Here is a 202,541-nt window from a genome sequence, read left to right as displayed (position 1 = left end):
GGGGGGGGGGCCGCCCCCCCCCCCCCCCCCCGGTGGGTGGGGGCGCGGCCCCCCCGGCGGGGCCCCGGCCCCCCGCCCCCCGGGGGGGGGGCCCCCCCCCCCCCCCCCCCCCCCCCCCCGCCGCCGTCGTGCGCTTCGGGGCGGTCCTACTCCCCGACGCCTGCTGCGCGTTCCGCGGCTTCGACCACGTTGGTCATCAGCAGCGCCACCGTCATGGGGCCCACGCCGCCCGGGTTGGGCGAGATCCAGCCGGCGACCTCGGCGGCCGCGGGATCGATGTCACCGTAGACGCGGCTCTTGCCCGTCTCCGGATCGGTCTCACGGGTCACTCCCACATCCAGCAGTGCTGCGCCCGGCTTGACGTCGGCGGCCTTGACGATGTGCTTCACACCCGCCGCGCCCACGATCACGTCCGCCTGCCGGAGCAGCTCCGACAGGTTTTTGGTCCCGGTATGGGTCAGGGTCACGGTGGCGTTGACGTCCCGCCGCGTGAGCAGCAGCCCGATGGAACGGCCGATGGTCACGCCCCGTCCGACCACCACGACGTGCTTGCCGGCAAGGCTGTAGCCGTTGCGCTCGAGGAGTTCGATGACTCCCCGGGGAGTGCAGGGCAGCGGCGTGGTGATCTTGTTGTTGACGTTCAGCACCAGCCGGCCGAGGTTGGTGGGGTGCAGGCCGTCGGCGTCCTTGGCGGGGTCGATCCGTTCCAGGATGGCGTCCGTGTCCAGATGCTTGGGAAGCGGCAGCTGGACGATGTAGCCGTGGCAGGCGGGGTCCGCATTGAGTTCGTCAATGAGGGCCTCCACCTGTTCCTGGGTGGCGTCGGCCGGCAGCTCGCGCTGGATGGAGTTCATCCCGATCTGCACTGACTGCTTGTGCTTCATGGAGACGTACAGCTGCGAGGCGGGGTCGGCGCCCACCAGCACAGTGGCGATGCCGGGAGTGACGCCCTTGGCCTTGAGTGCGGCCACGCGTTCGGTCAGCTCGGCCTTGATGGCTGCGGCGGTGGCCTTGCCGTCGAGGATCTGTGCGGTTGTGGTTTCAGTCATCGGTTACCACTGCTCGTGCTGCGGGTAGAGCGGGAAGTCTGCTGCCAGCTTGTCCACGCGGGCCTGCAGTGCTTCGACGTCGGCGCTGTTGCCTGCCTTGAGGGCGGTGGCGATGATCTCGGCAACCTCGGTGAACTCGGTGGCGCCGAAGCCGCGGGTGGCCAGGGCAGGCGTGCCGATGCGCAGGCCGGAGGTGACCATCGGCGGGCGGGGGTCGAACGGAACGGCGTTGCGGTTCACGGTGATGCCCACGGAGTGCAGGAGGTCCTCGGCCTGCTGGCCGTCCAGCTGTGAGTTGCGGAGGTCGACGAGGACCAGGTGGACGTCCGTGCCGCCGGTGAGGACGGAGACGCCGGCCTCGGCAACGTCCGCCTGGTTCAGGCGGTCGGCGATGATCTTTGCACCCTCGAGGACGCGTTCCTGGCGTTCCTTGAATTCCTGGGTTCCGGCGATCTTGAAGGCTACGGCCTTGGCGGCGATGACGTGCATCAGCGGGCCGCCCTGCTGGCCGGGGAAGACGTTGGAGTTCAGCTTCTTGCCGTACTGTTCCTTGGCCAGGATGACGCCGGAACGGGGGCCTGCCAGGGTCTTGTGCACGGTGGAGGTGACGACGTCGGAGTGCGGCACCGGGCTCGGGTGCAGTCCGGCGGCAACCAGGCCGGCGAAGTGCGCCATGTCGGTCCACAGCAGCGCGCCCACTTCATCGGCGATGGAGCGGAAGGCCGCGAAGTCCAGGTGGCGGGGGTAGGCGGACCAGCCGGCGATGATCACCTGGGGCTTTTCCTTGATGGCCTGCTCGCGGAGCTTGTCCATGTCCACCCGGAAGGTGTCTTCCTCCACCTGGTAGGCCGCAACTTCGTAGAGCTTGCCGGAGAAGTTAAGCTTCATGCCGTGGGTCAGGTGGCCGCCATGGGCCAGGGACAGGCCAAGGATCTTGTCGCCGGGGGTGATCATGGCGGAGAGCGCCGCGGCGTTGGCCTGGGCACCGGAGTGCGGCTGGACGTTGGCGAACTCGGCGCCGAACAGTGCCTTGACCCGGTCGATGGCCAGCTGCTCTGCGACGTCGACGTATTCGCAGCCGCCGTAGTAGCGGCGGCCCGGGTAGCCCTCGGCGTACTTGTTGGTGAGGACCGAGCCCTGGGCCTCCATCACGGCGCGCGGGGCGAAGTTCTCGGAGGCAATCATTTCCAGGGTGCCGCGCTGGCGGCCAAGCTCCTGCTCGAGGACTTTGGCGATTTCGGGGTCGAGCTCGGCCAGCGGCTGGTTGCTGACGGCTGTGGTTGAGGTGGCTGTAGTAGTCACGAAGAACTCCTGGCTAGGGATACGGGCACTGCTTAGGTCAGGCTACCGGCTGGCGCGCTTTCCTACCGTGTTGATGACAGGGTATGGAAGCACGGCATGGCACTGCTGCGCTGACGCGGGGTGCAGCCCCAATTCCGGCAAGACATGACCCTCGGCCCAGGCGTACGATCCGTGGTCTTCGTGATTGCCGCTCCCTGGTGGTTAGCCACCCAACGCCAGTTGCGACCGTTCCAGCCTACCAAAAGCGGGGCCTGCGGCGCGGGTAGGCTATTACGCGTGAATGAACAGCTGCTGAACCAAGCGTACGTCGTAACCCTGTCCTGCCCGGACCGTCCCGGAATTGTCCACGCCGTGGCCGGAGCACTGCTGGTGGCAGGCTGCAACATCACCGATTCGCAGCAGTACGGCAGCCCCACGACCGGGAACTTCTTCATGCGCGTGGAGGTGACCACCGCCGCTGCCAAGTCCGAGCTACGCGCAGCGCTGGAGCCCGTGGCGGAGGCCTTCTCGATGCAGTGGAGCCTGGATACCGTCGGCGATAAGGTCCGCACCCTGGTGATGTGCAGCACCTCGGCCCACTGCCTCAATGACCTGCTCTTCCAGCAGCGCTCCGGAACCCTTCCCATCGAGATCCCCGCCATCGTGTCCAACCACCGCGACCTGGCCGGGCTGGCAGAGTTCTACGGCATTCCGTTCCACTACATCCCGGTGACCAAAGACACCAAGGAGCAGGCGGAGGACAAGCTGCGCGCGCTTATTGCCGAGCACGGCATCGAGCTGACCGTCCTGGCCCGGTACATGCAGATCCTCTCGGACGAACTGTGCACCGATCTCACGGGCAAGGCCATCAACATCCACCATTCGTTCCTGCCGTCCTTCAAGGGCGCCAAACCGTACCACCAGGCCCATGCCCGCGGCGTGAAGCTGATCGGCGCCACCGCCCACTACGTCACCGCTGCCCTGGACGAGGGGCCGATCATCGAGCAGGAAGTCATCCGGGTGGACCACGCCCGCACCGCCGAGCAGTTCGTCCAGATGGGCCGCGACGTGGAGGGCCGCACACTGGTCCAGGCCGTGCAGTGGCATGCCGAGCACCGCGTGCTGCTGGACGGCAACCGGACGGTGGTCTTCAACTAAGCCCCTCCCCCTGCGGCGGCAGCCGCAACAGACCAGTCGCAATCCACACGGATGCCGGCGCCGCCAGGGGTGGCTTAGGGTGAAGCCATGGCTCCTCTTTACCCTTTCGCCGGCAACTCCCCGGCCGTCCATGAATCCGCATTCGTGGCCCCGTCTGCCTCGATCATCGGCAATGCCAGCCTGGGCCCGGATTCCAGCGCCTTCTACGGCGTCTCCGTCCGGGCCGACACCGCGGCCATTACCGTAGGCGCCGGCAGCAACCTGCAGGACAACGTGGTGCTGCACGCCGACCCCGGTTTCCCCTGCACGGTGGGCGAGCGCGTCAGTGTGGGGCACGCCGCCGTCGTGCACGGCTGCACGGTGGAGGACGACTGCCTGATCGGCATGGGCGCCACCGTGCTCAACGGCGCAGTGATCGGCGCCGGCTCGCTGGTGGCGGCCGGCGCCGTCGTGCTCGAAGGAACGGTGGTTCCGCCGCGCTCACTGGTGGCGGGGGTTCCCGCCAAGGTGCGCCGCGAACTCACCGAAGAGGAGTTCGACGGCGTCCGCGCCAATGCGGAGCGCTACGTGGAGCTCGCGGCGCAACACCGCGAGCTCCACGCCTGACTTAGTCCAGGCTGATCGGGCCGAACTCGTCCAGCAGGTCACCCGGGCCGGGGTTGCCCGGCGCGGATGACCCGCCCAGGTGCTGCACCACGCCCCACACGGCGTTCAGCCCTGTGGTCACAGCGCCCTCGGCCCAGCCTGCGGTGAAAGAAACGTCGTCGCCGGCCAGGAAGATGCCGCGCTGGGACTCGGGCAGTTTGTCCTGCTTGAAGTGCGTGAACAGCCGCTGCTGGTAGCGGTAGTGCCCGGGCAGGTTGGCTTTGAAGGCGCCCATGAAGTTCGGATCCGCCTCCCACGACACGGTAATCGGCTGGCCCACGATGTGGCCGGCGATATCCACGCCAGGGTAGATCTGTTCGAGCGAGTGCAGCATCAGTTCCACTCGTTCGTCCGCATCCAGGGCCAGCCACTTCAGGGCGTCATCGTTCCAGGTGTAGGACAGCAGGATGACGGCGGGCTGGTCCGGGCCGTTGTCCAGCAGGTACGTGGCGCGGTTCAACCTGTCCGTCAGGGTCATGGACAGGACCTCGTTGCCGGTTTCGGGGTCGATGTCTTTCCAAAACGGCCGGTCCACCATCACGAAAGTCTTGGAGGACTGCATGTAGTGGGATTTCTCCATGGCGGTCCACAGTTCGGCGGGGAAGAGTGCCTCCTCTGTGTGGATCCGGGTGGACAGCAGCCATGACTGGCAGGTGGTCACCACGGCCGGGTAGCTGGCCTCGCGGCCCCAGCGTTCACGCACCCGCAGGTTTCCGTCCGGGTCCCGGCTGATCTTTCCGACCGCGCCCCGGGGCGAGCCGGAGTGCAGCGAGGCCAGGGAGGTGCCGGCGGGCCAGTGGACCATGTCCGACGGCGCGTGCTGCCACAGTGCCTCGGGCAGCCGCTGCGCTCCCCCGCGGATGAGCCGGTGCTGGTCGTCCGCGTCGGTGTACACCACGCGGAGGATTTCGAGGATGGAGTTGGGGAAGTCTGTGTCCCAGCCGCCGGTGCCGAACCCCACCTGGCCGAAGGCTTCCCGGTGCGCGAACCCTGCCTTCTTAAAGGACTTGCTGGCCGCGATGAAACCGTAAAAGGTCTGCTCGTCCATCAGCGGGAGCAGTTCGTTCCATAGTTCCTTGATGCGGGCCATGTCCCGCGCCTTGATGGCCTCCTGCATCTCCACGAATTTTGCACCGTCGTTAACCGCGGCCTTCCAGGCGTCCGCCACCTCGCGGAAGAACGGCGGAAGGTCGCCCGGCTTTTCGGCATAGTGTTTCCTGCCGGCCAGCTCGATCACGGTGCTGGAGGTGGCCTCGGCAAGCGGGTTGGGGAAGTCCTGGGTCTCCAGGCCCAGCAGGTCCACGTAATGGTAGAACGCCTTGCCCGAGACCGGGAACCGCATTCCGCCCAGGTCCGCCACCACACCGGGCGCTGCGGGGAAGGCTGCCGTGCGGAGGCGGCCACCGATCTGGTCGGCCTCGTAGACGACAGGGCGGAGCCCGAGTTTCATCAGTTCGTAGGCGGTGACCAGGCCGGAGAGCCCGGCGCCGATCACGGCCACTTCCGTGCCGTACAGTTCCGGTGGGACCGAGCCCAGGCCCTCCGGGTGGGCCAGGTAGTGGTCGTAGCTGAACGGGAAGTCGGGGTTCAGCATGGTGATGGGGGCTGCCTCCCCGCCGGTGCCGCGTCCGGCTGCGTCCGCGGGCGGCGTGGAGGTGCTGGAGGGGTCGAACGCGGGCAGTTCGGTGGCGATGGTCATGGTTGTTCTGCTTTCACAGGTTCCTGGCGTGGTGCCATGGTGGTCAGTTCACGGTAGTCGGGCTCGCTCAGCGCCGCTACCTTGGAGTTCCGGCGTCCGTAGCCGAAGTAGATGGCGATACCCACGAGCATCCAGGCCCCGAAGACAGCCCAGGTATCAGCACCGAGGTTGGCCATCAGGTAGGAGCACATGAGGGTGCCCAGCACAGGGGTAATGGGGTACAGCGGCACGCGGAAGCTGCGCTTCAGGTCGGGGCGGTTGCGGCGCAGGTAGATGACGGCGATGTTGACCAGGGCGAACGCGAACAGAGTCCCAATGCTGGTGGCGTCGGCCAGGGCGCCGAGCGGCACCAGGCCCGCGGTGAGGGCGACGGCGGTGCCCACAATCAGGGTTCCGGCGGCCGGGGTGCCGGTGCGGGGAGAAACGTGTCCGAAGACCTTGGGCACCAGGCCGTCCCGGGACATCGACAGGAGGATGCGGGTCTGGCCATAGAGGACGGTGAGCACGATGCTGGCAATGGCCAGGACGGCGCCGGCGGAAAAGACCAGGGCAATCCAGGGCTGGCCGGTGAGCTCCTCAAGGATCTGGACCAGGGCGGCCTCGGTGCCGTCGAACCAGCCCCACGGGCGGGCGCCGATGGCAGCCACAGCGACCAGGACGTAGATACTGGTGACGATCACCATCGACAGCAGGATGGCACGCGGGAGGTCGCGTTTGGGATTCCGGGCCTCTTCGCCTGCGGTGGAGGCGGCATCGAACCCGATGTAGGAGAAGAACACCCGCGATGCCGCGGCGGATACGCCTGCGGCGCCCATGGGCATCAACGGCTCGAAGTTCCCGGCATTGAAGGCGGTGAAGGCAACGGCACAGAAGAACAGCAGGATGCCGACCTTGATGATCACGATGGACGTGTTGATCCAGGCGCTTTCGCGGGCGCCGCGGACCAGCAGGACCATGGCCAGCACCACGATGGCCACCGCCGGGATGTTCACCACCCCTCCGTCACCGGGCGGCTGGGACATGGCATCGGGCGGCACCTGTCCGAAGGCGGCCAGCGCCTCGTTGACGTACTGGCCGGCCCCCACGGCTACCGCGGCGACGGAAACCGCGTATTCAAGGACCAGGCACCAGCCGCAAATCCATGCCGTCCCTTCGCCCATGGTGGCGTAGGAGTAGGAGTAGCTCGAACCCGCTACCGGGACGAGCGCGGCCATTTCCGCGTACGACACCGCCGAGAGCAGTGCGGCCAGGCCGGCAATGACGAAGGAGATCCAGATGGCAGGGCCGGCGAGTGGAACCGACTCCCCAAGGATCACCAAAATGCCTGTTCCAAGGGTGGCGCCCACGCTGATCATGGTCAGGTGGAGGACGCCGAAGCTGCGCACCAGTCCGCCGCCCTCGCCGCTGCCGGCTTCGCTGGCCATCTGGCTGATTGGTTTACGCCGCAGCAGCTGCGCTCCGAGGCCGGGCAGTTGGCCCCGGGACGGATTGGCTGCCGGGTCAGTGGTTGTTGACTCAGTGGTTGTTTCGGTGGTCACAGGCACAGTCACCGTTGACGTCCCTTCAGAGTAGTTGGCGGTTTCCCCTCACCAAGGTTGGCATGTGAGCCAACTCTCAGGCTGGTGCAAAATGACTTATAGTCAACCAGCATGAGACTTTATGCACATAATTGGCTGACGGTTGCAGCGGGGCCCCGGGGACACCGCCATGTCCTCTGAAGCCGCCGGGAGGCTGAGCTTTGTCACCCTCCAGCAGTTCCTGGACCAACTTCCTCCGGTCCTGAAGATGCTTCACGACGGTGGCAGCGGCGGCCGGCTGCTGCGCTGGGTGGAGCCCAGTGAACTGGAGGACCCCACCCCCTACCTTCCGGAGGGTGAGTTCCTGCTCACCGCCGGCCTCCCGTTCCTTGGAGACGGCGGTTCTCCCACCCGCGTGGACGCCTACGTACGGCGCCTGGTGGAGGCCAAGGTTGCTGCGCTTGGCTTTGGCATCAGGCCCTACTTCGACGCCGTCCCCGGTGTGGTGCAGGACGCCTGCCGCCGGCACAACCTCACCCTGTTCGAGGTGCCGGAGTCGCTTCCGTTCGCCGCTATCGGCCTCGAATTCTCCCAACTGCTGGAGACCGACAACGCCAGGGTTTTCCGCCAGCTGGCCGAGACCAACCGGCAGCTTATGCGGGCCGTCCTTTCCCCCCGGCCAGAGCATGAACTGCTGGCGGCGCTGGTCCAGCGCGTGCCGGTCTGGGCGGTGATGGTGGGCGCGGACGGCCGGATCCGGGCCCGCGGTGCCAGCGCCGGCGGCAGCACCGCCGTCGAACTTTCCCTCCTGGAACCCATGCTGGAACGGCTGCTGACCGGACGCGGCCCGCGCGTGGAAATGGACGGCTTCGACCAGCCGGGCTCTGCGCTTGTTGTTGGCCACCCGCTGCGCAGCACCAAGGACGCAAACCTTGGCGCCCTGATCCTGGGCTCCGACGTTCCCTTGAGCCCGGCACAGAACAACGTGGTCCAGACCGCCGTCGGCCTGCTTGAACTGCTGCTGCGGCAACGCACCAGCGGGTCATTGGCGCCCAGCCAGCTTGCCACCGCAATCCTGCTGCACCCCGAAAGCCTTCGTACCGGCGGAACCAGGCAGCTCAACGGGCTCAAGGACCTGCTGGCACAAAGCCTGTCCTCCACGCGGTCCGCGCCCATGCGGGTGGTACAGGGCATCAACGTGGAAGCTCCCGGCTGGCCCGCCGGCGACAGCCCAGTGAGGGAGCTGCTCCAATGGCGGCGCATGTTTGATTCAAAGCTGGTGGAGATCACGGACTACGGATTCGCCGCCGTGACCCGGCTGAAGGTGGACGACGCGTTGCTTGCCGACGTGGAGAAGCTCGGGTGGCGCCTGGTGGTCAGTGAACCCACCGAGCTCACCGCCCTTCCGGCCGCCTACCAGCGCGCCACGTCACTGCGCAGCCAGGTCCAGAGAAGTGGCCGCAGCATCCGCGCGGACGAGGTGTCCTGGTCCGTGACCGGGCTGCTGGGCCGGGAGGCCGGGAGCCTCCTGGCCGGTCGGCTGCTGGGACCGGTCCTGGCGCTGGAACCGGACCGGCGGGACCCGCTGCTGGCTGTCCTCCGCGGGTGGCTCGGCGAGAACGGCAGCTGGGATGGCTCCGCCAAAACGCTGGGTCTGCACCGGAACAGCGTGCGGCGCCAGATCGGTGTGCTCGGCGAGCTGCTGGGCATGGACCTGAACCGGGCACAGGTGCGGGCGGAGCTGTGGATTGCACTGCAGTACGTGGAGGAAGTGACTGCGGCCGATTAGGGGCCGTTTCTAGGGGCGTCCCCTTCCCGCCGGGCCGATATCGCGCGGAAGCCCGGCCTCCCAGGCGGCATACAGTTCCGGGCGGCGCTCCCGCAGGTACGGCACTTCCTCCCGGGCTGCACGCACGGCCTCGGCGCCCACCTGCGCGAACAGCAGTTCCGGGCCTTCCCCCCCGCCCGCGAGGAGCGTGCCGTCCGGTCCCGCGACCACGCTGCCGCCACCGAACGTGTACATGTCCTCATTCCCGCAGTGGTTGGCATAGGCCACGTTCAGCTGGCTCTCCAGGGCCCGGGCACGGACCAGCACTTGCGGCACCGCGTCGAAGCCGGCGGACAGGGCAGTTGGCACCAAAAGCAGCTCGGCCCCCCGCGCAGCCGCAGCGCGGGCGGCTTCGGGGAACTCGATGTCGTAGCAGATCAGCAGGGAGGTGCGGATGCCCTTGATGGTGACGACGGCGGGAGGTTCCGCGGCCGCCTCGAAGGCCTCCCGTTCTTCGCGGCCGAAGAGGTGGACCTTGGCGTAGCCCAGGAGTTCGGCGCCTGTGGCATCCACGAGTGTGGCCGAGATGTGCCAGGGAGCGCCCTCCGTGGACGCCTCCGTTTTGGCGTGTGCCAGGGCAGGCAGGCTGTAGACGAGGGCTATCCCGTTTCGGCGGGCAATCCCGGCCAGGCGGGCACGGATGGCGGGGAGGGCTGCGGGATCCAGTTCCTCCCGCAGCCTCAGCGGGGCGTATCCCACGGGAAACAGCTCCGGCGTCAGGAGGAGGTCGGCGCCTGCCTGGGCGGCCCGTTGGGCGGCCTCCTCCAGGGTCCGAAGATTGGCCTCCACATCCATAACCACGGCGTTGGCCTGCAGGACGGACAGCAGCATCGTTACCACCTTCTGTATGCCGCTCCAGGGAAATGCAGGGGCGGTATCTTCTCGCCTCCAGCCTAGCCAGCACCACGCGCAGACCAGCGGGGCGTTTGGACCCGGGTCCCGGCGCTCCGGGACGGAATGCACGGGGCCGTCGAACGGACCGGGCTGTCTCATGTTCTACGGGCGGAGGAACAGTAATGCGTTAACTTCTTGACTACAAGAGCCGCGATAGGGCAATGTTCTTAGCATGTCCGCAACCCCGCGCTCAACGAGGAGCAAGCCCAAGAATCCCGGGTCGCAGTCAGCCCTGCGGCAGCTGAACCAGCAGCGGATTATCGAGACGCTGATGGGCGGTCCGTCAACACAGGCGGAACTCGCCCGGCAAACCGGACTGTCCACGGCAACGGTCTCGAACATCGTGAAAATCATGCTCGATTCCGGGCTGGCGTCCACCGAACCCATTACCAGTTCCGGCCGCCGCGCCTTGAATGTCCGGCTGAACAGCAATGGCGCGGTGGCGGTCGGGATCGACTTCGGCCGGCGCCACCTGCGGGTAGTCCTGGCATCGCTCAGCTACCACGTCATTGCCGAGGAATCGGTCATGCTCCCCCTGGGCCACCAGGCTGATAACGGCATCCAGGCGGCCGTGGGCCTGCTGGAGAAACTGCTGCGCGAAAGCGGCGTGGATCGCTCCTCCGTGGTGGGCGCCGGCGTCGGAATTCCAGGTCCCATCGACCGGCGGACCGGGACGGTGGCCCAGGGGGCCATCCTTCCCGAATGGGTAGGCATCAACATCCTCCAGCATCTTGAGGAAACCTTGAGAATCCCCGTCTTTGTTGACAACGACGCCAATTTGGGCGCCTGGTCGGAGGTGACATGGGGGCAGCACTCGGGGGTCAGCAACCTGATGTTCATGAAGATCGGATCGGGCATCGGTGCCGGCTTGATCCTCAATGGCGCCCCCTATTACGGCAACGTTGGAATCACCGGCGAAATCGGCCATGCCACCATCCACGAACAGGGACTGGTGTGCCGCTGCGGCAATCGCGGCTGCCTGGAGACCATCGCGTCCACCACCACCATGATCGAACTCCTGAGCCGCGGCGAGGACCCTCCGCTGACGCCCGCGGACATTGTCCGCAAGGCCCTCAACCGCGACTCCGCCACATTGCGCGTAGTGGACGATGCGGGGCTGGCGGTAGGCCGCGCACTGGGCAACGTAGCCAACCTGATCAACCCCGAGGTCATAGTCGTGGGCGGGCCCCTGGCCGGCCTTGGCGACATCTTGCTCGACCCCATCCGGAGGGGCCTGATCCGCCATGCCGTGCCCGTGATTGGGGAAACCACCATCCTGACCATGTCCTCGCTGGGAGACCGGGCGGAGGCCCTCGGCGCCGCGGCTTTGGTCTTCCAGCACGCCGGCATCCGAAAGCCCTAGACCATTTCGTTATCCAGCAATTGCGTTAAAGACTTGACGACAATAGCTGTGATCCAGTTTACTTTTGGTTCAGACGGCCCTGCGCTTTGCCGGCCGGACAAAGAAGTCATCGCATTGGAGGGTTAGGGCTCATGACGTCCCAGACCACGCATACGGAGCCGATCATTCTCGAGATGCGGTCCATCACCAAAGAGTTCCCCGGGGTTAAAGCCCTATCGAACGTGAGCCTGCGGGTTAAGGCCGGCGAAATCCACGCCATCTGCGGCGAAAACGGCGCCGGCAAGTCCACCCTCATGAAGGTCCTGTCCGGCGTCTACCCGTACGGAAGCTACGACGGCGACATCGTCTACCAGGGGCAGATCCAGCACTTCCGGGACATCAGGGCCAGCGAACACGCCGGCATCGTGATCATCCACCAGGAACTCGCGCTGATCCCCGAACTGTCCATCATGGAAAACATCTTCCTGGGCAACGAACCCACCAAGCGCGGCGTGATCGACTGGGCTGAAGCCCGCCTGCGGTCCCTGGACCTGCTGGCGCGCGTGGGCCTGCGTGATGACCCCGACACCCCCATCAAGGAAATCGGCGTCGGGAAGCAGCAGCTGGTGGAAATCGCCAAGGCGCTGAACAAGTCCGTGAAGATCCTTATTTTGGACGAGCCCACGGCAGCGCTGAACGAGTCGGACTCCCAGCACCTGCTGGACCTGATGCTGGGCCTGAAGGCCAAAGGCATCACCTCGATCATCATTTCCCACAAGCTCAACGAGATCGAGCAGATCGCCGACTCGATCACCATCATCCGTGACGGCCAGTCGATCGAGACCCTCGACGTCAAGGCAGACGGTGTTGACGAGGACCGGATCATCAAGGGCATGGTGGGACGCACCCTTGAGTCCCGGTTCCCGGAACACACGCCCAAGATTGGGGAAGTGTTTTTCGAGGTCAAAGACTGGACCGTGGGCCACCCGGCCATCCAGGACCGTCTGGTCTGTAAGGGTTCGAGCTTCTTCGTCCGCCGTGGCGAGATCGTTGGATTCGCGGGCCTGATGGGCGCGGGCCGCACCGAGCTGGCCAGGTCCGTCTTCGGCCGGTCCTACGGCCGGTTCATCAGCGGTCACATCTACAAGGACGGCCACGAAGTGGTCCTCAAGAACGTCCGCCAGGCCATTGATGCCGGGCTGGGCTACGTCACGGAGGACCGCAAGTCGCTGGGCCTGAACCTCCTTGACGACATCAAGACCACCACGGTGTCCGCGAACCTGCGGAAGATTACCCGCCACCTCGTGGTGGACGAGAACCAGGAATTCACCGTTGCGGAACAGTACCGCAAGTCCCTCCGGACCAAGACGCCCTCCGTTGAGGAAGGGGTGGCCAAGCTTTCCGGCGGGAACCAGCAGAAAGTGGTGCTGGCCAAGTGGATGTTCACCGACCCCGACCTGCTGATCCTGGATGAACCCACCCGTGGTATCGACGTGGGTGCCAAGTATGAGATCTACGGCATCATCCAGCAGCTCGCGAACCAGGGCAAGGGAGTCATCGTCATCTCCTCGGAGCTCCCCGAACTCCTGGGCCTCTCCGACCGTATCTACACCATCTTCGAAGGCGCCATCACCGGTGTCCTGAACAAAGACGAGGCCAGCCAGGAAAGCCTGATGAAGCTGATGACCTCCGCACGTAAAGCCGCCGCCTGACCCTCTGGACCACTCCAGACCTTCCGGACACAAGGACTGAAACAATGAACGCGCTCAAGAAGCTCTTTGGTGGCAATACCCGCCAATTCGGCATGATCTTTGCCCTGGTGGCGTTGATTATCTTCTTCCAGATAGCCACTGAAGGCCGGACGCTGACCCCCGGCAACGTGATCAACCTCTTCAACGGCAACTCCTACATCCTCATCCTGGCCATTGGCATGGTGCTGGTGATCATCGCAGGCCATATCGACCTTTCCGTCGGTTCAGTGGCGGCCTTCGTCGGCGTCACCGTTGCGATAGCCATCCGTGACTGGGGCATCCCCTGGTACCTCGGCGTCCTCCTGGGCCTCCTCCTCGGCGCGCTCATTGGCGCCTGGCAGGGGTGGTGGACCGCCTATGTGGGCATTCCAGCCTTCATCGTGACCCTGGCCGGAATGCTCCTGTTCCGCGGCTTCAACCAGTTCGTGGGCAAGTCCAACACCATTCCCGTGCCACAGGATTTCCAGTACCTGGGCTCCGGTTACCTGCCTGAGATCGGTCCCAATACGTCCTACAACAACCTCACGGTGCTGATCGGCCTTGCAGCCGTGGCCTACGTCATCTTCAGTGAAGTCCGCCGGCGCCGGACAGCCAAGGCCCTGGGCGCCGAGGTTCCCGAAACCTGGGTGGTCGTCCTGAAGCTGGTCCTGATCTGCGCCGCCATCCTGTACGCCACAGACCTCTTCGCCACCGGCCGTCCCGGAACGTCCTTCCCCATCCCCGGCCTGATCCTCGCGGTCCTGGTCCTGATCTACGGATTCATTTCATCCAAGACCGTTGTGGGGCGCCATATCTACGCTGTGGGTGGCAACCGCCATGCGGCCGAACTCTCCGGTGTCCAGTCCAAGAAGGTCAACTTCCTGGTGATGATGAACATGTCCATCCTGGCTGGCCTCGCCGGCATGATCTTCGTGGGCCGCTCCACCGCTTCCGGCCCGTTCGACGGCGTCGGCTGGGAACTCGACGCCATTGCTGCAGTCTTCATTGGCGGCGCAGCCGTGACCGGCGGCGTGGGCACCGTGATCGGATCCATCATCGGTGGCCTGGTCATGGCGGTCCTGAACAACGGACTCCAGCTCCTCGGCGTCGGCGCCGACCTGACCCAGATCATCAAGGGCCTGGTGCTCCTGATCGCTGTCGCCTTCGATGTCTACAACAAGTCGCAGGGCAAGACGTCCATCATTGGCATGCTGACCAGGAACTTCAACCGCTCCTCCGGCGGTGGCCCGAGCAACCCGCTCCAACCCGACGAGACCACCTCCACCAAGGAAGCGATCGCCAGGGAAGCCTGAGCCCCGCATCCTGATCGAGTTATCCAACACAAAGAAAAGAGAACCCTAACAATGCGAATGTTTGGTAAAACAGGAAAGGCTGCGGCAGTTGCTGCGATTGCGGCCCTGGCCCTGACGGGTTGCGGCCGCGCTGACAATTCCGGCAGCGGATCAAGCAGCGGCGCCAGCGGCTTTCCCCAGAACTCCGACATCGGCGTCGCGCTTCCCCAGAAGACCAGCGAGAACTGGGTCCTCGCGGAGAAGCTGTTCAACGATGGGCTCAACGGAGCCGGTTTCAAGGCCGACGTCCAGTTCGCCAACGGCGGCGTTTCGGAGCAGCAGAACCAGATCAGCGCCATGATCACCAAGGGTGCGAAGGTCATCATCGTGGGTGCCATCGACGGCGCCCAGTTGGGCACGCAGTTGAAGCAGGCCAAGGACTCCGGGGCCACGGTCATCGCCTACGACCGGCTGTTGCTCAACACTCCGGATGTGGACTACTACGTGGCGTACGACAACTACAAAGTTGGTGTGCTGCAGGGCCAGGCGCTCCTGGACGGCCTGAAGTCCAAGAAGCCGAACGGCCCCTACAACATCGAGCTCTTCGCCGGCTCCCCCGATGATGCCAACGCCAAGGTGTTCTTCGACGGCGCCATGAGTGTCCTGCAGCCGAAGATCGACGACAAGACCCTCAACGTGGTTTCCGGCCAGAAGTCGTTCGAACAGGCCGTCACCCAGGGCTGGAAGGCCGAGAACGCCCAGAAGCGTATGGATACCCTGCTGGCCGGCAGCTACACCAGTGCCTCACTGGACGGCGTGCTGTCCCCGAACGACACCTTGGCCCGTGCCATCCTGACCTCGGTCAAGGCGGCCGGCAAGCCCTTGCCGATCGTTACCGGACAGGACTCCGAGGTTGAATCGGTCAAGTCCATCCTTGCCGGTGAGCAGTACTCCACCATCAACAAGGACACCCGCAAGCTCGTGGAGCACGCAATCACCATGGTCAAGGATCTCCAGGCCGGCAAGACGCCTGAGATCAACGACGACAAGTCATACAACAACAAGGTGAAGACCGTTCCGGCCTACCTCCTGCCCCCGGTCATCGTGACCAAGGACAACGTGAAGACGGCCTACGTCGACGATCCCATCCTCGGCCCGATCACCAAGTAACACCTTGTAATACCCGCCGGATACAACCGACAACAGGAAAGCCCGGCCCCTTCACGGAGGGGCCGGGCTTTCCGTATCTGGGCACAGCAGCCCGTTGTCCAGCCGCGCAGCACCCGGGGATTCGAGGGCCGCGCTGCGGCCCTGTGACAGGATTGCAGCTATGACTGCCCCCATCGCCACACCGTGGCTTTCCAGCCAGCCCAGCCAGGACCCCCGGTCCGCCACCGGAGCGCCGCTGCGCTGGGGAATCATTGCCACGGGCGGCATTGCCCGCGCTGTCTCGCAGGACCTGGCGCTGCTTGAAGACGCCGAGCTCTACGCGGTCAGTTCGCGGGCGCAGGACACGGCGGACGCGTTCGCGGTCGCCTACGATTTTGCCAAGGCCTACGGTGACGACGGCAACGTCCCCGGGTACCAGCGGCTGCTCGCCGACGATGCCGTGGACGTCGTCTACGTGGCCACGCCGCACGCCCAGCACCACGAGATGGTCCTCGCCGCCCTCAACGCCGGCAAGCACGTGCTCTGCGAGAAGGCTTTCACCATCAACGCGCGGGAAGCGTCAGAGCTCATCGACCTGGCCCGGAGCCGAAAGCTCTTCCTGATGGAGGCGGTGTGGAGTAGGTTCCTGCCCTCAATGCAGCGCGCTTTCGAGATCGCCGCTTCCGGCGAACTGGGAGACATCCACTGGGTCACCGCAGACCTGGGGTTCCCGGCGCCCTACTCCCCCACCGCCCGGCTCTGGGCCCGGAGCGACGGCGGGGGCGCCCTGCTGGATCTCTCCGTCTACCCGCTCCTGTGGGCGCTCGGCACCCTCGGCTTTCCACAAACAGTCAGCGCAACAGGCGTTGTCAACGACGATGGCGTGGACGCACAAAACGCCATGACCCTGGGCTACGACCACGCTGCCCAGGTCCAGCTCACCTCCTCTCTGCTGGCACACGGACCGCGGACCGCAACAGTGGCTGGGAGCCGCGGCTTCCTGCAGAGCATAGGTTCCATCAACAACCCCCGCGAACTCCTGATCGCCAAAGGGTGGGAGGACCGCCGGACGGAAACCTTCGACGTCGTCGGCAAGGGGTATGCCTACGAACTGCGCGAGGTGATGCGGTGCGTCCAGCAGGGGCTGACCGAAAGCCCAGTCATGCCGCTGGAGGACACTTTGAACACCATGCGCCTTTTTGACGGTGTCCGGGCCCAGCTCGGGGTGACCTACCCCAACGACAGGCGTTAGGCGCGGCGGAAAACCACGACGGCGGTTTTGCCACTTTTGGGGTGGGTCACCGCATTTCGAGGTGCCGTTGCCGTTGACGCTTTTCATACCTGTCGGCACGCTTTGTAAAATCCCTTGAGCAACATCTGGACTTCCGGTAATAAGCAGTCTTACGATTTAGGCAGCATCGATTGCGCCGGTCACTGGGGGGTGGTACGCATGGCTCGTAAGAGTTCGCCATGGCGTGCCCTGCGCCCGGCGCTCCTGGCGGGGGCTGCGGCGATTACCTGGCTGACCCTGTCATCCGCCGCTGCCTCTGCCGATACCGGCCAGGACTCCCCGCCCCTTCCCGGCGGTGTCACCAATTCGGTTTCGTCCTTGACCCAGGATCTTTCAGGTGCGGTGTCACCGGCTCCTGCCGGCTTCCCGGCCGGAACCGCTGCAGGCCCGGGGGTGCTGCAACCTGTTGCAGCGCCCGTCTCGGGCCTGGCAGACAACCTCATCGCGTCAGTTCCCGCGCTCAACCTAGTGGTTCCTGCGGGATCTGTTTCCTCGGTATCCGCTCCCCTTGCAGGCGCCGTCGACGACGTCTCGGCAGGTGTTGCGCAGGGTGTTGTTGCCCCTGCCGTCGAAGCCGTTCCCGTACTCGACCCGGTGCTGCAGCCGGTTTCTGATCTTCTGACCGGTTCCGCTCCGCTGCCCGTTGCGGTTCCTGATGCGCCAATTGAGGTTGTGCCCACGCAACTTCCCGTTGCAGCAAACCTGGATTCGGCAGATGCCGGCCCGTCAGCCCCGGAAGCCGCCGCGGACATTGCCATGGCGGCCGCGGAGCCGGACGAGGCTGCGGCAGTCTTGACTGCCGCGGCGCCTGCCGGCAGCAACGCAGGCCACGAGCGGAGCGATCCGGTCGCCTCGGGGGACGTCCTGCACTTTAACATAGCCGCGGCCTCTGCTCCCGTGGAGCCGCCATTGACCGGGGGTCCGGTTCCCCTCCCCGGACAGGCCCCCGCGGCCCCCGGATCCGGCACGGGCAGCAGCGGGTCGTCCGGCAGTCCGTCCGGTGCCGCAGCATGGCTGAGCCCTTTCGACCTTGGTCTTGATCGCCCCGGCGTCATACCCGTCGGCGACTCTTCCCAGCACCTCCCTGCACCGGTGTCATTCGACCCCGGTTCTTCTCCTGACTAGTTGAGGCCACCTGCCCCTTCCGGCAGCACGTGGCTATACGGGCAGCTGACCTGCGCCCGGACAACATCAATTTCTCAGGAGAACCATCATGAACTGCACCCTTCGCAGGGGGCTGCTTAGCACCCTCTTTGCCGGCGGCCTTCTGGCCTTCGGCTGTGCCGCGGCAAACGCCGCAGACACCACCAGCGGGACGGACCTTTCCGCTTCCGCCCTCATCTCGGCAGCGGCACCCGCCGAGTCGACGTCGTTGGGCCTGCTGGGCGGCCCAACGACGGCCGGTTCAACTGGTGTCGCTGCCGCAGCCGACGTCAACCTCGGCCTCGGCAGCACCACCACCAACACCACCACCACCGGGACCGGTACCACGGACGGAACGACGGCGGACCTCGCCGCAGCCGTAAACCTCGGGACCGGCGGGGTCACCACCAACCCCACCACCACCGGCACCACCGACCCGGCCGCCGCAGCCGACGTCAACCTCGGCCTCGGCGGCGCAACCACCGGGACCGGAACCACGGACGGAACGACGGCGGACCTCGCCGCAGCCGTAAACCTCGGGACCGGCGGGGTCACCACCGACCCCGCAACCACCGACCCGGCCGCCACAGCCGACGTCAACCTCGGCCTCGGCCTCGGCAGCACCACCACCACCGGGACCGGAACCACGGACGCAACCACGGCAGACCTCGCCGCCACCGTAAACCTCGGGACCGGCGGGGTCACCACCGGGACCGCAACCACCGACCCGGCCGCCACAGCCGACGTCAACCTCGGCCTCGGGGGCACCACCACCGGGACCGGAACCACGGACGCAACGACGGCAGCCCTCGCCGCAACCGTAGACCTTGGCGCCGGGTTGGGCAGCGGAACTGCGGGGAACGGAGCTCTTGATCCCGCGGTCGATCTAGGCATCAACGTGGGCATCGGAGCCGGCGCCGACACCAGCACCGGCACACCGGGCACCAACACGCCAGGCACCACGGACCCCGGTACCGCGACCCCGGGTGACGGCATGATCGGAGACGCCGGCACCCTTGACCCGGGCGCCGTCGATTTGGGCACCACGGACCCGGGGCCTGGCGACACTGCCGGCACCGGGAGCGGGACGACCGCCGGCAATGATCAGACGGGCATGATTGGCGATGCCGGGACGGCAGGGATGGGTGATTTCCCGGCAGCACCGGCCGGTTCGAGGGCTGTCAGCGGAGCCATCACCCCCGTAACAGCATCGGGCAACACCACGGCCAGCGGTCATTCGTCTCTTGCCACCACGGGGGCTGCCCACACCGGCCTCGCCAAGACGGGGTGGGACGGCACCCTGGTCCCTGTGGCCCTGTTGCTCCTGGCTGCCGGACTGCTGGTGCTCCGCAAGCGCAAGGTGTCCTAGAAGCCCCATTCCGGAACGGGAGAACAGCCCGCAAATGTGCGCCTGAAGCGGGCCGCCCTGCGGGCTGGAGAAAGGAGGACGGCAGCCCCGAAACGAAACAACCATACAAAACATGTCGTCAGCACACATGTCCTTGTAGCCAATGGTCCGGCGGCGAAAGTGTTTGGAATCGCCGCCGGACCGTCGGCGTGTCGCACGCGAAAGCCTAGGTCAATCGCTGGTTCCGGTGTCCCGCCCGTATAATTTGAGGTACGACAGTGCCGCAGAGCACCGGGAGGAACGGTCATGGTGGCGGAATCGCCTAGCTCCATCAAGAATGAAGTTGTCGGCGGTCGCTACCGTTTGGGTGACGTCATCGGACGCGGCGGAATGTCCTCCGTGTACTGCGCCCGCGATGAGAATCTGGGCCGCGATGTGGCCCTGAAGCTGTTCGCTCCCCAGGCTCCGGATGCCGAGGAACTGAAACGGCAGGAAGCCGAGATCCGGCTCCTCGCCACCCTGAACCACCCCGGACTGGTAACGCTTTTCGACGCCGGCATTGATGACCGGATACCGGACGAGCCGCGCCCGTTCCTGACCATGGAGCTGGTGGAGGGCCAGGACCTCCGCGGCCGCATACGGCACAGCCGGGTGCCCCTTGAAGAACTTGCCGTCATTGGTGCCGGGATCGCCGATGCTCTGGCCTATGTGCACGGCCTCGGCATCATCCACCGCGACATCAAACCGGGCAACATCCTCCTGGTCCAGATCCGTCCGGGCGAGCCGCTGCGACCCAAGCTCACGGATTTCGGCATCGCCAGGATCGTCGATTCCACCCGGCTGACGGCAACGGGAACCATGGTGGGGACCGCTGCCTACCTCAGCCCGGAACAGGCCCTCGGCAAGCCGCTGTCTTCGGCCACAGACATCTACTCCTTGGGCCTGGTGCTGCTGGAATGCATCAAGGGCACCGTGGAGTATCCCGGCAGCGCGGTGGAATCCGCCGTGGCCCGGCTCCACCGCGCCCCGGAGATTCCCGACGACGTTCCCTCCGAATGGGCGGATCTCATCCGTTCCATGACAGCCATTGAGCCGCTGGAGCGGCCCAATGCTGTGGACATTGAGACTGCCCTGCGCCAGGCTTTGGTTTCCCCAGCATCAACGCCGGGAGAACTGGCTCCTGAATCCACCCGGGTCCTGCCGGCGATGCCTTTCCACCCTCCCACCATCACTGCCGAAGAATCAGTGGATGAAGTGCGTGAGGCTGCCGAAGCCACGGGGGCGATGGTTCCCGGATCCCCTGCCGGGGTATCCGACCGGAAGGCGGCCGCAGCTGCTGCCCCGCCCCCTGCTTCGACGGCCACAGCCGCTTCGCCCGCGGCCACGGCCGCTAAGAAGCCCCGACTTCCATGGAGCCGGCGGGTCTGGCTGGCTGTTGTCATCGGTGTCCTGGTAATTGCCGCAGGCGCCGCAGCGGTGATGATGAGCGTCTCCGCGCGGCCCGCAGACGTGGTGCCCTACCCCACGGTGACAGGCGTTTTGGGCGACCACCTGCAGGAGCTTCAGAAGAGCGTGGAGCCGTGACCCTTTCAGCGGGTCGCGGCGGCCGCGTCCTCACTGGGTGCCTCGCGTTTGTGGCGGCGGCCAGCGTCCTCAGCGGATGCGCCCCGAGCAACAGCGGGCTGCAGCGCGAAGCCGCCACGCAACTCCAGGCGCGGGTGCTGGAAGTGACCGCGGCGGCCTCCCAGAACGACCCCGCCACCGCACTGAAGGCCCTGGAAGGGCTCGAGACGGACCTGTCGGCGGCGCAGTCAAAGGGCCAGGTCTCCGAGGAACGGCGCCGCAGCATCACCACTGTGGCCACCGCTGTCCGTGCTGACCTGAACGATATCCTCGCCGCCCAGCAGGCTGCCCCAAAGGCCGCCCAAGACGCCTCCAACGCCGCAGGCCAACCGACGCAAGGCACAGCCCCCACGCCGCAAGCTCCTGTGTCCCAGGCAGCTCCTGCCCCGGCACCGGGCAACGCCGGGGACACTGGGAAGAACAACAGCGACAAGGGCAAAGGCAAGAACTGACCCCGGGCGGACAGAACCAAATACTAAAGAAGCGGTGCTCCGGTCTTGGACCGGAGCACCGCTTCTTTTATGTCAAAGCTGCCGCAGCAGCCCGTCGCTAGCTCAGGCTGGCGATGACCTTGTTAAGCGTGGCGGAAGGACGCATCACGGACGAAGCCTTGGCGTCGTCCGGGCGGTAGTAGCCTCCGATGTCCACCGGAGAGCCCTGCACCTCGGCCAGCTCGCCCACAATCGTTTCCTCCTTAGCGGAAAGCTCGCCGGCGACCGAGCTGAACGCGGCGGCCAGGTCGGCGTCGTCGGTCTGCTTGGCCAGTTCCTCGGCCCAGTAGCGGGCCAGGTAGTAGTGGCTGCCACGGTTGTCCAGCTCGCCGGCGCGGCGGCTAGGGGACTTGTTCTCCAGCAGGAACGTGCCGGTGGCCCGGTCCAGGGTGTCGGCCAGCACCTGGGCGCGGGCGTTGCCGGTGGTGGTAGCCAGGTGCTCGAAGCTGACGGCCAGGGCCAGGAATTCACCCAGGCTGTCCCAGCGCAGGTGGTTTTCCTTCAGCAGCTGCTGGACGTGCTTGGGGGCGGAGCCGCCGGCGCCCGTCTCGAAGAGCCCGCCGCCGTTCATCAGCGGAACAACCGAGAGCATCTTGGCGCTGGTGCCCAGTTCCAGGATGGGGAACAGGTCCGTGAGGTAGTCGCGAAGCACGTTGCCGGTGACGGAGATGGTGTCCTCACCCTTGCGGATGCGCTCCAGGGTGAAAGCAATGGCCTTGACCGGGGACAGGATCTGGATGTCCAGGCCCTCCGTGTCGTGTTCCTTGAGGTACTCGTTGACCTTGGCGATGAGGTTGGCGTCGTGGGCGCGCTCCTCGTCGAGCCAGAAGACGGCGGGGGTCTGCGAGGCGCGGGCGCGGGTGACAGCCAGCTTGACCCAGTCGCGGATGGGGGCGTCCTTGGTCTGGCAGGCGCGCCAGATATCACCGGGGACGACGTCGTGTTCGATCAGGACGTTGCCTTTGCCGTCAACGACCTGGACCTTGCCGGCTTCCTGGATTTCGAACGTCTTGTCGTGGCTGCCGTATTCCTCGGCCGCCTGCGCCATGAGGCCCACGTTGGGGACGGTGCCCATGGTGGTGGGGTCGTAGGCGCCGTTGGCCCGGCAGTCATCGATGACAACCTGGTAGATGCCGGCGTAGGAGCTGTCCGGCAGGACGGCCAGAGTGTCGGCTTCCTTGCCGTCCGGGCCCCACATGTGGCCGGAGCTGCGGATCATCGCGGGCATGGAAGCGTCCACGATGACGTCGCTGGGAACGTTCAGGGTGGTGATGCCCTTGTCGGAATCCACCATGGCCAAAGCGGGGCCGTCTTCCAGGCCCTTCTTGATCAGGTTCTGGACACCTTCACGGACGTCCGAGGGCAGGTCCTCGAGGCTGCTGAGGATGGCTGCCAGGCCGTTGTTGGGGCTGATGCCGGCTGCGGCGAGCTGCTTGCCGTAGGTCTCGAACAGTTCGGAGAAATAGGCCTTGACCACGTGGCCAAAGATGATGGGGTCCGAGACCTTCATCATGGTGGCCTTCAGGTGTGCGGAGAACAGCACTCCTTCTTCCTTGGCGCGGGCCACCTGGGCCTTGAGGAATTCGTCCAGTGCGGCGGCGCGCATCACGGTGCCGTCGATGACCTCGCCGGCCAGGACAGGGAAAGCCTTCTTCAGGACCTTCACCGAGCCATCCTCGCGGACCAGCTGGATGGAGATGGTTCCTTCGGACTCGATGACCACGGACTTCTCGTTGGAGCGGAAGTCGTTCTGGCCCATAGTGGCCACGTTGGTCTTGGAGTCGGGGGTCCAGGCGCCCATGGAGTGTGGGTTCTGGCGGGCGTAGTTCTTGACGGACAGGGGTGCGCGGCGGTCCGAGTTGCCTTCACGCAGGACCGGGTTCACGGCGGAGCCCTTGATCTTGTCGTAGCGCGAGCGGATGGCGGTTTCCTCATCGGAAGACGGGTTGTCCGGGTAATCCGGCAGCGCGTAGCCCTGGCCCTGCAGCTCTGCAATGGCCGCCTTCAGCTGCGGGATGGAGGCGCTGATGTTGGGCAGCTTGATGATGTTGGCTTCCGGCGTCTTCGCCAGCTCACCGAGTTCAGCAAGGGCGTCACCGATCTGCTGCTCGGGGGTCAGGTAGTCACCGAAGACGGCGATGATGCGGCCGGCGAGCGAAATGTCGCGGGTCTCCACCTCCACACCTGCTGTCGAAGCGAAGGCCTCGATGATCGGCAGGAACGAATAGGTAGCCAGCATCGGCGCTTCGTCGGTGTGGGTGTAGATAATCTTGGACATGCGCGGGCGTCTCCCTGTGGGTCGGCTTGGTTGTGAAAAATTCGGTCTATTTCACCATGTACAACTTACCCGAGGACGACGGTTCGAACCTTAACGGGCCTCCCGCGTTACCGCGCTTGAGAGCCGGATTACAGCGATAGAGAAGTCCGACGGCGCCCCGGGGCACCCGGGTGCCCGGACCCGCCGTCGTCACCGACCCGCGCAAGGACACGCCGGAAGGGACTTAAGGCCGTTTCTGGTATCTCATTACTGTGTACAAACTTGCCGGGTAACGATAAATTCGCTGAGTCACTCCCGATCCCGGGCCCAACCCCGTTCAGACAGGACAACAATGACACGCACAAGGTCTCTGGCCTCCGGCCTCCTCACTCTCTCGGCCGCCGCCGCACTTGCGCTCGTTTCGGCTGGTGGGGCCTCGGCCGCGGCGGCCCCGTCCGACGGGAAGGCCACCCCGTCCATCGCCAGCGTCGCAGTGGACGCCAGCGGCGCAGCAGACTATTGGACTCCTGAGCGCATGCAGGCTGCAGTGCCTGGCGACACGCTGGCCGGCAAGGCGCTGGAACGCGGCAACCGCTCAAACCCTCTTCTCGTGGAAAAGGGCAAGGCCACAACCACCAAGGGGACCAAGGGCAAGCCCAGGATCGCACAGAGTGAAAGCCCCGTTTCACACATCGGCAAGGTCTTCTTCACCATGGGTACCACCAACTATGTGTGCTCCGGCAACGCTGTCACCTCGGGTAACCACAGCACCGTAGCCACCGCCGGGCACTGCGTGAATGAGAGCGGCGCGTATGCCACCAATTTCGTCTTCGTGCCGGCGTACGACAACGGCGCGGCGCCGTACGGCAAGTGGACCGCCAAGGCTTTGTATGCCCCCACCGAGTGGGTATCCAACGGCGACATGACCTACGACACCGGCTTCGCCGTGGTCAACCCGGACAGCAAGGGCGAGCTGCTCACTGACGTCGTTGGCGGTTCCGGCACTGCCTTCAACCAAGCCTATGGGCTGACTTACAAGGCCTACGGCTACCCGCAGGCCTCACCGTTCGACGGCACGTCCCTGTGGAGCTGCACCGGCAAAGCCACGAAGGACACCAACAATCCCCAGTTCGGCACGCAGGGCATCCCCTGCGACATGACCGGCGGTTCCTCGGGCGGTCCCTGGTTCATCCAGACGGACTCCACCACCGGCTCCGATGGCCTGCAGAATTCCATCAACAGCTACGGCTACAACGGCTCAGCCGTGATGTACGGCCCGTACTGGGGCGCGACCATCCAGAAGGCCTTCAACCTTGCAGCAGCCTCCTAAACCGCAGCCCGACGAGGGTTCCGTGAGCCACACAGACCTGAACCAGTCCCCCGAAGAAGTCCTCGAGTACTGGACGGAAGAGCGGATGGCGGAAGCCAAGCCCCGGGAAATTCGTCTCCCCCAGCCGGAACCCCCTGAGGACCAGGACTAAGCAAGCACAACGACGACGGCGCCCGTCCCCTGCACAGGGGACGGGCGCCGTCGGCTGTTTGGACTTTCAGTGGAAGAAGTGCCGGGCACCCGTGAAGTACATGGTGATGCCGGCCGCGTTGGCGGCGGCGATGACTTCCTCATCGCGCACGGAGCCGCCGGGCTGGACGACGGCGCGGACGCCGGCGTTGATCAGGATCTGAAGGCCGTCGGCGAACGGGAAGAACGCGTCCGAAGCTGCCACGGCACCGCGGGCACGCTCGGGTGCGCCGCTCGTGTCGGCGTTGGAGGCACCGCCGGCACCTTCGACGTCGGACTCTACCGTCACGCCAAGGGTGTTGGCCCGCTCCACAGCCAGCCGGCAGGAATCCAGGCGGTTGACCTGGCCCATGCCGATACCGACCGCGGCACCGTTCTCTGCAAGGAGGATGGCGTTGGACTTCGCGGCCCGGCACGCGGTCCAGGCGAAGGCGAGGTCCGCGAGGGTCTTCTCATCCGCGGCCTCGCCCGCGGCGAGGGTCCAGTTGGCGGGGTTGTCGCCGTCGGCGTCCACCTTGTCGGTGACCTGGACCAGCATGCCGCCGGAGACCTGGCGGAACTCTGTGGGGTAGCGCCCGTAGCCCTCGGGCAGGGCCAGGAGGCGGATGTTCTTCTTCTTGGAGAGGATTTCCACGGCCTCGGGCTCGAAGCCGGGGGCGATGACAACCTCGGTGAAGATGTCCTTGACGGTGTTGGCCATGCCGGCGGTTACCGTGCGGTTGGCAGCGATGACGCCGCCGAACGCGGAAACGGGATCGCACGCGTGGGCCTTTGCGTGGGCATCAGCGATGGGGTCGGCGGCATCGGCGGAACCCACGGCAACGCCGCAGGGGTTGGCGTGCTTGATGATGGCGACGGCGGGTTCGCTGAAGTCGTAGGCGGCGCGAAGGGCAGCGTCGGCGTCAACGAAGTTGTTGTAGCTCATGGCCTTGCCGTGCAGCTGGTCTGCCTGGGCAATGCCCACCGGCGCAGTCTTGTCCACATACAGCGCAGCCTGCTGGTGCGGGTTCTCGCCGTAGCGCAGGACCTCGGAGCGTTCCAGGGACAGGCCGGCGTAGGCGGGCCAGTCGATGACGCCGTCGCCGTCCTCGTCCAGGAACTGGTTTGCGGTCCAGGTGGCCACGGCGTTGTCGTAGGCAGCGGTGTGCGCGAAGGCCTTGGCGGCGAGGCGGCGCCGGGTCTTCAGGTCGAAGCCGCCTGCTGCGGCAGCCTCCACGACCTGGCCGTAGAAGGACGGGTCCACCACAATGGCGACGGCGGCGTGGTTCTTGGCTGCCGACCGCACCATGGCGGGGCCTCCAATATCGATCTGTTCCACCACATCGTCCTGCGCGGCACCGGACTTGACGGTCTCCACGAACGGGTAGAGATTTACCACCACCAGGTCGAAGGCCTCAATGTCCATGCTGGCCAGGGTCTCCATGTGCGCCGGAACGCGCCGGTCGGCCAGGATGCCTCCGTGGACGCGCGGGTGGAGGGTCTTGACGCGGCCGTCCAGCATCTCGGGCGAACCGGTGACTTCCTCCACCTCCTGCACGGGGATGCCTGCGGCGGCAATCTTCTTGGCAGTGGAACCGGTGGACACGAGCTTCACGCCCGCTGCATGCAGGCCCTTGGCGAGATCCTCCAGGCCGGTCTTGTCGTAAACCGAGATCAGGGCCCGGCGGATGGGTACACGGTCAATGGATACGCGCTCATGCTGCGTGAAGCTCACAAATGTCTCCGTCTTATCTCGCGGACCACGGCCGCGGTTGGTGGGGATACGGCCAGTTTATCGCGAAGGGCGCGGTTGCCCCGTGCGTCCTCCGGAGTGTGAACGCGGCGGGGCCCGGCTAGAGTTTCAACAGGAGGCGGCGATGAACACTTACACCACTGTGCCCAGCGGCGAACAGGTGGTCCAGGAACTTCCCTGGCGATGGAAAGTCCAGGGCAGGATTTTTCTGGTGGGGGGCCTTGGCTTCATGTTCGACGCCTGGGATGTGACACTCAACGGCATCCTGATTCCCCTCCTGTCCAAGCACTGGTCCCTCTCCGCCGGCGAGGCCGCCTGGGTGGGAACATCCAACCTCATCGGCATGGCCCTGGGTGCCTTTATTTGGGGAACCATCGCGGACACAGTGGGTCGCCGGAAGGCCTTCACCGCAACCCTGCTGCTGTTCTCGGTGTTCACCGTGCTGGGCGCGTTCTCCCCTGACTTCATCTGGTTCTGCGTCTTCCGGTTCCTGGCCGGCTTCGGACTGGGCGGCTGCATCCCCGTGGATTACGCACTGGTGGGCGAGTTCACGCCGCGGAAACAGCGCGGCAGGGTGCTGACGGCGATGGATGGCTGGTGGCCGGTGGGCGCCGCCCTCGCCGGGTTCGTCTCGGCCGGACTGGTGGCCCTCTCGGGCGACTGGCGGCTGACCCTGCTGGTGATGGTGCTGCCCGCGCTCCTGGTCTTCTGGGTCCGGCGCAGCGTGCCGGAGTCTCCGCTGTTCCTCATCCGCAAGGGCCGGCGGGAGGAAGCGGCCCGGATCATTGACGGGCTGGCGGAAGCCACAGGGGCGGAGGCACGGGCCTACAGCCTCCCCGACGCCAGGGACGTGCCGCGGCTCTCGGCCGGCAGCGCCTGGACCCAGCTGCGCTCGGTCTGGCAGTTCAACTGGAGAATCACCGCCACGGCCTGGGCCCTCTTCTTCAGCATCCTGTTGGTGTACTACCTGTCCCTGACGTGGATGCCGCGGATCCTGATCGGCGCGGGATTCGCCGAGTACAAAGCCTTCGTCACCACGGCGTCCATGGCCGCCGTCGGATTCCTGGGAGTAGTGGTGGCGGCACTCCTGGTGGAGCGGGTTGGCCGCAAGTGGATCCTGGCAATCACGGGGCCGCTGTCTGCGCTGATCCTGGTGATCGTGGCGTTCGTAGTGGACATCCCCACGGCCGCGGTGTTCTGGCTGCTGGTGTTCGGGTTCGTGGTGCAGGTGGCCATCCCGGTCCTGTACGCCTACGTGTCCGAGCTGTACCCCACGGAATTGCGCGGGACCGGGTTCGGCTGGGCCTCAACGTTCTCCCGCCTGGGCGCAGGCTTTGGGCCGCTGGTCTTCGCTAATTACTTCTGGCCCGAGCTCGGCCTGGCCACTTCATTCACCCTGGCCGGTGCGCTGGTCCTGGCGTCCGTGCTGTGGATGGCGTTCTTCTCCCCCGAGACACGCCGGCGCCGGCTGCAGTAGCCTTCGTCCACTGCGACTCGCTGATCCATTTTGGACGCGCACGTTCCCTTTCGCGCACCTTATTTAGGGCGCGCAAAGTAATACGCCCCCTGGAAGTGAGGATGCGCGTGGCAAAGGGGCGCTAGGCGGCGGAGTACGCGGGGTCTGCGGCCAACGCGGCCAGCGTGGACACCAGGAGCCGTCGCTCCACCACCTTGATGCGTTCGTGCAGGGTTTCCTCGGTGTCGGTGTCCCCGATGGCCACGGCTTCCTGGGCAATGATGGGTCCTGTGTCAACGCCGGCGTCGGCCCAGTGCACGGTGCAGCCGGTGACCTTCACCCCGTACGCCATCGCGTCCCGCACACCGTGGGCTCCGGGGAAGGCCGGGAGCAGGGCGGGGTGGGTGTTGAGGTACTTGCCGTTGAACGCCCCGATGAAGTCCGGGCTGACGATCCGCATGAACCCGGAGGACACCACCACGTCGGGCCGGTAGGCGGCCACGGCCTCGGTGAGCGCGGCGTTCCAGTCGGCGCGGTCCGGATAGGCCCTGAAGTCCACCACAAAGGTGGGGATGCCGGCGGCGGCCGACCGTTCCACGCCGTAGGTTCCCTGGCGGTCGGCGCCCACGGCCGCGATCTCAACATCCAGCTCCCCTGCCTTGACGGCGTCGATGACTGCCTGGAGATTGGACCCGGTTCCGGAAACGAGGACGACGATACGCATTGGTCCAGCTTAGGTGCAGGCTCGCGTACGCTGGAAACCATGAACAGCGAACCGGGCCGGAGCGGGCAGCAGCAGCTGAAGCCCCCGCTCAGCGACGCGGCGAAGGCCTCCCTGGCCAAGACCCACGCACTGTTCCGGACGTTCGTGGTCTCGGTCCTTGGTTCGTTCTTCGTGTACCAGCTGGACGTCGGTTATCTGTGGCTGACAGCGCTGCTTACCGCAGCGAGCCTGGTCCTGGGAGCGGTCCTCCTGGTGCGGGCCACCCGGTTGAAGGAATCCAAGCTGATTCTCGTGGGCACCATTTCCGGCCTGGTGGTGGCCGCGGTCATGGTGCTGCTGATCGTCACCACAATGGTCCTGTTCGACCAGGTGCGCGACTACCAGGCCTGCCTGGGACGGGCGCTGACGGACCGGGCCTCCCATGCCTGCATGGTGCAGTTCCAGAACGTCCTGCCCACGAAGGTCCGCTAGCCGCGGAGTGGTCCCTAATGGACCAGTTCCCCGTGCCGTTCCGAGCCTGCTGTTTTCTCCCGTTCCAGCCATGGTCCCGCTGCGTAACCGATCATGACGCCGACACCCACCTCTGCGGCCACCCAGAGTCCAGTCCACAGGGGGTCGGGGCCGATGTCGGTCAGGCGCCCGAGGCCGGCTGATCCCCTGGCGATCCATGCCAGGCAGGCCGTCAGCAGGCCCGCCGCCACCCCCACGAGCGCAGCGAGCACCAGGGTGGAGAGGGTTGCCGTGAACCAACGGGCATGCACCTTGATGGCGAGCCACTCGTCGAAGTGGTTCTCACCCTCCCGGAGGAACCACCAGCCTGCCATGACCCCTGCAAGCACCGGAACGATCAGGGCGACGAACGCGTAGCCCAGGGGTCCCGAGGGGATGGCCGCCAGGACAGGAATGGACGGGAGCGGCCCGACGGCGGTGGCCAGCGGACCGACCTGGGAACCGGCCCCCATCGCAAAACCAGCCCCGGACGTCCACGCCAGGGCAAAGACCACCAGGTTGGGCAGGAAGCCCAGCTGCGCGATGGTGAGGGCGGCGCCTCCCACGGGTCCGGCTCCGAGCGCCTCGTAGACGGAGACCACGAGGTTCCAGTGGATGAACAGGTCCACGGCCAGCAAAGCTGCGGCGAGGGTCAGCGCCGAAACCGCCGCCACGAATCCTGCTTTCACGGCCGATGCCAAATACGAGCCGGCCCAGCGCGAATGCTGGCTGGTGCGGGAGATCCAGTCCACGGCGTCGACGCCGATGAGCCGGCTCCAGGAGCCTGCTTCCCGCCGGGCGCCAACCACCATGCCCAGCCCGTATGGAATCAGGGGAACCAGCATGGCGTACCAGAGATTGATGGCGACGTCGGCAGTGCGGCAAACGAAGCCGGTAGCGACGCCGAAGGCCGCGTAAACCGCCCACGAACCGAGCAACGCCTGCCATAACTGGTCCGTGTAGGAGGCACGGGCGAGCCGGCGGCCGGCACGCCATGCGAGAAGGAACGGGATCAGGGTGAGGCCCAGGGGAATCAGGCTCAGGACGCCCGAGCCGCCATGGCTCGCAGTGGCGGGCCCTGCCCCCGAAAGCCCAAGCGGCACGCCATGGACCAGGAGCCAGGACTGGCCGGCCAGCCGGGCGAGCACCTCGAACTGCCCGTTCTGGAAACCGGCGGTGGCCCACACGGCAACGATGGGCGCCACCACCACCAGCGCGGAGATGACGGCCGCCTGCGCCGTTTCAAGGGCCCCCTGCAGCCACAAGGGCATGGGAAGGCCACGGTCTCCGGTCTGATCAGCGCGCAGTTTCATCGTGTTCCATGGTGTCACGGAGGGTGCGCCGCGCCCGCGAACGACAGGCTCCGCGGCCGTACTGATCGCAATCGAACGCCCGGCCCGTCGGCGCTTTTTCCTGGGGCCGGCCGTAAAATTGGTAGAAGCCAACACCCGCCGCCCCGCCGAGGGGGTACCGCGATTTCTGCTGGCCGCCGGCCGCCCGGCGCCAGCGAAGGCCCGGATTGCCGTAAGCCGGGAAAACAGGAGCCGCGAATGAGAGATGAACCGTAAGTTCTGAAGATATTCGTCCTACTGGCTGGTGCAGCCGCCGCTTCCAGCGCGGCTGCACCAGCGTCTTTAAACGCGACGGCGCCGGGAGCCTCCAAGTAGGCTCCCGGCGCCGTTCACCGTGTCGGGGGTGCTGATCCAGTCAGCCTGCCCGCCGGCGGGGGTGAATCCCTGCCGGATCAGCGGCGGGTGTCGCCGTCCGTTTCGATGTTTTCCTTGCGGACGTCCTCGTTGACCGTGACGTCGTCCCTGACAACGTTCTTGTCCAGGCGGACCCGCTCCACCGGAACGGCCTCCTTCTCCACCACGGGGCGCTCCTCGTGCAGGACCACCTCATGCTCTTCCTCGCTGATGGCGGGCCCGTCGAGGGCCGAGCCGCGGTTGGCGTCCGTGATCGGTTCGCGCTCGATCCGGACTTCTTCACGTTCCACGGGAATGGTCTTGGTGACATTCTCCGTGGTGACATACTTCCGCAGGCGCGCCCGGCCGGTGGCTTCGCGCTCCTTGCCAACGTGCAGCTGCTCCTCGGAGCGCGTCATGGCATCGTCCGTCGTGGGGCCGGACGTATCGTGCCCCACTGCCCCGCGGGCCTCGGTGTCGCGGTCGTAGGTATCGCGTCCTGCACCAATACCGGCAGTAGGCGTCCCCGCGTTCAGGTCGGCGTCGCCCTGAAGGTCCACGTCGCCGGCAGTGCCGGACTGGGCTTCACTGTAGGTGCGTGCGCCACGGTCGTAGTACGTGTACAGCCGGTCCTCTTCCTCAGGGCTGAGGTGGCCGTCCGCATCCACGCGGGGGGCGTCCTTGACATGTTCCTTGGAGAACGGAACCACCAGGTCCTCGCCCTGGTTGTGGGCGCCCTCGACGGGGACGAAGGATTCAGAGGTGCCGAAAAGGCCCGTCTTGACGGTGACCCATGTGGGCTCACCCGTGTCATCGTCTGCGTACAGCTGTCCAATCGAACCGATCTTGGTGCCGTCGGAACCGACAACGTTGCCGCCCTTGGTGAGCAGGTTTTCAAGGTTTTCCCTGTTAAGCATGACGTCTCCTTGGATTGTCTTTGCACTGGGGGCCAGCAGTGGATATTCCGGACCGGGGCAATCTCCCGACATCCGGCCTCCGCCCCGGCTGCTTGAGGCTCTGCGCTGACTGCCCCACTACCGTAAGCATGCTTAGCATCAAATGCCAAGCCTACTTAGTAATTTTCTTTGGGGAGAGTGAGCAGTTGTTCATCCGGCCTTTTCCTCCGGGTAACGCTTCCTCCCCCGCCATTTCAGGGAAAGCGCCCACGGTTGAGGGGTGAGGATCGCAATCGTTGCAGAATCTTTTTTGCCGTTGATGAACGGCGTCACCCATTCCATCCTGCGGGTCCTGGACCACCTTCAGGAGCGCGGCGACGAGGTGCTTGTCATCGCCCCTTCGGCCCATGACGGCGAGGCGGCCGCCCAGGTGAAGGGAGCGGAGGTTCACAGGCTTCCGGCCGTTCCGCTGGCCGGCTACACGAACGTGCGGGTGGCACTGGGAGGTGTGTACCGGGTCAAGCGAATCCTTGCCGAGTACGCACCTGACGTGGTGCATCTTGCCTCGCCGTTCGTCCTGGGCTGGCGGGCCGCCCAGGCTGCGGACCAGCTGGGCATTCCCACAGTAGCGGTCTACCAAACCGAGGTTCCCAGCTACGCTGCACGGTACGGGGTCCCCTTCCTGGAAAACTGGGCGTGGACGCGGGTGGAGAACATCCATCTGCTGGCCACGCGCACGCTGGTGCCCTCAACGTTCGCGCTGAACCAGTTGCGCGGCAGGGGCATACCCAGGGTGCGGATGTGGCGCCGGGGCGTGGACACGGCGCGGTTCTCGCCGGAAAAGCGCGACGCCGGCTGGCGGGCCACGGTGGCCCCCAATGGTGAACGGATCATCGGCTACGTGGGCAGGCTCGCCGTAGAAAAGCAGGTGGAGGACCTTGCCGCCCTCACCGGCATCCCCAACACAAAGCTGGTGGTTGTCGGCGATGGGCCCCAGCACGCGATCCTCAGGGACGCACTCCCGGGCGCCCTGTTCACCGGGTTCCTCGGCGGCGACGACCTGGCCCGGGCCATGGCGTCCTTCGATTTGTTCGTCCATCCCGGCGAGTTCGAAACCTTCTGCCAGACCATCCAGGAGGCCATGGCATCAGGGGTGCCGGTGGTGGCCACGGGGCGCGGCGGCCCCCTCGACCTGGTGGAAAATTCGCGGACCGGATGGCTCTACGAGCCCGGGGACTTGTCCGCGATGCGTTCCCGCGTCCAGGACCTGGTGGGTGACGACGCCAAGCGCCGGGCATTCGCGGCGGCAGCGCACGCCTCAGTGCAGGGCAGGACATGGCCGGCGCTCTGCGCTGACCTGGTCCAGCACTACCAGGACGCCGTCGCGGCCGTTCCCGCGGTGGCCTGCCCAACCAGCCGCAAGGGGGCACAGCTGTGAAAATTTCCGTGATCGGCTGCGGCTACCTGGGCGCTGTCCACGCTGCAACGCTGGCCTCCATGGGCCACACAGTGGTTGGAGTCGACGTGGACCCGGGCAAGGTGCAGCACCTGGCAGGGGGCGTAGCGCCCTTCCACGAGCCCGGCCTTGACGAACTCCTCCGGGACGGCAGGGCCAGCGGCAGGCTGCGGTTCTCCACCAACCCTGCGGACGCCAGGGACGCGCAGGTACATTTCCTGTGCGTGGGGACCCCGCAGGGAAAGACTTCCGACGCCGCAGACCTCACCTACCTGGTCTCCGCCACCCAAGCGCTGCTTCCGCACCTGGCCGCGGGCGCCGTCGTCGTCGGTAAATCAACGGTGCCAGTAGGCACCGTGGAAATGCTCCGCGGCGAACTGGCCACCCGGCCGGACGTGCTGCTCGGCTGGAACCCTGAATTCCTGCGGCAGGGCACCGCGGTGAAGGACTCGCTGGTGCCGGACCGGCTGGTGTATGGCGTGGAAGGCGGCCGGCCCGCAGCCTTCCACCCGGCCACCGGCGCAGCGCTGGGGGTGACGGCTGCGCTGGATGCGGTTTATGGACCGCTGCTCGCCGCCGGCATCCCGCGGCTGGTGTGCAGCTTCGCCACGGCAGAGCTCATCAAGTCCGCCGCCAACGCGTACCTCGCCACCAAGGTCAGCTTCATCAATGCAGTCGCCGGCCTGTGCGACGCGGCCGGCGCCGACGTCACAGAACTCAGTGAGGCCATGGGGCTGGACCCAAGGATCGGCAGCCGCTACCTCCACGCAGGGCTTGGTTTCGGCGGCGGCTGCCTGCCCAAAGACATCCGCAGCTTCCGGGCGCAGGCTGCCACGCTGGGCATATCCGCCGTGGAGGACTGGATGGGCCTGGTGGATGCGGTGAACGTTGGCCAGCGCATGCGCACGGTCGGCCTGGCTGCGCAACTGTGCGGCGGGTCCGTGGCCGGGCGTGCGGTCACCGTCCTGGGCGCGGCCTTCAAACCCGACACCGACGACATCCGGGACTCCCCTGCCCTGGATGTCGCGGACCGGCTGGCCGCCGCCGGGGCCCATGTCACCGTCACCGACCCCAAGGCCGTGAACAATGCGTGGCTGCGCCATCCCGGCCTCCGCTTCGAGTCTTCCACGCAGAAGGCGCTCCAGGACGCTGAGTTGGTGCTGCTGTTAACCGAATGGGACGAGTACCGCCACCTGTGCCCGGCCACGGCAGGGCAGCTGGTGCGGCGGCGGGTGGTCCTGGACGCGAGGAATGTGCTGGATGCCGCTGCCTGGCAGGAAGAGGGCTGGGTGGTGCGCGGCCTGGGAACCGCGGCCACTTCGGGCGGCCTGACGGCAGCGGCGGCCCGCTGACGCCCGGCCCCGTGCAGCGGGGACGGGTTCCGGACCTACCCCAGGAGTCCCAGTTCGGCGAAGGCCGCCGCAACGCCGTTGCCGGCTGGCGGGGCGGTGACCCGGTCCGCCACGGCAAGCACAGCGGGATGGCCGCCTTCCACCGCGATGCCGACGCCAGCGTACTCAAGCATTTCGATGTCGTTGGCGCTGTCACCGATGGCCACGATGTCCGCGCGGTCCAGGCCCAGGCGTTCTTCCACCACTCGGATGCCCACCGCCTTGTGGATGCCCGCCATGAAAATCTCCCCCGCGCGCTCGCCCAGGGCGGACAGTGAACTGGGGATCAGTCCAACTTCCGGGCCAAAGTCGTCCATCACCCGGCCCAGCGGCACAGGAGAATCGAAGCAGGAGATCTTTGCGTACGAGGTTGACCGCAGGTCGTCGCTGTACCGCATCGGTCCCAGGATGTCCTCGAGCGGATCCACGTCCGTGCTGAGAATCCCGTCATGCTGCGGGCGCCCGGCGAAGATGGGACCAAGCACTTCCCTGAGCCGCCGGTCCACCCCGGTGCGTCCGTACAGGGCCTCCGGGGCTTCCAGGATGTAGGCGGCGTTGTGGGCATCCAGGGCCGCCACAATGCGCGCTGCCAGTTCCGGCTCGAAACGTGCATCTTTGAGGATCTCGCCGTGGACCTCCACCCGGGCGCCGGCGCCCGTGACAGTGCCGTCAAAGCCGGCCTCCAGGATGTGGCCGGGAACCATGGCCAGCGGCCGGCCCGTGCAGACAAAGACGAGGTGGCCAAGCCGCCGGGCGGTACGCACGGCATCCACGTGGGCTTCGGGGGCGAGTCCGTGGTCGGCGTAGGTCCCGTCAATGTCAAGGAAGATGGCACGGGACCTGGCGGTGCGGCTGGGCATTCCTGTGCTCCTTGGGTTTGCTGCAGAGGTTGCCATCATACGGGCGAAGTGCATATTGGTGACGGAAAGTGACAGCCATCCTGTGATATTCAAAGTCTTGCAGAATAGTAAGCCTGCTGATTGAATGATGGAACCGGAAATGGGGACCCGGCACAACTGACTGACAAGGAGTGGCAACATGGGCATTATCGGATTTCTCATTTTGGGCCTGATTGCTGGAGCCATTGCAAAGGCCATCCTGCCGGGGCGCCAAGGCGGCGGCTGGGTAGTGACCATGGTCCTGGGCGTTGTCGGGGCCATCCTGGGCGGCTGGATCGGATCGCTGATCTTCGGCGGCGGCCTGGCAGAGTTCTTCGACCTCAGGACCTGGCTGTTGGCAATCCTTGGCTCCATCATCGTCCTGCTGATCTACGGCGCCGTCACGAACCGCAGCGGCCGCAGGGTATAGCCGCTCCACGAATAAAATCATCAGTAAGAAGCGCCGGGCTCCAGATGGGAGGACGGCGCTTTTTACGTTAAGCATCCACAAGGCCTGTTTGCCGTTCCGCATTCATGCCCAATTGATGCCATCGCCGTTTATGATGGCGAAGGGGTGGTGCAATGACCGGTTTTCTGGAGCATGGCAACAATGTGGCATTACAGAGTTTTGGGGTGGTCCTGGACGCCAGCCCGGACGCGCTGCTCGCGTTGACCGCTGACGGCACCGTCCTGGCAGCGAACGCTGCAGCAGCCAGGCTCTTCGGTTTGCAGCGGGATGCCTTTACCGGCCTGGACCACCGGCTCCTGATCGCCGAGGGATTCCGCGAAGAGGTGGGCCAACTGCTGCAGGAGGTCCTCAGGCAGCCGGAAGCTTCTCCGCCACCGCGTGAGGTTCAGGGGCTGCGGAGGGACGGAACCGAGTTCCCGCTGGAAGTGGCCGCCGCCCTCCTCCCCCGGACAGGCGTGGCCTGGGCGCCGGATTCCCATACGGCCCAAGCGGACCCGCCCGGTGCCCGCTTGGTGCTGTCTGCCCGCGGAACAGCCCACCGCAAGGCCGCCGACGCCAACCTCCGTGAGGCCATGTCACTGCTGACGGCCACCCTGGAATCAACTGCGGACGGCATCCTGGTGATAGGCACCGACGGCCGCGTGGCCGGCTTCAATGAACAATTCCTCTCCATGTGGCGGCTTCCACCTGACGTCATGGAGGCGGACAGTGAGGAGCCTGCGCTGCGGCTGGTCATGGAGCAGGTGGCCGACCCTGAATCCTTCACGGCCCGGCTGGGCGAAGTCCAGGGTGATCCAGCAGCCGAAAGCCACGACGTGGTGGAGCTCAACGACGGCCGTACCTTCGAGCGTTACTCCCGGCCTCAGCGGGTGGGCACCAGGATCGTTGGCAGGGTGTGGAGCTTCCGCGATGTCACGCCCAGGAGGAGAGCGCAGGAACAGGCGCACCGGGCCATGATGGACCTTGCGGTGCAGGCTGAAAAACTGCGCGCCATGGCCTTCCAGGACCCCCTGACCGGACTCGCCAACAGGGCTGTCTTCAATGACGCCCTGTCGGAGGCTCTGCAGGAACCGCGGCTGAAGACGGTGGATGTCCTGCTCCTGGACCTGGATGACTTCAAGGAAGTCAATGACATCCTGGGCCACCAGGCCGGCGATGACATGCTGATTGAAGTGGCACGCCGGCTCCGCGGCTGCGTCCCCACTGCAGACGTGGTGGCACGGCTGGGCGGCGACGAGTTCGTGGTGCTGCTGACCGCCTGCCCGGACGCCGACGCGATCGCGGCCTGTATTGTCCGCTGCCTGCATGTGCCCGTGACCATCAACGGCACGGTCCAGCGTCCCAGCCTGAGCCTTGGCGTGGCCTCGCTCGGCCAGGACAGCATGGGCCCCTCCGAACTGCTGCGGCACGCGGACATCGCGATGTACGCCGCCAAAGCTGCCGGCAAGAACCGCTTCCTGCGGTTCCATCCGGACATGATGCAGGCGCTGGTGCAGCGTACGCACATGGAAAGCGGGCTGCAGCTCGCCGTCTCCCGCAACGAAATTGCCGTCGACTTCCAGCCGATCGTTTCGCACCGCATGGGGCAGGTGGTCCAGTTTGAAGCGCTGGCCAGGTGGGACCGCGGTGGCGAACGGGTGCCGCCGTCGATCTTCATCCCCCTTGCCGAACGCACCGGGCTGATCGGCGAGATCGGCACCGAAGTGATGGCCGTCGGGATGGTGCAGCTGGCGGGGTGGCTCAACGAGGATCCCTCACGGTCCCTGGCAGTGAACGTCTCCGGCGTCCAGCTCCAGGAACCGGAATTCGCCGGTACCGTCCTGCGGCTGGCCGAAGCCAGCGGCGTGGCGCCCTACCAGCTGGTCCTTGAGGTGACCGAGAGCGTGTTCTTCGACGACGACTGCAGCCTGATCCAGCAGCTGAGCACCTTGCGGGACGCGGGGGCCCGGGTAGCGCTGGACGATTTCGGCACCGGCTACTCCTCGCTGGGCCGGCTGCAGGACCTCCCGGTGGACACGGTCAAAATCGACAGGACATTCGTGTCGATGGTCCGGACCGGCAACGAGCGCCTGCCCATCCTCAGCTCCATGATCAACATGGCCCACAGCCTGGGCCTCACCGTCACGGCCGAGGGAATCGAGACGGCGGCACAGGCGGACTATCTCGCGGCCCTGGAGTGCGACTCCCTGCAGGGCTACCTGTTTTCTCTGCCGGAGCCTGGCGAACGGCTTGGCCACGCCCTCCACCACGCCGAAGAGGCGCTCAACGCCTTGAAGGGGCGGTAGCAGGAAGACCGGGAGAGGGGTCCGGTACTAGGCTGCCTTGCGGCCAGGCCGCGGCGTCTTTGCAGGCGCGGACGATGGGGATGCGGGCTGGGAAGCACCCGCAGAAGGTCCGCCCTGCCCAGATGTGTGAGGGACGGAATCCGACGGCGCCGCATCACGCGGCGGCGTGGCAGCAGGTTCGGCACTGGTGCCCTGGACAGTGCTGGCTTCCTGGACAGTGACGCTTTCCTGGATGGGGGCGGCTGCCTCGACGGCGGAGCTTGCGGGGCTGTGTGCGGCAGCACGGTTGCGGCGCCAGCGGCGCAGCAGGTCCGCGGCGGCCAGCAACCCGGCGATGGGGGTCAGCACGGCGGCGGCGTAGACGAACAGCAGCCAGGTGAGGGTGGTCAGCGGCGGCTGGTTGTTGTTGAGCAGGGACAGTCCGCCCAGCATGCCTACCGCCCAGAACAGCAGCACGCCAGTCAGTACGGCGCCGGCAGGGAAATACTGGTTGGTCACGACTTTTTTCAGGGTTTCCATGCACTTCCTCCTGCCTGGCCGGGGGACGGCAATAAAGCCGTTCAAAGACCAGTATGGGGCCCTGCCGGGACGAAACCGGGCAAGGCAACACGGCGAGTGATGAAGCTAACGCGACCACCCGCCGTCGTACGCCTTACTGGCCGGAAAGGAAACCCAAAAGCCTTCCCGGATGGCACCGGGCCCAATACCGTAAGGCCTGTCCGCTCAAACTTTTGGAGGCTCCATGCGCAACGTCACTGCCGGCCTGTTCCACTCCGTGGACGGAGTGGTGTCCGAACCGTTCAAGTTCCAGTTCGACAGCTTCGACGACGAACTCGGCGCGGGGCTTGCGCGGATGATGAACACGGTGGACACCGTGGTGCTGGGCCGTGTCAGCTATCAGGAATGGGCAAGCTACTGGCCGAACGCCTCCGCAGACCAGGACTTTGCAGCCTTCATCAACCCGGTGGAAAAGTTCGTCGCCTCGCGCACCCTGAGCGGGCCGCTGGAGTGGCGGAATTCACAGTTGATGGATGCGCCGTTGGAGGAGTTCGTAGGGCGCCTGAAGGAGCGCGAGGGTGGGGAAATTGCGGTGTGTGGAAGCATCTCGGTGGTGCGGCAGCTGCTGTTCGCCGGCCTGCTGGACTCGCTGCAGCTGATGACCCATCCGGTCATCGCGGGGACCGGCCGCCGCTTGTTTGAAGACGGCGACCCATTGACCCGTCTGGTGCTGCAGGACCAGAAGACCACCAGCAAGGGCAACGTCCTGAGCACTTACGGGGTACGGGCGTAGGCTCAGGCAGCCAGCTGTGCGCCGAACAGTTCGCCGGCAAGCGTGGCCAGGTGGTCGGGGATGTCCGCCTCCGCACCGTGTTCGCCGCGGCCCAGGAACACCGCGGTGCCACGGATCCCGTCAAGGTCCAGGCCGCATTCATGCATCATCTGCCCGGCGCGGAAGTTTACCGGGAGGAGCATCGTGACGCTTTCCGCGTTCAGGTAGACATGCCAGTCGCCGCGGATCACCGACTCCAGAGGGCCGCCCACGAGAGCTTCCAGAGCGTGGGGATCCGGGTCCACCTGCCCAATGCGGATGGGCTCCGAATTGGCGGCCGGTACTACAAGTGCTGTGTAAGTTCTGCTGTCCATCGTTCTCTTCTCCATAGCTTTTAACACCTATGGAGAGCCCGGTGTTCCCGGCTGCTATGCATGTGCGGCCAAGTGCGCGATGTCCCGCGGCGTGGTCCGGCAGCAGCCGCCCACGATGCGGGCACCCAGTGCCAGCCATTCCCCGGCACTGCCGGCAAGGCTTGAAGGGGCTGCGGTCCGGACCTCGTTCCACGTCTTGGTGGTTGGGTCGTAGCTCTCCCCCGAATTGGGATACGCCACCAGCGGTTTGTCCGTGTGCCTGCGCAGGACAGCGAGCGCCGGTCCCACCAGATTAAGCGGCACGCAGTTCACCCCCACCGCCGCGACGTGGGCCTGTCCGTCCACCAGCTGCGCCACGTTGGCCAGCGGTGTCCCGTCGCTGATGTGGCCGCCGTCGCGCAGTGAAAAGGAGAACCAGGTGTCGACGCCGGATGCCCGGCCGAGCTCCATCAGCGCCTTCGCTTCGGCGAAGGAAGGCAGCGTCTCGAAGGCGAGGAAGTCCGCCCCGGCATCAACCAGCGCTGCTATGCGGGGGGCATGGAAGTCCTCGAACTCCCCCGGGGTGAGGGCGTAGTCCCCCCTGTACTCGGAACCGTCTGCGAGATAGGCGCCATACGGGCCAACGGAGCCGCCAACCAGCAGGGGCCCGGCGTCCGGATGGTCCGCCAGGTACTCCTGCCTTGCCTCATCCGCCAGCCTGGCGGACAGCGCGACCAGCCCCAGGGCTTCCTCCCGGCCCAAACCCCGCGCGGCGAAACCCTGGGGCGTGGCCTGGTAGCTGGCCGTGGTGGCGATGTCCGCGCCGGCAGCAAAGTAATCCCGGTGTACCTGCCGGATCAGTGCGGGTTTTTCGAGGAGGACCTTGGCGGACCACAGGGAGTCGTTCAGGTCGCAGCCGCGGGCTTCCAGCTCCGTGGCAAGGGCCCCGTCGGAGACCAGCGCCGCCCGGCGAGCGATGAGACCGGACAGGGATTCACGGTGGGTCATGGTGGCTCCCGGGGATCGACAGTAAGTTCTTGATGTTCATTATATGCAATTTTGCATGCTTGTAATGAATATCACTGTATGCCACTATGACAGTCAACTACCCGTCACCATAGGAGGACCGCACGTGAGTGTGCAGCTGAATACCGTCCGCAAACTTCGCGTGCACTGGCCCATCAGCGCGGAAACTTTCACCCGCATCGCCACCGGGGAAGCCTCGGCGCTGCAACTGGATCCGGGCGTCGCCGAACTGCTGAACACCGTTGAGCAGTTCCAGGACCTTGGCGACTTTGGGAACTATAAACACGTCTTCGAGTCGGGGCTCGGGCTGGAAGGGTTTACCTGCGGCGACGGCGCCGCACCAACTCTCGGCAGGGTTGGGGAAAAGACCGTTTCACCCACCTTTGTCTTCACCACCTACTTCGACGCAGCCACGGAGAACGCCGTGGTGGAACAATTCCTGCAGGAGTTGGTGGACATCCACCCATGGGAACTGCCCGTCATCGAAGTCACGGGGCCACTGACCGTTACCGGTGGCCTGAACAGCAAGGCGCACTCCGGGGCGGCGGCATCATGATCGACACCGCCACAGGCCTTTGGCCCATGCTGAAGTCCGCCCTGAGTGGGAAGACCTTCATCGACCTCACCCATGCCTTCCATCCCGGCCAGCCGCATTTTCCTGCCTTTCCGGATGAACAGCGGGAGACCCTTTTCGACCTGGAAAAAGGTGACGGCTTCACTGCCCACCGGTATTCCATCGTCGGCCAATGGGGAACCCACGTGGATCCCCCGTCCCACTTCATCCGCGGCGGCCGCACCCTGGATCAAATCCCGGTGCAGGACATGATCCTGCCCCTGGCGGTCCTCGACATTACCCACCGCGTTGACACCGACCCGGACTCCACCCCGGCCTTGGCGGATATCCGGGCATGGGAGGACCGTAACGGGAGAATTCCGGAGGGCTCCTTCGTGGCGCTGAGGACAGGGTGGAGCCGGCGCTGGCCGGACAGTGCCGCCATGGCCAACCGGGATGGGGACGGAGTCAGCCATACTCCCGGCTGGTCCCGGGAAGTGCTCTCCTTCCTTATCGAGGAGCGGGCAATTTCAGCCATCGGCCACGAGCAAACGGACACGGACCCGGGTGCAGCTACGTCCAAGGGAGACTTCGGCCTTGAGACCTACATCCTTGCGCAGGACCGCTGGCAGATTGAACTTCTGGCCGACCTCACCGGCGTTCCGGAAGCAGGCGCGGTAATCGTTGCAAGCTGGGCCAAACCACGTGAAGGAAGCGGGTTTCCCGCACGCGCGTTTGCCATCTGCTGACCGAAGGGACAGTCATCTAGACTCGGACCATGTCGAGGACTTCAAGCATGGGACGGGGACTTTCAGCAGTCCTGGCTGCCGGGGAGCGCCATGCACGGGGCCTCCCCGGCGGCACTGTGGCAGAGATCGCCACCGACCTTGGAAGGGACCGCAGCCAGGTTTCCCGCAGCCTGCGGACAGCAGAGCAGGAAGGGTTCCTGCGGCGCACCCCGCAGCGGACGTTCGCCCTTGACTGGAGCCTCCTGACCGACGCGCACCTGCTGACGCGGCGCCGCCTGCACACCGACGGAATGCTGGCCCTGGAGCAGCTCTCGGACGAAACAGACGAAGGATGCTTCCTTGGCATCCTCAGTGGGGACAGCACGGTGACGGTGGGCGAAAGCATCCCGGCAAGCAGCAAAATGGTGGGTTCCTGGCTCGGTCGGCCCTACCCCGCGTACTGCAGCGACGCCGGGCAGGCCCTGTTCTGGGAGGCGTCGGACATGGAGATACGCAAAGTATTCGCCAAAGTCCCTTTTCAGCGGCACGGCCCGAACACGCCCACCGACGTAGAGGATTTCCTGTCGCGGCTGGACGCCGCCCGGACGCGCGGCTACTCAATCGTCGACGAGGAAGCGGAACCGGGCCTCTATTCGCTGGCTGTTCCCGTCCGGGACTTCAGAGGCGAAGTAGTGGCTGCGCTGCAGGTTGTCGGCCTGAAGAGCCGGCTTGAACCGCTGACTGATCACCATGCCCGCGCCTTGGTGGCGCGCGGGAAGTGGCTTGAAGCCATGCTGGGCTGCCCCGCCGCGAACAACTAGCAGAAGGCGCCGCCTTTCAGCACGTCATGCTCCCCCGCCGGCACGCGCAGAGCCCAGCCTGGTGGCAGCCTGATGAAGAGCGTCTGCGAGTTCGCCGGCACGGGAAGCCACCTCCGCGCTGCTGCCCAGGACGCTGAGCGAAGCCAGGATGCCGTCCTGCGCCTCACGGATGGGCACCGCCACTTCGACGATGCTGTGTTCGAACTCCTCCACGGCAGCAACGAAACCCTGCTTTTTGTCCCGGACCATCAACTCCCATACGTCCTGGGTGGAATGGGCAGCCCGGGGCCCGCCCACCCCGACGAAATTCACGTCGGAAAGCAGCACCTCGACGGCGTGCTGCTTATGGTCCCACAGCAGGGCCCGCCCGGCTCCCGTGCACCAGACAGGCGTCACCATGCCTGGCTGCACAAAGCTGCCGGCCCGGGAATCGTTGCTGGATGCCAGCAGGAGAATTACCCGGAATCCATCCCGGACCGAGACCCGGGCCCGCAGCCCCGTGGCAGCCACCAGCGCCTCCAATTCCGCTCCGGCGTCGCGCAGCCACCCGGTATTCAGCGTTGCCGCAAGAGCGAAGAAGCCGCTTCCCACCCGGAACGGGCCACGTTCCCGGCGCTCCAGGAGGCGCAGGTCGCAAAGCTCCTGCGTCAGGCGCGATACCCGGCTTTGATCCATGTCCAACTCGGCGGCCAGCTGGGAGACGCCCAGGAGCTGCTTGCCGGCCTTTTCCCGGTCAACCACCACGCGCACAATCCGCAGTCCCTGCGCCAGCGACGACGCCTCAGGGGAGGTATCCACCCTTGATGCTCCTTCCGACCGGCAACCAGCCTATCTTCACACGGACAACTCTCCGGGCAAGCAGGGACAACCCGGTCGATACACGGCTGTGGCCCGGCGCCGGCGGCCCCGCCGCCTGCACCAGGCCACAGATGTGCGTGTGGTTCTACGCTGCCGGCACGTGAGTGCGCGCCCTGCGTCCATACCTGAAGTGGAAGTAGACGTAGCAGGCTGCAACGAAGGGAATCCCGAAGTAGAGGGCCGCTACCTGGGTGGGGTCAAGTGCGATGCCCACAAGGGAGACCAGGCAAAGCGTAAAGGCCAGGATGGGCACCAGGGGGAAGAACGGGGCGCGGTAGGAAAGCCCGGCCACGTCCCCTCCATTCCTGACGAATGACCGCCGGTGGAAGAAATGCGAGGCGGCAATGGACATCCATACCCCCACGACGGCGAAGCCCGCCACCGATACCAGGGCGAGGTACACCGTCTCCGGAGCGACCACGCTGCTGATGAGTGAGGCCAGCCCTCCAAGCATGCTTACCGAGAGGGCGATCATGGGGATACCCCGCCGTGTCAGCTTCTTCAGGGCCTGGGGCGCATGGCCTTCATCGGCGAGTGAGTAGAGCATTCTGGCGCACGAGAACAATCCGCTGTTGCCGGCCGAAAGCAGCGCCGTGATGATGACGAAGTTCATGATGTCAGCGGCGAAAGGAAGACCGGTGGCCGTAAAGACCGTCACGAACGGGCTCTCGTCGAGTCCCACCTCCTGATAGGGGATGGTCGCGGCAATAACGGCAATGGCACCGACAAAGAACACGAGAAGGCGGATGACGGTGCTCCGCATTGCCTTGGGGATGCTGGTGGCGGGATCTTTGGTCTCCCCTGCAGCCACACCGATGAGTTCGGAGCCGGAAAAGGCGTAGAAGACAGCGAGCGCCGTCACCAGAACGCCGGTGAATCCGTTCGGAAACAGTCCGCCGTCCGTGTTGAAGTTTTCAAAGAGGAACGGGTGGTTGCCGGTTTCACTCAGCGGGTGGAAGCCCAGGAGGGCTGCACCGCCCAGGACGATGAGCGCGATGATGGCACCGACCTTGACGATGGCAAACCAGAACTCCGACTCGCCAAAGAACCTGGATGACACCGCGTTCAGGCCGAACAGCGTGGCCGCGAATACGAGGCACCAGACCCAGACGTCCACCCCGGGGAACCAGCGCTGCATGAGCAGGCCAGAGGCAGTGAATTCCGAGCCGATGGCAACCGCCCAGCACAACCAGTACAGCCACGCGGTGGTAAAACCCGTGGCTGGGCCGATGGAACGGGCGGCGTAGATGTGGAACGCACCCGACACTGGATAAGCAATGGCCAGCTCCCCCAGGCAGGCCATCACCAGGTAGACCACAAAGGCGCCCACCAGGTAGGCGATGACTGCCCCAAGGGGGCCGGCCTGGGAGATGGTGTAGCCGGAGCTGAGGAACAGGCCTGAACCGATCACGCCGCCCATGGCGATCATGACGAGGTGCCGCGGCCCCATGGAGCGGCGAAGCCCTGATTCCGCCGAAAGGGATGCACCCCTCTCTGGCCTGAGCGGGACGGGGGTAGAAGTTTCCAAGAGATGCCTCCAGTGGGGGGATGGTCGGAAGGACGGCCGCAGTTCGGCTGCCGTGTCCAGGAAGAGCTAGAGCGCGTCGACAGTGACGAAAGTAACACAAACGCCGCTTTTTAGTCATCAAAATCATACGAGGATGCCAATGTTGCACGTTTACTACGGTTACCTCTTATGTCGATGTGCCGGTGGAATGGTCGTTTCGCCTGCCGGGCAGTGCGTTTGGACATGGGGTCACGGACAGCCGGCGGGGCCACGATTGGAGCATCCCATCACCAAAACGAAGGAACACCATGACCACTTACGACATTGCGCTGATCGGTTTCGGTGGCGTCAACAGGACACTCGCCGAACTGATCGCAACCAGGGGCGGCGAACTCCGCCGTGATCTTGGCTTCGGTCTCCGGGTTGTTGCCATCACGGACCTTCGGCTTGGTTCACTGGTGCGCGGCGAAGGCATCGACCTCGAAAAGGCCCTGCGGCTCGTGCCGGGTGCGGCGACGTTCCGGGACCACGGGGGTTCCGCAGAGGCGGACAACGAACGCATCATCCGGACGTGCCCGGCGGACATCATCTGCGAGGCGACGTTCACCAACCCCACAGACGGCGAACCGGCAGCCTCACATGTCCGCTGGGCCCTTGACTCAGGCAAGAGCGTTTGCACGACCAACAAGGGTCCCGTTGCGCTGCACGGCGCAGAACTCAAGGCCATGGCCCGGCAGAACGGACTGCATTTCGAATTCGAAGGTGCCGTGATGAGCGGGACCCCAGTCCTCCGCTTCGCAAAGCGGCTGTTTCCAGGCCTTTCCCTGCACGGGTTTGAAGGCATCCTCAACGGCACCAGCAACTACGTTCTGGGCAGGATGGAAGACGGCCTCAGCTTCGACGAAGCGGTCCGGGAAGCCCAGCAACGGGGTTACGCCGAGGCGGATCCCACTGCCGACATCGATGGCTACGACGTCCAGCTCAAAGTCCTGATCCTGGCAAATGAACTGCTGGGCGCGAACTTGACGCTTGCGGACGTGAAGCGTGAAGGCATTTCAGCGCTGACCCCCGGCGACCTCAGGCAGGCAGGGAGCGAAGGCCGGCGGTGGAAGCTGGTCGGCTCCGCCCGGCGGAATCCGGACGGCACGGTAACTGCGCAAGTCGCCCCGGCCGCGCTGCCCCTGGACCACGGGCTGGCGGGGGTTTCCGGGGCCAACAACGCGGTGTCATTCAGTACCGATCTCCTTGGGGCGGTAACGGTTGCCGGCCCCGGGGCAGGGCGGATGGAGACGGCATATGCCCTGCTGTCGGACATTATTGCCATGCACGAGGCACGGAGCCGGGAGACGGCCAATGCGTGAATCGACTCTGCTACCCCTTGACCAGGTACTGCCCGCCTTCCGCGAGGTGCTGAGTCCCTACGATGGCCGGGTGGTTGGCGCGGTTCCCCTGTCATCGCCCGGGGCGGTGGACCGGATCGTGGCCAGGGCCCGGTCCGGAGCGGCGCAGGCGCGGGCCCTCTCGCGGCATGCCAGGGGAAAAGTCCTCGATGACGCCGCCGCGATGATCGACGGGCAGCGCGAGGACTTTGCGAAGACCATTACGGCGGAAAGCGGGAAAACCATCCGGCAGGCGCGCAAAGAAGTCCTTCGGGCGGTGAACACGTTGAGGTTGTCCGGGGCCGAGGCACGGAGGAACGCCGGCGAGACAATCCCGTTTGACTCCTATCAGGGCTCTGAAGACCGCACCGGCTGGTTCACGCGCGAACCCTTGGGGATAATCGCGGCCATTACGCCGTACAACGATCCCCTGAACCTTGTGGCCCACAAGGTGGGCCCCGCCATCGCCGGAGGAAACGCTGTCATCCTCAAGCCATCGGCGCTGACACCGTTGTCCGCGCAGATGCTGGCAGACGTCCTCGCCAAGGCCGGCCTGCCCGGCGGAGTCCTTACGGTGGTCCATGGGGACAGGGAGGTTGCGGAGGCGATCGTCAGGAACCCCGCGATCCGCATGGTGTCCTTCACGGGCGGGTTCTCCACGGGCGAAGCCATCGCCCGGACGGCCGGGCTCAAGAAGCTTTCCATGGATCTTGGCGGCAATGCGCCGGTCATCGTCATGGATGACGCGGACCTCGGTGCCGCCGTTGAGGCGTGCGTCTCCGGAGCGTTTTGGGCCGCCGGCCAGAACTGCGTTGGAGTGCAGCGCATCCTCGTGGCCGACTCCGTCTATGGCGAGTTCCGCCGTCGTTTCCTGCGGGAGACGGCACAGTTGCGGGCCGGCGACCCTGCTGGGGAAACCACCGACGTCGGTCCCATGATCACTGCGGGCGCCGTGGACCACCTCGCAGCCAAAATCGATGCGGCCGTTGCTTCCGGGGCGGAGGTCATCGCCGGCAACATCCGGGAAGACAACGTGCTTCACCCCACGGTCCTGGAAAACGTGCCCGAGGGCAGCAGCCTGTGGACGGAGGAAGTGTTCGGGCCGGTGGTAATGCTCCAGCCGTTCGCAACCTTCGACGAGGCTGTGGCATTGGCGAACGCCGTCGACTTCAGCCTGCACGCCGGAATCTTCACCAGTTCCATTAATACGGCGCTGAAGGCGGCCGGCAGCATCGACGCCGGCGGGATCATGATCAACGATTCCTCGGATTACCGGTTTGACGGAATGCCGTTTGGCGGATCCAAATACGGCAGCATGGGCCGCGAAGGAGTCAGGTTCGCCTACGAGGAGATGACCCAGCCCAAAGTTGTCTGCATCAAACACCAGGAGGGAAGGGGCCAGCCTCTTTCCCCCTGATCCCCAGCGACCGGGAGGATGCGGAGCGTGAAGGCGCGGTCCTACGTCGGCATCAGCGGTGCAGCCCGGCGCACGTAGTTGGACAGCGTCATCGCCGTAACGGTGTCCGCGACGCCGGGGGTGGCTGCTATTTGTTCCCAGATTTCCTGGATGCGTTCCAGGGAGCGGGCTTCCACCCGGACCAGCAGGTCGAAGTCACCGCTGACCACGTCACACAGGACCACTTCAGGGATTGCCTGCAGTACGGCAATAACGTCCGCTCCGCGCACCCTGTCCTTCCGGTAAACCATCAGGAATGCCGAGACGAGACCCTGCCCGGGCGCGCCCGCCACCACCGTATAGCCCTGGATGTACCCCTGCCGTTCCATCCGGTCGATCCGCTGCCGCACGGCATTCCGGGACAGCAGCACCTTCGCTGCAAGCTCCGCGTGGCTGATCCGCGCGTTGCGCGTCAGTTCGGCCAGGATGCCCTGGTCGATCCGGTCAAGACTCGCCCGATCCATGTCCACCCTTCACCGCATGACTTCCCAACAGCAGACAAGAGTCGGCCCGGCTCCAGAACGAAAGCACAAAGAGATGATACTTCGGCACCAGCCCGTCCAAAGCAGCGGGGCGGCAGCCAGCTGCGTGCTGTTCGACATGGACGGCACCCTCCTGGATTCGGCAGCGGGCGTGACAGCCAGCGCCGCGCAGGCCCTTGCAGCCGTGGGGGCACCCGTCCCGCAGGAGGAACTGCTCCGGCTGGTGGGGCCGCCCATGCTTGAATCCTTCAGGGAGCGCCTGGACAGGGACGAGGTCCGTTCCCGGCTGGCGCTGAAGCATTACCGCAGGCTCTACGCGGAGCAGGGGGCGCAGCAATCAGCGCCGTACGCGGGGATTCGGGAATTGCTGGAGCAGCTGCGTTTTGCCGGTGTGCCGATGGCGGTGGCCACATCGAAAGCGGAGGACCAGGCGCTCCTGATGGCCCGCCGCTTTGGCCTGGACCATTATTTCGTCAGGATCTGCGGTGCGTCGGACCAGGACCGGAGATGGACCAAGGCGGATGTGATTGCCGAGTTGCTGGACAGGCTGGCCGCGGCGGCCGTGGACGTGTCCCGTCCGCTCATGGTGGGAGACCGGAGCTTCGACGTCCAAGGAGCCGCCGCCCACGGAATTCCCGCCGTCTTCGCGGGGTGGGGCTACGGTGTCGCGGAGGAAGAAGCCGGGGACGCCTTCGTGGCATCCTCGCCAGCCGCAGTCCTTCCGGCCGTCCTGGGCTAGCGGCCCCCCGGCAAGGTTCCTTCAAGGCGCGACGACGGCGCTCCCCACGGTGCCGTCGTCGTACCTTTGCACCCCGGCCGGGAAGGCGACCGGGTAAACTTATGCAGTCATGCACTGTTCCTACTTTGATGCCGGCACCTGCCGCTCCTGCACGCAGATGGGCCGGCCCTACGGCGAACAGCTGGTTGGCAAACAGGCGCACTGCCAGGCTCTCCTCGCCGAACACCAGGAACTCGAGTGGTTGCCGCCCGTGGCCAGCCAGGAGTCCGGCTTCCGCAACAAGGCCAAGATGGTGGTCGGCGGGACGGCGCACAACCCCACGATCGGAATCCTCGACGCCGACGGGCACGGCGTGGACCTGCGCAAGTGCGGCGTCTGCTCCCCCGGCCTGCGGGCCGTCTTCCCCGTGCTGGCCAACTACATCCGCCGCCTGCGCCTGACCCCCTACGACGTCCCGCGCCGCACCGGTGAACTCAAGCACGTCATCATCACGGAATCCCCGGACGGCGCGATCATGCTCCGCCTGGTCCTCCGGTCCGAGCAGACACTGCCGCGGATACGGAAACACCTGCCGGACCTCCTGGCCGACCTGCCGCAGGTCGAAGTGGTCTCCGTCAACCTGCTCCCCGAGCACAAGGCGGTCCTCGAAGGCGAGCGCGAGATCCTGCTGACGGAGCAGTCCACCCTGGAGATGCGGGTCAATGACATCAACCTGCACCTCCGCCCGCAGAGCTTCTTCCAGACCAACACCGACATGGCCGCGGCCCTGTACCGGCAGGGACGCGAGTGGGTCAACGAGCTGGCGCCGGCCTCCGTGTGGGACCTGTACTGCGGCGTGGGCGGATTTGCCCTCCACAGCGCCGCCCCGTCCCGCACGGTCACCGGCATCGAAACCAGCAGCGAGGCGATCGTCTCGGCCCGGCTCAGCAGCGCCGAAGCAGGACTGGAGGGGATGGAGTTCCACGCCGGCGACGCCACCGACTTTGCCCTCGCGGCGGACCAATCGCCGGACTTGGTGATCGTGAACCCGCCCCGGCGCGGCATCGGCCGGGAGCTGTGCGGCTGGCTGGAATCCTCCGATGTGCAGCACGTGGTGTACTCCAGCTGCAACGCCCAGTCGCTGGCCCGCGATCTGGCCGCACTCCCCTCTTTCACCCCGAAGCGGGCCCGGGTCCTGGACATGTTCCCGCAGACCACGCATTACGAGGTGATGGTACTGCTGGAACGTGCCGCCTGAGGCTTACCCCACCCGCACGCGTTCGACGGCTGCCGCGGCGGCTTCCCGCCCTTCGGCCCGGAGGCCGGCGGCCACCCCTGCTGCGTCGGCATCGGAGCGGTTCTGGCTCAGTTTCTCCTTGGCCTCGACGCGGGTGATCACCAGCTCAACTCCCACAATGGCGCGCAACTGGCCCGCGATGAACTTGTCCGGGGCATCCTCCACGGCCCACGGATGCTCGCGGCCGCCCTCGTGCAGCCCGGTCAGGTGGCGGACGTGCCGTGCCAGCCAGCCGGCGTCGTCATGGATCGTGAGTTTCCCATACACGTGCAGGGTGCTGTAGTTCCACGTCGGCACCACTCGGCCGTGCGCGGCCTTGGACGCGTACCACGACGGCGAGATGTAGTCGTCGGGGCCCTGGATGACGGCGAGCGCCTCCCCGGTTGCCGGGCTGGACCACTGCGGGTTGTTCCGTGCCATGTGCGCCTGCAGCGCACCGTACTCCCCCACGTCCCGGCTGAAGGCGAAGGGCAGCAGCGTTGCCAGCAGGCCGGCGTCGGTCATGGTCACCAGGTTGGCCGCGCCTGGGCGGGCCAGGAGGTCCTGGATGGCGTCGGGACCGGCGGCGAAGTGGGCGGGGATGTACATGGGAATCCTTTCGGTGCTTCAGGGGGCGGGTGTGAGCCGGACCCGGACGGCCGCGGCTGCGAAGACGATGACGGCAAGGGCACCGATGACGGTGGTCCACGTGAGTGCTTCGCCCAGCAGCAGCGCTGCCCAGGCAATGCTCATTACCGGCTGCAGGAGCTGGATCTGGCTCACGTGCGCCATGGGGCCCAGGGCCAGGCCGCGGTACCAGGCAAAAAAGCCAAGGAACATGCTGACCACGGCGAGGTAGCCGAAGGCGGCCCACTGGACGGGAGAGGCCGACGGCGGCTGGTCCAGGAGGGAGAGCACTGCCAGGACCAGCATGGCCGGCGAGGCAAGGACCAGGGCCCAGGCGATGGTCTGCCAGGAGCCAAGTTCACGGGCCAGCAGGCCGCCTTCCGCGTATCCGACGGCGGCGCAGGCCACGGCGCCGAGCAGCAGGAGGTCCGCCCATTGCAGGTGCCCCGCCCCGCCGGACTGCAGGAAGGCAAACCCGACTGCCGCCAGCGAGCCCAGGAATGTCACGGCCCAGAAGAGAGCTGGCGGCCGTTCACCGGTGCGCAGGACGGCCACGGTGGCAGTGGCTGCCGGCAGGAGGGCGATGACCACGGCTCCGTGGCCCGCCGGCACAGCGGTCAACGCGTAGGACGTGAGCAGCGGAAAGCCGGCGACGACGCCGCCGGCCGCAAGCGCCAGCCGCGCCCAGGTGCGGGGCTGGGGCAGCCGTTGGCGGGTGAGAGCGAGCGACGCGGCGGCCAGGACGGCGGCCACCACGGCCCGGCCCGAGCCGATGAACAGCGGAGGCATCCCCGCCACGGCCACGCGGGTGAAGGGGACGGTGAAGGAGAAAGCTGCCACGCCCAGGAGGCCCCACCAGATGCCGGTACCCGCACGGGGCAGTATCACTGGGCCGTTCGCCAGGGTAGCGCTACTATGTTCTTTCATGAATAACGATAGCAGCTCCCGGATCACCGCGGCCCTGCGGCAGTGGATCGCCGGAGCTGCGCCGGGCGCGAAGCTGCCGTCGACCCGCTCCCTGGTGGCCGAGCACCAGGCGAGCCCCGTGACGGTCCAGAAAGCACTGCAGGCGCTGGCCGCTCAGGGTTTGATCGACAGCAGGCCAGGAGTCGGGACGTTCGTCAGTGCCGTCCGCACGGCCCGCCCGTCGGACTATGGCTGGCAAACAGCGGCGCTGCGCTCGCCGTCCTCTCCGCTCCCGTCGTCGTCGGGCACCATGCGCAACGTTCCCGGCGACGCCATCTGGTTCCATTCCGGCTACCCGGACCGGGAGCTGTTGCCCGAACGGCTGGTCCGGTCGGCCCTCGCCCGCGCCGCCCGCGGGGATGCCGCCCTGTCCCGGCCTCCCGCGGCCGGAATGCCGGAACTGCAGCAATGGTTTGCCCGGGAACTGGGATTGGCCACCCCCCTGGGAGTGACGCCGCCGACGCCGAACGACGTGATCATCCTGCCTGGCAGCCAAAGCGGGCTCAGCTCCATTTTCCGCGCACTGGTGGGGGCCGGGCAGCCGATGCTCATCGAATCGCCGTCGTACTGGGGCGCCATCCTGGCCGCCGCCCAGACCGGGGTGCTGCTGGTCCCCGTGCCCACAGGGCCGGACGGGCCGGACCCTGCCGACGTTGACCGTGCCTTCGCCGAGACCGGAGCACGGGCGTTCTACATCCAGCCCAACTATTCAAACCCTACGGGTGCGCAGTGGGCGCGTGACAGGGGCGACGAAATCCTGGACGCGGCCCGCCGGCACGGTGCTTTTTTGGTGGAGGACGACTGGGCCCACGATTTCGGCATCACCTCGGACCCCATACCCCTGGCAACCCGGGACGACTCGGGCCACGTGGTGTACATCCGGTCGCTGACCAAGAGCGTCTCCACCGCCGTCCGCATCGCCGCCGCGGTGGTGCGCGGACCGGCACGCGAACGCATCCTGGCCCACCGCGCCGCCGAATCGATGTACGTCAGCGGGCTCCTGCAGGCCGCCGCCCTGGACGTAGTGACGCAGCCCGGCTGGCAGACCCACCTGCGCAGCCTCCGCCAGCAGCTCCAGTCGCGCCGGGACCTGCTGGTCACCAGCGTCCGGGAACACGTGCCGCAGGCACACCTCGGCAACCTGCCCAAAGGCGGGCTGAACCTGTGGCTGCGCCTGCCGGACACCACGGACCTGCCGCGGCTGGTGCGTGATTGCGAAGACGCGGGAGTGATCATCGCCGCCGGAACGGAGTGGTTCCCGGCCGAAGCCGCCGGCGCCTTCATCCGCCTCAACTACTCCGGCCCCAACCCGGCGGCCTACCCGGAGGGTGCACGCATCATCGGTGAAGCCCTGGCGCGGAACAGCGGATAGGGAGACCGGCGCGGCCGCCGCGCCCCAACCGGACAATCCCGCGACAGCGGCAGTTCACCGGGGGGCCATGCCCGGTTAAGTACCCATTAGTAACTTGGGAACTCCTGTTGAGACCCCAACCTTAAGAGGCCCCCTCCATGAGCTCCAAGCCATCCCGACGCGCCCTCATTGTGGCGGCGTCCCTGATAGTCGCTGCCTGCGCCGCCGCCGGTACCGCCGCAGCACAGGCCACCGTCCCGGAGCAGGCCCCCGGCCCCGCCGCCGCAACCCACCATGAAACGAACACCGACCTGGCCGACGCGTTCGACTCCGTCACCCGAACCACGGCCTGGCAGCAGACGTCCAAGCTGAAGCTGAACTTCCCCACCTACCACACCGAGGGAATCGCCTACAGCCAGGACCACATCTTCCTCTCGGCCGTCCAGATCCTCGAACCGACCGTCAAATACCCCACGCCCCAGGACGGCTACGACCGCACCCCGGGCAAGGGCATCGGCCACCTGTTCGTCATGGACAAGGGCGGGAACCTGCAAAAGGACATCATCCTTGGCGAAGGCGACATGTACCATCCGGGCGGCATCGACTTCGACGGCACCAACGTCTGGGTACCGGTGGCCCAGTACCGGCCAGACAGCAGCGCCATCATCTACAAGGTGGATGCGCAGACCCTGGACGTCCACAAGCAGTTCGAGGTCAAGGACCACTTCGGCGGAATCGTCCTGGACAAGCAGACCGGCCACCTGGTGGGGAACACCTGGGGCTCGCGGCGGTTCGCCGAGTGGGACCTCCAGGGCAAACAACTGTCCACGTGGGAGAACCCGAACTACTTCATCGACTACCAGGACTGCCAGTACGTTCCCAACGCCAGGATGCTCTGCGGCGGGGTTACCAACCTTCCGCAGACCCCGCCTGCCGGCGGCACGGCGGCCACCTACGAACTGGGCGGCATGGCGATGATCGACCTGAAGTCGCACCAGGTGACCCGTGAGGTCCCCTTCCAGAAATGGTCAACGGCCGGCCACGCGGCCACCCGCAACCCGTTCAAAATGACCGCCGACGGCGGCCACCTCACCATGACGGTGGCCCCGGACAACGGCGACGAAGGCAACGGCACCGAAATCCTCACGTACCAGGCCGACGTCACCCCGGCCCACTAGCACTTCCCCCACCCTGCCGCGGACAGCGGCCGGGAACCCCCAGGAATGATTGGATACCCCATGCCTTACCCGGCACCAAGATTCACCAGGAAAAGCGTCACTGCCGCCACCGGCGCGGCTGCCCTGGCGGCTTCAGCACTGACGGCCGGGCTGGTCGGCTTCAGCGCCGCACCCGCCACCGCCGGCACCCATGACCAGACGGCGACGCCGATCAAGCATGTCGTAGTGCTCTTCCAGGAAAACGTGTCGTTCGACCACTACTTCGCCACCTACCCCAAGGCAGCCAACACTGCCGGTGAGACCCAGCAGGGCTCCGGCGCCGCCGCGGCCGCGTTCACCGCGGCGGAGGACACCCCCAAGGACATCAACACCCTGGCTAATGCCGGGCTGCTGGCACCGAACAACCCCAATTCCGTCCAGCCTGCACGGCTCTCCCCGATGCAGGCAGTCACCTGCGACCAGGACCACGGCTACAAGGCCGAACAGAACGCCTACAACGGCGGGGCGATGGACAAGTTCGTCCAGTTCACCAGCCGTGACGCCTGTGGCGCCAACCAGTACGGACGCCCGGGCCTGACCATGGATTACTACGACGGAAACACGGTCACCGGCATCTGGAACTACGCCCAGAACTACGCCATGAGCGACAACCACTTCAGCACCGTCTTCGGCCCGTCCACCCCCGGCGCGCTGAACCTGATCTCGGGCCAGACCCACGGCGTCAAGGAGTACAACGCCGCAGGGCAGCCCGTGGCCACGCCGGCCACGGGATCGAGCGCCGTCCGCCAGCCTGACGCCAACGGCGTGGGCACGGTCATCAACGACCCCGACCCGGTCTACGACGACTGCTCCAACAGCAGCCACGCCAAGGCCAACAACCTCGCCGGGATGACCGGCAAGAACATCGGCGACCTGCTCAATGCGCAGGGGACGTCATGGGGCTGGTTCCAGGGCGGCTTCGCACCCACAACCCCCGCCACCAGCAGCACGCCGGCATCATGCCTGGCCGGCCACACCAACGCCGCCGGCGCTTCCGTGGTGGACTACTCCCCGCACCACCAGCCCTTCCAGTACTACGCCTCCACCGCCAACCCGCACCACCTCCCGCCGGCATCGGATGCGGAAATCGGCCACAACGGCCAGGCCAACCACCAGTACGACCTCACCGATTTCAGCAAGGTTGTGGACAGCGACAACATGCCCGCCGTTTCCTTCCTGAAGGCCTCGGAATTCCAGGACGGCCACGCTGCGTACTCGGATCCCGTGGACGAACAGAACTTCGTCACCAAGACCATCAACCAGATCCAGCAGTCCAAGAACTGGGACAACACCGCCGTCGTGCTCGCGTATGACGACTCCGACGGCTGGTACGACCACGTCGCCGCCCAGCCGAAGAACGCCTCCACGGGCACGGACGACGCCGCATGGTGCCTGAACGCCGCAGCAAAGGGCGTCCCGGTAGCAGGGGGCTACGCTGACCGTTGCGGCCCCGGCCCCCGCCAGCCGCTGGTAGTCATCTCCCCGTTCGCGAAGAAGAACTTCGTGGACCACACCGAAACCGACCAGGCCTCCATCCTGCGGTTCATCGAGGACAACTGGCACACCGGCACCATCGGCGACTCCTCAGCCGACGCCACTGCAGGGTCCATGAATGCCATGTTCAACTTCCACCACGAACGCAACGACAAGGTCCTGCTCAACGAACAGACCGGCGCCGTCGCATCCATCAGCCACAACGGGAACATCCAGGGCAACGAATCGGAGCCCGCCAGCCGGTAACCCGTCCAGCGCCTCAACACCAGGGCCGGGCCGCGACTTCGCGGCCCGGCCCCTGTTGTTTGCAGACCACGACGGCGTGCGCCGTGAGTAACGCGGCGGTCAGGCAGAAGCCTTGACCAGTTCCTCGCTCTTCTCCCACAGTCCGCGCGCCAGCCCGGCGTCATACGCCTGGGCGCTGGCCTTGGCCAACGCGCGCTTGGCGTAGTAGGCACCGGAGATCCAGTCCGTCCCGGCGGTGCCGTTGATGAGCCAGAGCATGGTGTCCGCCCCCTGGTCCGGGCTGAGCATGAAACGGTTCAGCAGCGTGGTGTACACGTGCCGGAACGGGCTTGAAGACTCCGCCGCGAAGTTGGTGCGGACCACGCCCGGGTGGAATGCCGCCGTCGTGATCCCCTTGTCGTGGAACCGGCGGTGCAGCTCGGAGGTGAACAGGATGTTGGCCAGCTTGCCCGTCCCGTAGGCCCGGTTGGTGCTGTAGCCGTGCTCGGCCGTGAGGTCGAAGAGGTCCAGCTTGCCGAAGTTGTTGGCGGCGCTGGACGTGTTGATCACCTTGGCGCTGCTGGCAGTGAGGGTGTCCATCAGCAACGTGGTGAGCAGGAACGGGGCCAGGTGGTTGACCTGGAAGGTCGATTCGTTCCCGTCCACCGTGAGGGTCCGTTTGCCCATGATGCCGCCGGCGTTGTTGGCCAGCACGTCGATGCGCGGGTACTTGGCCTTCAGTGTGTCGGCGAGTTCGCGGACCTGTGCCAGGTCGGCAAAGTCTGCGAGGTAGTGGTCCGCGCCGATCTGCCCGGCGAGGGCGCTGGTCTTCTGGGCGGACCGGCCAACGACCACCACCTGCTCCCCCGCCCTGGCCAGGGTTCGTGCGGCTGCCGCTCCGATGCCGTCGCTGGCGCCGGTGATCACAATGGTGCGAGGAGTCAAGGGGTGTCCTTTGCTGGGTGCCGTTCCGCGCACAGTAGCACGCGCAGGAAACAACGACGGCGCGGCGCCGCCTGTTCCCTGCAGACGCCCAGGTTGGCCGGGGCCAGGGTTTCTCCGCGACCGTGGGCACCGCGATAGCCTCCCCTAGACTCGTAAAGTCCTACTTATTCACTTTTTTGGTGTCATACGTCATACTTATTGGAGCCCGCCACCAGCACCGTTGGCGGTTGCACTCCAACCGAGGAAGCCTCATGCAATCCCTTCTCCTTCCCGCCGCCGCAGAGCCTTGGAACGGGCACGACACCCAACTGGTCGTCGTCGCCGCCATCGGCATCGCGCTGATCGTTTTCCTGATCGTCAAACTCAAGCTCCACCCGTTCCTGTCGCTGGTCCTCGGATCCGCATTCGTGGGCCTCGCGTCCGGGGTTGAACTTGGGAAGGTCATCAGCAACTTCGAAGATGGTGTCGGTGGCACCCTGAAAGAAGTAGGCCTGCTGATCGCGCTCGGCGCCATGCTGGGCAAGCTCCTGGCTGATTCCGGCGGCGCCAACCGGGTGGTGGACACCCTGCTGGGCAAGGTCTCCCCGAAAGTCCTGCCGTGGGCCATGGCGCTGGTCGCCGCCATCATCGGTTTGCCGATGTTCTTTGAGATCGGCCTCGTCCTGCTGCTGCCGGTCATCGTCCTGGTGTCCCAGCGCTCGGGCCGGAAGCTGATGCGGGTAGCCATTCCGGCCCTCGCAGGCCTCTCAGTCCTGCATGGCCTGGTCCCGCCGCACCCCGGTCCGCTGGTGGCCATCGCCAGCCTGAACGCCCCGCTGGGCATCACACTTGCCCTTGGACTCCTGATCGCCATTCCCACCGTCATCATCTGCGGCCCGCTGTTCGCCATCTACGCTGCCCGCTGGGTCCCCGTGGACGCCCCGAAGGTAGCCGGCGGCATCGATACCGAACACACCCAGGCCGATCCTGACGTCAAGCGCCAGCCGACATTCCTCGTGACCCTGCTGACCATCGTCTTCCCCGTGGTGCTGATGCTCCTCAAGACCGTGGTGGACATCGTTGACCCCAACTCCAAGAACCCCAGCGCGGCCCGCGTCTTCTTCGACTTCATCGGTGAACCCCTGGTGGCCATGACCCTCGCAGTCCTGCTTGCCCTCGTGACCTTCGGCTACGCCGTCGGCTTCACGGGCGCCAAGATAGGCACCAAGATCGGCGCATCCGTTGGCCCCATCGCGGCCGTGATCCTGATTGTGGGCGCTGGCGGTGGATTCAAGCAGACCCTCATCGGAGCCGGAGTCGGTGATGCCGTTGCCAAGTGGGCCACCGGAGCCAACATCTCCGTCCTGGTCCTGGGCTTCCTCATCGCGGTCGCCATCAGGCTCGCAACCGGTTCAGCCACCGTGGCTACGGTGACGGCGGCAGGCATCGTTGCGCCGCTGGCGTCCAGCCTCTCCCCCGGCCACGCCGGCCTGCTGGTCCTCGCCGTCGGCGCCGGTTCCCTGTTCCTCTCCCACGTGAACGATGCCGGTTTCTGGCTGGTCAAGGAACTCTTTGGCCTGACCGTAGGCCAGACATTCAAAACCTGGTCAGTCATGGAGACCCTCATCTCCGTGGTCGGTTTCGCGCTGGTCATGGTCCTCTCAGTGGTGGTCCCCTGATGGAGGTCGCACCCACCCCGGAGTCTGTCCAGCAGCCGGTCCTGGTCATCATGGGTGTGTCCGGCTCGGGCAAGTCCACGGTGGCGGGCATCCTTGCCGGCCAGCTCGGCTGGGACCTGGAGGAAGGCGACGACCTGCACCCGGCGGAAAATGTGGAGAAGATGGCTGCCGGGATCCCTCTGACCGACGACGACCGCTGGCCGTGGCTGGACACCATCGCCTCGTGGATCATCGAACACACGATGGCCGGCATCCCGGGCATCATTACCTGCTCCGCGCTGAAGAAGATCTACCGGGACCGGCTCCGCGAAAAGAACGTCGTGTTCGTGCACCTGTCAGGCTCCAAGGAACAGATAGGCCGCCGGCTGACGGCACGCATGGACCACTACATGCCTGCTTCCCTGCTGGACTCGCAGATCGCCACGTTGGAGCCGCCGGGCCCGGATGAGAACACCATCGTGGTGGATGTGGGGCGGACCCCCGCCGAGGAAGCCGCCGAGGTGGTCAGCCGCCTTGGCCTCGCTCCGGCTTCCGGTTCAAGCGCGCTGGGCCACCCCCACCCGGGCCGGTCGTCCGCGCCGGCGCAGTCTGGGGATCTGGCCGCTTCCTAGGCCTGTCCGCCCCAGGAGGTGGAACCGCCACCGCGCCCGGCTGGAGCGAACGCTCCGGCCGGGCGCGTTGATTTGGTTAATCTACGACTTTCACCTGGCCCGTCATGCCCATGTAGTCATGGAGTGCGCAGATGTAGTCGAATGTTCCCGTCGCCTGGAACGTCACGGTGAAAGAGCCGCCGGGAGGAATGATTCCCGAACTGAGGTCGCCGCCCGTGAAATTCGACGGCGAGCCGGACGGTGCGAAGACATTCGCCGGTTCAGTACCAAAAGTGACGGTGTGCGGAGCGCCCATGCCGGAGTTGGTGAACACCACCGACTCGCCGCGGTGCACCGTCACGCTGGGACGGACGAAGCGCATGACCATTGCCACCCCGTCGTCACCGCCGGCCATCACTTTGTGGTTGGTGGCCTGCTTAGCCAGTGAGGCGTCCAGTTTGTGACCGTCCCGGAGGATGGACCGCTCCTGCGCCCTGGATGACTTGTCGTAGTCGGCCTGGCTGTACGGGTAGTGGGTGCCCTGCTCGCGGACATGCACCATCCCCTTCATCATCATGCCGTGGACCAGGCAGTAGTAGGTAAAGTCACCTTCCCGCGGGAACGTCAGGGTGTAGCTGCTGGCAACAGGGAAACCGGGAACGTCAACGTTGGCCAGGAGGCCTGAGTTGTAATACGAATGCCTGTCGTAGCTGCTTCCCCCTCGCTTCAGCAATTCATCGGCGTTTCCCGGGTTGAACGGCTGTGTGGACTCCAGCGACTGGCCGGCTGCAAGGAATGTCACGGTATGGATTTCAGCGGCATTCGCCTGCCACTCAATGGTGTCGTGCTCGTTGATGAAAATCTCTGATGGAAGGAAAGCCATACCCTGGATTTCCTGGTCGCGGGATTCTGACCCCACCTGCACCTCCCAGGTGCGGGGTCCCCAGCCGCTTGCTGCCGCAGGACCCGCTGACGCCAATGACGCCAGGACTGCAACAGCACATGCCACAATAAATGCGAGTTTGTCGGATCTCGATTTGATGCCCCGATGATGCTTCATAGCAATGCCTTCTTGAACGGCCATCGGCGAGGTGCCGATATATGGCTGCAGCCGATTCAACCCACTGCTCTTGGACCGGACCGGCCACGATTCTTCGGAGTGAAGGTGCCGGCTGCCGGTGCCGGGAAGGGCTGGCAGCCGGTGCCGGCAGGAACTGCCGGACCTGCACCCCCCAACTGGTGCCGCGCTGATCCAAATGATTACTCACGCCCCAGCAGGCGTCGGGTTGGCACGCTGGAAGCGTACGCACCTAACAGATTGCTCCTTCGACGGTGTTTTGTCGAGGTACCGGAATTTGCCTGGTCGCAGGCCGCGCAGACGGCGTCCCGTCATGACCGTCCTTGCCAGCCATAACCGTTGCACCGCAACCCCGCTTACTGCGGTCAAGGCCCGCTTTTGCGGCATAAAAAAGCAGGCCCTGCCGAAAAATCGGCAGGGCCTGCTTTCGAGAAACCTAACGGTCCCGGAACTCTATGGAATTAGAGAGCCTGGATGTTGGTGGCCTGGGGACCCTTGGGGCCCTGCTCGGTGTCGAAGGAAACCTTCTGGTTCTCTTCGAGGGAGCGGAAGCCGTTGGAGTTGATCGCGGAGTAGTGCGCGAAAACGTCCTGTGAGGAGTCGTCCGGGGAGATGAAGCCGAAGCCCTTTTCAGCGTTAAACCATTTGACGGTACCAGTAGCCATTATTTTGTCCTTCGTGAAGGTGGAGGGAATGTCCCGACTTTCGGGCCCTCCGGCGTGGGGTGTTCAAAAACCGCTACTTCAGAAGAACACGGACTTTCGACCGCGCGTACTGCCTGAACTACCAACTGCATAAACACAACAACAGGTTCCACACTACAGGAGATTCGGCGCACACCTAATCGCTTCCCTGTTCAGGCCCCTGTCAGGCCTGGGCATGGTCATCCAGTGCAGTGCTGTAGCGGGTGAACCCGGGCCGGAGCCGGACGGAGCGGTTGCCCACCACCGCAATGTCCTCCCACAGCACCAGGAAGGATCCGCGATGCCGCCACCGGAGGATCCGGGCAATCATGCGGGGCCGGGTGAGGCCGTTCCGCTCGTAGCCCATGAACGAGGAAGCGCTGTGCGGGCCGACCACCAGCCCCAGCAGCCGAGGCTCGGCCATCAGCTGGTGCGGCGTGCCGTCCAGCACGAACCGGACGTCGGCTACGCGGCCCAGCCGGCCGCCGTCGGCATCCAGCACGGGCGTGCCCAGCAGGTCACCGAGGATCATGGCTGCCTCCCGGAATACGCGCGATGATCTTGTCCCGGACCCATCGCTCCACCCAGCTGGCGTCCAGGGGCTCACCCTTGACCCCAAGCCGCACCACCACGCCCACCTCCGCCACGTCCTTCCACGGGATGCGGATCAGCCGGGACGACGGCGGCCTGCCGCCGAAGATGCGCGTGCCCAGCACCGACCCGGTCAGCAGCGCGGTGATCACCGGGGCGGGAGACCCCGGCGCAATCTCCACGTCCAAGGCAGGCCCGCTCACCTCAAGGTCGTCCACGGTGGTGACCGGGACGCCGTCGTGATCCAAAACCTGGCGGTCCATCAGGTGCAGCTGGGCATCGAGGATGCGCCCTCCCACCTTCGGGGCCCTGGGCAGCGGGGCGGACGCGGACGTCATGAGCCTGCTCCTGTCACGATCATCAGGGGAATGGCGGCGATGGAGGCCACCAGGATGATCACCAGGAAGACCATGCCCAGCACGTTCACGACGCGCCCGTTTACGTGCTCGCCCATGTACTGGGGATCGTTGGCCACGATCAGGATGGGCAGGTAGGTCAGGGGAAGGGCGATCGCGGAAAACACCACCGAGTATTCGGTCACCAAAACGGGGTCGACGCCGGTGGCCAGGACAGCCATGCCCACCAGCAGGCACACAATCATGGACAGGTGGAAGCGGGCGGCCTGGGCGGGACGGCGGAACTTGCCCCAGGACCAGCCAAAGAACTGCGCCAGGGTGTACCCGCTGGAAAGGGTGGTTTCCAGCGCTGCCCCGAAGGTTGCCGCCACCATGCCCACCAGGACGAATGCCAGCCCGAGCTTGCCGGCACCCTCGGCCACGGGCAGGACCACCTGGGACAGCGAGGTCACCGAAACCCCTGCCGGGAGGAGGACGATGGCGGCGCACACTGCGATGGAGACGGACAGCAGCCCGCCCAGGGGGAAGCCCACCAGGACGTTGATCCGGGACTGGGCGAGGTCCTTCACGCTCCACTTTTCCTCCACAGCGCCGGAGGAAAAGAAGAAGACTTCGTACGGTGTCATCGCGGCCCCAAACAGGGCGATCGCGTAGTAACTGTAGCTCCAGAACGTTTCCTGTTGCGGCACCGTGGGCGCCAGCTGCCCCGCGAGTGCCCCCCAGTCCGGCTTGAGCAGGAACACTGCCACGGCGAAGATGACCAGCGTCAGCCCCAGCAGGCCGGTGACGTTTTCCATGATGGAGAACCGGACGCGCCAAATCACTAGCCACACCGCCACCGCCGCCACGGGAATCCACAGCAGGTAGTCGACGCTGCTGGCCAGTTGCAGCGACAGGGCGATACCCCCGATTTCCGCGGTCACGGTCATCAGGTTGATCAGGAACGATGCTGCAAGGTTGGCCAGCCCTGCCCGTGCGCCCAGCCGTTCACGGATCACCTCGAAGGTGGCACGGCCGGACACCGCGGCCACGCGGCCGGACATGTTGGCGAACAGGCAGATCCCCACGACGCCGACGGCCACCACCCACACCAGGGACAGGCCAAAGCGGGAACCCACCACGGCATTGGTCACCAGGTCCCCGATGTCCACGAACCCGCCGATGGCGGTGAGGATCCCAAGCGCGACGCCGAGCAGCCGCTTCACTTTGATCCCACCTTGTCTTCGAGCTGCTTGAGGGCGTCCTGTGCGCCGGCGAGGGCCTTGTCACCGTCGGGGAGCGAGGGGTTGCCGCCGTCGTTCGTTGCCAGTGCGGCCCGCGCCGTGGCGAAACCCGCGGCGCACTGGTCCAGCACGTCCAGCGCCTGCTTTTGGGTATCGCGGTCCTCCGGGGTGGCCGGCGAGAGCTTCAGGACCGTGCTCCGGCTGGTCTGGATCTCCTTGAGCTCATCGTCAAGGGTTGTGGAGGTAGCGGCGCGCGTCAGCTTGCCGTCCATGTCCTGGCGGAGGGCGATCCGGGCAGTGGCGACGGCGGAGGAGCTGTCCTTGACGGCAGTGGACACCGAGTGGCTGGTGCCGCCGCTGCAGGCAGTGAGCAGGACGAGTCCGGCGAGGGCCATGCCGCCATACAGACGCTTCCGGCAGGACCGGGCGCGCCATCCGGCCGCCCGGGCACGGGCTGCGTTGACCAGCACCCTTGCCTCCAGCCCCCGGGAAAGCCCCGGATCCACGGAATTCGCCCTCTGCAGGCAGCCTAAGGATTTAGTTGCCTACGGTCAGGTATAACACCCGCCGGCGAAGTTTGTCCTGTTCAAATGCCGATCAATTGCCGGTTGTGCCCGGCCTCCCGGGTCCCCTATCCGCCGCTGTCAAAGAGGCATATCCTGCATCCAGATCTGCGGAACAACCGTGCCACCGGGAGATGAAGCGATGGAGATGCCCAAGGCAACCCAGGAAGAAAAAGAGCGGTTCCGCCGCGTGGTCCCGGACCATCCGGACGCAGTGGTGAAACCGATGTTCGGGAACTTGGGCGCGTTCGTCAACGGCAACATGTTCGCGGGCCTGTTCGGTTCCACCATCGGTGTGAAGCTCTCCCCTGAGGACAGGGAGTTGCTGGAGTCGTCCGAGCGGACCGTGCCCTTCGGCCCGGCGGACCGGCCCATGGGCGGGTACACCGGGCTGCCGGACGTATGGAATGAAGAGGGCGACGGCGATGACGCCCGGGCGCGGGCCTGGGCCGGCAAGGCGTTGGATTATGTCGGCTCGCTGCCCGGCAAAGCGCCTAAGGCACCCCGGGCCGCGAAACCCGCCACCCGCAGGGCTGACGGCGGCAGCGGAAGGTAGCGGCATGGAACCGTACCGCGTCATCCTGCTGCCGGGCAGCGTGCTCCCGGCCGGGCCCGCTTACGGCAGGCTCCTGGAGGTTCTGGGACCGGCCGTGGACGCGGTGGCGAAGGACCTGGAGCTCTACGCCACGGACGCACCCCCGCCGGGCTGGAGCCTGAACACCGAGGTGGACGGCGTGCTCCGCGAGGCCGACCTGCGCGGCTGGGACACCTTCCACCTGCTCGGCTACTCCGGCGGCGGCGCCGCTGCCCTGGCACTCACCGCAAGGCACCCGGAGCGGCTCAAGAGCCTGGCCCTGCTGGAGCCGGCCTGGGCGGGAAACTGGGACTGGAGTCCTGCGCACACCAGGCTCTGGCAGCGCTATGGGGAGCTGGCTGCGCTGCCGCCTGATCAGTTCCTGCCCGCCTTCACCAGGCTGCAGGTGAAGCCCGACGCCGTCCTGCCGCCTCCACCGCCTGGCCCTCCACCGTCGTGGATGGCGAAACGCCCCGCCGGGATCAGCGCCTTCCTGCAGGCGTTCACTACGTATGACCTGGACCCGAACAGCCTGGCGGTCTTCACGAAACCCGTGCTGTTCGTGCTGGGCGGCATGAGCAGCCCGGATGAGCAGGCGGACAACGCGGCGCGGCTCTCCCGTGTCTTCCCCGATTTCCGGCTTGAAGTCTTCCCGGAGCGCCACCACTTCGATCCCCCGCACCGGGCGGAACCCGAGCGCGTCGCCACGCTGCTGCGGGAGCACTGGGGCCGGGCGGACGGGGCTTCCTAGCTGCGGCTGGGACTTTCTCCTCTGGTTCCGCCCCCGTCCGGGGACTGCACTGGAACTGCCGGCGCGGGAACCCGCGCGCGGCAGAACGGAGCGAGAACATGAGCAGGAACATCCTTCAAAGCACTGTGATCAAGGCCCCCGTGGATACGGTGTTCACCTTCCTCAGCGACCCGACGAACTGGATGAAGGCGTTCCCGGGAGACAGCGACGTCACCCAGCTGGACATCAAGCCCGACGGCGTGGGCACCTCTGCGCGGTGGTCCGCCAAGACGTGGGGCATACCCATGCACGTCACGCATGAATACCGGGACGTTGTGCCCAACAAGCGCATTGTCTCCAAGGCATCCGTGGGGCCGGTCATCACGTTCTCCCTGGAGCCGGTCAATGGCAGCGGCACGGAGCTGACGGTGGAGTCCGCCCTGGAAATTGGTGCGCCCGTGGTCCGGGTCCCCGTCCAGGCACTGTTCGTCCGGCTGACCGAAGACGACATCCAGGGCATGGTGGCCAACGTCAAGAGCCTGGTGGAGACCGGAAAGAAGGCGGTTCCGGAATCAAGCGACGCCGGGTTCAGCCAGACCCTGACGTGGCGGGACAGCATCATGATCGCCGCGCCCGTGGATGTGGTGTTTGACATGGTGAAGGATCCACGGGTCTGGCTGGGTCCCAATGTTGAGATTTCGGAGCTCAAGACCACCCCCGAGGGTGTGGGGACCACCTTCCGGGCGGCGTGGACAGTCCTTGGCATACCGCTCAGGACCACCCACGAATACACCGAGTACGTACCGAACAGGCACTTCACCTCCAAAGCTGCCCTGGGTCCTGTCTTCAAAGTGGAGGTGACGCCCGAAGACAGCGGAACCCGGCTCAGCATGCGGTCCGATGTGGTCCCCCGGAACATGGCGGAGGCCGCCGTTGACGCGCTGGCCATCAAGATGTCGGAGCGCAGCCAGGCAGAGGAGCTGGCCGGCATCAAGGCAAGAGCGGAAGCCCAGGCCGGGGCACGGTGAACCGCCCTCCGCACCGCAGGATTTGACGGCCCTAAGCTTGGTGGATGGACACCGCCACTGACGCCCGGCACTCCTTCGGCTCCCGTGCAAAGCATGCGGTGCGGACGCTTACCCCCGGCTACTTCGCCCTCACCATGGCCAGCGGCATCATCTCCGTGGGACTTGAACTGGAAGGATTCCATACCCTCTCACTGGCCCTCCTGGCGGTGTGTGCGCTCTCCTACCTGGTGATACTGGCGCTCAGCGTGCTCCGCCTGGCCCGATTCCCGGCGGACATGCGCGGCGACTTCCTGGATCCGGGCCGGGCCTTCGGCTTTTTCACGTTCATCGCCGGGACGAACGTGCTGGGCACGCGCCTTGGCATGGCGGGATGGCAAGGCACGACGGCGGCACTCCTGGTGGTTGCGGTGCTTGCCTGGGTGGTGCTCGGCTACGTCGTGCCCTGGACAGCCGTGCTGGGCAGGTCCGAGCGGCCAGTGGTGAAGGACGCCAACGGGTCGTGGTTCATCTGGTGCGTGGCAAGCCAGTCCGTGGCGGTCGCGGCCGCGTCCATCGAGCCGCTGGCCGTACCGGACTGGCGAGCGGCGCTGGCCCTGGTCGCCGTCGTTGCCTGGTCGGTGGGGCTGATCCTGTACGCCGCCGTGGGGATCTTCGTCTCGCTGCGGCTGATGACCTACCCCATCCGGCCGCAGGACCTGCGCCCGGCCTACTTTGTGGCCATGGGCGCCATGGCCATCAGCGTCCTGGCGGGGGCCCGGATCGTGGAGATGGCCGGAGCGCCCATGGTGGATGCGACGCGCGGTCTTGTGGCCGGCGCCTCGGTGGTGTTCTGGTCGTTCGCCTCATGGCTTTTCCCCGTGCTCCTGGCCGCCGGCTGGTGGCGGCACCTGGTCCACCGGGTGCCGTTGGCTTACGAGCCGGGCCTGTGGAGCGTCATTTTTCCCCTGGGCATGTACGCCGTGGCGGGCATCTACCTTGGCCGCGCCGACCAGCTCCCGCTGGTGGCTGCCATTGGCCGCGCGGAACTGTGGCTGGCCGTTGCCGCGTTCCTGGCCACCCTGGGCGGCATGCTGTGGCACCTGTGGGCCACGCTGCTTGCACCGACCCGGCCGTGAACTGGCCCGTAAGGGTTCAGCCTGCCTTGGGCCCTGCGCCGTGGGCCCTTTGGCGTCCGTCCCGGTGGGCGAGGTAGGCGTAGACCATGAGGGCGATGCCGGCCAGGATCATCACCGCGGGGAAGGCGAAATCCACGGGGATAAGCACGGCCATGGCCTGCAGCACGAAGATCAGGCCCATGACGGCAAGGATGCCCGCAGGAATCAACGGCCATCTCATCCGTTCCGTCTGGCTGCTGGCCTCATCAACGCGCACCGGGATCAGGGAAAGCACGCCGAAGGTGGCCGCCAGGCCCAGGAAGAGGACGGCGGCCGTTGGCGTGCCCTGCAGTGCCTGCGGCAGGGCCACAATGACCGCCAGGGTGACCATGACGCCGGACGGGATCAGGGCCCACCAGTTCCCGGGCTCCCGCAGGAACACGGCCGCGAAACCGGCACCCATGAACAGGAACAGGAGCGCTGCACCCCAGGTGCCGGCCGTGAGCTGGGTGGCTGTGATGACGGCGGCCAGGCCCAGGAACACGGACCCGGGGATGGCCGCCCACCAGTTCTCCCGGCGCCGGACGAACAGCGACAGGAACAACACGCCAACGGCCGCGAAGATCAGGGGCGCCACGAATGCTGCCGTGTCCGTCACGCCCATCCTGTCCAGCAGCAACAGCACGCCGAGCGCAATGAGGATGACTCCTGTGATGATGCTTGCGTTTGCCGATTTCACCCTGTGCCTCCCGGGTCCGGCACGCGGCCGTACGCCGCGCTTCCTTCGTTCAGGCTAGGACCGGCCCCCTGCCGGAAACAGGGCATAAAGCCCCCCGCCTTCCACCTGCCCGCAGCCAACAAACCAGTAAGGGACCAGGCCCGAGACAGGACCTTTAGCCCTATAGCAGGGTTCAGGATGCTTGGCATGCTTGTAAAAGCGCCACCGGGTCCTCAAGCAGCGAGGCCGGAAGGCAATCCCCCGAAGACCCCAGCGACAATCCGTGCGGTGGCGGCAAAGAGGTCGCCCCGCCGCCGCGCAAGCGCACCCTGCACGCTGGCTGGAATTTGAAAGGACCGGCATGTCCGCTGACATCCTCACGTTCCGTCCCGTTCCCGTGCCCCGGGCCGAAGCCGCACGCCGGAGGGCGATGCTCCTTCACCCGTCCAATTTCAAATCCGCAGTGTCCACCCGAACCCAAGCGGGCAGGAAGGCACAGGAACTCCGCACCCGTTTCGACTGCCTCTATGAAGACCTCACGGGCAGGGGGTTGCCGGCAAACGAGGCCCGGACGGAAGTAGCGCGCATCGCAGCCCGCGAAGTGTGGGACGGCTTTGCCGCCGAACTGCGGAACCACCGGACGGCCGGACGGCAGTTGGACGCCAACATCCTTGCTGTCGCCTTGACCTCCATCCAGTGCGTGACCCGGGCACTGCCGCGCCATCCAGGGGACCTGGAGTACGCCGGCCGCGCAGTGGGAACCGCCCGGCGCCGCCTCCAGTACAACGGCGGGCTCCTGCACCGCCTCCATCCGCACCGCAACCCGGCCTTCGAGGACGCCGTGGCCACCTTCGAGTCGCTGGAAGACTTCCTCCTCCGCCCCCAGCCGAAGGCGGCCTGATCCCGAAGTGGATAGCACCATGGCAACCCTGGAAGAGTACAAGGCTGTGAACAGCGGGAACGGGCCGTCCAACAGGCAGGCCGTTGCCCCGGAACTTGGTGATGGAGGCTGCAATGCCATTTCCAGGGACACCGGCCCAGAGGTGGGCCGCTGGAGCTCGTGGGAGGCCGCCAGCGTTGCGCTGAACCAACTCCAGCAGCTTGGCGGCAAGTACGAGTACCGGCTGGAGGAGTCACACCAATGGGTCAAGGGTCCGGACCGCACCACCAAATGCCCGGTGTGCGGCGCCAGGCGTGACCTTCCGGCTTCCGGCGGTACAGCCTTGGGAGGCGGTACAACCTTGGGAATTGAGTGGCCGTAAGTGCCGAATGATTTACTGGAGTTCCTTTCGAACGGGGCGGCGGCACGCAGAGGCAGCCGGGGAGGGCATCGATTCGATGAGAGCGTCTTCATGGATACACCAGCAGCACCCCTGGATGAGGCCAGATCCCCTGCCCAGCCCATCCGCGTCTTCATCCTGAACGACCACAAAATGGTCCGGCAGGGCCTTGGCGACCTGCTTGAACACCATGGCTTCGAGATCGTCGGCGACAGCGGATCAGCCGCGGAAGCCATCCACCTGATCCACGTCCTGCAGCCGGACATCGCGGTCCTGGACGACAGGCTGCCGGACGGAACGGGCATTGAGGTGTGCCGCGAGCTGCGCTCCGCAGCCCCCGACGTGAAATGCCTGATCCTGACCAGTTGGGATGAGCAGCATGCCGTGCGGGCAGCAGTGTTGGCAGGGGCGTCAGGGTACGTGATCAAGCGGGTCGGAGACCATAACGAACTGCTCAACTGCATTCGCAGCGCCGCCGCGGGGATTCCGACAATCGGGGCCGGAGTCAGGGAAAGAGTGGCCGGGAACCTCCATGCAACAGCTTCGGCGCCCTGGTTAAGATCCATGACGCCGACGGAGCGCACGGTGCTGGCCCTCATGGCGCGGGGTATGACAAACCACCAGATCGGCCAGGAACTGCTGTTGACCGACGCCGCCATTGCCGCCTGCGTGTCCTCCGTGCTCCAAAATCTGGGCTTCCGCCGGCGCGGCCAGCTGCTTCCTGCTCCCATCCCGCGGGCGTGGGAGCTGCTGCACTGAGAAACTGCGGTACTAAGAAACTGGGCCGTCAATCCGGGAGGGGCACTGTCCAGTTGACGCTGGTGCCTTCCCCGGGGGTGCTGTCGATGCTGCAGGATCCGCCAAGGGCGGCCGCCCGGTTCTTCATATTGTCCAGGCCGCTGACCCGTTGGGGGTCCCTGAAACCACACCCGTGATCGCGGACAGTGAGGACCACCTCGCCCTCCTGGGCAGCGAGGACAACCTGGATGTCCTGGGATCCTGAATGCCTGACGGCGTTGCTGACGCTTTCATGAAGCACACTCAGCAACTGCTCGGCCACCTCATCGCCCACGGCGTCATCAACCGGGCCGGAGAGTTGGATCCTGGGGAGGAAGCCGGCAGCGTTGGCAGCTTCCTGGACGGCGCGCAGGACGCGGCCGCTGAGCAGCTCCCGGTCGGGTTCCCGGGCCTGCAGGGAGTAGATGGTGTCCCGTAGCTGATGGATGCAGTCGTCCAACTCCGCGGTGATCCCGGCAATGCGGCGCTCATGCGCAATGGGGTCGGAGGTGTAGCGCCGCAGGCCCTGGATGCTCAGTCCTGCAGCGAAGAGCCGCTGGATCACCAGGTCATGCAGGTCCGCGGCGATCCTTTCCCGGTCGATGAAGAGGGCATGCTCTTCCCGTAACTGGTTCGCCTTCAGCAGGTCCAGCGTCAGGCCTATCCGGGAGGCGAACACCGCGCTCTGTTCAACGTCCACATCCGTGTAGCGCGCTGCCCCGGCAGCCCGGGCCAGGATCAACACACTTTGGCGCTGGCCGTCGCTGTCACTTCCCAAGGCCGCCACCAGGACCGGCCCGAGCTTCTCCGCGGACGCCGCGTCAAACACCTGCAGCGGGTCCGTCAGTGCCGCCGACTCCCCGGTGGCGAGCACCCGGACCAACACTTCCCCGGCCGGCAGCTCCTGACCCGCGGGAATTGATTGAACCCCCAGTGCGGTACGGCACCGAAGGCTCCCGTCCCCGGCGACGGAGGCAATCAGCGACAACGCCGAGACTGACGCATGCAGTGCCCGGTCCACAATCATTTCCAGGTTGTCCGTATCGGAGCCTGGCCGGGCCTTCAGCCGGTCGCTGACCTCCATTCCCGCTTCCAGCCACCGTTGTCGGCTGTTGCTGTCCTCGTAGAGCCTGGCGTTCTGGATGGCGACGCCGGCAGCGGAGGCCAGGGCTACTGCCAGGTCCTCGTCCTCGGCCGTGAAATCCTGGCCGTCGATCTTCTCCGTCAGGTACAGGTTCCCAAAGACCTCATCCCGGACCCGCACCGGAACGCCCAGGGAGGTCTTCATCGGCGGACGGTTGGTCGGGAATCCGACGGAGACGGCATGCTCACCCAGGTCATGAAGGGTTAACGGCCTGGGCTCCTGGATCAGCTGGTCCAACACGTCATGGCCTGTGGGAAGGTCACCGATGACACGGGTACCGTCTTCATCGATGCCAACCGTGATGAAATGGCTGAGCTGCTGGTCGTCCCCGATCACGCCCAATGCCCCGTACCGCGCCCCCACCAGCTCGCAGGCGGACTGCACCACCCGGTCAAGCACTGCCTCCAGGCTCAGGTCCTCCGTGAGGGAAACAACCGCCCCGAGCAGGCCTTCGACATGTTCCTGGGTCCGGACGAGTTCATCTGCCCTGTCTACAAATTCCCGCAAAAGTTCGCGGGTCCGACGCCTGATTGGTTCACGCCACATGAAAAACGCTCCAAAGATCGAACGCATTCAGGGCGAACTGCATCACCTTTGAATACATTTTGACGAGCCCCCAGCGTCCCTACCCTCCATGCTAACAACCCCCGGGGGCCGACGCCTTAACGATTACGGCACAGGTCTTCCCTGCCTTGACCGCCGCCTCCTGCCGGCCGGCCCACCCGCCGGCAGCCTAACCGCGGGAATTTTGACGGGGGCGCTGAAGCGGTAGGCCCGACGGGAGATATGGTGGGTGGCCTGCCGCCGCCGGATTGGCGGGGGCGGGGCGGGCAGCTGCTGGGCGTCACGGGCGAAGAACCACTGCTTGGCGAGTTCCACCAGCACCAGGTAGACCACTACCATGGCCAGAAGTGCCAGGAAGAACGGCACGGGCAGGGGGTCGAAGCCCAGCACGTTGGCCAGGGGCGACAGCGGCAGGAACACCCCCAGGGCCACCACGCCAAGGGACGCTGCGAGCAGTCCCGCGGACGGCCGGCTGCGCAGGAACGGAACGCGCCGGGTGCGGATGGCGAAGATGATCAGTGTCTGGGTGGCGATGGATTCGATAAACCAGCCCGCCCGGAACTCACCCGGCGCTGCCGAGAACACGAACAACATCAGGGCGAACGTGGCGAAGTCGAAGAGTGAGCTGATGGGACCGAACAGCAGCATGAACCGGCGGATGAACGCGATGTTCCAGTGCGAGGGCGCCCGCAGCTGCTCCTGGTCCACACGGTCTCCCGGGATGGCAAGCTGGCCGGAATCATAGAGCAGGTTGTTGAGCAGGATCTGGCCAGGGAGCATGGGCAGGAAGCTCAGCACCACGGAAGCGGTGGCGGCGCTGAACATGTTGCCGAAGTTGCTGGACGTGCCCATCAACACGTATTTGATGGTGTTGGCGAAGATCCGCCGGCCCTCCATGACGCCGTCCGCCAGCACGCCGAGGTCCTTGTCCAAAAGGACGACGTCGGCGGCGTCCTTGGCAACGTCCGTTGCCGTGTCCACGGATATGCCGATGTCCGCCTTGTGCAGTGCCAAGGCGTCGTTGACTCCGTCGCCCATGAAGCCCACCGATCCGCCGCTGAGGCGCAACAGGGCGATGATGCGTGCTTTTTGTTCGGGCGAGACGCGGGCGAAGATGGTGGCCGTCCGGGCGGCGGCGGCCAGGTCGGCGTCGGACATTCCTTCAACTTGCGCCCCGGTGAGGGTGCCAGCGGAGTCCACGTCAAGGTCGGCGCAAACCTTCTCTGCCACCTTGGCGTTGTCACCCGTGGCGATCTTCATCGAGATCCCCAGGGCTTCAAGCCGGTCCAGCGACTGCCTCGCATTGGCCTTGGGCCGGTCCAGGAACACGAGGAACCCGGCCAGGGTGAGGCCCCGCTCGTCGGCGGGGGTGAGTCTGTCCAGCCCGGCAGCCGGCCGGGTAGCAACGGCTACCACCCGTGAGCCGGCATCAAACTGCTCGTCCAGCAGCGCCTGAACGAAAGGTGGGGTGGGCCCGCACAGGGCCAGGACGTCCTCCGGTGCACCTTTGGTAATGATCCGGGAGGGGCCACCGGCTTCGCGGACCAGGACGCTGGTGCGCCGGCGCTGGTGGTCGAAGCCGATCAGGTCCACGCGCTCGTACCGGGCCGGTTCAAAACCGGCCGCCCCGGGACTGTCCCACAGCGCGGTGTCCAGCGCGTTCTGCCCTGCGGAGGAGGCCTTTGCCTCCGCGTAGTCCGTCTCCGTGGCCAGCAGCCCCAGGGTGCGCAGGCCGTCGTCGGACAGGCCCGGTTCAACGGGAAGTGCGCGGGTGAAGCTGATCCTTCCTTCCGTGAGGGTGCCGGTCTTGTCCGTGACCAGGATGTCCATGTCCCCCAGGTCCTCGATGCAGACCAGCCGTTTAACCAGCACTTTCCGCTTGGCCAGCTGCCGGGTGCCGGTGGCCAGGGAGGTGCTGACGACGGCGGGAAGCAGCTGCGGCGTGATGCCCACCGCAATGGCCAGGGAGAACAGCAGAGACTCGATGAGCGGGCGCTGGAGCAGCAGATTTGCCACGAAGATCAGCGTCGTAAGCACCACGGCCACCTGCAGCAGCAGGAACGAGAACCGTTTGAGGCCCAGCTGGAACTCGGTCTGCGGCTGCCGCTCGCCCAGGCCCAGGGCGATCCGGCCGAATTCTGCACGGGCGCCGGTGGCCACCACCACGCCGGTGCAGCCGCCGGACTGGACCACGGTGCCCATGAAGGCGCACGAGGTTAGGTCGGCCAGTGCCCCGCCGGCGGGCACCGGTGCGGGGTCCTTGGCGGCGGCCTGCGACTCCCCCGTGAGGATGCTTTCGTCGCAGAGCAGATTGTTGGTGGTGAGGAGGCGGATATCCGCCGGGATGATGGCGCCCAGGGAAAGATGGACGACGTCGCCCGGCACCAGCGCGGTGACATCCACTTCCCTTGTGGCTCCGCCGCGCAGCACCACGGCGCGGTGGGTGACGCGGTCATGCAGCGCTTCAGAGGCCCGTTCGGCGCGGAACTCATTGGTGAAACCCAGTCCCACACTGACCAGCAGGATCACGCCGATGACAATCGAGTTGGTGGCATCGCCAAGGAACAGCGATAGTCCCGCGGTGACGAGCAGGAGGATGAGGATGGGACTGGCGAACTGCCGTCCCAGCACGGCCCAGGCGTTCGCGCGGTGCGTGCGTACGGCGTTGGGGCCCAGCTGCTCCAGCCTGATGGCCGCTTCATCCTGAGCCAGGCCGTCAGGCCCGGAACCCAGCCGCGCGAGGGTTTGGTCAGCCGTCAGGCTGGCGGCCTCAGTGATGGGGACTTGGAGGCTGCTGCGCTCCTGGACGTTCAGGTCTGTCATGCCGGATCCATTCGTGTTCCCGGGGGTCCTGGACTGGTGGCCGTGCCCAGGATGTGGGCGAGGGAAGGGTTCAGCCGCTGGACGGCGAAGCCGAACCGCTCGTTGTCCTGCACACTGAAACCTGCCGCGGTGATGGCGGCAAGCGTATCCCGGTTCAGGTGGCAGCCGCCCATGAACCGCCCCCACACCGGGGTCACCACGTCTTCCACCTTCGCCAGCACTGGATGGGCGGACCGGACGTGCTCGTAATAGGCAAGGGTTCCGCCGGGGCGCAGGACCCGCCGGATCTCCGCGAGCACCGCGGCCTGGTCCTCGACGCTGCAGAGGACAAGGCTGGCCACCACGGCGTCAACGCTGCCGGTCTCAGCGGGGATGTGTTCCCCGGCGGCGGCCACAACGGTCACGGGGACACTTGCGGCGGCCGCCTGTTCCCGGGCCACGCCCCGCAGGTAGTCATCCGGTTCCAGGGCCAGGACGTGGGTGACCGCCGGCGGGTACAGCGGGAAGGAGGATCCCGTACCCGCTCCGATTTCGATCACTGATCCGTGCAGGCCCATCAGGACGCGGCGGCGGTGCGCAGCGGCGCCGCGCCGGTCAATGGTCCCCACGGCGCGCGCAAACGCACGGGCGAACAGCGGGTGTTGCAGGCGCTCCGTCCCGTCCCTGCCCGTCATCCGGCTGCGTCTTCCCGGTCCCCCGGGTGGTGCATCCGCATCATTTGAGGCTGAGCACCTCGTCAATCGGGCGGCCGTTCACGAACACCTGCGCGCTGGTGGCGCCCGACGCGCTCATGGCCGTGTACTCCAGCTGCGCCTTGGCCCGCGGGATGTCGCAAACGCCGCCCAGCATGAACTGCCCGGACAGCCAGATGGTGATGGTGCTGCCGTCCAGTTCGCCGCCCAGGTACGTGAGGCTGGACTGGTACAGCACATTGATCAGCCCGGACATGCCGATGTCGCGGTTCTTGTTGGCGAGCAGGGTGTTAATGCTCGGTCCCACCTGGTCGGTGAAGGTGACCGGGGCCGTGGTGGTGGCCACCAGGCTGTCACCGCAGCCGATTTTCGGCCCCGAGACGCCGTTGTCCCCGACTGCCAGGTAGTAAATGGTCAGCGGGGCAGTCTGTTCAGGGAGGCCTGTGGGAGTCGATTCCTGGGTTGGCGGTGGGCTGGCGGGGGCGGACGACGGCGGCGCGGCAGGCGTGGTGGTGGGCGCGGCTGAGGTGCCCGACGGCGAAGTGGTGGTCGCCGTGGTGGTGGGAGTCGCCGTCGCACTGGGGCTGGCGCTGCCGGCCGTGGCGCTTGCCGATGCGGTGGCGGACGTGTTGGTGGGGGACGGACTGGGCGGGCCGAAACAGCCGGTGAGCATCATCAGGCCGCTGAGCCCGAGAACGCTGAAAACGGTACGCCTGGGCCTGGTCATCGTGCTCCCCCTTGAATGTGGGCCAGCCGTTGCGGGCCCACATTCAAGCTACGCCTGAGGGTTGCGCGGGAACAGGGACCAAAGACCGCCCTTCACCAGACCGAGTCGCCGCGCATGACAGCGTCGCTGCCGCCGTCGATATAGACAATCTGCCCGCACAGATGCGTGTTCTCCACACTGTTGAGCCAGGCCAGCAGGCGGGCAACGACGATGGCGTCGGCGATGCCGTTCAGCGGCATGGGGACCTGTTTCAGCAGGGCCGTCCGGGCCTCCTCCGTGGCGGTCAGTTCGGCCGTCATGGGGGTGGCGATGACGCCGGGCGCGACGGCGTTCAGCGGGATTCCCGCACCGGCCCAGGCTTCCGTGGCAGCCTGGCGGCGGACCCACCGGGAGAGTGCCAGCTTGCTGGAACAGTAGATGAGGCCGCCAGTGGTGGGTTCCTTGGCCAGGACTTCGGCGCGGGCCATGGCCCCGGCCTCGTCGCCGGTGGTCAGTTGCGCCACAAGCTCGTCGTCGGTGGCAAACAGGGCCGCCATGGACGAAACCACCACGGCACGCGGGGCGTCCGAGTCCTTCAGGAGGGGCCGGAGTCCTTCAAGGGTTGCGACGGCGCCGAAGAAGTTCACAGCTGCAGTGGCCGCGATTGGGAAATCGAGGCCGGCCACCGCGTAGATGGCATCGATCCTGCCGCCGCTGACCTTCCGCACCGCGTCCACCAGGCTGGAGCGTCCTTCCGCGGTGGAGAGGTCGGCCACCACCTCGGTGTCGTGAAGGTCCGCCCCGATGACGCGTTCACCCCGCTGCTCGAGCAGTTCCTTGGTTGCCTTGCCGATGCCGGAGGCGGCGCCGGTGATGACGGAGGTGCGGGGCATGGCGCCTTCTTTCCCTGGCTGGTTAAGGTCCGGCGCCTACTCTGCCCCGCAGGAGGGCGCGGGGGCCAGAGTCCAAAGGCCCACGTGCGGCCCCCGGATTCCCCGGCTGGCCGCGGGCCCCGTTTTCGGGAACCCGGGGATAGGGGTTTATCCGGGGCCGCGAATAGGGGGTACCGGGGCCGCGAATAGGGGGGCCGCGGGCGAATAAGTCCAATCACTTGCCGGTTGCCTGGTTCAGACCTATCCTGTGACCTTCAGGGGTTCCGTCGTGTCTGGGGCGGCGGGCAAGGACCCCAAGACAAGTAAATCGGTCTGAGCGACATCAGCACCCAGGAGCCCGCCATGAAGATTGCTGCCATCCCTGGTCGGTTACGGCAGGCACTGGTCCTGGCCCTGATAGCAGCCCTGGCCCCGCTCGGGTGGGCACCTGCGGCCTCGGCAGATCCTGTCTACGGCAGGCAAAGCATCTCCTATTCCGGCGTCGCCAACCCGCCGACGTCGGACAAGCCGCAGAGCAAGCTGTGGTGGAACGACGGCTCCTGGTGGGCGGACATGTGGACCAGCGGCAGCGGCTGGAGCATCTACCGGCTGGACCGCCCCACCGCCACCTGGGTGAATACGGGCGTAGTCAATGACAGCCGCAGCAGCACCCTGGCGGACACCATGTGGGACGGCAGCCACCTGTACATCGCATCGCATGTGGTCACCGTGTCCACCGATGCCAGCCCCAAGGACTCCGTTTCAGGACAGCCCGCCTACCTTTACCGGTACAGCTACTCCGGCGGCAAGTACACACTGGACGCCGGCTTCCCAACGGTCATCACGAACAACAGCAGTGAGTCCATGACCATCGACGAGGACAGCACCGGCGCCATCTGGTCCACGTGGACGCAGGTGTCCGGCAACAGCACCAGCGGCTACACCAACACCGTCTATGTCAACGACTCCGCGGCCGGCGGCACCAGCTGGGCCACACCGTTCGTCATCCCGGTCTCCAATCCGCATCCCGCCCCCGATGACATCTCCGCCGTCGTGTCCTTCGCCAAGAACAAGATCGGCGTGATGTGGAGCGACCAGCTCACGGGCTCGGTCTGGTGGGCCACCCGCACCGACGGGACCTCCCCCACCGCGTCATCGTCGTGGAACTTCCAGCCCGCCATCCAGGGCAAAGGGCAGGCCGATGACCACATGAACCTCAAGTCGCTGCAGTCCGATACCACCGGCCGGGTGTTCGCCGCCGTTAAGACCAGCCTCAACGACATTTCCTCTGACACCACGCTGCCGCAGCTCCTGCTCCTCGTGTTCAAGCCGGGCACGGGGGCCTTTACGCAGTCGACGATCTCGACGGTTGGTGACTGCGTCAGCAGGCCGCAGATTGTGCTGGACACCACGAACAACCTTGTCCACGCGTTCCAGACGGCTCCGGCCACGTCCGTCAGCAGCTGCGCATACTCCGGGGTTGCAGGCAGTATCTACGAGAAAACAGCGTCAATGGACAACCCGTCCTTCGGCAGCGGCCGCGGGACCCCGGTCATCCAGAGCGCCTCGTCATCCAACATGAACGACGTGACCACCACCAAGCAGGGTGTGAACAGCTCCACCGGGATCGTAGTCATGGCCAGCGACAACGTCGCGAAAACCTACTGGTACTCTGACCGGTCCCTGGGCACGGCCACCACGGCACCGGTAGCGTCCTTCACGGCCTCCCCCACCTCCGGGACCGCGCCGCTGAACGTCAACTTCACCGACACGTCCACCGGCTCACCCACCTCCTGGGCCTGGGACTTCGGCGACGGCGGGACGTCCACCGCCCAGAACCCGTCCCACAGCTACGCGGCGGCAGGAACCTACACCGCCAAGCTCACCGCCACCAACAGCGCCGGGTCCAGCTCCGCGAACACCACCATTACGGTCGGCACGGCCACCACGACCAGCGGCATCAGCGCCGTCGGATCTTCAACCACCTACTCGGGAACGGCGGTGACAGGGGTCTCCATCAGCGCCCCCGCCGGAACCGCGGCCGGTGATGTGCTGGTTGCCGCCATCACCGTGGACACCAACCCGGGCATGGCGTCCGTCCCGGCCGGCTGGACCGCGATGGTGAACGGGCTGTCCATCAACAGCAGCTCCACCTCCGGGGCCAGGGTCTACGTGTACTACCACGTTGTGGGCTCGTCCGATCCTGCCAGCTATGCCTGGACCCTGAGCGCGGCCGCTAAGTGGGGCGGCGGCATCACCGGCTACCGGGGCGTGAACAACACCACGCCGCTGGATGCCCAGGTGGTGACGGCCGTGGATGCCTCATACAGCGCCACCAGCATCACCGCCCCCAGCACCACTACCGCCACCAACGGCGCCATGGTGATCGGCGGCGTGGGCTGCGACTGCGCCTCGCCCATGGTGTCCGCGCCGCCAAGCGGCTGGACCCAGCAGTGGCAGGCGGCAGGGGGCCAGATCGCTGAACTCGCCGACAAGGTCCAGGCAACAGCAGGCGCAACCGGAACGGCCACCTGGACCCTGAGCGCACAACGCGCAGTGGCCGCGTGGCAGGCGGCCCTGAAGCCGGCGGGCTAGTTTGCCGGCCGGCCGGCCAGGGCAACCGCCTTAGCCGGCCGGCTGACAGCGGCAGACGGATTACTTGACGGCGCTGCCGGCGTTGACGCGGCCGTAAGCCCAGTAGGTGCCGGTGCCGGCAACCTTGTCCGCGGTGGACTCGATGTCGGCCCGGACGGAGGCGTTCGTGGCACCGGAATGCGAGCTCCAGGCGAGCGCGGCGGCCCCTGCCACGATCGCTGAGGACATGGAGCTTCCGTTGCCCACGTCGTAGCCCTGAGAGCGGTTGTTCTGGGTGGCCAGGACGAACGGGTGGTTGGGGAAGGTGGAGTAGACGTTCACTCCGGGGGCCGCGACGTCCACCCAGCTGGCGCCGTAGGTGGAGAAGCTGGCCTTCAGGTCGTTGTTGTCGGTGGCGCCAACGGCGATGACGTTGGCATAGGCGCCGGGGTAGATCTTGGTCTGGTTGCCGCCGTTGCCCGCGGCGGCCACCAGCACCACGCCCTTGTTCCAGGCGTTGTTGACCGCGGTCTCCAAGGTCCGGGACGCCCGCACGCCAAGGCTCATGTTGATAACCTTGGCCCCGTTGCTGACCGCCCAGTTGATGCCGTTGGCCAGGGCGGAGCTGGACCCGACGCCGTTGTCGTCAAGGACTTTGCCGGCCAGTATGGTGCAGCCCGGGCACACGCCGGCGACGCCGATGGTGTTGTTGACCGTAGCTGCAACGTTGCCGGCCACGTGGGTGCCGTGGCCGTAGTAGTCCTCGGCCACGGGGTCGCCGGCCTTGGTGGCCGAGCTGCTGAAGTTGGCGCGCGCCACCACTTTGGGCGCGATGTCCGGGTTGTCGCTGGCGACGCCGGAATCCAGCACGGCGACTTTGATGCCGCTGCCGGTAGTGGTGTTCCAAGCTTCCACCGCGTCCACGTCGGCGTCCGGGGTCCCTGCGGGAACGGTGATGTCGCCTGCGGTGTTGGTGAAGGATTGGCCATCGTTCTGCAGCGCGTATTGGCGCGGGAAGTACTGGTCCGAGGTGGCGGCTCCCACGGGCTGGTCCGCCTCGGCGTACTCGACGGCGGGATCCCGGCTGAGCGCGTCGATGATCCGGCTTTCGCTGCCGGCCGGCACACTGACCAGCGTGGCCCCGGTGCCTCCGACGTCGGAGCCCTGGCTGAGGCTGTACCGATGCAGGCCGCCGACGGCAGCACCGGCGTCGCGGAATTTGACCAGGATGTGTGCCGAGGTGGCCGGCGCCCCTCCCGCTGCATTGGCGGGAAGGGCGAACGGGACGGGCCCAAGGACCATGAGTGCTGACGTAAGACAGGCGAGGATGATTCTTTTCATGCGGGCTATCTATGCCACACCGGGCACCATCCGGGTAGGGGTAAATGCCCTAAATGCGCGCGGCCCTGCTACTTCTTCTTAGTGACCTTGATGTCGATGTCCAGGCCATGGTGCCAGCTGATGTGGATGGAGACGCTGGTGGTGCGGGCAATGGCCCCGCCGGTGACCTGGCCTTCGTCCTGCCCGGGTCCCACTTCGATGTCCAGGTCGGTCCGCACCTCGCGCAGCGCGGCCCTGACCAGTTCGTTGTTCTGGGTGTGGATCCCCTCGGCAAACTTGGCCGCCGCGGATGGGTTGGCGGCGAGGGAGGACATGGCGCTGATCATTGGCAGCAGCACCCGCCGCGCATCCTCGGCCCCGGCCAATTCCCTCGCCGAGACGTGCCCCGCCCCGGAGGCTGCGTCGCCGCCGTTGCCCGCTTGTTCTGATTCCATGGCTTTTTTCCTTTGAACAGGCCATCCGCCACCATGGCGGGTGGTGGCTGAATTTTGGACCAGGCGCGGGAAGGAATCAACGCTTGCGTACGACGGCGGGAGGCCGGCTTTTGTAAGCCAGGCACCCGGGACGCGTTGCTAGTTCTCGTCCAGTTCGCCCCGGACAAGGCGCCACGTGACTTCGGTGAGGAGTTCGACGCCCCGCAGCGCGTCGTCGTCGTGCGTGTACTCAGCCTCGTTGTGCGAGATGCCTTCCACGCTGGGGACGAAGAGCATCACGGTGGGGACCACGTCCTTCATGTTGGTCGAATCGTGCCCGGCGACGGTCATCACGTCAGCATGGGTATAGCCCAGGCTGTCCGCGCTGGCCCTGCCTAGTGCTGCTCCCTGGGGCTGGTAGGACACCACTCCCCAGTTGTGCGTCAGGTCCAGGCTGATGTCCGTGCGGGAGTCGGCCTCGGCGTCGATGATCCGCTTGGCGAGCCGCTCCATGGCCAAGCCAAGCACGGATTCGTCCGGGGAGCGCAGGTCCAGGTTCATCAGCACCTGCCGGGCGATGGTGACCGGCGAGTTCGGCAGGACATACAGCTCGGAGACCGAGGTATGCAGCAGCCCGGGCTCGAATTCGGCAGCCAGTTCACGCGCCGCGGAGATCACCAGCGCGGCCCCGAAGAGGGCGTCGCGGCGGTCCTCCATGCGGGTTGCGCCTGTGTGCGACTGCGCTCCGTCCACCGTCACCCGATACTTGCTGGCGGCCCAGGTGCTGTCCACGATGCCCACCTGGGTGCCACTCTCCTCCAGGTTCCGGCCCTGCTCGATGTGGATCTCGGCGTAGCGGGCGACCTGGGCGAGGACTGGCGCGTCCCCGTCCGGGGCAGCATGTCCTGCAGCCAGGGCCTGGGCTACGGTCGTCCCCGCGGGATCAATGGTGGCGAGGGCGTCTTCCAACTGCAACTTCCCGGTGAAGACGCCGCTGCCCATCATGCTGGGCGCGAAGCGGCTGCCTTCCTCGTTGAACCAGTTCACAACGGCCAGGTTATAGGCGGGCTCGAGCTTGCCGGCCCGGGCTTCCGCCGCAACGCGGGCGCCCGCGTGGGCTGCTGCGAGCACCCCGTAGGCCCCGTCATACCGGCCGGCCAGCGGCTGGGAATCCAGGTGCGAACCCACCAGCACGTAGGGGGCGCCGGGGACCAGTTCCACGGTGCCGAACTGGTTGCCTGCCTCATCCACTGTTTCGGTGTAGCCGTGCTCGGCCAGCCATTGGCTGAACCAGGCCCGGGTGGCGTGGTCGTTTGGGGTTCCGGCCTGGCGGTCCACGCCGCCGCCGGGCGTGGCGCCGAAGCCCGACATCGTGGCGAAGTCCGCGAGGAACTGGGGGTCGGTGGTGCTCATGGGGTTTCCTTTCCTGTCAGTGCCGGCTCAAGGTCCGCGAGGCGGGCCGGCGCTGGTAGATTTTCTGCGCCGAAGCGGATGTGGCCGCCCACCATGGTGGCCAGCACGCGCGTGGCTGAAATGTTTGAGGGCTCGACGGCGGTTGGATCTTGGTCGAGGAACACCAGGTCGGCCAGGTACCCCGGTGCCAGGCGCCCCTTGATGTGTCCGGTTCCGGTGGCCGCGGCCGACCCCGTGGTGTAGGCGGCCAGCGCCTCCACCGCGGTGATCCTTTCGTCCGGCCCGTAGACCTCGCCCGACGGCGTCAGCCGTTCCACGAAGGACTGCATGACATCAAGGGGCCGACCGTTGGAGACAGGGCGGTCCGAGCTTCCCGGCAGCGTGACGCCGCGCTCCAGCAGGCTCTTGCCGGGATAGGACCAGGGGGTGCGCTTGGGCCCCAACAGGCGGGCCATGCCGTCTCCGAACTCGGTGATGAAGTGTGGCTGCGGGACCAGCACGATGCCGGCGGCGGCGATCCGGTCCAGCTGGTCGGGGCGGACCACCCCGCCGTGCTCGATCCGGTTGGGCTGTGCATTGAGCCCGAAGTTTTCCTGGGCCTCGGTGATGATGTCGATGGCATGGTCAACGGCGCGGTCACCAATGGCGTGCATCGCGATTGCCCAGCCGGCACGGTAGGCGGCGAGCGCTGATTCGCGCAGCTGGTCGGCGTCCATTTGCAGGTAGCCGTGGTTGTGGGTGCACCCCACATAGTCCTCGGTCATGTAGGCCGTACTGCCCAGGAGCGAACCGTCGCTGAAGATCTTCACCGGGCCCACGCGCAGCCAGTCGTCGCCCAGTCCGGTGCGGATCCCGGCGTCAAGGCTCCGGGACTCGGGGTCATCGGCGTGCCCGGGCATCTCGTGGAGGGCATCCATGACCAGCATGGGCTGCATCCTGACGCTGAGCAGTCCCTTGTCGCGCGCGTTCAGGTAGGCCGCGAACTCGCGGGGCGAATAGCCGATCCAGCCGCCGGCGATGCCCGCATCCGTAACGCTGGTGAGCCCTTCAGAAAGGTAGTGCGACGTTGCCAGATCCAGCGCCCGCTCAATGGTTTCCAGCGGATACGGAAGCAGGATGTCCTGGACCAGCCGCATAGCGTTTTCTTCCAGCAGCCCGGTCGGAAGGCCGTCATCGCCAATGACCACAGCACCGCCGTCGATCGGGGCAGTGAGATCGGCCCGGTCGGCGACGAGCTCCAGCGCTACGCCGTTGAGCGTGCAGGCGTGGCCCGACGAGTGCTTGATCCACACAGGGCGTCCCCCGGCCGCCGTATCCAGCCGGTGGCGGTCCGGTTGCCGGCCGCCGAACAGCAGCGGACTGAAGCCGGATGCCACCACCCATTCGTCGGCAGCCTTTCCGGCTGCAGCGTTGGCGATGATGTCGTACAGCTCGTCCAGGTTTGCCGCCACTCCCGCGTTGGCCTCCATCAGCCCGAGCCCGAACCACACGCTGTGCGCGTGGACATCGTTGAATCCGGGGACGATCACGGTCCCGGCGGCGTCGATGGTCTGGAGGGCATGGCCGGCCAAGGCAGGGTCGGGATCCACGTCGAGAATCTTGCCGTCATGGATGAGCAGGCTCGTCGCCGTGGGCCGGGAGGCATCCTGGGTCAGTATGTGGGCGTTGCGGATCAGGAGATCGACGGGCATTAATCCTCTTTGATAGGCCTCCGGATGGCAACGGAGGGTTCAGGGCAGGGGCCTGGAAGTGTGGCTTCGCTCCATTCAACTCTGTAAATTTGCTGCTCTCAATGGACATCGAACGCGGCATTAGCGCACTAACTTAGGCTTTTGCATAAAATGGTCCCCATGACAGTCCGCGACAACACTGCCGCCCGCCCCTCCGGCCCGGTGATCAGGGAGTTCAATCCGGGCCGGCCCATGGAGCCGGAATGGACCGAACTGCTGGAGAGCCTGTGGAAGGAGCGCTCCCGGCTGGTGGATGACTTCCTGGAACGCTTCTCCGCGATTTCCTACGGCGAGGCGCTGGTGCCCAAGGATGATGTGTACCGGACCGCCGCGGACACCATGGACATGTTCCTGTATCAGATGGCCGGGCTGGAGCTCCCTCCGGACCTGCAGACCCTGCCCCGTGAGGTGGCTGGCCGCCGGGCACGTCAGGGCGTGCCCCTGGACGCGTTTCTTGAAGCGATCCGCAATGACTTCCGCGTTCTCTGGAAGGGACTGGAACGGGTGGCCCGCGACCAAGGGATCAGCGTCCTGGTGGCCAATATGGACCGGGTCCTGGACGCCGTGGAGGGCTATGTCAGCAGCATCCAGCAGGCCTATGCCGAGGAAGAGGCCCGGCTGGCCCGCAACAAACAGCTGTACCGCCAGCGCCTGCTGTCCCGGCTGTTCAACGCCGAAGCAGGCAGCTCCGGCGATACGCAGGACCTTGCCGCGGCGCTCGGGGTGGAGGCCGCCGGGACCTTTGAAGTGCTGGCAGTGACCTCCGACGCCGTGGCCCAGGCGCAGCGGCAGTTCGAGCCGGACCACCGCATATATATGTATGAGAACACCGGGGTCCTGTATGTCTTCCGCCAGCAGCGCAAGGGCCGCACGTGGCAGCAGGAAGGCCCGGGCTTCCCCGCCGGATACCTGCCCGACGTCGACGGGCTGGCTGCTGTTCCTGCCGCGGCCGCGTCGGCGCTCGTACTGGCGCAGCAGAATCCCCGTGGCGCCGGGCTGGCCACGATGGAGGATACGTGGATGGGCATTGCTGGCGGACTGCTGGAGCAGAAGTTCCCAGGCTTCTCCGCTCCCATCAAACAGGCCCTGGACAGGTGCACGCCCCTGGAACGCCAGCGCCTGCTGCAAGTGGCGCGCAGTTACGGGCGGACCGGCTCCATCAAGGAAACGGCGGAGGAACTCTTCTGCCACCGGAACACCGTTGTCAACCGCCTGCACAGCCTGCACGAGGTCATCGGCCTGGACCTGACTGTCCCGGCGGAGGCCGCCCGGGCCCTCGTCGCCCTCAGCCGGTACAGCGAGTTCACGGACTGATTTGTGAAGATGCCCAGCAGAAGGGCGAAAAGTGGGTGGATATTGTCATTGTTTAGGGCTTTATCACTCACCTAATGTCGAATAAACCACCGCAGCGTGCAGGCCATCGCCATTCGACCGCCGCGGGACCGGGATGCAAACTCAACCCGCTCGAAAGGGCCCACGCAGTGACGACCTCAAATTCAATCTCCCACACCGCCGGTGCTCCTCCGGTGATCTCCGGCAAGGACGCAGGGAAGATCGCCCGCGCAGCCTTCGTCGGGACCGCCTTGGAGTGGTACGACTACTACCTCTTCGGCACAGCAGCGGCGCTGGTTTTCAACCGGCTCTTCTTCACCAACATGGACCCCACCGCAGCACTGCTGGCCTCCTTTGCCACCTTCGGCGTCGGCTTCGCCGCTCGCCCCATCGGTGCCATGATCTTCGGCTACATCGGTGACCGCTATGGACGCCGTCCGGCGCTGCTGACCACCATCGTCATGATCGGGGCGGCCACGGCCCTCATCGGCCTGCTTCCCGACTTCGGCACAATCGGCCTGGCCGCACCCACCTTGCTTGCCGTGTTGCGCCTGGTCCAGGGCCTGGCAGTCGGCGGCGAATGGGGCGGCGCCGTGACCATGGCCGTCGAGCATGCACCCGTGGAAAAGCGTGGCCGGTATGCCGCCCTGGTCCAGGTAGGCTCGCCGGTCGCCACCTTGCTGGCCTCCGGCGCCTTCTCGCTGGTCCTGCTATTCCCGTCCGAATTCTTCGATGCCTGGGGCTGGCGCATCCCGTTCCTGCTGGCGTTCCCCATGCTGGGCATCGCGCTGTGGATCCGGCTCAAGGTGGAGGAATCCCCCATCTTCAAGGATCTGCTGGCCCAGGGCGAAACGTCGAAGGTTCCGGCCTTCGAGGTCTTCCGCCACGCCGGCGGCCGCCTGCTCATCGCCGTGCTCGCAGCACTGCTCGGCGTCGGCGGTTTCTACATGATCACCACTTTCGCGGTGAGCTATGGCTCCAACACCCTGAAGGTGGACCGGAATGTCATGGTCAACGCAACGCTGGTTGCCGCAGTGGCCCAGATCGGCGTCACCTTCGTCATGGGCCGACTGGCCGAGAAGATCGGTCCGGGCAAGGTGACCATGTGGGGCGGCATCGTCAGCGCGGTCATGGCGTTCCCACTCTTCGCGATGATCGACACCAAGTCCCCGGTGATGATTATCCTGGCCATCACGGTGGGCATCATGCTCATCGCAGTGGCCTACGCCGTCAACGGCGCCCTGCTCACCGAGCTGTTCCCGCCGAAGCTTCGCTACTCCGGCGTGGCCCTGGGCTACAACATCGCCGGCGCCACCAGCGGCTTCATGCCCCTGCTGGCCACCGCCATGCTGGGCGTCTCCGGCAACCAGTCGTGGGGTGCGGCCCTGATCCTGGCCATCATCTCGCTGCTTACCGCCGTCGGCGGGTTCTTCGGCGAGCGCCTGCGCGTCCAGGACAAGCAGCTCGTTACCAGCAGCTAGGACGGACGGCGACCGCCGGTAACCCGCTGCACTATCGACAATCACCCAAGGGGAGCCGTCCGGCGGACGGCTCCCCTTCCCGTTAGGAGAACACATGCTCAGTGACGATCAAAGCCGGCGCATCCTGGATGCGGTGGACGCCGCCTTCGACGCCCAACTTGCCTTCACCCAGGACCTGGTCAAGCACCCGTCCCTGCGCACGCGGGAGGGCACCGCGCAGGACCTCATCTACGGGGCCATGGAGGGCCGCGGCCTGGAGATGGACCGGTGGGAACTGGACGCCGAAGAGCTGTCCGCCCATCACGGCTTCGGGCCGGTAACGGTGTCCTATGAAGGGGTGACCAATGTCGTGGGCACGTACCGTCCGGCCGAAGAGCGGGGTCGGTCCCTCATCCTCAACGGCCACATCGACGTGGTGCCCGAGGGCCCGGCCGAGGCGTGGTCCCGATCCCCCTGGGACGCACCCATCATCGATGGGTGGCTGTACGGCCGCGGTGCCGGCGATATGAAAGCAGGCCTGGCGGCAAACCTCTTCGCGTTCGACGCCGTCCGTAGCGCCGGGTTTGAGCCGGCGGGCCGCATCCACTTCCAGTCCGTCGTGGAGGAGGAGTGCACGGGCAACGGCTCCCTTTCAGCCCTGATGCGCGGGTACCGTGCCGACGCGGTAATCATCCCCGAGCCCGAGGAGGACATGCTGGTGCGCGCCAACGTGGGCGTGCTGTGGTTCAAGGTCCGCGTCACCGGCAACCCGACGCATCCCCGGGAGATGGGCGCCGGCTTCAACGCCATCGATGCCGCATACACGGCCATTTCCGCGCTGCGCGAGGTGGAGGAGAAGTGGAACGCGGACCGCGGACAGCACCGGTACTTCGAAGACCTGGACCACCCCATCAACTTCAACTTCGGCGGGATCGCAGGCGGGGACTGGCCCTCCAGCGTCCCGGCCTGGTGCGAGTTCGATGTGCGGGCGGCAATCTACCCCGGTATCAGCGCCGAGCAGGCCTGGCACGAACTCCAGGAGTGCCTCGAGTCCCTGGGCCGCGGACCGGAGTCGATCACCGCCGTCGGCGTGAAGACCGGTTTCTTTTCCGAGGGCTACGTGCTGGAGCCCGGGACGGACGCCGAGGCCATGCTGCAGCGGACGCACGCACAGGTGTTCGGCCGCGAGTTGGAGAGCTTCACAACGCCGGGCTACCTGGACGGCCGCGTCTTCGCCCTCTACGCCGATACGCCGCCGCTGGTCTACGGCCCCATCTCGGAGTCGATCCACGGGTTCGACGAGCGAGTCTCGGTCGAATCGATCCGCCGGATCACCAAGAGCATCGCCCTGTTCATCGCCGACTGGTGCGGGGTCGACGAGCAGCCTGGAACCCCGGTGCCAGCGCAGTAAACCACGACGGCGGGAGGCCGGCTTGTGGGCCGGCCACCCGCCGTCGTACTGCTTCAAGATGCTAGAAGCAGACGGGCTGGAAGGCCGGGTCCGCGGGACCGGATGGCTGGGCCAGGGCGTTGCCTACGAGCTGGTGCACCACGGGGTCGTTGGGCGTCTGGTCATGCTCGATGACGTCGGCCGGGCACTTGTCCTGGATGGTGATGTTGGTGACCTGCCGCGCCGAACCGTTCAGGAACTGGCTGTTGTACGGGATGACCACCTCGTCGTGGGTGGTGGAGATGACCGTGTAGGACGGGCCAGCCACCGTATCGCCGATGGAGTTGAGCTCCTGCATGAAGGGCGACCCGGCCTGCTGGTCGGCGCAGGCGGCACAGCCGGCGGCGGTGTAGTCGGGCGTGGGCACCAGGTCCGGCGGCGGGAGGATCACGCCTTCGGTGCCGTGGTTGGACGGCGCGATGCCCACGAGCTGGTGGACGTACTTTGCCCCGCCCAGGAAGCCCATGTAGTACCGGGGCATCATGCCGCCCTGGCTGTGGCCCACCAAGTCCACCTGCTTGGCTCCGGTGGCGGAGCGGACGGCATCAACGAACGGCGCGAGTTGCGCGGCGGAATCCTTGACCGGAGCCGTGGCATAGACGCCGTTCGTTTCGCCGTAGTTGAGGGCGAAGACGCAATAGCCCTCGCTTTTAAGGTACGGCGAGAGGGTGGACCAGTTCTTGTCCATGCTCTCGAAGGTCCCCGGAACCAGGACCACGGGGTAGGGATGTTCTGCTGATGGTTTGCAGGACCAGTCATTGGCACCCGGCGGGGAGACATCGACGGCCTGGGCGGGGGTTGAAACCAGGGATGTGGCAAGGACGGCGGCTGCCGCAACGGACAGGGCCCGGGTAAGGAATGACATGGAAACCTCTTTGTTCGTCTGTCTATGGTGTGGCCGGCACTGATGGTTTTGGGGGATCCATCAGGGCTGGCCGGGGTTTTCCATGCTGGCAGCGCTGCTGCTCCTGCGCAGCAGAAGTGCACGGATGTGCGGCCAAAAAGGGCTGTCCAAGAGGAGGTGGATGTTGCTCCGGCACCCCGTCAAATCGGGCTTTGTTACTGGTCAGTAGCTAGAGAGCGTACGCCGGCCTGCGCACGGGCGGTCTGCCGCGGTCTGCACGAACGTGCAGACCTGTGGGCTGTCAGGCCAGGAGCCAACGCTTCCAGCGTGGCTGCTCGGGTTCCGGCGTCGGTTCGGGCTCCGGCTCCTCGCCCAACGCCTGCGCGGCCTGGACAATGTCGTCAGCGGTGAGCGTCATGACGGCCTCACGGTCCAGCGCGTCCAGGCTTTGTTCCTCGTCAAGCGACAGCCGCAGCGCCTGGCGGTTGAGCGCCTGCTCGAAGAGGGTGCGGGCGAACCGCGCATTGCCGGAGTCCTCGCCGGCATGGAGCCCGGTGAAGATGCGGCGCAGCATCTGGTCCGCGTCCGGCTCCAGCCTGTACTCGTGCTGGGCCAGCATCTGGTGGAAGATCGTCTGGAGCGCATCGACGGAGTAGTCAGGGAAGGTGATCTCGCGGGCGAACCGGGAGCGCAGGCCTGGGTTGGAGAGCAGGAAGGCCTCCATCAGCCGCGGGTACCCCGCCACGATCACCACCAGGCGGTGGCGGTGGTCCTCCATCCGCTTCAGCAGGACCTCGATCGCCTCGGGGCCGAAATCCATCCGGCCATCCTCCGGGGCCAGCGCGTACGCCTCATCGATGAACAGGACACCGTCCAGCGCGCGCCGGATCACCCGGTCCGTCTTGATGGCGGTCTGGCCAACGTACTGCCCCACCAGGCCCGAACGGTCCACCTCCACCAGGTGGCCTTTCTGCAACAGACCCACGGCGCGGTACATCTCGGCCAGGAGCCGCGCCACGGTGGTTTTGCCCGTGCCGGGGTTTCCGAGGAACACCAGATGCTGTGAGGTGGCCACTTCCGGCAGTCCGTGGGCCTTGCGGCGCGCCTGGACCTGGAGCAGTGCCACGAGGGCCCGTACCTGCTCCTTCACGGTGTCCAGTCCCACCAGTGCGTCGAGCTCGGCCTGCAGCTCAGACAGGGGCCGGGCCGGCCCGGGCCGGGCACCCATGAGATCGCCGACTACTTCATCGACGCGTTCCGAACCGGGCAGCTTGAGCTGATCGGCCAGGTGGCCGATCGTTTCGCGCAGGTCATCGAGCGGGTTGCGGCCGAGAGCCATGCCTCCACTGTAGACCCCGGCTCCCGCGCACGGCGGACTCAGCGCCACAAGTATCAGGGCCGATACCGCCGGAAGAGTGCCGGATAGCCGTCCCCTTCCGGCGTCCTGGCACCGTTCCGGCGATTCGGGCGGGGGCGGGGCGGCCGGGGGTCACAGGGAGGCCCCGCCGCAGATCACGTAGTTTTGGCCCGTGATCGACTTGCCGTGCGGGCCCAGCAGGAAGGCGGCCAGGGCGGCCACGTCCTCCGGGTCCACCAGGGCGCCCAGGGCCGGCAGCTTCACGGGGGTGGCGGCACGGCCGGGATCGTTCAGCATCGGGGTGTCGGTGGGCCCCGGGGAGAGCACGTTGACCGTGATCCCCCGCGGCGCGAGCTCTTGCGCCCAGGTCCGGCCCAGCCCCATCAGCGCGGCCTTCGTCGCGGCATAGTGGCTCTTGCCCGGCATCCCCGTGGAGGTGCGGCTGCCCAGCAGGACGATCCGGCCGCCGTCGGGCATGGCCGGCACCAACGCGTTGGCCAGCGCGGACGCCGCGGCCACGTGGACGGTGAACATGCCGGACAAAGCAGCGGGGTCAAGGGAACCAAGGTGGGCAGTCCGCTGGAACCCGGCGGCGTGCACCAGGGCATCGGCCGGAGCCAGCCCGGAAACCAGCGAAGCCAGGGACTCCGGCTGGGCGAGATCGGCCTGCAGCCACTCGAACTTGCCCTCCAGGGCAGACTCGGTGCGGCTCAGCCCTGTCACGCGCCAGCCGTCGGCCAGCAGCCGCGCAGCGATGGCTTTGCCGATCCCGGAGCTGGTGCCGGTGACAACCGCATGTTTGGTCATGCGTCCCCGCCCGGCGTGGTGCTGCCGTCGTACGCCCACTGCGGGTCCACCCGGACGAATTTGATGGCCTGCCGGAAGTACGTGTACGCGATGTTCAGTGCGCCGTCCGGGCCCTGGTGGATGGACGGGTAGGAGTATTCGCGGTTCAGCCCGTCGCGGGAGTTGTTGGACAGGCAGTAGCCGTCCCCCACGTCCAGGTTCCGGCGGATGGGCCACGAACGGCCGGAATCCTCGGAAATGGCCAGGGTCATCGGCGAGCGCGGCGTGCCCCAGAAGGCGCGCTTGACGCCGTCGTCCTCCGGGAAAGCCGTAGCGTCCGGTTCGGCGACCTGCCCCTGTTCGTCGGCCAGGCCGTCGTCGTCAATCTCGTCGTACAGCGAGAGCCGCCGCGCGGTGCCCTCCCCGGCGCGGCTGTGGTTGTACACCAGGGCCAGGCGGCCGTCCGTCAAAGCAACAAACTGGATGGAGGAGTTGTTGTTGGGCAGCTCGGTGGGGACGGGCTCGCTCCAGGTCGAGCCGTCGTCGGTGGAGCGGGATTCGTAGATGGAGTCGGCCCAGCGGCTGCGGAAGAGGGCCAGCAGCGAGCCGTCGGCCACGGGCTGGATGTTCATGTGGACGCAGCCCAGGCTGCCCGGCAGGACGTGCTCGGTCCAGGTGGCGCCTGCGTCGTCGGAGATCATCACGGCGCTGTCATCGCTGTTGCCCACCCACTTCTCCCCCGGCGTGGTGATGCAGCGGAAGATCGGGATGATGAGCCGCCCGGACGGGAGAACCACTGGCAGTTGGCGGACGAACACGCCGCCGGTCTCGTTGGCCGGGAAGAGGGTCTCCACCTCACCCCAGGTGCGGCCGCTGTCCAGGGAAATACGACGGCGGACCTCGGCCGTGTCCTGGTTGCCCGCCTTCTGCGCGGTGTACAGCAGCCAGAGTGCGCCGTCCGTGTTGGTGAAGAGGATGGGGTTCTGCTCGGAGCGGGTGGAGTCGTTCGAGAGTTGCTCCGGGGCGGACCACTGGCTGCTGCCCGGCTCGAGGGTGGAGAACCAGATGGAGATATCCGGCACGCCTTCCTGGGTGCCGCCGAACCAGACGCAGCCCAGCCGGCCGTCCGGGAGGGTGAGCAGGTTGGCCGCGTGGCTCTGCACGGTGGGCGCGGGCAGGTAGGCGAAGTCGGCGCCGTCGGCCCTCTTGACCGCGCCGTCCGGGGTGATGGTGCTGTAGCTGTCGGTGGTGATGGTCATGGTTATTGGTCCTTGGAAGTGGCGGCGTCGAGATGGGACTTGGCGATCTGTTCCAGGTGCGTCAGGTCCGAGGCGACGGTGGTGAACGTGTACCCCTGCTTCAGGCGCTGCGCCGCGACGGTCCCGGCCGCGGTGTGGATGCCGGCGGCGATGCCAGCTGACGCGGCAGCCTCGGCGATGGTCTCCAGGGCGGCGTTGAATTCGGTTTCGACGGCGGGATCCCCGGGGAACGCCCCGCCCACCGCAATACAAAGGTCGGAGGGCCCCACGTAGATGCCGTCCAGGCCGGGGGTAGCGCAGATTTCCTTGACGTTGGCCAGCCCCTCGGGGGTTTCGATCATGGCGAACACCATGGTGGCGGCGTTGGCCTCGGCGGGCACCGGGCCGATCCGCAGGGCCGAGCGCATGGGGCCGTAGGAGCGGCCGCCCAGCGGCGGGTACTTGGCGGCGGCCACGGCCGCGGCGGCGTCCTGGGCGTTGTTGACCAACGGGACAATGACGCCCACGGCACCGGCGTCGAGCGCCTTGCCGATGGCGGTGAAGTCGTTGGCCTCCACGCGGACCATGCCGACGGCGGTGTGCCCGGCATCGATGGCCATCAGCCCGTTGAGGACCCCGGAGTAGCCGAGCAGGCCATGCTGCGCGTCCAGGGCGACGTAGTCGTAGCCGAGCCGGCCGATGCGTTCGGTGGCCACGGGCGCGTCCAGCACCGCCCAGTAGCCCACCGCCTGCTCACGGGCGCGGATCTTGCGGGCGAATTCGAGGGCCAGGTCGGAAGTCATCAGGGTCCTTCAGGTGATCGGTTCAGGTAACGGGTAAGGGATCAGCGGTTGTAGGCGGGCATTGGCCCGCGCAGCGACGTGCCGACGGCGTCGCAGGCGTCCACGACGTCGGCCGGCAGCGGACCGTTGGCCACGGCGGCGATGTTGGCGCGCAGCTGTTCCACCTTGGACCCGCCCAGCAGCATGGACCCCACGCCGTCCCGGTAGGCAAGCCAGCGCAGGGACAGCTCAGCCAGGGAAACCCCGGCACCGGCGGCGATGCTGGACAGTTCGGCGATGGCGTCGAACAGCTGCTTGTCCCAGTACCGCTGCGTGTACATGGCGGCGAGCTTGGAATCGCCGTAGCGGCCCTCGGTGGGCTTGGCGTCGAAGCTGTGCTTGCCGGTGAGCAGGCCGCCGCCCAGCGGGTTGTAGACCGTGGTGTGCACGTTGTGGGTGGCCGCGAACTCGAGATATTCCTCCTCCAGCCGCCGGGCCACCAGGTTGTAGAGCTGCTGTGCGACGACGGGCCGCGGCGCCCCCACTTCACGCGCCGTGTGGATGACGTCGGCGATCTGCCAGGCGGCGAAGTTGGAAACGCCCAGCGCACCGATCTTCCCTTCTTCAACCAGCGAGGCCACGGTGGACAGCGTCTCGGCAAGCGGGGTGGCCCGGTCCGGCTGGTGCAGGTAGAACAGGTCGATGCTGTCCACGCCCAGCCGGCGCAGGCTGCCCTCCACGCTGGCCCGCAGTCCGGCCGCTGACAGCGGCGCATTGGAGCCGTGGTCCGCGTGCGGCATGCCGGCCTTGGACGCCAGGATGACGCCGTCGCGCTTCGCCTTTAAAAGCCGGGAGAGCATCTCCTCGGTGACCCCGCCCACGTAGGCGTTGGCGGTGTCGATGGTGGTGATGCCGGCGTCGAGCGCTTCCTCCACCATCCGGGCGGCGGTGGCCTCATCCGCAGTGTCGCCGAACGTCATGGTTCCCAGGACAAGCCGGGAGATGGGAAGTTTCAGGCCGTCCACCTGGGTGCCTTCGGGCTGGGTGCTCATGCGTTGATTCCTCGTGGTTGCGTCATTGCTTCTCGTAGAAACAGTAGGGGTCGAGCCGGCCTGGGAAAGATCGGTCCGGCTGACGTGGAGCCCGCGGGCCCCTCATCATGCTTTGTTGTGCCCATCACTTTGCCACCTTTGCGCAAACCACGCAACCCTCTAGCGCGAATCGCGCAGTTGTGTCATGATGATTGGAGTTTGCACCACTTGTCCGGGTGCAGCCACCTACAAGCGGGAGGAGCAACGTGGCTTCCATATTTGTGCAGGCCGACGATTTCTCCGGCGCCGCCGAGGTTGGCTACTGCTTTGTGGAACATGGCCTGTCCACGCAGGTCCTGCTGGGAGCAGGTAAGGACGCGGGAACGCACGACGGCGGCACCTCCTCGAGTGGGTTCGCCAGCGACGTGGTGGTCACCGATACGCACTCCCGCGGCCTTTCCGAAGCCGCGGCCGAGGCGCTGGTGAAGGACGCTTTCTCCGGTCCTGAAGCCTCCGTTGCGCAGGCGCTGTTCAAGAAGATCGACTCCCTGTGGAGGGGCAACCTCAGTGCCGAGATTTCCGCGCTGACCAGCCTGGGTTTGCACGCTGTGGTTGCCGGCGCCCTCCCGCAGCTGCAGCGTTCCGTGGCGGGTGGCCGGCCGCTGGTGCACGGCACTCCCCTGGCGGAGACGGAGCTGTGGCAGGCAGAGGTTAAGGCCCCGCCAGCCGATGTTCCATCCCTGCTCCGACCGGAGGACCCGGCATCGGTTAGGACAGTAACCCTGGCGGGAGTCCGGTCCAGCTCGTTCAGCGCAAAGCTCGCCGGGCTCCTGGACTCCGACCAGCCGCAACTGGTGGTCACCGACGGTGAAACGGTGCAGGACCTGGAGCACGTGGTGGCCGCACTGCTGAAGATGGATTTCCATGCAGGCGGCCGCCGCATCGTCCTGGTGGGAACCGGTGGAGCGGCTGATGTCCTCGCCCGGCGGCTGACGACCCAATTTGCGCGAAATACGCAAAACGCGGCAGCGGCTGAGCTTATCGGCACAGAACCACAGGAAGCGGGACGGCCCGTCCTCGCCGTCGTCGGCTCCGCATCCAGAACCGCGCAGGCGCAGCTGTCCCAGCTCGAAGCCAACGGCTTCAGGGTGGTCCGGCTGGACCCGCTCCCGGCCGAATCCAAGGGTGCCTACGCTTCCCAACTGGCCCGGGTCACGGGTGATTTGAGGGCGGGAGCCTGCGTAGCTCTCGGCTTGGCGGTGCAGAACGTGGTCCCGTCCGCCTCCGCCCGCATCGTGCAGGCGCTCTCCGCGTTCGCGGCCGAGGCAGCGAAAGCGGCTCCTGCCGACCTGATCCTTACCGGCGGCGAGACGGCCCGGGAAGTCCTGGACGCCGTCGGCCGCTCCAGCCTGGTGCCGCTCGCGGCGGTGCAGCACGGGGCCGTGCTGATCCGTGCCGACGACGGGACGCTGGTGGGCACCAAGCCCGGCAGCTTCGGCGACGACCTGGCCCTCCTGCAGCTGTATGACGAAATCCGGAAGCACCGCGGCCAGTCCGCGGGAGCTTCCCCCAACACCTTTCCCCGCAAGACTTCCGAAGAACCTGGAGCAGCAATGACTGACGAAACAATGAACAACCAGCCCCTGCCTTACGTCGCCGTCACCATGGGCGACGGAGCCGGCATCGGCCCCGAGGTGATCGTGCCGGCGGTGCTGGATGCTGGCATCCTGGCCGAGTGCCGGCCCGTGGTGATCGGCGACGCGCTGCGGCTGCGCCAGGCCGCGGAGGTACTGGGCATCCAGGTGGACATCCGGGCCATCGAGGACGTGGAGGACGCGGAGTTCACGCGGGGCCGCGTCAACGTGATCGACCTGGCGCTGCTGCCGGCGGACCTGGCATGGGGGCAGCTCTCCCCCGTGGCCGGGCACGCCGCGTACGAATACATCCGGGTGGCCAGCGAGCTGGCCATGGCCGGAAAGGTGCAGGCCATCTGCACGGCGCCGCTGAACAAGGAAGCGCTGCACGCCGCCGGGCACATCTTCCCCGGGCACACAGAGCTGCTGGCCTCGCTGACGGGCACGGAGGAAGTGTCCATGATGCTTTCCACGCCAAAGATCCGGGTGATCCACGTGACCACGCACATCGGGCTCATGGACGCCATCCGCAAGATCAACCCTGACCTGGTGGAGCGGACCATCCGCCGCGGCCACGAGGCGCTGGTGCGGGCCGGCATCCCCAACCCGAAGATCGGCGTGTGCGCCATCAACCCGCACGCCGGCGAGAACGGCCTGTTCGGGCGGGGCGAGGAAGCAGAGAAGATCGAGCCGGGCGTGAAGGCTGCGCAGGCGGACGGGATCAACGCGGTGGGCCCGCTCCCCGCGGACACCCTCTTCTTCCTGGCCGGCCGCGGCGACTACGACCTGGTGGTGGCCATGTACCACGACCAGGGCCACGGGCCGGTCAAGGTCCTGGGCATCGAGGCCGGCGTGAACATCACGGTGGGCCTGCCGGTGATCCGCACGTCCGTGGACCACGGCACCGCGTTCGATATCGCCGGCAAGGCAATCGCCGATTCCCGTTCCATGGTGGAAGCGCTGCACCAGGCCGCGGAAATGGCCACCCGCCCGGCCATGGCCGTGTAGCTGCCGGGATTCCGTGGTCGCCGGAACTAGCATGGGTAGCACTGCCACCGCCATGCCCACGGGAAGGAGACCGGGAATGCTCAGCGCAAACGCGCGGCGCGAGGAGATCTACCACCTTGCCGTGACCACCGGCCTTGCCTCCGTGGAGGAACTCTCCGCCAAATTCGAGGTGACCGCGTCCACCATCCGCCGCGACCTGGCGCTGCTGAACAACCAGGGCCGGCTGGCCCGCACCTACGGCGGGGCCATGGCCCTGGGCGCGCACCCGGAGGCCTCGCTGCGGCAGCGCACCGGCGAGGCGTTCGAGCAGAAGCAGGCGATCGCCCGCTGGGCGGCGTCGGTCATCCAGCCCGGGGAAAGCATCCTGCTCGACGCCGGCTCCACGGCAGGTGCCCTTGCCCACGAACTGCGCGGGTTTGGCCGGTTGTCCATTACGACGCCGGGCATCAACACCCTGCAGGAGCTGGCCGACTGCGAGGGCATCGAGGTGGACTGCCTGGGCGGCCGGCTGCGTGGCGTGTCCCAGAGTTTCGTCGGGCCGCTGGCCGAGGCCGCGCTGGAGCGGATGAGCTTCGACAGGGTGTTCCTGGGCGCCGATGCCGTCTCCGCCGAGGACGGCATCTGCGAAGCAGACCACGCGCAGACGCGCCTCAAGGAGCTCATGGCCCGCCGGGGCCGTTCCGTTTACGTTTTGGCGGACTCCTCCAAGCTCGGGCTCCGGCCCTTCCACGCCTGGGTCCAGTTGCCTTTACCGTGGACCCTGGTGACAGACGACGGCGCCGACCCCAGGCAGGTGCAGGCGTTCCAAAGCCGCGGGGTAACGGTGGAAATCGTCGCTGCTTCAGCACGCTGATCGAATCCAGCTAGGCCCCCGCCCGGTAACAACCTCCGGTCCCCACGGGCAAGCTCCCTGGCCCTTCCCGGTCCCCGCGCTGATAACGAATCCAGCCCGCCGCCATGGCGGTTTGTGCGCACCATGCCGCCTTCGCCTCCTCGTCATTCTGCGCGTAATGCGCATGAGTGGACCATTTCCCCCTCCTTGTCGAGCCAAATCCCGGCACTTGGCCCACATCATGCGCGAACTTAGCGAAAGTACTAGCGCGTTTCACGCACATGTGTCATGCTTACTTGTGACGCACCTCTCCCGCCGAGGCTCGGAGCTCCTCCAGCAACAGGCGCCTCCCCTACACCGCAGTAGAAGGAACAGCAATGTCCAACGTCATAACCCCCACGCCAGAGCAGCGAGCCAAGTGGGTCCGCCGCGCCATCATCGCCGGAGTCGTCGGCACCACCATCGAGTGGTACGACTTCGTCCTGTTCGGCACGGCGTCCGCACTCGTTTTCAACACCCTCTTCTTCCCGAAGATGGACCCGTTGATTGGCACCGCTGCCGCCCTCACCACAACGGCCATCGGCTACTTCTTCCGCCCGCTTGGAGGCTTCGTCTTCGGCGCGCTCGGCGACCGACTGGGACGGAAGAACGTCCTCGCCGCGACCCTCGTCCTCATGGGCACGTCCACGGCGCTCATCGGCTTGCTTCCCACCTACACCCAGGTAGGCATCTGGGCCCCGATCCTGATGCTCCTCCTCCGCATCCTGCAAGGGATCGGCGCGGGTGCGGAGTTCGGAGGTGCCCAGGTCATGGTGTCCGAGCATGCCAGCAAGAAGCGGCAGGGCCTCTTCACCAGCCTCCCCGGTGCGGGCCTGGCGCTGGGCATCATGCTCGGAACCTCTTTCTACTCCCTTCTGGATTCCATGCCCAAGGACCAATTCATGGCGTACGGGTGGCGGCTTCCCTTCCTCGCCAGCGTCATCGGCATCGCGGTGGGCCTCTTCATCCGGATGCGGGTCGTCGAGTCCCCGGAGTTCATGGCCGTCACGCGGACCCAGGAAAAGCCCAAGAGCCCCGTCAAGGAAGTCTTCGCCTCCCACACGCGCAACTGGTTTGTGGCCATGTTCGCCTGCTTCGCCGAGAATGCGACCACCAACCTCGTCAAGACCTTCGTCCTGGCCTACGCGGCAACCTTCCTCCACCTCGACAAGAGCGTCGGGCTCAACGGCCTCTTCGTCGCCTCCTTCGTAAGTCTTTTCACCTACCCGCTCTTCGGATGGCTGGGCGACCGCCTCGGCATCGGCCGCGTCTACATCGGCTCAGCGATTGCAGTCGCGCTGTTCATCTTCCCGATGTTCTGGATGATCGACACCAAGTCGGTCCCGGTCGTGATCATCGCCATCGTCATCATCTACGCGATCGCCGTGCGCGGCATGTCCGCGACGCAGGGCGCCTACCTGGCCAACCTGTTCCCGGCCCATATCCGCTTCACCGGCCTTGCCTCTTCCCGCGAAGTGGGCAGCGCGATCTCCGGAGGCATTGGCCCCGTCCTCGCCACCCTCCTGCTGGCCGCGACCAACTCGTACTGGCCTGTGGCCCTCTACATGATCAGCCAGGCGATCATCACCATCGTGGCCGTCTGGATCGGACCGAGCAAGCAATCCAAGACGCAGATCCAGGAAGACGAGCAGTCCCGCCACGCCATCGCGTAGGAACCCGCGGCCACTGTCACGGGCTGCCAGGCACAACGTACAAGCGCCCTCCTGACCCCGGAGCCCCACCGGCCCCTCGGTCAGGAGGGCTGCGCACTGTCCACTGATGAGTGGGCCATCTTGGGAAACCCCGCCAACGAAGGCCTGTCAGCTGGTCGAAGACTGCCGTTTCCGGCTGGGGCCCGGTGGGCACGCTGCTCCTACAGTGATTTCATCCATCAATGAAGCGGAGAAACCCATGCACGCCGTGCTCGAATACACCTACGCCGACAACTACCTCGAGTCCCGCGGACAATACCGCGCAGACCACCTCAAGGCGGGGTGGGAGGCAGTGGAACGCGGCGAGCTTCTGCTCGGCGGGGCTATTGGCGAAGGACCCTTCAAAGGCTTGCTGATCTTCGCCGGCGAGAACCCACTTGAGGCCGCCAAAGCCTTTGCAGCCGCAGACCCCTACGTCCTCAACGGTGTCGTCACGTCCTGGACCGCCAGCCTGTGGACCACGGTGCTCGGCAACGGGGCGGCCACACCGGTCCGTCCCTAACGCCACCGAACGGCAGTGCGTGGCCGTGCCTTTGTTGCCTGCAGTCTTCCCCGAAGGCCGCGCCTGCCCGGTCGGCCCAGGCAGAGCGGCCTTGGCTGCGGCCAACGCGTGGGTGCCGACGCCGTCGGCGATCCGTCCTCCCACCCGGATTTGGCACAGCTGGGCCACTACCTGGCGCGGACTGCCCCAACCGCAGGCGCGGGGTGGGTATCCCGTTCAGGCGCGCAACGCCGTCGGACTTTCCGGACGTCCCGCGCATCCCCCGCGACGCCTGCCTCAAGGCGGGGCACTTCGCTGCGGACCATCCGTACATAGCTCGTTCCCGGCGAGGACGTCCTGCTGTGGGTGTTTACGCTGGAGCTCCAGTGCGCGCGACGGCGGTGATGCGGTCGAGTATCGACTCCAGGTCGCCCGACGCCGGTACCGTGAGGCCCGCTTCGTCTGGTCCAAGGGGTTCCAGCGCACTCAACTGGGAACCGAGGAGCAACGGCGGCATGAAGTGCCCGGGGCGTTGATTCAGTCGCTGTTGCAGGAGTGGCAGCTCCACGTCGAGTTGCACGAAGGCCGTATCCGGGGCCTTTGCCCTGATCGCATCCCGGTAGGCGCGCTTCAGCGCCAAGCAGGCCACGATGATTCCCTTCGGATGGGCTGCCCCGAGCTCGTCGCCGACGAGTGCCAGCCAAGGCCAGCGGTCCTCGTCCGTCAACGGGATGCCGGCAGCCATCTTGTCGATGTTGGCTCTGGGATGCAGCGAGTCCGAATCAATGAAATCGGCCCCCAGGCGCCGCGCCAGCGCCGCACCCACGGTTGACTTTCCCGCCCCGCAGACGCCCATGACGACTATGACGGGTTTCATCAAAGCGCGCCCTGCTGCTCGGTTCCGGCGGGCATCGACGTCAGCCTGGTGACCTCCACCGGCTTCTGCAGGAGACCCTCAAGCGAGGCGTTGAGGCGTGCGACGGCGGCCTGTCCAACTCGGAGGTGCTGGCCCAGAAGGGGCAGCGTTTCTTCGACCAGGATTTCGACGGCGGCGGCTCGGCGAAGAACCAGCTGAAGGACCTCAACTTCATCGCCGAGGCTGCCGGGAATTCCGGCCTGAAACTGCCCGTGGCAGCCTGCCTGCAAAAGGCCTTTGAGAAGATGGTCGCGGCCGGCGACGGCGGCCTGGACCACACCGGGATCTACCGGACCATCAGGGGTTAGTCCCGGCTTGAGCGGAGCCGCCGGGGCACCCGGCGCCGCGCCTGGCGGAGCAGTCGCAGTATGAGGGACGAATGACTCTAGCTACGGACTTCTGGCCGTGTTGGACTCCACCCGGGGAACCTACACAGGATCGAGGATTCCATGGCCAGGTGGCTAGTCACAGGCGCCGTATCAGTGGGCGCCGGAACGTACTTTGGCTGGGACGGCTTCACCATCCAGTCGGGAAACCTCATTGTGATCATCGTGATGATCATTCTGTTCTTCCTGGCCCTTGTCCTCCCGTTCCCCGGCGGGAAGGGGCGGAAATGAGAGCCCAGGCCAAGCCGGCGGACGGGTTCCCGGAGCCGGACAGCGACGCGCACACGTGGACCGGCAAGACCCGCAAATGGTTGCTGCGGAAGCTTCCTCCGGACAAGCTCCTTCCCGGGGACCAGCCAAGCTATGTCATGTCCTGGGCCTATGTCTTCGGCATGGGGGCTGTAGCTTCGCTGGTCTGGATCATCATGTCGGGGGTCGTGCTGGGACTGAACGGGCCCCAGTGGTATCACGTTTCCTCACTTGGCCGCTTCGTCAACAGCAGCCACTTGTGGAGCGTGGAACTGTTCTTCATCTTCTTGGTGGTGCACCTCTGGCTGAAGTTCTGGATGGCGGCCTGGCGCGGTGGCCGCGTGCTGACGTGGATCACCGGCATGCTCTCGTTCGTCGTTTCCATCGTGGCGGCCTTCACCGGGTATCTTCTCCAAACGAACTTCGATTCCCAGTGGATTGCCTTCGAAGCCAAGGACGCACTGAACTCCGTGGGCGTAGGCGCCTGGTTCAACGTGGCCAACGTCGGACAGATCTTCGTGTGGCATGTCACCTTGCTGCCCTTGGCAGTGGGTGCCGTGGTGGTCCTGCACGTCCTCCTGGTCCGGGTTCACGGCGTCGTGCCACCGCTGGAAGCTGCGGTGGGCGACGCCCAGCTGCGCGACAACGGCACGGAGTCCAGCAATCCTCGCGAGCCCGGCCAGCCGGTGGCGTCCGCCGCCCCCAGGACGTCAGCTGACCCCAAGGACGCAGCGCTGTGACGGGCCAGGTCAGCAGCACCTCATGGCGGAAGAGGGACGACGTTGCCGGCAGGCCGTGGACCGGCCGTGTCCGCGAATATGACCTCCTCAAGGAACTCACCATCGGCGTTGTGGTGGTTGGCCTGCTGGTGCTCGGTGTATCGGCATTCTTCGGTGCGCCTGATGAGCCCAGCGTCAGCCTCAAATCGTGGGCCGCCGCCGCCCCGGCGGACTTCGTCGCGACGGCGGCAAAGGAACTGGCCCGAACGTCCGACACCGCCGTTTACGGGCCGCCGTACAACTCCACTCCGGACGCGTCGCAAAAGATTGGCCCGGTGGACCTCCAAAGCCTCTCGGGCGTCCGGCTTCCTGTTGATACTGCCCAGGACTTCGTCATTGGCCCGCTGGAGTCGCTCCCATCGCCCCCGGCCGCCCTGGCTGACTGGACAACCGCCACTGACCAGCAACGCTCGGACTGGGCATCCGCGTATTCCGCTGCCCTCGCCGCGGCCCCCGATAACGACCCCGCCAAGGTAGCGGACGGCTCCTACGGCCCGGTCCCCGCGCTCACCGGCGCATTAACGGACATGGCGCGGCAAGGAACCTTGGACGGCGTGCTCCAGGGCGGCGGGAACTTCTACAACATGGACTACACCCGCAGCCTTCTGTTCCTCGGAGATGGCGGTTACTTCCCGGATCTTGCGGCAAGCCAGCACCTCTCCGGGGACCAGTGGGGAGTCATGAACGAGACCGGCGACACCCCTGGGCAGTCCTGGCTTTGGCTCTTCTCGCTCCTCTACCAGGTGGAACCGTTCAAGTCCTCGCCGAGCGTCGACGCCCTGGCCGTGGTGACGATGCTCGTGCTGACCGCGCTGCTGACGCTGCTGCCGTTCATCCCCGGCCTGAGGTCGATTCCGAGGAAGCTGCCAGTCCATCGCCTCATCTGGAAGGACTACTACCGGAACCGCTGACCTCGCCGACAGTGGCCAACGCTACTCGGCGATGTCCTCCGCCCACAGGTCCGGCCTGTCTGCCTGGAAGGTGCGCATCATGTCCACGCAGCGCTGATCGTCCAGGACCACCACCTCAACCCCGCGTGACCGCAGCAGGTCCAGCTCGCCGTCGAACGTCCGTGCCTCCCCCACCACCACGCGGGGGATCTTGAACTGGATGATGGTTCCGGCGCACATGGCACACGGGGCCAGGGTGGTGTAGAGCGTGGTGTCCCGGTAACTCCGCTGGCGGCCGGCAGCGCGCAGCGCGGACATCTCCCCGTGCGCGATCGGATCGGCGTTCTGGACCCGTTCGTTGTGGCCGCTGGCGAAGACCACGCCGCCCCGGGCGACCGCAGCCCCGATGGGGATGCCGCCTTCGGTAAGGCTCTTTTGGGCGGCCTGATAGGCGGCTTCGAAAGCGGGGAGGTCGGTGCGGTCCAGTTCCGGCGCGGCGGATTCAGGCTGCTCGTGGGTCATGGCGCCATTGTTGCACGCGGCTGATTCTGCGCGGGCGCGCCGTCGTCCTCGTAGTGGGTGGCACGGGCAAGGTCGCGACCGGCGATGTAGCCGAACGTCAGGGCAGGGCCAAGGTTGATCCCGCCGGCCGGGTAGTGTCCGCCCATGACCGAGGCCTGGTCATTGCCGGCCACGTAGAGGCCCTGAATGGGGTGCCCGTCAGTATCCAGGACGCGCGCCCGGGCATCGGCCGCCAGCCCCGCAAAGGTTCCGAAGGATCCCGGGACGATTTTCACCGCGTAGAAGGGCCCTTTTTCCAGGGGGCGCAGCGAGGGATTGGGGGTGTTCCCGGGGTCACCGCCGTATTTGTTGAACTCGGTGGCGCCGCGTTTGAAGTCGGGGTCGATCCCCCTGCGTGCGTTGTCGTTGAAGTCCGCAACGGTCCTGGCCAGGGCGTGCGGGTCGATGCCGCAGGCCACGGCGAGTTCTTCGATGGTCTTGCCCTTCTTCAGGTATCCGCTGCGCAGGTACGGGAACAGCGGCACCGGCAGCGGCTTGGCCATGCCCAGCGGGTACTTGCGCACGAACGCGGCGTCGGCGATCTGCCAGGCTTCCGCGGGTTCGCCCTCGGGGGTGGCAGCCAGCAGGCCTTCCACGTAGTCGTAGTAACCGTTGGCTTCGTTGACGAACCGCTTGCCGTCCCGCCGCACCCCGATGCTGCCGGGCTTGGCCCGGTCCATGATATGCGGGAAGGTGCCGATGCGTCCGTTCCGGTACGGGACCAATGAAACCGGGCACCACGCGGCCGGGGACGCCAGCCCGGTCTCGAAGCGGGCGCCCACCTCCTGGGCCATGGTGATGCCGTCCCCCGTGGTTTCCTTGGGCGCCAGGGTCCAGTGCTCCCGGCCGGTCGGGGTTTTGGGGAAAAGGGCTTTGCGACGGGAAACGTCATTGGGAAAGCCCCCGGCGGCCAGGACGACGCCGCGGGAGGCAGTGATCCGGAGTCCGCCTTGCGGGGAACTTACGACGGCGCCCGTCACCTTCCCGGACTCATCGGACAGCAGGTGCCGGGCCGGGGTGGAGACGCGGATGTTCACGCCCAGGTCGTCCGCCGATTTGAGCAGCCGACCGGTGAGCGCGGTGCCGTTGACCAGCTGCATGTTGCGCCGGTGGGCAAGGAGGTCCAGGAGATGGAATCCCACCCGCCACGCGGCGTGGAAGATCCCCCGGATGTCCCCCTGCGAGGCGGAGAGGAATTTGGCCAGGTCAGGGCCCGCCATGATGCCCATGCCCAGGAACGAGGTTTCGTAGAGCTGGTGGCGCATCCTGGCCCGGAGCGCGGGCTTGATCCGGCGTGCGTTGATCGGTTTTGGACCCACGGAGCGGTGCCCGGTTCCGGCCCCCGGGGTGTCACCGTAAATGTCCTTGATCTTGGATCCCGGCACGAACTGCAGGCTGGTCTTGTTGTGGAAGAAACCCACCATGTGGGGAACGGCTTCAAGGAACGCGTCCACCCGGTCTTCCTGGTAGTTCCGGCCGAGGCGGTGGCGGAGATAGGTCCGGAACAGTTCACGGTCTTCGTTGACGCCGGCGGCTTTGGCCAGCGGGTTTCCGGGCGTCCAGGCCCAGCCGCCGGACCAGGAGGTGGCACCGCCGCAGACGGCGGCTTTCTCGACGACGACGACTTTCAGTCCGTGGTAGGCGGCGGTCACGGCGGCGGACAGGCCGCCCGCTCCGGAACCAATCACCAGGACGTCGCAGTCCAGGTCCGGGAGCCGGGAAGGAGTTTGTGAAGGGGACATCATGCCAAAGCTTTCTTAGTGGAAGTAGGTGTCGGAGTCGAGGCGCGGCGGCGCACCGGTTTCGAGGGCGTCGATGGCGGCGAGCTGCGGTTGCGTCAGGGTGAAATTGAAGACGTCCAGGTTTTCGCGCTGGCGTTCCCGGTGTGCCGACTTGGGGATGGCGACGCGGCCGTGCTGGACATGCCACCGCAGGACGATCTGGGCCGGTGTCTTCCCAAGCTCCGTGGCCGGGCCACTGATGGCCGGGTGGCTGAGGAAGGTGCCGTTGCGGCCCAGCGGGCTGTAGGCAGCGGTCAGGATCCCCTGCCCGGCGTGCCAGCCAAGCTGTGTGGGTTGGCCGTGTTCGGGGTCCACCTGTATCTGGTTCAGGGGTACCCGCAGCCCCGCGGCCTGCACGCGCTGCAGGTGGGCGGGCTTGAAGTTGGAGACACCCCATGCGCGGATGCACCCGTCATCCATCAGCTGCTGGAGTCCCTCGCAGGCTTCCACGAACCGTTCCTGGGCGGGGTTGGGCCAGTGGATCAGGAACAGGTCTAGGTAGTCCGTGCCGAGCCGCCGGGTTGAACCCGCAAACGCTTCCCGGACGCCGGTCCGGCTGTGCCACCGGGTGTTGAATTTGGTGGTGAGGAACAGCTGGCCCCGGTCAATCCCGCTGCGGCGGATTCCTTCACCCACGGCTTCCTCGTTGCCGTAGTTCTCGGCGGTGTCGATGTGCCGGTAGCCGTTGGCGATGGCCTGCGAAACGGCTGCGGACGCATCCTCACCCATCATCGGCCAGGTCCCCAGGCCGATGATCGGGATCTGCACGCCCTGTACCAGCTCGGTGGAGGTTCCGGCTGCGGTGGTGGTGCTCATTGCACACCCGCCTTCGTGGGCGTCCCTGATTCGCGCAGCGCGTCGGCTTTCGCCAGCACCGCATCCACGCCGGCCTTGAGCCGCCGCGCCCACCCCAGCTCACCCAGTTCAGCGGCGCGCCGGTCCGACGGCGCCTCCGCACTGACTGGAAGGCCAGCCGAAAGTGCCCCCACCACCCCGGCAAGATCAAACCCGCCCTCGCCCGGGACCTCCCGTTCCGACCGGGATTCGGTGATGAGCGCGTCCCGGCTGGCCGGCCGGGCCACCGGGCCGTCACACAGTTGAAGCAACGGCACAAGGGCTGCGTGGGCGCGCAGCGCATCCCACTGGCCCTCGGCGCCGGCACCCACGAAGCGGTTGAAGTGCAGCGTGTCCACCACGATGTTGCAGCCGGCGCGGCGGGCGAGATCGGCTGCCTGGGCAATGGAGGCAACCGGCTGGTACGAGATGGCCTCCAGCGTGGGGGTGATGCCAAAATCGCGGCCGTCCTCGGTCATGGTCGACAACGTGGTGAGCAGCCGCCCGGCGTCGGGGTCCCCTCCTGCCACAGTGATGGAGCTGGCGCCCAGTGCCTGGCCGGCTTCCATCATCCGCAGCCAGGCGTCGCGCTGGTCGCTGCCGTCCAGCAGCAGGAATTCGATGTCCCGTACGATGACTCCGGTGTCCTGCATGCGCGCCAGGGTCTCTTTCAGCATCGGCGAGCCCGGCTGCAGGTCATAGGGCCGTTCCGTGGGCGTTACCGGGCGGACCCGCACGCCAACGAAGTCGAATCCCGCCTGGGCGGCGATGCCAACGAGGTCCGGCGGCGCGGTGTTGAGCAGGGAGAGTTGGGCCAGCCCGACGGGCCGGGGCGGGGTGTGCGTCATCGGGGTGCTCCATTCAAGCTGTAGTCCGTGCTGTTCATCGAGTCCGTGATGTCCATTGAGCCGATGGCCAGGCGGGCGGCGATCCTTTGCGCTGCGTCGTAGCCGCTCTTGACCGCGTTGGAGGCGATGGCCGGCGTCTGGTCCACCACGGTTCCGGCCAGGGTCACGGGCACTCCGGCCATCAGGCTCAGTTCCGCGTCGCGGGCCTCGGCTGCGACGGAGCCGTCAAGCGGAACCACGGAGCGCGAGACCAGCAGCGGTCCCGGCGCGTCCAGCCATTCCCCCTCGGGCGGGCAACCCGGGCCGGACACCCGGACCCGTGTTCCGTCGTACTCCTCGATGACGGTGTCCAGCCGGATCCGGACCATGGGGTTGGCCTGGAGCCGGGGAACGGCCAGGATCTTGGCCCTGCGGCCGGATTCCGGGGCGATCCCGTCTTGCGGCCCGACCAGCAGGACCGCCGTTCCCCTGGCGGCCAGGGTGTCGGCAACGCTCATGGCAACGGAATCGGCGCCCCAGATTGTCACGGCCTCGGGCATGGCGGCGCGGTCCACCGGTTCGGCGAGCACTTCCGGATGGCCGGCCAGCCAGTCCCGGATGTCCAGGACGTCCGCGGAGTCTGCGCCAAGGAAGCCGGCGCCGGGCCGGAGACCACCGGTGGCAAGCACGACGGCGTCTGCCGCGGTCTCGCGGACCAGGGCGTCCAGGCGGGTGGTATCCACGTGCGATCCCAGCTTAAGGTCGATACCCAGCCGGGCGTTTTCTGCGGTCGACCAGTCGGTGAAGCGGTGGAAGTCGGGCGTGGACTTCATCCGCTCCGCGAAGGCGAACTGGCCGCCCGGCCGCCCGCCGTCGTCGAACACTGTCACTTTCGCCCCTGCTTCGGCGAGTTCCCGGGCGGCGGTGAGGCCGGCGGGGCCGGCGCCCACAACCGCCACGCGGGCGCCCTCGCGGACGGCCGGCGTCGGGACCGGGACGCGGGAGCGGCCCACGGCAGGGTTGACGGTGCAGGTCACCTGGCCGAGGCCGAGGTTGTCGATGCAGACGTTGCAGGCGATGCAGGGGCGGTAGCGGTCGCCGCGGAGGACACCGCCCACAAAGGCCGGGTCGGCGTGGATGGCACGGGCGAGGCTGACGAAATCGCAGGTCCCGGCGGCGAGGACTTCTTCGATGATGGCCGGTGAGTTGAGCCGGCCGGCCATCCCCAGGGGGATTCCGAACTGGCGGTAGGCCTGGGCGTAGCCGGCGAGGATGCCGGGCTTCCACTCCCCCGACTGGACGATCCACTCACCCGCTTCGTAGCTGCCGGCCGAGATGTCCAGGAAGTCCAGCTTGTCCAGGTGGGCCTTGGCGGTGATGGCCACCTGCCCTCCGGCGGAAATACCGTTGGCGGGTCCCTCCAGCACGGAGACCCGCATGCCCACGATGGTGTCCGGAACTGCGGCCCGGACCGCGTCGATGACCCTGTTCATGAAGTACTCGGGCGCGCCAAACCGGTCCGTGCGGTGGTTGGAGATGGGTGACATGAACTGGTGGATCAGGTAGCCGTGGGCGCCGTGGAGGTTGATGACGTCGAAGCCGGCCTGTACCGCGCGACGGGCAGCCTGGGCGTAGGCTTCGACGAGCCCTTCGCACTCGTCGCTGGTGAGCTCGCGCGGAACTTCGCCGCCTGCCACCTCGCACGGTACTGGCGACGGCGCCACGTTCTTGAACCCGGACACGGCGGCCTGCGCGGTGCGGCCGCCATGGTTGAGTTCGACGGCGGCCAGCGCGCCTTCCGCGTGCAGCGCGTCCGTGAGTTTCCGCAGGCCCGGGATCATGGCGTCAGTGTGCAGGCCCAGCTGGTGGGTGCGGCCCTTGCCGTCGGCACGGACATAGGTGGCTTCCGTGGTGACCATGCCCAGGCCGGCTTTGGCCCGGGTCACGAGGTAGTCGATGTACTGCTCGGTGATGCGCCCGTCCGTGGTGCCGTAGTTGCGTTCCATCGGAGCGGAGGCAAGCCGGTTGCGGAGGGTCTTGGGGGTGCGGCCGTTGCGGCCCAGAGTCAGGGGGCGGGCGGCGTAGCGCGTGTTCTGTTCCATTGCTCTTCCTTAGCCCCCAACCTGTGCCAGGGGTTGTGCGCTTTCAGACAGCGGGGTGAAGCGGACCGGGCTGCCTGTCCGGGATGATTCGTAGACCGCCAGCAGGATCCGCAGCGCCTTGGTGGCATCGCGGCCGGTAATGGTCGGTTCGCCGCCGTCGCCCAGGGCCCGGACAAAGTCGCGGACCTGGGTGGTGTGGTGCGGGATGAGCTGGCCGTTGATGGTCGCCAGGGGGACGTTGGGTTCAGCGTCCCCGGGGTGGGCCGGCTCGGTGCTGACCTTCCCGGATACCGCCCACAGGTCCACGCGGCCGTCGCTGCCTTCCGGGAACTCGGTCAGCGACGCGGAGGCACCCGTCTCCCCCGTGATGCGGACCTGCACGCCCAGGCTTGGGGACACCGCCGTCGACGCTTCCAGCGTGGCCATGGCGCCGGAGGTGAAGGTGATGACGGCCGTCGCCGAATCCTCCACCTCGATGTGCTCACCGTGTTTGTAGGTGTTGATCCTGCCGTACACCTCGGCAACATCGCCCATGAACCACTGCAGCAGGTCGATGTAATGGATGGCCTGGGTCATCAGGACCCCGCCGCCGTCGTTCGCCCAGGTCCCGCGCCAGGCGTCCCGGGAGTAGTACTCCGGGTCGCGGTGCAGCATCACCGAGCACTGGCCCAGGATGGGCCGGCCCAGGGTCCCGTCGTCGATTGCGGCGCGGATACGCTGGGCTGCCGGCCAGAACCGCCGCTGGAAGAGGACACCCAGCTTTACTCCCGCTTCATCGCAGGCCTGCACCATGCGCTCCGCCGACGCCAGTTCGACGGCGATCGGCTTCTCGCAGAGCACGTGCACTCCCGCTGCGGCCGCCTGCAGCACCACCTCTTCATGGGTGGGGTGCGGCGTGCAGACGGAGACGATATCCAGATCCAGTGCCAGGAGCGCATCCACGGTGCCGGCGGCGTGGCGAATCCCCCACTCCCGTGCCGTGGCCTCCGCACGGTGGGGGTCGATGTCGCAGACGCCAACGACCTCGACGCCGTCGAGGGAACGGAAAGCGGTCAGGTGGTTGTGGGAGATCGCTCCGCATCCTGCGATTCCAACGCGCAGCGGGCGGGGGGTGGCGGGTGAGGGGGTGGTCATCGGCGACTGCCATCTTTCTGGTCGGAGTGGGAGGCGGAGACTGCCCGGTGGAACGCGGCCAGCATGTGGTCCGGGTCCGCGGGGATGCCCGTGAAGAGTTCGAATGCGGCGGCGGCCTGCCCCACCACCATCCGTCCGCCGTCCAGGACCGCGCAGCCCTTCTCCCGGGCGGCCGTGACCAGCGCGGTCTCGAGCGGACGGTAGATGACGTCCGCCACCCAGAGCCCCGGGTGCAGCAGGTGGGGATCCACCGGGGTTCCGGGATGGCCGGTCATGCCGATGGGCGTGGTGTTGACCAGGCCGTCCGCGGTACGGATGGTTCCGGCGATGGCATCGGTGCGGGCAGCCACCACCTCGCTGTTGGGAAAGTGGGGCGCCAGCCGGGCGGCGAGGCTTTCGGCCCGGTCAGCTTCGATGTCCGCGATCACCAGGTGGCCGGCACCGGCGTTGAGGAGGGCGTAGGCCACGGCCGCCCCGGCACCCCCGGCGCCGACCTGCACGACGGAGTTGATGGGCGCCGAGTGGAGGCCGGCGCGAAAGCCGCCGATGAAGCCGGTGTGGTCCGTATTGTGGCCCACTGCCCTGCCGCCGTGAAAGGTGATGGTGTTCACGGCGCCGAGGATGCGGGCATCGGGCGAGAGCTCGTCCAGGCCGTCCTGCACCAGCTGCTTGCTCGGGTGGGTGACGTTGAGCCCGTCGTATCCGAGCTCCGCTGCGCTCCTGACCAGCTCCGCGGACCGTCCGGGCTGGCCGCCCAGGGCGTCCAGGTCGATGATGCGGTAGGTGTAGGCCACGCCCAGCCTGTCCGCTTCCGCTTCATGCAGGCCGGGGGTGAGTGAGCCGGCGATGCCGGAACCCAGCAGCCCCACGACGAACCGGTGGTGGACGTCGGGTGTGCGCGGCTGGAGCGGCTGCGGACCCGCCAGGGCTTGCAGCATCACGCCTGGACCTTGTCTGCTGCCAGGGCCGACGGCGCGTGGTGCCGGGCGCCGGCCGCTTTCAGTCCCAGCAGCGGCGTGGGAGTCCTGGCCGTCTCGGGCGCGGTGAGCGCCGCGATCGCGGAGACGGCGCAGGCTGCCGCGGCGAAGATGGCGACCGGAACCCAGTTGGCCTTGTCGCCGCCGATCAGCAGTTCGGAGATCACGGGGGCGAAGCCCGCCAGGAGGAGGCCGAACATCAGGCTCACGGCCATTCCGGAGTAGCGGACCTTCACCGGGAACTGCTCCGGGAAGTAGGCGGGGTAGATGGCGTTGGTTGCGGTGTAGGCAAGGCCGATCAGGACGATTCCGGTGAGGAAGATCAGGGGTACGTTTGCGGCGGTCAGCGCCGCGAAGAAGACGAAGATCATGGCCATCTGCAGCACCAGTCCGGACACGAAGACAGGCTTGCGGCCGACCCGGTCGGAAAGGATGCCCGCCAGCGGGCCGATGCCCACGGCGGCGAGGTTGGCCACGGCGATCACGGTCAGCATCAGCCCCTTTTCCACGCCGACGACGGAGGTGGCGTAGCTGAGGGCGAAGACGTTGATGATGGTGTTGATGATGGTGAACAGCGACATTGCGGTGACGCGGAGGACAGTTACCCAGTGGTGCCGGAAGAGCGTGACCAGCGGTACCTTGACCACTTCATCGTGGGCCTTGACTTCCTTGAACACCGCGGGCTCTTCGAGGAGCCTGCGGAGCACGAACGCGATCACGGTGACCACGGCGCTGGCCAGGAACGGGATGCGCCAGCCCCAGGCCAGGAGCTGGTCCTCGGGCATGGAGGCCACGGGGATGAAGACAAGGGTGGAGAGCACGATGCCGAACATGATCCCGCTCATGGTCCAGCTGGTGTAGAAGGCGCGTTTCCTGTCGGGGGCGTGCTCGAGGGTCAGGGAGCTTGAGCCCGGCGATTCGCCGCCGGCGGAGAGCCCCTGGAGGAGCCGCAGCGCCACGATGAGGACTGGCGCCGTCATGCCGATCTGGTTGTAGGTGGGCAGGCAGCCGATCAGGAAGGTGGAGGCTCCCATCAGCAGGAGCGTGAGCAGGAGGACCTTCTTGCGGCCGAACTTGTCGCCCAGGTGCCCGCAGATGACGGCGCCCAGCGGGCGGGCGACGTACGCTACACCGACCGTGGCGAAGGACATCAGCATGGCGGACGGGCCGGGCGCGAAGAAGAGCTTTCCGAAGATCAGGGCTGCGGCCGAGCCGAAAATGAAAAAGTCGTAGTATTCGAGCGCGCTGCCCACGAATCCGGAGACGGCTGCGATCTTGGCGTTGTTCTTTGGGTGTGCTGGCACCGATGTCGACACTGACATGGTCTTCCCTTCATGGACTGGAACCGTTATGCAGGCAGTGCTTGCGCTGCAACCGGGTGGCCGCATGGGGCGGCTTCTCCATCCAGTGTGGGTGCCGTCACTTAGTTAGTCCACGACTAAATTGATCTAGCACTATGCTGCGATCGAACTATATTCGGTCAGCTGGCGACAGGCGGGAAGACCTCCTCAACGACGTCGAGCACGGCCTTCAACACGGCCGAATCGTTGTCGGCGGACCAGGCAATCGCGTGGTTCATGTAGTGGTGCGGAGCGTCCAGCGGCACGTAGGTTGCGCCGGAAGGGATGATGCTCGAGATTCCGCTGCTCATCAGCGTGACCCCGACCCCTGCGGCCACGAACGTCAGCACCATGTAGGGGTCCGACAACTCCTGGACGATGCGCGGCCGGAACCCCGCCGCCATGCAGGACGCCAGCAGCACTTCCGTCATGGAGGACGAGCCGTCCGTGGGCGGCGAAATGAAGTCGTCGCCCGCCAGGCTCTGCAACGGTATTGACTTCTCCCGGGCCAACGGATGGTCCAGCGGAAGCACGGCCCCGATTTCTTCCCGGGCAACAAGCCGGGCCACTACTGAGGGATCCGGGGATTCGGCAACGCCGACGAAGGCCAAGTCAAGGGTTCCGTTGGCAACGCTTGCCAACCCGTCCCTGGTGCGCACCCTGCTGGTGAGGTCCAATTCAATGTCAGGGTGGCGCCGCCGCACTGCCCGCGTGAGCGGCGGCAGCGTCAAATGGTTCACGGCCCCGGAAAATCCAATCAGGATCTTTCCGCGGACACCCTCCACTTCAGCCAGGGCAGCCTCGCGCGCCAGGCGCATGTCCTGGAGCACGCGGTAGGCCCGCGGAAGGAGGGCGTGGCCGGCCGATGTGAGCGCGACGCTCCTGGTGTTCCGCTCGAAAAGGCGCGTGCCCAGGTCGTTCTCGAGCTTCCGAATCGTCTGGCTCAACGGCGACTGCGAGGTATGGAGGCGGAGAGCTGCGCGGCCGAAGTGGAGTTCTTCGGCAACCGCGACGAAGGCTTCAAGCCACCGGATTTCGGTCATTCACGCGCCCCTTGCTGGCAGCCCGCGTGCAGCTGGCCGCCCGGATCCATGGGAATGCATCAAGTGCACTGAGATTATAGTAACGGGGCAACTAGGTTGAATCAGCGCTCAATCGGGCCAGGACCTCGGCCCACCGGGAGGCACATGGAACTGCGGCAGATTGAGGCATTCCTGGCGGTCGCCGAAGAGCTTCACTTCGGCCGGGCGGCCAGCCGCCTGCGCATGGCACAGTCACCGCTGAGCCAGACCATCAAGAAGCTGGAAAAAAGCCTGGGTGCGGAGCTGTTCGAGCGCAATACCCGGGCCGTTTCGCTGACCACGGCAGGACTGTCGTTCCTGCCCCACGCCCGGAAGATCCTCGAGGAGCTGGACCTCGCCCGGCGGGCCGCCACCGCTGACACGGGGACGGTTTACGGCCGCCTGGCCATCGGGTTCTCCGGCGCGCTCAACCACACCACGTTGCCGCCGCTGACCCGCGCCCTGCGGCAGCGCTATCCCGGCCTGGACCTGACCCTCAGCGGCGGGCTGTTGACGCAGGACGCCCTGGGCCATCTGCACAATGGCTCGATGGACCTGGCCTTCATCGGCCTGCCGGTGGACGCGCCGTCCCTTGCCACCAGGCGCATCGCGGTGGAACCGCTGGGAGCCACGGTCCCGGTGGACCACCCGCTGGCCGGGCGGTCCACAATCGCGTTGCGCGAACTGGCCGCGGACGGCTTCGTCACCATGCCCGAGGCCCAGGGTTCGACGCTGCGTGAGGCCATCCTTTCCGCGTGCACCGCTGCAGGATTCCGCACACGCGTGGCGCAGGAAGTCTCGGATCCCTACACGGCGCTGTCCCTGGTGGCCGGCGGCGTCGGGGTAAGCCTCATGCCAGAGTCGGTCGCCGGGATCATGCCCGGCGGCACGGTGTTCATTCCGCTCTCGGACAATGCGCCGCGGCTGGAATCCGGCATTGCCTGGAATCCTGCCCTCGTCTCCCCTGCCCTTAGGCTGGCGCTGCAGGTGGCCGAGGAAGTCCTCCCCACGCCCCCGGCCTAGAGCTCGGGCCGGACCCCAGGGACTCTTCTCACGCAGGGCCCTCGACTATGCAATTCCGGCACATAGTCCTTGATCGAATAAGTATTGGACTTGTCTCAATCGGGTCCGCACCATGGAATCACCCGGACCGGCCCGATAAGCCGGCACACCTCCCAACTCAATGAAGAGGAACTTCCATGGCCACTTTTGCCGTCACCTACTCCTACGCGAACGGGACCGCCGCTGCCCGCGACACGCACCGTCCCAACCACGTGGAGTTCCTCCAGTCGCAGTTCGACGGCGGCCGGCTCCTCAAGAGCGGCCCCTTCGGCCCGGACGAGGCACCTGGCGCGTTGTTGGTCATTGAAGGTGAGTCCAAGGCCGATGTTGAGGCCCTGATGGACCAGGACCCGTTCTTCCGGAACAACCTGGTCGAAGAACGCAGCATCCGGCAGTGGAACATCTTCTTCGGCGCGGACGGGAAGTAGGGAAAGATGCTGACCGCACGCACCATCGCCAAGGAAACCATCCGCTACGAGGAAGTGGCTGAGCCCTCCCTGGAAGCAGGCCATGCCCTGGTCCGGGTCCACCATGTCGCCCTCTGCGGGACGGACCTGCACATCTGGGAGGACGACTACCCCACCGAGCTGCCCATCGTGCAGGGCCACGAATTCTCCGGCGTCGTTGAGGCCATCGGGGACAACAGCGCCAACATCAGCGTCGGCGACCGGGTGGCCGTCAGCCCCGTGACGTACTGCGGACAATGCCAGCCGTGCAGGCTGGGCCGGCCCAACGTCTGCCGCAGCATCGGCTGCATCGGCTGCTATTCCGACGGCGCCCTGGTGGAACTGCTCAGCGTCCCCGTGGAAAAGCTGTGCCCTGTTCCCGACGGGCTGCCGCTGGAGATCGCCGCGATGGGGGAACCGGCGTCGATCGCCATGCAGGCCGTGAACCGCGGCCGGGCAACGGCCGGGGAAACTGCGCTTGTGCTGGGCAGCGGACCCATCGGACTGCTTGCCACCCTGTACCTGTCCGACCTGGGAGTGCAGGTCATTGCCGCCGACACGGAACCGGACCGTTTGGAGCTCGCCACTGCCTTCGGTGCCGCCGAGACCCTCCTGGTGGATCCCTCCAAACCCTTTCCCGACGCCGGGCAAAGCGCGCGGCTGGATGCCCTGACGGACGGCAGCGGCCCCATCCTGGTCATCGAGGCCACGGGCGTGCCGTCCTCGCTCGAAAACGCCATCCGGCTCGTGGCCAGCGCCGGTCGTATTGTCCAGGTGGGCATCTCGCCGCGCGCTGTCACGCTTTCCATGAAAGACATCCCCTTCAAGGAACTCGACATTCTGGGCAGCCGCAACAGCCTGAACCTGATTCCCGACGGTTTGGCACTGCTGGCCCGGCACCCCGGCCAGGCACGGGCGCTCATGACGCACCGCTTTGGCTTCAGGGAGCTGCCGCAGGCCTATGCGCTGATGGGCAACCGAACCGAAAAGGTGGGCAAGATCGTCATCGACATGCCCGCTGCGGAGGCTGCCGGAGCGGCCGCCCCTGCCCGGGAAGCGGTCACGGCATGAACTCCGTGACCACTCCAGTGGAGAATCTGGCCGACTCCTACGACGTGGTGGTGGCGGGCAGCGGTGCCGCGGGCCTGGTCGCAGCGGTACGCGCCGCGGACGCCGGCCTCAGCGTCCTGGTGGTCGAAAAGGCCCCGCAACTGGGCGGCACCACGGCAGCCGGCGGCGGCGTGATGTGGGCACCGAACAACCATCTGGCCCGGAAGGCGGGGTTCGCTGACAGCCATTCCGGCGCCGTCGCCTACCTCACCGAGGCGGGCCGGCACGTGCTGACGGATCAGGAAATCGAATGGTATGTCAGCACGGCCCCGCGCGCCGTCGAATATCTGGTCAACAACACCAGGGTGTCCATGACCCCCATCGCCCGGCCGGATTACCACATGGAGTGGGCGGGGGCCACTGATGGTGGCAGGGGCCTGGACAATGATGCGTTCGATCCCGCGGGCTATCCCGGCCTGGCGGAGCTGATCCGGCCATCCTCGTACTTCCCGCTGCTGACCATGACCGAACGCGATGAACTGAACGGCCGGGCGGCCGACCCCGCGCTCCTGGCGCGCCGGGCCGCCGCCGGCGTGCGGACCATGGGCGGGGCGTTGGTGGGCAGGCTGCTCGCGAGCGCACTGGACCGCGGCGTGCACATCGCCGCTTCGGCGCCGGTCCAGGACCTGCTCCCGCTCGGCAACGGGCCCGACGGCGGGTCCCGCAACGGCTGGAAGGTGACCATCGGCGCGGCCGGAGGCAGCAGGACGATGGAAGCGGCCGCCGTCGTCCTTGCCTCCGGCGGCTTCGAATGGAACCCACGCCTGCGGAAGGCATTCCTGCCTTTCCCCGTCACCCCCATCAGCGCACCCTCCAACGAGGGCGACGGGCTGGAACTGGGCCTCAAGGCTGGTGCCGCCGTGGCGGACATGACCGCGGTCTGGGGCGTGCCGGTCATCAGCACCCCGGCGCACCGGTACGACGGCGTCCAGTCCGGACGGATGGGCAACGTGGAAATGACGCTGCCCGGGTCCATCACGGTCAACGCCGCAGGGAAGCGTTTCGTCAACGAGGCCCTGAACTACCATGACGCCTCCCGGTTGTTCGCGTCCATCGACCCGCAGACCCTGGGCCAGCAGAACAACCCGGCCTGGCTCGTCTTCGACTCCACCTACATGGCGAAGTACCCGGTGGCCGGCTCCACCCCCGGGAAACCTGCGGACTGGATGGTGCAGGCTGACACGCTCCGGGAACTGGCGGGAAAGACCGGCATCGATCCGGCCGGGCTGGAACAGACTGTCGCCAGGTTCAATACGGACGCAGCGGCGGGCGTTGATACCGAGTTCCACCGCGGCTCCACCCCGCAGGACCGCTTCCTGGGCGACGCCGGAGTGGCCCCCAACCCCTGCCTGTCACCACTCGCCACGGGACCGTTCTTTGCGGTGCCGGTGTCGGCCGGGACCCTGGGCACCTCCGGCGGCCTGGACACCGACCTCGACGGGCGGGTTCTGGACCGCCACCGCCAGCCGGTCCCCCGGCTCTACGCCGCCGGCAACGTCTCCGCCAGCGTCTTCCGCAACAACTACCCGGGCGGGGGCGCGACCCTCGGCTCGGCGATCACCCGGGCCTTCGCCGTCGGCGAGCACCTGGCGCAAGCCCTTGCACCGCTGGCGGCGGCTGCCGCGTCCGGCCCCGCCAGAAGCAGGAGCTCCGATGACCCTCGGAAATGAAACGGCCCAGCCCTCGCCCGTTTGGCCCTGCCGCTTCCAGGGCCAGGTGGTCCTGGTGACCGGGGCGGCCGGAGGCCTGGGGTCCGCAGCAAGCGACCGCCTCCGGGCCGAGGGGGCAACGGTGGTCAACACCGACGCACTTGGCACGGGCAGCGGCGAGGCGCCCGGAGCGTCCCTGCGCCTGGACGTCACGCAACGCCAGGAGTGGGATGCAGTACTGGCCGGGGTGCTGACGCAGTACGGCCGCATCGACGGGGCGCTCTTCGCCCACGGAGTGCAGGGCCCTGAAACCGCGGTGCAGGACATGCCGTTTGCGGGTTGGTCGCGGACGTTCGCCATCAACCTGGACGGGTGCTTCCACGGCCTTGCCGCGCTGCTGCCCGTCATGCGGGCCGCGGGGTACGGCCGCATCGCCGTGCTGGCTTCCATCGCCGCGCGTGAGGGCAACGCCAACATGGCTGCGTATTCGGCGTCCAAGGCGGCCGTGGTGGCGCTGGTGAAGACGGCTGCCAAGGAGGCCGCACCGGACGGGGTGACGGTGAATTCGGTGGCGCCGTCGATGTTCCGGACTCGCCTCCTGGAGGACCTTTCGCCGGAGCGCAACACCGAGCTTCTCGCCAGGGTGCCGATGGGCAGGGCGGGTGAACCGGCGGAGTTCGCGTCGCTTGCCGCCTGGCTGCTGTCTCCGGAGGCGAGTTACACCACCGGGCAGGTGCTGGACCTCAGCGGCGGGCGGAACACGGCGTAGCCTTCGGCGGACAACAAAGGCCACGGCTGCTTCCCAGCCGTGGCCTTTCCAGGAGGAAAACGAGGACCGCTCAGTCTTGGAGCTTGCTGGCCATCACTTCGAATTCCTCCACAGCGACGATCTGGGTCCTGTCGGCCTGGCTGCTCTCCTCCCGGATCCTGGTGGCCGCCTGCCGGCTTGCCAGCATCGCGTCCTCCGTATCCCAGAGTGTGATGGAGAGGGCGTTGTCCGTCTCCGTTCCGTTCAGGTAGTAGACGCCTTTGCATCCCGGAAGCTGGAGAACGCTGTTGACGACGTCGTCAGTGGGGTTATCCCTGCGGGTATCGGGGCCGGTCTTGTAGGTGCTGATCCTGGCGAACATGGTCTTCCTCCCTGACGGTGTGGACGGAGCGGAAGAAGTCCGGCTCCTCCCACTAGTCAGGGCCTAGCACGCTGTGGCCCACAAGGGTCGAAAGTCAGGCCTTATTTGAGGACTCGGCGATCCGTTTGATCGCGGCGAGCGTCTTCGGGATGCCGTCCAAAGCCTGCTGGGTGCGCTCGGCGATTTGGACGTCAGCGTCAGCACGGTACTTGTCCTTGAACATGGCTATCCCCTCCGGCAGGAATTCCCAAGACTCGGTCAGCGTCGTCCCGGCGTCTGCCGGGGTCAGGGTGAAGCCCCAACGGACAAAGCGGCCACCCACCACCCAGGCGAACTCGCGGCCGCGCTCGGCAGCCACCACCTGCGACCGGGTCTCCCACGTCCGCCCCGGGATCTCGTTGCGGCCGGTGAACCAGGCGCCGGCCTGACCCGCGCTTGCCTGGTCGTCCCACCAGCACGACGTACAGACCGGGCTCCACTCACCGGTACGGGTGATGTCGGAGACCAGGTCGTAGAGCGTTTCGGCTGAGGCCTGGACGGTGACGGATTCCTGGTGTTGGCGGGTGTTTGTCTTCATCGATCCATCCTCTACGAACGTCATTTCTTCTGCCGCCGGCTGCCGCCGTGCCAGTCCTCCTGCTGACCGACAGTACCGGCATCGACGCCGAAGGCAGCAAGCTGCGGCTGCTCGCGCAGGCTTCGCTTGAGTTCGGCAAAACCGGGGAAGCGTGCCAGCCCCACCACGTGGTCCCACAGCTCGGCGGCCGACTCGTCGTCCGGCTGCCGGCTGATGACCGGACCGAAGAAGGCCACCCCGGCGGGCGGTTCAAAGTGGATGATGGGCGTGCCCACGTCCTTGCCCGTCAGCTCCAGCGCTTCATCCGTCTCCTGGCGGATCTCGCTGTCCCAGGAGTCGTCGTCGAGAGCGTCCGCCAGTGCCAGGGGCAAGTCTGCTTGGGCGAGGATCGGTTCCACGAACTCACGTGTCCCCCGCCGCTCACGGATTTCGCCCTCGGTGCGCTGTTCGGCCGGGTCCGGTGCGGTGTCAAAGATGTGCGAGCCGAACGCCTGGTACAGCCGGGCGATCGACTCGCGGCCGTGCTCCGCACGTGCCCGGGCCGCCACCCGCAGGAGCCGGAGCCCGGCGGTGTGCCCGGCCTCGTACTCCGGCGGGAAGTGCGCATCGTAGTCAACATTGGAGTTGATCAGACGCAATGAGATGAACCGCCAATCCACGGTGTAGTCGCGCTGGGCCTGCACCTGCCGCACCCATTTGCTGGTCATCCAGGCGAAGGGGCAGACCGGGTCAAAGTAGAAGTTGATGTCGGCATCCATCCGACCACCCTTGCACCTGATAGTGACCTGCGTCTATTCGACGCACTCAGACCTCTTTCACGCGGCCGAACGCGAAAGCTCAGCAAAAACTGGGCCAAGCCTGGGACACCGGCGTGCGTCAGAACTATACGATTTCCTGGGCGTCCGGGACCACGAACGCCGCGCGAACAAATATGGGGGAAGCAATGCCGGAACTCGGCCGCATCTACTGGACCAGGCAGGGCCTGCGTTTGGCGTACTCAGTGGTGATGATTTGGCTGGCTGTCGCGGTGATGACGGCTCTCACGGCAAAGGCACCACCGGTTTCCGGAGCGGGGCCATCCGTCGCGGGTGAGGTGTTGCGCGGCATGTTCGACCGCGCCGTCTCCGCAGCTGCGCTCCCCCTTGTGGTTGCAGCAGTGCTGGGCATCGCCGCAGCCGTGATCACCAGGCAGGATGTGCGACGCCGCGACCCGGTGCGCCGCTTCACCCGCCAGCAGCGCCGCGAAGGGATGGCCCGCGCTGGAGGCACGTGCGAGTTGGAAGCCGGTTTCGGGCGCCGCTGTGGCCGCCCGGCCGAGCATGGCGACCACTTCTACCCGTGGTCCAAGGGCGGCTCCACCAGCCTGCAGAACTTCGTCGCGGCCTGTGCCAGGTGCAACCGCGCCAAGCGTGCCAGGATCCCGTCACCGGGCCAGCAGCAACGGATGGAACGACGACGGCGTGAGTACCTGCCGCCGTCGTCCTCAGTCAGCGTGGGCGAACGGCAGCCGCTCCGCTAAGGCCGGCGGGCTGGCCGGCAGCGGGGTTGTCGAGCCAGTCGCGGACCTGGACGTCCACGCCCGGCACGGGATGTTCGGCGGCGTAGCGCGCCTGCTCGGCGGACAGCGTGACGCCGGTGACGCGGGCCCCGCGCGTCACCGTAGTGATCCGCCACCGCCGCGGCGTCCTGGGAGATATCGGGGACGATCACGCCCTGGCCCTACAACGGCGCTCCAGCGCGAAGGAAGGGGAAGGCCGACGGCGGCACTTGCCTCCCGCCGTCGGCCTTCCTCCCCGCAGGTATCAGACGAGAGGAGTAAGGGGAGTTACGGAGAAGGGTACGGCCAGCAGGGGCTGCACCCCGTTCACGAATTCCTTTACGTGGACTTCTTCGTTGTGGGCCTCGAGGTCTGTGTGGCGCACCCATCCCTCAATGAGGACGAACGTACCTGGCCTTTGATCGTCAGAGAAGACGGTGTATTCCAGGCATCCGGTGTCTTTTCGGCTCAAAGACTGCAGTCCAAGGAGTGCTTCATGAAGCGTTGCCTCGTGTCCTGCTTTTGCGGTGAACACGGGCATTAACCAGACTTGAGTTCCTTCTTGGCCGGCTGTTGTATGTGGCAATTCTTCATCCTCGGGTTCTCGGTACCTGCGGGAGGGGCGGACTGGTCGCCGCCCCTCCCGTTGGGTCATGCGTTGATTTGCGGAACCTCGACCCAGGATTCCTTTGCAGCGGACTCGACGATTGCGTCGTCGATGAGAGCCACCTGGTAGCCGTCGGCAAAATTCGGGCTTACGCTGCCGCCTTCTGCGATGGCCTTGAAGAAGTCGTAGGCCTCGATGATCTTTGTTTCGCCGTATCCGATGCCGAGGGCAGGGATAGGCCAGAGTGCTTCTCCGTAGGGGTGTGCGGGCCCGGTGTAAACGGTTCGGAATCCCCGGCGGTCGCCGGGGTCCGAAGCGAAGCAGACCTGCAGTTCGTCGCGCCGCTCGTAGTTGAACACGATGCTTCCTTCGGTTCCGTGGATTTCGAAGGTGATGAAGTTGTTCCTTCCGTGGGCGTTGCGTGTTGCTTCCACGGAACCCACCGCACCGTTGGCAAAGCGGATCATGGTCATGACTTCGTCGTCCACGTCGACCTGGCCCCGGGGGCCTTCCCCGCCCCGTACCGTGCCGAGCGCGTCAGCACCTCCGGTTTGGAGGGGCCGCTCCGGGATCCAGGTGGACATGAGGGCATTGACGGCGCTGAACTCGCCGACCAAGTACCTGGCCATGTCAATGACGTGCGTTGCGATGTCGCCGAGGGCGCCGGAACCTGCAATGGATTTCTGGAAACGCCAGGACAGCGGCGAGTTGGGGTCGGCGCTCCAGTCCTGCAGGTAGGTGCCACGGAAGTTGAGGATTTGTCCGATTGCCCCTTCCTCGATGTATTTCTTTGCCAAGGCAACTGCGGGGGTGCGCCGGTAGTTGAAGGCGACCATGTGGACGAGGTTCTTGTCTTTAACCGCGTCGTACATGGCCTTGGATTCTTCGCCGGTGCGCGCCAGCGGCTTTTCGCAGATGATGTGCTTGCCTGCTTCGGCGGCGGCGATGGCAATCTCGGCGTGGAGATGGTTGGGCGTGGCGATGTCTACGACGTGGATATCCGGATCGTCGATGATGCTGCGCCAGTCCGCGGTGGAGTTTTCGAACCCGAAGCGGCGGGCCGCTTCGGCGGCGAGATCCGGGTTGGCTTCAGCGATGACTTTGCGGACCGGCAGGGCCGGGGCAGGCCAGAAGAACATGGGCATGGCGGCATAGGCCAGCGAGTGGGCCTTGCCCATGAAGCCGCCTCCGATGAGGCCGACGTTGAGGTTCTGCATGTGAATCTTGTTCCTTCCGGAAGCCGGGGCAGTTGCCGTGTGGGGTCAGTCCCGGCGGTTGAATAATTGGTTAGAGGAGCTTTTCCAGGTACTTCTTGCTGAGGGCTGCGGCTTCCCGGGGGTCACCGTCGTAGTTGTCGAGTTCCACCATGAGCCAGCTGTCATATCCGCTTTCCTTGATTGCGGCGATGATGTCCGGGAAGTCGAGCTCGCCCTGTCCCAGTGGCAGGAAATTGAAGGGGTCCTTCTGGAAGTCCTTGAGGTGGACGTGCTGGATCCTGTCGGCGTACTTTCTGATGACTGCGGCCGGGTCTGCTCCGCCGGCCGCAAGGTGGGCGGTGTCCGGGCAGAAGCCGATCCGGGTGAGCGGCATGAGCCTGTCCAGTTCCTCCGGGCTTTCAACGATGGTGCTCAGGTGCGGGTGGTAGCTTGCCGACAGGCCGAAGCTCTCCGCGATGTCCGTGACGCTGTCCAGGGCCTCACCGAGGCGTTGGTAGTCCTGGTCAGTGGTTCCGGCGGCGCGGCGTGCCCCGCCACCCACCACGAGCCGTTCCGCTCCGAAGCTTGCGGCCAGTTCGGCGGCGCGGTGAATGCGGTGCATTTCGTCCGGAAGTATGTCGGCATAGATGAAGTTCGCCCCGGTATAGACGCTTGTTAGTTCGACTCCGGCGGTACCCAGGATTTCCTTGAGTTCTTCGGGCTTGTCCGCGTATTCCACGAGGTTGCCGTCAAACATTTCAACACCCTGGTAACCCACTGATGCGATGTCCTGGACTGCGTCCCGCATGGATCCGTGGGTCAGGTAGAAGAGGTCCTTCACACTGGTCACGCCTTGAGGGTGGCCGACGACGCCGCCCCAGGTGATGGAACAGTAACCGAGTTTCATTGCTTCTGCCTTTCAACTGTGGAGGAAGACTTGAGTAATTCGAGTGGGGCCTCAGTGCCGGGAACATCAACCCATGACCGTTGTGCAGCGGAGGTGACGACCGCCTCGGTAATGAGGGCTGCTCGCAGGCCGTCCCGGAACGTGGGCAGGCCTTCAGGTGTCTGCCCCTGGATAGCTGCGTATACGTCGGCGACGAATGAGTTGAAGCTGTCCTGGTATCCCTGGGGGTGGCCCGGTGGGAGTTTGGCGTACCGCCGACCGCCCGGGGTTGTCAGAGTTTGCGGGCCAACGGCGATGTCGGAGCTGGACCCGGTTCCGCCGACGTGCAGGGTGTCCGGCCGTTCCTGGTTGAAGCTGAATGACGCTTCGGTTCCGTCAAAAGAGAACCACAGGCGGTTTTTGCGGCCCGGGCTGACCTGGCTGACCACCAGGGATCCGGTGGCACCCTTGTCCGTCTCGAACAGGAGCGTGGCCCCGTCCTCGGTGGCAACGGAGGACACCCGGCCGCCGGTTTCGCGTTCGTCGTAGGCCCTGCTGGTCTTCGCCACAAGCCTGGTGATTCTGTGTCCGGTGGTGAACTCCATCAGGTCGCACCAGTGGACGCCGATGTCACCGAACGCCCTGGAGGCTCCTCCGATCGTTGAATCGACCCGCCAGTTCGTGGCTTCCGCGCCTGCGAGCCAATCCTGCAGGTAGGAACCGTGCAGGAGCCACAGCCGGCCGGCATCGCCGCGGAGGATACGGTCGCGGGCTTCGCGGACGGCCGGATAGAACCGGTAGACAAAGGGCACGCCCGTGACCACACCTGCCCGCTCGGCGAGGTCCGTCAATTCCAGGGCGTCCTCAACGCTCGTCGCCAGAGGCTTTTCGCAGATGACCGCTTTTCCTGCCGCAATGGCTTTGCGGGCGAGGTCGGCGTGGGTGGCATTCGGGGTGCAGATGTGGATGACATCCACGTCGGCCCGTGCGATCAGTGCTTCAGGGGATTCGACGGCGGTGCGGGCGCCGAGCGCGGGGGCCGCGGCTTCGGCGGACGCCTTGCTGCTGCCGGCGACTGCGATGACTTCAGCGCCTGCCGCGCGCACCGCGTGGGCGTGCACAGAACCCATGAATCCTGTTCCGATAATTCCTGCGCGAAGTTGGAGGGTCACAGTCGCTACTTCTTTCGGGCGAGGGCGACGGCCAGGATGATGATCGCGCCGCGGACCACCTGCTGCTGGCTGCTGTCGAGCCCTGCGAGGATCAGCCCGTTGTTGATCAGGCCGATCAACAGGGCGCCGAAGAGGGTGCCGATGATGGAGCCGAACCCGCCGAAGAGGCTGGTTCCACCCAGGATGACGGCGGCGATGGCGGAGAGTTCGTCCCCTGATCCCCACTGGAACCGTCCGGACTGCAGCCGGCCGGCGTAGAGCATGCCGGCGACGCTTGCCACCATGCCCGAGATGAGGAGCACCTGGAACTTAATGCGCTTGGTATTGATGCCGGTGAACTCGGCGGCGTTGCGGTTGCCACCTGTGGCCAGGACCTGGCGGCCAAACCTGGTGCGGTTCAGCACGACGGCGCCGATGGCCACGAAGATGGCGCTCCAGACCACCAGGCCCGGAACAGGACCGAAGTTGCCGGATCCGAACAACGTGTTGAACGTGTCGTTCAGGATGGGCTGGGGCGCGGACGCCGTGATCCACTGGGCAACGCCCACTGCTATTCCCAGCATGCCGAGTGTCACCAGGAAGGATGGGATGCCAAGGAGGCTGACCAGGGCACCGTTGATCGATCCGACGACGAGTCCGACGGCGAGGCCGGCGAGGATGCCGGGGACCAGGCCCCACTGGGAGAGAGCCATCGCAGTGCACACACTGGAGAGGCCAGCTACGGATCCGACGCTCAGGTCGATTTCTGCGCACGCGATCACGTAGGTCATGCCGACGGCGATGACGGTGATCGTGGCTGTCTGCCGGAAGATGTTCAGCAGGTTGTTCGGCGACAGGAAGCCCTGGTCGCGGAGCAGAACCGCGAAGAAGAGGAACACCACGACGAAGCCGATGTAGATGACGTAGCGCCGCCAGTCGAGTTCCTTGAGGATGGTGCCGAAATTTCGGGGGGCCGCGGTGTCCCGGGGCGCGAGGGTTTTTGCGTTGCTCACTTTCAGACTCCCTGTACTGCAAGTTGGAGATATTCCTCGTCAGCGATCTCGCTGCGGGGGATGTCACGGATGATGGAGCCGCCCTTGAGGACGAGGACGCGGTCGCTGACCGCGAGGAGTTCGGGGTACTCGGAGGAGATGACGATGACGCCCTTGCCGGCACTTGCCAGCTCGCGGATCATGTCGAGAATTTCGCTCTTGGTGCCGATGTCGACGCCGGCCGTTGGCTCGTCAAGGATCAGGATGTCCGGATCGGTGCCAAGCCACTTGGCGATGACCACCTTCTGCTGGTTTCCGCCCGAGAGAAGCCGCACCGGCCGGTGGGGGTGCGCCACCTTCACTGCGAACCTTTTGATCAGTGACGCGGACAATTCCTTCCCCTTCGCGCCGTCCAGGAGGGGTCCCCGCTGAATCTGACCGAGGAGGGGAAGCAGCAGGTTGTCCTGGACGGAGTGCTCCAAGACCAGGCCTTGGGCCCTGCGGTCCTCCGGGATGAGGGCCACTCCCGCGTTGATGGCCTGCTGCGGCGAGCCGAGGTTGACCTTCTGGCCCCGTAGGAGCACTTCACCGCTGTCCACCTTGTCAATGCCAAAGAGAGCACGGGCGAGCTCAGTTCGTCCGCTGCCCATCAGCCCTGCCAGGCCGAGGATTTCACCAGGCCGGAGCACGAACGAAACGTCCCGCACCCGCTGTCCCGAGTTAAGTCCACGGACTTCCAGCAGCGGCGCCCCCTCGTGGGCCACATGATCACGCGCACGGTATGAAAGCTGGCCCTCGATCTTCTTGCCAACAATGCCTTCCACGATCTGTTCGGGAGTGACATCCGTCAGTGGCGCGGTGAGGAGGTGGCGGCCGTCGCGGAGGATGGTGATCCGGTCCGCGAGCCGGTACACCTCATCCATGCGGTGGGAAATGTAGATGATGGAGATGCCACGCTGTTTGAGGCGGTCAATGAGTTCGAAGAGCGCTTCGGATTCATGCCGGGCAAGGCTGGCTGTGGGCTCATCCATGATGAGCACCTGGGCATTCTGCGCCAGTGCCTTGGCGATCTCGGTCAGCTGCCAGTACGCAGTGCCGAGCCGCGCGACTCCGGCGCGCGGGTCGACGTCGACCTCCATCTCGCTGAAGACTTCCCTGGCCCGGCGCACCGAGGCACGGTCGTCGATGAGCCCGCCGGTGCCCAGCGGTTCGGCAGCGAGGAAAATGTTCTGCGCAACGGTCAGGCTCGGTACCAGGCTGAACTCTTGGAAGACCATGCCGATCCCGGCGGCCTTCGCGTCCTGGATCGAGTTGATGGCGGTGGGCTTTCCTCCGATAAGGATCTCGCCGGCGTCCGCCTGGTAGACGCCTTGGAGGATCTTCATGAGCGTGGACTTCCCTGCGCCGTTTCCTCCTGCGAGCGCATGGACCTCACCCTTGCGGACGTCGAAACTGACATCCTTCAATACGGGAACGCCGTTGAAGCTCTTGGAAATCGAGCGCATCTCGACGACATTGTCTGCGGTATTCATCGTTGCCCTTTCGGCGCGGTGCGGGGGCGGGAAACCCCCGCACCGCCGGCTTTTGGCTACTTCTTGTAGGAGTCCTGGATGTCCTTCGGGGCGTCCTCGTGGTAGACCTGCTTCCAGGCATCCAGGACGTTGGAGTGGTCAACCGGAAGGGCACTCAGCGCCACATAAGCGGGTGCTTTCTTGCCGATGAGCGCCCCTGCGGCCAACCGGGCTTCCGTGACACCCTGGTCGAACGGAACCTGCGCTCCCAGGCCGACGACGAGTTCGTCCTTGGCCAGGGCAATCGCGACGTTCTTGCCGAGGTCCTCCGTGGCGATCTTCAGGTCCGGCCGGCCCGCGGCCCTGGCTGCGGCCATGACACCTTCTGCAGGAACATCCCAGACCGCCCAGATTCCGGACAGGTCGGCGTACTTGCTGAGCATTGCGTTCGCGGCAGCCTGGGCATCACCGGCGAAGTCCGGCCCGGCAATTCCCTTTTCTTCGACGATCTTGATATCCGGGTATTCCTTCGTAATCGTGTCCTTGAAGCCCTGGTAGCGCTGCTTGGTCACGAAGAAATCGGCCTGGTGGAAGACGACGCCGATTTTCCCCTTGCCGCCGAGGGCTTTGGCCATTTGGTGGGCGGAGACCACGCCGTTGCCGTAGTTGTCGGCGGAAACAACAGAGACATAGTCTTTGCCGGCCGTCAGGCCCTGGGGGATGTTGTCCATGAAGACCAGCTTGGTTCCGGCATCCGCGACCTTCTTGTAGGCGGCGGCCGTAGCAACGGGATCCGTGGGGATGGAGACCATGATGTTCGGGCTCTGCGACATGACCGTCTCGATGTCCGAGACCTGCTTGTCCGGCTTGAAGTTCGCGTCAGTGGTGGCAATGACCTTGACCCCGAGCTTTTCAAACTCGCTCTTTAGTCCGTTGATCTGGGCGGTGGCCCAGTCGTTGCCGCCGTAGTGCATCACGATGGCAGCTTTGGCGTTGAGCGCCTTGACCTTTGCAATCTCGTCGGGAGTCAGGTCTGCTGTGGACGCCGGGGAGGGCGTCTCGCCGTTGGGGCCCTTGCTCAGGACCTGTCCCTTGATCTGGTCAAGGGCCTGCTGCGCCTTGCCGGACACACCGGCGTCGGGAGCATTGGACGTGCCCGTGGTCGAACTGCTGCAGGACGCGACGGAAAGGGACAGGACTGCGGCAAGGGCCACAAGGGGAAGCCTGCGGATCATCATTGTTCTCCAGTGCTTAGGGTGGGTGGGGGTGGATGCCTGGGATTCAGGCAAGGGCAATGGCCAGGGCCGGCGGGACCGGGGACAGGACGAGCCCGCCGGAGGCCGAGGCTGTGCGGATGGCAGTGGCTTTGTCTGACGCTCTCAGCAGCGCCTCTGCATGTACTTTGTCGACGAAGAAGCCCAAGGAACACGGACCGTGGTGGGCCTGAACCCACTTCACTGCCTCGTTGGCCGCCTTCGCCATGTCGCCGCCCGCTTCCGCGGCCGGGCCTCGAAGGGTGGACACTGATGCGGGTTTGCCCGAGTTGTCGACGGAGACCGCCAGGCTTGCCCAGAGACGATTTTCATCAAAGATTCCGATGACCGCCGAGGAGCCGGCAGGGACAAAGGTGCGGACAGCGAGTGCCAGATCGCCGGGCGCCGTGTCCCTCAGGAGTGCTTCGAGATTTGCCCACTGGTTCTGGTCGATCTCGCGAAGCCCGGAGTTCGGCTCGAGCGCGAGTTCGTACACGATACGGTCGGTCATCCCGCGCCTTTCCTCATTGAAATATCTTCTCCGTAAACGATTACGAGATTGCCGTAAACGTTTACGGACATCATCGTAAACGTTTACGGAGTTACGTGTCAAGCATCACATTGGGAGCTGTTTCGGGGACGGGGAAATCCCGGCAGACGTAAGATCAAGACGCACGGAACCAAACGGGATCAAGGGGGTTCCGTTCGCGATGTGCAAGACAGGAGAGAGTGTGGCAGGCAGAGCTGTTCCCCACGAGGCGAACGAGGGGCTGCCCGATGCACCACGGCGCCGGAAGCCCACCATCAACGATGTGGCCAGCATGGCCGGCGTCTCCTTCGGCACGGTCTCGCGGGTACTCAATGACGCACCGGACGTGAGCGCGGCAACGCGGCAACGGGTTCTGCAGGTGATCAAGGACATCGGGTACCGCAGGAACCGGGCAGCCACAGCGCTGGTCACCAGCCGGTCCACTTCCATCGGCATACTTTCCGACGGCTCCCCGCGGTTCGGCCCGGTGGGGACACTCATGGCACTCGAAAACATTGCACGCAAGAAGGGGTACGCCACCACCGTCATTAGCGTCGAACAGCCCTACGGGGATTCGGTCCAGGCCGCCCTCGACACCCTGGATGATACCGGCGTGGGGGGAATCATCGTCATTGCCCCCGTGGTGGACATGGCAGCAGCCGTATGGAATGCCTCCTGCCGCATCCCCGTGGAGATGATTGCGGCGGGAGCATCATCGACGCCAAACGTCTTCACCTATTCGGAAAACCAGGAACTGGGCGCACGGCTGGCCACCCAGCACCTGATAGACCTGGGCCACACCGACATCGCCCACTTCGCCGGCTCCATGGAGTGGTTCGACGGCCGGGTACGCAAACGCGGGTGGGAGGCCGCGCTGCGCGACGCGGGGCTGACACCGGGGCTGTGCCTCGAAGGTGATTGGAGCCCCCGGTGGGCCTACGAGACGGCCCTCCAGCTCGTGCGGGAACAAAAGGTACCCCAGGCTATCTTCGCCGCCAGCGACCACACGGCCCTCGGCCTGATACGCGCCTTCGCTGAAAACGGGATCCGGGTGCCGGAGGATGTGAGCGTGGTTGGTTTCGACGACATTGAAGGCTCAGACTACTTCCTGCCTCCCCTGACCACTGTGCGCCAGGACTTCACGGCCTTGGCGCTCATGAGCATGGAGGTGCTCCTTGGTGCCATGGAGGGCCGGGACGTGGACCGCACCCCCATCGCGCCCACCCTTGTTGTCCGCGACAGCGCCCGCCAGGTGTCCCCGCGCAAATAGAAGCCGGCCGGAAAGCACCGGGCTTTCCAGCACCCGAGGTAAATAAGACCCTGAATCGGGGCCGGTGCTACGATTGCTACGGAGGTGCCCCATGACTACGATCCCCCACCGCGAGCTGCGGAACCAAAGCAGCAAAATCCTTGAGCGGGTAAAGAACGGCGAGATCATCGACGTGACCAATAACGGTGAGGTGGCAGCGACGCTTATCCCGCCTGCGGCGTCCCCGTTTGAGCGGCTGCTGATGTCCGGGAGCGTGCGGCAAGCAACGCCGAATCCTGTTGATTTCCAACTTCTGCCGCGGGTGCCCTCCAATGCCGGTACGGCGGAAATCCTTGCCGATCTCCGCGGCGACCGGTGATCGTTTATGTCGATACCTCGGCTGCCCTGAAACTGGTGGTCGAGGAACGTGAATCGCCGTCGACGGCCGAGTTTCTCTCTGCCGCCGGGCAACGGGGTGACCGGCTGGTGGCCTCCATGCTCCTGCATACGGAACTGCATTGTGCAGCCAACCGCCGCGGGCTCCCCGCAGACCTGGTCAACGCCGTACTGGCGGGAATCAACCTCGTGGACCTGACACGTTCAGACCTCCTCTACGCCGCCGCACTCCCGGGTAGATTGTGCAGCGCCGATGCGATCCACCTCGCCGCTGCGATCAGACTTGAGGCGCAGACTTTGGTCGCCTTCGACAAGAAGCTCGTTAGGGCAGCGACTCAAGCAGGACTGCATACGGTTGCCCCGGGCGGCGGCTAGTCATCCCTAACGTCCGCCCACCGGAACCTACGGGTGCACCAGCACTTTCACCGCCGTGTTCTTGTGGTTGATGAGGGTGTCGAAGCCCTGCTCCACCAGGTCCTGCAGGGCGATCCGGCCGGTGGTGAACGGTTTGAGGTCCACCTTGCCGTCCTGGACCATCTTGATCACGGCGGGGTGGTCGCGGACGTAGGCGATGGTGCCGCGCAGGTCGATCTCCTTGAGCACAATCTTCTGCATGTCCACGGTGGCGGGCGCGCCGCAGATGGACACGTTGACCACCACGGCGCCGGGCCGGACGGCGTCGAGCATGGTGTCCAGCACGGCGTTCACGCCGGCGCATTCGAAGGCGACGTCCGCCCCGGTGCCGCCGGTGAGCTCGCGCACCCGCGCGGGGACGTCCTCCTTGCTGGGATCCAGCACGTGGTCGGCAACGCCGCTGGAGGTGGCCTTTTCCTTGCGCGCCTGGGTGAGCTCGCTGATGATCGTGGTCACCCCCATGCCTTTCAGGACCGCGGCGGTGAGCAGGCCGATGGGCCCGGACCCACCTACGAGCGCCGTGTCGCCCGCTTTCACGCCGCTGCGGGCCACCGCGTGGTGCGCCACGGACAGCGGCTCAATCAGCGCCGTCTCATCCAGCGGAATGTCCCCGATGGGGTGCACCCACCGCTGGTCCACCACGATCTTCTCGCTCAGCCCTCCCCCGCCGCCGGACAGCCCGATGAAGCCCATCTGCCGGCACAGGTGGTAGCTGCCGGCCTGGCACATGTCGCAGGTCCCCAACCATGATTGCCTGGTATACCGTCGGGAACTTATCTCCAGATTTGTAATGGTCCGACAACGAGAAGAAGGCGCTGCGCGCGCACCGGAGACGGTTCCGCATTAGCCCCCGCAGAAGTGTCAAATGCGGCAAGGCGCGCGGTTGCCGACTTGAAGCGACCTAGCTCAAGGCGTATGTCCGCGGCCAAGAAACGAAGCTCAGCAGTAGCACAGGCGACTTGGAGCCATACAATCGATCCCGCGAGAAGCAGCGCCAAAACTACGAAAACAAGAACTGCGATAAGCGTTGCACCGCTTTGAAAAAGAAATAGAACCATCTCGATTAGAAGCCCTAGGGCAAGTGCGAAACTGCCAGCTGTAAATGGAATCCACGTCTTTTTCTTCCACTGCCAGGCAGTAGCGTAGCGGTAGAGAACAGCGCGCCTGGGAGGCGTCTGCATCGAATGGTGCAGAAACAGGCTGTAGAAGTTTCGGTCGAGACTGTTGGACTGCCACCGCCTTCGAAATTGCGCCCGGCTTGCAGACATCCCCTTTTTTAACTGGTCGAGCCTGGCAGACGAAGAAGCCCCTCCTGTCATGGGATCGAAGGCCTTGATATCAGCCAAGATCTCTGCAGGCATCGGTGCTTTGCTACGGAAATGAGCGCCGAACAAGATCATGGTGAACAGAGCAAAGAGGAACAAGCTGCCAGAAAATAGAACGCTTCCCGAGATGCCATAGGGACGTTCAACGTTCTCGGTCGAACCAATTTTTTGAAGCTCTTCTGCAGACCATGACGATGCGATTCCCACCACGTAGGAAAATGCCATGGTGCCGGTACCAAGAATTACGAATGTGAAAAAGACACTTCGCTGCTCTTTGCGAACGTTATCGGCTGGTGCCTCAACATCCTTCAGCATTTTTCTATCAAGAGTCCGCGAACCTACCCAGGCTACCTGGAAGAACATCCAGACCAACATAACGCTGATGATTATCGAAATCACAGCAAATCTTTCCATATTTTACTAGAGCCCCGTCTTAATAATTTTCTCCGCATTTGCGGTACTGAAGGAGTATAACTTTCCCGATGCGCTTACCGCTTGGTAGATTGCACCAAAGGCTCATCGTAAACCTATTTCCAATTTGTCAGGCAGCGTCTGCACCAGTGCGGCGAGAAGTCCTTTTCAAGCAAGAGCCACGCGCCGGCGCACGCTTTCACGAAAAGATAGCTCGCCTGCAGCTCTCGAAGATTGCGGATGGTCTTGCCGCGGCCGGGACCACCAAGGCGTCTGCCGCGGCACACAACACAGGGTCGACCGCAGCCCTACCAGCACCCAACGCGGGGACCGCCCCTAGGGCAGATGCACCAAGTCGCCGCGAAGCTGGAGGCGTCCCGTTTCCACTCCGTGCTGCAGCCCCTCATTCAGGCGAGCCGTGATGCCCGCAGTCCTGCGCTTCCCGCCGAACGTCTGAATCGTTTCCCGATGCAGCTCATCTACAGCAATGCCGCCGGTCGCACTGACGATATCCACCATGGCATTCCGCAGCTCCACAACGCTGATGTGCTCCGGTTTGCGAACGATGTCCGCGTCGTTAGGCCGGAAGATGCTCCAAGTGCGCCTATCCACCGTGGCGTCCCAAACAAACCCATCGTCGTCGATAACGTGAGCCGCCGGATCGACCAGACGAAGCACTGAGTTTGCACGGGAACCGTTGACTTTGTTGAGGCCGAATGCAGCACATACCAGTTTTGCCAAACGGTCCTGATGTACTGGCCCCTCAGCCGCGACAACAACACCAATGGCACCCCGGACGGCAGCTACAGAACGTCGTGAGTGCAGGCTGTCCAGAACATCCGTGGTTCCGAATTTTTGGACGGTCCACGGCTCGTAAGTCTTAACTGCGGAGCCAACACGTTCGGACGACAGCGAGGCAACGGGTCTCCGGATCTCCTCGAAAAGTGGCAATGTCCCCGAGACGTCCGTGAAGCCTTCCTCCGATTCGGCGGGATGAGATTCTTCAAGGGTTGCCTGGCCGGCGATCGCCCGCGTCTCAGGCTCAGAGGTCAGCTCGCCCGAAACGTGATCGGCAGCTTCCCGCAGAGACAGTTCTAGCCGGTCGAGGACAGCTTCGCTGTCCGCCAGCCACGCCGGCAACCACACCCGCTCCACTGAGGGCCACCGCATCATCCGCGTCAGGACATCCCGGGGCAGCCCGTCCCTGTCCCCCGCCGTCCGGCGGGCAGCCCAGGCCGGACCGTCCAGCAAGATGGCCATCAGCTGGCGGGACGGGTCTTCCGCCGACGCAACACTCAGGTCCACCTTGAAGTCGGACAGCCCCACGTCTGTTGCAATGACAAAGCCGCGGTCCCGCAACGCGTCGGCAATCTCTTCCCGGTGCAGGTCAATGCTGGCCGCACGACGCCCGTCATAAGGCAGCGCCGCGGTGCCCTGCTCGGCCAGATCAAGATAGGACCGCAGGTGCTTGATGCCAACGGAGCTGGTTTCCTCGGAGCGCAGATCGACCGGATTGAAGCTGGAGAAAACAATAACCTGCCGGCGTGCACGGGTGACGGCAACGTTGAGGCGCCGTTCCCCACCGGACCGGTTCAAGGGACCAAAGTTCAGCGGCAGGTTGCCCTTGTCATTCTTACTGAACCCCGTGGAGAACAGGATGACGTCCCGCTCATCACCCTGCACGTTCTCAAGGTTCTTGACGAACAGCCCTTCTGCGTCCTCATCAAGGGCAGCGACGATACGCGGATCCTCCGTGTCACGCAGCAGACCTTCAATAAGTGCACGTTGCTGCAGGTTGAATGTCACCACACCCACGGAGGGAGTTCCCGCGGGATCAGCATCAAACCTGCGACGGATCTCTGCCACCACAGCAGCAGCCTCAACAGGATTGGTACGGAGGACCTTTGACGGTCCCGAACGGTGGAACTGGCCATCAACCCGGACAAAGTTCACGCCATGTCCGCGGACACCCGCATTCGCAGCACCGTGGGACGGACCAGGGAACGAGGAAAGCTTGCTGTCGTAGTACTGCTGGTTACTGAAAGCAATCAGCGATTCGTCCTGGCTCCGGTAGTGCCAGGACAGCCACTGCCGCGGCACCCGCGCTTCCACGCATTCGGAAAGGATCGACTCCATATCCTCCACCACGGAGATCTCGGCGTCACTGTCGCTGCCGGCGTCGGAGGAAATCTCCGCGAACGACGTGGGCGGCATCTGCTTGCTGTCACCCACTACCACCACTGATGCACCGCGGCCCATGGCACCCACCGCGTCGGCAACCCGAATCTGCGAGGCTTCATCAAACACCACGATGTCGAACAGACCGGCCTTGGCAGGGAAGAACCGCGCCACCGAATCCGGGCTGACCAGCGTGCAGGGCATGATCCCCGTGATGAGGTCTGCGTAGTGTTCCATCAGTTTCCGGACCGACAAGCCCCCTCGTTGCCTGGTCAGTTGCCGTTGCAGCTCGCCCATGCGTCCGGAGGTCGACGACGACGAGACCGTCCGGGAGCGCAGGACCCCGGCGGCAAGGTTGGTTTTGAGCAGCCCGCGTACGGTTTCCGCGCGCGAGGTGAACCGCTCGATGGTGCGCTCGTGCACCGCAGCATCAAAGTCGGCCAACCCTGTAGCGATGCGGCGTTCGGTCAGCGACCCTTCCGCCAAGCCGCGTTCAAAGGCTGCTGCTGCATCATCCGCTTCCAGCTCGCCGTCCAGGATGGCAATACGGGCGTCGATCAATCCCGCGGTACGCAGCGGTTCGACACGACGGATCAGCTCAAGCCACCGCGTCAGCGGTACCGACCCCGCCGCATCCAGTCGCCGCGGCACGGACGTTTCCCACCATCTTGCCAGGAAACCTCGCCCACCGGTCCACGCACTCAGGTCATCACCACCCACACCTTGGATATTGAGGAATTCTTCCCAGGCATGGGACAGCTCCCGCAGCCAGCCGATAACGTTCTGGTGGACGTCGGGGGCATCCTTCAGGAACGTGCGGAGCTCGGTCTGGAAGCTCACGGCATCAGGCTCCGGGGACGGCTGCACCGCCTGCGCGGCCCAGCGAAGCCAAGAAATTCGGTGTCTCAGGTCGGCTTGTGCATCCGGCGTCAGCGGGTTCCATTGCTGATCCGCAGGAAGCCCAGGCAAGGAGCCCCGCGTTGCCCGCAGGCCGGAGACCTCCTGCTGGACGGCCACCAGTTTCTCCAGCAGCGGCACAAGCTCCTTATGGCGGATCTCAGCGCCGGATACAAGCACGGGAGACAGTTCGGCGGCCACTGCCAGCAGCCGCTTCTTGCGTCCCCAAAACCCGGATGCTGCCGCCTGCTGCGCACGGCCGAGGATTTCCGGCAGAGGAAGATCCATAGCCCCCGGCGCTACGTGCTCAAGGCCCGGATGCTGAACGGACGCAAAGGCCGTAACCAGCTTCTCCAGCTGTTCAGCGTTAACCGACCAGTCCCCGGAGCGGACCACATCCAGGGTTCCCAGCGGAACGTTCCGGTCCTGCAGCAGCGTGGCGAGAGTTCCGACGTCGGCCGGCGTTTGCGCTGCGTCCAGAACCGACGAAAGCCCAGGCGTAGGCCGCAGGGCGTTCAGCGCCTCATAAAGGCGGCGTCCCACAGCCAGCAGCTGCTGCTCCTGCTGGTCGCCCGCCGCAACAGAGACGAAGCGCCATGGGTGCTCGGGCCCGGGACGGACGGGGTCGGTGAACTCCGGAAGTTCCCGGAACACCTGCCGAATCGAGTCCAGGGTGGAGTCATTCAAGGACGCCGTCAGTTCCGGGCTAAGCGGAACCGTAGGGTCGTCAGCTTCATAGGTCAGAGCCTTGGTCCGCGCGCTGTAGAGGGACAGCTGCGCACCATTCTCCTCATGGACGTTCTTGGCGTAGCGGACCAGTCCACGGCGGGCAGAGGCAAGATCGGTGGAGGCAGTCTCAAGCTGCTGCTTATTCGCAGACAGGCTCAGCTCCAGGGCATGTTTGATCTGCGCCCGCACCACCGCCGGCTTGCTGCCCTTGTCGTGCAGGTCAAGGGAGAACGGTCCCATTCCTACGTCGTCGAGCCGCTTCTGGACGACGTCGAGTGCTGCCCGCTTCTCGGCGACGAACAGGACCCGTTTGCCGTCGACAATGGCGCGGGTCAGGAGGTTGGTGATGGTCTGTGACTTGCCGGTGCCCGGGGGGCCTTCCAGGACGAACGTCTGGCCGGCGACCGCAGACGCGACTGCCTCCAGCTGCGACGAGTCCGCTGGTATTGGACACTGGGCAGCCAAGGCGTCCAGGTCGACGTCGGGCGTGACGGCAACGCTGTCTGAATAGAGTTCCGTGGGGGTGCTGATCAGGTGTTTCACCAGGCTGTTGGCGGTGAATTCCTTCCAGTTCTCGTCAAGGTCCTTCCACAGGCGGAATTTGGCGAACTGCAACATGGACAGGTCCACGGTGTTCTCCACCCGGAAGGCCAGGCCCTTGGCCGAAACGGCGGCGCGAACTGCTGCGAACGCGGCGTCCAAATCGATTCCGGATCCATCTTCCTCCGGCTCCGCGAGGCCCGGAATGCGCAGGTCATGGGACTGCGCCAGCTTCTCGAGGAGGCAATAGTTCGGCGTGGACTGGCCGGTCTCATCGAGTGTGACGCGGTACAGACCGTTTTTCCCTGCAGAAGTCAGCTTCACCGGGACCAGAACCAGCGGGGACCGAAGCGCCCGGCCGTCCAGCTCCCACATCAGGCTGCCAATGGCCAGGTAGAGGTTGTTGGCTCCCGTTTCCTCCAGCTGGGTCTTTGCCTTGTAGGCGAGCCCCCGCATCTTGGCGTTGTAGCCGTCTTCGTTGACCTCGGCGAACACGGCCTTTTTGGAGCTGAGCAGCTCCGCGAGTTCGTCCTGGGGAAGGTCCCTGCCGAAGCGGACGCCTCGCTCCTGGTGGATGGCACTGATCTGGTTGGACGGAAGCAGGCTGACGGACGTGCCCTTGCTGATGAGGTCCTCGAAGGCGCCCATCCACGCGGTGGGCACTGCGAGTGGGAACCGGGCCGTGTCAGTGAAGTTGATGAGCCTGTTTCGCAGGCTCAGGTCCAGCAGGGCGTTCTTCCATTGGACCACCCGGGGTGGAACATCGGATGTGGTCCTGGCCGGTCCCTCGCCTGAGGCTGCTTTCTTCGGCAGCGCCGGCGCAGTCTTGGTCTCCGGGACGTAGTTGACCACGGTGTAGGTTCCGGCGTCGGACGTGGTCCGGGCCGGCAGCGGGTAGATGCCATCGAGGCGGGCGCGCCTGATGTCAGTCACCGCGTTGATCTCGTCATTGCCGCTTTCCACATAACGGTTCAGCGGGCTGCTGCGGAGTGCGGCGGCCGAGATCGGCTGACTGCCGGTGAGGAGCGTGGTTTCCACGAGGCCGATGAAGCCCCGCTGTACGAGGCTGACCAGCTCGGGCACGTCGTCGGAGGCCGCAGTGCTGAGGCTGCCTTCCTCGCGCCAGTAGCCGAGGAAGGCGTGGCCGTCCACCAGCCAGAGCAGAGGCCTGATGCCGCAGAATTCCAAAGCGGCGGCCAGGACCAGCGTGGTGTCCAGGCACGTGCCCAAACGGTCGTCAAGGACCTGCGCCGGCGTGCGTACCTGCTGGCCTTCCAGTCCCCAGCTGGCGGGTGGCATGCTGTAGCGGATGTCACGGGCGCTCATGGCCTGGGCGATGGCGAACACGATCTGATCAACCCGGTCCCCGTCTTCCAGGTACCCGTCGAAGCTGCCGCTGCCCGTTGTTTGCATGAGGATGTCGGCGGCCTCGGACATGAGCTTGGCGATGCTGGGATGGTGAGGCTGCACGTACGCGGCCAGGAACTCGTAAGAGACGAGTCCCCGCCCGGCGATCCACAACTGGGCGGGCAGGAGCGTCAGGTCCGCCTCGGCGCGGCCCAGCTCCCCCACTGCGGCGTCCGTGCCCGCCGAATGGACGGTCACCAGCACCTTTCCCATCTGGCGGTCAGCCAGTTCATACATAGTGGCGGCCTGAACCGGGACGTTGAGGTCATCGAGCGTGATGGTTTGGCCAGCGGCAAGATCCACATACTGCTGGAAGTCACCGGAGATCCGGCCTGACTGCGCAGAGGCCTCCACCTGGACCACCGCACCACGGATTTCCGCCCCCATGTTGGTGATCTTGACCTGCCTGACGAAGCGGAAGCCGTTGTGCGCCATCGCGTAGCTCAGGGCATCTGCTGTGGTCACCTCAACCACAACGTGGGCAGCAGATTCAGCCGGCCCAGCGACCGAGGGCTCACCCGGAAGGCTGTCCTCCGGGTGGTCGGACTGCGCGACGGCGGCCGGCAGAGCCTGCTGGTCTTCTTCCGGTTGTTCCTTTGGAGAGGACCGGTTCTGGTACTCGGTGAGAAGCGCAACCAGCTCGCTGTGAGTTGGGTCGAGCCCGATCACTTTGGCCAGCCGACCTGCGGTGTCCAGGGTACGGAACGTATCGGCGTCGTCGAAGCTCTCATTGTGGGCCCAGCGGTTGCGTGCCTGGCGCAGCTCGGAGGTGTGGCTGCGTGCGTCATGCGGAAGGCTGAAGGGGTAGCCAAGTGAGCCCATGGATTCCGTCATGATGCGCAGCTGCAGGCTGAGATCCGTGGCTGCGTAGGATTGCGCAGCGCGGCCGGCGTTCTCGTCCTTGTGCTGAATGATCTTGGTCCAGGCCACGCCGGGGGCTACCTCGACGAACACTGCTGCGATAAAAGGCTCAAGGCCAACCGCCAAGGCCTCAAGGGCGCGTCCTACGTACTCCCGGTTGGACAGACTCATCACGTTCCCCATCTGCGGCACCAGCCTCGGTGTCGTCACTCAATAAATCAAGACCAATGATGACATCCGGCGCTGACAATCCCGTGTCTGCTGGTTCTGGCACCGCACAGCGGTTCACATACCGAATAGCCACGGCCCAGACCAATTGACCCAGTCGTCTGAAGTTCATTCGGCCCCACCCGGGCCACGGACACGGAGAAGGAGCCGCCTGCCAAGGCCGATGTGCTCGCTCTCAGAGTGGCAGAATTAACAACTGACCTTAGTTAGGAGAGCAGATGGATAACGCCACCTTCGACATTTTTGCCGAGCCCCTAAAGCCTCAAGATGTCCTAGAGGACATTTCCATCCGAGAGGATCAGGTGCAACAGCTCCGAGACGCCTTCGCCGCCGCTGGAATCGACTCCATGGATGAGCGGCGTGCGGTCATCGAAAGCTGCACCGTCCGCCCCGTCAGTGCTATCAGAGACCTTCTGGCGAAGGACGTACGCCTTGTACTCCGACGTATCGAAGAGCGAAGCCTGCCGTCTAAACCCACCTCGGGGTCTGCATGGGACAACCGGGAAGAAGACACGTGGATAGACAAGCTTTGACGCTAATCAGTCCGCCTGACGGAATCGTTCGAAAGCGCGTTCCAGCAGGTCCTGTCTTGGCCGCTCAGCCCTCACGCTCGGTACGGAGATCCGCTTCCCGTGCAATTCTTGGAGTCCGTATCGCAGCATCGGACCACCATCCTCTCGCATTAGCGCCGGCCGTACCTGCACTACAAGGTCGGGCTGGATTCCCAGGGCGCCCACTTCTAAGGCCGAGCGGTGAAATACGCAAAGCGCGATTCCATTCGTCACGGCTGCACCGGCACCATGATCGATCTCCTTTATAATTTTCGTAGCCTCCAACATTGGTCCATGCCGAAATGAGCACACGGCGCACCGCGAGCGGTAGGCTCGCATCACCGTTCCACGGAATACAGCACTAAAGAGCTCGTTCCTGACTTTCACTTTTTGATTTTTAGACATGGATCCGGGCTGTTCAGCTTCTATTTGCGCTGCGACGTGGGAAGCATCTGCGTTCACGATAAACTGCTGCGCTTCTTCTTCTTCCGCTACTGCGTAAACTGGAAATACTGGCTTGAACACCCCTTTGCCCACCGCAAAAAACCAAATCAGAGGGACGCCTTCCTCCATCGCGGATCTCAACGCTCGGTTAGTCGCCTCATCACGCTTCATCCCGTTCCACTTGTATCTGAGCAGCCCGTCGCTCTTATGAATGAGATCATCATATGGGCGTTCGACGCCTGGCGGCCGATATGTCGTCGTTATCGAAAGGGCCGAGGACAATATTGCTGGCTTCCATATTCCCTTGACCCTGTCTTTGAGCGGAACCGGTCGTCCGTCGAAGATGAACTTTTGGATTTCGGAGTAGGCAAGGTACTCAGGGCCTCGGCGCATCTTGTTAGTTAGCCAAGAAAAAGCTTCAGCCCGAAGTCGTGTGTCGAAGTCATCGTCGGAGGGGCAGCGGTAATCAAACATCGCTTCAGGCTATTGCTTCCTCGGCAGTAGTGTAAATCCCGGAGATGCGACGTCGAGCATCAAGATTTGCTCAAATTTTCAAGGGGACAACTTCCTTTTCACAGCGAGACAAGCTTGAGAGCGCCGATAAAAAGAGGGATGCGCTACCACTCCGGCCGAGCCCGATACAAGGGCCGGCGTACGTCTGCTTTAATTTGTTTACGAATCGCAGGGGGCAACCATGACTGCACAGTTGCAGGACACAGATCAGGACGCGTTTGAGGCCGAAAAGGCACTCGAGCAGGAATACTTTGACAAATCCAAGCAGGCCTATGACGACCACCTTAACGACATTGTCTCCTCAAACGTCAGCGGTAACGTGCATGAACGATCAAGCCAGCGAGCAGCGCTCTTGGACCGGAGAACGCTTGACCCCTCAGAGGCTGTCGCAACGGCGCGCATGGACCTAGAGGATGGCGAGACTATCTACCTTGGCAGCGTGGCCATCCGGGACGAAAATTATGACCTCCTTGTCGCTCCCTGGCAGTCGAAAATCGGCGAAATCTTCTATGAGGCTACGCATGATGATCCGCGCGGACTTGCCCGAAAGAGAGTCTTCACGACCACGTATAACCGAATTGCCTCGTTCAACGACGTAATCTTCCAAGAACTCTCCGACGATATCTCTTCGGGGACTTTCGTCGGCGAGCAAGATCCATTGCTCGAGGACCTTGGGCGGGGCCGCGACGAGTTCATGAGGGACATAGTGCGGACCATCACAGCCGCTCAAAACCGGATCATCCGGGCCCCTAAAGACCAACTGCTCGTTATACAGGGCGGCCCCGGGACGGGAAAGACTGCCGTCGCACTGCATCGCGTGTCCTGGATACTCTACAACCACCGAGAAGAACTGCAGCCTAAGGACGTTTTGGTAGTCGGGCCCAACCCAACCTTTACCAAATACATCAAGCGCGTGCTCCCGACTCTCGGGGACGTGGACGTGATTCAGCAGTCGCTTGCGCAGTTACTGGCGGGCGACTTTGCTCCGCGCGGCATCGACGTCCCTGACGTGGCACGAAAGAAGGGCTCCGCAAAGATGGAGTCCATCGTCCAAAGTGCGCTGAACGGACGTGCGCGAGTCCCCGCGGACGGGCTCGAGGTGAGGCGGACCGACACCGCGCTGACTGTTTCCGTTGTAAAAGAAGACATTGAACGCCTCTTGGCTGGAATCACCCCCGGCCTATATAACCGCCGTCGCGCTCAGTTCAGGGCTGCGCTGCAGACTTTCGTGGCGGGCAGGGTCGACGCAGGCAGACGGGACGCTGTGCCGCTCCTAGACCGAGCTTCACTGGATGAGCAATCCGAGAGAGTCTACCCATCGCTCTCTCCCCAACAATTTGTCCGGGAGTTGTACGGCTCGAAGGACAGGCTTCTTCGAGCTGGCGCTACAGAATCTGAGGTTGACCTTCTCTACCGACCGGCGGCCGCGAAAATTGGGGACGAGCCGTGGACAATGGCGGACTTGGGGGTTATCGACTGCGCGGCAGACGCCATCAGTGGCACGCTGAGCCGGTATGGGCACATTGTCGTGGATGAAGCCCAAGACCTCTCTTATATGCAGCTCCGAGCGGTCCGCCGGCGCAGTCAGAACGGCTCCATGACTGTCGTAGGCGACATCGCCCAAGCTACGTCAGCTTATTCACGCAAAGACTGGAACCAAGTTCTGACGACACTTGGCACTGAAGACAACTTCACCGAAGCTGAGCTGACCATCGGATATCGTGTTCCGGCACCGGTCCTAGCTGTCGCCGCCAGAGTCCTCGCCACAGCCGCGCCAGGGCTGACTGCGCCGCAGGCATTTCCGCGGCAGATCGAAGAAGAGCCTCGTTGGCATGTAGTGTCCACGGATGAGTTGATGAACTCCGTCGTTTCATCCGTGAAGGAATACAGTTCCAGGGGTTTGTTTGTGGGTGTGGTCGTCGCCGAACGGCAGATGATTTCCGTTCGCACCGCTTTCCGCGCAGCTGGAATCAAATACAGTGAGTCGGCCGATGGCGGGTTGTCCCAGGGCATCAATTTGGTTTCACCCGAGGAGTCAAAGGGTCTTGAGTTTGATGCCGTGGTCGTCGTTGAGCCTGCTTCGATACTCGAACTCCCCCAGGGGGACAAGCTCCTCTATGTTGCCCTGACGCGCACTGTCCACCATCTCGATGTAGTCTTGAGAGCCGACGGTGTGCCGGCAATGCTCGCAGACTTCGTGGCCCCTCGCGGCACCGAGGCCAGCGACGCTGAGGCACACTCAACAGGTGGTGAGAACGACGCGAACAGCGTCGAAGCCGAGCCTCGTGAGAAGGAAACTCACGCGGCCAGCAAGGGTCCGGCAACGAGCTCCGAGAGCGAAACTCCAAGCTCCGACGACAGCCACCACGTGCACGAGGCATCTTCGGCAGTAACTCCGTCGGACGGAGAGCTCAAGCCGATGCTTGAGCGCATGGCTCAAAGCATCGCCCAGGAGTTCTTTGAAGTCCTGCGGGAAGTAGGTCCCAACGTGCAGCAGCGGGTCGTCGACATCCTCTGGGACAAAATGGAAGCGTCTGGATCTGATTCTTAGTTCGTCTGAGCGTTCGGCAGATGGGGGCCGATGTATCCGACGATGATCTTCCCAGCTATGGCGGTGGCGTCCAAGTAGTGCAGCCGTGGCGACACAAGCCCGTGTTTTGCGATCCGAAAATGGGCGCCCATGAAGGCTTCGCCGCTGGGGCTGACCTTCGTCGGAACGGGCAGCGTTCGGGGCGCGGAATAACTCGGATTGTTCTTGACGGTTTCGCTCTCATCTCGAGCGTGACGTCCAGGGTGGTACGTGTGGGCACCAGGCGGTGGAGACTCCAGATAGGCTTGCACGCCAGCAATGTCTGCGCCCTCAACCTTGAAACGCGCATAGTCGTTCAGTGCCGCCAGAATGCTCCAGGTCATGCTGCACCAACGACCCACCGCATCATGGTCATCAAGGCCGGCAGTGATGTCTTTGTCCCCGGTGTAAACCACATAGGGAAACCCATCAAACGACTCCACCAGGCTGTTGAAGTTTTGGGGGACAGAAAGCTCAGGGGGCGCGACTTCATCCAGCTGAGTCCAGTCAACGTCGCCACCCGTCTTGGCCAGCATCCCGCGCAACTTGAGTTCGGTGTCTTGGGCACCTCGTGTACGCGCGTACTGGGCTTCGAGCTGCTCCCATGTGTCCCAGGCGTCTAGCTCAAGGTCATCGATGAGGTGTCGCAACTTTGCCTGTTCCACGGCTGCCTCGTCCAGAGCAGCGGACTTTTGGTCAATCTTGGCGAGGAGACGAGTGCTTAGTGCCTCGGCTGCAACGCCAGCTTCCAGGAGTCCGCGGAGAGCCTCCACACCGCCGAGCGATGTCTCACCGCCGGCGTACTCTTCGACGAGCGAACGAAGCGCCAAGTAGATTTCGGCCTGCTCCCCCAGCGATGCATCAGTGGCCTGGCCCCCCAGGTTGTCTTCCGACTTGGAATGCTCCGCACCAAGGGCATCAGGCATCTGGGACGGTGAAGCAGCGCCCTCGGATTCGGGTACAATATCCGGTTCCGACGACGGCGACTGCATGGGCACAGTGGAAGGGTCCCCAAGGGTTACTCCAGGAGTTGCCTCCTTCATCATCCGCGGAGTCAGCCGAAGCTCCAGCTCATCAAGCCGTCGATCGATCAGCCTAATGCTGTCGTCCAGAAGTGACATTTGGGCCACTTCGCGGGCCTTGTAACTAAGTGTCTTGCGGAGACGGCCCACGTTCTGCGAGGCGATTGACTCCGACGTCAGGAACCGGTGCCGTGCGGAATCTTGCGGATCATTAATATCCAGATCCGGGAGGTAAGTCCGCAGCATGCCCGGCCTCACACCGAACTCCATGCCAACTCGCTGGTTGAACATCGTCGTTGCAACCGGGTCCAACACGTACGCCGATGCTTGCCCGGTGGTCTGCTTGACTATATTGCCGACGAATTCCGCCCATTTTGGCATCGGCAAGGCAGCGCTACTTCCAGCAATGAAGGACAGCGTCCGCCGGCCGTCTCGACTTAGAAGCTGGATGAGCTCACCGACTTGCTGTGGACGAACTACGACGGGCTGTTTTGTCAGCCTCACGCCACGATCGGAACACGAGTATTGCTCGATCAACGATCGGACGAGTCTCGGCGTCCCAGCCCACTCCGGTCCCTCCACATCCATCCAGAACCATGGGCGTCCGTCTGCCAGCTGCCAAACCGTGATTGTGGAGATCCATTCGCCCATGGGCGACTGCTCCGTAAGGATGAGGCGGTGGGTACCTGCGAAGTCTGCGGAATCGGGGGCAATCCACTTCACCCGGGCATGATCAGCGACCGCCACTTCTTGGTTTGCTGCCACCAAATCGACATTCAGATTCTTTCCCCGCAGCCAATCGAAGCTCCTGTCCAACACGCCTTGAACCACATCAGCATCTGACCCTGGGTTGATACTGAAAAGCGTCCTGTAGCTCAGCATGATCCGTGTCCTTTCACCCGTCGATGCAGTGAACCACGTTTGTCGGAATCATGGAAAATCACCACGCGGTCAGGAGTGACTAAGTAGGAGAGCGGCCTCCCGCATGCCCTAGGCGAACTCCGATATCATCATCCAAGAAAAAATGACTCAGCAAGGAGCTTACATTTGGTCCCCGATATCGTCCTCAGATTTGAACCGTCGACGGTCGGTCACCTGGGATCAAACATGTATTCCCATCTTCCGAATGCTGTTGCCGAGCTGATTGCCAACGCCTACGACGCCGATGCAAAAGTAGTCGTCGTCAAAGTTGGAGCAGACGAATTGGGTGATTTCGTATCCGTGATTGACAATGGCCATGGCATGTCATTAGAGGACTTGGCCTCTAAGTACCTTCGTATTGGGCGGAACCGTAGAAACGAGCTCCAAACGGGGATGTCGGAGAGTGGGCAACGCAAAGTCTCTGGGAAGAAGGGGATCGGGAAGCTTGCGCTCTTTGGCGTGGGTCATCTTGTGGAAGTCGTCACAAGCCGGCGAGAGTCCGGTGCGCTGCATAGAGTCTCACTCGACTACGAGAAGATGCTTAGCTCCGAAGGAGAATACCGACCGGACGTAAATTCCAGCCCGAGAGATTCGCAGCGGCATGGTACTCAGATCACGATTCGCAGGCTTGTTCGCAGCTCCCCGATCCGAACCGACGATTTACGAAGGAGCCTAGCGCGCCTTTTCGACTACGGGGACAGCACCTTCCGGCTGTTCGTTGAGAACAAGCGTGGGGATAAAGTCGAAGTCACGAAGGAAGCACGACTCGACGGCATCTCATCCCAGTTCGAGTGGGGACTGGAAGATCCCAGACTCGAAGATGTTGTCGGGCCAACAAACTGGTCATTCATTTCAGCACAGGAAATCAAAGGGCGGATCATATCCGCGGCCTCTCCACTTGACGGTACAAACCGGGGTGTTGCACTCTATGCCAGTGGCAGGCTCATCAATGAACCTGAATTTTTTGGAGCTTCCGAGTCGAGTCACGCCTTTTCCTACCTCACCGGATTCATTGATGTTTCGTATCTAGACGAAGTCAAGCCTGACGTGATCGCGACCGATCGACGCGCAATTAACTGGGAAGCTGAGGAACCGTCGGAGCTGCGAGTTGTCTTGGCCGCTGTGCTACGAGCGATCGCACTCGACTGGAGAAAGTCTCGGAGGGACCGCCAGAAAGAGCGCGCTGAGCAACGCACTGGAACAAATTTCGTCGAATGGACATCCACACTTCGCGGTCCGGAATCCGCCGCCCTTCAGTCGATTCTGCAGACCATCGCCGAACCTGAATCTCGACTCTCAAACGAGGCACAGGACAAAATTATCGACGATCTAAAGTCCATCGCGCCGGAGTATGCAGATCTTCACTGGCGCCACATGCATGACTCCATCAAGGTCGCTGCACTGGACGAATACAAAGCGGGACGTTACATCGACGCCGTCGATGAAGCGATAAAACGGTATATCTCTGAAGTTCATTTGCGCCTCGGACGGGAGATCGCAGAAGCGTCCTCTTTAATGGATCAGGCCTTTTCAGAAAACGGCCAGGGAATTTCCGTGTTCGCTAAGTACCGCGAGGTCAGCGGATCCCGGATCACGGAAAGCACCGTTCGAAACGTTCAGAAGGGGCAGCGGCTGCTTAGTGGCGGTGTCATTTCCGGGGTCCGCAACCTTCTGGATCACCAAGAAAAGAGATGGCTCCTGGAGAATGGCGCGTTTACTGACCAAGACTGTCTAGATATTCTCAGCACCCTCTCACACCTGCTGCGCAGGCTTGAAGGCTCTACGCAGCAGAATCCCAGGCCTCAGCGATGAGCTGGGCCAAGTACTCTGCCAGCTGCACCGGCACTGCATTGCCGATCTGCCGGGCAATTGCCGTCTTTGTCCCCATCCACTTATACGTGTCCGGAAAGCCTTGAAGCCGAGCGGCCTCGAAATGCGTGATTGCCCGGTGAACATCGGGATCAGGGTGGAGATATCGGCCCTTTTCAGGCTTGAAGAATTCCGTTCGAATCGTCACTGAAGGTTTCGTCCAGTGAAGACGTCCCATTACGTCGCCAGAGCCACTCTTGTGTTTCCGCCAGCATTCAGCCAACAGCTCATCGGGGATATTGAACCGGTTTCCACCAGCGGGGATCTTCGCGAAGCGCTTGAGGGACAGGGCTGTGTAGTTGCGGGTCACGTGCAGCTCGGGCGTGGTGAACGGACCAGGCATCGTCACGCCGCCTACGTCTGTCCTGGTGTCTGGGAAGTCCCTCACGGACGTCATCCGAGGTATGACCCGTTGGTTCGGCAACCCCGCAAATGCGTCCTCGACGCTGCGGTGCTTTCCCTTGAACGGTCCGACGGCCGGCACTGGGATCTCCGGGAGACCCCTCCGTCGCCCGATCACGATGGTTCGTGTGCGAGCTTGGTAGGCCCCAAAATCCGCGGCATTCAGCAAGAGAGGTTGGAGCTCGTAATCTTGCAAGGGGCCACCAGGGGAGGCCCATGACTCAAACTCTGCGAACTGGGGTGACGTCAGAAACTGCCGCACGTTTTCCACGACGAAATATTTCGGTTGGGCCCGAATGATGGTCTCGGCGTATTTCCGCCAGAGGAAGTTCCTCTCATCGAGAACGTCCTGCTTCCCAAGCGCTGAAAAACCCTGACACGGTGGTCCGCCGATGATCACATCGACCTTCGGGACCGTATCTTCGGCCAGCCAGTCCTCGATCCCACCTGCGTAGACGCGCGCCGCCGCATGGTTCTGCACGAAAGTGGCCGCAGCGTAGGGATCCAGTTCGACGGCGACGGCTGTTTCGTACCGCCCGGTGGACTTGAAACCCTGAGTCATTCCGCCTGCGCCGGCGAAGAGGTCAATGAGGCGTAGACGTAGTGGCATGACCAATAGCTTAGCCGGCTGCTGAGACAATTTTGGTCACCCGCGCCAACGCTCCGGCTGCAACGAACCCGCCCATGTGAGCCTGTGTGCGCAACGTGCGTTTGATGCCGTCCAGCCAGCCCCCGGCGTATACATTTGGGTGTGGAAACGGGATGCCCTGGGTCCGGCAACACAACAAGAACGGACTGAGTAAGCATGTACGCGGAGAAACGCAAACTCATTGAGGTCTCGATGCCTCTCGAGGTCATCAATCGGGAGTCTGCTCGGGAGAAATCGATCCGCCACGGCCATCCGTCCACTCTCCATCTGTGGTGGGCTCGCCGACCCTTAGCTGCAGCTCGTGCCGTGCTTTTCGCTCAGCTCGTCGATGATCCCTCCTCTCACCCGGACCGTTTCCCGACCGAAGAGGCGCAGGCCGCCGAGCGTGCACGCCTCCACGGCATGATCGAACAGCTCGTCCTATGGAAGAACTCAAACAACCAGACTCTCCTCAAAGCGGCTCACGCGGAAATCGCAAAGTCGGCTGGTCCTAACGGTCCGCCCGCCATCCTGGACCCCTTCGCTGGCGGCGGGTCAATACCGCTTGAGGCTCAGCGTCTTGGCTTAGAGGCTCACGCCTCTGACCTCAACCCCGTCGCAGTCTTGATCAACAAGGCGCTAATCGAAATACCGCCAAAATTTGCGGACGCTGCACCCGTATTCCCCGGGCTTTCCGAAGGGCAAACGACCGCGTGGTCTGGACCCGAAGGTCTCGCCGCGGATGTCCGCGCCTACGGCGAATGGATGCGTGACACCGCCCAGCGGAGGATCGGCCACCTGTACCCGCAAGTAGAGATCGGGGGCGGTCAGACGGCCACTGTCATCGCATGGCTCTGGGCACGTACCGTTACCTGCCCCAACCCCGCTTGCGGCATTGCGATGCCGTTAGTTCGGTCTTGGTGGCTGGGCAAGAAGAAGGGCAAGGAAGCCTACATCGTCCCCACGGTCGAAGCTTGCAAAGTTACTTACACCATTGGAACCGATCCGGCAAAGGCCCCGACCGGCGGGGCGGACGGCACCATGTCCGGCCGAAACGGGGCAACCTGCGTTTCGTGTGCCACGGCTGTTTCACCGACATATATCAAAGAACAGGGAATCGCCGGAGCGCTCGGCGCGTCCCTGATTGCTGTCGTTGCAGAGGGTCAAAGGCGGCGGGAGTACCTCGCCCCCGGCCAGCATGAAGCTCTGGCGATGGTACCTAAGCCAAATGACATCCCAGACCAGGAGCTTGGGTTTGACCCACGTAATCTATGGACACCGTCGTACGGACTCACTAGATTCTCTGACCTCTTTACGAACCGTCAGCTCGTCGCGCTCACGACGTTCAGTGATGTACTGGCTGAAGCCCGTGAGCAGGTCCTCGCCGATGCGCTGGCCGCGGGCCTCCCTGAAGGCGATCGCCTAGAGGCCGGCGGCACCGGGGCAGCAGCTTATGCTGACGCAGTAAGCACGTATCTCGCATTCGCCATCAGTCGATTGACCAACAAGCTGTCGTCTCTCTGTACTTGGGATAGCAGCCCCAAGATGGAAGCGGTTCGCGGGCTCTTCGCCCGTCAGGCTATACCAATGGCCTGGGACTTCGCCGAGGCAAATCCGTTCGCGAGTTCGTCGGGAAGTATCCGAGAGGATATCTCTTGGGTGGCGAAGGCGTTGGCGCGAGTGCCTGGTCATGGAGCTGCCATCGCGACTCAGGAGGATGCTTCAACACGGGAGTATGAGTCCGTTGTCGTTTCAACCGACCCTCCGTACTACGACAACATCGGCTATTCGGATCTATCCGATTATTTTTACGTTTGGCTACGTCGTTCTCTCCGGACGGTCCATGTGCGGCTGATGGGGACAATGCTTGTACCGAAGGTTGAAGAGCTCGTCGCAAATCCGTATCGGCATGATGGGAAGGGCGGCGCTGAGAAGTTCTTTGAGGATGGATTCGAGTCGGTCTTCCGTCGCATGCGCGAGAACGCCACCACCGACTATCCAATTACTGTCTACTATGCTTTCAAACAGTCAGAGACGACCAAAAGCGGCGATTCATCAACCGGGTGGGCAACAATCCTGGAGGGCATCGTCCGCGCTGGTTGGACCGTCACCGCGACATGGCCGGTACGCAGCGAACTGGGCAACCGCATGATCGGTTCTGGCACAAATGCCTTGGCTTCATCCATCGTCTTGGCCTGCCGTCCACGCAGCGAATCTGCGTCGTCCATCGACCGCGGCGGGTTCCTGTCCGTTCTTCGTTCGGAGCTCCCGTCGAAGCTCCGGGAGCTGCAGCAGGCAGCGGTCGCCCCCGTTGACCTCGCCCAGTCGACCATTGGCCCTGGCATGGCCGTATTCACCCGCTATTCCAAGGTGACCGAAGCCGATGGCTCGGCAATGAGAGTCCGAACGGCTCTCGAACTCATCAACCAAGTTCTGGCGGAAGTGCTTACCGAACTTGAGGGTGACTTCGACTCTGACTCCCGCTGGGCGATCACGTGGTTCCGTCAGCACGGCTTTGACGAAGGCACCTTCGGTGAGGCCGAGACGCTTGCTACCGCCCTCAACACCTCGCTCCCGGGATTGGAACGCGGCGGAATTCTGACGAGCCGCGGCGGCAAGGTCCAGCTCTTCGCACCCGCCAAGCTCCCGGACAACTACGATCCGCGTCGCGATCAGCGGCTCAGCGTCTGGGAAGCCTCGTTACACACAGCACGGGTACTGGATGCGAAGGGCATCGACGCTGCTGGCCAGCTCATCGCAAATCTCAGAGAGGCGCCTGGCTCGCGTATTGATCTCGACGCAGTGAAGGAACTCGCCTATCTCCTGTACTCGATCGCGGAACGTAAGAACTGGTCCGCGATCGGGCAGATCTTCAATAATTTGGCCAGCGCATGGCCCGACATTCTTCGCGCTTCTGAGTCCGGCGCGTCCACCACCGTCCAGACCGGATTCGATCTCGAATCACTCAACGACGATTTTTAGAAAGGCTTTGGGGGAACATGGCAGAAAGCAATCTCGACCGCATCGGCAAGGCACTTGACATCCTGGCGACAAGCCTGGAGCCGTTCGTTGCCGAAGCCTTAGCGCCAAAGGTACCGGCTGGCAAGGACTGGACGATCATCCTAGCTGCGAAGGATAGCAAGAACGGTGCGGTAAAGACTTACAATCGAATGGACAGCAGTGACCAGCTCCGGGCGCTCACGGAGATTCTCGTTCCGGGGTGGTTCCCGTTCGAAGGCAAGCTCTCCCCGGCCGAGCGCAATCTGGCTGGCGAGGCACGAGATATTCGGAATAAGTGGGCGCACCGTAACTCGTTCAACTTCGACGACGCCTACCGGGCGCTGGACACGCTGGAACGCTTGCTGCGTGTGACCGGGGATCCCAAAGGCGCGGACCAGGTTAGAAGCTCCAGGGACGAACTGCGTAACAGCACACTCCAGAAGGAAATAAAGAAGGCTGCCACCTCTGCGGTCTTGACCGAGACTGGCTCTTCCGCAATCAAACCCTGGCGCGATGTGGTCAAGCCACACGCCGACGTCATCTCTGGAACCTTCAACGCCAGCGAGTTCGCAGCGGATCTCCACATGGTGGCGCAAGGTATCGGCTCGGACGAATACATTGATCCTGTGCAGTTCTTCCGCCGAACTTACCTCACCGAAGGTCTAAAGGATCTGCTAGGGAAGGCCGTCCGCCGTATTGGAGGAGACCTCAACGCACCGCCTGTCATCAATCTTCAGACAAATTTTGGCGGCGGGAAAACCCACTCCATGCTCGCCTTGTGGCACATCATGTCCGGCCACGCACTCGGAGAGTACCCCCAGGAAATCCAGGAGCTCCTGAACGGAACTGACCTTGGAGAATTCAGCGAGTGCAAGCGTGCTGTGCTGGTGGGCAACCACCTTGCCGTGACTCCAGGCAAAGACAGCGCCAAGGCCGACGGCACCGTGGTCAACACTCTGTGGGGCGAGCTCGCTTGGCAACTCGGCGGCCGTGAAGGCTACAGCATCGTGAAGGAATCCGACGTCTCCGGCACTAACCCGGGTGCAAGCCTACGAACGCTGCTCAGCAGCTACTCGCCGTCACTCATCCTCATTGACGAGTGGGTTGCTTACGCGCGACAGCTGTACGCGCGAGATGGTCTGCCGGCTGGCACTTTTGACACTCAGTTCACTTTTGCGCAGACTCTCACCGAAGCGGTGAAGTCGGTGCCGGGCGTGCTCCTGGTCGTCTCAATCCCCGCGTCCGACCATGGGGCGGAGGATCGTCAGGACTCATCATCCGACCTCGAAGTGGGCGGGGCAAATGGCAAAGCCGCACTCGAGCGCCTACAAAACGTGGTCCGTCGTGTCGCTGATCAGTGGCGGCCAGCCACATCTCGCGAGTCTTTCGAGATCGTGCGGCGGCGGCTGTTCGAAGCGCCAACCGGTGAGGCTCCAATCGAGATTTCAGCAACCGCACGGCAGTTCGCTGAATTTTATAAGAATCACCGCGACGAGTTTCCTGTTGAGACAACGGATCGTGAATATGAGCGCCGCATTGCCGAGGCGTATCCGATACACCCTGAACTATTCGAGCGTCTCTACCGCGACTGGTCAACTCTGGAACGGTTCCAGCGAACCCGCGGTGTGCTGCGGCTCATGAGCACTGTGGTCCACGAATTGTGGACTGCGGGCGACCGGAGCCCCATGATCATGCCCGGAAGCGTCCCGCTAGATGCCGACGGCGTCCTCACCGAGATCACGCAGTACCTCGATGATCAGTGGAAGCCCATCATCGACGCCGACGTCGATGGTCCCGCCGCGACGCCCGCCAAAATCGACGCTTCAAGGCCAGCCTTTCAACAGCGTCTCCTGACTCGACGTCTTGCGCGCGCAATCTTCTTAGGGTCTGCACCAACGCTTCGCAGCGCGCACAAGGGCATCGAACGTCAGCACGTTGCCCTTGGAGTCGCAATCCCCGGCGACGTGGTGGGAAACTTTGGCAGTGCGCTCCAACTCATGTCAGAGCAGGCCACTTACTTCTATTCCGAGTCCAGTCGATACTGGTTTGATGTCCAGGCCTCAGTGAGCCGCAAGGCAAAGGACATCGCCGAGCGTCTGCATAAAGAAGACATCTGGCAGGAGATTGTGGACCGTCTCAACAAAGGCGAGGTGCGCGGGACATCCGCATTCACCGGAACGGTGGTGGCGCCGTCGTCGTCCGCGGACGTGCCTGATACGGAAGGCGTTCGGCTTGTCCTCCTTCACCCTAAACACCGGCACCGCAGCAAAACGGAATCGAGCGATGCACTGACGTTCGCTCAGGATGTATATGAACATCGCGGGTCAGCGAATCGGCAGCACCGAAACACGGTTGTGTTCCTCGCCCCAGACGAGAACGAGTACTCCTCGCTTGATACCGCGGTGCGGGACTTCATCGCTTGGCGCGACATCAGCGGCCAAATTGATGATCTCGGTTTGACCCGCCAACAAGAGACTCAGGTCAAAGCCAGGCTCGCGGAAAGCCGAAGAGCAGTGGACCTCCGATTGTCCGGGACATACTTGTGGGCCCTCGCGCCTGAGATTCATGAAGGCCACGCTGTCCAGTGGTCGAAGCAGAAAATTGGGAGTGGCAGTGAGTCACTCACCTCGCGCACTGGCGCTGCACTGATCCGGTACGACGCGTTGAGGGTTGTGAATGCACCCGCCGCCATCAGGCAGGCCTTGGACGGGAGGCTCCGGGCCCGATGGAACGAAGGACGCATCAGTGTCGGGGAGCTTTGGGGCTATTACACCCAGTACGCCTACCTGCGGCGCATCCGAGACCGTTCTGTCTTGGAAACGGGTGTACGCGATGTGCTGGAATTGCCCACTTGGACCACGGAGGGCTTCGCCCTCGCCGAAGGCTACGACGAAGTGTCTGGTGACTTCTTCGGCCTGACGATGCCTATGTCGAATGACACGTTTGGGACAATCACCGACTCGACGCTGTTGGTTGATCCCCGATTGGCTGAGAAGCAGCGGGAACGCGAGAAAGCCAAAGAACGCGCTTCCACTAACGAGCCGGAGGATGATCCGACGCGAGGTCGAGGGGGCGGCGGGGCGAAAGTCCCGGGGACCAGGCTGCCCTGGGAGGAATTGGAGCCGGCGACACGGGAACGCGCTAAGAACGTGCGGTTCACCGGCACCTTCTACGCTCGTGCTGAAGCCATAAGAGCCGATCTTCTGCGGGTCTATGACGAGGTGCTCAGCCATCTTGCCACTGCTCCTGAAACGGACATCGAGGTTTCGGTCGAGGTCATCGCCAACCGAGCGATGGGATTCGATGCAGACACGGTCCGAGTGGTCCGTGAAAACGCCGCGCAACTGAAGTTCGAGTCGGCGAAGTTCGAGGACGAGTCATGACCGGTACGGTGGACCTGCTCGGCGGAGAAGAGGCGATCGAGCAGGTCACGCTACCCATCGACTCCAAAGCCATGGAGGGCCTCGGGAAGCACCACACCCTAAGCTCCGCAATCGCCGACCTCATCGACAACAGCATCAGCGCTGAGGCCAGAGCAGTGCTGGTTCGATTCCTGCAGAGTCACGGAACCGTCGTCGGCGTTCAAATCGTCGACAACGGTAAGGGAATGACTCCACAGGGTCTTCGAGACGGGATGACGGTTGGCCGGCGTCGAGAGTACAGACCGGACGAGCTCGGTCACTTCGGCATGGGTCTCAAAGCAAGCTCCCTCAGCCAGGCCAACGTGTTGAGCGTTTGGACCAGAGCCGCGAACAATGATCCAACTGGCATGCGGATGACAAAGGATTCCATGATGAATGGCGCCCAGTGCGACATCCTCAGTAAATCCTCCGATATCTTCAGCGACTGGAATGCCAACGAAGATTATTCGGGGCTCTTGAATTCATTATTGATCACCAAATTCATTCTTGATTCTGCCAAAGTGGCGATCCCCGACTGCCTGAGGAATTCCCCTCCAGGGGAACAATGGCCAACTTATGGTGCGCCGATAAGTGGATCACGAGTAAGGGATACTTGTTTTCTGCAGTTCGCATACCTACAAGGTCACGCCATTACTCGCATTACTACCTCTTCCCGTTGTAAACGGTCGGTATTGGCCGTGGTGAAAAACTAGCCCCGGCGCCCACCCGGACGGGAGTATGGACGGCGTTATCTGTGGGTTTAGACCAAACGATGCGGAAACTGCGGGTACCCGCCAAAGACCCCGAGGACCATTGGTCCGGGGTGAGGACCTGGACCCAGAGCGGCAGGCCCGTGGGATGCGCCACTTCCCGGCGGGATCCGGAATAGCGACACATTGCCGCACGGTTATCGCAGGCATGAAGGCAATCACTTACAGCGAATACGGAAACCCTGACGTCCTCGAATACGGCGCCCAGCCGATGCCGAAGGTCGGGCCCGGAATGGTCCTGGTCAAGGTCAAGGCAGCCGCAGTGAACCCGGTGGACTGGAAGATCATGACCGGCGGACTGGACGCCGTCATGGACCTGCAGTTCCCCGCGATCCCCGGCTGGGATGTTGCGGGGGTCGTGGAGTCCGTGGGAATCGACGCCCCGCAGTTCCAGCCCGGTGACGAAGTCATCGCCTACGGCCGCAAGGACTACGTGCACGGCGGCAGCTTTGCCGAATACATCGCGCTGCCGGAACGGCTCCTGGCCCGCAAGCCTTCCACGCTCGGGTGGAACGAATCGGCCGGTCTGCCGCTGGCCGGGCTGACCGCCTACCAGGTACTCAACCGTCTCGGGTTGAAGGCCGGCGAAACTGTCCTTATCCACGGTGGCTCAGGTGGCGTAGGTTCGCTCGGCATCCAGATCGCTGTGGCCATGGGCGCCAGCGTCATCGCCACGGCCTCCGAAAAGAACCACGAATTCCTCCGCTCCCTGGGCGCCGAACCGGTCGCCTACGGGGACGGGCTGGCAGACCGCGTACGCGCATTGCGCCCGGACGGTGTAGAGGTCGTTGCGGACTTCGTCGGCGGAAACCTCGAAGCCACCCTTGCGGTGCTGGCTGACGGCGGCCGGCACGCCTCCATCGCGGACAGCGAAGTGGAGGAGCACGGCGGCACCTGGATGTGGGTCAACCCCGTGGCAGCAGACCTGCAGGCACTCGCCGATCTGGTGGACAGCCGGAAGCTCCGCGTGGAAGTTGCCGGGGTCTTTCCACTGGAGAAGGCCGCCGACGCCTTCCGGTCCAACATGGAGGGCCACACCCGCGGCAAGATCGTGATTGCCGTGGACCAGGCTTCCTGATCCTGGAAGTAACCAACGAAGGCTCCGTCCCCAAAGGACGGAGCCTTCGTTCGCGTAGAGGGCTGGGCAACGCAGAGCGCAGCGGCAGTTTCCCCCAAAACTCCGGCCGCGTGCGGCAGCTCTCCGATCCGGAACGTTCCGCGCACGCCGTTCCCTCAAGATTGAGGCAATTTATCCCGCCGGTGGACAAAAGCCCTTCCCGGATTGGGCCCCGCCTCCCTATGGTGGCCAAACAAGCCTCACCAGGGAGACATCTTGAACATAGAGGATGCATCTAAAGTCAATAGTCGGAATGAGACCAGCGCAGCCGAGGCGCCGCCGAAGGTCTGCCGGCCCGTTCCTGCTCCCCCAAGCAAACGTCCCGCTGCCGTCCAGGCCGCGCCCTCCAGGGCCAGCCGCCGCCAGCATGAAGTGCAGCGGCTTATTCGCGACCTCGCCCTCCTTGCCGCCCGGCAGTGCCCGCAATAATCCGCACCAAAGCCGGCCGGGCCGCCGTCGTAAGTTACGACGGCGGCCCGGCGGCCACCTCCCCTACTGCCCAGGGGCCCGGAAAGAGGGCGTCTTCTTCACCGCTTCGTCCAGGTCTTCCACCCTCAGGAGCGGCTTGAGGCGGACGTTGACGTTCCCGGTCGAATTGATGAGCAGCGACAACGCTGCGGCGCTCGCATCGTCCGGCACATCAAAAACGCCCAGGACGTCGTAGTAGCCAAAGGCGTAGTAGAAGCTGTCCAGCGTTCCACCCACCGATTTGATAGCTTCCACCAGCGCGTCACGGCGCGCGGTGCCGCCCTCCTGCATGAGCCCCTTGATTCCCTGGCCCACGTACGTTGCTTCAAAGAGATACTTCGGCATGGTCATTCCTTCGCTGGATCGCAATTAGGGTTGCGGCCATCGGGAAGGCACCTGCGGATCCCGTGCCCATCATGTGCAGGATGGCGTCCACTGAATCCTCCTCACCTGGCTCCATGGCCGTGCGGGAGCGGCCCAGATCCGGCCCCTTTTTTCGTGGAAACGCGGCGGTTGGCCCCGTTACCGCAGACGCTATTCCCCGGGCCGCCGGCAGTCAATAAGCGGACAATGCCCTGTAAGCCCCAGGCTACCCAGCGGGCACCAGGGGAGACTTAGGAACCAGCGCGGGAAAGGCGCATAGTTAGATAATGACAGGTCCATACAAACGCGGCGATTCGTTCAGCAGTGAAGCGTCGCGGAAGCACATCATGCAGGCGCTCTCCAACTACGGGGCCACTGACGTCGTTTTCAGCCAGCGCGGGAACCTAAGCGCCGTTGCCTTCAGGGGCGGCGGGAGGCAGTTCCGGATCGTCATGCCACTGCTGCAGTCTGAAGGGGAATTCGCCCTCCGCGGGGACGTGGCGGACGGCCGGCTCCACGAAGCGCACGCTAAAAGGCTGGAACGCGCCAACCGCAAGTCCTGGCATGCGCTGGCCGTTGCCATCGAAGCCAAGCTGGAAGCGGCGGCGGCCGGAATCGCCACCCTCGAATCGGAATTCCTGGCGCATGTGGTCCTCCCGGGAAACCGGACGGTGCTGGACCAGCTCGAACCCATTATCGACTCCGCCTACCGGTCCGGCCTGCCGCCGTCGTTCGGCCATACGGCGGTGCCCTAGGAGCCGTCCGGCACAGCTTTCCACAAGGCGCCCAGCAGCGGGTGCGCGTAGGTGACGCCGCCGGGACAGGTGACCATCGTTTGATGCCCTGGCCGCACCGAATTGCGTGCATGATATTCGGGTGAACAAGAACCGGCTCGAAGCCTTCAGCGACGGCGTACTGGCCATCATCATCACCATCATGGTGCTGGAACTGCACACTCCCGAGGAACCAACGTGGGCCGGTGTGGCCGCCATCCTGCCAACGCTCTTCACCTACCTCCTGAGCTTCGTGTACGTGGGGATTTACTGGAACAACCACCACCACATGATCCACCTCGCCAGCAGGGTCAACGGGGCCATCCTCTGGGCCAACCTGCACCTGCTGTTCTGGCTGTCACTGTTCCCGTTCACCACACGGTGGATGGATGAGTCCGGCTTCATGCAGGTGCCCGTGCTGCTGTACGGGCTCAACCTGCTGTGCGCCGCCATCGCCTACTTCATCCTGGAACGGCGGCTGATCGCGGTGCAGGGCAGGGATGGGGCGCTCGCCCAGGCGGTGGGGCGGGACTGGAAGGGCAAGGCCTCTCCGGTGATCTACCTCATTGGGATCGCCCTGACGTTTCTTCAGCCGCTGCTCGGAATCCTCGTCTTCACCATCGTGGCGCTGATCTGGCTCGTCCCGGACCGCCGCGTGGAACACTTCGTGGCCAGGGCCCACGAAACCGGCACCAGCGCCGGCTAGGCCGATTCCCGGTGCCCAAGCCGTGCCCGCGGACCCCGCCGACGCCGACACCGATTCCCGGCGCCCGCGCTCGGGGCTACTCCCCCATGCCCGGGTGCACGGGAACAAAGTCAACCTTGTTGCCGGCGTTGGTCCTCCTGGCCGGGGCGCGGTTGAAGCCCTTCGCGTCGAGCCCGTTACCGGCGCGGAACTCGGCGACCGCGGCGTCGTAGGCGTTGTTGAGGACCCGGCCGGAGAACTCGCCGGTGCTGCCGTCGTTGAACGCGATCCGGATCCGGACGCTGGCCGGGTAGTGCCGGGTCATGCGGATGAAGCCGTCAGCGTCCTGCTGGAGGGTGATCACGGGGTCCTGCTTTCGTTGGTGTAAGCCTGGTGGGAGCAGCCTCCAGTGTGCCCCAAATTTGGCGGGGACAGCGCGCGGAGCATACTGAAAGAACATCCCCGCAAGCAACAACCGCGCAGCCCCAGGCCGCCGAAAGGTACCGCATGCCCGCCCGAATCCTCCCTGCCCACCCGGCCCGGCTCCACCTGGTGCTCATGCTTGCACTGACGTTCTCCACGGGGGTGCTCGACGCCGTCGGCTACCTGGGCCTGGACCGGGTGTTCACGGCGAACATGACCGGCAACGTGGTCATCCTGGGGATGGCCCTTCTGGGCGGCGACAACCTGCCCATCCTTGGCCCCATCGTGGCCCTGGCCGGGTTCATGACCGGCGCCCTGATCTCCGGCCGCACCCTTCGGCTGAGCACCTCCGGCTGGAACCGCCGCACCACCGGACTGCTGGTGGGGGTCAGCGTGGTGATGGCCGTCGTGGCCACCCTGCTGCTCAGCGGCCTGAACCCGAGGACCAGCGAAACCCTGACCGTTGCCATCACCGGCACGTTGGCGGTGGCCATGGGTGTGCAGGCTGCCACCGCGCGGCATCTCAACGTCAAGGACGTCCCCACGGTGGTGGTCACCTCCACCATCACAGGTCTGGCCGCCGATTCGCGCCTGGGCGCCGGGACGCATCCGTTCTGGGGCCGGCGCCTGGCAGCGGTGGGACTGATCATGGCCGGAGCAGCGGTGGGCGCGGGCTTCGTGCAGCTCCACCTCGGGTTCGGGGTGCTGCTGACCTCGCTGCTCACGCTCGGGGTCGCCCTGCTGGGCCGGATCGGCATGCACCGGCCGGAGCCCATGCAGACCCCAGCTACGGCGACGGCGGCACCCGGTGCGGATGCCGCCGTCGTAAGCACTGAGCCTTAGTCCAGGACGTCAGCCCTCGCAGGCCGCCCCGTCCCCGTCGCCGTCCAGCCCTGAGCGGTATCCGGGGCTGCCGGCGTAGAGGGGTGCTGCTCCGGCCGCGGCTACCTCCGTGCAGTTGGCGTAGTAGACCGTGGTGGCAGCGGACGCCGGCTGCACGCTGGTGGGGGCCAGCTGCCCGGGGCAAGTGGCCAGGATGCCGGCGATGGCATCGTGCTCGGCCTGGGTCACCCACAGGCTGTACCGCGCCTTCACCGAAACCTGCCGGGCCACGTACTCGCACCGGAAGCCCTTGGCCGGTGGCAGCCAGGTGGCGGCGTCGCCGTCGCCCTTCTGCTGGTTGGTGGGGCCGTCGGTTGCCTGCAGGTTCAGCGGGTCGTTGGCCAAGGCCGTCCGCTGCTCCGTGGTCAGCTGCTGGGCGCCCTTCTGCCAGGCGTCGCTCAGGGCCACCACGTGGTCGATCTGCACGGCGCTGCTGGTAGTGGTGCCGCGGACGAAGTCGATGATCGCGCCTGTGTAGGGGTCCGCGAGCTCACCCGTCTTGACCGTGCACGGGACGCTGTTGACGTAGGTAATGTCCGTCAGGTCCCGGTTGAGGATGTCGTTGCGGGTGTCGCAGCCGTTCTGGTCCACATCCGCCCACGTGGGTCCGAACAGCGAGCGCTCGTACCCCGTCTTGGGTGCCCGGCCCTTGACCGGGACGGTTTCCAGCAGGTCCGCGGCCTGGACTGTTGCCGTTGTGGTGGTGCTGTCCGCGGCAACGGCGCGCAGGTCCGCGCCGAAGAGTGCCAGCAATACGGAAAGGACGACGGCGGCCGCCCAGCGGGTGCCGCGTGCGGGCGTTGTTGCGGGCAAGGACGTGTGGCCGGACATGCAGTTTCCCCAGGTTGTGTGCGTGAAAAGTGGGTGCGTCAGCCCCCATTACACTGACGCCACGCAAGAGCTTAGCGGCGCTGCCTTCCACAAAATGCCGGCTTGGGGCAATCCTTCCCGACTCCTGCGCGAAACCTGCGGCCGCGGGGCCACCTGTTGAGACGCCGCAGCGGTTCCCGTTCCGGGGAACGGGAACCGCTGCGGGTTCGGGCGGTTAGGGCACTTCAGCGGTTACGGGCGGAAGAGTTCCTCGAACGTGCCCGACGTGGTGGGTGAGCAGGTGTTCTCCAGGCAGCCAAGATGCCACATGTGCTCAATGGTGGACAGCAGGGTGTAGTGGTCCGAGAGCTGGTTGGTGGTCTTGTGCGGGCCGTCAGCCGAGTTGATCACGATAGCGGGAGCATGGCCGCCGCCAAGGACAGCGCCGTTTTGGCCCACGGGACTCCCCGGGCCGCCGTCAGATCCGGAGTAGTCGTTCTCGTCCCAGGCCAGGACAATGCTGGACTTGGTGGTCTTCCAGGTTGACGAGTCCATGATCTGCTGGACGGTCTGCTTCACGTAGTTGTCGCCGAGCTGAATGGCGCCGTGGTCCAGGCCGGAGTCAGGGAACCCGCACTGGGGAATCCCCACAAGCGCCGCGCCCGACGGCGAGACGCCGTGCATGTCGTGGCACTGGTTCGGGCTGATCCACGTGAAGTTTGGCACGTTGCCGCTGGCCAGGTCGGCCTTCAGGTTGTTCTCCTGGGGCACGATGTTCTGCAGCCGCGGGCTGCCCGGGTAGTTGATGTCCGAGAAGTACATGAACGGGTTGTGCTTCTGGGCGTAGAGCTTGACCGTTGAGGATCCGATGGTGGGCGCGTACTCCACCTGGGAACCGGTGCTGGGAAGGCTTTCCATGTAGGCCTTCCAGCTCAGGCCCTTGTCCTCGAGCTGGTCCACGATGTTCTTGCCGGCGAACATGTGCGGGGTGGAAGCGGCGCTGGCGGCCTGCGCCGGGGTCAGGAGCCCGGTGGCCCCGGGGTCGCTGGAGCCGGGGACGAACTCTTCGGGTGCACACGTGACGTCCGCGCCGGCTTTGCAGTCATCCCAGACGCCCTGCGAGCTTCCCGAGATGGCGGCCAGGTAGTTGGGCATGCTGGGGTGGGTCACGCCGTGGTAGTTCGTGGCGGTGTTGTAGCGCTGGGCCAGGCTGTTGATGTACGGCGCGTCGGCGGTGTTGCCGATGACCTGGTCGTAACCGTGGTTCTCCATCATGATCACGAAAACATGGTCAGGGCCGTTCTCCCCCTGCGCGCCGGCCTGGGCAGCAGCGCCCGGCGTGGTCTGCGCGTCCGCGGGCACAGCAGCGCCGACGGCGGCGAGGCCAGTGATTGCGACGGCGGCAGCCAGCGCCAGGGCGCCTGTCCTCCGGTTCTTAAGTGCATTGGGCATGGCGAAATCCTTTCAATGTGCGGGCGCGACGGAGCGTCCCGGTTTCTCGGGCAGTTCAGCAAGGTGGGGGCGAGTGGGTGGCAGGGCCGACGACAGCGGCCGGCCCTGCCACCGGTTCCGGCCGGGTTAGCGGCCGAGCTGGGGGTCGCTGGTCAGCGGACCGCCGTTTTCGAGGCGGCCGGCCAGGACGCGGATGAGTTTGGGATCAGCGGCGGAGGTGACGGTGAGGTCGTACCAGCCGCCAGGGGTCGGGATGACGACGGTCTTCGCCTGGCCCGGGTTGAGGGAAAGCGCCTGGGAACCGGAGCCATACGCGTCCTTCAGGGTGAGGGTTGCACCGGTGGCGCCGGTGTTCTCAATCCGGAACTGCGCATGGGGTGCCTTGCCGTCAGCGGCGACAGTCACGCGGATGTCCGCTGCCGCCGTCGTACCTGCAAGACGCCGGAACCATCCGGCCGGGCCATGCATCTGTACGTCATACTCGGCGCCCAGCGCCCACGACGCATCCAGGGAGGCTCCCGCGCCGATGGTGTAGGAGTACGGGCCGGCCGGGAGCAGGTTCGACCGGACCTGCACGTGCGCACCCAGCGTGCCCCGGTTCACCCATTTGCCCGTAAGCGAACCGGCCTGGATTTTCGTTTCGAGGTCCAGCGCGTAGCCCAGCGGCCGGGACGGCCGGGTGCCCTTCTCCTGCGCAGGCATCGAGTTCGTGGCCGGGGGCGTCGGAATGTAGCTCGGGTGGCGTGCGTGGTCGGCCGGCTTGTAGGCCGAGGTGTCCGGCAGCGCCGGTGCCGCCCCGCCGGATGCGGAGAAATCGAACGCGCTCGTAAGGTCGCCGCTGACGGTCCGGCGCCATGGAGTGATGTTCGGTGAGGCCACCCCGAACCGGGTTTCCAGGAACCGGACAATCGAGGTGTGGTCGAACGTCTCGGAGCAGACCCAGCCGCCCATGCTCCAAGGGGACAGGACGATCAGGGGCACGCGCACGCCCAGGCCAAAGTGGCCGGGGACGTCCTTGTCGCCGTAGAACGTGGGGGTGCCGTCGTACCATTCACCGGCAGTGGAGACTGTGGAGGCACCGGGAATCTGCGGGGTGTTCGGGTGCGGCGGGACGATGTGGTCGAAGAAGCCGTCGTTCTCGTCGTACATGAACAGGACGGCCGTCTTGCTCCAGACATCGGGCGTGGACGTGAGGATGTCAAGGATGTTGGCCGCGTACCAGGCGCCAAAGTTCGGCGGCCAGTTAGAGTGCTCGGAGTAAGCCTCGGGTGCCACGATATAGGACACCTGGGGAAGGGAACCCGACTTCACGTCGTCGCGGAAGATGCGGAAGAGGTCATCGCCTGTCTTGGCGGAAGTGCCGGTCCGGGCCTTCTCATACAGCGGGCTCCCGGGCTTGGCGTCCTGGTACTGCTTGAAGTACAGAAGGGAATTGTCCCCGTAGTTGCCGATGTACGCGTCCTGGGTCCAGCCCTCATAGTGTGCCGGGTCAAGGCCCTCGCCGATGTCCTGGTAGACCTTCCAGCTGACGCCGGCCTTCTCAAGCTCCTCAGGGTAGGTGCTCCACCAATAGCCCTTCTCGCTGTTCCACAGGTCGGGACCGCCGCCCTTGCGGCCCGGGTCGTCGCCGCCCGCGAACATGAAGTACCGGTTCGGGTCGGTCGGGCCAAGGACGGAGCAGTGGTACTGGTCGCACACCGTGAATGCGTCAGCCAGGGAGAAGTGGAACGGAATGTCCTGGCGGCCATAGAACGCCATTGTGGCGTCTGTCTTCTCCGGCAGCCACTTGTCGTACTTTCCGTTGTTGAAGGCCTCGTGGGTGAGCTTCCACGAGTGGTCCAGGTCCTCCATGAACTGCATGCCCAGGTTTGGCGCGTCCGGGTGGAACGGCGTGACCTCCCGCGTGGCGTTCGCCTGGTGGAACGCGTCCTTGCCTGACGGCAGAACCGCAGGGTGCGGGTCGGAGAACCCCCGCACTCCCTTCAATGTGCCGAAGTAGTGATCGAACGCGCGGTTTTCCTGCATGAAGATCACCACGTGCTCAATGTCCTGGATGGTCCCCGTGGCGCGGTGCGCCGGGATCTCCGCGGCGCGGGCGATGCTCTGGCCGAGCATTTGGGAAATAGCGGTACCGGCCGCACCTGCGGCGGAAAGTTGAAGAAAACGACGGCGGTTGAGACCTGCCATGAGGGCGCTCCTAATGCGTTGACTTTTGATGTCCCCCACCGGGAAACCCTGCCAGCGCATGGTTACGCCACCGTGTACGCGGCCTGAACAACGGGAAGCCTTCCTGTCCACCCTCCGTTCCCCTGCCCACGCACTGAGTCCGCGCCGCCGTCGTACCTCCCGCAACGCCGCCGGCGGCTACTGCCGCGCTTTGGCGGTGGAGTCGGTGTCCTCGCCGGCCGGGACATCGTCTCCTCGGGTCCCGGGGCCGCCGCCGCGGGTCTTGGCCAGGCTGGCCACCGTGGCCCCCAGGATGGTGGCCCCAATGAAGAGCAGGGAGAACCAGATGGGGATCTCCGGCACCCAGAGGAGCGGCCGGCCGCCGTTAATGAAGGACAGCTCGTTGACGTGCAGGGCGTGGAACACCAGCTTCACGCCGATGAAGGCGAGGATGACGGCGAGGCCCTGGGCCAGGTACACCAGCCGTTCCAGCAGTCCCCCAATGAGGAAGAACAGCTGCCGGAGGCCCATCAGGGCGAACGCGTTGGCGGTGAAGACGATGTACGCCTCGCTGGTCAGGCCGTAGATCGCGGGAATCGAGTCGACGGCGAAGACCAGGTCCACGAAACCGATGGCGATGATGGTGAGCAGCATCGGCGTCACGTAGCGCTTGCCGTCCTGCTTCACGGTGAGCCGGTCCCGGTGGTAATCCGGGGTGACCGGCAGGACGCGGCGCACCAGCTTCATGAACCTGCCCTCCGCGGGGTTGGCATCGTGCCCGCCGAAGGCCTGCCGGTACGCGAGGAACAGCAGCAGCGCGCCGAAGATGTAGAACACCCAGGAGAAGTTCTCGATCAGCGTGGCGCCGATGGCGATGAATCCGCCGCGCAGGATGAGGGCGATGATGATGCCCACCATCAGCACCTTCTGCTGGTACTTCCTGGGGACAGCGAACCCTGACATCACAATGAGGAAGACGAACAGGTTGTCCACGGACAGTGCTTTTTCGGTGAGGTAGCCGGCAAAGTATTCGCCGCCGAAGGTCCAGCCCGAGGACATCCCGATTCCGACGCCGAACAAAAGCGCGAGCCCGATGTAGAACGCCGACCAGCGGGCGGACTCGCCGATGGACGGCTCATGGGGTTTGCGGACGTGGGCGAAGAACTCGTAGACGAAGAACAGGATGGTCACGGCGAGGGTGATGGTCCAGACGAGCGGGGTGACCTGCATGCGGGTACTCCAAGGGGTAGGCGCTGACATGTACGCCAAGGTCTCCTCCGCCCGGTTGGAAACCGGAGCCGGTGGCCCGGGAGGCATCGCTGCATCCGTATTGACGGGCCACTCACAGTCGGGAGTACTCCCCTTGATGGGTTAAATCGTAACTGAACAACGGGCGACGGCGGCACCCGGTTCCGGATGCCGGCGTCGTCAATCCCTGCTTGGGGAAGCCCTACTTCAGTTTTGGTACCAGCACCGGAGTGTTCTTCTTGTACGCCTCGTACTCGGCCTGGCCGCCCCACTTCCGGTCCGCCTTCTTCTCCAGGGGCGGCACGCCGCTGCCCTTGATAAGCAGCAGGGCAACGAACACCGGGGAGACCAGGGCCGCCCACTGCCAGCCCTGCAGCACGGGAAGGGCCATGATGGCCACGCCCACCCACAGGGTGATCTCGCCGAAGTAGTTGGGGTGGCGGGACTTTGACCAGAGCCCGGTGCTGATGAAGCGGTCCTTGTTGGCGGGATCATCCTTGAAGCGGGTCTTCTGCAGGTCCGCCACGGTCTCGATGGCGATGCCCGCCGCCCACACCAGCAGGCCCACCCAGAAGAACCCGTCCAGGCCCACCTTCCTGTCCGAGGTGATGGCCACCCAGGCGAGCGCGGCGGTCAGCACCACCCACAGGCCCTGGATGGTCCAGGTGTTCAGGAAGCGGAAGAAGTCGCCCTTGAGCTCGTCGAAACGGTCGTCCTTGCCGTGCTTGCTGATGCGAAGAAACAGGAAGCTTCCCAGCCGTGCGGCCCACAGCACCACCATCGCCGCCAGCACCATGCCCCGGGCATCCACTCCCGGCGAAGCGAGCACCAGGAACACCGTGATGGAGATGTACGTCAGGGCGCCGGTGAGGTCGTAGAACTTCTCGGTCTGCGCCTTGAAGGACGGGATGAACACCAACCACTGGAGCACGAAGGCGATGGCCACCCCCAGCGCAAACACCGGGAACCCGCCGATCCTGGACCCGCCCTGGCTGCCGGCGAGGGCGATGAGCACCGCCACCACCACGGCAATGACAGTACTGATGAGCGCCTTGCGGCTCTTTTCGTTCACGGACGTGTCCCCTTCCCCTGGCCCGCCGCGCTGCTGCACGGCAGATCCTGGCCGCACCCTTCCGGGTACAACCGCAATTCAACTCCAACTCAGCCGTGATGGCGTTGTCCATTTATTCTTCGGAGCGGGCACGGGCCTGTATGGGTGGAACGGAACGTCCGCCGGGAGGCAGCCCTCCGAAAGCAGTCCGGCCACCGCCGCGGCACCGAACTCCTTGTGCACCCTCCCCCGATTCAAGGAGCCAAACATGAGCCCCCGCACCAAGAACTGGCTGGCCGCGTACGCTGCCGGCGCCGTGATTTTCGCGGTGCTGGACGTGGCGTGGATCCTGCTGGTGGCCAACCCGCTGTACCAGAACCAGATCGGCCCGCTGCTGGCGCCCAAGGCCAGCCTTCCCGGCGCGGTGCTGTTCTACGTCATCTTCGTGGCGGGACTGGTCCACTACGGCATCCGGCCGAACGACCCGCGGGCCACGCTGCGGCAGCGGGTGGCCGGCGCCGCCCTCTTCGGGTTCTTCACCTACGCCACTTGGGCGCTGACGGGGTTCGCGGTGCTCAAGGACTTCACCGCGCTGGTGGCCGTGACGGACATCCTGTGGGGTGCCGCGGCCTGCAGCCTGGTCACCTGGGTCACGGCAACCATCCTGCGGGGACGCCTCGCCCGGCCCGCGGCGGCCTGACGCCCCGCGCCCGCGTCACGCACGGCACGCTTTGGGCGCACGGACGGCGGCCAAACCGCGGAAACCCGGGGCCGGCGTCGTCCGCCCCGGGGAAAGCCTGCTCCGCGTGACGACAAAGCAGGGCGCCGGGCTACCCGAACAGCGCGGCAACCTGGGTCAGCGTCTGGAATACCCCGTAGGCCAGCGGGATGCCCACCAGGAGCCAGGCCAGGACCAGCCTGCCGGTGGACTTGCGGACCGGCTCGTGTGCGCCGTGGGTGTGTGCAGTGCTGCTCATTTGAGGCCTCCATGGGAAGTTTCGTGCCGCTCGGGGCGGGGTTCGTGGAACCGTTCGTCGACCGGCTTGACCAGCAGGTTGGCCACAAAGCCGATCACCAGGAGCGCCACCATGGTCAGCAACGCGGGCTGGTAGGACGCAGCATTCAGCTGGCCGGGCTTGCCCTGCGCGTCCAGGATGCCATTGACGATCAGGGGGCCGGCCACACCGGCGGCGGACCACGCGGTGAGGAGCCGGCCGTGGATGGCACCCACCTGGTATGTCCCGAACAGGTCCCGCAGGTACGCCGGGGCGGTGGCGAACCCGCCGCCGTAGAACGAGATGATAATGAAGGCCAGCACCACGTACAGGACGGTGGCGCTGGACCCGGCAAATGCCAGGAGGATGTAGAGCACGGCACCCACGCCCAGGTAGACCATGTAGATCCGCTTGCGGCCGGTGACGTCGGAGGTGGCGGACCAGGCGAACCGGCCCGACATGTTGCCGATGGAGAGCAGCCCCACGAAGCCCGCGGCGACGGCTGCGCTGACCAGTGACTTGCCGTCGGACTGCCGGAAGAAGTCCTGGATCATTGGCGCTGCCTGTTCCAGGATGCCGATACCGGCCGTGACGTTGCAGAACAGGGCCACCCACACCAGCCAGAACTGCCGGGTCTTGATGGCGTTCCTCGCCGAGACGTTCTCCGTGGTCACGAGCTTGGCCGCCTTGACCTTCGCGGGATCAAACCCTGCGGGCCGCCACCCGTCGGCCGGCACCCGGACGGTGAACGCGCCGAAGAGCATGTAGACGAGATAGACGACGGCGAGGGTCAGGAAGAGCTTGCCCACGGCATCGCCGCTGGCCACCCAGCCCTGGGCGCCGGAGTTGGGATCGTACGCCTTGAGCAGGGCCTGGGAGACCGGGCTGGCGATCAGCGCGCCGCCGCCGAAGCCCATGATCGCCATGCCGGTGGCCAGGCCCGGCCGGTCCGGGAACCACTTGATCAGGGTGGACACGGGCGAGATGTAGCCGATGCCCAGACCGATGCCGCCCACCACGCCGTAGCCCAGGTAGACCAGCCAGAGTTGGCGCGTGAAGATGCCCACCGAACCGATCAGGAAGCCGCCGGCCCAGAACATCGCGGACGTGAACATTGCCTTGCGCGGGCCATTGGTGTCCACCCAGGTGCCCATGACCGCGGCGGAAAGCCCCAGCATCACGATGGCGATGGAGAAGATGACGCCCACCTCGGTCAGGCTGGCCCCGAAGTGCTTGACCAGCGCGGTCTTGTACACGCTGGTGGCGTAGGCCTGCCCGATGCACAGATGGACGGCGAGCGCCGCGGGCGGAACCAGCCAGCGGTTGAAGCCCGGCGGGGCGATGGAGTGGTCACGGTCCAGGAAGCCCATGGTTGATTCCCTTTGCTTGTCGATGACGTCGATGTCTGATCGATCCAGAGGCGAAAGGCCTTGTGAAAACCCGTGCCTTGGGCAATCATCATGCAAATCATCAGCAAACGTACTGTTGGCGCGCCGAACGGCGGGGAATTTACGGTGAGCGGCGTCACAGCAGCGCCGGCCGCATCGGGGGACGTCCGGCACGGGGATTCCTCCCCGGAAACCACACTGTGCTTGACGAACTCGAACCCGTCATCAATTCCGCCTACCAGTCCGGGCGGCGCCCGCCCCTCGGCGATCCCATTCCCCGTCCGGGCCCTAAGGACCCGCTAATGAGCGTAGACTCAAAATATCTCGGGACATCGTGACAGGACATCCGTTGCCCCGAAAATGAGCCCGATTCCCGGCTGCCTTCCACGGCGGCCGGCGTGCGCCGTACCGACTGACCTCGACGCCGGCGCAGCAGGGAATCGGTACGACGAGGGCGGCCACGAGCGAATCACAGGCCAGGACGGCCTACACCGTTCCCCCTCCCCCGCAGCCGATCCGGACCCGGATCGCCTGCCCCAGTCACCTCCGGCCCGTGTCCCGGGATCCGGCAGTGCATCCTTTAGAACGCTGGTACAACACCATGACCACCACTCACGACTCTGACGTACGCGCCGACTCGGCGCTATCGCTCAGCGGAGTCCTCGCATCTGCGCTCCCCCATGACCTGGGCACGGCCCAGGGCCCCACGCGGTACACCGTGCCGGCTGTCTTTTCGCGCCGGCCCCAGCCCCGCGAAATCGAGCTGCTCCACGGGGAAGGTACCAGGCAGCGCCTCAGCGAGGCCGGGTACAGCGATGTGGAGCTCCATGTCTCCGACCGCCGCCTCCTGATCACCAACACCAACCTGGTGGACCTCAAGGCGGGCCTGGCCCATCTCGTGGGCACGATCCTGCACGATATTTCCGCCCAGGCGGCCCGGGAACGTACTGACCGCAGCGACGAGCTGGAGGCGCAGGGGCTGGTTGAGGAAGAGCGCCTTGAGTCCCTTCGCAAGGCTGCCGCCGAGATCCACTTCGACTAAGCCTTACTCCCCATGTGCCGGCTGCTTACACCGCGGCCGGCACCGCCGCATCCGGGCGTGGCAGTGTCCGGCATCTTCCACGAAAGGCATACCCCATGACAGATATCAGTATTCGAGACCAGTGGAACCGGCTTCCCGCGCCGGTGACGCAGTGGTTGCTGGCCAACCCAGGTTGCATGATCCTTCCGCGGACAATCTCAGCGGAAATCAGCGCAGCCACAGGCCAGGACGCCAATGGCGATCCCCACGGCGAGACCACGCTTTGCCAGCAGGACGTGGATTTCATTCGCATGAAATCCCATGAGGCGGAGCCGGGCCAGCCGGACCCGGGCTACAAGTTCTTCGACGCCGTGCAGCCGTAGGCGGTCCGGACACTCCAAACACTTCAGAGCGTGGCAAGGGCGCCCTTGGCGCTTTCCACCAGGACATGGGTGCCTGCCTCCACGTACAACACCTCGCCGTCAATCTGGCAGGGAACGGCGTCCCGGGTGGAGAAGGCGTAGCTGCTGACGCTCGGCTGGTGCCCCAGCCCCAGAGTGACGGCGCGGAGCGTCATCAGTGCCATCTTCATCAGGCCGGCGTGGGGCAGCGTCACCACCTCAAACCGGCCGTCATCCGGGTAGTGCGACTCGCTGACGGTGCCGTACTTGGCCATGCGCGAGATGTTGGCCAGGATCAGGCTGTCGAACTGCGCCGTGGCGCCGTCGTCCCGGACAAGCACGAACGGCTTCAGCCCCGAGAGCGTGCGGGCCACGGAGATGAGCTCCAGCACTTTCCCTTTGCCGCCCTGTTCGATGCCGATGGCCATCAAGGGCGTCAGCCCGAACCCTGCATAGGAGTGCGCGTACAGGATCCGCTCCCCCGTTCCGGTGCTGAGCGTGATCCGCAGCAGGTCGATGCGCCTGGCCCCGCCGGCCGACACGGCAGCTCCGAAGGTTCGCACCGGCAGGCTCCGGTAGTGGTCGTTGGCGTTGCCGGCGGGCACAACGGTGCAAACGGCCTTGCTGCCGGGAACGTCCATCACGCCGTTGACCACCTCGTTGTAGCCGCCGTCCCCGCTGACGGACACGATGAGGGGAGTACCCCGCCCGGCCTCTGTGCGCGCAAGGCCGCGCGCGTGTCCCGCAAAAGCCGTGGGCAACAGATCAACACGCAGACCCGGCAGGTCCGTGGCCAGGTCCCGCTGCAACGCCTCGATCCGTTGGCCCATCCCGGGCCGGCCCGGATTAAAGATCAGGACGGCACGGTCAAAAGGTGCGGCAGGTGCTCCGTCATCAGCCATGGCGTACGTATTCTCCAGGTTTTCTGGTGCGGACGGTTCCAGCCTAACCCCCGGCCCTGGTTTCCGCAGTCACGTCCGGATGGCAGAGTGGGACGATGAGTGAACACGCCGCTGGGCAGGGCCGCATGGACGCGGACGTCATCATCATCGGCGGCGGGCTGGCCGGGTTGGTGGCCTGCAACGAGCTGGTCCGCGCGGGCAGGCGCGTGGCCCTCGTGGATCAGGAAAGCGAGGCCAACCTGGGCGGCCAGGCCTTCTGGTCCCTGGGCGGCCTCTTCTTGGTGGACACTCCGATGCAGCGCCGCCTGGGCGTGAAGGATTCCGTCGAGCTGGCGTGGCAGGACTGGCAGGGGTCGGCCCAGTGGGACCGGCTCTCCGGCCCGCACCCCGAAGACGAGTGGGCGCAGCAGTGGGGACGCGCTTATGTGGAGTTCGCCGCCGGTGAGAAGCGCGCGTGGCTGCGGGAGCAGGGCGTCCGGTTCACGCCGCTGGTGGGCTGGGCGGAGCGCGGCGACGGCAGGGCCGGCGGCCACGGCAACTCGGTCCCCCGCTTCCACGTCCCGTGGGGCACCGGCACCGGGGTGTCCGAGCCGTTTGCGGACAAGGCCCGGGAGGCGGCCTTGGCAGGCAGCGTCCGGTTCTATTTCCGGCACCGCGTAGACGGTTTAACGTACGACGACGGCACGGTCACCGGGGTGCGGGGCTCCGTGCTGGCACCCGACGCGTCCCCGCGCGGGGTCTCGTCGAACCGCGATGTGGTTGCCGAATTCGAACTCCGGGCGCAGGCCGTGGTGATCGCGTCCGGCGGGATCGGCGGCGATCACGGGCAGGTGCGTCGGTGGTGGCCGGAGCGGTTGGGGACGCCGCCGCGGAAGATGGTCACCGGGGTGCCCCAGCACGTGGACGGCCGGATGCTGGACATCGCCGACCAGTCCGGGGTCCGGCTGGTGAACCGCGACCGCATGTGGCACTACACCGAAGGGATCCAGAACTGGGACCCCGTTTGGCCGGACCATGCCATCCGGATCCTGCCCGGCCCGTCCTCCCTGTGGTTCGACGCCCTGGGCCGGCGGCTCCCCTCCCCCGGCCTGCCCGGCTACGACACCCTGGGCACCCTGCGCCTGCTGCGCGCCACCCCTGACCTCCAGCAGTACGACCATTCCTGGTTCATCCTCAACCAGCGGATCATCGAGAAAGAGTTTGCCCTCTCCGGCTCGGAGCAGAACCCGGACATCACCAACCGGGACCTCAAACTCCTGCTCCGGACCCGGCTGGGCCACGCCGCCTCCGGTCCTATCGAAGCGTTCAAGGAGCACGGTGCCGACTTTGTGGTGGCGGACAACCTGGCAGACCTGGTCCGCGGAATGAACGCCCTGACGGACCAGCCGCTGCTGGACTACGCCCAGCTCAAGCGCCAGATCGGGGAGCGCGACGCCGAGATCCGGAACCCCTATTCCAAGGACATCCAGGTGGCAGGCATCCGGAACAGCCGGCGCTACCTGGGCGACCGGCTGTTCCGCACCGTAAAGCCGCACCGCATCCTGGACCCCACAGCCGGTCCGCTGATCGCCGTGAGGCTGCACGTGGTCACCCGTAAATCGCTCGGCGGGATCCAGACGAACCTTTCCGGCCAGGCACTGGGACGCGGCGGCTCCCCCATCGCCGGCCTCTACGCTGCCGGGGAAGCTGCCGGCTTCGGTGGCGGCGGTGCCCACGGGTACAACGCGCTCGAAGGCACCTTCCTGGGCGGCTGCATCTTCACCGGCCGCACAGTGGGCCGCACCCTCGCCACCGCACTGTAGCCCGGAGGCACCCAGGCCCGGCGTGGCACCCAGCCCTGTGCCGCCGTCGTCCGCTGTGCCCCTACGAAGTTACCGCAGCGGTGCCAGGCGCAACTGCGTCGAGAGCCTGTGGGCTGCTGCCAGGTCGGCGTCGTCGTAGACAAGCACCCGGCCGATGAGCAGCACCGAGCGGCGGGGCGAGGCAATGTGCCCCACCCCGTCCGGGACGTCACCGGTCCATCCGGGCCCCGTGATGAGGAAATCACCCGGCCCTGCGCCGGTGGTGCGCTTGCCGACGTAGGCGAAGTTGGTGTTGGTGGACGGATTGGTGAACTGCACGCTGTAATACCGTCCTGCCATGTCCGGCACGTGGAGCACCAACGGCCCCTTGGAGAGGTCCAGCCAGCCCAAGGTCAGGAGGGTGTCGCGGTTGACGCCCGCCGATGCCACTTTCGAGGTGCCCGCCGGAAGATTAAGGGGGTCTGCGAAAAGGGCCGCCGACTGGGTGTAGAGGGTATTGACAGGAACAGGACCATCGCCGAATCCCTTGACCACGATGGCCCGCTTGAACACGGAGAGGAGCATTCGCGGCCAGAAATAGGTGGCAGCGCACCACGTGGCCACCATGACGAGGCCGAAGATGAGCAGGTGTTCCAGCCTCACGGAGTCGGGCCTCCCGCCCTGGCCACCGGCGGCACCACGTAATGCCCGGACAGGATCTCCGGGCCGGGCTCATAGACACGCAGCCACAGAATGAACTTCCCCGACGGGGCGGGCAGCCAATTCGACGTGCCTCCTTCAGGGGGCGTGGCCCGGATGAAGACCTCAACAGAACCGTCGGGGCCGGGGACCAGTCCGGACCTGTCGCTCACGCTGTACCTCCGAAGGGGGTTTGGGACGAAGCGGTTCCTGGCGTCGCCCATGGTCAGCGACCAAAAGGCGTTGTTGGGCGGCAAGCCGCCGGGCGGGAACCGGAGGACGTAGCGGTTCCGGCCGGTCAGTTCCCTGCCCGTTGCGTCCGTATTGGCCCACCAGTAGACCGCCTCTTCCGGTGTATTCACGGGGCCGGGAAACAGTTGGGCGCAGGCAGCGCGCATCAGCACGCCATTGCCGGGGTCCCCCAGGCCGGGCATGGTGATCCAGCCGTTGACCCTGACGGCTTTGATCCGGGCGTAGGCCTGCGCGGTGACGAAAGCCAGGCCAAAGCCGATGAGGAAGCCCTGCAGCACATCGCTGCGGACGGTCCGCGTCAGCGGGAGGAAAAGCATGGCGAGGATGAACGCCACGCAGACTGTGCCGACCAGCGCCGCGAAGTAGCCATAGGTCCTCCTCAACTCCCCGTGGCCTCCTCCGCCCTGCGGACCAGCCGGAGTTCGGGCAGCGCCTCCCATTCGGGCGGCAGGGTGTTGCGCTTGCCGTCGGGCTGGAAGCCCTGTTTCCGGTAGAAGGCCAGGGCACGGGGATTGTCCTCCAGCACCCACAGATAGGCGGGGCCGGAGCCCACGGCGGCACCTACCAGGGCTGCCCCCAGGCCAGTCCCATAGGTGTGCCGGAGGGTATAGATCGCGTAGAGTTCCAGCGCTTCAGGAGCGTCGTCCTCCCGTCCCGGGCCCGCGTCCGCGTACCCCACCAGCCGGTTGTCGGCGTCGAAGGCGAGGATCCGAGGCTCCCTGGTGTCCAGGAACGGCCGCCGCCGCTCCACCCGCTCCGGGATGCCGGCCCTGCGCCGCTCGAAAAAGCCCGGCGACAACAGGTGCCGGTAGCACTCCTCGTGCGCCAGCGTCTGCATCAGCACTACCGCCTCGGCGTCCTCCGGCGTTGCCTGGCGGAGTAGAAAGTCCATGCCGCCAGCCTAGCCACAGGAGCGGCGTTACCGGCAGGGGCGGCACCTAAGATGAGGCATGGACTTCGAGGGCGTGCTCTTCACCGCGGTAGGCGCAGCGCTGATTCTGCTGATGGTGGCCGACGTCTTCCTGACGCTGTTGTACCCCCACGGCTCGGGGCCGGTAGGGCGGACCATCATGCGCGCGTTCTGGCGGGTGTCCAGCAAAGTCCACGGGGGAGCCTCCTCCATTGCCGCGCCGCTGGCCATGGCCGCCGTCATCGCAGCGTGGGCGGCCCTGGCGGCCGTGGGCTGGGCGCTGCTGTACCTCCCCCACCTGCCGGACGGGTTCTCCTACTCAAATGGCATCCCCCGGCATGCCGACTTTGCCGAGGCGCTCTACATTTCCCTGGTGGCCCTCTCCACCGCTGGGTTTGGCGAAATCGTGGCCATCCATCCCGTCCTTCGGCTGGTGATGGCTTTCCAGGCAGTGGCCGGTTTTGGCCTGCTGACCGCCACGGTTTCCTGGATCCTCCAGACCTACCCGGCACTGAGCCGGCGCCGTGCGCTTGCCCACCAGCTGAACCTGTTCCGGGAAGCCGTGGGGCCCTCCGGCCTCGCGTCCCTGGACCCCCGGCACGCAGCGGTGCTGCTGGAATCGATGGCGGAGAACGTGGCCGCCGTAAGCATCGATCTCCTGTCCTTCAACGAGACCTATTACTTCCACGAGGTGGAGCAGCGGGGTTCGCTTCCGGCCACCCTTGCCTACGCCCACGGGCTGGCTTCCGAGGCCCAGGGCAGCCACAATCCCGAACTCCGGTTTGCCGGCAGGATGCTCTACGCCGCGCTGGACGACCTGGCCGAGGTGCTGCGCGGGAAGTTCGGCCATGTTGGGAACACCTCCTCGGATGTGTTCGACCACTATGAACTCCACCACCGTCACCGCCGGCCCCCGGAGCGGGCCTGACGCTGCGCTGCTCTGGGGGGCGGCTTGCTAGGGTCTGCGTATGCCTTCCCACATACACTCCATGGACGACGTCATCAACGAGCCTGAGCGCGTCCAGTTCGAGTTCTTCCTGGATGAGCACCGGGCCGCGCTCGATGAGTGCCTGGACGGGCTGACCGAGGAGCAGGCCCGGCGCCGGCTGGTTCCCTCCCGGACCACCCTGCTGGGGCTGGTGAAGCACGCCACCTTCGTGGAAAAGGTCTGGTTCGATGAGGCTTTCACCGGGCGGCCGCGCAGCGAGATCGGCATCCCGGCCACGCCGGATGAATCGTTCATCCTGGACGACTCCGACACCGTAGCCTCCATCCGCGCAGCTCACCTCGGAGCCTGCGCCGCATCCCGCGCCGCTGCGGCTCCACTTGGCCTGGATGACGTGGTCACCGGCAACCGGCGCGGACCGCTCCCGCTGCGCTGGGTGTACCTGCACATGCTGCGGGAACTGGCGCAGCACTGCGGCCACGCGGACATCCTCCGCGAGCAGATCCTAGCGGCGGAAAGCGCAGCGTGAAACCGCACCGCCGGGGTGGCACAGCCCGTTGTAGTCGTGAGGGCCCGGGCGTAAACTCAGCCTCCCATCCATGCGGAGGAGGGAAGCGATGAAGACCATCCGGACGCGGGCCCTCGAAGCGGAACACCAGGCTACGTTCACTCCGGGCGATGACGAGCGGTTCTCCGGATACGGCGTGATGGGACTGCCCTTCAGTTCCGGCTATGTCCTGGCCATGCGGCGCTTCCCGCTCACCAGCGTGGGCCCCGGCTACACATCGGTGTGGCTGCGCCGGCCGAACGGCTCCTGGACCATCTACGCTGACGCAGCACCGGACGTTTCCTGCGCCCGCTATTTCAGTGCCGGCCTCCGCGAAGCCGTCCAGTGCGATGTAGGCCTCGACTGGACGGGCGACACGTCCTTCACCATGTCAGTCGGCCAGGACGTGGACCTCACCTGGGACGTGGAGCTCGAATCAAAGCCCATCACCGCGGCCATGAGCGCGGTCATGACGGCGATGCCGAACATGCTCTTGTCCAACAAGGTGTTCCTGAAAACCATGGGTTCCGCTGCCGGGCCCATGCTCGGCGCGGGACACCTCGGATTGGCGGGGAGCGTACCCAACAAGCAGGGCTTCCTGGCCAAGCCCCGGCGCATGTGGTTCATCTCCCGCAGCTCGGCAACCCTCGGCGGCGAGGACCTCGGCACGCCGCAGCCACTCAACGTGCAGGCCCGGCTGGCTGACTTCTGGATTCCGCAGCGCGGCCTCTTCGTGATTGGCGCGTCGGCCTTCGACCCGTTCGACCCCGCACGGCATCTGCCCGCCACCCGCAGGACCCCCTAGGTTACCTGCGCCGGCGCGGGGACCTGTGCCCTGACCTGACGTGAATGGGCAGGAAGCGTCGTGGACCGGTCATCTCGCCCCGGCTTGTCAGTGCCACGGCGGCAACCAACAGCCACATGGTGGCCGCCTGCCCCCACGGGTAGACCTGCTGGGGAACGCCAGGTGTCAGCGGGTTGAGGATGAACTGGAATGCCGACAGGCTGGCGTGCATCAGCGCCGCCACCAGCACGCTGCCCGTATGGTCATAGACCCAGACCATCAGCACCCGGTAGGCCGTCAGCTGGCCGACAAGTACCGTGGCAAACCACAGCGACATGAAGATCGCCAGGGGCACGCCGCCGTTCGTCCCGCCGCCGCCCCAGTAGTTCACGAAGAAGTGCCAGGCGCCCCACAGCACGCCCACCAGGACCCCTGTCCAGAGAACGCTGTAGTGCTGCCTGGCCCTGGGAATGGCGAACCCGGTCCAGCCGATCTCCTCGAGAAGCCCGACTACCAGCCCCAGCACAACTCCCGTGACAAGTGTTCCGGCCCTGTCCGGCTCCGTGGCAATCCTCGGCGCATAATCCAGGGAGGATATCCAGAGCACCAGCACGGGGGCGGCCAACGTCACTGGAGCGACCAGAAGGGCGAAGAGGTACCAGCGACCCGCGACCCGCCAGGTGAGCAGCCGCGTCCGGAGGTCCCGGTACCCCTCCCGTCCGGACAGGATCCCTGTCAGGACCAGGCTGGCCACCGCAGGCCCCAGCAGCATGGCCGGCACCGTGGCGGGGATGGTTCGCTGGAACTGTTCCGGTGTGGGTGAGAGGCCGCCGGTGACCAACCACACGGCCGTTACGATGGCGCCCCAGGACAGGAGGAAGGTCACCGCGAAGTACCAGGGCAGCGGGTGCCTGCGTATGGAAGCCGTCAAGGCATGCATCGAATCCCTCCGCCTTTCAGGCCGCGGGCCGGGCTACCAGCTCTCCCCTGCTCGACGCCGGTCCTGCACCCCTGCTCGAACGGCACCTCCCACATACGTCCAGTATCGCCCCCGCAGCCAACGCGGCAATCCCCCAATTTGGTGGGCTTTCCACGCCAAGGGGCGGTTCCGTCACCGGCCAGTCGGCCGGTGACGGAACCGCCCCTTGAACTATGCGTTACCGGTCAGGCAGCGCCGGCGGCAACTGCCGCGCCCTGGGCCCCGCTGTCCGAAGCACCCTCCGATGCTCCCGCCAGCCGAAGCCAAGTGTCCACCACGGTGTCCGGGTTGAGGGAGACGGAGTTGACACCTTCCTTCACCAGCCATTCGGCGAAGTCGGGGTGGTCGCTGGGGCCCTGCCCGCAGATGCCCACGTACTTTTCGCGGGCCCGGCAGGCCTTGATGGCCATGCTGAGCAGCTTCTTCACCGCAGGGTCCCGCTCATCGAAGCTGTTGGCCACGATCGCGGAGTCGCGGTCCAGGCCAAGGGTCAGCTGGGTCATGTCGTTGGAGCCGATGGAGAACCCGTCGAAGTGCTCCAGGAACTCGTCGGCGAGCAGCGCGTTGGACGGCAGCTCGCACATCATGATCACCTCGAGGCCGTTTTCGCCGCGGCGCAGGCCGTTTTCGGCGAGCAGTTCGATGACGCCCTGCGCCTCGTCCAGGGTCCGCACGAAGGGGATCATCAGCTTGACGTTGGTCAGGCCCATCTCGTTGCGGACGAAGGACAGGGCCTCGCACTCGAGGTCGAAGCAGTCCCGGAAGGACGGCTCCAGGTAGCGGGACGCGCCGCGGAACCCGATCATCGGATTTTCTTCGTGCGGCTCGTACGCCGGACCGCCGATGAGGTTGGCGTACTCGTTGGACTTGAAGTCGGACATGCGCACGATCACCGGCTCTGGCGCGAACGCCGCGGCGATGGTGGCCACTCCTTCGGCGAGCCGCTTGATGTAGTAGTCGCGCGGGCTGTCGTAGGCGCTGATCCGCTTCCTGATCTCGGCGGCCACATCCTCGGGCTGGCTGTCCAGGTTCAGCAGGGCCTTGGGGTGGATGCCGATCTGCCGGTTGATGATGAACTCCAGCCGGGCCAGGCCCACACCGTGGTTGGGAAGCTGCGCGAACGTGAAGGCCTGTTCCGGCGTCCCCACGTTCATCATCACCTTCACCGGCGCCTCGGGCAGGGTGGTGATGCCGGTTTCCTCCACGCTGAAGTCCAGCAGGCCCTGGTAGATGGACCCTGTCTCGCCGTCAGCGCAGGACACGGTGACTTCCTGGCCGTCGGACAGCGTGTCGGTGGCGTTGCCGGTGCCCACGACGGCGGGGATCCCCAGTTCGCGGGCGATGATGGCTGCGTGGCAGGTGCGTCCCCCGCGGTTGGTGACGATTGCGGAGGCGCGCTTCATGATCGGTTCCCAGTCGGGGTCGGTCATGTCGGCCACCAGGACATCGCCGGTCTGGAACGAGGCCATCTGGTCGATGGCGGTGAGGATCCGGACCTTGCCGGCGCCGATGCGCTGGCCGATCGCGCGGCCTTCCACGAGCACCGGGCCGGTGCCGGCCAGGCGGAAGCGGCTCATGCTGCCGGGTGCGCGGCGGGACTGCACGGTTTCCGGGCGGGCCTGCAGGATGTACAGGCCGCCGTCGATCCCGTCCTTGCCCCACTCAATGTCCATCGGACGGCCGTAGTGCTTCTCAATGGCGATGGCGTGCCGCGCAAGCTGCTCCACGTCGTCGTCCGTGAGGCTGAAGCGCGCCCGCTGGGACTCCTCCACCGGCACAAAATCAATGGTGCGGCCCACCTCGCTGCTGTCGGTGTACGTCATCTGCAGGGCCTTCTCGCCCAGGCCCCGCTTGAGGATCGCCGGGCGGCCGGCCTCCAGGGCGGGCTTGTACACGTAGAACTCGTCCGGGTTCACGGCGCCCTGCACCACAGCTTCGCCCAGCCCGTAGGAGGAAGTGACGAAGACGGCGTCCTGGAAGCCGGATTCGGTGTCCATGGTGAACATGACGCCGGACGCGCCGACGTCGGAACGCACCATGCGCTGGATGCCCGCCGACAGTGCCACCTCGGCATGCTCGAACTTGTGGTGCACACGGTAGGCGATGGCGCGGTCGTTGTAGAGCGAGGCGAAGACGTCCTTGATGGCCTGCAGGATGTTGTCGATGCCGCGGACGTTCAGGAAAGTTTCCTGCTGACCGGCGAAGGAGGCATCGGGAAGGTCCTCAGCCGTGGCACTGGACCGGACCGCCCAGGACAGGTCCGCGGAGCCGGCGTGCTTGTCCACCAGCTGCTGGTACGCCTCGCGCACCTGCGCCTCGAAGTCCGGCAGGAAGGGGGTATCGCGGACCAGGCCCCGGATTTCCTGGCCTGCGGAGGCCAGCGCGGTCACGTCGTCGGTGTCCAGCCCTACCAGCCGGTCCGCGATCTTCTGGTCCAGGCCGGAGTCGGACAGGAACCGGCGGTAGGCGTCCGCCGTGGTGGCGAACCCGTCAGGCACCTGGACGCCGGCAGAGGTGAGGTTCTGCACCATTTCGCCCAGGGAGGCGTTCTTGCCGCCCACCTTGTCCAGGTCCTTCAGTCCAAGTTCAGAGAACCAGAGAACGTCTGTGGTCATAATTGCTGCTCCTTTGCAGTGGGGTGGCATGGCGTGGACCGGCTGCCCACGGTAGTGGGCAGCCGGAGGAAATTCCTGTCAACAGTGGCAGGTTCCCGGCGCACTTTCCACATGATGTGCGCCATGCCACATTTGTGAAAGGGCGCTAGTGCTTGAGGTTCATCCGCTGCAGGATGGTGGCCGCCATTTCCTCCACGGAGACGGTGGCCGAGTTCAGGTACGGGATCCGGTGCGAGACGTACAGCTGCTCGGCGCTGCGCAGTTCGAAGCCGCACTGCCGTAGCGACGCATACGGCGAGCTGGGCCGGCGCTCGGTGCGGATCTGGCTGAGGCGCAGCGGGTTGGAGGACAGACCGAAACACTTCGACACGAAAGGCCGCAGCGGCTTGGGCAGCCCGTCCCGCTGGAAATCCTCGTCCACGAGGGGGAAGTTCGCGGCGAAGATCCCGTGCTGGAGCGCCAGGTACATGGTGGTGGGGGTCTTGCCGCACCGTGACGGCGCCACCAGGATCACCTGGGCCTTCTCCAGGGCACGCAGGCTCTGGCCGTCGTCGTGCTCCATGGCATACTCCACGGCGGCCATCCGGGACTGGTAGCGGGCGGCATTCCCCAGTCCGTGCGCCCGGCCCGGCTCACCGCTGGCCGGGGTTCCCAGCGCCTTCTCCAGGACGCCCACATGGGTGCCGATCAGATCCACGATTACGCCCTTGCAGCCGGCCAGGATCTGCCGGATGTCGCTGCTGACCGCGGTGGAGAAGACGAGGGGCTGGGGCCCGCTGGCGGCGAGGCCGTCGATGGTCCGCACCACGGACCGGGCCTGTTCCGCCGTGGTGATGAACGGGATGGTGACGCGGTCAAAGTTGTCCACCGGGAACTGCGTCAGCAATGTGTTGCCCAGGGTTTCCGCGGTGATGCCGGTACTGTCCGACAGGAAGTAGACAGGCCGTAGAGCAGCAGTGGTCATGGCACGACTTTAGCGGGCAATGATGACATCAAGCCTGCGCGGGCCATGGACGCCCTCCACGCGTTCGAGCTCGATGTCGCTGGTGGCGCTCGGCCCGCTGATCATGGTGATGGGCCGCGTCCCGTCGATCCTGCGCAGCGCCTCGGGCAGGATGCCGGCGATGTCCGCGGCCTTCACAACGCAGATGTGGTGGTCCGGGACCAGGCTGATGGCGCGGCGGCCCTGGTTGGCGCTGCCGTCCAGGATGATGGTTCCCGTCTCGGCCACGGCTACTGCGCTGCCGGTCACCACCGCGTCGATGCCATCAAGCCCGGCAACGCTGAGCGGTTCCGCCGGAGAATCCGTCCGACGGCGGGAGCTGCCGGTGCCGTCGTCGCCCATCCCGGCCAGCCAGCCGGCGTCGAGCCCTTCGGGCACAACGTACGTCTTCGCGCCTTCCAGGAGCGATGCGATCCGGGCGGGCACGTCACTTTCCTGCACCACGGCCACCTGCGCCTTGTAGTCCACCAGCCGGTCCACCAGCAGTTCAATCAGTTCGTCTGTTCCCATCCCGGACGCTGCCCTGTACTCCCGGGGTATCTGCGGCGCCTCGGGGCTGTCCTGCAACGCGGTCCGGATCCGCGTGAGGATGTCTTCGCGTGCACTCATTGCTGGGCTTCCTTATCGTCTCGTGACGGTTCGTGGGAGTGTCCGGGGTCCGGCTGTCCAGGCGAGCCGGCGTCCCGGTGTTCCTTGGCCCACCAGTCCCGGAACGACTGCGCCGGGGGTGCCGGGATGTCGCGGCTTTGGGTCCAGCCGCCGGCGATGCCGGGAAGCCTGGTGATCTTCCGGTCGGGCCCGGCGGCCAGGCGGCCGAGCGGCAGGCCCTTCTCCACCAGGCCCAGTCGCTTGCCGGAGGACAATGCCCAGGACGCCGCCTTCATGCCCACATCCATCTGGCTGGGGAGCTTCTTTGTCCCGCGCTTGCTGTCCACGTCCACGCTGCGAAGGTGCACCAGGATGTCCGGGATGTTGATTTTCACCGGGCAGGCGTCATAGCAGGCCCCGCAGAGGGAGGAGGCGTACGGCAGGGAACTGTTTTCCTCCGCCTGGATGCCGGTCAGCAGCGGGGAAAGAATCGCGCCGATGGGGCCGGGATACGTGGAGCCGTAGGCGTGGCCGCCCGTGCGCTCGTACACCGGGCAGACGTTCATGCAGGCGCTGCAGCGGATGCAGTGCAGGGCCGAGCGGCCCATCCCGTCTGCGAGCGCGGCGCTGCGGCCGTTGTCCAGGAGCACCAGGTGCACGTTCTGTGGACCGTCGCCCTCCATGACGCCGGTCCACAGCGAGGTGTAGGGGTTCATCCGCTCCCCGGTGGAGGACCTCGGGAGCAGCTGCATGAACACTTCCAGGTCCTGCCAGGTGGGCAGCAGCTTTTCGATGCCCATCACCGTGATCAGAGTTTCCGGCAGGGTGAGGCACATGCGCCCGTTGCCTTCGGACTCGACGACGGCCAGGGTGCCGGAATCGGCAATGGCGAAGTTGGCCCCGGACACGGCCACCTTGGCGGTGAGGAACTTGCGGCGCAGGTGCTCGCGGGCCGCCATGGCCAGGACGGGCGGATCGTCGGTGAGCGCCGGGTCGGCGTCCGGCATTTCGCGGAGGAAGATGTCCCGGATCTCCGTGCGGTTCTTGTGGATGGCAGGGACCAGGATGTGGCTGGGCTTGTCATGGTCCAGCTGGACGATGAGTTCAGCGAGGTCCGTTTCGAAGGCCTGTATTCCCTGCTCCTCGAGGTACTCGTTGAGCCCGATCTCCTGGGTGGCCATGGACTTGACCTTGACCACCTCGGTTTCGCCGGTTTCGCGGACCAGTTCGGCCACGATGTCGTTGGCCTCCCGGGCGTCGCGGGCCCAGTGGATTACGCCGCCGCGGGCCGTGAAGTTCTTTTCGAACTCCTCCAGCAGTTCGGGCAGCGTGGCCATCACGGACTCCTTGATGGCGGATCCGGCATCGCGCAGCTGCTCCCAGTCGGGCAGTTCGGAGACCACTGCCTGGCGTTTGTCGCGGATGGTGTGCGTGGCATGGCCAAGGTTGGCCCGCAGCTGGGCATTGCCCAGTTCGCGGTGCGCGGCGGCGGGGAAGGTTTCTCCCGCGAAAAGGTTGCCCGAGCCGTAGGCCGGAAGGGCGGGCATTCCCAAAAAGGTGGTCATCGGAGGGCCTTTCCGGTGGAGACGCGGACTTCGCCGGTGACGGACGCCGGCTCTTCCATGGTGCTGGCGAGGATTTCGGCCAGGTGGAGGGTGGCGGTTGAACTGCCCTGCCGGGACAGGCCGCCGCCGATGTGCATCAGGCAGGAGGCATCGCCGCCGGTGCAGAGTTCGGCCCCCGTGGACTCGACGTTGGCCGCCTTGTCCTGGAGCATGGCCGAGGAAACATCGGCATTCTTCATGGAGAACGTACCGCCGAAGCCGCAGCACTGGTCCGCCTCGGGAAGATCGGCAAGGTCAATCCCCTGCACGGTCCGCAGGAGGCGGGACTGCCGGTCCCCGAGCCGCAGCAGGCGCATGCCGTGGCAGCTGGGGTGGTAGGTGACCCGGTGCGGAAAGTAGGAGCCCAGCTGGGCGCCGGCGTCGGTCACACCGAGCACGTCCACCAGCAACTCGGACAGTTCATAGGTTTTGGCGCCGACGGCTGTCGCGCGGGCTTCCAGCGCCGCGTCACCGCAGGAGCGGGCCACCATGGGGTGCTGGTGCTTGACGGAGGCAACGCAGGACCCGGAGGGGGCGACGGCGACGTCATAGTCCGCGGTGTCGAAGGCTGCCACGTGGTTGGCCACCACGGGAACGGCCTCGTTGAGGTAGCCGCTGTTGACGTGCATCTGGCCGCAGCAGGCCTGCCCGGAGGGGAACACCACTTCGTGCCCCAGGCGCTCCAGGATCTTGACCGTGGCCTTCGCCGTGGCCGGGTACATCGCATCCACGATGCAGGTGGCGAACAAGGCAATTCTCATGGCGGCCTTCCGGGAGGGTTGGGAATGCTTCTATGGTCTGACCACAGTAGACCACGTGATGGCTACCACCCACAAGCCCATTCGGGAAGGTGAAGCGGCTCACACAATCGAGGAAAGATGGGCTACACTTCCGTGGTCAGACCATTGTGGTCTGACCAAATAAGCCGCTCGCCCCTCAATGTGGAGGAACTCCGTGGACCACTTCACCCCCAGCACTGACCCGGTGCTGAACAGCGTTGCCTGGTCGGCCATCGTCGGCCTGTTGCCGCTGCTGACCTTCTTTGTCCTGCTCGCCGTCGCCAAGACCAAAGCCCACGTGGCCGGGGCGTTTGCCCTGCTGGTGGCCCTGGCCGTGGGCATCCTGGCCTTCAAGATGCCCGCTGGCCTGGCCCTCCTGTCCGCAACCCAGGGCGGGGTTTTCGGCGCCTTCCCCGTGCTGTGGATCGTGGTCATGGCCGTCTGGCTCTACCAGGTGACGGTGCTCAGCGGCCGCTTCGAGGACCTTCGCCGCGTCTTCGATGTGATCGGCGGCGGCGACGTCCGCCTGCAGGGTGTCCTCATTGCCTTCTGCTTCGGCGGCCTCCTTGAGGCCCTTGCCGGATTCGGCGCACCGGTGGCCATCACCGCCACCATGCTGCTGGCCCTGGGCCTTCCGCCGCTCCGGGCGGCTGCCGCCGTACTGGTGGCCAACACCGCTCCGGTCGCGTTTGGCGCCATGGCCATCCCGATCACCACCGCCGCCGGGCTCACCGGCCTCCACGCCACGGACATCGGCGCCATGGTGGGCCGCCAGGCGCCGCTGCTGGCAACCTTCGTCCCGCTGATCCTGCTCTTCATCCTGGACGGACGCAAGGGTTTGAAGGACTGCTGGCCTGCCGCGCTGGTCATCGGGTTCTCCTTCGCGGCCGCGCAGTTCCTCTGCTCCAACTTCTTCTCCTATGAACTCACCGACATCATGGCCTCGCTGGTCGGCCTGGGCGCGGCTGTCGTGTTCTTCCGGTTGTGGAAGCCCAGGGGCACCGGGGCAGCACGTGACCGGCTTGGCGTCGCCGCGGAGGCCGCTGCCGCAGGTGCCGCCGGTGCCGCCGCGGGCAGCCACGGCGGTGGCAACACTGCCCGCACAGGCGGTGTTGCCACCGCAGAAGCTGCCGACGGCGAAGGCCTCACCCCGGCACGCACGTGGCTCGCACTGTTTCCCTACTTCCTCGTCATTGTGGTGTTCGGCATCGCAAAACTCTGGAAGCTCGGCGTCGACCTTCCTGCCGCCCTCGCGGCCACCGATATCAAGATCCCGTGGCCGGTCCTCCACGACGCCCTGGTGGGCGCCGACGGCAAACCGCTGTCGTCCACCATCTACGTCTTCCAGTGGCTGTCCAGCCCCGGCACACTCCTCCTGATCACGGGTTTGGTTGTGGCAATCGTCTACGCCCGCTTCGATGACCGGGGGCGCTTCCACATGACGGTAAGCGATGCCGTGGCCGAAATCGGACGGACCATCTTCAAGATGCGCTGGGCCGGCCTGACCATCATCACGGTGCTTGCCCTTGCCTACGTCATGAACAACTCGGGCCAGACGGTCTCGATCGGCGTGTGGCTGGCCGGGACCGGCAGCTTCTTCGCGTTCCTCTCCCCCGTGCTCGGCTGGCTGGGCACGGCAGTGACCGGTTCGGACACCTCCGCGAACGCCCTGTTTGCCAAGCTGCAGCAGACGGCGGGCGTGAACGCAGGCATCGACCCCAACCTGCTGGTGGCCGGCAACACGGCCGGCGGGGTGGTGGGCAAACTCATCAGTCCGCAAAACCTCGCCATTGCCGCCACCGCCGTCAACCTCGACGGCCAGGAATCGGTCCTTCTGCGTAAGGTAGTCGGATGGAGCGTGGGGTTGCTGGTGGTGCTGTGCACTATTGTCTTCCTGCAGTCCACCCCCGTCCTGGGATGGATGCTTCCCTAGCCAAACCGCCCGTGCAAAACAAGGGTGCGGGCCCTGGGCCCGCACCCCCACCTTGAGGATCGCCCGTGACAACCGCCGCAGCCGGAGCAGCCCCCCGCCGTCGAACCCAAGACGCTCTGCTGAAAGACATTGAGGCGGACCTGCGGGCCGGCAAAATCAAAGTCGGCGACCGGCTCCCCGGCGAACGGACCCTGGCGGAAAACTATGGCATATCGCGGGCGTCCGTGCGCGAAGCCATCCGGATCCTCGACGCCATGGGGGTGGTCCGCAGTTCGGTGGGTTCCGGGCCGATGTCCGGTGCCATTGTTGTTTCCGACCCGTCCGCGGGGCTTTCGTCCGCCCTCCGGCTGCACGTTGCCAGCAACCGGTTGCCGGTCGAGGACATCGTCCAAACCCGTATCCTCCTGGAAACCTGGACTGCCCGCGCAGGGGCGGCGCGTGAAGGCGGTGACGAGGACCGTGAACAGGCGGCCCAACTGCTGGAGGCCATGGACCACCCGGGACTGGACCGGGCAGCCTTCCATGAGCTGGACGCCAGGTTCCATGTGGCGCTGAGTTCACTCGCCGGCAACGAGGTAATGGCCACCATCATGGAGTCCCTCAGCGGTTCGATCGTCGGCTACGTCAAGGGCGCCATGGACGCGATGGAGGACTGGCCGGACGTCCTGGAAGTCCTCCGCGCCCAACACCACGGAATCTTCGATGCCGTCCAGTCCCGGGACGGCGAGCTCGCCGCGCGCCTGCTGCGCGAGCACATCGAATGGTTCTACCAGCGGGCAGGGGACGCCACGGCGCCCCGGCCCGGCACAGTTACCTGACATTTTTGGAGCCTCGAATGCGAACCCCCACGGCAGGAGCCGGAACACCCATCGATCAACTGGACCTGGACACCGTGAGCACGCGGGACCTGGACCGCCATGCCCTGGCCCACGACGCTTCGCACTACCTCCTGGTCCCGCAGGGAGTAGCCACCCCACGCAATGCCGCCGACGTCGGAGCCCTGTTGCGCCGCAGCCGGGAGCTCGGGATTCCCGCCACCTTCAGGTCCGGCGGAACCAGCCTCTCCGGCCAGGCGCTCAGTGACAGCCTGCTGATCAACACCCGCCAGCATTTCCGCGGCATCGAGGTGCTCGACGGCGGCGCACGGGTACGCGTCCAGCCCGGCGCCACGGTACGCAGCGTCAACGCCCGGCTCGCCGCCTTCGGCCGCAAGCTCGGCCCGGATCCCGCCAGCGAGATCGCCTGCACCGTGGGCGGTGTCATCGCCAACAACTCCTCCGGAATGGCGTGCGGCACCGAGTTCAACACCTACCGGACGCTGGAATCGATGGTGCTGGTGCTGCCCTCGGGTACCGTCATTGACACCGCCGATGCCGACGCCGACCGGCGGCTGCACGCGCTGGAGCCGGAACTTCATGAGGGGCTGCTGAGGCTGCGCCGTCGGGTGGTGGGCAACGACGAATCCGTCCGCATCATCCGTTCACTGTTCTCGATGAAGAACACCATGGGCTACGGCGTGAACTCCTTCCTGGACTACGAACGTGCCGTGGACATCCTCATGCACCTCATGATCGGCAGCGAAGGCACGCTCGGCTTCGTGGCCGAGGCTGTCTTCCGGACCATCGAGGTGAAACCGGCCGTCGCCACCGGGCTGCTGGTATTCAACAGCCTCGACGCGGCCACGATGGCCCTGCCGGACCTCGTTTCCACGGGCCTTGCGACCATCGAACTCATGGACCCGGCCGCATTGAAGGTTGCCCAGCGTGCCGCCGACGCCCCGGCTGCGATCCGCACGCTGCCGGTGCAGGGACACACAGCACTACTGGTGGAACACCAGGGCTCCGACGCCGCAGAGCTGTCCGGCAAGTGGGCAGCCTCACAGCCACTGTTCGACTCGCTGGACCTGGCCACGCCCTTCGCACTGACATCCGACCCGAAAGACCGGGCTGCCCTCTGGCACGTCCGCAAAGGCCTCTACACAGCCGTGGCCGGTGCCCGCCCCTCGGGAACCAACGCACTGCTGGAAGACATCGTGGTCCCTGTCCCCGCCCTGGCGGGCACCTGTGGCGAGCTGACGCGGCTCTTCCGCGAGCACCGCTACGAGGAATCCGTGATCTTCGGCCATGCCAAGGACGGGAACGTCCACTTTATGCTCAATGAGCGTTTCGACGACCCGGCCCAGCTCCTGCGCTACCAGGCCTTTACTGACGAAATGGTGGACCTGGTCCTCGGCGCGGGCGGCTCACTCAAGGCCGAGCACGGCACGGGCCGCATCATGGCGCCTTTCGTCCGCCGCCAGTACGGCGACGAACTCTATGCCGTCATGCAGGAGATCAAGCGGCTGATCGACCCGCCCAACCTTCTGAATCCGGGCGTGCTGCTCGCCGATGGGCCGCTCTCCTATATCGAAAACCTGAAAGTGGCCCCCACCGTCGAGGAGGAGGTGGACCGCTGCGTCGAGTGCGGCTACTGCGAACCGGTCTGTCCCAGCAAGGACATCACGCTGACACCCCGCCAACGCATCGTGCTTCGGCGCGACATCGCTGCCGCGGAGCAGCGCGGTGACCATGCCCTCGCCGCCGGCCTGCGCAAGGACTACGACTACGACGGCGTGCAGACCTGTGCCGCCGACGGCATGTGCGTCACCGCCTGCCCGGTGCTGATCAACACCGGAGACCTGGTACGGAGGCTGCGTAAGGAGAACGCGAACACCGTCGCCGCTGCCGGCTGGAATAAAGCCGCCGAAAACTGGGGCGCCGTGACCGCCGCCGGCGGGCTGGCCCTGACGGTGGCCAAGGCAATGCCGGCTCCGCTGCCCAAGGCCGCGACCGCCGTCGGCCGTTCCCTGCTGGGACCGGAGGCAGTGCCCGCGTACACCACAGTGCTTCCCGGCGGCGGGTCCAAGCGGCGCGCACGCCCGGAAGCAGGCAGCACCGCAGTGTTCTTCCCCGCCTGCATCGGCACCATGTTCGGCCCGGCGGACGGACCCGCCGGCCAGGGGAAGGGTTCGGCCCAGGCGTTCCTGGACCTCTGCGAACGCGCCGGAGTGCGGATCACCGTTCCGGAAGGCATCGAGAGCCTGTGCTGCGGGACCCCGTGGAAGTCGAAAGGCTTCTCCCAGGGGTACGAGGCCATGACCGCCAAGGTCCTGGACCGGCTGTACGAGGCCAGCGGCCGCGGCGAACTGCCCGTCGTCTGCGATGCCGCTTCCTGCACCGAAGGCCTGGACACCATGAAACGCCTTGCGGCGGCGGATGGAGAACGCTACGCCGGGCTGCGTTTTGTTGACTCGGTGGAGTTCGTGCACCAGCACATCCTGGGCCGCCTCACGGTTACTGCGCCGTTGGGTTCCATCGCCCTCCACCCCACGTGTTCATCCACCCAGCTGGGAACCAACCCGGCACTGCTGGAAATCGCCGGCGCCGTCACGGACGATGTGTTCGTGCCCCTGAACTGGGGTTGCTGCGCCTTCGCCGGAGACCGCGGCCTGCTGCATCCTGAACTGACGGACTCCGCGACGGACCGGCAGGCCCGCGAGATCAACGGGCGGGAGTTCGACGCCTACGCTTCCACCAACCGCACCTGCGAGCTGGGCATGTCCAAGGCGACCGGCCGCTCCTACCGGCACCTGCTGGAAATCCTTGAGGAGGCCACGAGGCCCTGAGGCCCTGCCTGGGTGTGTTCCCTGCGCGGCTCAGGCCGCCTTGATGGGCGACTTGCCGCCGGCGGATGCCGCCTGGTTTTCACGGGCCAGGAATGCGGAGAGTTCGCCGATGGTGCTCATGAGCGGCGCGGGGAAGACGACCGTAGTGTTCTTGTCGACGCCGATTTCAACCAGGGACTGCAGGTTTCGAAGCTGCAGCGCAAGCGGGTGGGCCATCATGGTGTCGGAGGCGTCACCCAGGGCAGTGGCCGCGATGGCTTCGCCCTCGGCTGCGATGATCTTCGCTCTCTTTTCCCGTTCGGCTTCTGCCTGGCGTGCCATGGCACGCTTCATGCTTTCGGGAAGTTGGATGTCCTTCAGCTCCACCAGGGTGACCTCCACGCCCCATTCGACGGTGAGTACGTCGAGGATTTCGCGGATGTCCACGTTGATGCGTTCGGTCTCGGACAAGGTCTGGTCCAGCGTGTGGCGTCCGACGACCTTGCGCAAGGTGGTCTGCGCGATCTGGTCGATGGCCGCTGCCACGTTTTCGATGGCGATGACGGACTTCACGGCGTCCACCACGCGGTAGTAGGCCACCGCCGAGACGTCCACGCTGACGTTGTCCTGCGTGATGATGCCTTGGGACTGGATGGGCATGGTGACGATCCTCAGGCTAACCAGCGGGAGCCGATCGATCACGGGGATGATCAGCGTCAGGCCCGGGTCCCTGACACCGACGACCCTGCCAAGCCGGAACAGCACGCCCTTCTCATATTGGCGCACGATCCGGATGGACATCTTCGCGACGATGAGCAGCAGGATGACGAGGACGATGACAATGATGGTGGTGGGGTCCATCAGGATCCCCTCCTATGAGTGGCCGGACGTGCCGTCGCCGGGCCGGCGCCGTGGCATTTGTCCTAGGTCCATTGTTTCACCAAAAAGTGATAAAGGACCGGCGCATACTGATCCTACGAACGCGACCGTTGCCTCATGGTGGCTCCCCTGGCTGGTGCTGATTCCGTGCCTGGCTCTCTGGGGTTACAGCCTGGTCGACTTCAGCCAGACTGACGAACGGGACATGCGGACTTTCGGCAGGGACGCCTGGCTGGTGCTCCTCGTCCTCGGAAGCGTCGTGGGCGCAGTGGCGTGGCTGGTCGCCGGCCGTCCCCGGCGGCCCGATCTCCGCCGTCCAGGCTAAGCCATCGCGGTGACGATGCTTCCGTAGCCCTGCAGGAACATGCGCCGGCCCTGGCCTTCGTCCGTCCACACCCAAATGACGGAGTAGTCGGACGTCACGGCATCCACCACCCCCGTTCCGGACACGGTTCCCTCGGCAAAGCGGACCCTGTCCCCCACGGCGAGCCGTGGATGCCTGGTCCGTTTCCTCCTGGGCTTGAGCGTGGCGGTTTGCCCTGCCGTTGCAGGGTCTGACGGGCAGGTGCTGGCGTGCTGGCGCATGGGCTTCCTCGGGGCTCGCGGGCGGACGGTCAGCTCATTACGACCCTGCCCGCTGCTCCCAGGTCACGCACCGGGCGTGGTGGGAAAAGACTAACGCGGCGGTGCCCAGATGGGCACCGCCGCGTCCGTTCAAACCGAGTGTGACTGGTTCATGCCGCGCACTGCTGGAAGGTCAGTCCAGCGCCGTCACGGATCCCAGCGCGTCCCACGCAAAGCTGGCCAGCCAGTGCGTTGACATGAAGTCGCCGCTTTCCAGCCCGCGGAGCCCGGCCTTGAGCAGCGGATCCAGTGCCTCGCCGAGCACTGCGGCGGCGGCGGACGCCTCGGGCTTGGCGGACTGGCGAAGCGCGGCGATGATCCGTGCCACCTGTCCCGCGCGGGTCAGGTTCAGGCCGTGAAGGTGCACCAGGTAGCCGTCGGTCTCATCCGTCACACTCACCGGCTGCAGGATCCGCGACTCCACGGAAAGCTCCGGCAGGAACCCGGCGAACCAGTCGGCGAACTCGTCGGCGGACAGCACGCGGCGCATCAGGTCCGCCTCGCTCAGCCCGGCGGAAAGGAAGTCCTGGCCGCTGAGCTCCCAGTCACCCGGCCAGGCGCGGTCGTTCCCGAACCAGGTGCGGGCTGCTTCCTCGCACGCCGCGGCAGCATCAGCCCGTCCCAGTGACCGGAAGGCATCCAGCATGTAGCCGACGCCGAACGCGGCGTTGGTGTGCAGCCCGTGCCGCACCGGGTACTGGGCCTTGGCCATCCACGCCACGCTGAGCTCCGCCACGGCGTCCACCAGCGGATCCAGCGCAGTGCCCCATTCACGGAGCTGTGCATCGGAGGAGGCGGCACACGTGGCGGCCAGCCGCATCAGCCAGGCCCAGCCGTAGGGCCGCTCCCAGGACGGGTTGGCCAGCAGGTAGTCCCGCTCCACCGCCAGCTTGGCCGGTGTGAGGTTGGCGCCCACCGCTTCCCGGAGCGCCGCCTCGGTGGGGGCGTCCACCCAGGCTGCCGTGCCGCCGTCGGACGCCCCTTTCCCAGCAGCCCCGCCAAGGGGCGACCCGGGTGTGCCACCCAGCAGGCTGGCCCCCAGCCAGTGCATGTGCACGCAGGAGTGCCAGTCGAAGGAGGTGTAGAAGGCGGGGTGGATCTGTTCCGGGGTGGGCCTGTCGTCGGCGGACACCTGGGTGTGGTGTGCCGAGTGCGGGAAGGGCTCGGAAAGGTTGCCCAGCACCACGGCTGCGTAGTCCCGGGCCGCCTGTGCGCGGAGGTCGTTGTCCATGCTGCTCCTTTGCAGGGAAGGGTTAGTGGAAGGCCAGGAAGTACATCAGTGCGATGTTGACCGCCAGCAGCGGGATGGCCGTGCCCACCTGCGCCGTGATGACGCCGTACTTGTTCTTCATTTCCAGCAGCGCGGACGGCACCAGGTTGAAGTTGGCGGCCATGGGGGTGCAGAGCGTGCCGCAGAAACCGGCCAGCATGCCGATGGCAAACACGATGGCGGGATCGCCGTGGAAGGTCTGCACCAGCACGGGCCAGCCGATGGCCGCGGTCATGATGGGGAAGGCGGCGAAGCCGTTGCCCATCAGCACCGTGAAGAGGAACATGCCGATGCAGTAGACCAGCACACCCGCGATCAGCGAGCCCTTGGGCAGCAGCCCGGAGGCCAGGTTGCCCACTGCGGTGCCCACGCCGGCCTTGGTGAAGAGGATGCCCAGGGTGGTGAGCATCTGCGGCAGCAGCGCGGCCCAGCCGATGGACTCGAGGATGCGGCGGCTTTCGAAAATGGGCGTCGCCGGGTTCTTGGGCTTGAGGATCAGGAGGGCGACGACGACGGCGGCCACGGCGCCAATGGCCAGGGCTACCAGCGTGGTGTTCTTGGGATCGAGCAGCGGGGTGCCACCGATGTTCAGCACGGGGGCGGCGAGCACCAGGATCACGGTGACCAGCGGCAGGGTCAGGGCCGGGATGAAGAGCTTGTTTCCGAACCGCTTGGCGTAGGACTCCCGCTCGGGCCCGGTGGAGGACCGGTGCTTCCCGTGGCCCAGCAGGCCGGTGGAGGCCAGCACCACAAGGATGAGGACAGCCACGCCCAGGATCCAGCCCGGCGCGGTGCCCGCCTGGACCCAGCTGCTGTAGAAGAAACACAGGCCCAGCAGGCCCCAGAAGGCGGAGCTGCCCCAGCGGCGGGGGTGGTTGGTGTCGGCGGCAATCAGTGACGCCCAGGCGACGAACAAAATGCCGATCAGCCAGTAGACGGCTTCAACGTTGATCATTTGGCTTCTCCTGCAGCTTCCTTCTGGGCGGTGAGCTCGTATTCGCGGTATTCCTTGTCCAGCTGCTTGTCCAGGCGCAGGAGCCGGAAGCCGTGGATGAGGAACGCCGCGATGGCCGTGGGGATGGCCCAGAGGGCCAGCTGGAGCGGTTCCAGGTGCAGGTGGTAGGTGGTGTCCACGAACGTGGTGATCAGCAGGATGGAGCCGACGGCCACGAACACGTCTTCGCCGAAGAACACGCCTACGTTGTCCGCAGCGGCCGAGTGGCCCTTGATCTTCTCGCTGATCTTCTCCGGCACGTGGCCGTAACGGCGCAGCGCTGCGCCCTCGGCCATGGGGAACACCAGCGGGCGGACCGTCTGGGCGTGGCCGCCGATGCTGTTCAGGCCCACGGCGGCGGTGATCTGGCGGACGGCCAGGTAACCGATCAGGACGCGGCCTGCGGTGAGCTTGGCGAGCCGGCCGATGAGGATCTTGGCCTGCTCCTGCAGACCGAAGAACTCAATGATGCCCACCACCGGGAGCACGGCAACGAAGATGGTGACCGAGCGGCTGCTGGCGAAGCCGGTGCCGAATGCATCCAGGATCTGCGCGGGGTTCATGCCGCCGAGCAGTGCGGTGACGATGCCGGCGACGGTGACGACGATCAGGGGGTTCAGGCGGATGGCGAAGCCAACGATCACCAGCAGCACCCCGATGAGTACAAGCATGATTATCCCTTCCCAGGGGACCCGTGGAGGGTCTGCGAAAGTGGGGGCCGGCGCGTGGATGCCTCGTTTTACGGGGTGGGGCTGCGCCGAGGGGCGGGAGCCCCGTCACGTTGGCGCTGCAGGATTAAGTGAGCTGCAGAACAACGGTGTGATCTAAAGCATAGCTTTTTGTTCAACAATCCTGCAACCCCCTTTTTCCCGGAGGTTTGCCCTGGCGGCCGACGGCGTCCAGCAGCTGGGCTTCCGCGCGGTCCAGGTAGGCGGCCAGGAAGTCCGCTGCCGCGGCCAGCTGCCCTTCCTCCAGGAGTTCCACGATCTTGGCGTTGTCCTCCACGTAGGGCTCGTGGAAGGCCGGGTTGGCGGCCATGGAGTGGAACACCAGGCGCATCTCCGCCAGGACCTGGTCCATGAGGCTGTTGAGCCGCTCGCTGCCGGCGCGGTCCACGATGGCACGGTGGAAATCCTGGTTGGCGCTGGCCATCCCCGGGATGTCGCCCGCCGCGGCCGCGGCCCGGGCGGCCTTGATGATGCCCGCCAGCGCCTCCATGGAGGCCTGGCCGGACCACAGCACCGCTGCGGGTTCCAGGAACCGGCGGACGCGATAGATCTCGCGGATGTCGTCCGCCGTGGGGTGCGCCACGAACACGCCCCGGTTGGGGATGCGGGTGACGATGTGCTCGGCGTGGAGAGCGGTGAAGGCCTCCCGCAGGGTATTGCGGGACACGCCAAGGGCCTCGCGCAGGGCTTCCTCCGCGAGCTTGGAGCCGGGCTTGAGCTGGCCGGCCGCGATGCGGCTGCGCAGTTGGGCAGCCACCCAGAGACCGGTTTCGGCGTGCTTTGTGGTCCTGGCCTGGGCCTGCAGATCGGCCAGTACCTCGTCAAACGTCATGGCACCACGATATCGGCCCGGAACTGCACCAAAGGTTTACTGCCCCTGCCCGGGGCCCGACTCCCTGTCATCCGCCCCCGGCCTCACTCGATATTGGCGAGCACCTGGCCTGGCGCGACCGGGTCCCCTGCAGCAGCGAACTGCTCGCCCAGGGTCCCCGTACGGTGGGCGGCGACGGCTGTCTCCATCTTCATGGCTTCGAGCACCAGCACCGTTTCGCCCTCCTCGACCGTTGCCCCGGGCTGCGCCAGCCACTTCACCACGGTGCCGGCCATGCTGGCCAGCAGGTCGCCGTCGTTCTTCTCCGCCTGGGTCTCCGCGTGATTGTCAGCTCCGTCCCCACCATCCCTGCCGCCTGCACTGCGCCGGCCGCCGCCGTCGAGCAGCGAATCCAGCAGCGCCTTGGGAAGTCCCAGCTCCATCCGCTTGCCGTCCACCTCGATCCCGATGGTCCGGCGGGGTTCCTCCGGCGCGGCGGGGCTGAACGCGGGGTCGGCGTCGAGGGCCGTGGTGAACTCGTTTTCGATCCAGGTGGTGTAGATGTCCAGACCGTCCGCGCCAATGAAGTCCGGAGCCTCCACCACGGCGCGGTGGAACGGCAAAACGGTGGCCAACCCGCCGATGCGCAAATCGCGCAGGGCGCGGCGGGCACGGCGCAGGGCCTGCTGCCGGTCGGCGCCGGTGACCACGAGCTTGGCCAGGAGGGAGTCGAACTGTCCGGGAACCACGGATCCCGCGCGCACGCCGGTGTCAAGGCGGATCCCGGGCCCGGTGGGCACCTCGAAGGACTCCACAGTGCCCGGGGACGGCAGGAAGCCGCGGCCCGGATCCTCGGCGTTGATGCGGAACTCGAAGGCGTGCCCGCGCGGTTCCGGGTCCTCCAGGATGGGCAGCTTCTCCCCCGCCGCGATGGCCAGCTGGGCGGCCACCAGGTCCACGCCGGACGTCTCCTCGGTGATGGGGTGCTCCACCTGCAGGCGCGTGTTGACCTCCAGGAAGCTCAGGAAACCGCTGCCGTCCAGCAGGTACTCCACGGTGCCGGCGCCCACGTATCCGGCTTCACGGCAGATGGCCTTGGCCGAAGCATGGATTTCCGCGCGTTGTTCGGGGCTGAGGAACGGGGCGGGCGCCTCCTCAACGAGTTTCTGGTGGCGGCGCTGCAGCGAGCAGTCACGGGTGCCCACCACCACCACGTTGCCGTGCGTGTCCGCGATGACCTGGGCCTCCACGTGCCGGGGCCGGTCCAGGAACTTCTCCACGTAGCACTCGCTGCGGCCAAAGGCGGCCAGGGATTCGCGGACGGCGGAGTCGAAGCTTTCCTCGATGTCGGCGAGGTTCCGGACTACCTTCAGGCCGCGGCCGCCACCGCCGAAGGCAGCCTTGATGGCCACGGGCAGGCCCACCTGCTCGGCGAAGGCGCGGACCTCTGCGGCGCTGGCCACGGGCCCGTCGCTGCCCGGGGCCAGCGGAGCCCCGGCACGGACGGCCACCTCGCGGGCGCTGACCTTGTCGCCGAGGAGCCGGATGGTTTCCGGGGAGGGTCCGATCCACGTCAGGCCGGCGTCGAGGACAGCCTGCGCGAAGCCGGCGTTCTCGGACAGGAAGCCGTAGCCGGGGTGGACGGCGTCGGCGCCGCTTTTGGCTGCGACAGCGAGGATCTTGTCGATGTCCAGGTAGGTTTCCTGGGGCCTGGAGCCAGCCAGCGAGTAGGCCTCGGTGGCGGCGGAAACGTGCAGGGCGTCGGCGTCGGGGTCGGCATAGACGGCAACGCTTTCCAGGCCTGCATCGTCGCAGGCCCGGGCGATGCGGACGGCAATCTCGCCGCGGTTGGCAATGAGGACTTTACGCATGGGAGGTTTCCTTAAGTGTTTCTGGCAGTGCTGCGGCGGTTTCCGCGGCGGCGAACCGCACGGAGGCGCCCGGGGGAAGCTGGGCGGCTTTGTCCAGGTCGGCGTGGACGACGACGGCAATCACCGGATACCCGCCGGTCACCGGGTGGTCAGAGAGGAAGAGTACGGGCTGGCCTTCCGGCGGCACCTGCACGGCACCGCGAACGGTTCCTTCGCTGGCCAGTTCGCCGTCCCGGTTGCGGGTGAGGGCGTGGCCCTTGAGGCGCAATCCGATCCGGTTGGACTGCGGTGTGACGGTCCATTCCCGGGCCAGGAAGTCCTGCAGTGTTTCGGTGCTGAACCAGTCCTGCCGGGGTCCGGGGACCACGCGCAGCACGGTGGCCCCCGGATGGTCCGGGAGGGGTGATGCCTCGGGATGGCCCACGGAGCTTCCCGGCTTCGGGGTGAGCACGGGGAGGATGGTGCCTTGCTTGAGCGGTTCCGGGCCAACCCCTGACATGGTGTCCGTGGACCGGCTGCCAAGCGCCTCGGACCCGCCGATCCCGCCGCGGACCCCGATGTAGGAACGAAGCCCGGCCGTGGCGTTGCCCACCGTCAGCTTCTCCCCTGCCAGCAGCGCGAAGGGGGCACCGCACCCAGGGTGCCGCACCGCCGTCGTACCCCTTCCTGTTTCCTGCGCCGGAGGCGTGATCTCCAGCGGAACGTCCGCTCCGGTGACCGCGAGGACCTGGTCGGAGAGGGCCTCGAGCTCCAGGCCGCCGAAGAGGAGTTCGACGGCTGCGGCTCCTTCAGCATTGCCCACCAGGCGGTTGGCGCGGCGCAGTGCCCCGCGGTCCATGGCGCCGGCGCTGCTGACGCCGAGCGACGCGAAGCCGGGGCGGCCCAGGTCCTGCACGGTGGCTTGCAGTCCGGGTTTGCGGACGGCAAGGCCCTCGGCGGCCTGGCCCGTCCCTGTGCTGTGGCCGGGGGAGGCCTTGGGCAGTACGGTGGCCTGTTCGCGGACGGCAGTGAAACGGACGGTATCCCCGGGGCGGACCAGCGCGGGGTTCTCCCGGCTGAGGTCCCACATGACCGCGCCGGTGCGGCCGATCAGCTGCCAACCACCGGGCGACTGCCGCGGGTAGACCGCCGAGTAGGCGCCCCCCAGGGCCACGGCTCCGGCGGGGACGGCTGTCCGGGGTGAACGCCGCCGCGGGACCTCCAGGCTGGGGTTTTCACCCGTGAGGTAGGCGAAGCCCGGGGCGAAGCCGGCAAAGGCCGCGGTCCACAACTGGCCCGTATGGGCGGCCACCACTCCCTCCCGGCCCAGGCCGGTGAGTTCTGCCACCTCGTCCAGGTCCTCGCCGTCGTACACCACCTCGATGGTGACCAGCGCGCTCTCGGTGTCCGCGGGAGCCTCCAGGTCCAGGGTGCTCACATAAGCCGTCAGGGCACGGACCGAGTCGGCTGAATCGGCAGTAATGAGGACGGTGGTGGCGGCTGCGATGACATCAACCTGGCCCGGCTGCGGGTGGGCGGTGAGCTGGGCCTGGAGGCTGAGGACGGCGTCCAGGGACGGAAGCTCCACCAGGATGGCACGGTCTCCTGCAGGACGGATGCCTGTCAGTTCCGTGTGGGGGCCGTGGTTGGCCGACTGCTGCTGCGTGGTGGTCATGGTTAGGCGAAGCTTTGGATCTGGATGCCGGCGTCCACCAGGGCGGCGCGGACGGCGGCGGCCATCGCTACTGCGCCGGGGGTGTCACCGTGCAGGCAGATGCTTTCCGCTTTGACGGACACCAGCGATCCGTCGATGGCGCGGACCACGCCGTCCCCCGCCAGGCGCAGGACGTGTTCGACGACGTCACGCACCTCGTGCAGCACGGCGCCGGGTTCGCGGCGGGAGACCAGCGTCCCGTCCGGGTTGTAGGCGCGATCGGCGAAGGCTTCAGCCACGGTGCGGAGCCCCGCGGCATCCGCCTGCCGCTGGATCTCGGAGTTGGGAAGGACCATGAGGGGCAGGGTGGGGTCCACGGCGAGGATGGCGGCCACGACGGCGCCGGCCTGCTTGGGGTGGTTCACGATGGTGTTGTAGAGGGCGCCGTGGGGCTTGACGTAGCGGACGGCGGTTCCCGCCGCGAGGGCCACGGCCTGGACGGCGCCGATCTGGTAGACGACGTCAGCTGTCAGTTCCGCGGGCGTCATGTCCACAAACCGGCGGCCGAAGCCTGCCAGGTCCCGGTAGCCGGGGTGGGCGCCGACGGTAACGCCGGCCTTCACAGCCGCCTGGCACGTGGCCATGATGCCCACGGGATCCCCGGCGTGGAAGCCGCAGGCTACGTTGGCACTGGAAACACTCTCGAAAATGGCGGCGTCATCACCGAAGGACCAGTTCCCAAAGGACTCGCCGACGTCACTGTTCAGGTCGATGGTGGGCATTGTGATCTCCGTCTCGAATTGCTGTTCATCCAAGAATGCCCTAAAAATTCAGATTGTTCAACAATCTGGCAGCCCTTTTACAACGCCCCATCACATTCTGCCGCTTCCCGTCGGACGCCCCATCATCTCCCGCCGCCTCTCCCCAAGTGGTGGGGCATCCCGTGGATCAGGGCGGTAGGTGGTGGGGCGCCGTTTGGATCAGGGCGGTAGGTGGTGGGGCGTCCCTTGGATCAGGGCGGTAAGTGATGGCGCGTCCCTCGGATCAGGGCCGTAGGTGGTGGCGCGTCTGCTGGTTGGTTGTTAAATGTGGGAGGCCCCAACCGGTGTGGTTGGGGCCTCGACCTAATGTGTGTCCGGCGGTGACCTACTCTCC

Annotated in this window: 179 protein-coding genes, 1 pseudogene and 1 riboswitch; of the genes and pseudogenes, 82 read left to right on the top strand and 98 right to left on the bottom strand. The window is 65.7% G+C overall.

The annotated features are described in order from the left end of the window. Nucleotides 1–146: 146 nt before the first annotated feature. Complete coding sequence (locus tag J2X98_RS09985; protein ID WP_307307345.1) at nt 147–1,049, bottom strand: bifunctional methylenetetrahydrofolate dehydrogenase/methenyltetrahydrofolate cyclohydrolase; 903 nt, start codon at nt 1,047–1,049, stop codon at nt 147–149. Nucleotides 1,050–1,052: 3 nt separating this feature from the next. Next, nucleotides 1,053–2,351 (bottom strand): serine hydroxymethyltransferase, encoded by a 1,299-nt coding sequence (glyA, locus tag J2X98_RS09980; RefSeq protein ID WP_141940534.1) that lies wholly within the window; start codon nt 2,349–2,351, stop codon nt 1,053–1,055. 147 nt (nt 2,352–2,498) lie between these two features. Beyond that, nucleotides 2,499–2,584, bottom strand: a riboswitch (ZMP/ZTP riboswitch). A gap of 43 nt (nt 2,585–2,627) precedes the next feature. On the opposite strand from glyA, the gene purU reads away from it, so the two are divergent. Both purU and J2X98_RS09970 read left to right on the top strand, forming a co-directional pair. Further along, nucleotides 2,628–3,488 carry a formyltetrahydrofolate deformylase gene (gene purU, locus J2X98_RS09975; RefSeq protein WP_307307340.1) on the top strand — a complete coding sequence of 287 codons (861 nt, stop codon included), beginning with the start codon at nt 2,628–2,630 and terminating at the stop codon, nt 3,486–3,488. An 87-nt stretch (nt 3,489–3,575) separates the two neighbouring features. Continuing rightward, nucleotides 3,576–4,094 (top strand): gamma carbonic anhydrase family protein, encoded by a 519-nt coding sequence (locus tag J2X98_RS09970; RefSeq protein ID WP_307307336.1) that lies wholly within the window; start codon nt 3,576–3,578, stop codon nt 4,092–4,094. A gap of 1 nt (nt 4,095) precedes the next feature. Here J2X98_RS09970 and J2X98_RS09965 read toward each other — a convergent pair whose 3' ends face one another. Further along, on the bottom strand, nt 4,096–5,832 hold the full coding sequence (locus J2X98_RS09965) for a flavin monoamine oxidase family protein (protein WP_307307334.1): 1,737 nt from the start codon (nt 5,830–5,832) through the stop codon (nt 4,096–4,098). Further along, entirely contained in the window at nt 5,829–7,256 is a 1,428-nt protein-coding gene (locus tag J2X98_RS09960; RefSeq protein WP_307307361.1) for an amino acid permease, read from the bottom strand. Before J2X98_RS09960 ends, J2X98_RS09965 begins: the two co-directional genes overlap by 4 nt. Nucleotides 7,257–7,539: 283 nt before the next feature. On the opposite strand from J2X98_RS09960, the gene J2X98_RS09955 reads away from it, so the two are divergent. Next, a complete protein-coding gene (locus tag J2X98_RS09955) occupies nt 7,540–9,138 on the top strand; it encodes a PucR family transcriptional regulator (protein WP_307307331.1) in 1,599 nt (532 codons plus the stop codon). Between the two features lie 9 nt (nt 9,139–9,147). On the opposite strand, the gene J2X98_RS09950 is transcribed toward J2X98_RS09955, so the two are convergent. Continuing rightward, complete coding sequence (locus J2X98_RS09950; protein WP_307307328.1) at nt 9,148–10,008, bottom strand: nitrilase-related carbon-nitrogen hydrolase; 861 nt, start codon at nt 10,006–10,008, stop codon at nt 9,148–9,150. 235 nt (nt 10,009–10,243) lie between these two features. On the opposite strand from J2X98_RS09950, the gene J2X98_RS09945 reads away from it, so the two are divergent. From J2X98_RS09945 to J2X98_RS09905, 9 genes are all read left to right on the top strand, one after another. Beyond that, on the top strand, nt 10,244–11,434 hold the full coding sequence (locus J2X98_RS09945) for an ROK family transcriptional regulator (RefSeq protein ID WP_141940528.1): 1,191 nt from the start codon (nt 10,244–10,246) through the stop codon (nt 11,432–11,434). A gap of 131 nt (nt 11,435–11,565) precedes the next feature. Beyond that, nucleotides 11,566–13,125 (top strand): multiple monosaccharide ABC transporter ATP-binding protein, encoded by a 1,560-nt coding sequence (gene mmsA, locus J2X98_RS09940; protein ID WP_307307326.1) that lies wholly within the window; start codon nt 11,566–11,568, stop codon nt 13,123–13,125. Nucleotides 13,126–13,169: 44 nt separating this feature from the next. Continuing rightward, a complete protein-coding gene (gene mmsB, locus J2X98_RS09935; protein ID WP_141940526.1) occupies nt 13,170–14,456 on the top strand; it encodes a multiple monosaccharide ABC transporter permease in 1,287 nt (428 codons plus the stop codon). A gap of 51 nt (nt 14,457–14,507) precedes the next feature. Beyond that, nucleotides 14,508–15,605, top strand: a complete 1,098-nt coding sequence (locus J2X98_RS09930) for a substrate-binding domain-containing protein (RefSeq protein ID WP_141940525.1) — start codon at nt 14,508–14,510, stop codon at nt 15,603–15,605. Between the two features lie 160 nt (nt 15,606–15,765). Next, entirely contained in the window at nt 15,766–16,836 is a 1,071-nt protein-coding gene (locus J2X98_RS09925) for a Gfo/Idh/MocA family protein (protein ID WP_141940524.1), read from the top strand. Nucleotides 16,837–17,034: 198 nt separating this feature from the next. Then, nucleotides 17,035–18,000: a hypothetical protein gene (locus tag J2X98_RS09920; RefSeq protein WP_307307319.1), complete on the top strand. Its 966-nt coding sequence runs from the start codon at nt 17,035–17,037 to the stop codon at nt 17,998–18,000. Between the two features lie 88 nt (nt 18,001–18,088). Beyond that, the gene (locus tag J2X98_RS09915) at nt 18,089–19,387 is read left to right on the top strand and encodes a hypothetical protein (RefSeq protein WP_307307316.1); all 1,299 of its coding nucleotides are present in this window, start codon (nt 18,089–18,091) and stop codon (nt 19,385–19,387) included. 285 nt (nt 19,388–19,672) lie between these two features. Beyond that, nucleotides 19,673–20,950 carry a serine/threonine-protein kinase gene (locus tag J2X98_RS09910; RefSeq protein ID WP_307307313.1) on the top strand — a complete coding sequence of 426 codons (1,278 nt, stop codon included), beginning with the start codon at nt 19,673–19,675 and terminating at the stop codon, nt 20,948–20,950. Then, nucleotides 20,947–21,441, top strand: a complete 495-nt coding sequence (locus J2X98_RS09905) for a hypothetical protein (protein WP_141940520.1) — start codon at nt 20,947–20,949, stop codon at nt 21,439–21,441. The genes J2X98_RS09910 and J2X98_RS09905 overlap by 4 nt, the downstream gene beginning before the upstream one ends. A gap of 97 nt (nt 21,442–21,538) precedes the next feature. Here the strand turns inward: J2X98_RS09905 and J2X98_RS09900 are convergent, their stop codons facing one another. Beyond that, nucleotides 21,539–23,758, bottom strand: a complete 2,220-nt coding sequence (locus J2X98_RS09900; protein WP_307307309.1) for an NADP-dependent isocitrate dehydrogenase — start codon at nt 23,756–23,758, stop codon at nt 21,539–21,541. A 331-nt stretch (nt 23,759–24,089) separates the two neighbouring features. Between J2X98_RS09900 and J2X98_RS09895 the strand changes: the two genes are divergently transcribed. Continuing rightward, nucleotides 24,090–25,067, top strand: a complete 978-nt coding sequence (locus J2X98_RS09895; protein WP_307307305.1) for a trypsin-like serine peptidase — start codon at nt 24,090–24,092, stop codon at nt 25,065–25,067. A 22-nt stretch (nt 25,068–25,089) separates the two neighbouring features. Continuing rightward, on the top strand, nt 25,090–25,218 hold the full coding sequence (locus tag J2X98_RS09890; RefSeq protein ID WP_307307301.1) for a hypothetical protein: 129 nt from the start codon (nt 25,090–25,092) through the stop codon (nt 25,216–25,218). 66 nt (nt 25,219–25,284) lie between these two features. On the opposite strand, the gene purH is transcribed toward J2X98_RS09890, so the two are convergent. Further along, nucleotides 25,285–26,970 (bottom strand): bifunctional phosphoribosylaminoimidazolecarboxamide formyltransferase/IMP cyclohydrolase, encoded by a 1,686-nt coding sequence (gene purH, locus J2X98_RS09885; RefSeq protein WP_307307298.1) that lies wholly within the window; start codon nt 26,968–26,970, stop codon nt 25,285–25,287. A gap of 142 nt (nt 26,971–27,112) precedes the next feature. On the opposite strand from purH, the gene J2X98_RS09880 reads away from it, so the two are divergent. Next, complete coding sequence (locus tag J2X98_RS09880) at nt 27,113–28,465, top strand: MFS transporter (protein WP_307307294.1); 1,353 nt, start codon at nt 27,113–27,115, stop codon at nt 28,463–28,465. A 121-nt stretch (nt 28,466–28,586) separates the two neighbouring features. On the opposite strand, the gene purN is transcribed toward J2X98_RS09880, so the two are convergent. Further along, nucleotides 28,587–29,168, bottom strand: coding sequence for a phosphoribosylglycinamide formyltransferase (purN, locus tag J2X98_RS09875; RefSeq protein WP_307307290.1), 582 nt, complete (start codon nt 29,166–29,168; stop codon nt 28,587–28,589). Between the two features lie 39 nt (nt 29,169–29,207). Between purN and J2X98_RS09870 the strand changes: the two genes are divergently transcribed. Further along, the gene (locus J2X98_RS09870) at nt 29,208–29,639 is read left to right on the top strand and encodes a hypothetical protein (protein ID WP_141940514.1); all 432 of its coding nucleotides are present in this window, start codon (nt 29,208–29,210) and stop codon (nt 29,637–29,639) included. A gap of 14 nt (nt 29,640–29,653) precedes the next feature. On the opposite strand, the gene J2X98_RS09865 is transcribed toward J2X98_RS09870, so the two are convergent. Then, complete coding sequence (locus tag J2X98_RS09865; RefSeq protein WP_307307287.1) at nt 29,654–30,970, bottom strand: cell division protein PerM; 1,317 nt, start codon at nt 30,968–30,970, stop codon at nt 29,654–29,656. A 431-nt stretch (nt 30,971–31,401) separates the two neighbouring features. Then, nucleotides 31,402–32,259: a DUF2382 domain-containing protein gene (locus J2X98_RS09860; RefSeq protein WP_141940512.1), complete on the bottom strand. Its 858-nt coding sequence runs from the start codon at nt 32,257–32,259 to the stop codon at nt 31,402–31,404. A 259-nt stretch (nt 32,260–32,518) separates the two neighbouring features. Here J2X98_RS09860 and J2X98_RS09855 point away from each other — a divergent pair, with 259 nt between their 5' ends. Both J2X98_RS09855 and J2X98_RS09850 read left to right on the top strand, forming a co-directional pair. Continuing rightward, complete coding sequence (locus J2X98_RS09855) at nt 32,519–33,676, top strand: glycosyltransferase family 4 protein (protein WP_307307282.1); 1,158 nt, start codon at nt 32,519–32,521, stop codon at nt 33,674–33,676. Then, a complete protein-coding gene (locus J2X98_RS09850) occupies nt 33,673–35,046 on the top strand; it encodes a UDP-glucose dehydrogenase family protein (RefSeq protein ID WP_307307279.1) in 1,374 nt (457 codons plus the stop codon). The genes J2X98_RS09855 and J2X98_RS09850 overlap by 4 nt, the downstream gene beginning before the upstream one ends. A gap of 35 nt (nt 35,047–35,081) precedes the next feature. Here J2X98_RS09850 and J2X98_RS09845 read toward each other — a convergent pair whose 3' ends face one another. After that, nucleotides 35,082–35,945 (bottom strand): HAD hydrolase family protein, encoded by an 864-nt coding sequence (locus tag J2X98_RS09845; RefSeq protein ID WP_307307276.1) that lies wholly within the window; start codon nt 35,943–35,945, stop codon nt 35,082–35,084. A gap of 178 nt (nt 35,946–36,123) precedes the next feature. On the opposite strand from J2X98_RS09845, the gene J2X98_RS09840 reads away from it, so the two are divergent. Beyond that, a complete protein-coding gene (locus J2X98_RS09840; protein WP_141161250.1) occupies nt 36,124–36,393 on the top strand; it encodes a GlsB/YeaQ/YmgE family stress response membrane protein in 270 nt (89 codons plus the stop codon). 152 nt (nt 36,394–36,545) lie between these two features. Further along, complete coding sequence (locus J2X98_RS09835) at nt 36,546–38,717, top strand: putative bifunctional diguanylate cyclase/phosphodiesterase (RefSeq protein ID WP_307307270.1); 2,172 nt, start codon at nt 36,546–36,548, stop codon at nt 38,715–38,717. A gap of 27 nt (nt 38,718–38,744) precedes the next feature. On the opposite strand, the gene J2X98_RS09830 is transcribed toward J2X98_RS09835, so the two are convergent. Next, complete coding sequence (locus J2X98_RS09830; protein WP_307307267.1) at nt 38,745–39,236, bottom strand: hypothetical protein; 492 nt, start codon at nt 39,234–39,236, stop codon at nt 38,745–38,747. A 223-nt stretch (nt 39,237–39,459) separates the two neighbouring features. Here J2X98_RS09830 and J2X98_RS09825 point away from each other — a divergent pair, with 223 nt between their 5' ends. After that, nucleotides 39,460–40,008, top strand: coding sequence for a dihydrofolate reductase family protein (locus tag J2X98_RS09825; RefSeq protein ID WP_307307265.1), 549 nt, complete (start codon nt 39,460–39,462; stop codon nt 40,006–40,008). A 2-nt stretch (nt 40,009–40,010) separates the two neighbouring features. On the opposite strand, the gene J2X98_RS09820 is transcribed toward J2X98_RS09825, so the two are convergent. Beyond that, nucleotides 40,011–40,361 (bottom strand): DUF3846 domain-containing protein, encoded by a 351-nt coding sequence (locus J2X98_RS09820; RefSeq protein ID WP_307307262.1) that lies wholly within the window; start codon nt 40,359–40,361, stop codon nt 40,011–40,013. 54 nt (nt 40,362–40,415) lie between these two features. Further along, entirely contained in the window at nt 40,416–41,348 is a 933-nt protein-coding gene (mmuM, locus tag J2X98_RS09815; RefSeq protein ID WP_307307259.1) for a homocysteine S-methyltransferase, read from the bottom strand. 124 nt (nt 41,349–41,472) lie between these two features. Here mmuM and J2X98_RS09810 point away from each other — a divergent pair, with 124 nt between their 5' ends. The 3 genes from J2X98_RS09810 to J2X98_RS09800 are packed head-to-tail and all read left to right on the top strand — an operon-like array spanning nt 41,473 to nt 43,468. Next, nucleotides 41,473–41,922, top strand: a complete 450-nt coding sequence (locus J2X98_RS09810; protein ID WP_307307257.1) for a hypothetical protein — start codon at nt 41,473–41,475, stop codon at nt 41,920–41,922. Then, entirely contained in the window at nt 41,919–42,668 is a 750-nt protein-coding gene (locus J2X98_RS09805; RefSeq protein WP_307307254.1) for a cyclase family protein, read from the top strand. Before J2X98_RS09810 ends, J2X98_RS09805 begins: the two co-directional genes overlap by 4 nt. A gap of 29 nt (nt 42,669–42,697) precedes the next feature. After that, the gene (locus J2X98_RS09800) at nt 42,698–43,468 is read left to right on the top strand and encodes an IclR family transcriptional regulator (protein ID WP_307307250.1); all 771 of its coding nucleotides are present in this window, start codon (nt 42,698–42,700) and stop codon (nt 43,466–43,468) included. 24 nt (nt 43,469–43,492) lie between these two features. Here the strand turns inward: J2X98_RS09800 and J2X98_RS09795 are convergent, their stop codons facing one another. After that, nucleotides 43,493–44,266 (bottom strand): IclR family transcriptional regulator, encoded by a 774-nt coding sequence (locus J2X98_RS09795; protein WP_307307247.1) that lies wholly within the window; start codon nt 44,264–44,266, stop codon nt 43,493–43,495. Between the two features lie 145 nt (nt 44,267–44,411). Continuing rightward, a complete protein-coding gene (locus tag J2X98_RS09790; RefSeq protein ID WP_307307244.1) occupies nt 44,412–45,854 on the bottom strand; it encodes an amino acid permease in 1,443 nt (480 codons plus the stop codon). Nucleotides 45,855–46,141: 287 nt separating this feature from the next. Between J2X98_RS09790 and J2X98_RS09785 the strand changes: the two genes are divergently transcribed. Together J2X98_RS09785 and J2X98_RS09780 are read left to right on the top strand one after the other, a co-directional pair. Further along, nucleotides 46,142–47,194, top strand: a complete 1,053-nt coding sequence (locus tag J2X98_RS09785) for a homoserine dehydrogenase (protein ID WP_307307242.1) — start codon at nt 46,142–46,144, stop codon at nt 47,192–47,194. Next, nucleotides 47,187–48,629 carry an aldehyde dehydrogenase family protein gene (locus tag J2X98_RS09780; protein ID WP_307307240.1) on the top strand — a complete coding sequence of 481 codons (1,443 nt, stop codon included), beginning with the start codon at nt 47,187–47,189 and terminating at the stop codon, nt 48,627–48,629. Before J2X98_RS09785 ends, J2X98_RS09780 begins: the two co-directional genes overlap by 8 nt. 41 nt (nt 48,630–48,670) lie before the next feature. On the opposite strand, the gene J2X98_RS09775 is transcribed toward J2X98_RS09780, so the two are convergent. After that, entirely contained in the window at nt 48,671–49,132 is a 462-nt protein-coding gene (locus J2X98_RS09775; RefSeq protein WP_141940497.1) for an Lrp/AsnC family transcriptional regulator, read from the bottom strand. A gap of 73 nt (nt 49,133–49,205) precedes the next feature. On the opposite strand from J2X98_RS09775, the gene J2X98_RS09770 reads away from it, so the two are divergent. After that, nucleotides 49,206–49,889, top strand: coding sequence for an HAD hydrolase-like protein (locus J2X98_RS09770; protein WP_307307237.1), 684 nt, complete (start codon nt 49,206–49,208; stop codon nt 49,887–49,889). A gap of 109 nt (nt 49,890–49,998) precedes the next feature. Beyond that, nucleotides 49,999–51,126, top strand: coding sequence for a 23S rRNA (uracil(747)-C(5))-methyltransferase RlmC (rlmC, locus tag J2X98_RS09765; RefSeq protein WP_307307234.1), 1,128 nt, complete (start codon nt 49,999–50,001; stop codon nt 51,124–51,126). A gap of 3 nt (nt 51,127–51,129) precedes the next feature. Here the strand turns inward: rlmC and J2X98_RS09760 are convergent, their stop codons facing one another. Both J2X98_RS09760 and J2X98_RS09755 read right to left on the bottom strand, forming a co-directional pair. Next, nucleotides 51,130–51,753 carry an FMN-binding negative transcriptional regulator gene (locus tag J2X98_RS09760; RefSeq protein ID WP_141940494.1) on the bottom strand — a complete coding sequence of 208 codons (624 nt, stop codon included), beginning with the start codon at nt 51,751–51,753 and terminating at the stop codon, nt 51,130–51,132. A gap of 18 nt (nt 51,754–51,771) precedes the next feature. Further along, nucleotides 51,772–52,698, bottom strand: a complete 927-nt coding sequence (locus J2X98_RS09755) for a DMT family transporter (RefSeq protein WP_307307230.1) — start codon at nt 52,696–52,698, stop codon at nt 51,772–51,774. Between J2X98_RS09755 and J2X98_RS09750 the strand changes: the two genes are divergently transcribed. From J2X98_RS09750 to J2X98_RS09740, 3 genes are all read left to right on the top strand, one after another. After that, a complete protein-coding gene (locus J2X98_RS09750) occupies nt 52,697–54,109 on the top strand; it encodes an aminotransferase-like domain-containing protein (RefSeq protein ID WP_307307227.1) in 1,413 nt (470 codons plus the stop codon). The two genes, J2X98_RS09755 and J2X98_RS09750, sit on opposite strands and share 2 nt — an antisense overlap. A gap of 137 nt (nt 54,110–54,246) precedes the next feature. Next, entirely contained in the window at nt 54,247–55,266 is a 1,020-nt protein-coding gene (locus tag J2X98_RS09745) for a DUF6454 family protein (RefSeq protein ID WP_307307223.1), read from the top strand. Nucleotides 55,267–55,326: 60 nt separating this feature from the next. Next, nucleotides 55,327–57,045 carry a phospholipase C gene (locus J2X98_RS09740; protein ID WP_307307219.1) on the top strand — a complete coding sequence of 573 codons (1,719 nt, stop codon included), beginning with the start codon at nt 55,327–55,329 and terminating at the stop codon, nt 57,043–57,045. Nucleotides 57,046–57,144: 99 nt separating this feature from the next. Here J2X98_RS09740 and J2X98_RS09735 read toward each other — a convergent pair whose 3' ends face one another. Then, entirely contained in the window at nt 57,145–57,969 is an 825-nt protein-coding gene (locus J2X98_RS09735; protein WP_307307216.1) for an SDR family NAD(P)-dependent oxidoreductase, read from the bottom strand. Between the two features lie 251 nt (nt 57,970–58,220). Between J2X98_RS09735 and J2X98_RS09730 the strand changes: the two genes are divergently transcribed. Both J2X98_RS09730 and J2X98_RS09725 read left to right on the top strand, forming a co-directional pair. Continuing rightward, a complete protein-coding gene (locus J2X98_RS09730; protein WP_307307212.1) occupies nt 58,221–59,627 on the top strand; it encodes a GntT/GntP/DsdX family permease in 1,407 nt (468 codons plus the stop codon). Next, nucleotides 59,627–60,238, top strand: a complete 612-nt coding sequence (locus J2X98_RS09725) for a gluconokinase (RefSeq protein ID WP_307307210.1) — start codon at nt 59,627–59,629, stop codon at nt 60,236–60,238. Before J2X98_RS09730 ends, J2X98_RS09725 begins: the two co-directional genes overlap by 1 nt. 76 nt (nt 60,239–60,314) lie before the next feature. Here the strand turns inward: J2X98_RS09725 and J2X98_RS09720 are convergent, their stop codons facing one another. The 6 genes from J2X98_RS09720 to J2X98_RS09695 form a co-directional block, all read right to left on the bottom strand. Further along, a complete protein-coding gene (locus tag J2X98_RS09720; protein WP_307307207.1) occupies nt 60,315–61,100 on the bottom strand; it encodes a plastocyanin/azurin family copper-binding protein in 786 nt (261 codons plus the stop codon). Nucleotides 61,101–61,756: 656 nt separating this feature from the next. After that, on the bottom strand, nt 61,757–61,960 hold the full coding sequence (locus tag J2X98_RS09715; RefSeq protein ID WP_009372930.1) for a cold-shock protein: 204 nt from the start codon (nt 61,958–61,960) through the stop codon (nt 61,757–61,759). Nucleotides 61,961–62,162: 202 nt separating this feature from the next. Then, nucleotides 62,163–62,510: a PRC-barrel domain containing protein gene (locus tag J2X98_RS09710; RefSeq protein ID WP_307307203.1), complete on the bottom strand. Its 348-nt coding sequence runs from the start codon at nt 62,508–62,510 to the stop codon at nt 62,163–62,165. Continuing rightward, nucleotides 62,497–62,907 (bottom strand): hypothetical protein, encoded by a 411-nt coding sequence (locus J2X98_RS09705; protein WP_307307199.1) that lies wholly within the window; start codon nt 62,905–62,907, stop codon nt 62,497–62,499. Before J2X98_RS09705 ends, J2X98_RS09710 begins: the two co-directional genes overlap by 14 nt. Beyond that, a complete protein-coding gene (locus tag J2X98_RS09700) occupies nt 62,904–64,130 on the bottom strand; it encodes an NRAMP family divalent metal transporter (RefSeq protein ID WP_141940483.1) in 1,227 nt (408 codons plus the stop codon). Before J2X98_RS09700 ends, J2X98_RS09705 begins: the two co-directional genes overlap by 4 nt. Next, nucleotides 64,127–64,654, bottom strand: coding sequence for a hypothetical protein (locus J2X98_RS09695; protein WP_307307195.1), 528 nt, complete (start codon nt 64,652–64,654; stop codon nt 64,127–64,129). The genes J2X98_RS09700 and J2X98_RS09695 overlap by 4 nt, the downstream gene beginning before the upstream one ends. A gap of 199 nt (nt 64,655–64,853) precedes the next feature. On the opposite strand from J2X98_RS09695, the gene J2X98_RS09690 reads away from it, so the two are divergent. The 4 genes from J2X98_RS09690 to J2X98_RS09675 all read left to right on the top strand — a co-directional run bounded on the left by J2X98_RS09690 (nt 64,854) and on the right by J2X98_RS09675 (nt 68,158). Further along, the gene (locus tag J2X98_RS09690; protein ID WP_307307358.1) at nt 64,854–65,267 is read left to right on the top strand and encodes a TfoX/Sxy family protein; all 414 of its coding nucleotides are present in this window, start codon (nt 64,854–64,856) and stop codon (nt 65,265–65,267) included. Nucleotides 65,268–65,271: 4 nt separating this feature from the next. Further along, nucleotides 65,272–66,036: an alpha/beta fold hydrolase gene (locus J2X98_RS09685; RefSeq protein ID WP_307307193.1), complete on the top strand. Its 765-nt coding sequence runs from the start codon at nt 65,272–65,274 to the stop codon at nt 66,034–66,036. Between the two features lie 98 nt (nt 66,037–66,134). After that, nucleotides 66,135–67,043 carry an SRPBCC family protein gene (locus tag J2X98_RS09680; RefSeq protein WP_307307189.1) on the top strand — a complete coding sequence of 303 codons (909 nt, stop codon included), beginning with the start codon at nt 66,135–66,137 and terminating at the stop codon, nt 67,041–67,043. A 44-nt stretch (nt 67,044–67,087) separates the two neighbouring features. Beyond that, nucleotides 67,088–68,158, top strand: coding sequence for a tellurite resistance/C4-dicarboxylate transporter family protein (locus tag J2X98_RS09675; RefSeq protein ID WP_307307186.1), 1,071 nt, complete (start codon nt 67,088–67,090; stop codon nt 68,156–68,158). Between the two features lie 16 nt (nt 68,159–68,174). On the opposite strand, the gene J2X98_RS09670 is transcribed toward J2X98_RS09675, so the two are convergent. Next, entirely contained in the window at nt 68,175–68,876 is a 702-nt protein-coding gene (locus J2X98_RS09670; RefSeq protein ID WP_307307182.1) for a LiaF transmembrane domain-containing protein, read from the bottom strand. A 340-nt stretch (nt 68,877–69,216) separates the two neighbouring features. On the opposite strand from J2X98_RS09670, the gene J2X98_RS09665 reads away from it, so the two are divergent. The 3 genes from J2X98_RS09665 (at nt 69,217) to J2X98_RS09655 (ending at nt 70,894) form a co-directional block, all read left to right on the top strand. Continuing rightward, nucleotides 69,217–69,756 (top strand): hypothetical protein, encoded by a 540-nt coding sequence (locus J2X98_RS09665; RefSeq protein ID WP_307307179.1) that lies wholly within the window; start codon nt 69,217–69,219, stop codon nt 69,754–69,756. A gap of 19 nt (nt 69,757–69,775) precedes the next feature. Beyond that, nucleotides 69,776–70,117 carry a hypothetical protein gene (locus J2X98_RS09660; RefSeq protein WP_307307177.1) on the top strand — a complete coding sequence of 114 codons (342 nt, stop codon included), beginning with the start codon at nt 69,776–69,778 and terminating at the stop codon, nt 70,115–70,117. Between the two features lie 90 nt (nt 70,118–70,207). Beyond that, entirely contained in the window at nt 70,208–70,894 is a 687-nt protein-coding gene (locus J2X98_RS09655) for a response regulator transcription factor (RefSeq protein WP_141940476.1), read from the top strand. A 28-nt stretch (nt 70,895–70,922) separates the two neighbouring features. Here the strand turns inward: J2X98_RS09655 and J2X98_RS09650 are convergent, their stop codons facing one another. From J2X98_RS09650 to J2X98_RS09630, 5 genes are all read right to left on the bottom strand, one after another. Continuing rightward, nucleotides 70,923–72,602, bottom strand: a complete 1,680-nt coding sequence (locus tag J2X98_RS09650; protein ID WP_307307172.1) for a GAF domain-containing sensor histidine kinase — start codon at nt 72,600–72,602, stop codon at nt 70,923–70,925. 123 nt (nt 72,603–72,725) lie between these two features. Next, nucleotides 72,726–75,443, bottom strand: a complete 2,718-nt coding sequence (gene mgtA / locus J2X98_RS09645) for a magnesium-translocating P-type ATPase (RefSeq protein WP_307307169.1) — start codon at nt 75,441–75,443, stop codon at nt 72,726–72,728. Then, the gene (locus tag J2X98_RS09640) at nt 75,440–76,117 is read right to left on the bottom strand and encodes a class I SAM-dependent methyltransferase (RefSeq protein WP_307307166.1); all 678 of its coding nucleotides are present in this window, start codon (nt 76,115–76,117) and stop codon (nt 75,440–75,442) included. Before J2X98_RS09640 ends, mgtA begins: the two co-directional genes overlap by 4 nt. A gap of 40 nt (nt 76,118–76,157) precedes the next feature. Next, entirely contained in the window at nt 76,158–76,862 is a 705-nt protein-coding gene (locus tag J2X98_RS09635; protein WP_307307162.1) for a hypothetical protein, read from the bottom strand. 92 nt (nt 76,863–76,954) lie between these two features. Beyond that, entirely contained in the window at nt 76,955–77,734 is a 780-nt protein-coding gene (locus tag J2X98_RS09630; RefSeq protein WP_307307160.1) for an SDR family oxidoreductase, read from the bottom strand. Between the two features lie 342 nt (nt 77,735–78,076). On the opposite strand from J2X98_RS09630, the gene J2X98_RS09625 reads away from it, so the two are divergent. Next, nucleotides 78,077–80,308: a PKD domain-containing protein gene (locus J2X98_RS09625; protein ID WP_307307158.1), complete on the top strand. Its 2,232-nt coding sequence runs from the start codon at nt 78,077–78,079 to the stop codon at nt 80,306–80,308. A 60-nt stretch (nt 80,309–80,368) separates the two neighbouring features. Here the strand turns inward: J2X98_RS09625 and J2X98_RS09620 are convergent, their stop codons facing one another. From J2X98_RS09620 to J2X98_RS09605, 4 genes are all read right to left on the bottom strand, one after another. Further along, entirely contained in the window at nt 80,369–81,628 is a 1,260-nt protein-coding gene (locus J2X98_RS09620) for a S8 family serine peptidase (RefSeq protein ID WP_307307154.1), read from the bottom strand. Nucleotides 81,629–81,696: 68 nt separating this feature from the next. After that, a complete protein-coding gene (locus J2X98_RS09615; RefSeq protein WP_307307151.1) occupies nt 81,697–82,062 on the bottom strand; it encodes a hypothetical protein in 366 nt (121 codons plus the stop codon). A 138-nt stretch (nt 82,063–82,200) separates the two neighbouring features. Then, entirely contained in the window at nt 82,201–83,454 is a 1,254-nt protein-coding gene (locus J2X98_RS09610) for a M20 family metallo-hydrolase (RefSeq protein ID WP_307307148.1), read from the bottom strand. Further along, nucleotides 83,451–85,145, bottom strand: coding sequence for an amidohydrolase (locus J2X98_RS09605; RefSeq protein WP_307307145.1), 1,695 nt, complete (start codon nt 85,143–85,145; stop codon nt 83,451–83,453). The genes J2X98_RS09610 and J2X98_RS09605 overlap by 4 nt, the downstream gene beginning before the upstream one ends. Before the next feature lie 159 nt (nt 85,146–85,304). Between J2X98_RS09605 and J2X98_RS09600 the strand changes: the two genes are divergently transcribed. The 3 genes from J2X98_RS09600 to J2X98_RS09590 all read left to right on the top strand — a co-directional run bounded on the left by J2X98_RS09600 (nt 85,305) and on the right by J2X98_RS09590 (nt 89,387). Beyond that, nucleotides 85,305–86,498, top strand: a complete 1,194-nt coding sequence (locus tag J2X98_RS09600; RefSeq protein WP_307307142.1) for a helix-turn-helix domain-containing protein — start codon at nt 85,305–85,307, stop codon at nt 86,496–86,498. Between the two features lie 167 nt (nt 86,499–86,665). Beyond that, a complete protein-coding gene (locus J2X98_RS09595) occupies nt 86,666–87,997 on the top strand; it encodes an MFS transporter (RefSeq protein ID WP_307307138.1) in 1,332 nt (443 codons plus the stop codon). A gap of 94 nt (nt 87,998–88,091) precedes the next feature. Then, nucleotides 88,092–89,387, top strand: coding sequence for an ArgE/DapE family deacylase (locus J2X98_RS09590; protein ID WP_307307136.1), 1,296 nt, complete (start codon nt 88,092–88,094; stop codon nt 89,385–89,387). A gap of 61 nt (nt 89,388–89,448) precedes the next feature. Here the strand turns inward: J2X98_RS09590 and J2X98_RS09585 are convergent, their stop codons facing one another. The 6 genes from J2X98_RS09585 to J2X98_RS09560 all read right to left on the bottom strand — a co-directional run bounded on the left by J2X98_RS09585 (nt 89,449) and on the right by J2X98_RS09560 (nt 95,485). Continuing rightward, entirely contained in the window at nt 89,449–90,291 is an 843-nt protein-coding gene (locus J2X98_RS09585; protein ID WP_141940457.1) for an esterase/lipase family protein, read from the bottom strand. Nucleotides 90,292–90,571: 280 nt separating this feature from the next. Beyond that, the gene (locus tag J2X98_RS09580; RefSeq protein WP_141940456.1) at nt 90,572–91,609 is read right to left on the bottom strand and encodes an AAA family ATPase; all 1,038 of its coding nucleotides are present in this window, start codon (nt 91,607–91,609) and stop codon (nt 90,572–90,574) included. A gap of 150 nt (nt 91,610–91,759) precedes the next feature. Further along, on the bottom strand, nt 91,760–92,434 hold the full coding sequence (locus J2X98_RS09575; RefSeq protein ID WP_307307127.1) for an SDR family NAD(P)-dependent oxidoreductase: 675 nt from the start codon (nt 92,432–92,434) through the stop codon (nt 91,760–91,762). Beyond that, nucleotides 92,431–93,672, bottom strand: a complete 1,242-nt coding sequence (locus tag J2X98_RS09570) for a sialidase family protein (RefSeq protein WP_307307123.1) — start codon at nt 93,670–93,672, stop codon at nt 92,431–92,433. Before J2X98_RS09570 ends, J2X98_RS09575 begins: the two co-directional genes overlap by 4 nt. A gap of 2 nt (nt 93,673–93,674) precedes the next feature. Then, on the bottom strand, nt 93,675–94,454 hold the full coding sequence (locus tag J2X98_RS09565) for an HpcH/HpaI aldolase family protein (protein ID WP_141942975.1): 780 nt from the start codon (nt 94,452–94,454) through the stop codon (nt 93,675–93,677). A gap of 41 nt (nt 94,455–94,495) precedes the next feature. After that, complete coding sequence (locus tag J2X98_RS09560) at nt 94,496–95,485, bottom strand: aldo/keto reductase (RefSeq protein WP_307307119.1); 990 nt, start codon at nt 95,483–95,485, stop codon at nt 94,496–94,498. Between the two features lie 245 nt (nt 95,486–95,730). Here J2X98_RS09560 and pdxA point away from each other — a divergent pair, with 245 nt between their 5' ends. The 4 genes from pdxA to J2X98_RS09540 all read left to right on the top strand — a co-directional run bounded on the left by pdxA (nt 95,731) and on the right by J2X98_RS09540 (nt 101,191). Next, entirely contained in the window at nt 95,731–98,106 is a 2,376-nt protein-coding gene (gene pdxA, locus J2X98_RS09555) for a 4-hydroxythreonine-4-phosphate dehydrogenase PdxA (protein WP_307307116.1), read from the top strand. Nucleotides 98,107–98,182: 76 nt separating this feature from the next. Further along, a complete protein-coding gene (locus tag J2X98_RS09550) occupies nt 98,183–98,959 on the top strand; it encodes a DeoR/GlpR family DNA-binding transcription regulator (protein WP_141942981.1) in 777 nt (258 codons plus the stop codon). A gap of 356 nt (nt 98,960–99,315) precedes the next feature. Further along, nucleotides 99,316–100,650, top strand: coding sequence for an MFS transporter (locus J2X98_RS09545; RefSeq protein WP_307307114.1), 1,335 nt, complete (start codon nt 99,316–99,318; stop codon nt 100,648–100,650). A 238-nt stretch (nt 100,651–100,888) separates the two neighbouring features. Next, nucleotides 100,889–101,191 (top strand): YciI-like protein, encoded by a 303-nt coding sequence (locus J2X98_RS09540; protein ID WP_307307355.1) that lies wholly within the window; start codon nt 100,889–100,891, stop codon nt 101,189–101,191. Between the two features lie 349 nt (nt 101,192–101,540). On the opposite strand, the gene J2X98_RS09535 is transcribed toward J2X98_RS09540, so the two are convergent. After that, entirely contained in the window at nt 101,541–102,047 is a 507-nt protein-coding gene (locus J2X98_RS09535) for a gluconokinase (RefSeq protein WP_307307112.1), read from the bottom strand. A 125-nt stretch (nt 102,048–102,172) separates the two neighbouring features. On the opposite strand from J2X98_RS09535, the gene J2X98_RS09530 reads away from it, so the two are divergent. The 4 genes from J2X98_RS09530 to J2X98_RS09515 all read left to right on the top strand — a co-directional run bounded on the left by J2X98_RS09530 (nt 102,173) and on the right by J2X98_RS09515 (nt 104,411). Beyond that, nucleotides 102,173–102,394, top strand: a complete 222-nt coding sequence (locus J2X98_RS09530; protein ID WP_307307109.1) for an NAD-binding protein — start codon at nt 102,173–102,175, stop codon at nt 102,392–102,394. 141 nt (nt 102,395–102,535) lie between these two features. Then, the gene (locus J2X98_RS09525) at nt 102,536–102,703 is read left to right on the top strand and encodes a hypothetical protein (RefSeq protein ID WP_160147570.1); all 168 of its coding nucleotides are present in this window, start codon (nt 102,536–102,538) and stop codon (nt 102,701–102,703) included. Beyond that, a complete protein-coding gene (locus J2X98_RS09520) occupies nt 102,700–103,461 on the top strand; it encodes a cytochrome b N-terminal domain-containing protein (protein ID WP_307307106.1) in 762 nt (253 codons plus the stop codon). The genes J2X98_RS09525 and J2X98_RS09520 overlap by 4 nt, the downstream gene beginning before the upstream one ends. Next, nucleotides 103,458–104,411 (top strand): hypothetical protein, encoded by a 954-nt coding sequence (locus J2X98_RS09515; RefSeq protein WP_307307103.1) that lies wholly within the window; start codon nt 103,458–103,460, stop codon nt 104,409–104,411. The genes J2X98_RS09520 and J2X98_RS09515 overlap by 4 nt, the downstream gene beginning before the upstream one ends. A 21-nt stretch (nt 104,412–104,432) precedes the next feature. Here J2X98_RS09515 and J2X98_RS09510 read toward each other — a convergent pair whose 3' ends face one another. The 9 genes from J2X98_RS09510 to J2X98_RS09470 all read right to left on the bottom strand — a co-directional run bounded on the left by J2X98_RS09510 (nt 104,433) and on the right by J2X98_RS09470 (nt 114,989). Continuing rightward, nucleotides 104,433–104,912 carry a nucleoside deaminase gene (locus tag J2X98_RS09510; protein WP_307307100.1) on the bottom strand — a complete coding sequence of 160 codons (480 nt, stop codon included), beginning with the start codon at nt 104,910–104,912 and terminating at the stop codon, nt 104,433–104,435. Then, nucleotides 104,909–106,696 carry an FAD-dependent oxidoreductase gene (locus J2X98_RS09505; protein WP_307307097.1) on the bottom strand — a complete coding sequence of 596 codons (1,788 nt, stop codon included), beginning with the start codon at nt 106,694–106,696 and terminating at the stop codon, nt 104,909–104,911. The genes J2X98_RS09510 and J2X98_RS09505 overlap by 4 nt, the downstream gene beginning before the upstream one ends. 12 nt (nt 106,697–106,708) lie before the next feature. Continuing rightward, entirely contained in the window at nt 106,709–107,548 is an 840-nt protein-coding gene (locus J2X98_RS09500) for an aldo/keto reductase (RefSeq protein WP_307307093.1), read from the bottom strand. Then, nucleotides 107,545–108,414, bottom strand: coding sequence for a TIM barrel protein (locus J2X98_RS09495; RefSeq protein ID WP_307307090.1), 870 nt, complete (start codon nt 108,412–108,414; stop codon nt 107,545–107,547). The genes J2X98_RS09500 and J2X98_RS09495 overlap by 4 nt, the downstream gene beginning before the upstream one ends. Then, the gene (locus J2X98_RS09490) at nt 108,411–110,495 is read right to left on the bottom strand and encodes an FAD-dependent oxidoreductase (protein WP_307307086.1); all 2,085 of its coding nucleotides are present in this window, start codon (nt 110,493–110,495) and stop codon (nt 108,411–108,413) included. The genes J2X98_RS09495 and J2X98_RS09490 overlap by 4 nt, the downstream gene beginning before the upstream one ends. A 9-nt stretch (nt 110,496–110,504) precedes the next feature. Beyond that, on the bottom strand, nt 110,505–111,629 hold the full coding sequence (locus tag J2X98_RS09485) for a Gfo/Idh/MocA family protein (RefSeq protein ID WP_307307084.1): 1,125 nt from the start codon (nt 111,627–111,629) through the stop codon (nt 110,505–110,507). Beyond that, nucleotides 111,626–112,567, bottom strand: a complete 942-nt coding sequence (locus J2X98_RS09480) for a shikimate dehydrogenase (RefSeq protein WP_307307350.1) — start codon at nt 112,565–112,567, stop codon at nt 111,626–111,628. Before J2X98_RS09480 ends, J2X98_RS09485 begins: the two co-directional genes overlap by 4 nt. Then, nucleotides 112,567–113,928 carry an MFS transporter gene (locus J2X98_RS09475; RefSeq protein ID WP_307307081.1) on the bottom strand — a complete coding sequence of 454 codons (1,362 nt, stop codon included), beginning with the start codon at nt 113,926–113,928 and terminating at the stop codon, nt 112,567–112,569. Before J2X98_RS09475 ends, J2X98_RS09480 begins: the two co-directional genes overlap by 1 nt. A gap of 158 nt (nt 113,929–114,086) precedes the next feature. After that, nucleotides 114,087–114,989: a LysR substrate-binding domain-containing protein gene (locus J2X98_RS09470; RefSeq protein WP_307307077.1), complete on the bottom strand. Its 903-nt coding sequence runs from the start codon at nt 114,987–114,989 to the stop codon at nt 114,087–114,089. 144 nt (nt 114,990–115,133) lie between these two features. Here J2X98_RS09470 and J2X98_RS09465 point away from each other — a divergent pair, with 144 nt between their 5' ends. From J2X98_RS09465 to J2X98_RS09445, 5 genes are all read left to right on the top strand, one after another. Continuing rightward, complete coding sequence (locus J2X98_RS09465; RefSeq protein ID WP_307307074.1) at nt 115,134–116,030, top strand: LysR family transcriptional regulator; 897 nt, start codon at nt 115,134–115,136, stop codon at nt 116,028–116,030. A gap of 176 nt (nt 116,031–116,206) precedes the next feature. Beyond that, nucleotides 116,207–116,497: a YciI family protein gene (locus J2X98_RS09460; protein WP_307307072.1), complete on the top strand. Its 291-nt coding sequence runs from the start codon at nt 116,207–116,209 to the stop codon at nt 116,495–116,497. Between the two features lie 6 nt (nt 116,498–116,503). Then, the gene (locus J2X98_RS09455; RefSeq protein ID WP_307307069.1) at nt 116,504–117,586 is read left to right on the top strand and encodes an alcohol dehydrogenase catalytic domain-containing protein; all 1,083 of its coding nucleotides are present in this window, start codon (nt 116,504–116,506) and stop codon (nt 117,584–117,586) included. Continuing rightward, nucleotides 117,583–119,295: an FAD-dependent oxidoreductase gene (locus J2X98_RS09450; RefSeq protein WP_307307066.1), complete on the top strand. Its 1,713-nt coding sequence runs from the start codon at nt 117,583–117,585 to the stop codon at nt 119,293–119,295. Before J2X98_RS09455 ends, J2X98_RS09450 begins: the two co-directional genes overlap by 4 nt. After that, on the top strand, nt 119,279–120,043 hold the full coding sequence (locus J2X98_RS09445) for an SDR family oxidoreductase (protein ID WP_307307063.1): 765 nt from the start codon (nt 119,279–119,281) through the stop codon (nt 120,041–120,043). The genes J2X98_RS09450 and J2X98_RS09445 overlap by 17 nt, the downstream gene beginning before the upstream one ends. 70 nt (nt 120,044–120,113) lie before the next feature. On the opposite strand, the gene J2X98_RS09440 is transcribed toward J2X98_RS09445, so the two are convergent. The 3 genes from J2X98_RS09440 to J2X98_RS09430 all read right to left on the bottom strand — a co-directional run bounded on the left by J2X98_RS09440 (nt 120,114) and on the right by J2X98_RS09430 (nt 121,739). After that, a complete protein-coding gene (locus J2X98_RS09440; protein ID WP_141943027.1) occupies nt 120,114–120,404 on the bottom strand; it encodes a hypothetical protein in 291 nt (96 codons plus the stop codon). 94 nt (nt 120,405–120,498) lie between these two features. Beyond that, on the bottom strand, nt 120,499–120,981 hold the full coding sequence (locus J2X98_RS09435) for an SRPBCC family protein (protein ID WP_307307059.1): 483 nt from the start codon (nt 120,979–120,981) through the stop codon (nt 120,499–120,501). A gap of 20 nt (nt 120,982–121,001) precedes the next feature. After that, nucleotides 121,002–121,739 carry a DsbA family protein gene (locus J2X98_RS09430; RefSeq protein ID WP_307307055.1) on the bottom strand — a complete coding sequence of 246 codons (738 nt, stop codon included), beginning with the start codon at nt 121,737–121,739 and terminating at the stop codon, nt 121,002–121,004. Between the two features lie 185 nt (nt 121,740–121,924). On the opposite strand from J2X98_RS09430, the gene J2X98_RS09425 reads away from it, so the two are divergent. Then, nucleotides 121,925–122,500, top strand: a complete 576-nt coding sequence (locus J2X98_RS09425; RefSeq protein ID WP_307307052.1) for an HNH endonuclease — start codon at nt 121,925–121,927, stop codon at nt 122,498–122,500. Here J2X98_RS09425 and J2X98_RS09420 read toward each other — a convergent pair. The 9 genes from J2X98_RS09420 to J2X98_RS09380 all read right to left on the bottom strand — a co-directional run bounded on the left by J2X98_RS09420 (nt 122,469) and on the right by J2X98_RS09380 (nt 130,625). Beyond that, nucleotides 122,469–122,639, bottom strand: a complete 171-nt coding sequence (locus J2X98_RS09420) for a hypothetical protein (protein ID WP_307307050.1) — start codon at nt 122,637–122,639, stop codon at nt 122,469–122,471. The genes J2X98_RS09425 and J2X98_RS09420 overlap by 32 nt on opposite strands. Before the next feature lie 144 nt (nt 122,640–122,783). After that, nucleotides 122,784–123,059 carry a putative quinol monooxygenase gene (locus tag J2X98_RS09415; RefSeq protein ID WP_307307047.1) on the bottom strand — a complete coding sequence of 92 codons (276 nt, stop codon included), beginning with the start codon at nt 123,057–123,059 and terminating at the stop codon, nt 122,784–122,786. Between the two features lie 110 nt (nt 123,060–123,169). Further along, complete coding sequence (locus tag J2X98_RS09410; RefSeq protein ID WP_141943033.1) at nt 123,170–124,342, bottom strand: Gfo/Idh/MocA family protein; 1,173 nt, start codon at nt 124,340–124,342, stop codon at nt 123,170–123,172. 70 nt (nt 124,343–124,412) lie between these two features. After that, complete coding sequence (locus J2X98_RS09405; protein ID WP_307307043.1) at nt 124,413–125,228, bottom strand: sugar phosphate isomerase/epimerase family protein; 816 nt, start codon at nt 125,226–125,228, stop codon at nt 124,413–124,415. Then, nucleotides 125,225–126,379 (bottom strand): Gfo/Idh/MocA family protein, encoded by a 1,155-nt coding sequence (locus J2X98_RS09400; RefSeq protein WP_307307040.1) that lies wholly within the window; start codon nt 126,377–126,379, stop codon nt 125,225–125,227. The genes J2X98_RS09405 and J2X98_RS09400 overlap by 4 nt, the downstream gene beginning before the upstream one ends. A gap of 5 nt (nt 126,380–126,384) precedes the next feature. Beyond that, nucleotides 126,385–127,371 carry an ABC transporter permease gene (locus J2X98_RS09395; protein WP_307307037.1) on the bottom strand — a complete coding sequence of 329 codons (987 nt, stop codon included), beginning with the start codon at nt 127,369–127,371 and terminating at the stop codon, nt 126,385–126,387. A gap of 2 nt (nt 127,372–127,373) precedes the next feature. Next, a complete protein-coding gene (locus tag J2X98_RS09390) occupies nt 127,374–128,882 on the bottom strand; it encodes a sugar ABC transporter ATP-binding protein (protein WP_307307034.1) in 1,509 nt (502 codons plus the stop codon). A gap of 56 nt (nt 128,883–128,938) precedes the next feature. Beyond that, on the bottom strand, nt 128,939–130,099 hold the full coding sequence (locus J2X98_RS09385; RefSeq protein ID WP_141943042.1) for a substrate-binding domain-containing protein: 1,161 nt from the start codon (nt 130,097–130,099) through the stop codon (nt 128,939–128,941). Nucleotides 130,100–130,142: 43 nt separating this feature from the next. Continuing rightward, a complete protein-coding gene (locus J2X98_RS09380; RefSeq protein WP_307307030.1) occupies nt 130,143–130,625 on the bottom strand; it encodes a hypothetical protein in 483 nt (160 codons plus the stop codon). 220 nt (nt 130,626–130,845) lie between these two features. Here J2X98_RS09380 and J2X98_RS09375 point away from each other — a divergent pair, with 220 nt between their 5' ends. The 3 genes from J2X98_RS09375 to J2X98_RS09365 all read left to right on the top strand — a co-directional run bounded on the left by J2X98_RS09375 (nt 130,846) and on the right by J2X98_RS09365 (nt 132,663). Further along, the gene (locus J2X98_RS09375; RefSeq protein ID WP_307307026.1) at nt 130,846–131,913 is read left to right on the top strand and encodes a LacI family DNA-binding transcriptional regulator; all 1,068 of its coding nucleotides are present in this window, start codon (nt 130,846–130,848) and stop codon (nt 131,911–131,913) included. 91 nt (nt 131,914–132,004) lie between these two features. After that, on the top strand, nt 132,005–132,271 hold the full coding sequence (locus J2X98_RS09370; RefSeq protein WP_307307023.1) for a type II toxin-antitoxin system Phd/YefM family antitoxin: 267 nt from the start codon (nt 132,005–132,007) through the stop codon (nt 132,269–132,271). After that, nucleotides 132,268–132,663, top strand: a complete 396-nt coding sequence (locus J2X98_RS09365; protein WP_307307020.1) for a type II toxin-antitoxin system VapC family toxin — start codon at nt 132,268–132,270, stop codon at nt 132,661–132,663. The genes J2X98_RS09370 and J2X98_RS09365 overlap by 4 nt, the downstream gene beginning before the upstream one ends. Before the next feature lie 27 nt (nt 132,664–132,690). Here the strand turns inward: J2X98_RS09365 and J2X98_RS09360 are convergent. The 3 genes and pseudogenes from J2X98_RS09360 to J2X98_RS09350 all read right to left on the bottom strand — a co-directional run. After that, nucleotides 132,691–133,434: pseudogene (locus tag J2X98_RS09360) on the bottom strand (zinc-binding dehydrogenase); the annotation flags it as partial. Nucleotides 133,435–133,475: 41 nt separating this feature from the next. Further along, on the bottom strand, nt 133,476–134,426 hold the full coding sequence (locus J2X98_RS09355) for a hypothetical protein (protein ID WP_307307017.1): 951 nt from the start codon (nt 134,424–134,426) through the stop codon (nt 133,476–133,478). Nucleotides 134,427–134,774: 348 nt separating this feature from the next. Beyond that, nucleotides 134,775–141,221 (bottom strand): DUF3320 domain-containing protein, encoded by a 6,447-nt coding sequence (locus J2X98_RS09350; protein ID WP_307307013.1) that lies wholly within the window; start codon nt 141,219–141,221, stop codon nt 134,775–134,777. Between the two features lie 275 nt (nt 141,222–141,496). Between J2X98_RS09350 and J2X98_RS09345 the strand changes: the two genes are divergently transcribed. Then, the gene (locus tag J2X98_RS09345) at nt 141,497–141,811 is read left to right on the top strand and encodes a hypothetical protein (RefSeq protein WP_307307010.1); all 315 of its coding nucleotides are present in this window, start codon (nt 141,497–141,499) and stop codon (nt 141,809–141,811) included. A gap of 6 nt (nt 141,812–141,817) precedes the next feature. On the opposite strand, the gene J2X98_RS09340 is transcribed toward J2X98_RS09345, so the two are convergent. After that, entirely contained in the window at nt 141,818–142,747 is a 930-nt protein-coding gene (locus J2X98_RS09340; protein WP_307307008.1) for an HNH endonuclease, read from the bottom strand. Between the two features lie 220 nt (nt 142,748–142,967). Between J2X98_RS09340 and J2X98_RS09335 the strand changes: the two genes are divergently transcribed. After that, complete coding sequence (locus tag J2X98_RS09335; protein ID WP_307307006.1) at nt 142,968–145,337, top strand: HelD family protein; 2,370 nt, start codon at nt 142,968–142,970, stop codon at nt 145,335–145,337. Here the strand turns inward: J2X98_RS09335 and J2X98_RS09330 are convergent. Beyond that, nucleotides 145,334–147,259: a hypothetical protein gene (locus J2X98_RS09330; RefSeq protein WP_307307004.1), complete on the bottom strand. Its 1,926-nt coding sequence runs from the start codon at nt 147,257–147,259 to the stop codon at nt 145,334–145,336. The genes J2X98_RS09335 and J2X98_RS09330 overlap by 4 nt on opposite strands. Before the next feature lie 165 nt (nt 147,260–147,424). Here J2X98_RS09330 and J2X98_RS09325 point away from each other — a divergent pair, with 165 nt between their 5' ends. Continuing rightward, a complete protein-coding gene (locus tag J2X98_RS09325; protein WP_307307001.1) occupies nt 147,425–149,110 on the top strand; it encodes a TIGR02391 family protein in 1,686 nt (561 codons plus the stop codon). Here J2X98_RS09325 and J2X98_RS09320 read toward each other — a convergent pair. Next, a complete protein-coding gene (locus tag J2X98_RS09320) occupies nt 149,079–150,179 on the bottom strand; it encodes a DNA cytosine methyltransferase (RefSeq protein ID WP_307306997.1) in 1,101 nt (366 codons plus the stop codon). The two genes, J2X98_RS09325 and J2X98_RS09320, sit on opposite strands and share 32 nt — an antisense overlap. A gap of 195 nt (nt 150,180–150,374) precedes the next feature. Here J2X98_RS09320 and J2X98_RS09315 point away from each other — a divergent pair, with 195 nt between their 5' ends. The 4 genes from J2X98_RS09315 to J2X98_RS09300 all read left to right on the top strand — a co-directional run bounded on the left by J2X98_RS09315 (nt 150,375) and on the right by J2X98_RS09300 (nt 158,446). Beyond that, entirely contained in the window at nt 150,375–153,179 is a 2,805-nt protein-coding gene (locus tag J2X98_RS09315; RefSeq protein WP_307306994.1) for a DUF1156 domain-containing protein, read from the top strand. A gap of 17 nt (nt 153,180–153,196) precedes the next feature. Further along, a complete protein-coding gene (locus J2X98_RS09310) occupies nt 153,197–156,580 on the top strand; it encodes a DUF499 domain-containing protein (RefSeq protein WP_307306992.1) in 3,384 nt (1,127 codons plus the stop codon). Further along, a complete protein-coding gene (locus J2X98_RS09305; protein WP_307306989.1) occupies nt 156,577–157,311 on the top strand; it encodes an ATP-binding protein in 735 nt (244 codons plus the stop codon). Before J2X98_RS09310 ends, J2X98_RS09305 begins: the two co-directional genes overlap by 4 nt. Nucleotides 157,312–157,516: 205 nt before the next feature. Next, on the top strand, nt 157,517–158,446 hold the full coding sequence (locus J2X98_RS09300) for an NADP-dependent oxidoreductase (RefSeq protein ID WP_307306986.1): 930 nt from the start codon (nt 157,517–157,519) through the stop codon (nt 158,444–158,446). Between the two features lie 531 nt (nt 158,447–158,977). On the opposite strand, the gene J2X98_RS09295 is transcribed toward J2X98_RS09300, so the two are convergent. Continuing rightward, a complete protein-coding gene (locus tag J2X98_RS09295; protein WP_307306982.1) occupies nt 158,978–159,298 on the bottom strand; it encodes a GYD domain-containing protein in 321 nt (106 codons plus the stop codon). A 305-nt stretch (nt 159,299–159,603) separates the two neighbouring features. On the opposite strand from J2X98_RS09295, the gene J2X98_RS09290 reads away from it, so the two are divergent. Beyond that, nucleotides 159,604–160,071, top strand: coding sequence for a hypothetical protein (locus J2X98_RS09290; protein ID WP_141943164.1), 468 nt, complete (start codon nt 159,604–159,606; stop codon nt 160,069–160,071). 121 nt (nt 160,072–160,192) lie between these two features. Then, the gene (locus tag J2X98_RS09285) at nt 160,193–160,795 is read left to right on the top strand and encodes a TMEM175 family protein (RefSeq protein ID WP_141943166.1); all 603 of its coding nucleotides are present in this window, start codon (nt 160,193–160,195) and stop codon (nt 160,793–160,795) included. Between the two features lie 76 nt (nt 160,796–160,871). On the opposite strand, the gene J2X98_RS09280 is transcribed toward J2X98_RS09285, so the two are convergent. Next, nucleotides 160,872–161,138, bottom strand: coding sequence for a hypothetical protein (locus J2X98_RS09280; protein ID WP_307306975.1), 267 nt, complete (start codon nt 161,136–161,138; stop codon nt 160,872–160,874). A 143-nt stretch (nt 161,139–161,281) separates the two neighbouring features. Between J2X98_RS09280 and J2X98_RS09275 the strand changes: the two genes are divergently transcribed. Continuing rightward, nucleotides 161,282–162,040: a YoaK family protein gene (locus J2X98_RS09275; RefSeq protein ID WP_307306973.1), complete on the top strand. Its 759-nt coding sequence runs from the start codon at nt 161,282–161,284 to the stop codon at nt 162,038–162,040. Nucleotides 162,041–162,049: 9 nt separating this feature from the next. Here the strand turns inward: J2X98_RS09275 and J2X98_RS09270 are convergent, their stop codons facing one another. The 5 genes from J2X98_RS09270 to J2X98_RS09250 form a co-directional block, all read right to left on the bottom strand. Beyond that, nucleotides 162,050–162,910: a GmrSD restriction endonuclease domain-containing protein gene (locus tag J2X98_RS09270; RefSeq protein WP_307306970.1), complete on the bottom strand. Its 861-nt coding sequence runs from the start codon at nt 162,908–162,910 to the stop codon at nt 162,050–162,052. 231 nt (nt 162,911–163,141) lie between these two features. Then, the gene (locus J2X98_RS09265; RefSeq protein WP_307306968.1) at nt 163,142–164,341 is read right to left on the bottom strand and encodes an alkaline phosphatase family protein; all 1,200 of its coding nucleotides are present in this window, start codon (nt 164,339–164,341) and stop codon (nt 163,142–163,144) included. 126 nt (nt 164,342–164,467) lie between these two features. After that, the gene (locus J2X98_RS09260; RefSeq protein WP_307306965.1) at nt 164,468–166,528 is read right to left on the bottom strand and encodes a phosphocholine-specific phospholipase C; all 2,061 of its coding nucleotides are present in this window, start codon (nt 166,526–166,528) and stop codon (nt 164,468–164,470) included. Nucleotides 166,529–166,705: 177 nt separating this feature from the next. Then, nucleotides 166,706–167,737, bottom strand: coding sequence for a TerC family protein (locus tag J2X98_RS09255; protein WP_307306962.1), 1,032 nt, complete (start codon nt 167,735–167,737; stop codon nt 166,706–166,708). Nucleotides 167,738–167,957: 220 nt separating this feature from the next. Further along, entirely contained in the window at nt 167,958–168,827 is an 870-nt protein-coding gene (locus J2X98_RS09250) for a DUF1295 domain-containing protein (RefSeq protein ID WP_307306960.1), read from the bottom strand. Nucleotides 168,828–169,074: 247 nt separating this feature from the next. On the opposite strand from J2X98_RS09250, the gene J2X98_RS09245 reads away from it, so the two are divergent. Next, nucleotides 169,075–169,506: a DUF2177 family protein gene (locus J2X98_RS09245; RefSeq protein ID WP_307306958.1), complete on the top strand. Its 432-nt coding sequence runs from the start codon at nt 169,075–169,077 to the stop codon at nt 169,504–169,506. A gap of 130 nt (nt 169,507–169,636) precedes the next feature. Here the strand turns inward: J2X98_RS09245 and J2X98_RS09240 are convergent, their stop codons facing one another. Both J2X98_RS09240 and J2X98_RS09235 read right to left on the bottom strand, forming a co-directional pair. Beyond that, on the bottom strand, nt 169,637–169,783 hold the full coding sequence (locus J2X98_RS09240) for an MFS transporter small subunit (RefSeq protein WP_307306954.1): 147 nt from the start codon (nt 169,781–169,783) through the stop codon (nt 169,637–169,639). Beyond that, nucleotides 169,780–171,171, bottom strand: a complete 1,392-nt coding sequence (locus J2X98_RS09235; RefSeq protein ID WP_141943184.1) for an OFA family MFS transporter — start codon at nt 171,169–171,171, stop codon at nt 169,780–169,782. The genes J2X98_RS09240 and J2X98_RS09235 overlap by 4 nt, the downstream gene beginning before the upstream one ends. 619 nt (nt 171,172–171,790) lie before the next feature. Between J2X98_RS09235 and J2X98_RS09230 the strand changes: the two genes are divergently transcribed. Together J2X98_RS09230 and J2X98_RS09225 are read left to right on the top strand one after the other, a co-directional pair. Continuing rightward, complete coding sequence (locus J2X98_RS09230; protein WP_307306947.1) at nt 171,791–172,231, top strand: hypothetical protein; 441 nt, start codon at nt 171,791–171,793, stop codon at nt 172,229–172,231. 95 nt (nt 172,232–172,326) lie between these two features. Further along, nucleotides 172,327–172,593, top strand: coding sequence for a hypothetical protein (locus J2X98_RS09225; protein ID WP_307306944.1), 267 nt, complete (start codon nt 172,327–172,329; stop codon nt 172,591–172,593). A gap of 23 nt (nt 172,594–172,616) precedes the next feature. On the opposite strand, the gene J2X98_RS09220 is transcribed toward J2X98_RS09225, so the two are convergent. After that, nucleotides 172,617–173,513: a diacylglycerol/lipid kinase family protein gene (locus tag J2X98_RS09220; protein WP_141943188.1), complete on the bottom strand. Its 897-nt coding sequence runs from the start codon at nt 173,511–173,513 to the stop codon at nt 172,617–172,619. Nucleotides 173,514–173,638: 125 nt separating this feature from the next. On the opposite strand from J2X98_RS09220, the gene J2X98_RS09215 reads away from it, so the two are divergent. After that, complete coding sequence (locus J2X98_RS09215; protein WP_307307348.1) at nt 173,639–175,315, top strand: FAD-binding dehydrogenase; 1,677 nt, start codon at nt 173,639–173,641, stop codon at nt 175,313–175,315. A 69-nt stretch (nt 175,316–175,384) separates the two neighbouring features. On the opposite strand, the gene J2X98_RS09210 is transcribed toward J2X98_RS09215, so the two are convergent. From J2X98_RS09210 to J2X98_RS09200, 3 genes are read right to left on the bottom strand one after another with little or no spacing between them, the layout of a single operon-like run. Beyond that, nucleotides 175,385–175,957, bottom strand: coding sequence for a DUF1254 domain-containing protein (locus J2X98_RS09210; protein ID WP_307306939.1), 573 nt, complete (start codon nt 175,955–175,957; stop codon nt 175,385–175,387). Further along, nucleotides 175,954–176,628: a DUF1214 domain-containing protein gene (locus tag J2X98_RS09205; protein WP_222116075.1), complete on the bottom strand. Its 675-nt coding sequence runs from the start codon at nt 176,626–176,628 to the stop codon at nt 175,954–175,956. The genes J2X98_RS09210 and J2X98_RS09205 overlap by 4 nt, the downstream gene beginning before the upstream one ends. Then, nucleotides 176,625–177,137, bottom strand: a complete 513-nt coding sequence (locus tag J2X98_RS09200) for a GNAT family N-acetyltransferase (protein ID WP_307306935.1) — start codon at nt 177,135–177,137, stop codon at nt 176,625–176,627. The genes J2X98_RS09205 and J2X98_RS09200 overlap by 4 nt, the downstream gene beginning before the upstream one ends. A 58-nt stretch (nt 177,138–177,195) precedes the next feature. Between J2X98_RS09200 and J2X98_RS09195 the strand changes: the two genes are divergently transcribed. From J2X98_RS09195 to J2X98_RS09185, 3 genes are all read left to right on the top strand, one after another. Next, a complete protein-coding gene (locus J2X98_RS09195) occupies nt 177,196–178,083 on the top strand; it encodes a potassium channel family protein (RefSeq protein ID WP_307306933.1) in 888 nt (295 codons plus the stop codon). 40 nt (nt 178,084–178,123) lie between these two features. Then, complete coding sequence (locus J2X98_RS09190) at nt 178,124–178,630, top strand: DinB family protein (protein ID WP_141943194.1); 507 nt, start codon at nt 178,124–178,126, stop codon at nt 178,628–178,630. A gap of 88 nt (nt 178,631–178,718) precedes the next feature. Then, nucleotides 178,719–179,453 (top strand): hypothetical protein, encoded by a 735-nt coding sequence (locus tag J2X98_RS09185; protein ID WP_307306929.1) that lies wholly within the window; start codon nt 178,719–178,721, stop codon nt 179,451–179,453. 1 nt (nt 179,454) lies between these two features. On the opposite strand, the gene J2X98_RS09180 is transcribed toward J2X98_RS09185, so the two are convergent. The 6 genes from J2X98_RS09180 to J2X98_RS09155 all read right to left on the bottom strand — a co-directional run bounded on the left by J2X98_RS09180 (nt 179,455) and on the right by J2X98_RS09155 (nt 186,982). Further along, a complete protein-coding gene (locus J2X98_RS09180; RefSeq protein ID WP_307306926.1) occupies nt 179,455–180,363 on the bottom strand; it encodes a CPBP family intramembrane glutamic endopeptidase in 909 nt (302 codons plus the stop codon). A gap of 233 nt (nt 180,364–180,596) precedes the next feature. After that, nucleotides 180,597–183,026 carry a phosphoenolpyruvate synthase gene (gene ppsA / locus J2X98_RS09175; protein WP_307306923.1) on the bottom strand — a complete coding sequence of 810 codons (2,430 nt, stop codon included), beginning with the start codon at nt 183,024–183,026 and terminating at the stop codon, nt 180,597–180,599. A 145-nt stretch (nt 183,027–183,171) separates the two neighbouring features. Then, on the bottom strand, nt 183,172–183,990 hold the full coding sequence (locus J2X98_RS09170; protein WP_141943204.1) for a pyruvate, water dikinase regulatory protein: 819 nt from the start codon (nt 183,988–183,990) through the stop codon (nt 183,172–183,174). A 9-nt stretch (nt 183,991–183,999) separates the two neighbouring features. Then, nucleotides 184,000–184,638 (bottom strand): LutC/YkgG family protein, encoded by a 639-nt coding sequence (locus J2X98_RS09165; RefSeq protein ID WP_141943206.1) that lies wholly within the window; start codon nt 184,636–184,638, stop codon nt 184,000–184,002. Beyond that, nucleotides 184,635–186,182 (bottom strand): LutB/LldF family L-lactate oxidation iron-sulfur protein, encoded by a 1,548-nt coding sequence (locus J2X98_RS09160; protein ID WP_141943209.1) that lies wholly within the window; start codon nt 186,180–186,182, stop codon nt 184,635–184,637. The genes J2X98_RS09165 and J2X98_RS09160 overlap by 4 nt, the downstream gene beginning before the upstream one ends. Next, nucleotides 186,179–186,982, bottom strand: a complete 804-nt coding sequence (locus J2X98_RS09155) for a (Fe-S)-binding protein (protein WP_141943211.1) — start codon at nt 186,980–186,982, stop codon at nt 186,179–186,181. Before J2X98_RS09155 ends, J2X98_RS09160 begins: the two co-directional genes overlap by 4 nt. Nucleotides 186,983–187,175: 193 nt before the next feature. On the opposite strand from J2X98_RS09155, the gene J2X98_RS09150 reads away from it, so the two are divergent. The 3 genes from J2X98_RS09150 to J2X98_RS09140 all read left to right on the top strand — a co-directional run bounded on the left by J2X98_RS09150 (nt 187,176) and on the right by J2X98_RS09140 (nt 192,597). Further along, a complete protein-coding gene (locus J2X98_RS09150; protein WP_307306910.1) occupies nt 187,176–188,933 on the top strand; it encodes an L-lactate permease in 1,758 nt (585 codons plus the stop codon). A gap of 65 nt (nt 188,934–188,998) precedes the next feature. Further along, a complete protein-coding gene (locus tag J2X98_RS09145) occupies nt 188,999–189,751 on the top strand; it encodes a FadR/GntR family transcriptional regulator (RefSeq protein ID WP_141943215.1) in 753 nt (250 codons plus the stop codon). 17 nt (nt 189,752–189,768) lie between these two features. Then, on the top strand, nt 189,769–192,597 hold the full coding sequence (locus tag J2X98_RS09140; protein WP_307306905.1) for an FAD-binding and (Fe-S)-binding domain-containing protein: 2,829 nt from the start codon (nt 189,769–189,771) through the stop codon (nt 192,595–192,597). Nucleotides 192,598–192,627: 30 nt separating this feature from the next. Here the strand turns inward: J2X98_RS09140 and J2X98_RS09135 are convergent, their stop codons facing one another. After that, a complete protein-coding gene (locus J2X98_RS09135) occupies nt 192,628–193,437 on the bottom strand; it encodes a slipin family protein (RefSeq protein ID WP_141943218.1) in 810 nt (269 codons plus the stop codon). A gap of 154 nt (nt 193,438–193,591) precedes the next feature. Between J2X98_RS09135 and J2X98_RS09130 the strand changes: the two genes are divergently transcribed. Beyond that, nucleotides 193,592–193,780 carry a PLDc N-terminal domain-containing protein gene (locus tag J2X98_RS09130; protein WP_307306901.1) on the top strand — a complete coding sequence of 63 codons (189 nt, stop codon included), beginning with the start codon at nt 193,592–193,594 and terminating at the stop codon, nt 193,778–193,780. Here the strand turns inward: J2X98_RS09130 and J2X98_RS09125 are convergent. The 8 genes from J2X98_RS09125 to J2X98_RS09090 form a co-directional block, all read right to left on the bottom strand. Continuing rightward, nucleotides 193,777–194,040 (bottom strand): hypothetical protein, encoded by a 264-nt coding sequence (locus J2X98_RS09125; RefSeq protein WP_141943222.1) that lies wholly within the window; start codon nt 194,038–194,040, stop codon nt 193,777–193,779. The genes J2X98_RS09130 and J2X98_RS09125 overlap by 4 nt on opposite strands. Before the next feature lie 172 nt (nt 194,041–194,212). Next, on the bottom strand, nt 194,213–195,310 hold the full coding sequence (locus J2X98_RS09120) for a DUF2891 family protein (protein WP_307306895.1): 1,098 nt from the start codon (nt 195,308–195,310) through the stop codon (nt 194,213–194,215). A gap of 22 nt (nt 195,311–195,332) precedes the next feature. Further along, nucleotides 195,333–196,304 carry a DUF979 domain-containing protein gene (locus J2X98_RS09115; RefSeq protein WP_307306891.1) on the bottom strand — a complete coding sequence of 324 codons (972 nt, stop codon included), beginning with the start codon at nt 196,302–196,304 and terminating at the stop codon, nt 195,333–195,335. Then, entirely contained in the window at nt 196,301–197,014 is a 714-nt protein-coding gene (locus J2X98_RS09110; protein ID WP_141943228.1) for a DUF969 domain-containing protein, read from the bottom strand. The genes J2X98_RS09115 and J2X98_RS09110 overlap by 4 nt, the downstream gene beginning before the upstream one ends. A gap of 172 nt (nt 197,015–197,186) precedes the next feature. Then, the gene (locus J2X98_RS09105) at nt 197,187–197,903 is read right to left on the bottom strand and encodes a GntR family transcriptional regulator (RefSeq protein ID WP_307306888.1); all 717 of its coding nucleotides are present in this window, start codon (nt 197,901–197,903) and stop codon (nt 197,187–197,189) included. A gap of 83 nt (nt 197,904–197,986) precedes the next feature. Beyond that, the gene (locus J2X98_RS09100; protein ID WP_141943231.1) at nt 197,987–199,753 is read right to left on the bottom strand and encodes an acetyl/propionyl/methylcrotonyl-CoA carboxylase subunit alpha; all 1,767 of its coding nucleotides are present in this window, start codon (nt 199,751–199,753) and stop codon (nt 197,987–197,989) included. Next, a complete protein-coding gene (locus J2X98_RS09095) occupies nt 199,746–201,407 on the bottom strand; it encodes a 5-oxoprolinase subunit B/C family protein (protein ID WP_307306885.1) in 1,662 nt (553 codons plus the stop codon). Before J2X98_RS09095 ends, J2X98_RS09100 begins: the two co-directional genes overlap by 8 nt. A gap of 2 nt (nt 201,408–201,409) precedes the next feature. Beyond that, nucleotides 201,410–202,168: a LamB/YcsF family protein gene (locus J2X98_RS09090; RefSeq protein WP_141943236.1), complete on the bottom strand. Its 759-nt coding sequence runs from the start codon at nt 202,166–202,168 to the stop codon at nt 201,410–201,412. Between the last annotated feature and the right edge of the window lie 373 nt (nt 202,169–202,541).

It is taken from the genome of Pseudarthrobacter enclensis, assembly GCF_030811655.1.
In the GTDB taxonomy this organism is placed as follows: Bacteria; Actinomycetota; Actinomycetes; order Actinomycetales; family Micrococcaceae; genus Arthrobacter; species Arthrobacter enclensis_A.
Note: the sequence above shows the minus strand (reverse complement) of the source record. Positions and strands in the feature narration are given on the sequence as shown.

Bases quoted from the DNA above. Each gene is read 5' to 3' on its own strand.
- J2X98_RS09390 (WP_307307034.1), bottom strand. From the start codon at position 128,882: ATGAATACCGCAGACAATGTCGTCGAGATGCGCTCGATTTCCAAGAGC.
- J2X98_RS09730 (WP_307307212.1), top strand. From the start codon at position 58,221: ATGCAATCCCTTCTCCTTCCCGCCGCCGCAGAGCCTTGGAACGGGCAC.
- J2X98_RS09410 (WP_141943033.1), bottom strand. From the start codon at position 124,342: ATGCAGAACCTCAACGTCGGCCTCATCGGAGGCGGCTTCATGGGCAAG.
- J2X98_RS09750 (WP_307307227.1), top strand. From the start codon at position 52,697: ATGAATAACGATAGCAGCTCCCGGATCACCGCGGCCCTGCGGCAGTGG.
- J2X98_RS09265 (WP_307306968.1), bottom strand. From the start codon at position 164,341: ATGCCCAATGCACTTAAGAACCGGAGGACAGGCGCCCTGGCGCTGGCT.
- J2X98_RS09710 (WP_307307203.1), bottom strand. From the start codon at position 62,510: ATGATCCTCGGTGACCTGCTGGGCACGCCCGTGCTGGATGCCGACGGC.
- J2X98_RS09470 (WP_307307077.1), bottom strand. From the start codon at position 114,989: ATGACCGAAATCCGGTGGCTTGAAGCCTTCGTCGCGGTTGCCGAAGAA.
- J2X98_RS09725 (WP_307307210.1), top strand. From the start codon at position 59,627: ATGGAGGTCGCACCCACCCCGGAGTCTGTCCAGCAGCCGGTCCTGGTC.
- J2X98_RS09190 (WP_141943194.1), top strand. From the start codon at position 178,124: ATGCCTTCCCACATACACTCCATGGACGACGTCATCAACGAGCCTGAG.
- J2X98_RS09480 (WP_307307350.1), bottom strand. From the start codon at position 112,567: ATGCTGCAAGCCCTGGCGGGTCCGCAGCCGCTCCAGCCGCGCACACCC.
- J2X98_RS09465 (WP_307307074.1), top strand. From the start codon at position 115,134: ATGGAACTGCGGCAGATTGAGGCATTCCTGGCGGTCGCCGAAGAGCTT.
- J2X98_RS09675 (WP_307307186.1), top strand. From the start codon at position 67,088: ATGGACACCGCCACTGACGCCCGGCACTCCTTCGGCTCCCGTGCAAAG.
- J2X98_RS09525 (WP_160147570.1), top strand. From the start codon at position 102,536: ATGGCCAGGTGGCTAGTCACAGGCGCCGTATCAGTGGGCGCCGGAACG.
- J2X98_RS09475 (WP_307307081.1), bottom strand. From the start codon at position 113,928: ATGTCAGTGTCGACATCGGTGCCAGCACACCCAAAGAACAACGCCAAG.
- mgtA (WP_307307169.1), bottom strand. From the start codon at position 75,443: ATGACAGACCTGAACGTCCAGGAGCGCAGCAGCCTCCAAGTCCCCATC.
- J2X98_RS09945 (WP_141940528.1), top strand. From the start codon at position 10,244: ATGTCCGCAACCCCGCGCTCAACGAGGAGCAAGCCCAAGAATCCCGGG.
- J2X98_RS09775 (WP_141940497.1), bottom strand. From the start codon at position 49,132: ATGGATCGGGCGAGTCTTGACCGGATCGACCAGGGCATCCTGGCCGAA.
- J2X98_RS09910 (WP_307307313.1), top strand. From the start codon at position 19,673: ATGGTGGCGGAATCGCCTAGCTCCATCAAGAATGAAGTTGTCGGCGGT.
- J2X98_RS09565 (WP_141942975.1), bottom strand. From the start codon at position 94,454: ATGACTTCCGACCTGGCCCTCGAATTCGCCCGCAAGATCCGCGCCCGT.
- J2X98_RS09705 (WP_307307199.1), bottom strand. From the start codon at position 62,907: ATGACGTCCGCGTCCGCCCCGCTGCCCAGGGCCCCGAAGGTGGGAGGG.
- J2X98_RS09635 (WP_307307162.1), bottom strand. From the start codon at position 76,862: ATGACCAGGCCCAGGCGTACCGTTTTCAGCGTTCTCGGGCTCAGCGGC.
- J2X98_RS09350 (WP_307307013.1), bottom strand. From the start codon at position 141,221: ATGAGTCTGTCCAACCGGGAGTACGTAGGACGCGCCCTTGAGGCCTTG.
- mmsB (WP_141940526.1), top strand. From the start codon at position 13,170: ATGAACGCGCTCAAGAAGCTCTTTGGTGGCAATACCCGCCAATTCGGC.
- J2X98_RS09290 (WP_141943164.1), top strand. From the start codon at position 159,604: ATGACAGGTCCATACAAACGCGGCGATTCGTTCAGCAGTGAAGCGTCG.
- J2X98_RS09405 (WP_307307043.1), bottom strand. From the start codon at position 125,228: ATGAAACTCGGTTACTGTTCCATCACCTGGGGCGGCGTCGTCGGCCAC.
- J2X98_RS09320 (WP_307306997.1), bottom strand. From the start codon at position 150,179: ATGCCACTACGTCTACGCCTCATTGACCTCTTCGCCGGCGCAGGCGGA.
- J2X98_RS09665 (WP_307307179.1), top strand. From the start codon at position 69,217: ATGTCCGCTGACATCCTCACGTTCCGTCCCGTTCCCGTGCCCCGGGCC.
- J2X98_RS09490 (WP_307307086.1), bottom strand. From the start codon at position 110,495: ATGGAACAGAACACGCGCTACGCCGCCCGCCCCCTGACTCTGGGCCGC.
- mmsA (WP_307307326.1), top strand. From the start codon at position 11,566: ATGACGTCCCAGACCACGCATACGGAGCCGATCATTCTCGAGATGCGG.
- J2X98_RS09770 (WP_307307237.1), top strand. From the start codon at position 49,206: ATGATACTTCGGCACCAGCCCGTCCAAAGCAGCGGGGCGGCAGCCAGC.
- J2X98_RS09590 (WP_307307136.1), top strand. From the start codon at position 88,092: ATGCTCAGTGACGATCAAAGCCGGCGCATCCTGGATGCGGTGGACGCC.
- J2X98_RS09315 (WP_307306994.1), top strand. From the start codon at position 150,375: ATGTACGCGGAGAAACGCAAACTCATTGAGGTCTCGATGCCTCTCGAG.
- J2X98_RS09340 (WP_307307008.1), bottom strand. From the start codon at position 142,747: ATGTTTGATTACCGCTGCCCCTCCGACGATGACTTCGACACACGACTT.
- J2X98_RS09505 (WP_307307097.1), bottom strand. From the start codon at position 106,696: ATGATGTCCCCTTCACAAACTCCTTCCCGGCTCCCGGACCTGGACTGC.
- J2X98_RS09655 (WP_141940476.1), top strand. From the start codon at position 70,208: ATGGATACACCAGCAGCACCCCTGGATGAGGCCAGATCCCCTGCCCAG.
- J2X98_RS09845 (WP_307307276.1), bottom strand. From the start codon at position 35,945: ATGCCCAGCCGCACCGCCAGGTCCCGTGCCATCTTCCTTGACATTGAC.
- J2X98_RS09835 (WP_307307270.1), top strand. From the start codon at position 36,546: ATGACCGGTTTTCTGGAGCATGGCAACAATGTGGCATTACAGAGTTTT.
- J2X98_RS09570 (WP_307307123.1), bottom strand. From the start codon at position 93,672: ATGACCATCACCACCGACAGCTACAGCACCATCACCCCGGACGGCGCG.
- J2X98_RS09985 (WP_307307345.1), bottom strand. From the start codon at position 1,049: ATGACTGAAACCACAACCGCACAGATCCTCGACGGCAAGGCCACCGCC.
- J2X98_RS09335 (WP_307307006.1), top strand. From the start codon at position 142,968: ATGACTGCACAGTTGCAGGACACAGATCAGGACGCGTTTGAGGCCGAA.
- J2X98_RS09220 (WP_141943188.1), bottom strand. From the start codon at position 173,513: ATGGCTGATGACGGAGCACCTGCCGCACCTTTTGACCGTGCCGTCCTG.
- J2X98_RS09380 (WP_307307030.1), bottom strand. From the start codon at position 130,625: ATGACCGACCGTATCGTGTACGAACTCGCGCTCGAGCCGAACTCCGGG.
- J2X98_RS09895 (WP_307307305.1), top strand. From the start codon at position 24,090: ATGACACGCACAAGGTCTCTGGCCTCCGGCCTCCTCACTCTCTCGGCC.
- mmuM (WP_307307259.1), bottom strand. From the start codon at position 41,348: ATGACCCACCGTGAATCCCTGTCCGGTCTCATCGCTCGCCGGGCGGCG.
- J2X98_RS09495 (WP_307307090.1), bottom strand. From the start codon at position 108,414: ATGACGCACACCCCGCCCCGGCCCGTCGGGCTGGCCCAACTCTCCCTG.
- J2X98_RS09785 (WP_307307242.1), top strand. From the start codon at position 46,142: ATGACCACTTACGACATTGCGCTGATCGGTTTCGGTGGCGTCAACAGG.
- J2X98_RS09305 (WP_307306989.1), top strand. From the start codon at position 156,577: ATGACCGGTACGGTGGACCTGCTCGGCGGAGAAGAGGCGATCGAGCAG.
- J2X98_RS09780 (WP_307307240.1), top strand. From the start codon at position 47,187: ATGCGTGAATCGACTCTGCTACCCCTTGACCAGGTACTGCCCGCCTTC.
- J2X98_RS09385 (WP_141943042.1), bottom strand. From the start codon at position 130,099: ATGATGATCCGCAGGCTTCCCCTTGTGGCCCTTGCCGCAGTCCTGTCC.
- J2X98_RS09500 (WP_307307093.1), bottom strand. From the start codon at position 107,548: ATGAGCACCACCACCGCAGCCGGAACCTCCACCGAGCTGGTACAGGGC.
- J2X98_RS09195 (WP_307306933.1), top strand. From the start codon at position 177,196: ATGGACTTCGAGGGCGTGCTCTTCACCGCGGTAGGCGCAGCGCTGATT.
- J2X98_RS09915 (WP_307307316.1), top strand. From the start codon at position 18,089: ATGAACTGCACCCTTCGCAGGGGGCTGCTTAGCACCCTCTTTGCCGGC.
- J2X98_RS09100 (WP_141943231.1), bottom strand. From the start codon at position 199,753: ATGCGTAAAGTCCTCATTGCCAACCGCGGCGAGATTGCCGTCCGCATC.
- J2X98_RS09825 (WP_307307265.1), top strand. From the start codon at position 39,460: ATGCGCAACGTCACTGCCGGCCTGTTCCACTCCGTGGACGGAGTGGTG.
- J2X98_RS09540 (WP_307307355.1), top strand. From the start codon at position 100,889: ATGCACGCCGTGCTCGAATACACCTACGCCGACAACTACCTCGAGTCC.
- J2X98_RS09740 (WP_307307219.1), top strand. From the start codon at position 55,327: ATGCCTTACCCGGCACCAAGATTCACCAGGAAAAGCGTCACTGCCGCC.
- J2X98_RS09625 (WP_307307158.1), top strand. From the start codon at position 78,077: ATGAAGATTGCTGCCATCCCTGGTCGGTTACGGCAGGCACTGGTCCTG.
- J2X98_RS09330 (WP_307307004.1), bottom strand. From the start codon at position 147,259: ATGCTGAGCTACAGGACGCTTTTCAGTATCAACCCAGGGTCAGATGCT.
- J2X98_RS09370 (WP_307307023.1), top strand. From the start codon at position 132,005: ATGACTACGATCCCCCACCGCGAGCTGCGGAACCAAAGCAGCAAAATC.
- J2X98_RS09585 (WP_141940457.1), bottom strand. From the start codon at position 90,291: ATGTCATTCCTTACCCGGGCCCTGTCCGTTGCGGCAGCCGCCGTCCTT.
- J2X98_RS09880 (WP_307307294.1), top strand. From the start codon at position 27,113: ATGAACACTTACACCACTGTGCCCAGCGGCGAACAGGTGGTCCAGGAA.
- J2X98_RS09235 (WP_141943184.1), bottom strand. From the start codon at position 171,171: ATGGGCTTCCTGGACCGTGACCACTCCATCGCCCCGCCGGGCTTCAAC.
- J2X98_RS09685 (WP_307307193.1), top strand. From the start codon at position 65,272: ATGGAACCGTACCGCGTCATCCTGCTGCCGGGCAGCGTGCTCCCGGCC.
- J2X98_RS09445 (WP_307307063.1), top strand. From the start codon at position 119,279: ATGACCCTCGGAAATGAAACGGCCCAGCCCTCGCCCGTTTGGCCCTGC.
- J2X98_RS09460 (WP_307307072.1), top strand. From the start codon at position 116,207: ATGGCCACTTTTGCCGTCACCTACTCCTACGCGAACGGGACCGCCGCT.
- J2X98_RS09610 (WP_307307148.1), bottom strand. From the start codon at position 83,454: ATGAGCACCACCGACCCCCAGTTCCTCGCGGACTTCGCCACGATGTCG.
- J2X98_RS09435 (WP_307307059.1), bottom strand. From the start codon at position 120,981: ATGAAGACAAACACCCGCCAACACCAGGAATCCGTCACCGTCCAGGCC.
- J2X98_RS09520 (WP_307307106.1), top strand. From the start codon at position 102,700: ATGAGAGCCCAGGCCAAGCCGGCGGACGGGTTCCCGGAGCCGGACAGC.
- J2X98_RS09650 (WP_307307172.1), bottom strand. From the start codon at position 72,602: ATGTGGCGTGAACCAATCAGGCGTCGGACCCGCGAACTTTTGCGGGAA.
- J2X98_RS09245 (WP_307306958.1), top strand. From the start codon at position 169,075: ATGAGCCCCCGCACCAAGAACTGGCTGGCCGCGTACGCTGCCGGCGCC.
- J2X98_RS09115 (WP_307306891.1), bottom strand. From the start codon at position 196,304: ATGATCAACGTTGAAGCCGTCTACTGGCTGATCGGCATTTTGTTCGTC.
- J2X98_RS09110 (WP_141943228.1), bottom strand. From the start codon at position 197,014: ATGCTTGTACTCATCGGGGTGCTGCTGGTGATCGTTGGCTTCGCCATC.
- J2X98_RS09345 (WP_307307010.1), top strand. From the start codon at position 141,497: ATGGATAACGCCACCTTCGACATTTTTGCCGAGCCCCTAAAGCCTCAA.
- J2X98_RS09440 (WP_141943027.1), bottom strand. From the start codon at position 120,404: ATGTTCGCCAGGATCAGCACCTACAAGACCGGCCCCGATACCCGCAGG.
- J2X98_RS09270 (WP_307306970.1), bottom strand. From the start codon at position 162,910: ATGTCCGGCCACACGTCCTTGCCCGCAACAACGCCCGCACGCGGCACC.
- J2X98_RS09450 (WP_307307066.1), top strand. From the start codon at position 117,583: ATGAACTCCGTGACCACTCCAGTGGAGAATCTGGCCGACTCCTACGAC.
- J2X98_RS09310 (WP_307306992.1), top strand. From the start codon at position 153,197: ATGGCAGAAAGCAATCTCGACCGCATCGGCAAGGCACTTGACATCCTG.
- J2X98_RS09865 (WP_307307287.1), bottom strand. From the start codon at position 30,970: ATGAAACTGCGCGCTGATCAGACCGGAGACCGTGGCCTTCCCATGCCC.
- J2X98_RS09535 (WP_307307112.1), bottom strand. From the start codon at position 102,047: ATGAAACCCGTCATAGTCGTCATGGGCGTCTGCGGGGCGGGAAAGTCA.
- J2X98_RS09545 (WP_307307114.1), top strand. From the start codon at position 99,316: ATGTCCAACGTCATAACCCCCACGCCAGAGCAGCGAGCCAAGTGGGTC.
- J2X98_RS09605 (WP_307307145.1), bottom strand. From the start codon at position 85,145: ATGCCCGTCGATCTCCTGATCCGCAACGCCCACATACTGACCCAGGAT.
- J2X98_RS09805 (WP_307307254.1), top strand. From the start codon at position 41,919: ATGATCGACACCGCCACAGGCCTTTGGCCCATGCTGAAGTCCGCCCTG.
- J2X98_RS09095 (WP_307306885.1), bottom strand. From the start codon at position 201,407: ATGACCACCACGCAGCAGCAGTCGGCCAACCACGGCCCCCACACGGAA.
- J2X98_RS09600 (WP_307307142.1), top strand. From the start codon at position 85,305: ATGACAGTCCGCGACAACACTGCCGCCCGCCCCTCCGGCCCGGTGATC.
- J2X98_RS09300 (WP_307306986.1), top strand. From the start codon at position 157,517: ATGAAGGCAATCACTTACAGCGAATACGGAAACCCTGACGTCCTCGAA.
- J2X98_RS09215 (WP_307307348.1), top strand. From the start codon at position 173,639: ATGGACGCGGACGTCATCATCATCGGCGGCGGGCTGGCCGGGTTGGTG.
- J2X98_RS09260 (WP_307306965.1), bottom strand. From the start codon at position 166,528: ATGGCAGGTCTCAACCGCCGTCGTTTTCTTCAACTTTCCGCCGCAGGT.
- J2X98_RS09925 (WP_141940524.1), top strand. From the start codon at position 15,766: ATGACTGCCCCCATCGCCACACCGTGGCTTTCCAGCCAGCCCAGCCAG.
- J2X98_RS09090 (WP_141943236.1), bottom strand. From the start codon at position 202,168: ATGCCCACCATCGACCTGAACAGTGACGTCGGCGAGTCCTTTGGGAAC.
- J2X98_RS09680 (WP_307307189.1), top strand. From the start codon at position 66,135: ATGAGCAGGAACATCCTTCAAAGCACTGTGATCAAGGCCCCCGTGGAT.
- J2X98_RS09965 (WP_307307334.1), bottom strand. From the start codon at position 5,832: ATGACCATCGCCACCGAACTGCCCGCGTTCGACCCCTCCAGCACCTCC.
- purN (WP_307307290.1), bottom strand. From the start codon at position 29,168: ATGCGTATCGTCGTCCTCGTTTCCGGAACCGGGTCCAATCTCCAGGCA.
- J2X98_RS09930 (WP_141940525.1), top strand. From the start codon at position 14,508: ATGCGAATGTTTGGTAAAACAGGAAAGGCTGCGGCAGTTGCTGCGATT.
- J2X98_RS09615 (WP_307307151.1), bottom strand. From the start codon at position 82,062: ATGGAATCAGAACAAGCGGGCAACGGCGGCGACGCAGCCTCCGGGGCG.
- J2X98_RS09950 (WP_307307328.1), bottom strand. From the start codon at position 10,008: ATGCTGCTGTCCGTCCTGCAGGCCAACGCCGTGGTTATGGATGTGGAG.
- J2X98_RS09125 (WP_141943222.1), bottom strand. From the start codon at position 194,040: ATGCGCCAGCACGCCAGCACCTGCCCGTCAGACCCTGCAACGGCAGGG.
- J2X98_RS09225 (WP_307306944.1), top strand. From the start codon at position 172,327: ATGACAGATATCAGTATTCGAGACCAGTGGAACCGGCTTCCCGCGCCG.
- J2X98_RS09255 (WP_307306962.1), bottom strand. From the start codon at position 167,737: ATGCAGGTCACCCCGCTCGTCTGGACCATCACCCTCGCCGTGACCATC.
- J2X98_RS09800 (WP_307307250.1), top strand. From the start codon at position 42,698: ATGTCGAGGACTTCAAGCATGGGACGGGGACTTTCAGCAGTCCTGGCT.
- J2X98_RS09135 (WP_141943218.1), bottom strand. From the start codon at position 193,437: ATGGACCCCACCACCATCATTGTCATCGTCCTCGTCATCCTGCTGCTC.
- J2X98_RS09575 (WP_307307127.1), bottom strand. From the start codon at position 92,434: ATGACCAAACATGCGGTTGTCACCGGCACCAGCTCCGGGATCGGCAAA.
- J2X98_RS09160 (WP_141943209.1), bottom strand. From the start codon at position 186,182: ATGACCACCTTTTTGGGAATGCCCGCCCTTCCGGCCTACGGCTCGGGC.
- J2X98_RS09455 (WP_307307069.1), top strand. From the start codon at position 116,504: ATGCTGACCGCACGCACCATCGCCAAGGAAACCATCCGCTACGAGGAA.
- J2X98_RS09640 (WP_307307166.1), bottom strand. From the start codon at position 76,117: ATGACGGGCAGGGACGGGACGGAGCGCCTGCAACACCCGCTGTTCGCC.
- J2X98_RS09550 (WP_141942981.1), top strand. From the start codon at position 98,183: ATGCTCAGCGCAAACGCGCGGCGCGAGGAGATCTACCACCTTGCCGTG.
- J2X98_RS09155 (WP_141943211.1), bottom strand. From the start codon at position 186,982: ATGAGAATTGCCTTGTTCGCCACCTGCATCGTGGATGCGATGTACCCG.
- J2X98_RS09430 (WP_307307055.1), bottom strand. From the start codon at position 121,739: ATGGATGCCGACATCAACTTCTACTTTGACCCGGTCTGCCCCTTCGCC.
- J2X98_RS09920 (WP_307307319.1), top strand. From the start codon at position 17,035: ATGGCTCGTAAGAGTTCGCCATGGCGTGCCCTGCGCCCGGCGCTCCTG.
- J2X98_RS09900 (WP_307307309.1), bottom strand. From the start codon at position 23,758: ATGTCCAAGATTATCTACACCCACACCGACGAAGCGCCGATGCTGGCT.
- J2X98_RS09560 (WP_307307119.1), bottom strand. From the start codon at position 95,485: ATGAGCACCCAGCCCGAAGGCACCCAGGTGGACGGCCTGAAACTTCCC.
- J2X98_RS09620 (WP_307307154.1), bottom strand. From the start codon at position 81,628: ATGAAAAGAATCATCCTCGCCTGTCTTACGTCAGCACTCATGGTCCTT.
- J2X98_RS09820 (WP_307307262.1), bottom strand. From the start codon at position 40,361: ATGGACAGCAGAACTTACACAGCACTTGTAGTACCGGCCGCCAATTCG.
- J2X98_RS09295 (WP_307306982.1), bottom strand. From the start codon at position 159,298: ATGCCGAAGTATCTCTTTGAAGCAACGTACGTGGGCCAGGGAATCAAG.
- J2X98_RS09860 (WP_141940512.1), bottom strand. From the start codon at position 32,259: ATGCTTAACAGGGAAAACCTTGAAAACCTGCTCACCAAGGGCGGCAAC.
- J2X98_RS09870 (WP_141940514.1), top strand. From the start codon at position 29,208: ATGAACAGCGAACCGGGCCGGAGCGGGCAGCAGCAGCTGAAGCCCCCG.
- J2X98_RS09760 (WP_141940494.1), bottom strand. From the start codon at position 51,753: ATGTACATCCCCGCCCACTTCGCCGCCGGTCCCGACGCCATCCAGGAC.
- J2X98_RS09720 (WP_307307207.1), bottom strand. From the start codon at position 61,100: ATGGCTTTCCTTCCATCAGAGATTTTCATCAACGAGCACGACACCATT.
- rlmC (WP_307307234.1), top strand. From the start codon at position 49,999: ATGCACTGTTCCTACTTTGATGCCGGCACCTGCCGCTCCTGCACGCAG.
- J2X98_RS09165 (WP_141943206.1), bottom strand. From the start codon at position 184,638: ATGAGTGCACGCGAAGACATCCTCACGCGGATCCGGACCGCGTTGCAG.
- J2X98_RS09755 (WP_307307230.1), bottom strand. From the start codon at position 52,698: ATGAAAGAACATAGTAGCGCTACCCTGGCGAACGGCCCAGTGATACTG.
- J2X98_RS09510 (WP_307307100.1), bottom strand. From the start codon at position 104,912: ATGACCCACGAGCAGCCTGAATCCGCCGCGCCGGAACTGGACCGCACC.
- J2X98_RS09715 (WP_009372930.1), bottom strand. From the start codon at position 61,960: ATGGCTACTGGTACCGTCAAATGGTTTAACGCTGAAAAGGGCTTCGGC.
- J2X98_RS09170 (WP_141943204.1), bottom strand. From the start codon at position 183,990: ATGACCACTGCTGCTCTACGGCCTGTCTACTTCCTGTCGGACAGTACC.
- J2X98_RS09240 (WP_307306954.1), bottom strand. From the start codon at position 169,783: ATGAGCAGCACTGCACACACCCACGGCGCACACGAGCCGGTCCGCAAG.
- J2X98_RS09955 (WP_307307331.1), top strand. From the start codon at position 7,540: ATGTCCTCTGAAGCCGCCGGGAGGCTGAGCTTTGTCACCCTCCAGCAG.
- J2X98_RS09200 (WP_307306935.1), bottom strand. From the start codon at position 177,137: ATGGACTTTCTACTCCGCCAGGCAACGCCGGAGGACGCCGAGGCGGTA.
- J2X98_RS09960 (WP_307307361.1), bottom strand. From the start codon at position 7,256: ATGGCCAGCGAAGCCGGCAGCGGCGAGGGCGGCGGACTGGTGCGCAGC.
- J2X98_RS09485 (WP_307307084.1), bottom strand. From the start codon at position 111,629: ATGACCACCCCCTCACCCGCCACCCCCCGCCCGCTGCGCGTTGGAATC.
- J2X98_RS09970 (WP_307307336.1), top strand. From the start codon at position 3,576: ATGGCTCCTCTTTACCCTTTCGCCGGCAACTCCCCGGCCGTCCATGAA.
- J2X98_RS09830 (WP_307307267.1), bottom strand. From the start codon at position 39,236: ATGGAAACCCTGAAAAAAGTCGTGACCAACCAGTATTTCCCTGCCGGC.
- J2X98_RS09185 (WP_307306929.1), top strand. From the start codon at position 178,719: ATGAAGACCATCCGGACGCGGGCCCTCGAAGCGGAACACCAGGCTACG.
- J2X98_RS09275 (WP_307306973.1), top strand. From the start codon at position 161,282: ATGCCCGCCCGAATCCTCCCTGCCCACCCGGCCCGGCTCCACCTGGTG.
- J2X98_RS09630 (WP_307307160.1), bottom strand. From the start codon at position 77,734: ATGCCCCGCACCTCCGTCATCACCGGCGCCGCCTCCGGCATCGGCAAG.
- J2X98_RS09120 (WP_307306895.1), bottom strand. From the start codon at position 195,310: ATGGACAACGACCTCCGCGCACAGGCGGCCCGGGACTACGCAGCCGTG.
- J2X98_RS09415 (WP_307307047.1), bottom strand. From the start codon at position 123,059: ATGCCCGTGTTCACCGCAAAAGCAGGACACGAGGCAACGCTTCATGAA.
- J2X98_RS09425 (WP_307307052.1), top strand. From the start codon at position 121,925: ATGCCGGAACTCGGCCGCATCTACTGGACCAGGCAGGGCCTGCGTTTG.
- J2X98_RS09580 (WP_141940456.1), bottom strand. From the start codon at position 91,609: ATGGCTCTCGGCCGCAACCCGCTCGATGACCTGCGCGAAACGATCGGC.
- J2X98_RS09230 (WP_307306947.1), top strand. From the start codon at position 171,791: ATGACCACCACTCACGACTCTGACGTACGCGCCGACTCGGCGCTATCG.
- ppsA (WP_307306923.1), bottom strand. From the start codon at position 183,026: ATGACCACAGACGTTCTCTGGTTCTCTGAACTTGGACTGAAGGACCTG.
- J2X98_RS09660 (WP_307307177.1), top strand. From the start codon at position 69,776: ATGGCAACCCTGGAAGAGTACAAGGCTGTGAACAGCGGGAACGGGCCG.
- J2X98_RS09105 (WP_307306888.1), bottom strand. From the start codon at position 197,903: ATGACGTTTGACGAGGTACTGGCCGATCTGCAGGCCCAGGCCAGGACC.
- J2X98_RS09140 (WP_307306905.1), top strand. From the start codon at position 189,769: ATGCGAACCCCCACGGCAGGAGCCGGAACACCCATCGATCAACTGGAC.
- J2X98_RS09745 (WP_307307223.1), top strand. From the start codon at position 54,247: ATGAGCTCCAAGCCATCCCGACGCGCCCTCATTGTGGCGGCGTCCCTG.
- J2X98_RS09690 (WP_307307358.1), top strand. From the start codon at position 64,854: ATGGAGATGCCCAAGGCAACCCAGGAAGAAAAAGAGCGGTTCCGCCGC.
- J2X98_RS09840 (WP_141161250.1), top strand. From the start codon at position 36,124: ATGGGCATTATCGGATTTCTCATTTTGGGCCTGATTGCTGGAGCCATT.